Here is a 230,686-nt window from a genome sequence, read left to right as displayed (position 1 = left end):
TCTTTTTCAATCGCCTGTAAAGCGGTCGCTAAGTACTCTTTTTTCACATAAAGCAGCGTTTCTAATTGTTGAATTTCTGCTGGAGGCGTTCCATTTGCTTGATATTGCGCAATAATTTGCTCGTTAGCGGTTTTTCTTTGCTCGTTCGTCTTTAAATAATCTTCTAAAATATAAGAATGTTCCACACCTAAAGCACTTAATATCAAGGCTGCGCCGATTCCTGTTCGATCTTTTCCTGCGAAACAATGAAATAAAATAGCTTCCTGTGGATAACTTAAAAAGTTTTCAAAAAATGTTTGGTAACCTTTGCGCCCCGAATTGGAAAGAACCATTTCCTTATAAGCCATGTCCATAGCTTCATCGGGTGAACCAACCGTTTTAAGCATTCCTTCTAATGAAGCAGTCTGCGCCTGAATATCGGCCAAAATATCTATATGTAGATAGTTGGTTCCTTGAATTGAATCATCTGGTCGTTCTTGCGTTTCCGCTGCACTTCTAAAATCATAGATTCGTTTAATTTGATAGTCCTCTACCAGTTTCTGTTGATCCGCTTGTGCAATATTGACGAGTTCACCACTCCGAAAAAAATGCCCTGTCTTGACAACTGTGCCTTGTTGCGTTGGAAATCCTCCAATATCTCTAAAGTTCACCACGCTGTTCATGTTCTATCGCTCCTTCATTTTAATTATTTTGTTATCATTTAAATACTTTGTTTTTTCTTTTTATTTCTTTTTCTCAACGATAATAAAAAACACCTCAAAAAACAATCTTTTTATCAGTTGTTTATTGCCATTTTATCATAGATACAGTATTCTTAAAAGAGAGGTGAGTAACGATGCTAAAACGAGATTTTTTAGAAAAGCCTTATGATTATATGAATGATATTTTATTGTTCCTATATAATAATAAAGGTCAAGCGACACGAAATGAATTAGTAGATTTTTTCAATATTAGTTTACCAACATTGAATGAATATCTTTCTTTTTTAGAGCAATTTTTGAAAGAAGAGCAACTTCAAGAAAACCTCACCTTAACAGTATTAGGTGACACTCTATATCTAAATAAAGCGCCTACCTTTTCCATGAAAGCAATGATCATGTTGTTCTTAGATAAATCTATTAAGTTTCACATGGTCCAGCAACTCTTCCATAAAAATGAAATAAATGGCGGGTATTTCCAACAGAATTATGCCATTAGCTCTGCTACCTATTATCGAAAAATTGTTGAATTAAATGACTTACTCAATGAGTTTAATTTACGTATCAAACGAGGAAAACTTGTCGGCGAAGAAAAACAAATTCGCTTTTTCTTTTTTAATTTTTTCTGGTTTATCTTTGAAGAAAAAACAGATTTAGAAAAAGAACTGGCCAATCAATACCTAGGATTAATCGAGATACTACAAGAAATCCCCAGAATTACCTTTGACCATACAGAAATTCTCCAAATTAAACTTTGGATGAAAATTTCTTTTCGTCGCATGGTTTTAGAACCCCTGCCAACGATTAGTCCACATGATGTCCAACTCGATCGACCTTTATTTGAAGAAATTAATTTATCTATACATACATATATGAAAAGAATCGACCGTCCATATACAATCAACGAAGCCTATATGTTTTATGACTTTTTTTGTTCCATGCATAATTATTCTGCGAATGCTGCTTTCGCCTTTCGTTTAGCAAAACAACAACGAATTGAAAAAACGTATCTTAACGAAATGAACCGGGTCATTTTAACGTACCTTAAAGCACGTGGTTATTTATCCCATTACGTGCTGCCTATTCGGCTACTTTATATTGAAAATTTACTTTTCCAATTACATGCGCAACTCTATTATTTTTCAGGATTTATTTTACCCTTTGATTATTGGACAATTCAGTCACTTTTGAAAGTCGTACGTCATCCTTTTAGCGAAAGTGAAGTTTACGAATTAGTGGAGATCGCTACAACGAACTTTGCCACAAAAGCCACTGCTTCTAAGTACCAAAATCAATTTACTGAAATTAATTATACACTTATTTTGAATCACATTGCTGAATTAAATGAAAAAAAAATAACGATTGGTGTTTATCACTCACTGAGCAGTGCTTATAGCGAGTTGGTAGCACAAAAAATACAACAGAGTATCGCTGGAAAATATCCGCTGAAAATTGAGCCTTACAACGCAGAAAACCATTATGATTTGCTTTTAATGAATACCAATAATGAACAGCTCGTTGCCCAGTATGACCATTACTATATTTTTTCGGATATTAGTAATCGTTACGACCTACAATCAATTGAAAAAATCATTCAATTGTTATTGGGCAAATAATCTCTAATAAAAAAAGCTTAAGTGCCCTACTCTCAGATGGCTGACTTAAGCTTTTTATTTTACTTTCCCTATTTCCTTAAACGGCGCCATTTTAAACACCACGATTCCTTCAATCGCTTGTATCTCGACAAAGCCGAACGTACGACTATCACTTGAATGCGTACGATTGTCCCCTAAGACAAAGTAATGACCAGCTGGAATCTTCTGAAACAGGCGAAGTTGGGCTGCCGCTTTTTCTGATAAGTCAAAACGACTGGCATTCTCAGGCAGTGCCTCATTATCGCTTGCTATAGGTTCTTCTGAAAGATAAAGTTTTCCCTCGTTTACCCAAATTCGATCACCAGGAACCCCGATGATTCGCTTGACGTACGTACCTTTGCTAGCTAGCGGTGCTTTAAATGCAATCACATCGTACCTTGCTACTTGCTTCGTCCGTTGTACTAAGACTCGTTCCCCTGCGTTAAGTGTCGGCTTCATGGATTGCCCAGCAATTGGGTAGCTAGATGTCTTTAACACAAAAAAGAACACAAAAATGGCGAAAAGAATAGCTGGCATAAAAAATTTAACGACTTGGACGCGTTGTTTCTTTTGGTAGGCTTGCCGCTTTTTTTTAATCTCTTCAGCGGTCATTTTTCTTTTCGGTCCTCTTATTGATTGATGGTTATCTGTTTGCTCAAGCAAATATTCCATTGCTGTGTTAGCCTTTTGCTTTTTTAGCTGATATGTCGCAGGCAACTTTTGCTTCAAGAAGGCGCGCTTAATGTGGCGAATTGTTCGCATAACGGGCTTTATCCATTCTTCCATCGTTTTCTTAAAAGGAAAAGCTTCTTAAATAAACTTTTCCTTTCTTGCTCCTTTTTTCTATTTAACTAATTGCGTTCCTTTTTTTATATAACTACTACGTAACTGGTTTTCCTTCATAAACTGATTCAATGGTTTCTGCGCATCTTGTGCCAGCTCCCAAATACTTTGATTTGCTTCTACAAGATATTCGCTCTTCTCTGTTACTATGTTTTTCCTGATAAGCGGTTGCCTTAGCGACTGCTCTTCCTTTGAGACAGCAGCAGCCTGTAATCTTTCTGCGGAGCTACTTAATGTAACAGCTAAAAAAAGGACCCCAAGACAATGTAGTTTCCTTGCTCCCGTTAACTTTTTACTGACCATTTTATTAATAGTTATCTTGTTCAAGACGTGTCAGTTTAGTTAAGCGTTCCTCTAATTCGCGATAAATCTCAAGTACTTCTACTTTTGATGCTTCGACTTCATTCGAAATACTTTTCGCTCGGTTACCAATATTTAACATTTCTAATTCTGCGGAATTGATTAGGTGTTTTGCTTCTACTTTCGCTTCATTAACAATCCGATTGGCTTCTTTTTTGGCAGAAACCATCACTTCGCCAATTTCTTGTTGCGATTTTAAAGCCTCTTCTTGTAATTGCTGATTTTTCATTAATAAATCGTTAATTTGCTGTTTTGCGCGTAGCAGTTCTGTTAACTGCTCACTACTCGGTTCAATATTTTTTGAAACGGCTTGTAGTGTCTTCAATTCTTTTTGAACTTGTTCTAAACTGTCTTCTTTGGCCTCTACTTCTTTTCTTAGAGCAGCTAATTCCCCTTCGTAAACTTGCTTTTCAGCAAGATGTTTGTCATTGACACCTTGTAGTCGACCTAGTTTTACTTCTGCTTCATTTTTTTGCTGTAAACTATTTTGAAGCTCATTCTTTAACTCCTCCATGCGTTGTTTCACAATCACTTCTTGTTGGGCAGCCTCTTGTAAGGTTTGTTTTTCGGCTTCTACTTTTTGTAATTGTACAGTTAGTTTTTCAATTTGTTCCTGCAATGCTTGTTGAGTCGTTGTGCTTTCTTCTAATTCTGTCGTTAACGTTTCTACTTGCTTTTCCATTCCTGTAATATCTCCTTTTTTCTCCAACTTTCCTTTTTCTTCTGCTAACTGGTTGTGTAATGTCTGGATATGTTGTTGCTGTTCAGCCGATTCTTTTTCTAATTCTGCCACTTGCTGCGTTAATTCACTTTCTAAACGTTCCATTTGATTATGTACAGTGGTTAATTGTTTTTCTGCATTTTGCAGATTTGTTTGAAGAGTGGTAGCCTCTGTCGTGGTTTCACTGTTCGTTTCCAGTTGCTCTTCCAATTCAAAAATTTCATGTTCCTTTTGATTTAGTATTTCAAGTAATGACTGATTTTTTTCTTCTAATGCTTGTTTTTCCGTTTCTTGTTGGTTCTTTAATTGCTCATTTTCTTCTTGAAGTTTTTTAAAGGCTGTTTCTTTTTTCTGATAGTAGGCGAGCCTTTCTCTTAACGTCGCCATTTCTTTTTCCTGTTGTTCTGGTTTGATTCCGCTAATTATTTTTTCTGGTTCGAATCCTGGCTGAAAAAAGACTTCTTTTTCAAGCGTATCATCCGAAATATCTTTAATTTTTTTGATTAAACGTCTTTTTGTCATCTATATGTCCTTTCTCTCGTCCTTTTAACTAATCACGACAGGCTCCAAATTTGTTTCCAACGTCTCACGAGCATACGTATCAATGGATTTGACAAGGGTTTGCTCTTGATCTCGATAAGTAAAATTAAAATCAATCATGGTAATTTCTTTAACTGAATTCAACGCTGCAATAAGTGCTACAATATTGTCTTGGCCTGTTTGAAATTCATGGTAACTTAAGCCAACTGAAAAAACAGACAGTGTCAAGGTTTGTGTTTTTTCACTTCTAATTATTGTGATACTCGTCTCTCCGAAGTAAGGACGCCATTCACGCGCTAATTGTAATTCATAATTAGTCAAGACAGCGGCCGATTCTGCCGAAACAGCTTGCTTCCAGGGAAACTGATTTAAGGCTGTTTTTTTAATCGCTTGTTTTTTTATTTTGTCACCTTGAGTAGCTTGGCCTTGTGCCAAACGCTCGATCCGTTGTTCCATGCGGATATTTCGTTGATTTAATTGATAATATGTATAAACAATTCCTAACAATAATACGCTAAGTAGACAAACACTAAACAATAAATAAATCATTAAACGACTATTTTTCTGATACTTATAGAAATTTATTTTCCTCTTTAATGTCCGGTCCTCTGAATCCAGTTTTTCGACAAGTAATCGCAAATACAATTGATAGCTTACAAATAAAAATAAGCAACTACTCATTAAAAGTACAACAATCATCATACAAATATAATCTCCTTTATGTCATCGCTCGACAATCAAAACTTGTAAAATCACCTGTTACGCTCTTTAAAAACTCTATATAGTATTGATTGTAACATTCCGTTTGAGCCTTGCCAACAACTTTATTTAAAATACAATGATAAAATTTTATATTTTATATTTATATTTTAATTTTTAAAATATAAAACAAAAAAAGAGAGATGCCACTTGGCCATCTCTCTCGCTTTTACTCAAACTATGTTTAGCGAACCGAACTAGATCAGTCGCTTTTAAAAAAATCCAATTAGTCTTTGTTGATTTCATAGTAGCTATCGTTCTTTATGTAGCTGAATTTGCTTTTGCTGGGGCTGAATCGCTACTAAGTCCAACACTGATGCCTAAGGCACGATCAACTTCTTCCATAATATCAAGTCTCAAATGACAAACTTTTTCTTTCAAGCGACCCTTATCGATTGTTCGAATCTGCTCTAAAAGAATCACTGAATCTTTTTCAATGCCTGTTTCATCAGAATTAATCCCGATATGTGTTGGCAATTTTGGCTTTGCCATTTTGGCTGTAATCGCCGCAACGATAATCGTTGGGCTAAAATGATTACCTAAGTTATTTTGGACAACAAGGACAGGTCTGACGCCACCTTGTTCCGAGCCCACTACTGGGGAAAGGTCTGCAAAATAAATATCTCCGCGTTTGACCATAGTGGAACCTCCTATCTAGTTATATTCTCTGGGGATTCTTTGTGAGAAAGTACATGCAACTTCATAATGAATGGTTTCTAATTTTTCGGCTACCATTTGTAACGTATTTTCTTCATTGCCATCTTTTCCAACTAATGTAACGACTGAGCCGACAGGAACTTCTTCTGCTAAACGAATCATACATTGATCCATACACACTCGTCCGACGATTTCGCAACGCTTACCATTCACGAGCACTGTAAATCCTTGGAGATGACGCAACCAGCCATCTGCATAGCCGATTGGCACTGTCCCAATCCATTCTTCAGCTTCAGTTACGTAGGTTTCGCCATAGCCAATCCCTTCACCAGCCGCTAAGCGTTTTACATGGATAAGTTCACTGGTCAACCGTAAGGCCGGCTTTAACGCATAGCTTGGGGCCAGCTTATTACCTGAAGGGTTCAATCCATACATGGCTACCCCATAGCGAATCATGTTTCCTGGCACATCAGGATGCCATAACGCTGTCGCACTATTGCTAACATGGACATACCGAGGTAACTCTTCTAAAACTGCTAGAACAGCCTTAAAACGCCCTGCTTGTTTTTCAAAATAGCTTGTATCGATTTCATCAGCTGTTGAAAAATGAGTAAAAATCCCTTCCCATAAAAATTCTTTGTGGGATTGAACAAACCGCACTGCTTGCTTGGTCTCTTCCGGGGTTAAAAAACCAATCCGTCCCATGCCAGTATCGACTTTTAAGTGAACACGTAATGGCGTGTTACTCTCAGGCGTTAGTTGTTGAAGAGCAGCTTCTAACCATTCTTGTGTAGCTACCGTTACAGACAAATCATATTGAATCAACAAAGGCACATAAGCTAAGTCTACCACACTCAAAATTAAAATGGGGTCCTGAACACCTGCTTCTCTCAATTCAATTGCTTCATCCAATAACGCGACACAAAAACCTGTCGCGCCACCTTTTTTCGCCGCTTTGGCGGATTCTACGGCGCCATGCCCATAGCCGTTCGCTTTTACAACTGCAAATAAAGCGGTTCCTTCTGGCAAACGTTGACATTCCTTTTGGACATTTTCAGTAATTGCTTGCGTATCGATATGTAACCGTGTAGGACGATGCCATCCAACGACCATTGTACATCCTTCTTTCTTCGTTGCTTCTATTATTCGCTTTCTAAAACAATTTGTGCAATCGCCATAGTATCTGTGTGCGTAATCGAGACAAACACTTTACCATTATGGGGCGAGTTTGCTACGTATGGTGCACCTGTTTTTTCAGTCAGCACCTCAATATCTTGTAAACCAACTTTACCAATCCCTGTGCCCCATGCTTTAGAGAACGCTTCTTTACAAGCAAAACGACCAGCTAAAAATTCTATTTGACGTTTTGTAGATAACTTTTCAAAAAGGGTCAATTCGTTAGGTGTTAAAACCCGTTGAATAAATGATCCTTGTTTTTCAACAATCGGTTTTATCCGACTTAATTCTACTGCGTCAATACCAATTCCCTTTATCATTTTCCGCCTTACTTCCTATTTAATATAGTTACTCCGAATTACCTTTCATTTTAACAAAATTTCAAAATTTTTCCACTGATTCGCTAAAAAAATAAAGAATGTTTTACAAGATCTCACACAAATTGAAGTACCATACGTTTTCTTCCTATTTACATTTTTATAAAATTTTTCTGAATTTTTATAAAAGTAAGATAACAACTAAGAAGCATCGGAAAAAAATCAGAAAACTAAGTGGATGTTCTGATATTTTATAGAAAATTTTGGCTACTTATGGGAGAATAAAAAGAAAAAGGAGAAAAACGTATGACTTTAACTTCTCGGCAAAAAAAGTTACTTCGTTGCGCCCTATTTATTTTTACTTTGTTGCTCTACATATTTCCAATCTTATTTAAAAATCCCAGCCTATTTTTTCTCTTGCAACTGGTTTGGATTATAACCATTCATTTGCTACAACAAAAAATGAAACTCTTCAATGTAACTTCCCCGTTGAAAACTTGGATAATTTTGGCGTTTTTCTTTTTCTATATCATTTTGATGCCTTTTTTACTTTTTTTAAGTTTTTCTATTTAACGATTATCTACCAAAAAAGAGCGAGTGTTCCGTTCATAGACGGAACACTCGCTCTTTTGATTATTTGGCGTTTTCGCGAATGACGAAACCACGTTTTTTATCGTTATGACGTTTGCCGCCACGTTGATCTTTATTTTTGCGGTCGCTATTTTTGTAATTACGGTCGCCATCTTTATGGTTTTTGTTGCCACGATAGCTGCCACCTTTACCATTGCCACCACGGTTGCGATTACGGTTGTTCCCACCGCCACCACCACGGCCATTTTTGTTAAAGCCTTTTTTATTTGAAGGCAATGGTCGTTCTGGGGTAATTTTTACAGGAACCGCATCTGCTGGATCTTTCGCTACTGTTTTTAATAATAACGCAGCTAAGTCTGTCGCTGAATATTTTTCTAATAACGCTTCAGCAGATTCTAGATATTTGTCTAAACCATTTTCTTCTAGATCACTTTCGATGGTTTCAACAGCTGCACTTAATTGTCCTTTAAATGCTTCTTTTTCGGTTGGTGGACGTAATGGTGTCATCCGTTTTTTCGTTAGGTTTTCGATGACATGTAAGTAACCCATTTCGTTTGGTGTTACAAACGTCACAGACATACCGCCTTTACCAGCACGACCTGTCCGACCAATACGGTGAACATAACTTTCTGGATCTTGTGGAATATCGTAGTTATAGACATGGGTGACACCTGAAATATCTAACCCACGTGCTGCTACATCTGTTGCCACTAAGATATCTAAGTTACCATTTTTGAATGAACGTAAAACGCTCATCCGTTTTTGTTGTGATAGGTCGCCATGGATGCCTTCTGCTTTGTAACCACGCGCTTCTAACCCGCGGGCAAGTTCATCAACACGGCGTTTTGTCCGACCAAAGACAATGGTCAATTCTGGGGTTTGCACGTCTAGTAAACGTGTCATAATGTCAAATTTTTCAAAGTCTTTTGAACGTACATAATATTGATCAATTAAATCAGCCGTCATTTCTTTGGCTTTAATCTTCACATGTTCTGGTTGTTTCATGAATTTCACGCCAATATTCTTGATTGCTGGCGGCATAGTTGCTGAAAATAGAAGTGTTTGACGTTGTTCTGGCACTTGTGAGATGATTTTTTCAATGTCTTCCAAGAAGCCCATGTTTAACATTTCATCTGCTTCGTCTAAAACTAATGTTTCAACAGTTTCTAATTTCAAGGTACGACGATTAATATGGTCTAGTAAACGTCCTGGTGTACCTACAACGATATGTGGACGATCTTTTAGTCCACGGATTTGGCGACCGATATCAGCCCCACCGTAAACGGCTTGGACGCGAATCTTTTTATCGCGGCCTAAACGGAATAACTCTTCTTGTGTTTGGATAGCCAACTCACGGGTTGGTGCAATGACTAATCCTTGAATAACGCGATTGTCTGCGTCAATTTTGTTAAGCATTGGTAAGCCAAAAGCAGCGGTTTTCCCTGTTCCTGTTTGTGCTTGTCCGATTACGTCTTTTCCTGCTAACGCTAACGGAATTGTTTCTGATTGAATAGGGGTTGCTTCCTCGAAGCCTGCGCGTTCTACCGCTGATAATAATTCTGGCGCTAAACCAAGTTCTTTAAATTTCAAATGATATCCTCCTAGATTTTGTTTCGGAAAGAACGATTTCTTCCTAGTTTCAGGTGTCTTCACTTTCAGTTGTTAAAAAGAAATCCATTATAGTGTGCCAACTATTTCTTCTTTCCTGATTTCACCGAAAAATTCACCTTATGGCATTAGAAAAGCCAAACGTGGTCGTTCAGCTTCACATTTATTATTAAACATAGAAATAGATCTATTTTATTTACTACGATTCAATTTTTCTCGTCATCTTCCGGCAATAGGTCATTCTATCATAGAATCCCATTTTCAGCAAGTTTTATGAAACTTATTTACTTTTCCAAAAGTGCATCGATGACTTCACGAAGTCCCATCCCGTTACTTCCCTTTAAAACCACCATGTCTTCTGGCTGTAAGACTTTTTTGACAGCTTCAATCAACTCATTTTTTTCTTCTTTTTTAAAAGAATGAATGTTAGCTGGTGCATAGGTTTCTTGCAATCTATCAGCTAAATAAGCCATTTCAGAACCATATAAAAAGACTTCTTCAATCGCATCTGGGGCTAAATGCTGCGCCATTGCTTGATGCATGGCAGCAGAATCAGGACCTAATTCCAGCATGTCTCCTAAAACAGCAATTCGTTTTCCTACTTTGGACATTTTGCTAAAACTGTCCAGAACAAGACCCATAGCTGTCGGATTGGCATTGTACACATCACTTAAAATTTCGGCACCATTCGCTGCTTTCAGCCATTCTGTCCGATTCTTTGTTAGTTCCGCTGTAGCCAATCCTTTTTGAATCTCACTATCCGTTAATTGGAAATACCGACCAATACCAATTGCGATTAATGCATTGGTGACATTATAGGTTCCTGGCACTGGAATCGTAAACGTCATTTGTGTATCACTGATTTTGAATGAGGTTTGCTCTTTGGCTTCATTTGTGACGATTCCTTGAAGTTGACTTTCCTGGCTAAAACCAAAAGTAATCACTTGTTGCGTGACTTTTTCCACCAATGGTTCTAGCAAAGGTTCATCGCTTGGCACAAATAAACTACCGTCTTTGGCTAAACCATCTACGATTTCCATTTTTGCTTGTGCAATGCCTGCTCGTGAGCCTAAATTTTCCACATGGGCTTCGCCAATCATTGTGATGGCAGCAACTTCTGGCTGAGCCAGATTGGAAAGGAAAGAAATTTCCTGAGCATGATCCATGCCCATTTCTAAAATCAGTTTTTCTGTTTCATCAGGCATGTGTAAAATAGTATAGGGTAAGCCAATTTGATTATTGTAATTGCCTTGCGTTTTGTAAGTCACAAACTTTTCAGATAACACAGCAGCAATTAAATCTTTAGTGGTGGTTTTTCCATTACTGCCAGTCACAGCGATGACATTCGGTTGCATTTTATTTAAATAATAGGTAGCTAATTTTTGCATAGCAACCAGTGGATCAGTAACATGCAAAACAGGCAATTGTTGCGGCGCATCGACTAAATCCTGTCCCCAAAAAGCGGCCTGACAGCCATTAGCCATGGCACTCTCAATAAAACGATGACCATCATTTTCACCTTGTAAAGGAACAAAGAGATTTCCTTTCACAATTTTACGACTATCAAATTCAATGCCTGTTAAAGGAAAATCAGGCCATTGTTGCCAATCATTACTGGCTTCAACCGCTTGTGCTACTTCCCAGAAGGTTAATTTCATTATGTTTTGCTCCTCTGACACAGGGACTGGGACATGCCAAAGTCTTGTCATGTCCCAGTCTTGTGTGATTTTTTCTTCTTAGTTATTATAAAATTCTTGGCGTTGTTTAAAACGATTCAAAGCTAACTGAATCAGTTCCTCAATTAAATCACTGTATTTCAAGCCCATATTTTCCCATAGTAAAGGATACATACTAAAGTCAGTAAAACCAGGCATGGTGTTCAATTCATTCAGGAATAATTCGTTTTTGCTTGTTAAGAAGAAATCACAGCGACTTAAGCCACTTCCATCTAACATAATATACGCTTTTTTAGCGTATTCTTGCGCTTGATGAGCTACTTCTTCTGGAACATGCGCTGGGATTTGCATTTCAATCGTGTTATTGATGTATTTTGCATCATAATCATAGAAAGCGACATCTTTCACCACTTCACCAGGTAAAGTCGTACGGACATCTTCATTTCCTAAAATGGCTACTTCAATTTCACGTGCTTCAATCCCTTGTTCAACAATTGCTCGGGCATCATAACGGAAAGCTTCTTCCAATGCTTCTTGCAATTCTTCACGATTTTCCGCTTTGCTAATTCCGACACTAGAACCCATATTGGCAGGTTTAACAAAGACCGGATAAATTAAAGAACCTTCACATTTCTCAAAGACTTCTTTTGGATTTCCTTTCCAATCACTTCTTAAAACTGGCACGAATGGTACTTGTGGAATGCCAACAGTTTGTAAAAGATATTTCGTCATGATTTTGTCCATTGCGTTAGCACTAGCTAAGACACCTGCGCCCACATAAGGCATATTAATGGTTTCCATGAATCCTTGAATTGTTCCATCTTCACCATTTGGCCCATGTAAAACAGGGAAAACAATCGCTTCTTCTTCATAAATTTCCGAAGGACTGATTCGTTTTCCTGAAAATTCGCCTGTTTCTTCAGGTGTTTGTGCCCAAGTTAAATGTAAAACTTCTTTATTTTGTGGTCGTTCAGATAAAAGAGGGCCTTTTACCCATTGACCGTCTTTACTAATAAAGACTAACTGTACTTGATAATATTTATAATAGATTGCATTTAAAACGGAATATGCAGACAAAACAGACACATCGTGCTCTTCACTTCTGCCGCCATACAACAAAATAATCTTCAAATGCTTGTCCTCCTAGTTTCTTTCCTGTCTTTTAGAAAAAATTATTTTTCAAATTATCCTTACTTATTTTAGCATAAAACCCAGTTTCATAATAGAAGCAAATTTAGTGAAGGCAAAATTCTTTGCTTGCCTTTTCCTTGCTAAAGACTCCGTTCCACCAGCTCAATAAGGGCTTGTTTAAACGTTATTCTATCTTGGTCTGTAAAAGGTTTAGGTCCTTTCGTTCGGCCACCTTTTCGCCGAATTTGGCCACTAAAATAGCGTTGTTCTAACAATCCATCAATATTTTCTTTCGTATATTGATAACCCAGTTGATGTAAAACTGACACTCCCTTTGGCAAGACCAAGGAAGCTAAGCCATAATCTTGTGTAATTAAAAGATCCCCTTTTTTTATTAACTGCACAATTTTAAAATCAGCAGCATCCGCTCCTTTATCAACATACACAAAAGAGACATTTTCTGGATAATCTTTTAAGGAATAATGATCTACACTAGTAACAATCACCACATCCAAAGCTTTCTCTACAGCGACTTCAATAACCGTCTCTTTCACAGGTGAACCATCGCCATCGACAAAAATTTTCATTCATTTCCCTCGCTTCTTCCTTGCTCTAACCATTTGGGATGACGTTGAAAGTAGTGTTGTAATTCGTCAAAAACGACTTCTTTAACCACTTCATATAACTCTGTATTTCTTAAAATGGTTTTCGTTGCATCAGTGTAGCGGGGCTTTGGTATCGTAATGGCTAAAACAAAATCAAATTCTGCTAAAAAACTATCTGCTGTCACAGATAATGAGTAATGTTGTTCCTCTAAAAATTGATTAAAGGCGGCCACTACGCCATCAAGAAAACCCTCATAGTGGGTTCCACCAAGACTGGGATAATGCCCATTAACAAATGTTTTTTGCACTTGCGGTGCATGATTTTTACTCAAAATAAATTGAACAAGGGCCAATTCTGTTTGCTTGGCTTGAATAATCGGTGCAGCTTTTCTAGTTAATGGGTTATCTTTTTCAAATAAATAATTACTTAAACCTTTAGGGTAATAACAAAGATTTTTTTGTTCCTCTTCTTGTGTTAAGAGAATCTTTAAGCCTGGATTCAACATGGCAATCTGTTGACATTGTTGTAAAACACGCATATAAGAAAGTGATTCTGTACCAAAAATTTGCGTATCTGGCCAAAACAAGACTTCAATTCGTTCCTGGGTTTCTTCAATAGGTAATAATAATCGTTTTTTCAATTGCCCTTGATGATAAATAAAAATAGTCCGCTGTTTTTCTTGATCGATACTGATTCCTACTTGTTTTGAGAAGGCTTGTAAAACAGATAAATACAGAAAAGGTGGTTCTAAATCGACTTGCTTTTGTTCAAAAACAAGCGGTCGTGTGGAAGATACCTGAAAAGAGATTTGTTGACGTGATAACTGTATAGCAATTTTCCCTTGATTCTTTTCAATGAAAAACTCTAATAAACCGTTAATTGTCTGAACAAGTAAATTCTCTAAGCCGACTAAGCCAGTCGTTCCAATGAACGCTTCTGGTCGTTTTTGAATCCGTTCAATAAATTCATCATTTTCTAAAACTGTTAAAAGATGTGCAACACTCATCCTACTGCCTCCTTTGCAATCTGTTTCTTTTAATTATAATGAAAAAAAGACCAGAAGAAAAGCCACACACGACTTTTCTTCTGGTTTTCTTCTTTAACGAATTAAATCAAGATTCGGATGTTCAAGAACGTGATTCACTTGTTTGACCGTTGTCAAAGGAATATCTCCTTGAATCGTATGTGCAAGGACCCCATTGACTGTGGCAAAGGTAACTGCCTTTTCTAACGACCAATTTTGGCTATAGCCATATAAAATCCCCGCCGCATAAGCATCGCCAGCGCCAATTCGATCAAGATTAAGAAGCGGTCTTTTTTCACTCTGTTGGTACTCATTTTGGGTATATAAATACCCACTTAAGTAGTTTTGATTTTTGGAATGACTTCTCGTTGTCCCAGCAAACCATTCCAAATTGTATTGAGACATGAAACGCTGAATCAGTTCAGTTTCTTGTGCCTCACCTTCTAAATCTTCTCGCGGAATGAAACCTAATAGCTCGACCAAATCACGTCGACTGCCAAAAACAATATCACAATAAGGTAAAATGCGTTCGTACTGTTGACGCATAAAGAGTGCGCTATTTGCTGTATTCAAACTAGGTCGATAATTAAAGTCAAAACAAACTTTCTTTTGATAGGCATGCGCCTTTTGAGCAAGTATCAAAGCAGCATCACGAGTTTTTTCAGTTAAACTTAACGAAATACCACAAATATGCACCATATCTACTTCCGCTAAAAAGGCCTCAAAATCGTAGTCCTTCGCCTCGCTGATGCCAAAAGCACTCTGATGGCGATTTTGATAAGTTACTTGTGTGGGTCGGATTCCATAACCCATTTCTGCAAAAAAACTACCAATATGATCGCCCTTTTCTCCTACCCATTGATCTGAAATTCCTAACTTCCTTAACGCTGCTTTGCCAGCTTCACCAAGACGATTGGCAGGTAATTTCGTAATCAATGCTGTTTCTAGTTGAAAATGAGCCAAATTTGCTAAGAGATTTACGCCAGTCCCTACAAAGTTCATTCTTAACTGCTCTGTTTGTTCTAACATTAGATACTCTGGCGGAGTGAAACGAAGCATGACTTCACCAAACGCAGCAATTTTCATCTTTGCCACCTACTTATTCAATGTGTTTTTCATCATGGTTAGTAACGTTTTCACGTCTTCTGTTCTAGTGTCCCCTGTTTCTTGATCGATAATTGAGCTGTAAACATGAGGAATGATTTTTTTAACGCCGGCATCCACCGCAATTTGAACAATTTCTTCAAAGTTTTCTAAATCAATGCCCCCTGTTGGTTCTAAATAAAAGTCATACTTGGCACAAGCTGCTGCTACTGCTTGATATTCTTCTTTGTGAGCCAAGCCTTTCATCGGGAAATATTTAATGGAACTGCCCCCCATGTCTTTCAACAATTTGATGGCGGTTTCGATAGGCACTTCCGCCGCTGGCGCACCCGAGCTTAACGGACCTGTCGCAATGTTGACATAGCCAACTTTGCCTGTGGGTGAAACCAAGCCATTAATCACTGTTTCGTCTTGACGAAGTAAGGCCCGCGAAGCGCCGACACCTGTGAAGACTTGGTTCACGTGTTGCGGTTGTAGAACTTCTGATAAGCGAGCCACCATTTGACTTTGATTTGGATCGCCAGCCCCTAAGCCGACAGATAAAGCGTTGTTGGTTGCTGCTTGGTATTTTTTCATATCGTCAATGGCTGCTTCATCGGTTTCATAGTTTTTTGAAAGGACGCCTAACACAACATGCCCTTCTGCTGCTTCATAACAGGCTTGGGCATTTTCTACTGAATTGGCTAAGACGTTTAAACAAATGCGTTCTTCTAAATAATTAGGTTTTAATGACATGGCTTATTTCTCCTTTGTGTCCATAATTTCTTGTAATCGTTGCACGATTTTGTTCATTTCTTCTTGATTGACAGAACGAATGTCAAATTCAATGATGCCATTGTTGGCTTGATATTCTCGCGTATAAATAGCTGGACTTTCTGCTTTTAACGCTTGGATGACTTCCTTAGCGGTTTTTCTGCCGTCCACTTTGACACTGGCGCGATAAATGTCTCGTCCGGCGCCATCCTGGACGATTTTAGCGGTTAAATCTGACAGGTTGTTGATGGCTTCAACAAACGGTTTTAAGCGCTCTTGCATCGAAGCCCCTGATTCACTGCCATGTGCCAAGTATTCTTCCACTGCTTGCGTAAAGCCCAAGATATTGTCTTTGCCAATTTTCATTGCTCGACCAATGCCTTTGCCTTGTAGGCGCACCCAGTCAATGTATTCTTTTTTCCCGACCACTAAACCGGCACTTGGCCCTTCAATGGCTTTGGCGCCGCTGTAAATCACCAAATCAGCGCCTGCTTCGGTGTATTTGAAAAGATCTTCTTCTGCTGCCGCGTCAACAATTAGCGGCACCTGGTGGCGTTGCGCCACTTTGGCCGCTTCGGCTACCGTCAGCATACTTTTTTGCACGGTATGATGGCTTTTGATGTATAGAATGGCCGCTGTTTTTTCGGAAATCATCATTTCCACGTGTTCTGGACTGCACATGTTGGCGTAGCCAGCTTCCACCACTTGGCCGCCGCCTTGCGCTACCATGACTTCTACAGGCGTGCCGTAGTCCACGTTGTGCCCTTTCGGTAAAACAATCTCCCGTTGTTCGATCTTTTCTGTATAGGGATGATATGCGTGGTACAAGCTGCCTTTTCCAATCAAGGCAGCCACCGATTGAGCAATCCCCGCCGAAGCCGAGGAAACGATTTGGGCATCTTCTACCTTCAACAAGTTGGCTAAAAAGGCCCCTGTTTGCACACTAAGTTCACTCATTTCAAAGAAATGTTCGCCGCCGAATCGTTGAGCTGCTAGGACTGCCTCCGAAACTTTGGAGACACCTAGAATGGTCATTTTGCCAGAAGCATTAATGACTTCTTTTAAGTGGAATTTTTCGTAACTAATTGTCATAGATTTGTCCTCCAATAATTGTTTTGATTGGGCGAATTTGCTCTTTGGCTACTCGTGTCAATCCATTAGAATCAGTCAATGTTTTTTCTTCTGCTTGAATCGTGAAAATCGTTAAATCAGCATCTTTACCTATTTCCAACGTGCCTTTTTGCGTTAAATGGAAATTCTCAGCAGGAGCCTTGGTTACCTTTTCAATAATTTCTGGCCAATCATAGCCGACCACACGGAGTTTTTCCATCGTTGTGGCTAAATCATAAACAGGACCATTTTCTCGGTTACGGATGTAGATATCTGTGCTAATTGATGCAGCTTTCATTCCCTCGCGCAACGCTGTTTCAGCTACGTGAAAATTGAAACTATCCGTACCATGCCCGATATCAAATACGACTCCTTTGTTGTACGCTTGCCAAGCGAAATCTTTTATTTTATCCGTTGCTTGGTCTAAGATGCCATTTTCTTTCCCATTAAAACAATGGGTTAGGACATCCCCTTTTTCCATCAAGGCTAAAATTTCATCTAAATGAGGCGGTGCTGATCCAATGTGAACCATTAAGGGAATTTCTTGGTTTTCTTGCTGAATCTGTTTGGCCAATTCTAAAGGCGTAATGCCGTTATCGCCAATAACGGTCCTACTCATACGGGCTTTAATCCCTACAACAAAATCTGGTAATTCTTGAATCGCTTTTTTGACTAAACTCGCTTGTACTTTACTTAAATCTGCGAGTTCGTCCTGAGCAACGATGCCCCATTTAGAAATATTGACTAATCCAAAAACATTTGTTTTTGCTTGTTGCGCTAAGTCATAAAATTCATGAATGTTTTCAGCACCTGTTGTCCCAGCATCGATCACTGTCGTAACACCCTTTTTGACCCCAATTTCATCTGGATAATCATAATAAAGAGCCATTTTTTCAAAACAATGAACGTGATCATCTATCCAGCCTGCGGATACATAAGTACCTGGTTCTAAGTGGATAGTTTCTTTTGCAGAACCTGAAATAGTTGCTGCAACAGCAGCTATTTTTTTCTCTTTAATTGCAATTTCAACAGGCATACCATCTACTGTCTGTCCATTTTTTATAAGTAAATCGTAGTCCATATTCTTCCCTACTTTTCTATAAATCTAAATTTTGTCCAAGGCTTAATGAATTCTAATAATACAAGTTCTTCTTCTATAATACGCCCTACTCGATTTTTGCGTGAGTCTTGATGTGGTTCTAAAACGACTTGTAATTCATTTTTGTATTTTCCAAATGCATCATTTCCCACAACAACATCTCCAGGTTGTAGCATTGCTTGATTATCATGTGGGGGATTAGCTTCATTTTTATATTTTTTACGCACTTCTGTGGAACGAATCATCTGCTGAGTGATATCTCCACGGCGAAAATGTTGATTTTTTGTTACGATTTCTTTTTCAATTTCAGAAGTCGCTTCTTCAAAAACAATGGTCAATTCTGTTTGATAACGATTCAACTGACCCAATGCTTCTAATTCTTCGTTGGAAGCATAAGCATTTCCAATAACAACATCATCAATTAAATTTGTTGCAAATAAATGTTTAGCTTGAACAGTGACTGGTAACTGTCTATGCATTTCTAAAGTAGGTAGCCCATCATTCACATCCCAAGGACCAATTTCACCTACCTGTGATGAAATAAAAGCAGCTGTCCGAATACCTTCCTTTTTAAAGCGGATGCTACATTTTTCAAAGAAATCATACGGCAATGCAGTTCCCGCTTGTGGATAAAAGTTATGACAACCATATAAGAAAGGTCGATTCGCTTCATACGTCAAAATGTTATCAAGATAAGCAACATCATTACTCATATTCAGCTCAATAGCCACGCCGAATGGATTAAACGTCAACATGGCTTCTTTATTTCCATCAAAACCTGTATCCAATCGAATCCCATCAGCTCCTAATTCGCTGAAAAAAGTCAAATCATCATATGAAATTTCCAATTCATCAAAGATACTTGGAACGACATCTAAAATTGTTTCAAATCCTAAATTTTTCGCATAACTAATTAATTCTTTAAATTTTTTCTGAACCGCTTCTTTGCCATCGGTCACTTCTAACATACTCATAAAAATTCGAGTAAACCCACATTCGCTGGCTTTTTTTAAATACGCTTTATCTTGATTGATATCACTATGATCTGGATAAACTGATACACCTAATGCTCTTTTCATCTTCGTTCTCACACTCCGCTATTTTCAAATTTATTTCGAAATTTCCAAGCAATCACCGAGCTACACAGGATTGTTGTAGAGCCAACGAGCAATACTGGTTGATTTAGAAATCCGCCAATTATCATGGAAAGAGTAATACAAACTGCCGTAAAAACCAACGTCTTTACCAAACCAAATTGATAAACAACAGTAGGCAACTGCCCTTTTTCTATAATAATTTGACTAACGATAAAAAAGAAAATGAACCAAATAATCATCTTATACGCTCCTGACTTTCTTCTCTGACTTAGAAGGGGCAGGATATTCATATCAGAACACCCGCCCTAACATTTTTTAATTTTTTGCTGCTTGTTCAGCTGCTAATTCTTCTGCTTCTTTATCCAATTGTTGTTTTTCATAAACTTTGAAAAATGGATAGTAGATAGCCATTGTAATTAAGAAGTTAACAATCACTAATACTGCGGCCGAGAAACTCCAATTGGTACTCATCCAAGCAGCAATTGGTGCTGGAATTGCAAACGCTAAGCGTGCAGCCATCATCGGAATTATATTAGCGACTGTTAAGAAATAAGATAACGTTGTGGTAATTAACGGTGCCACGATAAACGGAATACCTAAAATAGGATTCATTACGATCGGCGTTCCGAAAATAACTGGTTCATTAATATTAAACAAGCCTGGTAAGAACGATAAACGGCCAAGACTTTTCAGATACGTTGATTTAGAAAACATCATTAAAACAACTAAAGAAAGCGTAGTTCCAGCGCCACCAATCCAGATAAACCATTGTAAAAACTGTTCTGTAAAAATATTAGGTAACTGATGAACGTTTGCGCCATTGGTAAAAGCTTCAAGGTTTTCTGCAATCGACATATCCCAGAAAGGACGAATAACTGGGCCCATAATCGCTGGACCATGAATCCCTAAAACCCAGAAGAAACAGATTAAGAAGACTGTTAGTAAGCCGCCAAATAAACTGTTACCAGCAAGGATACCTTTAAGTGGCATTAATAACGTACTCAAGAAACCATTCAAATCAAAACCAATTACGTGGCGAATAACCCAGAATAATAAAAGAATAACTGCTCCTGGAATTAACGCAATAAATGAATTTGACACTTCAGGCGGTACGCCATCTGGCATCTTAATCATAATATCTTTTTCAATAAAGAAGCGATAAATTTCAACAGATAACAGCGCTGTTACAATCGCACCAAATAAAGAAGCTGAACCTAAATTTGCTAAATTAATATAGCGCCCTGCTGTAATGACGTTGTCAACATCTTCAAAGACACGTGTTGGTGGTGCCGCTGTTACTAAAAAGGCCATTAATGCTAAAATTCCACACGTCAAAGAGTCAAGCTTATAACTTTTGGCCAATGATGAAGCAATCCCAAATGTTGCATAAAGTGCAAGTAACCCCATCGTATAGCGGGAAGGAATATCTAAAATTGCTTGATAAGGTTCAATCAATTTTGTGTATGCCTCAATTGGAATATTTTGAAAAATTGTAAAGAATGAGCCCACAATTGTTAAAGGCATCGTTGCAATTAATCCTTTTCTAATCGCTGTCATATGGCGTTGCGAACCAAATTTATTCGCAATCGGCATTAACTTAACTTCCATCCACTGTACAAAACCATTCATTTGTTAATTCCTCCGTTCAACTAATAAAAATAATAATTATTTCGCATTTATAATAACATAGTAACATTATAATGTAAACGCTTATTCTTATTCATGACAGAGAAAGTGCAAAACAAAAGGCTTTTTCTTATTATAAAGAAACCGGGAATATTGCACCAAAAATCATTGCGCCTAAAATTGCGCCCCCAGCAATTGGTTTTTTCCAAATGTAAAAACCTAAAGCTCCTAATGTGGCACCAATCCCAATAGGAATCGAAGCACCCGCCGCACTCAAAATAATTAACGGGCCTAAGAAACGTCCTGAGGCATTACCAGCACCCATCATCACATCCGCACCAAAAGTGGAATTTCCTTGATTGATAGTAAATTTCCGAATCAACACAATTACGCCGCCAACTGCTAACCCTAGTATCGCACCCGTTAAAAGGGCTAAGCCAAAGTTTTCTACAGGCGCTTTAATTCCCATGCTGAGGAAAATCGCAGGTACGCCAATTCCAATCCCCGTTAAAATTGAGCCACCTAAATCTAAAATCCCGACTAAAGAACCTTCTAAAATTCGTGCAAACAGGAAACTTGCACCAAATGCTGCGGCAGCGCCATAAGAACCACCATCTAAACCAGCTTTTAGCATCGCAACAATTGAAACTTCATTAAAGGCGCCCACACCATAAACTACATACATATGTGTTCCTGCAAAAATTGCCGCTGACATAATCCCGACTAAAATCGGAAAGCCCCAATCAGCATACCAAAAACTTTTGCCTTTTAAACCTTCTTGAATTTCTTGTTCTTGTTGTGCCCATTCATTTTTTTCTTGCTGTTCCATCTATGAGACCTCCTTTTTTCTATTTAACGGTGAAGACATTGTGTAAATTATTTAACCATTGAGGAATAGACAAGCGGAAACTTTCGATCATTTCTAAGTCGAACCCTCGGAAGAAGCCACTTAAAATAAATAATAAGATAATGGCACCAAGCATGCCACGTGTCATTCGGATCCACCCTAAATCATCGACACCTTTACCGATTAAGATCCCTAATACAACTCCTGGGACAGCATTGCCCATGACTAATTGAGATAATCCGCCAAATAACGTTCCCCAGAAACCCGTCCGTTTTCCTGCATCTAAAGCCGCTAGCCAGAATAAAACGGGCATCACAGTATTGATTAAAATCGTTGCTGCAGGTACCAACACCGCAACTGCTGTTACTTGTAGCGATTCTGGAATTGCTGCAGCTGTACTATTTAAGAAAGCCACAGTCGCCATTCCTACAAAGGCCCCGACAATCCCCATTTTTTTGGGATTATGCATCGTTTTAGTGACATCTTTATCCTTTACCAATAAAATTGCTGCAGCCCAGTTAGGCACAATCCGGTGGGTCACATCTTGTGTAAAGGCCCCTGCTCCCACGGCCGAAGCCCAAGCATTAAAGAAAAAACCTAAACCAAAAGAAAAGTGTGATGCTGGATCTCCTTGTGCCGCGTTCATTTCTCCTAATGTTCTAAATGCCCCTAACCCTTGCGTTTGTGGTGCATGAAACATCCGAGCAGCGCCTGCGCCAGCTGCAAAACCTAGTAAACCACCAATAAGCAATGACTTCAGCAAAATGATTACAAATTCCATTCCTTCTTCCTCCCTTTATACGCCTCTTTTTGAAAGAAACGGAACTACTACTGCGTTCGGTTCTTTAATTGTTTCCGTTAAAAAATCAACTTCTTCGACTGCAATGGCTTGGATTTCCACTTCTACAGCTAGTTCGACATGATAAATCACTCTCTTTCTAGGAAAGAAGAAGAACAGAAATTTTTCTGTATAAACTTGTTCTTTTGCCTGACGAATAGTTACTTCTTTCGGTTCAATCCGGATGAGGACCTCTGTTGTTTCTTTTAATACTTTTTTTGAAACATCATTCAATGCACTTGCAAAAGCTTCATTCTTCTTATTACCTTTTCCAGAAACAATCACGGTTTGTGTTGACCGTTTTGTGGCATCCATAATTACCGCTCCTTTCTAAGTTACTACTTTCTATGCTCCGTGTTTCTTAATAAACGCTTCAGTTACTCGTTTACCAAGTTCTTCCTGATCCATAAAACCAAATCCAAGAACAGTTTTCCCATCGTTAATTGCTGTTACCCCTTCTTCGATTGATCGCATGCCATGTCTTTCGGGATACCCGTATTTAGTAGCAGCCGTTAACGCCCCTGCACCACCACTGCCACAGAAAGAAATGCCTAAATCTGCCTTTTCTTGTTGCATCACATCTCCTAAACGCATATCAGCGCCCATTCCTGGAACAACAACCGCGCGACCACCGGCTTGCTCCACTCCTTTTGCAACATTTTGTCCTTTTCCTAAACGATCTGCGATAACTACTGTAATCATAACTTTTCCTCCTATTAATTGTTTTGTTTAGCAACTTCAAAATGAACAGCTAAAACATACCATTCATCTTCTGATAACTGACCAATTGCTTCTGTTGTTTCTTGTGCAATTTTCAACGTTTCTGGTGTTAGTTCCGTAAATAACGTCCGATCAACACCAGCTAATGTCGTTCCTTCTCTTGAACGATTCAGCATCTCATTGAGATGGTTAATCAAAATCGTCCACTGTAATTCCGTTGGTTCAATTTGTGCTTCTGCTAATCGCGCACTGGTTTGTTTGATAATCGATTGTAGCTTTTCTGGTTCAGCACTTTGTCGAATGATCTCCTGTGCTTCCATTGCTAGTTCCATCCTCTTCCTCCTTTGGTTGTTCTAAATAATTAAGTAATGCTGAAATTTCAGCATGATTGACAGGTAACTCATTTTTAGCAAATAAACATTCAATTTGCCGAATTTCTTCTTGCCGTTCATGAGATACTTCTCTATTACAAGGAATCTCTTCGTATTGTTTATTAAACGTAATCCGATGTGTCATTAATAAAACGTGAAGTAAAAAGGCTTCTTGATATTCGCTCAGTAACTTTGTTTGAAACATTCGTTTTAACTCTTCATAAATAATATACGCTTTTACTAATAAATCTTGGCTTTGTATCCGTTCATTTTTTTCAATTACATCAGATTTCGTGGAGCGAGCGGTACCTTTTCCTTGACGTTTCCCTAATAAAATTTTATCGACCTCTTCCCGAATCAAACTTAAGTCTGTGTCCGTCAACAATGGACTAACTTTAATAAATGGGTATGTCATTTCTTCAATTGGGAAAATACTCAATACCAAATCGGGCTTTTCTGCTTGAATCACTTCAGTTGCATTTAAAACAGAAGCAAATCCTGCGAGTTCAACGTTTGGTACTTCCTCTAAAATTTTTTGTTCAATTAAACTGGTCACACCTAAGCCCGTCGAGCAAACATACACAATCCTAACAACTTTAGCTTCCTGCTGTTGTCGTTCCTGAGCTGCCAAAAAATGCAACGCAATATATGCGCAGAAAGAATCGTTGACTAACAAAACAGAACGTTGAATTAATTGTTTACAGGCACTTTGAATAGCTAAAAATAACGCTGGGTGTTTTCCTTTGATTTCTTCAGAAAACGGATTGTATTCATTAATAAATAAATGTTTCTTTGTAAAACGTAAGGACAGGTGTGCAAACAAGTTCGTAAATAATTGGCGATCATTTACAAAAGGATAATTCAGCTCTTTTGAAACGCTTTCAATCACTTGCTTTGTTAATTGAACCATATCTTGCCGTTGATGGGTTCCGAATAAATCACTATAAATATAAAAATATTCATCCGCTAATAAAGGCAAGTCATAACGTTCAAACACCTCTTGTAAAAGTAAAAGTGGTACTTCGTTCCGTTGTTCAAAGCGTGTTTTTTGCGATAACACTCGGTAAGTCCCAATTGTATGTGCCATCTGCATACGTGCTGCGGCAATTGCCACTCTCAACGTAATAGATAATATTTCGGCATAATCAAATTGATTTTGATCGAGTGGATTAATTAAATTTCGCATTTTTTTCAATGCACTACGATAACAACCTTGAAACAATGTCCCTGACCCAAATTTAATTTTAGGGATTTTTTCAGCCCCTTTTGTCTTTGTCACATAGTTCATAATTTGGTAAATATCGTATTCTGTAAGTTCTTTTTGAGTGATAAATTCCATCAGTAAGCGTACATTGCTTTCTTCACCACTAATTGTAAACCCTTGCCGTGCTTGGCGAATTAAGGTTAAATCATATGCTTGCAGCAACCGTTCGACCTGTTCCAAATCACTGACAATTGTGTTTCGACTCACTAATAATTCATCTGCTAGCTGCTGTGCCGTTAAGTACCCTTTGACTGACAATAACTGAAAAATCAATACATTGACTCGTCTTTTTTGATCAGGATAGGTTTCAAATCGATCGACATCGATAATTTCATTTTTTAACAGTAAGCGTTTAGAGTCAGGTAAATCTAGCCAGATTCCCTTATTTCGTTTTGAATAAAGTGTCTCATCGTGCTGTTCAAACCAAGCACGAATATCTTCTAAATCATACTTAATTGTTCGAACGCTGACAGTAAAGTTCTCAGCTAATTCTTGCGTGGTAATACTCCCTTCCAAATCCAAAAGCATCAATAAAATATTTATCGCTCTTTTGGACAACAACACGGTCATGCCTTGTCACCTCTTTTCTTTTCCCTTTACACTTAAAACTATAGCGTTATTTTATCTGTTCCACAACACAAAAAAGTTGCACTTATAAAAGTGCAACACTTCTCTTTTCATACAAAAAAATCCCTTAACAGTTACTACTGTTAAGGGATACCACACTATTTATTTGCATAAATAGACAGAAACCTTCTCCACAAAAGTATTCTGTCCGACACGTTACAAATCCGGTAACTGATAGCCGTACTATCGGGTGTCGTTGTGTTTGACAATCACTAGCCGTCAAAACGGAATAGCCGAAGCTATCTGATTGAGTCAACTCGTCGCATAAAACACACTTTAACACAGAATAGTTTGGATAGCAAGTGATGGTAATTATTCGTTATCAAACCATTCTTGATAAAAACTTTCAACAATTTTAACGGTTGCTATCGTTAATTCCTTCGTCATTACGGGGCTAGTTAACTTTTTGTCTTGTAAACATTGATTCACATGATTGATTTCATAGGTAAATTCACTAGTGAATTGTTCAGACCATTTGACAGTGTTGCCTTGAGCATCTGTATAATAAGCACAATCTGTTTTCCAGAAATTAGGAATAACGATTTGCCCTTTTGTACCACAAATGGTCATTTCACTAGGTATCTTTAAACCAACATTAATAAAAATATTGCCCAGCGTCCCTTCAGCAAATTTCAAAGCTAAATTACATTGACTATCCGTCGCCCCTTGCTGATACGTTGCGGTTCCCGTAACAGTTTGAATCTCTTTCCCTAATACGTATTGTAAGTATTGTAATGGATAACTTCCTGAGCCATGAAGCGCTCCACCACCCGCTTCTCTCGAGTAAAACCAGGGAATATGGTCCACATTGGGATAGGCAGTAACTGACTGAACCCATAAAATCTCTCCCAATCTCCCTTCTTGAATTGTCGCCTTTACTTTTTGGGTAATTGGTAAAAAGACAGACTTCTGAGCTTCCATTAGAAAAACCCCTTGCTCCTGTGCGATTGCGAAGAGTTCTTCTGCTTCAGCAGTATTTAATGTAAATGGTTTTTCCAGTAGGACGGGTTTTCCTTGTGATAACGCAAGCTTAGCTGCTGAGTAATGTCCTTGATTGTAGGTGGGAATATAAATAATATCAATTGTTTCATCCTTACATAACTCTTCATAACTGCCATAAGCCACCGGAATCGCTAATTCTTTAGCCATTTTTTGAGCATTCTCTAAACGCCTTGATGCAATCCCGCGCACTTCAGCTTGCGCGCTTTCTCGAAGCCCTGCTACAAATCTTGGGACAATTTGGGCAGTACTCATAATTCCATAACGAATTTTATCCATGTGATCGCCTCCTCTTTCACTATACGAGAAAAACGAATATTTGGAAACCATTTCAACAAAAAAAAGAAACCGTTTCCCCAAAACGATTTCTTTATATGTAAATTAACGGATACCAACGCTAACTTTTAAAGCTTGATTGACCTGTTCCATCTCTTCACGAGAAAGTTGACAAACCTTGTGTAGCATTCGTTCTTTATCCAATGTTCGAATTTGTTCTAACAAAATAAGTGATGGCGTCCTGCACTCGTTATGGGGAATTTCGATGAGGACTTGCGTTGGTTGCAGCCGCTTGCTTACGTTACGGGTAATCGGTGCAACAATCAACGTTGGACTAAATAAGTTACCTTTGTTATTTTGAATAATCAGGACAGGTCGAATCCCACCTTGTTCAGAACCAACAACTGGTGAGAGATTCGCATAAAAAACCTCACCTCTTTTTATCATTCAGATTCCCTTCCCTCCTTTTCCTTTAAAAAATTATAGCATATTGTTTCTTGCAATATTTTCAACTTTTTAACTATCCCTTAAAATATTTGATAAAACCACCCTTTAAAAGTCAAAAAAAGCTTAAACAGTCGACTCTGATATAGAGACGGCTATTTAAGCTGACTATTACATTTTTGTTAAAATACTATCCACTTTTGTATTAATTAAATCAATAGCGACGTGGTTTTCGCCACCTTCTGGCACAATGATATCTGCATAACGTTTCGTAGGTTCAATAAATTGGTGATACATGGGCTTGACGACTGTCAAATATTGTTCAATCACAGAATCCAAAGTACGGCCACGTTCTTCCATATCACGCTTGATTCGACGAATAATACGGATGTCATCATCTGTATCCACATACACTTTAATATCCATTAAATCTCTTAAGCGGCGATCTTCTAAAATTAAAATCCCTTCAAGAATAATTACTTCTTTCGGTTCTTGGATCACCGTTTCTGTACTTCTTGTATGCGCAACGTAGTCATAAACTGGCTTTTCAATGGCTTGATAATTTAACAGTTGTTCAACATGTTGAATCAATAAATCTGTATCAAACGCAAAAGGATGATCATAATTGGTATTTAAACGTTCTTCAAAACTCAAATGGCTCTGATCTTTATAATAAGAATCCTGTTCTAACATCATAATTGAATGATCGGGAAAATTATTAAAAATCGCACGGCTAACACTGGTTTTTCCGCTTCCTGATCCGCCAGTAACACCAATGATAATTGGCTGACTATCTTTCATGTATAAACCTCTTTCTTTTCAAAAACTTCATTGTCTTTTACTATTATAATGAAAACTCTGAAGAATGCCAGACCTTTTCCAAGACTTTTCATGTGATTTTTATCTTCTTATGAAAAATCTGCCCACACTTCTTTCAATTACAGTATACTTATCAATAAAAGGAGAATCCTACCTATGATTAAAAAAGTCAAAAAAGAAGCACTTACAACTGCGCATTACGCTCTTCTTTATGAGGCAGATCCCTCAAAAAAAATGGTGGAAGATTACATTACCCGCGGCATTTGCTTTGACTATCAGACTGAAGAACTTCAAGGAATTTTAGTCCTGTTGCCGACTCACCCACGGACATTGGAAATCGTAAACATCGCTGTCTCAGAAGAAAGCCGAGGGCGGGGCATCGGACAAGAGTTATTACATTTTGCCATTGATTTTGCCAAAAAAGAAAAGTATGATTACTTGGAGATTGGGACTGGGAGCACAGGCTTTCAACAGCTATATCTCTACCAAAAAGTCGGTTTTCGAATGACACATATTGAACCAGATTTTTTTATCCATCATTATGATGAGCCCATTATGGAAAACGGCTTGCCTTTAAAAGATATGGTTCGCTTACGGTTACATTTAAGTTAAAAAACAACATTTCCTGTACAGGAAATGTTGTTTTTTAATGCCCAAGAATTGGTAACAACTCATCTAGCTGTTGAATCGTATAATTGGGTTGAATTGTTGGTGTTGCTGGAGCGGAGGTCGGATTGAGCCAAACAGTTTGAATTTTCGCTTGTTGGCCTCCTTGAATATCTGAATGCAAAGAATCGCCAATAATCATTGTTTTTTCTCTACTAAAATTAGGAATCCGTTCAAAAACAAAATCAAAATACTCTTTCATCGGTTTTTGATAACCCACTTCTTCTGAAACAAAAATATCTTTAAAATAAGGCATTAATTTCGAATCTTCCAACCGACGATACTGTGTTTTTGCCACTCCGTTTGTCACAATATATAAATCATAATGGGGTGCTAATTTTTCCAAGATACGTTGACTATTGCCAAGCAAGTCATGTCCTTGACTTAAATATTCTCGGTAGTTTTCTCCCATTCTAACGCTATCAACTTCTCGATTAAACGCGTCAAACAATAAACCAAACCGTGTATCAAGGAGAACATCTTTTGTTATTTTTCCTTCTTCAAATGAACGCCATAATCCTTGATTAATTCGGTGGTATGTTGACTCGACTTCAGATGTAAATGGTACATTTTCTTCTTCAAATAAGGCATGGAGCGCCTTCTTTTCAGCCAATTTAAAATCTAACAATGTATCATCAACATCAAAAAGCAATGTTTTCATTTCCGTTCCTCTTCTCTTTTCAAATTACTCGGTAACGCTTTGCTTGTTTGTTGTTTTTCAATAAAAAAATAAGGCAATAGCAATTGTAACTCTTCTCTTGTTAATGAACGATAAGCACCTAAAGGTAATTGCGGATCTAGCCGCAACGGCCCCATAGTTTGACGTTTTAAAGCAGTCACTTTTTTCCCCACAGATAAAAACATTTTTTTCACTTGGTGAAATTTTCCTTCTTGAATAGTCAGGAAAACATGACTCTCCGTTTCAGTCGCTGCAAGAACAGTTATTTTTGCTGGCTTACATTGAATGCCTCCTTGCAAAACAATCCCATCTTTAAATTTAGCACAATCTTCTGCAGAGACCAAACCATTGACTTTCACTTCATAACATTTCGCTACTTCTTTATTTGGCCGAATTAATTGATACCCTAATTGTCCATTATCTGTTAATAGAAGTAACCCTTCCGTATCGCCATCGAGTCTGCCCACTGGATAAAGACCAGGGCGTCTGTCTTGTGGCGCAATCAAATCAATAACTGTTTTTTTAGATGCATCTGAGACAGCGCTAACCACACCTTTTGGCTTATTCAACATATAGTACACATGGGTCTTATGCGAAATTAATTGTCCTTTTACTTTAATCATTTGTAATTGCGCATCGACATTTTGGCTTTCATTTAAAGTCACGATGCCATCCACAGTGACCTGCTTGCCTTTGATTAATCGTTTCACCGTTTTGCGTGATCCAAACTGAAGTTCTTCTAGTAATTTATCTAATCGCATTGTTCAGCTCCATTCTGGTATAAGTATAGTGGAATCCGTTAAAGATGAAAAGTGGAAAAAGGTAATTCCTTGACGTATAAAAATATAAGTGTTACGGTTAATAAGTAAAGTAAATAAAGGTTTCTCAAAAACAGCGTAATGACCTGGGAGAGAACAACGATAACAATGAACCATTCCCATGAGTGTTGCCTGGCAATATTTGTGGGGATTTTTTGATTATTGTTAGCATTTTTCTAGACAAGAACAACTGAAAAAAGAGTTTCTTTTTTCCATTATGTTTTGTTTCTGAGTTTAACCAAATCACTCATTATTTCAAGGAGGAATTAGGTTATGTCAGTACAATTAGAAGTTAAAGAAAGAGCTATCCGTCCACGTTCACTAAGAAATCAGCTACGTCACGAAGGGAAAGTACCTGCCATTGTTTACGGTTACCAAATTGAAAGTACACCAATCTATTTTGAAGAAAAAGACTTATCAAAAATTTTACGCGAACATGGTGCTAACACCGTTATTAAAATGACAGTTGATGGCAAAAACATCAACACATTAATGTCGAAAGCACAATTAGATACCTTTACTGGTCAAATGCTTCATGTTGAATTCTTATCTGTAAATATGAAAGAAACAACAGAAGTCGAAGCAGAAGTTCAATTAATTGGTGAATCTGCAGGTGTGAAAGCTGGGGGTACCTTAGCTCAAAACTTGTACACTGTTTTAGTGGCAGCCACACCAGATAAATTGCCAGAATCAATTGAAGTAGATATTACAAACTTAGAAATTGGTGATGCTCTTACAATCGCTGATTTACCTGAACACAAAGACTATGAAATTTTAACTGATCCAGAAGAACAACTAGTTGCTATTGTTGAAGCACAAACTGCTCCTGAAGAAGAAGAAGGAACAGCTGCTGAAACGACTGAACCAGAATTAGCCGAATAAAGAGTACACTTTTGTTCAGCTGATTCTCTTAAGTTTTAGAAATGGGATGTACGTTGAAACAACGTACGTCCCATTTTCTTTTTACTGCATGTCTTGATTTCTTCACATAAATGATGACACCTGCAAAGCTAGGAAGCTACAGAGGAATATTAAATTTTTGCTAATCTACGCAATATTTTCAAACGAAACAATTTCTTTTTTTAAAATTTGCAGTATACTAAAAGTAAGTAAACAAAAAGGAGGTCATCCATATGTTTGAACGTTTTGATAGTGACCGTAGCCGCTATGCTTCATTAGGTGTTGTTTCTAGCTTACCTAGTGGCTTAATTGATAGTATTTGGTTGATTATTGACTTAAATCTAAAAGGGGTTATCCCTTTAAACGACTTACTTCACTTTGATTTGTTGAACAATAATGGCAAGGTGACTGTCCATTTTTCTCAAGAAAATAGTTCAGTAGAAATGGCCATCGACTTACCATTTAGTTATTCTACGGCATATCCGTCGCGAATTTTTGCTTTTGATGATGGCCATCGTGAAACGATTTTATTACCTGCAGAAATGTTAGAATCTTAAATAATTTCAACAAAGTAGCCTCAAATTCCGATTAAACTGGAATTTGAGGCTACTTTAATTTCTTTTAGTTATTCTACAATAATTTGTTTACTACTTCCTGCAGCATTTTCAAAATTAATAGTAAAGGTTTCTGTTGCATCATCATAAGTGATTCCGTCACTTTGACTAATTACTGTGCTGTAATCTTTTGGTATTTTTAAAGTCAGTGTCTTAGTTGTTTGTGTGGGATCAGAGAAAGTATACGTTTTTTGGTGTTGTTGTGTCTTTCTCATTAAAGAAATAGCTTTATTTGAGGTAATCCCTGCTATTGTACCGCCAGTTTCTGACCAAATGTTAACCCCAAGATAGCCTTCTTCTTCTTGCTTAACTGCTTGAATTTCTTCTGTATTTGAGAGAACTTCTACTGTTTTTTTGGCAGCATATGTTTTTAAATCAGTTTCATCGATTCCTGGTAAAACTACATAAGCATAATGCTCGTTCGTTGGGTGTTGACCATGTTGAATCGTAAATGTTCGATAATCACCTACATATTCTTTATCACTTGGAAATGCTTCATTAATTGCTTTATAGGTTCCTTTTCTAGTTTCACTTTTAACATTTACCGTTGTTTCTTCTGGAAAATAATAACCCATATTAGCATTGGAATGATCCGACTTTAGTAATAACCATTGTTTTTTACTCGTTTCATTTTTCTCATGAATCTCCCCAATATTTGATAGCACTTGATACTGATACGCATCATTTAACAAACGATTATCAACAACTGTCTCAATCGAAGCCTCTGTATCCCCTTTAATTCCTGCGCCTAATGCGATAATTTGCCCATTTAATACAAACCAAGATTTTTTAGCTTGTAGGTTCATAGGTAAAAGTTTCCCATTATTTTTGGTCCCGTCTTTATTAAGAGCCATCCCTACTACTGCCTGATTTTCTGACGTTACTCCACCAACCCATTGCTCTTTCGATGTGATTGTTGTAAATGCTGAAACTTCATCTGCCAAAGAAATGGTATCTACAGTTGTTCCTGGTAGTCGATAGGGATCTACAGTTGGCCAATAGCTGGAATTAAATTGAACCTCGTCATCATTATATACGTACATCATTCCGTCACCAGTGTGCCAGCCACGTTTATTTTCTTTATTCCCTGCTTCAAAAGATGCAGTGCGCTTTGAATACAAGCCTAGCCCAAACATATAACTAGGTGTGCGTTGGACAAATCGATCCATCGAAGCATAAAGTTTCGTGCCTGTAAAAGGAAGTTGCCCTCCCGTAATTTCTGGATTAGTTAAAAGTTGCATAGTCATCTGTAAATCATTAAAATCACGAGCATTTGTCAAATAATAATCTGGGTTCTCCTTCATCCAATATTTAACGGCTTCTTGAAATTTCTTTTGATAATTATTAGGAGCAAATTTAGCCACAATTAATAAATTATACATGGTAGTTGAGCCATAGCCTGTTTTTCCAACTGCTGGGGCTCTTGAGATGGAACGGCCATTCACAGTTGGTAGCATTTCACCTTTATAAATCAAAGGAAGAAAGGCACGATCAACATTTTCAACAAATTCTGTCACAAGAGTTGCATCCATTTGAAAAGATGAATCTGCTGTAATGGCCAAAATTTGTCCAACCCCTTTCACCAAAACATTGCCATACGAACCTGTATAAGGAATGTTATTGTGCTGGATAAAAGAACCATCTTGGTAAAAACCATCACCTTTTGTGACTAATTTAAATACATCGACGATACTACTGGATGCTTGGTTAATTTTCCCGCTATCCTTTTGTAAAATTCCTAACCCCAAAACAGTTAAAGCTAAGTCCGTTCGGTTCGCTCCTGATGTCACAAAATTTGGGATAAAAGCTAAATCCACAAACGTTCCTTGTGGTTTTGTATACAACTGTTTAAACGGATCTGGGACATAACTGCTCAGCGCATTTGTATAGATTTGTTGCTTTTCTGGAGAAACTTTATCCTCTAAAATCATTAGAATATTAAGAAACTTCTGTGGCACACCAATTTGCCAGTCCCACCAATTTCCATGGTACTTTTTCCCATCATACCCTTTTTGCGTTACCATAAAATCTAAGCCATCAATAATGGTTGCTGCCAATTTGTCATCTTGGTAAAGCGTACTCCCCTTCGTTCCATAGGCTAACGCTAATTTTTGCAATTTGGTAAATTGAGTCGTTAAATCAGCCGATGGCGTATTGCCAGGCTCTAGTGGCCATAAATAGCTGCGGTTCGGCTCTTTATTCATCGTTTGATCGAGTTCTGTTGCTTCATTGGAGATTTTTTGGACGTAGTCTACAAGCGCTTGGTTAGTTGAATCATATTCTTTTGAAACAAGCTGATTTCGCCATTTTTCTTTTAATTCTCGGTATTCTGCAGATGAATCGATAACAGGAATGCTACCAACGGAGCCACTTTTCATAGAAATGATATTCAGCTTTGATAGATTACCAAATAGTCTAATTCCTACAGCTCCCATCCAGTCATCATTAATGGACGTACCATCAGGATAATGAACCTCTTCATTTTCATAAAATAATTGATCATTCAGGAATGTTTGAATTTTTTTCCCATCATAGCGAACTAGCAGTTTATATTGTTGGCCACTTAGTAATGTTGGTCCCGGAATATTAGTTAGCCATTTACCGCCTGGTTGTCCTAACTGCCAGCGACCGTCACGATTATAAGCAAAAGATTGCCATTGACTCGTCTTTTGTTTATCTCCGCGAAAAACCAATCCGAAGTTACTTTGCCCTTCATATAAAAAGGTTAGTTCAAGATCTCCTGAAGATTGTTCGCGTGCATCAAGATTGATAGAGACAGATTCGAGGTTTGTCCCTTGCTTCGTGTTTGCGATCCATAAACCAGCAGAATCATTCTTTTTTTCTGCTGTTCCTACCAAATCTTGCCAATGCCCAACTTGATTGGGGAAATCTGAAATGTAAGAGGGTTGCTCAATCGTTTGGCTCGCTTCGTTTTCTTCTGCAAAAGTAAGGGTGGTTCCCATAAATCCACTCGTCAAAGCAGTAAACAGTCCGACCAGCATTACCCATATTTTCCTGTTTTTCATTCTTTCTCCTCCTAAAAAATTATTGTAAAACGCTTACATACAAATCAGAGAAAAAGAGTGAAGAAAAATACTTTCTACACTCTCCGACTCTCTGAAAATCACTTAATATACTTTTTACGCCAAAATACCAAAGGCACTCAAAACAATCGATAAAATTAAAATAATCCAAATCACTCGTGTGGAATTTAATTTCTTTTGACCTAACATCCAATAAGTTAAAAGAACAAGTAAGATTGGAACTAAGGAAGGCAAAATCGCATCTAACGTATCTTGAATAACTAATTCGACCCCGTTCTTTTTATAAACAAAAGGAACTGTCGCCTTGATAACTGAAGGAATTAAGGCACCAATCACAGTCACACCAAGAACAGTTGCTGCATTCGTAAAGGCAGATAACTTGTCTTTTAAGGTCGTCACTAGTTTGACCCCTTGCTTATAACCAAGTGGTAAGAGCGCGGCCCGACCAAACAATAGTGCAATATTTGCAATAATCCAAATAACACAGCCCACCACCGAACCATTTTGAGCCAGTGTCCCTGCAACAGAGCCGAAAATCGTCCCCCAAATAACGTGGAATAAAGAGTCCCCAACGCCTGCCAAAGAACCCATCAGAGCTGTTTTTAACGCAATAATTGTTTCTTTCGCTTTATAACCATCTTGCTCTTCAATCGCCACATCAATCCCCATAATTAAATTCCCAAAAATAGCATTGGTGTTAAAAAATTGATTGTGTGTGCGCATCATATCTTGAAATTGTGCTTCATCATGACCATAGAATTTTTTTAAAACAGGTAAGATGCCGTATAAATATCCTGAACTCATCATACGTTCATAGTTCCAGTTTAATTGGCTTCCTAAAATATAACGCCAGCTAATTGCATTTAATTCTTTTTTTGTCAGTTTATGCTTACTCATCGCCGTCATATCCTCCTTCAAAATCACCATTTCCTGTTGTTGCTTGTGTCGTGCTTTTTACCCCATCACGTTTAAATACAAGCATCGCTGCTACCATCCCAACTATCGAAACACCTAACATTGGAACTTTTAAATAAGCCGCTAAGAAAAAGCCTAATAGTAAATAGGGGATATATTGCTTCGTTGGCAAGTAACGTAATAAAATTCCTACACCGACAACAGGTAATACCCCTCCAGCTGTTTTTAAGCCCGTCATTAGCCATTCTGGCATGTTATCGGTAATCGTTGTTACTACAGCATCCCCCGCTAATAACATTAATAAAATCGGAATGGCACGAGACAGTCCCCATAGAACAGAACCAGATAAAACTAAGCGTGGAATCCGTTTTACTTGCATCTTATCAATCGCTTTATCGACACTATGAAGTAAAAAGACATTACAAAAACGGGCCACTACATCTAGTTGCAACATCAACAGAGAAACAGGAACAGCTAAACCAATACCATACTCCGCTCCTTTTCCAGAGATTACAGCGAAAGCGGTTCCTAAAACAGCCCCTGTGAAATAATCAGGTACCGATGCTCCACCAAAAGCAGCAATTCCTAAACGCATTAATTGAAGAGTGCCGCCAACCATTAAACCAGTTTTTAAATCTCCCATAATCATTCCAGAAATCATTCCAGCAATAGCTGGTTGCGTCAACGTATTTGAAATAAGTGAGTCATTAATAGCAATAAACGCATAAATAGTAATTAAAATAATTTGATACGCTGCTAAATGCATTGAAATTTCCTCCTAAATTTAAAAATATTCTTTCTTAGTCTGACAGTTTTAGCCGCGTAATTTTTTCATAAAATCAACGACTGGATCGTTTGGAACTAATTGGGCTGTCACAGTGACACCTTTTGAAGCGATTGTTTCAAAAATTTGTTCTTCTTCTGGTAAAACTTGAATACTTTTTGTTACTTCGCGTGCTCCTTCTTTGTAACTCATATTCCCAACATTTACAGTCTTGATAGGTCCTTGCGCTTCGATAAAGCGGAGCACATCTTTCGGATTTTTAAATAATAAAAATAAACGCTGTTTACCATATTTTCCTGATTGAATATTTTTAGCGGCAGCCTCTACTCCAAGAACAGATAAACGCATCGAAGAAGGCGCTGCCATTCTCAAAGATGATTTTTGTAAAGGATCTGTAGCCGCCTCATCATTGGCTACAATTATTCGCTGTGTACTAAGACTTGTCGACCAAATTCCCGCTACTTGTCCATGAATTAACCGTTCATCAATCCGTGTGTTTACAATATTTTCTTTTCCAGCATATTGACTATAGTTACTTAATTCTTTTTCTTTGCTGGCTTCTGAAATCTCTTGTTCTGCTTGATTCATCCCAGCTTTTACATCAACAATATTTTCTTGTGCTAAACAAACTAATTCTTTAATCGAAGCCTGTTGATTAACCACTGCTTCAATCACAACAGAGAGCGTCATCCCTGCAATAATTTCCACTCCGTCAACATTCAAATAATTCTTAGTTGCCACGTTACATGGCGTTCCTCCTAGTAAATCAGCAATAATCAGTGTCGTACCGTTAAGGGCTTTCATTTTTTCATTTAGCTCTTTCTCAAATTGAAGATTGTCGCTATCTGGTCGTAATGAGACTGTATGCACGTGTTCTTGCCGACCAACGATCATTTCTAAGCTAACTTTGACGCCTTCAGCCATGCTACCATGACTAATTAGTACAATGTTTTCCACGAATTTCCCTCCCTAGATGTAGGTGACCCTACTTAACATGTTATGTTCTCTACGAACTTACTATAACACATACTAAGTTATCCGTAAACCTAATATCTTAATATATTGAATTTATTTTTTTGAATTCTTTAAATAAAAATTGTCTTTCCTCTTTTTCAAAGTGTTTGCTAAAGGCTAGTTAACATGTTATGCTTAATTCATTCGATTACTAGAATGGAGGCAATCGCATGTTACCTAAATATGAACAAATTAAACAAGACCTTTTACGTGAAATAAAAAATCATACCTTTATTCCTGGTGACAAATTTTATTCTGAAGCCGATATTAAACGAAAATATGCTGTTAGTTCTATCACAGCTGTCAAAGCACTAAATGAGCTGACCAGTGCAGGTTACTTGTATCGTATCCAAGGAAAAGGGACCTTTGTTTCGAAATCAAAAGTTTCTCAAAATGTAAAATTTTCTGATATCGAGTTGCATTCTTTAGACTCTGAAAAAGTTAAAGTCCTTTCAATTGAAGAAGAAAATCAAGCCGAAATTTTAAAGGAATTAGGCTTACCAGCTAACGCTTCTTATTATAGAATCAAGCGTGTACGCTATTCTGAAGATACACCCTTTCTCGTACATATCACACATCTTCCCAAAAAGCTTGTTAAAGAGCCGCTCTCAAAGGACCTCACAGCTTATGCAAGTGTGTATGAACGAGTCCGTAAAGATTTTTCAGTAGACCTCTTCTCGTTGGCTTCTGTAGAAACAAATGAAATTGTCTTTCCCGAAGATGCTGAGTTATTGAATTTACTTCAATTAAGTTTTCGTGAACCCGCTGTTAAACAAGTTAAACATTCCTATCTCGCAGATGGTAGTGTTGCTGAATATATTATTAGTTATAAACATTGGAAATATTTCAAAACCAAAATAGAAGTAGAAGCCGAATAAATTTCAGCTTCTACTTCTATTTTTTTAATCTATGATTACTTGATTCGTAAATTTCAAGTACTCAATTTCAATTCCCTCTGTTTCAAAAATTACTACTTCATTTTGTCCTTGCTGTAAAAATTCTTTGGGACAATACAGCGAATGAATGGGTCCTATTTCCCAATAACGACCTAGATGATGGCCATTGACCACAACGAATCCTTTGCCGTAGCCTCGACAGTCAATATACGTGTCTGCTAGCTGTTCTAATTCAAATGTTACTTGATAAAATGAAGGCTGCAATGGATTTTTTCCAGCTGTGTAATCAATCTTGGCTAATTGCTCTTGTGAAAAAGTTAAGGGATAGTGTTGATAGCCTTGGTGAAAATGAATGTCTTGCATCACTCCACCTCGAATTCCTTTACTTTGTGTCGGATTATTTAATTTAAAGCCATAATTAACGCGACCTAAGTTTTCCACTAAGATATCTAACGTAAGTGTGTCTTTTTCAGTTTGTCCTGAAATGAGTAGCTCTTCTCCCACTGTCTCTTGATATTGGGTAGCAGCTAAATCTCCATCTACATAAATGTGTAAACGATCACTGGCCTCAACCACTTTTAGTTTATTTTCATGATGATAATTTTTTAAATCAAACGAATAAAGCAAGTAGCCATAGCCTGAGCCAGCTTCTTCCATACTTAATGGATACGCGGTGGTCTTCGGTGTCATCATTTGATCTTTTACTGCGAATAAAGATACGCTAGCAGTTACTGAAAAGCTTCCTAAATTCCCCAGTTTTTTCGTGCGTGGTTGTGCTTGCCAAACTTCTGGACATACTTCTTTAATTGCTTTTTGAACGGCATAATATTTTTCTGTTGGTTCTCCTGCTTCTGTTAATAAAGCATCATAATCATAGCTAGTGACTTGAGGTAAATCTTTTGCACCTCGCGCCGAACACCCGTTATAAAAGCCGAAATTTGTTCCTCCATGAAACATATAGAGATTTAAAGAACCCACTGCCAGCATATCTTTTACTTCTTTCGCCAAGTCGGTACCTTCCCGCTGAATCACTGGTTCGCCCCAACGATTGAACCACCCATCCCAGTATTCCATGCACATCAACGGCCATTTTTTACCATGACGAGTCATAAATTTTTTCAAAACGGCAGCATTTTCTTTCGAATGACTACCAAAATTTCCTGTCACAAAAACATCCTCTTCAATTAACGTCCCCGCATCCAAAACCTCTTCCCAAGCGCCATCAGATGTAAAAAGAGGAACCTCAATCCCCAGTTCTTCCATTATCTGCTTGGTTTGTCGCAAGTACGCTTTCTCCATGCCATAGGACCCATATTCATTTTCAACCTGCATCATGATCACTGGTCCACCTTGTGTTATCTGCAGCGGTGCTAGTTTAGGCAATAATACTTGAAAATAGTTACGAACTTTAGTCATAAAAATAGGATCTGTCGAACGTAATCGTACGCCTTTTTCTTTCAAAAGCCATGCTGGTAAGCCACCAAACTCCCATTCTGCACAAATATAAGCCGAAGGACGCAGAATAACTAGTAAATTCAGTTTTTCTGCCAAGCGGACAAATGCTTCAATGTTTTTCATTCCTTCAAAATCGTATACGCCTTCTTCTGGTTCATGAATATTCCAAGGAATGTAGGTTTCTACTGTATTAGCTCCTAAAGCTTTCAGATTATAAAGGCTATCTTCCCATTGTCTAGGTGTCATTCGAAAGTAATGAATCGCCCCGCTAATAATTTTTATTGGTTGTCCATTTAATAAAAAGTCTTCTTTAATCTCAAACGTTTGCATCATTTTTCCCCTTTACCAGTATCTTTGCCATGATGGTTTTGCTAAACGCATTAAGGCTTCCATGTAAAAATAATCGCCCCATAAGTTGGGTTCATCAATCCCTTTTCCTTCTGCATGTGCGTAAACACCATGGAGTAGCAGTCCTTCATTTTCGGAATCATTTTTCGTACGATAATATTCTCCTAATTGATAAATCATTCCTTTGGCAAGCTCTTTTGCTTGAGGAAAAGCCTGTAGTTTGTCTGCTTCCAATAAACCACATGCCGCAATTGCCAGTGCCGAGCTATCTTTGTCAGATGGCATTTGGTCATTAAAATCAAAATCCCAATAGGGAATTAAATCTGCTGGCAAATGAGCTAGAAAAACCTCCACTATTTGTGGATAAATTTCTGGAAATGGTTGGGAATGGAGAAATGTTTCGTTTAGGGGAATCCCTAAAATTGCCCAACTTTGGCCTCGTGCCCAAATGGAAGTATCACTATGTCCTTGATGCGTAGCTCCATGTTTTGGTTTGCCTGTTTCTGGATCAAAATAATAGGTATGATAAGTTGTCGCATCGGATTTAATCACCGTTTTCATTAACGTATGATAGTGACGTGAGGCAATTTCCTCATAAACCCTATTTCCAGATAATTTAGTTGCTTCAAATAAAAGCGGTAAATTCATTAATGAGTCGATAATTAATCGATATTCTTTGGGATCACCATAATGGCCCCACGCTTGAATGAAGGAGCCATTTTCTTGGAATCGTGCTGACAATACTTCAGCGGCAGCTAGCACTTCTTGTTTACAGCGCTCATCACCGGTAATTTTATACCCAGCACCCGCCGATAGACTATATAAAAAACCAATGTCATGGTGGTCCAAAACAAAATGCTCCTCTAACCGTTGTTGAAAGCTGTCAATATTTTCCATTGCCAGTAAACGAAATTTTTCTTGGTGAGACCACTCATATGCCAGCCAAAGCATGCCTGTCCAAAAGCCATTGGTCCAATCATCGTTAGCTTTGAGACGATATCGACCATTCGTAGCACAAGCTGAAGGAAACTGTGTTCCGAAACGCTGCATATTTTTAGCAATTTTTGAAACGCATTCATTTAATTGCGTTTGAATCCATTCATCTGTGACATTTTCTCCTAGAGAGATCAGTCTTTGTTTATTTTCTTGACTACACATCTCCATCACTCCTTAACTTGTTAACATATTAACTTATTGTATTATAACGTAAAAGAAAATAAAAAGCGACCTTTCTTGATTATTTATCTTAAAAACAAGAGCGTGGGACAAAAATCACTTTGGATTTTTGCTCCACGCTCAAAAACTGATAAACGGCGGGAACAGAACCAACACTACGCGTTGCTCCGATCTCAACAACTTCTAAGAGCTAAAGCTCTAAGAGTTGAAGGTCCTTCGGAAATAAGCCGAAATTGTTGAGAATCACGAAGAACGTAGTGATTCGATGATGAACAATACCTACTTGGTCTCCAAAAATCAAAGATCAATTTTCGGAAATTTCTTCTTATTTCTCGGAGCTAAACGGTTCTGTCCCGACCTCTTGTTATTTATTCCGACCGAATACTTCAATTTGGGTCAACGCTGGAAATGGAGAAGAGTCCAGCGCTTTTCGTAAGCATTTTAATGTCAAAGTTTGTGTTGTTTTCATTGGGAACTTTATTTCTTGAAAACAGGCGGTATTCGTTGTGGCAACTACTCGTTCCTCTCCATCTGAAAAGGCTAAAGTGACTTCCTCCCAATAGCTATCATGTGGGTAATCCGCCCGAAATAGCAAGCGGATCCAGTCCGTTTCTACAGGTCTGCCAAAGTCAATCGTTAACTGTGCCTCCTTTTGTTGGTTAATTCCCCAAGAAGCAAATGGATACGAGCCATGAGAAAGGTTACCAAACTTAGAATCAATAGCATTTTTCGCAAAGAAAACAGCATCGTCTCTCGTTTCAACGTTTGCATACGCATGAGGATAGGCTCCTGAATATTCTTTTTGGTCATGTGTATTCATAGAAAGATTTTGATAATTGTCTTTTTCAAACGTGTGCGCTTGTCGAACCATTATTTGGTGCCTTGCTGAATGAAAGGCCGTATCAACAAAAGCTTTTCGAGCAGATTCTTCTAATGGAATTTGATATTCCCAAACTTTTTCTTTTAGATAAATCAATGAAGGAGCCAAAGTTTCATCTAATTGAACCATCAAATAAGGGGTAGCCCCTGTATAAGTCACTACAATTTTATCGCCAACTTGATAAAGGTACTGTTTAATTGCTAGTACCGCTAACGTGTCTCCCTCCGCCATGAATGGCGCTTCTGGCTTCTCGTGATCGATTCGGCCAGTAATAATCTGATTGTCTTTATTTTTCAATTCGATTTTTATCATTTTTTATTCCTCCCTTGTCACACCACCTACCAAACAAATCAGGCGATGCGTTCCTATTGGTAGCTCTTTTTGCAAATAAGGTAAACTTGTTCTTGGGAAAAACAACGATGTATTGGGTTCAGGTTGAAGAATACCTGCGTGGTCATACCCTTCAATTGCAACTATTTGCGAACACAATTCTCCTGAATCGACTCTAGCCCACTCTTTACCAAGTTCTTTTTCTGAAAATTTTCTAAGTAACGGTAGACTGAATCCTCCTTCGCGCACTTTTAATGGAACCGATGTCACTATTTCATGTACTCTAACATGCCATTCTCCAAAAGGATAAATGGTTGTTTCAATTTCTACTTCTTGAAAAGGTAGCCATTTGTAATAAACTTGCTCCTCTGTTAAATAAAAATCATGAACTTTCCCTTTAACACGAAAATATTCACCATCACGAGAAACAGCCAGTACGTTATCAAAAGCCCCCTCCTCATAACACGCGCCAGCTTTGGGAACGCTAAAACCAAAGCGGCTAGAATAAACAAATTTACTATATTTAGCCGCGGCATGTGCTTGATTTTCAAGCCATAGTCCTGCAGGATAGCCGAGGACATGCGTTTTCATTTTAGGATGGATTAATAACATGTTTCCCTTTTCTATCAAACGCTTTTCTTCTCGTTTTATCGCCAGCGGTTCAGCACGCCAAAACGGATGGTCTTGATCCACTGCGAGCAACAAAAATGTTTTAAAAGCCCAATACGGAGAGCCTGGTGCGTTATAACCTTCTGCCATTACTAAATTTTCGTAATGATAGCCAATGGACAACCGACCATCATAAGTGAAAATAGTCTGTTGCATCCAACAGTGTAAATGTTTTGCTAACAGCGTTTTTATTTGTCCCCAAGGTAACGCCTCTACTTCTGCAAATATCAAAGCTGCGAAAAACGCTCCTTGAGCAAACCGATACGTTTGACTACGTCCGTAAGGTAACGCTTCGCCCTCCTCATCAAAATAGTACAGATAGTCCTGCGCGAACATAACGGCTCGTTCTGTAAAACGTTTCGCACGAATAGGATCTCTTTCTCGCATAAATTTGACATAAATCAAACTATAATAATGAAAAGCAAACGAAATATAATAATCTCTTTGCGTAGTTTTACCATCCATATACCAACCATCACCTAAATACATGCGTTCAATCAACGCCAATTCTTCCTCTAGTTCCGTTTGGTTAATCACTTGTCCACATCCCTCGAGTGCTAAACGAATGAGCACTTTGAAAAACGTCCAATTATTTTTAGGAATTTTACAACCAAGTGCCTTATTTAACCAAACCATGATATTTTCTTGCTGTTTCTCAGAAAAACAGGACCAAAAATATGTCTTATGAAGCAATAAAGTTAAAGATAATGCTGCTGCTTCCACAATATATTGATCATAATCAACAATATCGCCCCAATAGTCTGGGGATGACGGATCAGTTCCTGCGATTAATTTTTCCACATAAGCATCTCTTAAAACATCATCTTTACAAGCAACCCAATACGGTCCAATTCCCCATAATGGTCGAATGAGCGCTTCCATTTCAGCATGTTGCTGATCATAGACAGCACCACTGGACCCAAAATTTACGCCAGGTTTTTCTGATGTTAAAATAGCCGTTTTTAAAGGTGTCATGATTGTTTCAAAAGCTTCCAAATATGCTTCTCTGGTCAAAAAAAGATTACTTTTTAACGATTCCATGCTTTTCGCCCCCATTAGTTTAATTCAAAGAATAACAAGGGCACTTATTTTTTTCAACTATCGTTTAATGAATAAAACGGCGTATTATGAGAGCAGCATTTCACCTTCCCCAAACTTAACATATTAATTTTTTCTTTATTTTTGTTGAACCTTGAGCTATTCACTTTATCCAACAAAACTTCCATTATCAAAAATGAATAATAAATGAAAAATAAGCAGTCTAACGCAGGAAATTCTCATAATAAATATTTTTAAAAAAAAGAGTCTATGACAAAAATCCAAAGAGATTTTTGTCATAGACTTAAAATATGAGAGAAAAGACATCAAAAGTAATGGTTTGATCAACCTTCACAAGTTTTATGATGCTTTTCAAGATATCATTTTGATACAATTTTACGCCTTGCGGTTTACAATAAAAGAGTAAATAGCGATACAGATAATCGCTCCTAGCAACGCTGAGATAATTGGAAAACCGCCGATGACTGGTCCTAAAGAAGGCAACAAGAGTGATGCTACCCAACTTCCTAAAAAGCCCACGATAATATTTCCAATAATGCCACCTGGAACATCTTTTCCTAAAATTGCGCCAGCAATTGCGCCAATAATTCCTCCGACAATTAATGCCCATAGAAAGCTAAACATTTGAAAAACCTACCTTTCATAGTTGATTTTTTTAGTTAATTTTCCTACTTTAAGGATAAAACAGAAAGCAGACTTTTTCAAAAGATAGGACTTTTCAGAAGTCAATTTATTCTTCTACATAAGCTAAACGATAGGATACTGTGCGACCAAAAGAAAATACTTGCAAACCTTGTAAGCGATCTGATTTCAAGTAACCAATGGCTCCTTGGAATAAGGGTAAAACACCGGCATCTTTTTCAATTAATGTTTTTTCTAAACTTAGTAATTCATTCCAGCGTTTTTCAGGTTCATTGGCGTAATCTTTTCTAACTTTTTGGAGACCCGCATCATACGCCGAATCGTTATAACCAGAAGTATTTAAGCCACTTTTCGAGTCATAAAATTCTAAAAAATTAATGGGATCAGCATAGTCAGGTGTCCATGTTCCAAAGGCTAAATCGTAATTACCTGCTGTTTGTAAATCCAAACGATTTTGCAAAGGCAATGATTTTAATTTGATTGTTAAACCTGGTAAATTTTGTTGCAATTGCCCTTGAACAAATTCAATGGTTTTCTTGGCAATCGCTGAGTCCGCTGAGATTAGTTCCAATTCAATTTTATCTTTGCCCAACTCTTCTTTCGCTTTGGTCCAGTTAGCTTGGGCTTCTTTAATATTATATGGTAATAAATCACCATTTTCTTTGCGGAAATCTTCACCTGTATCTGGATTTTTTGCAAAATTAGCTGGTACAAAACCATTTAAAGCTGTCGAGCCATCTCCTAAAATTTCTTTTGCAAAAGTTTCTTTATCAATCGCTTGTAAAAAAGCTTTTCGAACATGTTCGTTGCCGGTGATTTCACGGCGATGATTAGGGCTTAAATAACCTACCATAGCTTTAGGTACAAAATGCGCTTGTTTTGACTCTTTATACTGAAGTGCATAAGTATCTGCTAAAACAGTATAATCTAAGTCGCCATTATCAAAAAGATTGGCTCCTGTGCCAATTTCTTTCACTACTTGAACATCAATTTCATTCAATTTTACGTGTTCTTTATCCCAATAATGATCATTCTTCTTCAATTTCCAAGTTTCGGAATTGCCATCCCAACCTGAAATTACAAACGGTCCATTGCCAACAAAATTATCTGCAGAAGTCCCATAGGCAGTACCTTTTTCTTTGGCAAAGGCTTCATTTTTAGGCATAAAAGGTGTCCCAACCAAGACTTGGGCTAAATAAGGAATTGGATTTTCCAATGTTAGTTCTAGTGTCTGGTCATCGATTGCTTTGACACCAAATTCTTCCATCGTGGCTTGTCCTTCCCGCACCGCACGCCCATTTTTAAAAATATCCATTTGATTACTGCTACTTGAACCATACGCTGGATCGACCACGTTTCTAAACGCAACTACAAAATCCCCTGCTTTAACAGGATCCCCGTTTGTCCATTTTGCTTCTCGTAACTTGAATGTATAGACTAACCCGTCTTCACTAACTTGTGGCTCTGCTTTCGCCATAGCTAGCTCAGGATCTCCGTTTTTATCTTGTCGATACAAGCCTTCAACTACTTGACCAATCATATCGGAACTATAGACATCTGTATAATGAGCGCTGTCTAATGTCGAGAGTTCACCACCAGATGCGACGTTAATTTTCTGTGTAGCTGGTTCCTTTGAGGTCGTTTTCGAACCGCCACTTCCACATGCTGCTAAAACCAAGCCCAGTGCAACAAGTCCGATTAACCACTTTTTCTGTTTCATACCAAAACTCCTCCTTCTGTTCAAACAACTTACCTACATTTTACATGATTTTCCATACATTTGTCCTTTTTCAGCACTTACTTTTTGAAAGAAAAATATTTTTTTAAGAATAAGAGTTGACAGATATTTTTTCTGGTGGTACAGTATTGAAAAACAGAGAACAGAAGAGTAACTGTTTCCTTTAGTGAAGAGAGTCTTTGGTTGGTGGAAAAAGACGTAAAGAAACAGCGAACCACATCTGGGAGTTGACTTTTTGAACCCTTAGTAGGAAAGTCCGGGACCACTCGTTAACAGGCGAAGTTATGAACTTCATAAGGTTCGTGTTGTGAAACACGAATAAACTAAGGTGGAACCACGATAATTGATTATTCGTCCTTTGGCTAGTCAGCCAAAGGACTTTTTTGTTTTTTAGATGCGCTTTTCAACCTGAGAGAGTGCCTCAACTCCTCAAGTCTGTTGTCCTCTTTTCCATATGCTTAATGGTATAAGCTAGAAAAGCAACAGGTTTTCTGTTCCGTTCGAACAATTTCATACTTACAATCAAGGCTTAGGACATAGTAATTTAGCTCTTCCTTTACAGAGACTTTTTCATTGGCTGAAAGAAAAAGATGGATTCTTCTTTACTCACACCTAAAAGATGTTTTTCTGAATCCTTTAGTAAGAAAAACCGGTGACTCTATCGTTAACAGAGAGTAGTTGTCAACGCAACTACATAAGGCTTATCTTGTGAAAGATAAGTAAATTGAGGTGGCACCACGAATGCGATTCGTCCTCTTGGCTCACAGCCAAGAGGCTTTTTTGTTTTTTAATAAAAATTGTTGGAGGAAAAAATGATGGATTATATTTTAGAAATTTTACCTGCTTTAGTTAGCGGAGCTGGCATGACACTGAAAGTCTTTTTCTTTACGCTCCTTGGCTCGATTCCACTGGGGATCATCATTGCCTTTATTTTACAAAGTTCGTTTAAACCTTTACGTTACTTAATTAACCTCTACATTTGGTTAATGCGCGGCACTCCGCTATTGTTACAATTAATTTTTGTTTTTTACGGCTTACCATTAATTGGTATTGTCTTTGAACGTTATGATGCGGCCTTATTCGCATTTATTTTAAATTATGCTGCGTACTTTGCTGAAATTTTCCGCGGGGGGATTCAAGCAATTCCCCAAGGTCAATATGAAGCTGCTAAGGTTTTACGTTTAACACGTTTTCAAACAGTCACGCGGATTATTTTGCCACAAGTTGTTAAAATCGTGCTGCCTTCCGTAGGAAATGAAATTATCAATTTGGTCAAGGATACTTCTCTTATTTATGTTCTTGGCTTAGGCGATCTTTTACGTGCTGGTAAAATTGCGATGAGCCGCGATGTTACATTAGTGCCATTAGCTTTAGTGGGAGTGATTTATTTACTCTTTACGGCAATTTTGACTGTTGCTTCTAAGAAAATTGAAAAATTCTATCAATATTATAAATAGGAGGACTCTACCATGTTAACTATTAAAAATTTAACCAAACATTTTGACAACCGGACCATTATTGATCACTTAAATTTAGAAATTCCAGAGGGTAAAATTTTAACGATTGTTGGTCCTTCAGGCGGCGGAAAAACCACTTTACTTCGTTGTTTGGCTGGTTTAGAAACCATTGATTCTGGTGAGCTTTTGTTGGATGGTGTTCCTTTCAATCCTGCTGAAATGGACAATGCCGATCAAGTGGTTGGGGTCGTTTTCCAGGATTTCCAACTTTTCCCTCACTTATCAGTTTTAGAAAACATTACCTTAGCACCTACATTAGTACTAAAAGAAGAAAAAGCAAAAAGTCAGCAAGAAGCTTTAGAATTACTGGAAAAATTGGGCTTGGCTGGTAAAGAAAAACTCTATCCGTACCAACTTTCCGGTGGACAAAAACAACGAGTTGCACTTGCTCGTGCCTTAGCAATGAAGCCAAAAGTTCTTGGGTACGATGAACCAACGAGCGCGCTAGATCCAGCTTTACGCCAACAAGTGGAAGAAGTTATTTTAGATTTACGGAAACAAGGCATGACACAGATTGTCGTGACCCACGATATGGCTTTCGCTGAAAAAATTGCAGACAATCTTTTGACGGTTGCCCCCGTCCAATAGAAAGGAGTTTATGATGAAAAAGAAATATTCTTTAGCCTTGCTGGTTATCTGTTGTAGTTTACTCCTATTTGCAGGTTGTGGTAAAAGAAAAAGCAACGAAGATCAATGGACACGGATTAACGAAGAAAAACGGATTATTATTGGCTTAGATGACTCCTTTGTGCCCATGGGTTTTCAAGATAAATCAGGCAAAATTGTCGGCTTTGATGTCGACTTAGCCAAAGCGGTTTTTAAACTTTATGGCATTTCCGTTGACTTCCAACCGATTGATTGGTCTATGAAAGAAACAGAATTACAAAATCAAACCATTGATCTTATTTGGAACGGCTACACTAAAACGAGCGAGCGGGCCGAAAAAGTTCAATTCACACAACCTTACATGACGAACGACCAAGTACTTGTTTCTTTAAAAGAAAAAAACATTGCAACAGCGAGCGACATGCAAGGCAAAATTTTAGGGGTTCAAAACGGCTCTTCTGGCTATGATGGCTTCGAAAGTCAGCCTGACGTTTTGAAAAAATTTGTTAAAGACCAAACGCCTATTTTATATGACGGCTTTAATGAAGCTTTCTTAGATTTAAAATCTGGCCGAATTGATGGGCTCCTAATCGATCGCGTCTACGCCAACTACTATCTTTCCCACGAAGATAATTTAAAAAACTATACTATTTCTCATGTCGGCTATGACAATGAAGATTTTGCTGTGGGCGTCCGCAAATCAGACAATCAATTAGTCCAAAAAATCAATACTGCCTTTGAAACGTTACGAAAAGATGGCACCCTTAGTAAAATTTCTCAAAAATGGTTTGGAGAGGACGTTACAAATAACACAAAAATAAACTAAATAACGAATAAAAAGGTGTACTGCTGACTTAGTACACCTTTTTATTTGAATCAAATTCTTAGCAAATTCTAACTTATGAAGAACTTTTATTTTTGCTACACTAGTAAAAGTCGAGAGAATTTGTCCTTTTCTGCCTAGAACAATCATTACTCTCAATAAATGAAAGGAGAAAAAAATGCCTACTAATAAAAAAGAAGGAATGCTTTTTACTACGTTAATGTGCTTTCTGATGGTTTTCGGAATGAGCACCTATAATTTATTATTGCATGGAGAATTTTCATTGTACGCCTTATCAAAAGGTTTGCTTCCTGGATTTATCGTTGCTTTTATTTTAGACGTTTTCATCGTTGGTGTCTTAGCTAAGAAAATCGCTTTTTCTTTACCCTTTAATAAAGAAAAACGGCTATTACTTATTCTGACCATTTCGAGTCTCATGATTATCGGCATGGTGACTTGTATGTCTTTATTTGGCTTATTAATGGAAGGCCAGACGTTGTCACTAAGTGCGTATTTCCAAGCTTGGGGCCTGAACTTTATTGTTGCCCTTCCTTATCAATTGCTGATTGTCGGTCCCTTTTCACGTATGATCTTAACCAATTACCAACAACGACAAACTTAGAAAATAGATTTCTTATCTAAGTTTTAACAGTTGCCTAAAAAAAAGTTAACCTTTTTGATTTATCTTAGTGATAGTTCATTAAAGGAGGAACTGAAGTTGAAAAAATATCGTATTAGCTTATTTCTTGGCTTGATTAATCTTTTATTATTTATGATCTCTATTTTAGTTGGATCAACATTATCTAGCGATGGACTTTTAAAAGAACCCGCCTTTTTCTGTACGCCGCTCGGTTACTTTTTTCTCTTCATCGCCTTGCTTTCGGTTATAACAATCACATGTAAAGAACATATGAATCAAAAAGGTAAAACAAAACAACCTTAAAAAGAGCCTGACGTTTTGATACGTCCGGCTCTTTTTTTAATAAAAACATATAACTTAATTTGCAACAATATTTACTAATTTATCTGGAACAGCAATCACTTTGCGCACTGTTTTTCCTTCAATAAATTCTTTAACAGCTTCATGGTTCATTGCAATTTGTTCTAATTCTTCTTTGCTTAACCCACGAGCGACATTTTGTTTGCCACGTAATTTTCCGTTCACTTGGAAAACTACTTCCACTTCATCTTCTACTAAGGCTGCTTCATCATAGGTTGGCCAAGGGACATAAGTTAAACTTTCCTCGTTACCTAAAATTTGCCATAGTTCTTCACCAATATGTGGCGCGATTGGCGCAAGTAATTGGACAAATCCTTCCACATATTCATAAGGTAAGGCATCCACTTTATTGGCTTCATTCACAAAAACCATTAATTGAGAAATCGCTGTATTAAAGTGCAAGTTTGCCATATCTTCTGTCACTTTTTTAACCGTTTGGTGATAAACTTTCGTTAAACGGCCATCATTAATTGTGGTAATTCGGTCACGCATTTTGCCTTCTTCATCAACAATCAGACGCCAAACGCGATCTAAGAATTTACGACTTCCTTCTAAGCCATTTTCATTCCAAGCAATGGAAGCATCTAATGGGCCCATGAACATTTCATAAAGACGTAACGTATCCGCACCATATTTAGCCACCACATCATCGGGATTTACAACATTGCCACGTGATTTAGACATTTTTTCGTTGTTTTCTCCTAAAATCATACCTTGGTTGTATAATTTTTGGAAAGGTTCTTTGGTAGGAACCACACCAATATCATATAAGAATTTATGCCAAAAACGAGCATAAAGTAAATGTAGCACCGCATGTTCGGCACCACCAATATAGATATCAACTGGTAACCAACGTTTTAATTTTTCAAAATCAGCAATTTCATTTTTATTATGAGGATCAATGAATCGTAAGTAATACCAAGAGCTTCCAGCCCATTGTGGCATAGTATTCGTTTCACGTTTTCCCTTCATGCCAGTTTCAGGGTCGACGACATTGACCCATTCATCAATGTTTGCTAATGGCGATTCCCCAGTTCCACTTGGGCGAATATCCGATGTTACTGGTAAACGTAGAGGTAACTCAGATTCAGGAACCGTTGTGGTTGTTCCATCTTCCCAATGGATCACAGGAATTGGTTCACCCCAGTAGCGTTGACGAGAGAATAACCAGTCACGTAAACGATAAGATACTTCTTTTTTCCCTACGTGATTTTCTTCTAGCCACTCATTCATTTTAGCGATGGCTTCTGCTTTGTTTAATCCATTTAAGAAATCAGAATTGATATGCGGTCCATCCCCTGTATAGGCTTCTGTTGTAATGTCGCCACCTGCGATTACTGGTAGGATATCAATGCCAAATGTTTTCGCAAATTCGTAATCCCGTTCATCATGCGCTGGGACCGCCATGATTGCGCCTGTGCCATAGCTTGCTAAAACATAATCGCCAATCCAAATTGGAATTTCTTGGCCATTGACTGGATTTATCGCATACGCACCTGTGAAAACACCTGTTTTTTCTTTTGCTAAATCCGTTCTATTTAAATCAGATTTTTTTGAGGTTTCTTCAATATATGCTTCTACAGCTGCTGTTTGTTCAGGTGTCGTAATTTTTTTCACTAGTTCTAGTTCAGGAGCTAGAACAGTATAGGTTGCACCAAACAAGGTATCAGGACGGGTTGTAAACACCGTGAAACTTTCTTCTGTGCCAGCGACTTTAAAGGTCACATTGGCTCCTTCAGAACGTCCAATCCAATTTCGTTGCATATCTTTAATACTTTCTGGCCAATCAACAAGCTCTAAATCTTCTAATAAGCGATCTGCATAAGCAGTAATTTTCAGCATCCATTGACGCATTGGTCGGCGAACCACATCATAACCGCCACGTTCACTTTTTCCATCAATGACTTCTTCATTTGAAATAACAGTTCCTAGTTCAGGTACCCAGTTAACCGCAACTTCTGCTTCATAAGCTAACCCTTTTTCATATAATTTTGTAAATATCCATTGTGTCCATTTGTAATATTCAGGATCAGTGGTATTAATTTCACGATTCCAATCATAGCTGAATCCTAGTGAATTAATTTGGCGACGGAATGTTTCGATATTTTTCTTAGTAAATTCAGCTGGGTCATTTCCTGTATCTAACGCATATTGCTCTGCTGGCAAACCAAACGCATCCCAGCCCATTGGATGCAACACATTATAGCCTTGCGCACGTTTCATACGTGAAAGAATATCGGTTGCTGTATAGCCTTCCGGGTGACCTACGTGTAAGCCTTGTCCAGATGGATAGGGAAACATATCTAGTGCATAAAATTTTTCTTTATTTGGGTCGTCCAATGTATTGAAACAATTGTTCTTAGCCCAATATTTTTGCCATTTTTTCTCAATCTCTTTGTGATTGTAGCTCATGTTATTCCTCCTAGTAATATAAAATTTTTCATTCTTAAAATTTGCCAACTGCAGCCATTGTCACTATTCTGACTTAAACTAGCCACTTAGTGATAAAAAAAAGTCCTATAGGAAAAATTCCTATAGGACGTGAACATACAAATGCAACGTGGTACCACCTAAATTCGTCAAAGAAACGGTCAGTCACCGTCACCTTAACCTCAAACGTCTTAACGATCGTCACCGACTTTTCCTACTTGGTTTGTTCAAAAAAGTAACTTAAAGGCGAGTTCAAAAGCTTCTGTACGTATTTCCACCAGCCATACGCTCTCTATCACATGGTTCTTTCTACTATTCCTTCTCATTGTTTTTTTCTATTATAAGACTCATGTTACCAAAGATAGCTATTTTTTTCAATCTTAAATTAACCAACTTTTAAAGTTTGACCAATATAAATTGTATCCCCGCTTAAGCCATTTAATTGTTTGATTTTTTGGATGCTGATTCCGTATTGCATTGATAAGCCCCAAAGTGAATCACCGCTTTTAACTGTATGGCGTTTGCCTGATGCACTATTTGTTGAAGAAGCATTGCCACCTGCAGAAGCGCCTTTTTTCACGATGATTGTTTGACCAGCAAAAATTAAATCGCCTTTGATCCCGTTCCATGAACGTAGATTAGCAACACTCACGCCAAACTGTGCAGAAATTTTATTCAGCGTATCACCTGATTTAATCGTGTAGGATGTTGTCGCACCACCACCATTATTCGTAGGCTTGTTCGTATTCGTTGAACCTGAGTTGGCACCTTTTTTCACGATAATCTTTTGACCAGCAAAAATCAAACTACCGCTGATGTTATTCCAGGCTTGTAAGTTAGCCACACTAACACCGAATTGTGCAGAAATTTTGTTCAAGGTATCGCCTGATTTAATCGTGTAGTACGTATTCGTTCCTGATTGATTATTGTTAGAACCACCATTGCTTGAGCCACCGGTGTTACCTGAAGTACCTTTTTTCACAATAATTTTTTGACCAGCGAAGATTAAATCGCCAGAGATGCCGTTCCATGAGCGTAAATTAGCAACGCTCACACCATATTGCGCGGCAATTTTGTTCAAGGTATCGCCTGATTTAATTGTGTAGTACGTATTCGTTCCTGATTGATTATTGTTAGAGCCACCGTTGTTTGAGCCACCAGTGTTACCTGAAGCACCTTTTTTCACGATGAGTTTTTGACCAACGAAAATTAAATCGCCAGAGATGCCATTCCATGAGCGTAAATTAGCAACGCTCACACCATATTGCGCGGCAATTTTATTCAAGGTATCCCCTGATTTTACAGTATAGTACGTATTCGTTCCTGATTGATTATTGTTAGAACCACCGTTGCCTGAGCCACCAGTATTACCTGAAGCTCCTTTTTTCACGATAAGTTTTTGACCAACGAAAATTAAATCACCCGAGATGCCGTTCCATGAGCGTAAATTAGCAACGCTCACATCATATTGCGCGGCAATTTTATTCAAGGTATCTCCTGATTTTACAGTATAGTACGTGTTCGTTCCTGATTGATTGTTCGAGCCGCCTGTTCCTGGATTAACTGTTCCGCCCCCAGTATTTCCACCAGAAGATGGTGTATCATATTGAGTTAAGTTATATGCGGTAATGACATTATTTAATTTAGCATTGTAGCTAGGATCTGTCGCATAACGACCTGTTAACCAAGCAGTTGCATCGCGGTACGAACTTGTATTGCTTTTCCAAGCCCCAGCATAATAGTAAACGCCCGCTTGGAAAGAAGTTGTTTTTAGCACGTGCGCATTATCTTGGAATGATTCCATGTAAGAAGGATATTTACGGAAAGGTTCTTTTTTCACTAACCATTTGCCGTTTAAATATTCCCATGTATCCATATAGACAGATTGTCCATTGTAGCTGCCTTTAATCCCAAATAAATTATAGTTTGGTGCCTTAGATAGCGTACTTGCTCCCCAACCACTTTCAACGATTGCTTGAGCCATCATCACTGATGCATATAAATCATTGGCTTGCGCAATAGGTTGTGCACAACGAGCTAACTCGGCAATAAATTCTGAAGGACTTTGCGTCGGTGATAACGCTGAAAAAGTTTGCGCAGAAGCTACTCTAGCTTCTGGTACTTTTACTTCATCATCGGGTGTAACCGCAGGCGCTGCTTCAGACTCGGTTGCTGAAGGAGCTACTGGCGTAATTTCTGCTACTGAAGAATCAGTCGTTCCTGATTCCACAGGTGTAGTTGAATCAGCTGTTGGTTGCTCGGTACTTGGTGTTGTTGGTGTTTCTTTTGATGATTCAGTTGTCGATTCAGTCGTTGTTGACGAATCCGTTGTCGGTTGTTCCGTAGTTCCTGGCGTAGTTTCTGTGGTTGGTGTCTCTACTAAGCCAGTTTCCGTAGTAGGTGCTTGGGCAACTTCCGCATTTGTTGGCTGCTCTTCTGTTGCCTCAGCAGTCACTGGTAGTAACGCAACGGGTGTTCCTACAGATGAAACAATTAACGCCGAGCTGAATAAAGTAGTGCTCTTCTTCCATTGTACTGGCGTTTTCTTTCTTTGTTGTGCTTTCCTTCTTTCGATACGTGACATTGATTCTTTCTTCATTGATACGTCCCCAACTTTCCTTTTTTAACTTATATGTAAATGTAATTTTTTAGTTTTGTTATTATAACAAGTATACCTTTTTTTCTAGCGAATTAAAAACACTTCAACAAAATTTCATATTACTGTAACTAGATTGTAAAGAAGTAATGTTTTTTAACATGGATTTCCTCTCTTGTTACTACTCGGAAAAAAACTGCGACTTTAGTTGTAGATGCTTCTTTACCTTAGTCTGATTTTTTTAATTCCTCTTGTTATTCGCTCAAAAAGAAATTATAGTTTAAGATGAGAAATGAATCGTGTAGAAAGAGGGAGCGGAATGAATAAAGAACATTTTATTATTGAGCTGAAAATTTATTTAAAAGCATTAAATCCAAAAGATCAAGCTATTATTCTTGCGAAATACAAGGCGTTATTTGATGCTCGTGTTGCGGAAGGCGAAACAGAAGAACAAGTGGCAAAATCATTGGGGAAACCACGGGTTATCGCAGAAGAAATTTTAAAAGAACAAGGCATCGAATTGACGGAACGAAAAATTGAAAATAATGGCTGGCAAGAAATTCCAGCGGCTACACCTGCTTATGATCATCCCTATGAAGAAGAATCTGAATTTTACTATGATAATGATTCTCCATACTATCAACGACCACAGCATCGGCCGCTAACCCGATTTTTCCAAGTGCTTGGTATTTTCTGTTTAAATTTTTTCTTCATGTTTTGGGTTATTTTAGGGATTGCCTTAATGTACGTCGGTTGTGGCATTGCCGGAGCTGCAACTTTATTTTCACCAATTTATGGTATTTATAGTGTTATTACCCAAGCAAATGCCGCTTCCTTTTTCCAATTATCTATGAGTCTCTTTTTATTTGGTGCATCAATCATTGGTTGGTTACTTTTTCTACCAATTTTAAAATTTTCAGCACATGTCTTTAAGCGTTATTTCCAATGGAACATTGCTGTTTTACGAGGTGATATCTAATGAAAAAAACAACAGGGATTCTCTTATCCATTGCTGTCTTAGCGATGCTAATTGGTGGATCTGGCGCCGTCTATTTTTACAAACAAGCGGAAAAATCAGTCACGCCGCTAAAAGAAAGTTATACACTAAAAAATAAACAAGCAGGCGAAGAACTTCACTTATCCTTAAAAGGCAAAGGCCCTTATACCATTTATAAAACTGATAGTAACAACATGGGATTACGATCACCGAATAATGCCTTTTATTCAAAAGCTGAAGGCACCTTAGATGTCAAAGAAGAAAAAAATAAAATAACAGCAACCATCAATACCACTCGTACACAAAACCAACCCGAATTGTCATTCTTTAATATTGGTATTTTTAGTGACTTCACACCGAACGTGAGTGTCCAGATTCCTAATAATGTGAAAAAGTTAGTAATTGATGGCTCAACCCATTCACAAGTTTCATTGAATGCTTTTAACGTAGACGAATTAACAACTAATCTACCAAATTCTTATGTTAGTCTATCGGGTGTTAAAGCCAAAAAAATGACGCTTAACTCTTCAGATGGTATCTACCTTTCAGCGGATACTTCCGCTAAAAAAGCAACAGTTGAAACCACTGACGGCGATATAACGTTGGATTCAGCCTATTTCGATGAAATCAAAAATACTACTACTTCTGGTGATATTCGAGTGCAAAATGCTCGTGGAAACATCCAAGCAACAACGACAGATGGCGATATTAGCGTCTATGATTTCAAAGGAGAAGCTAACTTTTCAAGTGAAAATGGTGATTTTTCTTTAGACATGCCTGCTGTGCCTAAAAAATTAACTGTCGCTCTTGTCCATGGAGATATTTATGTAAATTCTGGAGAAATTTTGCGTAACATTTCAATCAAAGGGGAATCAAAATTAGGCGATGTTCAACTTTTAAACAAAGAGCGAACATCTTATAAGAATGGTCGTGCGGATACAGAGTTTAACCTTTCTAGCGAATTCGGCGATATTACCGTTGATACTCCTGATGATGATAATCAATAAACATGCGCCATTTAAAAAAGTTCTAGCACCACAATGAGAGATTGTGCTGCCAGAACTTTTTTAATATCTGTATCCCCTCTAATCAGGCAATGAAATTATCTTTTAATTTTTTACCCTTTTGATGGTATAATACGGATTGTTGCGATTAATTTTTGAAAGGATTTTTTATGAAAAACAAACTTTATTATCAATTTGCAGGTAGTTGTTTTCTTTTAGTATTTATGTTTTTAGGCTATGTTGTTCGTTTTTATCCAACCTGGCTCAAAGGCTTTGATCAAACGATTACTTCTTTTGTTCGTCGTCCTTTTCCACAGCTAAATAACTTTTTTATTTGGTACACCAAATTTGCCAATTCATTGACGATTATCATCTTAGCAATCGTTGTCATTGCTCTGTTTATTGTTTGGAAATATTATGCTGAAGCATTATGGCTCTTTATTAATACTGCCTTAATTGCTGGCGTAGGTAATTCTTTATTAAAATTATTCTTTATGCGCCAACGTCCTACTTTGGAGCATTTAGTAACTGAACATACGTATAGTTTTCCTAGCGGACATGCTGTAGGAAGTACCTTGTTCTACGGCACTATTTTATTGATTCTGCCAATTTTCATTAAAAATAAAACGGTCCGCCTTTGTGTGCAAATTTTACTAGGTATTGGGATTTTCATGATTGGGGTTAGTCGAATCTATTTAGGTGTCCATTTCCCTAGCGATATCTTAGGTGGTTTTTGTCTTGGTTTAGCTTGGTTGTTATTAAGTTACCCTATTTATTTAGAAAAACGCTTTGTTTGGCGATTTCAAAGCAAACAACGCTAGAAAGAAGTCTTGATTATGCAAATTTTCCCTTATTCAGATGATCCAAATAAACGCTATCACACTTGGAACTATGCACTTCGTCAACAGTTTGGTGAAAAGATTTTTAAAGTGCCAATTGATGGTGGCTTTGATTGCCCCAATCGTGATGGGACGGTTGCCAAAGGTGGTTGTACGTTCTGTAGTGTTTCTGGCTCAGGCGACATGATTGTTGCACCTAGCGATCCCCTGCCGCTTCAATTTCAAAAAGAAATCCAATTGATGCATCAAAAATGGCCAACTGTCGATCAATACATTGTTTACTTCCAAAATTTCACCAATACACATGCGCCAGTTGACGTTATTCGTCATCGGTTTGAACAAGTAGTCAATGAAAAAGGCGTCGTTGGTTTATCCATTGGTACCCGTCCTGATTGTTTGCCTGATGAGGTAGTGAACTATTTAGCTGAATTAAATGAACGCTTTTATTTATGGGTAGAGTTGGGTTTGCAAACCACGTTTGAGGAAACTAGCGCTGCCATTAATCGCGCCCATGATTATCAAACATATCTAGATGGTGTGGCTAAATTACGGAAACACGGGATTCGGGTCTGTACACATTTAATTAACGGGCTACCTGGTGAAACCCCCGCTATGATGCGCGAAAATGTGCGGCGAACTATTCAGGATTCAGATATCCAAGGGATTAAACTGCACTTACTTCATTTAATGACAAATACCAAAATGATGCGGGATTATAATGAAGGACGCTTACAATTGATGAGCAAAGAAGCCTATGTTTCAGTGATTTGTGATCAGTTAGAAATGATTCCACCCGAAATTATTATTCATCGCTTGACAGGCGATGCTCCCTTTGAAACAATTATCGGACCGATGTGGAGCTTGAAAAAATGGGAAGTTCTCAATGCGATTGATACGGAAATGAAACGCCGCAACAGTTATCAAGGAAAATATACTGTCATTTCAGGAAAGGAAGTTTTCAATTAATGCTACAAACAGCCCTACATTTTAGTCACCAACTTTTAAAAGAAGTAGTGGAACCTGGCGACTTCGTCATTGATGCAACAATGGGAAATGGTCATGATACAGCATTCTTAGCAGAGCTGGTTGGCCCTTCTGGTGAAGTTTTCGCCTTTGATATCCAAAAAGAAGCGTTGATCAATACAGAACAAAAGTTAACAGAACTTAATTTACTCCCACAAACTACGTTATTTCCATTAGGACATGAACATCTTCATGCTGTCCTAGATGAAGAAACAGAAATCACTGCCGCTATTTTTAACTTAGGCTATTTACCTAAAAGTAATAAGGAAATTATTACAAAACCCGCTACGACTAAACAGGCGTTAGATGGGTTACTGCCTCATTTGGTAAAAGGAAGTCGCATTATTTTAGTCGTTTATTATGGCCACGAAGGTGGTTCAGAGGAACTTGATTTGGTCACTAATTACACGCAAGCCTTACCACAAGATGTTTACAGTGTCTTACGTTATGAGTTTATCAATCAAAAAAATCAGCCACCTGTTCTTTTCTGTATTGAAAAGAAATAAGAGAACATGGTCGGATTGTTTCCAGCAATCCGATCATGTTCTCTTTTATTTGTTTTGTTACTCTGTCAATTCACCATCACGAATACGAACCACTCGATCACAGTATTTCAACAAACGCTCATCATGTGTCACCATGATAATCCCTTTATCTTTCTCTTTAGCCTCTTTCGCTAGTAATTGGACAACATCAAACGCCTTTTCTGTATCTAAACTAGCCGTTGGTTCATCTGCCAAAATTACGTCTGGCTCATGATACAATGCACACGCAATGGCTACCCGTTGTCTTTCCCCACCAGAGAGATCACGAGGATAACTATTTCGTAATTCTTTTAAACCCAACGTCTCTAACAATTGCTCTTTTAATTCACTATTTTTACGTGACTTATCAACTTTTTCAATTAAGTGAAATTGATCTTCCACTGTTAAAAATGGCACCAAATTAGAGCTTTGTAAAATAAAGCCGATTTTTTGAAAACGTTGCGCCAAACGTTGCTTCTTCGTTAACTTATTTAGTGATTGCCCGCCAACAATGACTTCACCACTTGTCGGTGCCTGTAAACCAGCTGCAATCGTTAAAAAGGTACTTTTACCAGAACCAGAAGGACCAATTACTGCGACAAATTCACCTGGCTGAACCGCAAAAGATAATTCTTTTAACGCGATCACTTCTGTATGTTTTTCACCATATTTTTTATAAATATTTTTCATTTCTAAAACATTTGCCATGTCTTTAACCTCCAATCGCGATTAACGGATCAATTTTAGCAATCGTTCGAATTGAAAATGCCCCGCCAATTAATGCAGATAAAATCAATAGTACACTAAACAAAATCATGCGTGGTCCATTAGTTGCATAAGGCATCGCTTCTGGTAAAAAGAGCACGGTAATTCCCGTTAAAGCAAGACCAATCGCCACTCCTAGAACAGCCAATAAAGCGGTTTGTAGCATGACTGCCTTTGCTAAGAAACTAGTCGGCACCCCTTGAACTTTTAAGACACCGAACATTGCTGTTTTCTGTAAAGTCATCACAAAGATAAAAATACCGATAATGAACGCTGCAATCACAATCAAGAAATAAATCATGCCATCCAAGGTCAAGTTTTGAGCGCTGTATCCTGGTAGTTTTTCAATAAAATCTGAAATTGAAAGAACTTGGCTGTCTTTATTAGTCGTTTTAACTTCCGCGTTGTCCTTGCTGCGAACAATGAAACCATTAACCATTTTGGCCATTGCTGGATTGTCACCATATTTAATTGACCGCCAAGTATCCAGAGAAGTGTAAATAACTGGCACAATGTTATAGCTACTTTTAGAAATAAAGCCGACAATTTCTAATTGCTCATCATATTTCCCTGCAGTTAATTTGTCGCCAATTTTAAATCCTTGATTTTTCAATGTTTCTGAAGCAATCACTTGATTTTTATCAGTAAATGCGTTTCCTTCAATCACTTTTGGCATTAAAAAACTTTCTTTTTCAATCCCAAATAAGCTAACATTCGTTAATTCAGCCTTTTTATCATCTGCTGGGCGGATGGCTAAAGATTGTTGACCAATCGGTGCAATTTTGCCTCCTGAAATCGTTTCTTTCACGTTTTCATCTAACACTGATACATTTAAATTACTATTGGCCTCTTTTGATAAAACCACTTGATTCGCTTGCCATTGATCTACGGCTAAACGATTTCCTTGAGCTAAACCGTTCGCTAAACCTGACAAAATAAAAATTAACCAAGCAATCAAGACCATTACTAAGACTACAAGGACGTACCGTCCTTTTGAATACTTCATTTCATTAAATCCTAAAAACATGAATGGTTCACCTCTTTCTTCTTTTCGAAATAAACTATATCACTTATCAAACGATAAATCAATAATTATTTATCGATTGATAAGTGAATTTCACAAAAAAATAGAGAAGTCTGTTTTTCAACAGGGCTTCTCTATTTTTTATTTGTGACTTTTCAAAACGCCATGTAGCATAAATTGAATAAATTTTTTGACATCGTCATCCACTGTTTTTCGCTGGTACGTTTTTTCAATACTTAATAATGCACTAACGTTATATAAAATAAACCGAGTTGTATCATCTACACTGATGCCCTCTTGTAAGCAATTGGTTTCAGGTTCACTTTCAAAAATAGCCGCAATATTATTGATATAGGTTTTTTTGAAAATTTGATACAGCGTACGATTGTAATCAGGGCCCATTTCTTGAAACATGTCGTTCAACATTAAGAAAAGATTGGTCGGATGTTCATCTAACAAAACTTTGATTAATTGATAAAGCTTTTCTTCTACTGATGCATTTCCAGAAACAATTGGGACTAATTCTTCCTGAACACGGGACGTTAATTCTTCAATCACAGCTAAATACAGTTCTTTTTTATTTTTAAAATGGTGATAGAGATTCGGTTGGGTAATGTTCGCTTTTAAAGCAATTTCACGAGTGGAGGTATTTTTGAACCCCTTTGTCATGAATAATTCAGAAGCGACAGACAAAATAATTTGCCGTGTACGTTCTAAATCAGCTTTGCGTTTATTTGGCTTTTCCATGGTTTTCTCGCCCCCTGCTGCTTTTTATTTTAGCATATTCTCCGGCAAGAAACGAGAGACCTTTATACAAAAAACGAAAAATATACAATCAATGTGCCTGCTATTTGGAGAAGAATCGCGCAATAATACCACCGCTGCAGATGTATCAGCCAGCCTTTTTCGCCCCCAAAATAAATCAACCACTGCAGTCCATATAAAAAACTATTAGCCAACAGCCAAAAAAGCAGCGCCGATTTTGTCCATCGATTCTCTCTGAATACACTCAGTACAAATAAAGTATTTAGCACCAAAAACGTGCGCCGTAATTGCCGTACATTCCTCATTTTTTCCATTGACATTTCTCCTTTTTCTATTTAGCATAGCAAAAAAAGAAGCAAATGAGAATGACTCATTTTGCTTCTTTTTCAACTTATTCAAAAACAAATTGATTTTTATAAAGTTCCGCATAGAATCCATCTTGTTCAACTAGTTCATGGTGGTTGCCTTCTTCAATGACTTCACCGTCTCGTAAAACAATAATCCGATCCGCATTTAGAATCGTTTTCAAACGATGGGCAATCACAAAACTGGTGCGCCCTTTAATTGCTTCGTCCATCGCTTTTTGGATTTTGGCTTCTGTTACTGTATCAACATTACTTGTTGCTTCATCCAAAATTAATAATTCTGGATTGGTAATAATCGTTCGTGCAATACTTACTAATTGCTTTTGTCCCGTACTGAAAAGGTTATTCTCTTCCGTAATCTCAGTATCGTAGCCTTGCTCAAGATTTACAATAAATTCATGGATATTCGCTTGTTTCGCTGCTTGAACAATTTCTTCATCCGTGGCCTCTGGCTTACCAAAAGCAATATTCTCACGAATTGTTCCTGAAAATAGAACGGACTCTTGCAAAACAATGCCTACATGTGAACGCAAGCTATCTAAATCCATTTCACGAATGTCCACACCATCAAACGTTACGGCGCCTTCATTCACATCATAAAAGCGATTCATTAAATTCATAATCGTTGTTTTTCCTGAGCCTGTCGGTCCGACTAAAGCGACCATTTCACCTTTGTCCACATGAATAGAAACATCTTTCAACACAGGCGTTTCTGGATTATAGCCAAAAACAACATGATTTAAAGCCACAGCTTTGTTAATCTCTTCTAATTTTTCGCCATTTTCGGGACGAATTTCATCTGGTTCATCAAACATCTCATTTAAACGACGAGCGCCTGTAACAGCTAATTGAATCATGCTATAACCTGAAGAAATTTGCATCAATGGTTGATAATATTGTTGGGAATATTGGACAAACATAACGACCAAACCTAGCGCAGCGGCACGATCAACAGAACCATTGATTGCTAACCAACCACCAAAGAAAATAACAATTGCCGTATTGACTAATGACATTCCTTGCATCATTGGGAAAAGTAATCCTGAATACACTTGACCTTTATACGTAGCTGCACGAACTTTTTCATTTTGCTCTAAAAAGCCGTCAATGGTTTCTTCTTGTAAGCCATTAGTAATAATCACACGTTGCCCACTAATTTTTTCATCCATATAGCCATTTAATTTACCCACTTCATCTTGCTGTAAATCGACATATTTGCGCGCCTTGCTAATCACAAAGACCGCAATTAAAATCGCAATCGGCGTAGAAGCAATTGTAGCCCATGCCAGTTCCACATTTTGACGGAACATCATGATTAAGACACCAACCAATAAGGCAATATTGGTTAATACTTGTAGCAACGCTTGGTTTAAACTGTTTTGGATGTTGTCTAAATCACTAGTAAAACGACTTAAAATTTCACCATCTTGATGAGAATCAAAGAAACGAATCGTCAATTTTTCTAATTTATTAAACAAACCAATCCGCATGCGGTTTGTTGATTTCCCCACGACTTGTGTAAAGAGAATACTATAAATGAAACTAGCGGCACTAGTTAAGACATAAAAAATGAGTAGTTTCCAAATGACAGAAACGAACGCACTTTTATCGTCTTTTCCTTGCATCACATTAACCGCATATTTCGCTAATTCCTGAATAGCTTCCCCAACGAATTGCGGCGCTTTGACTTGTAAATAAGTCGCTGCGAAAATTGCTAAGAAAATAAAGAGGAAAGAAACTTTGTAACGTTTTAAATAATGATAGAAAAATTTACTAGCTTTTATTAAATCAGTCATTAAGCTTCCTCCTTTCCTTTTTGAGTTTCGTAAATTTCTTGATACACGGGGTTCGTAGCTGCTAATTCTTCATGCGTGCCTTCCCCGACTAAACGTCCATTATCCAATACTAAAATACGATCTGCATGGACAACAGAAGAAATTTTTTGGGCAATAACGATCGTGGTAGTCTCTTTTAACTCTTTATCCAACGCTTCTCGGACTAACCGCTCCGAACGAGCATCCAACGCGCTGGTACTATCATCTAAAATCAAAATTTTAGGCTCACCAATCACACCTCTAGTAATTGATAACCGTTGTTTTTGTCCACCAGAAAAGTTATTACTCCGTTCTTCGACGGGTGCATCATAACCTTCTGCTAATTTTTCAATAAATTCCTTGGCTTGGGCGATGCCTGAAGCCCGTTCCATGTCCGCTTCAGAAGCGTCACGTTTACCATGGCGTAGATTTTGCGCAATCGTTCCAGAGAACAGGATTGCTTTTTGCAACACAAAGGAAACTGTTTTTCGTAAACTGTGTTCGTTCACTTCTCGTAAATCGACACCACCAACTTCAATCTTTCCTTCTGTCGGATCAAATAAACGTGGAATTAATTGTGCCAACGTAGATTTACCAGCGCCAGTTGCGCCCACAATCCCAATCATTTCACCTGGCTGAATAGAGAAAGAGATGTCTTTCAAGGTATCTTCTTCATCCCCAGGATAACGGAAAGATACGTGATCAAACTCAACACTACCAATTAACTCTTGTTCTGGGACTTTTTTGTAGATAACATCTGGTTCTGTTTCCATCACTTCTTTAATCCGCTTAATGGAAACAGCGGCACGAGAAGTCATCATCATCATCATTCCGCCGATAATAATCGCCATCATGATTTGCATTAAATAGTTCATAAAGGAAGCGACACCACCAATTAAAGTTGGATCATCCTTGACTAAGTTACTCACAAAGAAAATCGAGCCTACAACGGCTAAGTTCGCCACCAACATAAACGCTGGAATCATCACAGCAAATAAGCTACCTACGATTAAGTTATGGGTGGTTAATTCTTCACTCACTTTTGTAAAACGTGACAATTGATTTTTTTCTTGAACAAATGATTTGACGACACGAATGCCTAACAAATTTTCTTTTGCGATACCATTAATCTTATCAATCAAGTTTTGAATAATCATGAAATGCTTGCCCATTTGCGAAAAGGACAGCATAGAAATCAAAATAACTGCGATGACAAGTGCAACAATCACCCACCATAGTTGTGGCAAGGTTAGCATCGCTAAAATAAAACTCCCGATAAATAAAAAAGGAATTCTAAAAAGTGTCTGCAACGCAATCATAATGACATTTTGAATTTGAGTAACGTCATTTGTTAAACGAACAACTAAGTTACCTGCTGAAAATTTTTCGATATTGCCAAATGAAAAGGTTTGGATTTTGCGGAAAGTTGCTTCACGAATGTCAGCACTGACACCTTGGGCAACTTTGGCAGAAAAAATTGTATTAATAACCCCTGCAACGAGTCCTAATCCTGCAATGGCAATTAATTGAATCCCTAAGTTTTTCATTTTGTCGCTATCGTCATTCATAATTGCTTCCAACACTTGTTGTAACAATTTTGGTTGCCAAAGTGCTGAGACAACCATTACGATCACCGCCAACAAGGCAATAACTACCGAGCCTTTGTATTTTTTGGCGTGTTGAATAATAAGGTCCATCTTATCCCTACTTTCTTAAAATAGTTCCCTGCTTCTTCAGTGTTGGTCTGCGAATTCTTCCCCATTACAAAAAAATCAATTTGCTCATTGACTTCACCAATTTAACACTGTAAAATAAGGCCGATTCATAATTTACCATTTTTAGTGGTAAAATACAAGCGAACAAGTTAATTTTTCACAAGTTTTTCCTATCATAAAGTGTACCTTCTTTTTGATAAACTTACGAAGATAACGTTTAATAGGAGCTAAAATCATGGAACCGAAATTATCAAAAGACACGATTATTGCAGCCGCATTTTCTTTGTTAGAAAAAAGTCCCACTTTAGAACAACTTTCTATGCGTAAAGTCGCCAAACAGCTTGGTGTACAGGCGCCCGCAATTTATTGGTATTTTAAAAATAAGCAAGCCTTACTTCAAAGTATGGCTGAAGCGATTGAAGAGCACTTTCAAGAACCTGCATTATGTGGTGAATGGTATTCTGACTTACTGGCCTTCATGGAAAACTATTATGATCTCTATCAACAATTTCCCTGTGCCGTAGCTATCGAAATCCAAACCGTCCCTGCCTATCCCCAACGATTACGCCATTTAAATCAAATGATGGGCATTTTAAGAGAAGCAGGTTTTTCACCAGAAATGACTCATTTAGCAGTAACGTCTTTACAACATCTTTTATTTGGGATGATTATGGACGCAACGGAGGAAAAACAGCTCGTTTTGCAAGTGTTGAACGGAGATGACTATTTAAAAGAACAAGTGCTGCACATGAAACAATATGTCTCCGACAATGGGTTAACATACATGGAGGAAAGCATTCAATTTCGGCGCTCCATTCACCAAAAATCCGCCTTTATTCAAGCTGTTAAAACCTACTTAGATGGGTTGCAAGCATATAACACCTCTTCATCTAAATAAAAAAAGCCCTTGGTCCGTCAGTCGAAATGACTGACGGACCAAGGGTTAACTTTTAAAATAAATAGCGAAAACTACTTTCTCTATTTTGGTATCGGTAGCCAAGCCAAGGCTTTTTGAATCCATTCATCCCAGAACACCCAGTCATGTTCTCCTGGTCCAGTTTCAAAAGTGTAACTTGCCTGTGCCTGTTCCAACGCTTGAGCCATCTGTTGATTAGCAGAAAGTAACATATCTTGCTCCCCACAACAAAGGTAAAATTGGGGCATTTCTGTTTGGCTTTCTACTAATTGTTGTAATAAATACAGCGGATCGTGAATGGAACCTTCAATTTGATCTAACGGGCCAAAAATACCTTCCCAATAGCTTCGCTTACGGACTTTTAATAATTCCCCAAAACTAGTGGATGATAAACTGACTGCCCCAGACAAAGAAGCAACGGCTGCAAAAGATTCTGGTTTCGCTAATCCTAATTTCAAGGCGCCATAACCACCCATTGACAAACCAGCGGCAAAGGTTTTTTCTCGTTTTGTACTTAACTGTGGAAAGAGTTGATGACAAATTTTCGGTAATTCTTCTGAGATAAACGTCCAATAGTTCATATCGTATTGCGTGTCCGTATACCAAGCTAAATCCGTGGACGGCATAATGACAGCAATCCCCAAATCAGCGACATACCGCTCAATAGAGGTTCTGCGAGCCCAGACGCTGTGATTTCCTCCCATCCCATGTAATAAATACAACACGGGAATATCTGTTAATGCTGCTTGGGTACTTGTGCCCACTTTTTTTACCGTTTCTTGTGGTAAAATTACGTTCACATTCACTTCCATTTCCAATACATTTGAATAAATATTTGCTTGTAAAAAGGCCATCTACTTTTCCCTCCAATACTCTTTCTATTAGTGTACCACTAAACCTTCGCTCGTTGCGCTTTTGCGAAAATATTTAACAAAAGAGCGACAACAACTAAGCCCGCACCGACTAAGTAAACATTATGCAGACCTGCATAGAGGATACCGCGTAATGGTTTTAACAACGCAGCTGGAATTAAATTTGCAGTATGTGGATTCACTAATTGATTCATGACATCTGCATCGACGTTTAACGCGCTCGCTTCCAATTTCGCAAACATTCCTGCATTTAAAATCACACCAAAAATTGACACCATCACAGTCTGCCCAATTGTACGCACCAACGTATTAAACGATGTTGCAACCCCCATTTTTTCAGGCTCCACTGTACTTTGTGCGGTCACCGTAGTCGTTGTGATAGTAATCCCAAAACCAACTCCTAAGACAGAAGACACTACAAAGAAAAGCCAAAACGGAACGGCCATTGGCATTACCACTAAAAAGATGGCCCCGACTAATAGAATCGATAACCCAATCGTTAAGACTTTTTTCATAGCATATTTCTCCATAAAGCTACTTGCTATAAATGATCCAGCCATCCAAAGTAACGACATAGGCGCTAAAACTAAGCCACCAATTCCTGCACTTTTTCCTAAGACACCTTGCATCCACATCGGAATGTAGACATCAATCCCCATTAAGAAACCGCTAATAAGCGCTGCAATAAGATTTACTAAAACAAACGTTGGTTGATTAAATAAATGCAAATCAATCACTGGGTCTTGCGCGCGTTTTTCTATCATCACAAATGCTACAAAAAAGAGCACACTCAAACTCAAACAACCAAATGTTACTAATGTAAAACCATTATCGCTAATCATTTGAAAACCTAGCAATAACGTTAGCAGCACTGCCATCAAAGTGACGCTGCCCAAAATATCCATTGGCATCTTGGTCCGTTCCCGCTTTGGTTCAACTAAGAAAATACTAATCAAGCCCAATAAAACAAGTCCAATAGGAACATTAATGAAGAAAATCCAATGCCAACCGACTGTATCTACAATAAAACCACCTGCTAACGGACCAAAAATACTAGCAATTCCCCAGGCGGCACTGTTTAAACCTAAAATTTTCGCTCGCTTGTCCAATGAATACATATCGGCAATAATCGTTAATGCAACTGGTAAAATTGCGCCTGCCCCCACACCTTGAATTGCTCGGGCAATAATTAAAGTCAACATATCTTGAGCAAAGCCACACAACGAGGAGCCCAAAATAAAAATGATAATGCCAATCATGAAGACAGGTTTACGACCAATTTTATCTGCAAGTTTCCCATAAATCGGTGTTAACATCGCATTCGTTAATAAATAAATTGAAAATACCCAGTTCATAATTTCCATGCCATGTAACGAGCCGACAATCGTTGGCATCGCAGTAGACACAATGGTCCCTTCAATGGCTGTCATAAATGTTGCCACAAAAACACTCACCGTGACTAACTTAACATTTGTTTCTTTTGCCATTTGTTCACATCCTTTTCTATTCAATTGTCAATTTTCTAAATTGCTCCATAGCTATTCTATACAAAAAAGAACAAAATGTCTTAAAAAAATGCTTTTTCATAAAAAAATTATTGCAAAAAAAAACAAGAAGTCAGCCAAGTATTGGCTGACTTCTTGTTTTTTTTATTTAATTATTCAGCTAAACTAGCTTTTAACGCTTCAACTTTATCTGTTTGTTCCCAAGGTAAATCAATATCTGTTCGACCAAAATGACCATAAGCCGCAGTTTGTTTATAAATTGGGCGACGTAAATCTAGCATTTCAATAATACCTGCTGGACGTAAATCAAAGTTTTTACGAACTGCTTCGATTAATTTACTTTCTGGAAGATCACTCGTACCAAACGTATTAATAGAAATAGACACTGGTTGCGCCACACCAATTGCATAAGCTAATTGGACTTCTACTTTTTTCGCCAAACCAGCAGCAACAATGTTTTTCGCGATATAACGCGCAGCATAACTAGCAGAGCGGTCAACTTTGGTTGCATCTTTTCCAGAAAAAGCACCGCCGCCATGACGAGCATAACCGCCATAAGTATCAACGATAATTTTACGACCAGTTAAGCCGGCATCTCCTTGAGGGCCACCGATTACAAAGCGACCAGTTGGGTTGATAAAGTATTTTGTTTCATCATCTAAAAGTTCATGAGGAATCACCTCATTGATTACTTGTTCTTTAATATCTTTTTCGATTTGTTCTAAGGTTGTTTCATCATCATGTTGTGTACTGATGACGATCGTATCCACACGTTGTGGTTGACCTTGATCATCATATTCCACTGTTACTTGAGATTTTGCATCAGGACGTAAGTAAGGTAAGACTTTTTCCTTCCGCAATTCTGCTAAACGGCGAACCAAACGATGACTTAACGCGATCGGTAATGGCATTAATTCCGGTGTTTCGTCAACGGCAAAACCAAACATTAAGCCTTGGTCACCAGCGCCAATATCGTCTTTTTCATCTTGATCACGCACTTCTAAGGCTGCGTCAACCCCTTGAGCGATATCAGGTGATTGCTCATCGATTGCTACAAGAACTGCGACAGTCTCTCCATCAAATCCATATTTTGCTCGTGTATAACCAATATCTTTCACAGTTTGACGAACAATTTTTTGGATATCTACATAAGCTGTTGTAGAAATTTCTCCAAATACTAGGACTAAACCAGTTGTTACGGATGTTTCACATGCCACGCGGGCCATCGGATCTTTCTCCAAAATCGCATCTAAAATTGCATCACTGACTTGGTCAGCTACCTTATCTGGATGTCCTTCTGAAACGGATTCTGATGTAAATAAATGTCTTTCTGTCATAATGTTATTCCCCCTAAATAGTTTCGGTTACAAGGCATCTTTAGTAAGTAACGACAATTACTTGCTAAATCCTTTCGGGAACTTGTAACAAAAACAGTATACCAGATATCTAAAAAAAAAGCTTAGGTTTTCAAGAAAATCATTAAATTACCTATATTTACTTTTCCTATAACAAAAAACTTCCAGCCCCTTTCATCTGAGCTGGAAGTTTCTTGCTACTGTAAAATTTTCTCCGCGATAAAGTGTGTATATTGCTCGCCACCTGCCACATTTGGATGAACTCGGTCATCATAAAACCAATCATCATGGGCGTTACTATAATTAAACCAGTCAATGACCGTTAAGTTATCGTATTTTTTGTCCATTTGACTAAGTAAACTATTCACTTGATTTTGCCATCTTCTAGTTGGAACGCGAACATTAATCCAATAAACTTTTCGATTACCTAACGCTTTCATAAATTCATCAAATTGTGCCTCTGTAAAAGGACCATTTGTACCTAAACTCACTAAAACAGTATCTTTGAGCATTTTCTTTTTGTCTAGTTCACCAATTAGTGAAATGCTACTATACAATTGACGGCCCACTTCCCCATCGATAATCATTTTAGGGAAAATATCTTGTAACCCGCTAGCACCATCTAGAATAACAGAATCACCAATAGTTGTGATTTCTAAATTCTGCGCTTTTTTTACTTGCTCTGGTGTGAGTTGTGTGGGTAGAACGTCTTGGCTTTCACTCGGTTTTGTACTACTTTCTGTGGACGTGCTACTATTTTTCGTGCCACTTTCTTGGACTTCTTTTTTACGTTCTTCAATTTTTTGCTGATTTTTCGCAATATTTTTTTCTAGTTGCTCTTGTTGCGCACTTTTAGCGTTTGCTGGAGCCACAATTAAACCGAATACTGCAATCACGCTAATCACTGTCATAAAGGCCATTGTCCCTTTTTCACGAAGGTCCCACGGTTTCCGTAAGAACTCAGTGAATTGAGTCCAGACATCCTTATAAGACAATCGTGTCAGTGGATGTTCGATAAAACGATAAGACAATTCGCTCACGACTAAAATTAATGCTATTTCAACCAATGAATGTAGAAAAACATGGTCCGATAAGGTCTTAATTTTGGCCTCATAAAAAATCATGATTGGGAATTGATACAAGTAAATGCCATAACTCCGTTTACCTATCCACGTAAAGACTGGATTCGTTAACCAACGATTCATATCTGCCCCTGGATGTGCAGTGACGGCCACTAAGACAGTGGCTGCCAAACTAATTAAAAACATGCCGCCATAATAAACAAAATTTGTATGATCTGATAATGTTAAAAAGGCTAACACTAAAAGAACTAAGGCACTTAAACCAGCGCCATTTAAGATTTTTTTAGAGGCTTCTGGAATTTCTTCTTTCAAACGTGTGCTTGGCCAAACATACGCCAATGCACTACCTAGTAAAATAGAAAAAACACGTGTGTCTGTTCCATAATAGACACGTGTAGGATCTGCGCCAGGAACATATAAAACGGCCATCAGCGTCACCGAAATTAAGGCGCCGATTAAAACTAAACTGAAAATTCGACCGCGCTTACGAACAAAGCGTTCCAGAAGAATAAAAAGTAATGGCCAAATTAAATAATTTTGCGCTTCAACTGCCAATGACCAAATATGTACAAATGGCGATTGTGTCGCAAATCCATCAAAATAAGAAAACCCTTTAAAAATTTGCCACCAGTTGTTGTAATAAAAAACACTACTAGCGACAACGCTGCGAATATTGTTTAATAAATCCTGCTGAAAGAGTGTAATATAACTAACTGCACTTAAAAGCATCACAATTAATGCTGGATACAGCCGTTTCATCCTTCGCACATAAAATCCTTTTAAATCAATGGTCTGATTTTCTGCCCATTCTTGCCGCAACAAGTCGTTAATAAGATAACCTGAAACAACAAAGAAAATCGGAACACCTAAGTAGCCACCTCGCATGACTTGGGGAAAAAGGTGATACAAAATCACGCCAATTACAGCGATCGTCCGAATGCCATCAAAACCTGTAATATAGCGTTTTTTCTTGCTATTTGCTGTCTGATTCATTTGTGCTTTCCAACTTTTCTATAAAATTATTCTTTTCCTTTATTTAAAGAAGCAAGTAACTTTAATATACGTTTTTTCCTAGGAAATGGCAAGCAAACTTTGCCTCCTTTAGGGTTTTTTTACAATTCAAAAAACCAACATTTTTTAAAACACAAAAAAACAACCAAAGCTTATGAAAATCACTCATAAGCTTTGGTTGTTTACTCATATCGTTTTCGTTTAGATGAAGATGGAATCCCTAGGGCTTCACGATATTTTGCCACCGTTCGTCGGGATATTTCCATGCCTGAATCTTTTAATCGCTCGACTAATTTTTGATCAGACAACGGTTTACTTTTTACTTCTTGATCAATTAATTTTTGTAGTTGCTTTTTAACCATCGTTGTTGAGACATCCTCGCCATCTTCTTCTGATGAAAGAATACTTGTTGAGAAGAATGAGCGCAATTCAAAGACGCCAAACGTGGTTTCTAGATATTTTCCATTAACCGCACGACTAACTGTCGATTCATGAATAGACAAAGCATCCGCAATTTCTTTTAAAGTCATTGGTTTTAATGGCCGATCTGCTTCTAAAAAGAAGGCTTCTTGACGGCGCACAATTTCTTGCCCTACACGTAAAATTGTATCCCCCCGCTGATTCACTGCGCGCTCTAACCATTCAAATTCGTTTTTCTTATCCTTAATATATTCTTGGACTTCTTTGTCGTCAGTCTCTTGCATTCGTTTGAAATAATTTTCTTGAAAATTTAATGTCGGTCGACCAGCTTTGTTGGAAATCACCACTATTCGATCTTCCTTGATTCGGACAGTTAAATCTGGTCGAATATACAATTCCTCGGTCGCATCAAAAATATTCCCTGGCGCTGGCGATAACGTTTGTATATAATCAAAAATCAATTGAATTTCTGCTAATTCAATCCCAAATTTTTTAGCTAACGGGCCCCATTTACGACTCACTAAGGCATCAAACTCTTCCTCCAATAAAATATACGCTAAATTAGGCGCGGTATCGTCTCGTTCTGTTTGTAGCATCAAGCATTCTTGTAAATTGCGTGCCCCCACACCTGCTGGATCTAGCTGTTGTAACAAAGTTAATGCATCTAGCATTTGAATGGCGCTTGCTTCGGTTTTCTCTGCCGCTTCTTCTAACGAAATCGTTAAATAACCATTCACGTCTATATATTCTACTAAAAACAAAACCAATGTTCGCAAGTATGTATCGCGGTAATTCAAATGAATTTGATCAATTAAAGACTCAAATAATGATAAATGATAGTCTGGAATTTGATTCATATAATTATTTTCTTCGTCTTGATTGGTGTAAGAACGACTAGTTATCGGAAAATCTGTGGTGTACTGCGTGTCTACTTGTAAATCAATTAATGGATTCTCTAGTGCTTTCGCTTCAACAAAGGCAGCGAGTTCTTCCGTATTAAATTGTAAAATTTGAATGGATTGTTGAAGCTGTTGAGTCATGGCCAACTTTTGGACTTGTTTTTGTTGTTGGGACATTCGTTGCTCAAATTTCATTATTTTCGTCCTCCCTCTTGTAATTTTTGTCAATATCAGCTAAACTAGTATTCGTGCCGCGCCCTTAGTGTAGTGGATATCACGTAAGATTCCGGTTCTTGAGACGGGGGTTCGATTCCCTCAGGGCGCGTTATTTAAATATGTTGATTTATCAACGTTTCTGGACACTCTTTATTCATCTAAAGAGTGTTTTTTTCTTGTTTAGGAATGATTTTTCTATCCGTAGTTTTTTTAAATGTTGCTTGTGGCAAGCTCAATCGCACTTAGCGCGACAACATTTGTTCTGCTTCAGCTAAAAATCCAATAAGGCTAAAATTCCTCCGTTCCTATTGTAACGCATAACGTTTCCTTTTTCTATCTGCTAAACAAAGTATTACGACAAGCAAACACCTGCTTCTCTCTTAAAGATCCCTTTCTGATTATATAGTAAATTGCTTTTAATTTGTTAATTATTTTACCTAAAACTTGATACCCTAATTAAATAAAGAACCTGGGGCAAAAATCACTTTGGATTTTTGTCCCAGGCTTAAAACCTGATAATTGGCGGGAACAGAACCGTTCAGCTCCGACCTCTAAAATACTTAATTAGAAATATGCTACCCGCAATCACACTAATTATGATTACTAGCCAAAATAATCCACTTACAAGTAACAGCTCAGTTAAGGTCGTCTTCATATTCTCCTCCTTTAAATGGCATCTGCTTTGTTTTGCTATGTAATTAATGGCGAGATCAGACAACAGCTATCAAAAAAACGGACCAACACATGGTCCGTTTTCACTCATTATTAAGCTTTTACGATGTTCGTTGCTTGTAAGCCGCGTGGACCTTCTTCAGTATCAAAAGTTACTGCTTGGCCTTCATCTAAAGTTTTAAATCCATCTGATTGAATAGCTGAAAAATGTGCAAATACATCATTGCCATCTTCACCTGTAATAAATCCAAAACCTTTGTCTGCGTTAAACCATTTTACTGTACCGTTGTTCATATATATTTCCTCCTAGTGCATAAAAATATGCAAGTTATTGCAAAAAATGTTGAGTGGCAAAAGGAGAAGTATAGTTTTTAAATATATAACTCAAATTACTTATCAAAATTGATTACTTAATTACTATAACACATTTATTAGGAATAAACAATGCCCACGACTCTTCCTTGGACTTTCTAAAATAATCAAAGATGCACTTGACAAATCCCTAGCAAAAAACACCCCTATTCTCTCTATTTCCAGTTAGTTTTGTTTAACTTTAAATAATCACTACGCGCTAAATAATCAAATAGCGGAGCTAATCCTGGTGAAAAATTTACTTCCTCAAACCGCTTAATAAATTGTACGCCTTTAATTTTATTTGGTTCGTTCAGGGTAACTTTTCCTTGGGCTTGTTTGGCAAAATAAAAATGTCCTTGCCAAACGATTGAATCAAAAACAAGTGGTCCAGTAAAAATTTCTTCAAGTTCAGTAATTTCCACTGCTAACTCTTCTTTCATTTCACGAATCGCACATTCCAGCGCTGATTCACCAAGTTCTTGTTTTCCGCCAGGGAAATTCCATGTGTCTGGCCGATCTTTTAAAATAAGAATTTCATCAGATTGATTTTTAAGAAGTACTCGCGAAAATTCTTTTTTCATTTCGTTTAACCCTTTTCTTCATTTTTTATTGAGAAGCCACACTTGGCAGCATAAAAATATAATGCAAAATACGATCCGCATACGATGGATTTTTTTCAAAGTCATTGACTTCTTCATTGACTAACTCCAAATCATCGGTAATCACTCCAGCGACATCCATAAAGAGCATTTTACTTAATACCTCTGAGTCATTAACTGTCCAAGCATAAACTGCTTTTTTCTGTTGGTCAGCTTTTAAAATGAAGGTATCGTTCAACGTGGTAGCTTCCATTGTATACAAATCAGCTTGTGTTTCTGGAAAAGTGAAATTATAGGGCAAAATAAAACTAACTTTTACTTTTGATTTGGCTTTTTTAAACGCTTTGATCACATTGTAGTCGAGAGATTGAACCTGATGGTTATTCTTTATCAAAGGACGTTCATATTTTTCAATAAAGTTAGATAGCGCACCTTGACTATCTTGTTTAGACGTTTTAATTTCTACTAGTAATTTTTGTTTGGCTTGGTTTGCTTTCGCTAAATAATCATCAAAACTGGCAATTGGTGCTTCTTGGCCATTTTCTTTAACGGTCATTTTTGTTAATTCAGCCAACGTAAATTCTTGCGGCGTGCCATCAACGCCGGCGAGTTCTTGAAGGTTTGCATCATGCATCACAACAAATTGATGGTCTTTGGTTTCTTGAACATCAATTTCAATATAATCTGGTTTAAATTTAATGGTTCTTTCCATAGCAGGAATAGTATTTTGCACGCCATTACTATTGGTGACCCCTCGATGCGAAATAATCAAAGGTTTTGATTCTAATAGCCCTGTTAAGTAAACAGCATTGAAAATTATATAGCCGCCAAAAATGGTGAATAGTCCTAGGCCCATTCCGATAGTCACTAATTTATTACGTTTCGTTTCTTTGTCAAAGGCAACTTTTTTCGTCGTTTCTGCTTGAACATTTAATTGTGTATATAAGAAATTAATCAGTAATACTGAAAGCCAAGCATTAGAGACAAACTGTAAAAATTGGACAACCGTTAAATTTAAAATACCACCTAGCAAGCTAATGGTATCGCTCAAGGTATCTAACTTCAACTGTAGAAGATAAAGTAACACATAAATAACATACGTTGAAACAAATACCGCGATCGTCACAAATGCAATATTACGAATAATGAACCATAATCGTTTGTTTGTCATTGACCAACTAGCCTTAACTGCCTCGCCCGCTTTTTTTCTCTCCAGAATCATTAATGGAAGCGTGTAAATGAAACGAATAGCTAAATACCAGACTAATAACCCAAAGGCCAGTAACCCAACCAAGTAAGGAATTCGTTGGGACAAAAATTCAACAATAAAATCTGGAATCACAAATTTCGTCAATAGATTACTTTGGAAAATCAGGTTACCAAAAGGGACAATGACAACAAAATAACCGAAAAAGAATAACCACGAACGGGCACCTTGCTTTTTAAGAACCTTAAAAGATGCCTTGGTAACTCCTTTAAAATGAAAACGATGGTCTTGCCGTATTTGAAAAATCCCTAATAATAAAAAGGTAAACTGATAAAAAACTGCACCTAAAAAAAGTAACAACAAGAGAATTAATAACACCAGAGCAAGCGGCTTTTCTAACAATAAATTCAGGTTATTAAACGAAAGATAAGGAATACCTTGAGTTTTTAGTGCGTTGGAAGTAGCCCAACTAAAAGCCCCACCCACCAATAATAATAAGACATTTAAAGTAAAAAATAACCATAAGTACTGCAAGATGTCTTTAAAAAATTGCCTTGTTCCATTTTTAAATGTTTGCCAAGCAGACATACAAACTCCTCCATTCTAAAAGTATCTGACTAAAGTTCTTCCATACGAATCCTAAATAAAACAACGGCAATCCAAATTGAAATAAATGATGGCAAAATAACAATAATGATTGCGACTGGCTCATCAATAGTCCCTTGTAACGTATTTTTTACTTCTGAAGAAACAATAAACTGATCAAAAATCACTTGATAAATAGTAACATAAATCAATACCCATTGAATATAATATTCAATTATTTTCATTAAAGCGATGGGTAAAACAATTTTTTTCGTCGTTAAATTCAATAAAAAATATAACAAAAGACTCGTACTGATGATAACGACTATCCCTAAAAGAAATAACGACTCTAACCGCTGCCCTATTACGTTTGCAACGCCTATTGTTAATAATAAATACATAGCTACCGAAATTAAGATGCTCACACTTAGCATAACAGAAAACAAAAGTAATGCCTTAAGAAAAAGCCACTTATCAACTCTTTTATTTCCAATCAATAAACCTAAAAGAATCACCGACAAAAGTAAAATCAATTCAATCATTCGTACCTCCTCCCAAAACAAATGAAAGCAAATTCATATGTTCGCGTTTATTTTACCAAACCAAAATGTATTTGTAAAACATTTCACATGTTATTTAATAAACGACTAACACTATAAAAAAGACAAGTTTCCTAATAAAGGAAACTTGTCTTGTCTTTTTATTCTTTTTACTTCGTTATTTTTTGATAGTTTGCGAATAATTGATTCGCATCTCCTTCTCCATCAATTTTCTTGAGATGGCCGTTATCTATTTTAAACATAGATGGCACATGTAAAACTTTATTTTCTCGGATAAATGTTGACCATTCTTTCATGGTCTCTTTGTTGGTTAATTCTACATAGTAAACCTGTTTAGGTGCTTGTAATAGTTTCTCGAAATCCTGACAATCTGAACAGTTTTTCTTTTTTAAAACAACATAAAATGTTTCGCCAGAGTGTTTTTTTTCTTGATACTCATTGAAACTTAATTCCTTTTTATGCGGAATAAATGTAAAACCTACCAACAAACTAAGTAACAAAATTAACAGACTGAACGAAATTTTTTTATTCATGTTTTTTCTTCCTTTTTAGTTTGTCTAATTTTTTCTTTTTTTATTTTTTGTTATGCCAAAGCTAATAGCCACTATAAGGACAATTAAACCTGCGATCATGTAAAGTGGATTTACTGTTGTATTAGTCATTGGTAAATGAATTCCTTTACTTGCTGATTTTCCAAAATTGACTGGGTTCGTTGGTGCTTGATGATTTGTAGGCGTCAACGGTTTCTTCGGTTTTAACGGTTGTTTAGGTTTAGGTTTTTTTGGATCTTCTGGCGTTGGTGCAGGTGGTGTTACAGTTGGTTTGTTGGAATGCAACACGTCACCTTCGTTGCCAAAGTTTAAGTCGGCTTGGTTGGGAATGCCACCTTGTTCAATATAAGGTGCTAATTCTTCATCGGTTGCGCCGTCTTTAATTTTAGTGGTAATAGTCATTGTGTACGTATGTCCAGCTAAGTATGAGTAGCTGTCTGCTTGTTTGTTCATTTCAAAAGTTACTTTGTTATTTTCTTGTGTTACTGTGCCGTTAGCTGTAACATCTTTGCCATTTTCATCAGTAACTTTCACGTCTGTGATGTCTAACACTTTATTAATGTCATCCACCATGCTGGCTTGGGTCCATGTGCTTGTTTCGTTACCGAAAGCTGTTTTGACGTTCCATTTAAATTCTTGGTCACGGTTGGTTAAATCTAAGTGATCTTGACCTTCGATATCTTTTGTAATCGTTGGATCTTCTGGCGTTGGTGCAGGCGGTGTTACGGTTGGTTTGTTGGAATGTAACACGTCACCTTCATTGCCAAAGTTTAAGTCGGCTTGGTTGGGAATCCCACCTTGTTCAATATAAGGCGCTAATTCTTCGTCCGTTGCGCTAGCTTTAATTTTAGTGGTGATGGTCATTGTGTATGTGTGACCACTCAAATAGTCATAGCTGTCTGCTTGTTTGTTCATTTCAAAAGTTACTTTGTTATTTTCTTGTGTTACTGTGCCATTGGCTGTAACATCTTTACCATTTTCATCAGTGACTTTCACGTCTGTGATGTCTAACACTTTATTAATGTCATCTACCATGCTGGCTTGGGTCCAAGTGCTTGTTTCGTTACCGAAAGCTGTTTTGACGTTCCATTTAAATTCTTGATCGCGGTTGGTTAAATCTAAATGTTCTTGACCTTCGACGTCTTTAGCAATATTTGGATCAACTGGCGGTGGTGTTACGGTTGGTTTGTTGGAATGTAACACGTCACCTTCATTGCCAAAGTTTAAGTCGGCTTGGTTGGGAATCCCGCCTTGTTCAATATAAGGCGCTAATTCTTCGTCCGTTGCGTCAGTTTTAATTTTAGTGGTGATAGTCATTGTATACGTATGACCACTTAAATAGTCATAGCTGTCTGCTTGTTTGTTCATTTCAAAAGTTACTTTGTTATTTTCTTGTGTTACTGTGCCGTTAGCTGTAACATCTTTACCATTTTCGTCGGTGACTTTCACATCAATGATATCTAGCACTTTATTAATGTCATCTACTAAACTGGCTTGGGTCCAAGTGCTTGTTTCGTTACCAAAGGCTGTTTTGACATGCCAATCGAAACTATCTTCACGATTGGTTAAATCTAAGTGCTCTTGATTTTCGATATCTTTTGTAATCGTTGGATCTTCTGGCGTCACGTCACACGCATGCGCATTGTCATTTTTAGGAATCGTCGCTTCTGGAAATTCCTTAGCAATTGTTCCTTGATTCATTGTCCCACTACTTACAAGGGTTGCTGCATCGATCGCTGTATTTTCTTTGACTTCGTAGTGAATCGTGATGTTTCCTACGTAACCTTCTGTACTAGTTGCTGAAATGGTTTGTCCGTTAATTTGAACAGGCACATCATTTCCAGCATCGTCCGTAGCGGTCGCCGATTGAATATCAAATTGATTGGCAATCGTTAATGAAGCTGTTGCTGGTGTCGATTGCGCCAGACGATCTTTGACAATTTGTTTTAATTGGGTTGTAAAATCATCAATAGATTGGCTTGTAATAAAATCTTCTGGTGTGCTAGACCCTTGTTGCAACTCTTGTTTTACAAAAGGACCCACTTCTGTTTTATATTTATCAAAGTATGAATTCACTGAACTTAAAGATTCAACACTTTCCCAATACGCATTAATCATTTCATAGCCTTGGTTAGTAATTTCTTGGTTTAACGCTAAAACTTCTGCTGCTGCACCTTGATAGTCATTACTATACTCAACCGAAACTTGAAAAGGATGTCTTGGATCTGGATATTCATTGATTGAATCATTGGTGTTGGTTTTATGCAAGTAACCATCTAAACGTGTATTAGCGACCCCATCTGTCACTAATAAGAAATATGTTTTTCGATTCGTTAAATCTCCGTGTGTTTGATTGTACGTATCTAAAGCAAGTTTCAAGCCTGAGGCAGTTGGTGTACCACCATACGTCCGAACATCTCCAAATCCAGAGACAAATTGGCTTTTATCATGGGTTAATTGAGTATCAACACGCACATTCATATCATAATCAGCTGAATTAATTTTTACTTTTCCATCAGGAAATATAAATTGTTTTCCGCCACGATACGAAGCCAGCATCACGCGGTCTTGATCAGATAATCCTTGAACCACTTCATCAATCGCTTGTCTTACATGTGGAAAATTATCTGAAAAACTACCACTGGCATCTTCAACAACCACTAAATCAACCGGTTCCGTTTCACCCGCTTGAACTGGGAAAGCAGCTTGTCCCTCCAATATCCGTTTACAATCAGCTAGACTGTCGTCTTTCACTTTCACCGTATTGGTCATTCCTTCTCTATCTCCTGCTTTAACCACTCCTTCGGCTAAAGCCAATGTGGGACTGAAATTTCCCACAACTGTTCCAGCGACAATCACCATTGTCGATAATAATTTCGTTGCTTTCTTAAACATTTTAATCCTCCCTATTTTCTTTCGCTAGTGTTTGGGACACTTGCTTCTCTTTACTTCAACTACAGCTCCTTAAATCTTTCATCAAGTCGATGTGTCTCCTTGCTTTTGTGACACATCTCTTACTCAATTTCTGATTCTATCACCTTTAAAGGCTAAAACTTGGCAGTATTCGGCTCTTGAAAACGTAAAATTTGTCTTTTAAAAATTAATGAAAAGACTATCCACTAACAAAGTTGGTTTTCACTTACTTTTTGCTACTTGATTCCTTTTAAGACTCTTTTTTTACACAAAAAAAGTAAAAGAACCTTTACAGTCCTTTTACTTAATTGTTAGATGCTATTCATAATTTTCTTAGTTTTGTTCTATAAGCTGAATAGTTTAGCCTGTTTATTTCAACAATATTTGACGTTAGTCAGCCGTTTCGTTATAGTTAAAGAAAAGGCTTTTTGGTAGGAGTGAATACGATGAATGAGTGGCCCCATCAGTTAATGACGCTTTTAACCCCACTTTTTGAGCTATGTATTTTAGGACTGAATGTTTTTTCGATTATTGTTTTAGTTTGGGGTGTTTGTTTAGCAGGAAAAGATTTCATTAAAAGTGAACGACAAAATCAAAGCCGCTTTACCTTAACCAAAATGAATACGTTCATCAAAAACTTCCTTGGTAGCTACATTCTGTTAAGTTTAGAAATTTTAATTGCTGCTGATATTATTGAATCCATTGTCAAACCAACTTTTCAAGATATTTTGAAATTGGCAACCTTGGTGATCATCCGTACAGTTATTTCTTATTTCTTACATAAAGAAATTGAAGACACTATGACCGATATGGAACAACAAGAAAAAGAACCAGATACCCAAAAAAATTAGCGGGTACGCTGGTTCTTTTTTATTTAATCGCTTTAAAATAATGAAGTGGTTCGTTAGACAAACGCTGCATTTTACGTTTTTTATCTTCAATAATTGCTAAAATCTCGTCTGAAAAATTTTCCAAAATAACACGGCCGCCTTTATAGGTGTGACCACCCATTTCAGCAACTTCGCTGGCCGTCAAAATGACTTTACGATGCGCAATTTTTTTGAAAAATTCTTCAATTAAGTACGTCGGTAAGTAAAAATTATTTTGAGCAGAAAATGATTCCAAATAAATAAAATCATCGATGCTGATGAAACAATCATCCATCGATAAGTATTCAATTGATCTGTCTATATATAATTCACGCTTTTGTAAAATTTCTTTGACTTTTTTATTTAATAAATTCAATGATTCAATTTCTTTAACCAAATGTTCTAGTTCACGATAACGTACTTCTTTTCGCTCTTTGTAAGATGAATGTAAGGCGGCACTTGCTGTGACTATTAGCGCACCGACGATTACACCGACCATTCCGGCGATAAAAACAAACATATTTTTCCCCTCGCTCTTTTCTAATTTTCCATTTTAGTATAACATAATCCAAAAGTTTCGGATAAAAAATGACACAAAATTTTTCAAGCGACTTCGTTGACCTTTATTGACCAAAGAGGTATACTTTTCATAGGCATTCAAAGTGCTTTGTGATAGAATGACTTTAAAAGTTTCTTTATATAGGAGGATTTACTTATGAATTTAATTCCAACAGTTATTGAACAATCATCTCGCGGTGAACGTGCTTATGACATTTACTCTCGTTTATTAAAAGACCGCATCATTATGCTAAGCGGCCCTATCGATGATAACGTGGCAAACTCAGTGATTGCACAGTTATTATTCTTAGATGCCCAAGATTCAGAAAAAGACATTTACTTGTACATTAACTCTCCTGGTGGTAGCGTTTCTGCAGGCTTAGCGATTTTCGATACCATGAATTTCGTTAAAGCGGATGTCCAAACGATCGTATTAGGAATGGCAGCTTCAATGGGTAGCTTCTTATTAACAGCTGGTCAAAAAGGCAAACGTTTCGCTTTACCAAATGCGGAAATCATGATTCACCAACCACTTGGTGGCGCTCAAGGGCAAGCAACAGAAATTGAAATTGCTGCTCGTCACATTTTAGACACTCGTCAACGTTTAAATTCAATTTTAGCTGAACGAACTGGCCAACCAATTGAAGTGATTGAACGTGATACCGATCGTGATAACTATATGACTGCCGAACAAGCAAAAGAATATGGTTTAATCGATGAAGTAATGGAAAATAGTAGCGCCTTAAATTAAAAATAAAAAAATGGAAACAGCGACAGTCGCTGTTTCCATTTTTTTTATTTTTCAATGTATCCACGTAATTCTTCTTCAGTGACACTTTCGTCAAAGATATGCTCACCAATGATGATCGTTGGTACAAATTGAATGTGCGCCGCATTGGCTTCAGCAATCACTGCGGAAACAAGCGTTGCATCTTTTTGTTCTTTTAAGCCCAGATTTTTTTCAGCATACGTCGCTACTTCTTCTAAGGTTAAGTTTCCCCATTCATCTTGCGTAGCAAACATTTTATGCAATGCTGACAGCGCTTGTTCAGGCGCTGAATAGTCAATGTAGTGATGCATCACATTGCCGCGTTGTAAACTTTCTTTTTCTTTATCAAACAACTTAATGATACGTTCAACTTTACCACTTTTGACAGATTGTGCTAACAGTTCCTCAGACTCTTCAAACCATTTTCTGCAATAAGGACAGCGAACATTGATAAATTCTATCATTTTGACAGGGGCATTGCTCTCACCAATGTGAAGCCCTGTTTCTGTGTTAACTTTTGTTGCATCAATTACTGAAATATCCATAAAAACCTCATCCTTTCAAACCTTTATTTCTCTTTTAGTATACCGTTTTTCAATAAAAAAATCATAAGACACGAATTCAAATTTTCTGAATTCGTGCCTCTGTTCACTTTTTTAACGATTAATCGAACGAGCCATTCTAGCAACAGTATGTCTTTTCCCACGTATCGCATCAGAAAGCTCTTTAATATTTTCAATACCAACTAAGCCCATATTGGCATCGCCAATATGTTGAATATCTACGCCTAAAATTTTATTTCTAATGCCGATTGCTTGGATAACTTCAGGTTGAGCACTTTCTTGTGAAGTTCCAATGGCACTCATAACTAATTTTCCTTTTGAATGTGCAAAATCCACAACTTCTTTGACTTGTTGATCATCGATGCCCCAAACCGTGCCGACTGCTGGGACTAAGACAATATCAGCACCCGCTTCAATAAATTGTTCAGCTGATTTTAAACTGACCACTGGTTCATCTACGCCTGAACTGTGCATTTTTCCGGCAATAATGATGCCGTCAAAATGTTTTTTGGCTAAGGCCACGTTCTTAGCAATCAAGTCGTTGGTCACGCCAGTTCCTGGATTACCTGTCAATAAGATAAAATCCAAACCCAGTTCATTGGCTTTTTTGAAAGTAGCTGCTGATGCTTTTCTACCTGGTTCAATCGAAACTCTCGTTGAAGCTAAGTCTAAATTTTCATCAACAGGTTCGACATTCATGCCAATCGGTAAACCGACTAGTTCTTTCAAACGATGAACAACCTCATCATTAGGGACACATGTTTCCGCAGTATATTGCCCTTCATAAGCGGCTACTACAATCGGTTGATTAACATCGAAAACATTCAATAAAATCATGTCTGCGCCATATGCTTTTGACATTTCCGCACAAGTGATATCACCTGCTACGGATGGATGAACTACCACATTTTCCGATAAAATTACGCGCCCTTCGCTCGCTTTAATACTCTGAAACAGCTCTTCTTTTGACATCCGTTTGATTTCTGATGCATTTGCACTAATTAATCGTTGAACCATTTTGACCCCTCCAATAGTTTTTAATGTTTTAGTTAAAAACAGCAATAAGTAATCGCTTGCATTTTATTACATGCAACATTCGTGCCAACGTCGTTTCTTTAAACCACAGGTCAACACTACATTTCAGTGCTACACACTTTTTACACACTTTAATTTTTTTTACACGCTTAAAGAAAAAGTGAAGGATAGCACTTCAAACGGAAATGTTATTCTTCACTTCTGGAGCAGAAAAGTTACGCACTTTTTTCTCGTAATTTTTCTGCAAATTCATTAATTTTTCGAATACGATGATTAATACCTGACTTAGAAATAGCTCCTGAAGGAATCATTTCCCCTAGTTCTTTGAGACTAACTTCCGGATACTCTAACCGTAATTCTGCGATTTCCTGAAGTTTCTCCGGTAATGACGTCAGCCCTACTGTACTTTCAATAAATTGAATATTTTCAATTTGTTTTGAAGCCGCATCAATGGTTTTATTTAAATTCGCTGTTTCGCAATTCACTAAACGATTTACTGAATTCCGCATATCACGGACAATCCGGACATCTTCAAATTTCAACATAGAGTTCGTGGCACCAATTAATGTTAAAAAGTCGGCAATTTTTTCAGCACCTTTTAAATAACAAATATACCCATTTCGGCGTCCCAATGTTCGAGCGTTTAAGTCATAGTAATTCAACATCTTACAAATATCATTATTGTGTTCTTCATAAATTGAAAAAATTTCTAAATGATAGCGACTTGTTTCCGGATTATTAACTGAGCCAGAAGCCATGAAGGCTCCACGTAAATAGGAACGCATTTTTTGCGCGTTACCCATGATTTCATTTGACACATTGCCATTAAAAACGACCCCATCCATAATATCCAAATCAGCTAGAATTTTTTGTGTATCTTGTTTTAGACGCACAATGTAAACATTATTTTTCTTTAGTTTCATTTTTTTACGAACTAATAATTCTGCTTGTGCATGGTAATGATCTTTCAGCAATGAATACATTCGACGAGCAATTGCAGCATTTTCCGTTTGTACATTCAAGACAAACTGTTGATTAACTAAGCTAAGTGAGCCGTTCATCCGAATTAATGCTGCTAATTCTGCTTTCGCGTGTTCTCGATGGACTTCTAAACCAGTTAACTCTTTTTTGACATCCGAGGCAAAAGACATCTAAGCTCCTCCTCTCTTGATTCTTTTGATTAATTAATATTTCGTTCCAAATACGATACGGAAAAGTTCTTCAACAACTTTTTCCCCATCATGAAAAACTCCGCCATCTCTTAATTCTAAAAAGTCTGTCGAAATGACTCGGCATCCTTCTTCACGTAATCCTTGAAAATCATGCTTTACTTGAACTAAATATTCATCATAAATTTCAGGATCCATGTAATTTTCTGGTACTTTTTCTGTGTTAACCAGCACTGTATCAACAAACTGCGCTTGTAGATGCTCGTTTAAGACACGAACATGATCGGCATCCGTAAAATGTTCCGTTTCCCCTTTTTGGGTCATGATGTTACAAATATAGACTACTTCCGCTGCCGTTTGTTTGATGGCTTCACCAATTTCTGTAATAACTAAATTAGGTAAAATACTTGTAAAAAGACTCCCCGGTCCTAACACGACCATGTCTGCTTCTTCAATTGCTTTGACGACTTTGCGCGCAGCTCTTGGCTGTTCTTCTCCGTGTGTATTTGTCACAAACACATGGTCAATCGTCTTGCGATCCAGTGCAATTTTTGATTCTCCCACCGCCACTGAGCCATCTTTAAATACGGCATGTAACGTTAATGGCCGTTCTGATGATGGATAAATCCGTCCATCAACATGCATCATTTTTGAAAGCAATTGAATCGCTTCATACGTACTTCCTCTCATTTCTGAGACAGCAGCAATGATTAAATTACCGATTGCATGATTGGCAAAATGACTATCTGATTTATCAAAACGATATTGAAAAATATCTTCATATAATTGTGGCATATCTGACAGTGCCACTAAAACATTTCTTAAATCTCCCGGAGGTGTCATGTTATTAATAGAGGAACGAAGCTCGCCACTACTGCCGCCATCATCAGCGACCGTTACGACGGCAGTAATATCAACACTTTGATTTCTTAAACTTTTTAAAATTACTGGCAAGCCTGTTCCACCACCAACAACCACAATCTTCGGTTTACGAATTCGATAGGTTTTCATTAAGAGCGATTAACCGTTTCTTTTCTTTTTAAGCGGTCGCGGTGGGTAATATTTACATGGTAATCTTCCTCTTTTAATTCAGCGCCAACACGTTCTGTCAATGCAACAGAGCGATGTTGTCCGCCAGTACAGCCAATTGCAATGGTGACGCTACTTTTACCTTCTTTTTTATATCCAGGTAAGACTGTTCGCAGTAAATCGATAAATTTTGTATAAAATTCATCTGTTTCTGGGAAGCCCATCACATAATCATAAACAGGTTGATCCATTCCAGTTAACGGTCGTAGTTCATCAATATAATGGGGGTTAGGTAAAAAGCGAACATCCATAACGATATCTGCATCAATCGGCAACCCATATTTAAAGCCGAAGGACACCATTTCCACTCGAAATTCGTGTGTCTCTCTCGTTGCTAGTTCTTTATTCAAACGTTCCCGCAATTGACGAGGGGACAAGTCCGTAGTGTCAATAACCAATTGAGCATCCGCTTTAATTTCTTCCAGCATTGCACGTTCTTTACGAATACCTTCTGTCACTAAACCATCCATCGCCATTGGATGCGCACGCCGTGTCTCTTTATAACGAGAAACTAACTCTTCATCGGTGGCATCTAAAAATAAAATCGTTGTATCAATAAAATTAGTATTTTCAAGTTCGACTAACATATCCTGAATTTCTCTAAAGAAGGTCCGTGAACGTAAATCAATCACTAACGCAATCTTGGTAACTTTTCCAGATTCTTTAATTAATTCCCAAAATTTTGGGATTAAGCTTGGTGGTAAATTGTCGATACAGAAATAGCCCATGTCTTCAAAGCTTTGAACAGCGACTGTTTTTCCAGCGCCACTCATTCCTGTAATAATAACCAGTTGTAAATTTTCTGGCATATTCAACACTCCCTTCACTTGCATCACTATATTATAACACCCCGGGCGTATCAAAGAAAGCTTTTCAATCATTCTTATAAAGATTTCTATTCTTTCATAGAAAAACAGCATTGACATTTTTGTCAACGCTGTTTTAATTGCTGAATTATACTATATAACTCTGTGTTATTTTAATACAAACTCAATTTCTGTTTTATCAGTAAAATTAGCTTCAAACTCAAATTGTTTTACTTGTTCATTCACGGCTAACTTTTTCGTAATGTGTTCTTTAATTTGTTCATTTGTAGCTGTTTTGATTGACAATCCATCTAAAAGAGTCATGATTTTGTCTTGTGCTGCCTTACCTTCTAATTCTAAATCAGCAGATTCATCTTCATACGTTGCTTCAATTGTTCCGTTCGATTTTATTTCATAGGTGAACTCAATTTCATTTTCGTCGTATTCGATTTCTACATCAATCTCTTGAAGACTGGCAACAGTTGGTGTCGGTGTGGTTAGTTCATTGTCTGCTGTTTCATGGTCTCCACCAACTTCAGGAGTTACGGTTTCCCACTTAAAGGTGCCAATTTTAGCTGTTGCTAGATAGGGATTATTAATGGTAATGACTTTCAATTGAAGGTCTGAATGGTTGGCGATATCTGTTAAAATCCCCAGAGCCTGATATGTATTTTGTGTAAAACGTGTCGCAATATTTTGCGCATCAATTGTGGAATAGCCTAATGTTTCCCAGGTGATTTGTTGCTTTAATTCCTGATGAATGGCTTGTACTGTCGCCGGCTCCAATTGAATGCCCGTTGCTTCTTTTAAGTCTTTCTTGGTAAAACTCATTACTTTTTCATGGTCTGATTGTGAAATTAAAGTAGCTGCTTCCATTGTGTTACTATGTACAAAAGGTGTGATTCCGATAGCTAAGACCATTCCTGCTGTTAATAAACTTGTTGTTATTTTTTTGTTTTTCATTTAAGACTTCCCTTCGTGTTCATTGTTATTTTGTTAACAAACATAGTATATCTTTTAATTACACATTAAGTCAACATTTATTTTTAATTTTTATTAAAAAATATTTGTTATTTTATAATAAAAGAACCTTGTTTCCCATAAAAACAAGGTTCTTTATCTAATCATTAATGTTTATTTCAGAACACGTTTTAAATAATATCCTGTGTAACTGTCTTTGACTTTAGCAACTTCTTCTGGTGTTCCTGTCGCCACGATCGTCCCACCACCGTCGCCACCTTCTGGCCCTAGATCAATCACATGATCCGCAGATTTGATGACATCCAAGTTATGTTCAATCACTAAAACGGTATTGCCCGCTTCCACTAAACGCTCTAATACTAGAAGCAATCGCGCAATATCATCGGTATGCAAGCCGGTTGTTGGTTCATCCAGAATATAAAAGTTTTTCCCATTAGAATTTTTATGAAGTTCACTCGCTAGCTTCATCCGCTGTGCTTCTCCACCAGATAAAGTAGTTGCTGGCTGCCCCAATGTCACATAGCCTAAGCCTACATCCACAATTGTTTGCAATTTACGATGAATTTTAGGGATATGTTTGAAAAATTCTACGGCATCTTCCACCGTCATATCTAAAATATCAGAAATGTTTTTGCCTTTATAATGAACTTCTAACGTCTCAGAATTATAACGTTTGCCATGACAAACTTCGCAAGGCACATAGACGTCAGGTAAAAAGTGCATTTCAATTTTGATGATACCATCCCCGCGACAAGCTTCACAACGGCCACCTTTGACGTTAAAACTAAAGCGGCCTTTTTTATAGCCACGAACCTTGGCTTCATTTGTTTGGGCAAACAAATCGCGAATGTCATCAAAAACACTAGTATAAGTCGCTGGATTACTTCTTGGTGTTCGACCAATTGGACTTTGATCAATGTCAACAATCTTTTCAATGGCTTCATAACCAGTGATACTTTTGTGTTTCCCAGGTTTATTGGAATTACGATTTAATTTTTGGGCCAGTGCTTTTTTCAAAATTTGATTGACTAAAGTACTTTTCCCTGAACCTGAAACGCCTGTGACAGCAACAAATTCACCCAGCGGAAATTCAACACTGACATTTTTTAAATTATTTTCACTGGCACCAGTGACTTTGATCGCTTTGCCATTACCTTTGCGACGTTCTTTTGGTACAGGAATCACTTTTTTCCCAGAAAGATATTGTCCAGTCAATGAATGCGGATTTTTAGCAACCTCTTCCGGCGTACCAGCGGCTACAATTTCACCGCCCAGATGTCCAGCACCAGGTCCCACATCAATCAAGTAATCCGAAGCCATCATTGTATCTTCATCGTGTTCCACCACAATTAATGTATTGCCTAAGTCCCGCATTTTTTTCAATGAGTCAATCAAGCGGTCGTTATCTCGTTGATGCAAACCAATTGACGGTTCATCTAAAATGTAAAGGACGCCTGATAAGTTTGATCCAATTTGTGTTGCTAAGCGAATTCTTTGTGCTTCTCCGCCAGAAAGTGTACCAGCAGCTCGACTTAAGGTTAAGTAATCTAACCCGACATTTTTTAAGAAGGTTAACCGATCTTCGACTTCTTTTAAAATTGGCCGAGCAATCGTTGTTTCTTGTTCAGATAAAGACACACCTTCAAAAAATTGGACCGCATTTTTTATTGCTAATTCACTGACTTCACCAATGTGCGTGCCATTGATTTTTACAGCTAAAGCTTGCGGATTCAAACGATACCCTTGACAGCTTCGACAAGTCAATTCTGTCATGTATAACCGCATTTGATCTCGTGTAAAATCGCTATTTGTTTCATGATAACGTCGTTTAATATTTTTTAAAATCCCTTCAAATGGCACTTCCACATCACGAACACCACCAAAGTCATTTTCATAATGAAAATGAAAGTTTTTCTCGCCAGAACCATTTAAAATAATTTCTTGTTGGTCTGCAGGTAATTCTTCAAACGGCGTATCCATATCAATCCCAAAACTGGTGGCTGCTTGTTCCAACATTTGTGGATAATATTGGGAACTAATAGGGTTCCACGGAACAATGGCTCCTTCTCTCAAGGTTTTAGTGGGATCTGGAATCACTAAGTCTTTGTCCACTTCTAATTTAACACCTAAACCATCACAATCGGGACAAGCGCCAAATGGTGCATTAAATGAAAACAAGCGCGGTTCCAATTCACCGACTGTGAACCCACAATAAGGACAAGCATAATGTTCACTAAACAACATCTCTTCTTGACCAATCACATCAACAATTGCGTAACCTTCAGCTAAACGCAAAGCCGCTTCAAACGAATCAAACAAGCGAGAGCGAATGCCTTCTTTCACAACGATACGGTCAATCACAATCGCAATATCATGTTTTTTATTTTTTTCAAGTTCTGGTGCCTCACTAACATCATAGGTTTCACCATCCACCCGCATTCTGACATACCCTTCACGTTGGATCATTTCAAACACTTTTTTATGTTGGCCTTTTTTCTTGACCACAACAGGCGCCAAAATTTGAATTTTTGTTCGCTCTGGTAGCTCTAAGACTTTATCAACCATCTGTTCAACAGACTGACTGGTAATTTCAATATGATCGTTAGGACAAATTGGATGACCTACCCGAGCAAATAACAATCGTAAATAATCATTGATTTCTGTGACCGTCCCCACCGTTGAGCGTGGGTTTTTACTTGTCGTCTTTTGATCAATTGAAATAGCTGGACTTAAACCATCGATGCTGTCAACATCTGGTTTATCCATCTGTCCCAAAAATTGTCGCGCATAAGCAGAGAGACTCTCTACATAACGTCGTTGCCCTTCTGCGTAAAGCGTATCAAACGCTAATGAACTTTTGCCAGAACCAGATAGTCCAGTTACAACAACCATTTTGTCACGAGGAATCGTGACATCAATATTTTTTAAGTTATGGGCGCGTGCACCATGAATCACAATTTTATCATTTGCCATATATGTTCTCCTTTTACTAAATCTCTTACGTCAAATCATTTCAAGTCATTCTATAGAGAAAAGATTAGTAAAAGATACGATGGTTCATCGTATCTTTTACTTAATCCGTTGGTTGACTTATTTGGCAGCTTTCAATTCAAGAATGGTATCTCGTAATGTGGCTGCAGTTTCGAAGTCTAACGCTTTGGCCGCATCTTTCATTTCTCTTTCAAGTTTCATTAATAAATCAGCTTTTTCTTGTCTTGATAAATCTTCATATGATTTATCCAATTGAACCACTGTTTCATCTTTATCAGCTGTTTTGGAAATAGAAATCAAATCACGAATTTCTTTAATAATTGTTTTTGGTTCAATGCCATGTTCTTCATTATATGCTTCTTGGATTGCCCGACGTCGTGCCGTTTCATCCATAGCTCGTTGCATCGAATCGGTGATTTTATCTGCATACATAATGACTTTTCCTTCGGCGTTCCGGGCAGCCCGTCCCATCGTTTGCACTAATGAGCGTTCACTACGTAAGAAGCCTTCTTTATCCGCATCTAGAATCGCAATTAAGGAAACTTCTGGCACATCGATTCCTTCACGTAATAAGTTAATACCTATTAGAATATCAAATTCGCCTAATCGTAAATCGCGAATAATCTCCGTTCTTTCCAGTGTTTTTACATCACTATGCAAATATTTAACTTTTAAGCCTAATTCTTTGAAATAGTCGGTTAAATCTTCGGCCATTTTCTTCGTTAAGGTTGTGACAAACACCCGCTGATCTTTTTCGATCCGTTCATGAATTTCGCCCACCAAGTCATCAATTTGACCCATAATTGGGCGGATTTCTACTTCTGGATCTAGTAAACCTGTTGGCCGAATGATTTGTTGAACAACCGTCTCTGTTTGTTCCATTTCATAAGGGCCTGGTGTTGCCGATACATAAACAATTTGGTTTACATGTTGTTCAAATTCTTCTAAACGAAGCGGTCGGTTATCAAGTGCACTTGGTAAACGGAAACCATAGTCCACTAACATTTGTTTCCGTGCTCGGTCGCCATTATACATCCCTCTAATTTGCGGCATTGTTACATGAGACTCATCGATTACAAGTAAGAAGTCATCTGGGAAAAAGTCCAACAGCGTATACGGCGGCTCTCCCTCTTGGCGACCGTCCATATGTCGAGAGTAATTCTCAATCCCTGACGTATAGCCCATCTCTCTCATCATCTCAATATCATAGTTAGTTCGCTGTTCCAAACGTTGGGCTTCCAATAATTTGTTTTCACTGCGAAGCACTTTCAAACGTGCCTCTAATTCTTCTTGGATCTGCGAAATGGCGTGTTCCATATGTTCTTCGTTCGTCACGAAGTGTGTTGCCGGAAAAATAGCGACATGCTCTGTTTCGCCGACAATTTCACCAGTTAACGCATCTACTTCACGAATTCGATCAATTTCGTCTCCGAAAAATTCAACACGTAGCGCATGCTCATCCCGTGAAGCTGGGAATATCTCAACCACATCACCGCGGACACGAAAACGCCCCCGTTGAAAATCAATATCATTTCGTTCGAATTGAATATCGACTAAGCTTTTTAGTAACTCATTACGATCCATTTCCATTCCCACACGTAATGAAACAACTTGTTGACTGTATTCCCGCGGATCCCCTAAACCAAAAATACAAGAAACTGATGCTACCACGATGACATCGTTTCGTTCCAATAAAGAACTTGTCGCTGAATGGCGTAGTTTATCAATTTCATCATTAATACTGGAATCTTTTTCAATATATGTATCACTTGAGGGTACATATGCTTCTGGTTGATAATAATCATAGTAACTGACAAAATACTCGACCGCATTATCTGGGAAAAATTCTTTAAATTCCCCGTATAATTGTCCAGCTAGTGTTTTATTATGTGCAATCACTAATGTTGGTTTGTTCACTTCTTGAATCACATTAGAGATTGTAAATGTTTTACCTGTTCCGGTCGCTCCAAGTAAAATTTGAGCTTTTTCTCCACCTTTGACACCGTCAACTAGTTCAGCAATAGCGGCTGGCTGATCTCCGGCAGGCTCATATTTAGAAGCCAAATGAAAGGTATTGGAAGTTTCTCTTTCGATCATTTATAACTCCCCCTCAAAGTGTCTAATTTCTCTTAAATTATCGGCCCATTCTGGCAGAATGTCCACTTATTAGTTTAACATACCGAACATATTTTCGCCACTTTTGCTGTTTCGGACTTCAACTGATCTTAATCTTTTGTTCTTAATTTCTATGTCACATTTTATAACATGCAATGTAAGGAAATTAGAGTTTTTTTCTCTTTTTAGCGTTCAAATACTTGTCAGCTTCCTATTTCTTACTATATAATTGTTCAATATGCAAAACTAGGAGGTATTTTATGAAAAGGAAACACTTTTTACTTTCTTTCTTTGTGATGATGGTAACTCTGCTAACATTCATTAGTGGCACTTCAGCACATGCGGAAGGAAAGAAATATACAATTGGAACGGATTTAACATTCGCCCCTTTTGAATTCCAAGACTCAAAAGGAAAATACATTGGTATTGACGTTGATTTATTAGATGCGATTGCCAAAGATCAAGGTTTTGAAGTGGATTTAAAACCATTAGGCTTCGATAGTGCAGTCCAAGCGATTCAATCTAAACAAATTGATGGCATGATTGCTGGAATGAGTATTACGGATGAGCGAAAAAAATCCTTTGATTTTTCAGATCCATACTTCGATAGCGGTTTACAATTAGCGGTTAAAAAAGGAAACGACAAAATTAAATCATATGATGATTTAAAAGGCAAAACGGTTGCGGCTAAAGTTGGAACTGAAAGTGCCAATTTCCTTGAAAAAAATAAAGAGAAATATGACTACACCATCAAAAATTTTGACGATGCAACGGGTCTTTATAAAGCCTTAGAAAACGGTGAAGCGGATGCAATCGTTGATGATTATCCTGTATTGGGCTACGCAGTTAAAAATGGTCAAAAATTACAATTAGTTGGCGATAAAGAAACAGGCAGTTCTTATGGTTTCGCAGTGAAAAAAGGGCAAAACCCTGAATTAATCAAAAAGTTCAACGCTGGTTTGAAAAATCTTAAAGACAATGGTACTTATGATAAAATTTTAAACAACTACTTAGCGACAGGTGATGAAACAAACACACAAGACGCTGGCGAACAGATGAAAAAAATCACTCCTAAAAAAGAGAAATATGTGATTGCTAGTGATTCTACGTTTGCTCCGTTTGAGTTTCAAAATGCCCAAGGCGATTATGTCGGAATTGATGTAGATTTAGTCAAACGTGCAGCTGAATTGCAAGGTTTTACTGTTGAATTTAAATTTATTGGTTTTAGTTCTGCTGTCCAAGCTGTTGAATCTGGTCAAGCAGATGGGATGGTTGCAGGCATGACGATTACGGATGATCGTAAAAAAGCCTTCGACTTCTCTGTTCCTTACTTTGATAGCGGTATTCAAATTGCGGTCAAAAAAGGCAATGACAAAATTAAATCGTATGATGATTTAAAAGGCAAAAAAGTCGGCGTAAAAATTGGTACTGAAAGTGCTGATTTCTTAGAAAAAAATAAAAAGAAATATGATTACTCAATTAAGTATTTAGACACAACTGATGCATTATACAGTGCGTTAGAAATTGGCGAAGTTGATGCCATGATGGATGATTATCCTGTCATTGGCTATGGGGTTGCACAAAATCAACCACTAGCGACACCAATTCCTCGTGAAAAAGGTGGTTCTTACGGTTTTGCTGTCAAAAAAGGGCAAAATCCTGAACTACTTGAAATGTTTAACGAAGGCTTAAAAGAAATGAAACGTACAGGTGAATACGATAAAATTATCGGCACTTACGTAAAAGATGGCAACGAAGCCAAAGAAGAAACAGCTGACGAATCTACGTTTGTTGGCTTCATGCAAAACAACTGGAAACAATTGTTACACGGTTTATGGATGACGATTCTATTAACGTTGATTTCCTTCGTACTTGCTTTAATTGTCGGCGTTATTTTTGGGCTATTCAGCGTTTCACCAATCAAAGCATTACGTGTACTTTCAACCATTTATGTTGATTTAATTCGCGGAATTCCTTTAATGGTCTTAGCGTTCTTCATCTATTTCGGATTACCTGGTGTGCTTGGCTTTAATATCCCGGTCTTCATTGCTGGGATTATCACATTAACTTTAAATGCCAGTGCCTATATTTCTGAAATTGTGCGCGGCGGAATCAAAGCTGTTCCAGTTGGCCAAATGGAAGCTTCAAGAAGTTTAGGTCTTTCCTATAATCGGACAATGCAAAAAATTATTTTACCACAAGCGATTCGCATTATGATTCCTTCATTCATTAACCAATTTGTTATTTCATTGAAAGATACAACTATCCTTTCAGCAATTGGCTTAATCGAACTACTACAAACAGGAAAAATTATTGTTGCTCGGACATTACAAAGTACAATGGTTTACTTCGTTATTGCGTTAATCTACTTAATTTTAATTACTAGCTTAACTAAATTAGCGAAAAACCTTGAAAAGAAGGTGAACTAATATGACTGAAAAAATCTTAGTTGAACATTTAGTAAAAAAATATGGTGACAACACGGTCTTAAACGACATTAATGTTTCTATTAACGAAGGCGACGTAGTCTGCGTCATCGGTCCTTCTGGTTCTGGTAAAAGTACTTTTTTACGTTGCTTGAATCAATTAGAAGAAGCTTCTAGCGGAGACATTATTATTGATGGTGCGAACTTGACAGATAAAAATACGGACATCAACCAAGTCCGTCAACATATCGGCATGGTTTTCCAACATTTCAATTTGTTTCCACATTTATCTATTTTAGAAAACATTGTTTTAGCACCAACCGATTTAGGTCGCTTATCAAAAGACGAAGCGGAGAAAAAAGCGTTAGAACTTTTAGAACGTGTTGGGTTGGCAGATAAAAAAGATGCCTATCCAGATTCTTTATCTGGTGGTCAAAAACAACGTGTCGCAATTGCACGTGCGTTAGCGATGAATCCTGATATTATGCTTTTCGATGAGCCAACATCAGCTCTTGATCCAGAAATGGTTGGCGATGTTCTTGGTGTAATGAAAGATTTAGCAAAACAAGGAATGACAATGGTCATCGTTACTCACGAAATGGGCTTTGCAAAAGAAGTGGCTAATCGAGTAATGTTCATTGATGGCGGTAACTTCCTAGAAGATGGTTCGCCAGAGCAAGTCTTTGAAAATCCTCAAAACCCTCGAACAAAAGATTTCTTAGATAAAGTATTAAATATTTAAACAAAAGCACTTGGCGCGCGCTAGCGCCCAAGTGCTTTATTTTATGGTTAAATTGTTTCCGTGACAGAGACAGATTGAACGTGCCCTTTTTCTTTCAAGAGATGGTGCAAGTTGGAATGCCAGAAATCTTCTTTGCCTACATAAGAAATCTTTGCTGTCACTGCCTCTTGTTCGGATTCCAAAGTCAATTCTACTAAGCGCTCCCCTTTTTCTAAAGAAGCTTGAAGTTGTTCATGCAGTCGGCTTTCTTTAATCATAGGTTCCTTCATTTTTACGATAAGCTGCAATCGTTTTAAAGGAGTCTTTCGTTTAAAATGGGCCAGAGCTAATACTAGCAAAGTTGCCACGAGATTGATAAATGCAATGGTTAAAAAGCCCATCCCAATGACTAAACCAATAATAGTAACATTCCACATCATTACTGCTGTCGTTAACCCAGAGACTTTCCTTTCTCTAAAAACGATAATCCCCGCACCGAGAAAGCCTACACCACTAATCACTTGGGCGCCATATCGTGTAATATCCATAGAAATAATGGACGCCAAGGCGCTATTTTGTTTCACCACATCGACTAAAATATCCACCGATTGAATCTGTAAAATGGAAATCGTACAAGAGGCCAAACATAAAATGGCATTACTACTGATACCGAAGCCTTTTCTTTTAATACTTCTTTCTAACCCAATCAAAGCTCCAAAAACCACGGCTAGAGCCATCCGAATGACAACGTCGGTGAGAGAAAGTTCAATCATTTTTAAAGAATTCATCGCTTTCTCTCCTTTCTTGCAAGTGACTATTTGACTTATTTTGTATTAACTAATAAACGCAAGCCATTAAAAATGACCACTAAGGTACTTCCTTCATGAATAAGTACGCTAAATGCGATATTCGCAATACCTAAAAAGTTCAAGATAATCAACGTTGCTACCACTAACATTGAAAAAATAATATTTTGCTGCACAATTTTATTCAAGCGTTTTGAGACACGATGAGCATAGCCTAATTTAGAAAGATCATTTTTCATCACTACCACGTCTGCAACATCGATAGCAATGTCTGTACCATCCCCCATCGCCACTCCGATGTCAGCATTCACTAAAGCGGGCGCATCGTTAATGCCATCACCAACCATCCCTGTCATTCCTACTTCGCGTTTTAATTGATCAACAATCGCTGATTTTTCCTCAGGTAAAACATTAGCAAAAACTTGGTCCACGCCTACTAAGCGACCAACTGCTTCACCCGTAAGTTTTGCATCTCCTGTAATCATTGTTGTTTCAATATTTTGTGACTTGAAATAGTGAATGGCGTTCATTGCTTCTTCATTAGGAACATCCATCAATGCCACTAAACCAATCACTTGTTCATTTTCGGCAAAGTACACCACCGTTTTGCCTTCACTTGCTAATTTCGTTGTTTGTTTCTCAATGATTGTTGGCACTTGTTCGAAACTAGATGGTTTACCAATTCTAAAAGTTGTGTCTGCAATGGTCGTTACTAAACCCACCCCGACAATATTTTCTACTTCTAAATTTAAAGCCGTTGTTTCTGCTTCAAAGCGATTAACAATCGCCGTCGCCAATGGATGATTGGATTTTTTCTCCATATTTGTTAAAACAGCTACTAATTCGTCTTGGCGATCTTCTAAGCCATCAACAAAAAGATAATCTGTGACCTCAGGTTTGCCTTTTGTTAGCGTGCCTGTTTTATCAAAAGCGAGTGCTTTCACTTCAGCTAAATTTGATAAGAATGAGCCACCTTTAAACAAAACGCCTTGTTTTGCTAAATTGGAAATTCCTGATAAAGTTGCCGGAACGGCACTCGCTGCTAATGCACAAGGGGAGGCAGCAATTAAGAAAACCAAGCCTCTGTAAAAACTTTCAGCCCAAGTCAATTGGAAAAGTAATGCGCCACCTAAAACAATTAGTGGAAAAACTGCTAAAACTAGTGTGACATATTTTGGTTCAAATCGTTTAATTTTGCTTGCAATTTCTGATTGATTTTCTTGTGATTGGTTCACGAGCTGTACGATTTTTGCAAAAACTGTTTCTGAACTATCTTTCGTTACTTCAACAACAATTGTGCCTGAACCGTTCATAGTACTACCAAAAACTGGGTCCCCACTATTTTTTTCTTTGGGAATACTTTCCCCATTAATAGATGATTCATCCACAGCGGTACTTCCTTCAATCACGACGCCATCTGTCGGAATTTGCGCACCATTGAGGACTTGCACGCGGTCGCCAATCTTCAATTGTTCAACTGACACAGTTTGAATTGAGCCGTCATCTGTTATCAGGCGAGCTTCTGTTGGATTTAAATTTAATAGTTTTGTAATTTCACGTTGGCTTTTGCCTTGAGCATAATCTTCAAGGAAATGCGCCGCCGCAAAAATCAAAATCAACAATGCTGATTCTTCAAAACTTCCCATTAATGCTGAACCAACTGCAGCTAAGGTCATTAACAAATGAATATTAGGCGAAAATTTTCGATTGTTTTTCGTATCCCGATACGTATCTCCAAAGCCTTCCCCAATAATATGATAACCAGCTAAAATAGCAGCTAACGAGAAAAGAATATTTTTCACTAAGAGCATGTTCCCTAAAAATAAACCGATAAAGAAAAGAGCCAATCCTGTAAAAAAGAGAATAACTGGAACATTTTTACCTTTTTCTTCATGTGTGTGTGCACCTGTTTGTTTTGACATTGTTATGCGCCTCCTCATTAATGTTTTTCTATTCATATGAATGTATATTCATATTATAAAACACTTGGGTGGTTTTGTAAAGACTTAAACACAAAGACAAGCGATGATTCTATTCGATAGGATCACCGCTTGTCTTTGTCGATTCTTTTTGTTGTTGATATTTTTCTTCTTGAATAGTCAGTAATGATTGCGTTAAATTGACCCAATCAATCGAACGAGGTGGATCCAGCCAAACCATAACTTTACTCTGTTCTTCTTGATACAAGTTATTTAAATTGGTAATCACCACATCTGGTAAGGTATCTGATAACGGGTCAATAATTTCTACATTTAAATTCACATAGACGGATAAATTTTTTTTGATGAATTGGTTATACTCTTTTCCATAAGAAAAATCAATTAGGACCTTGGCTGGCTCTGCAATTAAATGAACCGGAACATGATTAATTAGCAACAATAGATAGTTAAAAAACAAACAGTGATTGGCTTTCGCAATTTTTTTATGTTTTGCTGTTAACCAACGAATATATTCAATTAAATAAAAATAAAATTCCGGATATGTTTGCTTAAAAAACTGTAAATCCATTTCAAAATCGTCAAACATATTAATCGGAAAGTAAATAACATTGAAATGAATAATTGCTAACCCTTCTTCTAGAGTATTCCTTGTTGACTCCTCTAAACAATTAAATGCTTTTTCAAAACTTCCAATGAAAACACGAGTTAGGCTTTCAATCGTAGGATCTTCGTGAATGACATATTTTTTCTCTAGTTTGCCATGCAAATACAAGAAAAAAACAATCGTATACGTTAATGATTTTGAGGCCAATGCCCATGCCAATTGCGATTTTTTTATTAGTTCCTCTGAAAATGTATTCAGTGCACGCGTATCGATCCCTTCCACCGCACGTCCTTCGTTGTTAATCATAATAGCTAAATAATGGAAAAAATTGCGTCGCTCATAGGTGGTGAAAGTATAGTTTAACTCAACAGACTGTAATACACGTTTCGCTTCATTATAAACTTTTACCGAATATAGTTCGGAAATTGGTTGATTGGAAAGCGTGAACAATTTATACAAAAAAAATGAAATTGCTTTTTGATTGCCGACAATTTCCCGCTTACTAAAATAGATCTGATACTCCTTTAAGGCTTTTTTTAGCCGCTGTAAGGTACTATACGCCACAGAGGTGCTGACATGATTACATTCAGCAAACTTTGTCAAACTATAATTTCCTCTAAAGTAAGACAACACTAATTTAAAAGAGAGCGATTCTGTTAAGTATTTCGTGAGCAAAAGTTTACTTGAATAGTTTCCATCAATTTCAAGTGTAACATCTACATCAGAAACGACTAAAGTTAAGCTGTCGCTTAACTTTAGATTGTCAATATCTGCTTTTAATTTTTCTAATGTTTTTTTGACTAAAAAATTCGACATTGATAATTCTTCGCGAAGTGCAATAAAAGTACCTGATAGCGTGGGACTTTCTTCTAAATGCCTTAGCAAGGAATAACTTCGTTGATCTTCTTTATTTAAAAAAATTTCATAATTCATCATTTATCAGTTCTTTCTCCCATAAATAGCCGTTCCTACTAATTCCCGTATGAAATTCAAGTAAAAAGTGTTTTGCCCCTCCGTTCCAGCACCGCCTGTGCTATTTGGTACAATGGTGATATGGCTAGCATCAAATAATTCATCCGTGAAAAATACTTGATGCTGACTTTTCTTGGAAGAAGGCCTTTCTTCATTTGTTTTTGGATTATTGGTTGTCACTTCTTTTTTACTAACGTCTTCGCTACTTTCTTCCGCTTGCGTTTCGCTAGTAATAGTACTTTCATTTGTTTCTTCCATTTTTTCTGGTGTGCCAGTATTCTCAATCGGATAAATTTCTTCTGTTGGATTGGTCGGATTATAAATTGGATTCCGTTCTTCTGCTGCTTGCACATTGGTTACTTGAAAAAACGAGAGTAACAATGTACTCCATAATAGTAAATGTTTGTATTTATCCATTTTTCTCACATATATTGCCAAATACTTTAGCTACATAACAAAACAAAAAATATAACTAGTAAAGTGGTATCAGACGATATTTAACAATACTCCTTCTTATTATTTCTTTTTTTGAGTTAGGTTTGTTGAATAAACTGCATGTTTGATAAGTAAAAACAAACAAAAACGTTGCCGATGATCAAATCAAAAATTAACTACTCTTTATATTTCTCTTTCGTTTTTTTCCTGTTTCTTTTTTCGCCAAATCAACCAGGCAATGATTAAAATCACTATCAATAATAGTAGTAAGCCAATCATCAAATATAAATTCGAATGATTTTCTTTTAAGGTGACATCTTTTTCATTTAATTCTTTGGCAACTTCACCATTAATTGTAAAGTCTTTTTCAAATTGCCATTGATTTCTAAAAGATATCGATTCATTGTTTATTGATTTTTTAAATGAGCCTGCAGCATCTTTATTCCCAACAACGGTCATAGACAAATGATAATCTCCTGGCTTAAGTGGTTGCCCTTTTAGCGCAATGGGAACAGAAAAATTGGTATTTGGTGCAATTTGCATGTTTGCTTTTTCCTCTTTATATAAAACTTCTTCATGTCCCTTTTTGGTAATCTCTGCCGAAAAGGCAACTTGGTTAATATATGTTTTTTGATCATTTTGTAGATTGACTAAAATCACATTTCTAGCATTAATCTGTCCTGGTGAGACTTTTTTCAAAAGTAAATTCGGCTCAACCTTTTTTTTGTTTTGTTGCATCAATAATGCAACGACATACGAATATTCATTTTTAATGGATAACCCCTGACTCTTATCGTCTTGGCGTTTGCCTTCATCCGACGTTTCTTCTTTAAAAGTGATACCACTAGCTAACACTCCATCAAAGGGTGTATTAGGCATTTTGACGTTAATAGAAACCGTTTGTTCACTTTTCGGTTTTAAACGAACTGAGCTAGGGTATTGAACGTAGTCTTTTATATCAAACGCTAAACTTTGATCTTTTTTCCCCTTATTTTCACCATACTCCACGATTACATTTGAATTGGTAATGGCACTATTGATGGAAATACCTACCTTTACTTCTTTATCTGTATCATTGCGCAAGTTCACTTTCAACTCAGTTTCTTCATTTGGTGCTAGTAATAAATCAAAGTAAGTTTTTTCTTTATCTACTTGTTTTTCTGATGGAATAGGCGTAACCGCAAAATTAAATTCACTGGCAAAACCATTGCTAGGTACTAACGCTAAAAGAATTAGTAGTATCGGAAAAAAAAGAAATCGTTGTTTTTTTCTGTTCAAATTATTTACTCCTTTTCTATATGTAGTGAATAGCAGGTAACCATGTTCCCCGCTATTCTTCTTTTTAAAACTCGTTTAATTTCCTGGAGCGTCTGTCAACGTCCATGTTAATTTTGTGGCGTATTTTTCAGCGTATTTGGTTGTAGAACCTGGAACAGTTAACTCAATACTTTTAGCAGCTGTAGTTGCATCTGTTCCCCAATCAAATAAATAAGTTCCTGCACCGTTTCCTTTCGCTGCACTCATTACATCTGATTGACTACCATCTGAATTTAGCGTGATTGTGGCTGGGCCTGTTGGTTTGCCTGAATCTGAAGCAGTCACTACATTTCCGTTTTTAAACGTGATAGCTGCCCCAGTCAATTCTTTACCAGAAGTTGATTTAAATTGTCCTTCTTGTTTCACTTTTAATGACCAGCCAGCTTCGGTTCCACGGTTATCTGTTACTTGGACATAGTTAGGCCCTTCTTTGACTTCATCGGTTGCGCCTACTGTCTTGTATTTTTGGGTAGCAGCAAAATAAGTCTGATCCTTCGACGTGATTTTTTGAACACCGAAGTCTAGACTTGACGCATAATCAATTGACAACGGACCGTTTGTTCCTGGATTAGGACCTTCAGGATCTGTTGGGTCAATAGGATCAACTGGATTAGTTGGATCCGTTGGGTCAACCGGATTAGTTGGCTCTTCACTTGGTGTAAATTCTACGATACCATTAGATGTATAACTACCGCCATCTTCTGCAAAGGCTTGAGAAGTCATGCCTAAGCTCCCTAAAATAAATGTGGATAAACATACTGTTGTTACTTTTTTCATTTTCTTTTCTCCATTCTTTTCTTTAATTTCCTGGTACGTCTTCTAACGCCCAAGATAAACGAGCTTTAAATGTTCCAACTCTTTGATAAGCTACAGGAACATTGATTTGAATTCCTTGTTGTTTTGATTCATCAAGTAATGCTGTTAAATCTGTTTCACCTTTCTGATTACTTTCTAAAAGCGTAATTGCCTCATTTGTAATCTGAGAGCTTCCAGCAGTTGAAACGAAAGAAAAAACATCTGGCATTACAATTGAATCATTTGTTAACGGTTGCGTTTGCTTTAGTTGCAAGCGCCAATTATTTGCGTTACGTTCATCCACAACTTTGAGTCCTTCGGTGGGATGCCCAAGTTTAATTAGTGGTTGATTACGTATCTTTTCCGTACCAAAAGTAATCTGTTTTGGTGCCTCTTTAAAATATAGTTCCCCTAAACGATAGTAAAAATAAATATCTTTTGTTTCCTCTGTCATTGTTCCTTCCGCATTTCCTGAGTCTTTTGTAAAAACATAGCCAGAAATATCTAGGGGTTTTTCTTGATAGGGTGCACCAATTTTCCCTGTTACACTTTTAGGTGGAGCAATATCTTTACCTTCCGCGTCTTTATAAAAAACGGTTACTGTTTTTTCTGTTGGTTTAGGAATAGTAATCGTTACATTATTTGACTTTTGCAGTAAGGTTCCTTCTTCATAATAGTCAAAGTTCATAGTTAAAACTTTTTCGGGCGTATTATCTTGAAGGGTTGTTTTTAATTCAATAATCATGTCCTTCTTTAAAACTAAGTAGTCATTTAAAGCAATTGTTAAGTGATTCCCTGTTTGTGTCAGATCTTTGGCTGCTACCTTTTTACCATCAATCGTTAATGAATTTTCTTCATATGCTAATTCATCAGGTAAGTCAATGCTTACTTGCGGTTGACGATCTTCGATAAAGTCATTGTCAATATTCAACGTATTCCGTAGTCTCACCTGATCATTTTTCACTGCTTCAACAGCTGAGCTAAACTCCTGACCATTCACGCTAAGGGCTGCTTGTGACGTAACGTTGGTAGGAATTTGTGTCATTGCTAAAGCATTCTCTTGGTATTTGCCACCTGTGGATGATGTAAAGCCCCAATAAACCGTTGTTGCGCCAAATTGTGCATTTAAATCTGAAACTACATACGTATTCGTGCCCACACCTTCTAAATCATATGTTAATGCTTTGGTTGCGGCATTCCAATGAACAGTCAACATGCGCCAGGTTCCATTAGATAGATAGGTTGGCGCAACAGTGACGCCTGAATGCTCCCCTGTATAGCTGTTGTTATTAGCTTTCGGAGTGACAAAAGCTAAATGTCCATTTCCCTTATCTTGTGAAATTTCTCGGTCTATTCGGTTGGAACTACCAGTATTTTTATAGGTATCAAACTCAATCGATAAGGCATTTCTAACATAAGGTTGACCCGCTTTCGTGGAGTATGCACCGATTCCCATCCCAGGTGAACCAATGACTTCTTGAGGCGTTGTGGACATTCTAGGATCATTCGTTAAGGTAAAGGTCATACCATCACCAGCATTTGCATACTCGTTTCCTAAATACAAATAACTTTTAAAGGTAAAATCCGACAATAAACTGATTGGTTTTTTTGACCAAATAGCTCCTTTTTGTGATTTAACAGCTGGGTTTAGTTGTAATAACTTCCCACCTTCTAAAATACTTGTTGCATTTCCAATTGGCTCTTGAAATACCTTGTCGATTGGAATGATATTAGGATCATCAGGCAATGAAGTAGCGTATGGCGCAGCCAACATGCGCGGCTGTGGTTCAACTATCGCCGATTCCGTTGCACTGTTATCGTCATCCTTTTGTTGTTCGCTAGGTTCTAAAGTAGCCGTTGATTGGTCTGTTTCTGCTGGATGATTATCGGTTGTTGTTGTCGTTTCTAGGGAAGGTTCTTGCTCTAATGTTTCCGAGTGAGAAGGAGCGCTAGTTGCCTGATCATTGGCCGATTCCTCCACTATTTCCCGATTGACTTCGTTGATATTTGTCGAAGGATTACTAATCGCTTCGCTAGTAATAGGCGCAAGGAGTAGTAAGAATAAACTACTTGCCAAAAAGACTAGGCTTTGTTTGTTTCGCATCTCTCTTCACCTCTACTTTTTAAATTCCTGGTACATCCGTCAACGTCCACAATAATTTTGTTTGATATTTCACGGCATCTTTAGGAGTTGACCCTGGTACTGATAGCGCGACATCTTTTGTAACATTAACATTGTGTACCGTATTGGTTTCATCGCGTTCTGCAACCACTTCTACTTTGCCCCAATAAGTAGCCCAAGTTCCTGCACCGGTTCCTTGCTTCGCAGCTGCCACTAGCGATGCAGTTCCTGGAACAAGGGCAATCTTATTTGTTGCCTCTGGTTTCACAACATTTTGCGCATTACTATTAACAGTCGGGTTAGCTAAAGAAATTTGCGCACCTGTCAACTGACTATTTAAAGTCGCCTTTGTTGCTTTAAATTGCTCCTTTTGCGTAACCGTTAAAGACCAACCACTATTGGTTCCTCTATTATCAGAAATTTGCACAAAATTTGGTGTTTCTTTTTGATTTTCTTGATATTGCTGTGCTCTTGCAAAATATACTTGGTCTTTATTCGAAATACGATTTTTCCCAAAGTCAAAACTTGAAGCATAATCAATAGACAGCGGTCCTTGGGTACCAGGATTGGGACCTTCTGGGTCTGTCGGATCAATTGGTTTGACTGGCTTTTCTGGATCGGGATTTTCTGGATCAACTGGCTCTGTCGGATCTACGTTCGGAATAAATTCTACTAAACCATTCGAACGATACTCTTTTGGCTCTTCTGCCTTCGCTTGTAAGGACCAACCAGCAACTGCAAATGTACTGCATAGAACGATTCCTGTGAATTGTTTTTTCATTGCTTTTCTCCTTTATTTAATTATTAGCGGGCGTATCTTCTAATGCCCAAACTAACTTCGTTGAATATTGTTGTGCAAGCTTTACAGATTTTCCGGGAACGAATAGTTGGACAGCTTCTTTATTTGTTGCTTCATTTGAACCAAAGCGATAAACCCAAGTCCCAACACCTGTTTCTTTTTTAGCGTTCATCGCTAGATTATTATTTACACCAGGTGTTAGGGAAATAGTACTACTGACTTCAGTAGGTTTATATTTTTCATCCACCATTGAGGCAGCTTCTGCCTTTGTAAACGTTAATTGAGCGCCGACTAGTTCCTCTCCAGTAGCTGTTTTAAATTGTTCAGGTTGGGAAAGCGTTAGTTTCCATCCTGCTAACGTTCCTCTTTTATCAGTTACTTGTACATAGGTTGGTTTTTTTGAACCATCTTTCATTTCATCTGGCGCAGCATAATACGTTTGATCTGCCGTAGAAATCTTTTGTGTGCCAAATTTAAATTTTGACCCATAATCAATTGATAAGGCACCACCCGTTCCTGGCCCTGGAGGATCAATTGGGTCTACTGGATCAGTAGGATCGGGATTTTCTGGATCAACTGGCGGTGTGATTTCGTTATCGCCTGCTTCAAAAGTAATTGTGCCTTCCGTATTGTATTCTTTCGGAAAAGTTTCTGCTGCTGATGCGTTTATTGCTTGAAACCCTACGCCTAAAAGTATGGTTGCCGATGTAAGTAAAACAGTTTTTTTCATTAAATAAGCTCCTTCTCTCGTTTCATTTTATTAATTAAATAAATGACTACCCCCAACAAACTAACTCCTATCAAGGAATACAGCGGATTTTCAGACTCGCCTGTTTTAGGTAAAACTGCTTGTCCAGAAGCAGCTAAATTATTTCTTCCCTGTTCTTCTGATTGTTGGGTATACGCTACGTCATTTGACTCTTTTTCATTCTCATAAACGTAGGTACCATAGAAGCTCGCTTGACCATTTGATTCATAATTATTTTCTTCAGCCATAACGCTTTTTGTTTGCAACCCAATGATCAATAGCCCTAAACATACCAAACTAAACCTTTTTATGATTTTCATCTGAATTCCTCCTTCCCCATTTTCAACATTGACTGGCCCAGCCAATAAACATTATATAAAAGAAATATTTATTAGATATTTTTATTTTTTTCAGACGCTTTTAAAAAATAAAATGGTTTCAGCTAAGAAAGCTTTAAAATCAACACTTTTAAAGACAAAAAAATAAACAAAAAAAACTTCGAAAAATAATTTTCGAAGTTTTTTTGTTTATTTTTTTATTATTTTTATACTTCAACCGCTTCTAACAAAGCTAAACGTTCAGCAACTTCTGCTTCTGTTAAATTATATTTTTTTACATAACGGTTGGCAGGATGCTGGCTACATTCTAATGAGCAGCCGCCTAAATGTTTATGTTCATTTTCTTCTGAAGTTAAGATTTGACGATTACATTCTGGGTTTGCACAGTTAATATAGCGTTCGCAAGGTGTTCCATCAAACCAATCTTTCCCAATAACTTTTTTATCAACGTGATTAATTTCGACACTGATTCGGTCATCAAAGACATACATTTTGCCATCCCAAAGTTCGCCACGTGTTTCTGGATTTTTTCCATAGTTGGCGATACCACCATGCAATTGAGCAACATCTTCAAATCCTTCTTTTAATAACCAGCCAGAAAATTTTTCACAGCGAATCCCGCCAGTACAATAGGTAACAATTTTTTTATCCATAAATTGTTCTTTGTTCTCGCGAATCCATTGTGGTAACTCACGGAAGCTACGGATATCTGGGCGCACGGCACCACGGAAATGACCTAAATCATATTCATAATCGTTACGAGCATCGATTACAACAGTGTCTTCGTCTAATAAGGCTTCTTTAAATTCTGCAGGTTCCAAATATTTCCCCGTCGTTTCTAATGGATCAACGTCTTCTTCTAAGTTCAACGCCACTAATTCAGAACGTGGGCGAACAAACATTTTGCGGAACGCCATTTCTTCTGCTGGATCAATTTTAAAGAATGTATCCTTAAAGCGCTCATCTGCTTGCATTGCTTCCATGTACTTTTCTGTTTCTTCGACAGTACCAGATAACGTTCCGTTAATCCCTTCTGTCGCTACTAAAATACGGCCTTTTAAATTTAATGATTTGCAAAAAGCTAGATGCTCTTTCGCAAAAGCTTCTGGATCTTCAATTGTTGTATATTTGTAATAAAGTAATACTTGGTATTTCATCTTGTTTTCCCCTTTTGTATAAAGTCATTCTATCCCATTATACGGTGAATAAAAAAGGGAAAGCGATTATTTTGCTTGTGTATTTACACACAATAAAAAAAGCCTGATAAACGGCGGGAACAGAACCAACACTACGCGTTGCTCCGATCTCAACAACTTCTAAGGTGTTTTCTCGACATGCGTCTCGTCACAGTACACCCTTCAAAAGAGCTACAGCTCTAAGAGTTGCGATGTTTCACTGTGAAGCATGAACAGATGAAATCATCGTACCTACTTGGTGAAGGTCCTTCGGAAATAAGCCGAAATTGACTTTCTCACACAAGTGTTCGGCGTATCTTAATCCTTCCAAGTGTTGAGAATCACGAAGAACGTAGTGATTCGATGATGAACAATACCTACTTGGTCTCCAAAAATTAAAGAACACCGGGTAGGTATCATGCAACATCAACTCGTTCCTCGTTGTGTTTTATGACAATTTTCGGAAATTTCTTCTTATTGCTGAGAAACACTATTTGCAAAGCAAATAGATGTTAATCAGTACCTACTTGGTTCTCGGAGCTAAACGGTTCTGTCCCGACCTCTTCTATATACTACTCCTTTTCAGAAGTCGCGGCGAGTTGTTCTTGCAATTCACCTAAAAGTTCAATTTGAATATTTTGGATTTTTACCAAATTTTCTAGTTGATTATTGATAATATAATCCATTTTCTCATGTAATAAATTAATTTCTACTTCTGCTTTTAAGTTAATTTTATAATCATTATTCGCTTGTTCTCTGTCACGGGCTTCTTGTCTGTTTTGACTCATCATAATAATCGGTGCTTGGATAGCTGCTAAACAAGATAAGGCGAGATTTAGCAAAATATAAGGATATTTGTCAAATGGTTGTCCCAATAAAGTGGTAGAGTTAATCACGATCCAAGCAATCAACACGAAGCAAAAGAAGCCAATAAACACCCAGCTACCGCCAAATTTAGCAATGGTATCCGCTGCTCGTTGGCCAAAGGTTAATTTCTTTTCCATCTTTTCATTCATATTATTGGAAATCAGCTTATCTTCTTTGATATGTTGAACCACCAATTCATTCAGTTGTTGGATTTTTTCAGAATCATTTGCGACCAATTGTTTCATGTAATCCAAACGATAATTAAGTAACTCCGCCAATGTAATCATCGATTCAGCTGTCAATTGTGGATTGTTTTGGAGAATAAAAGCTTGCGTTTCCTGTTCTATATCTTGAAGATAAATGTTTTTTTTCGTTGATTCACCAATAACAACTTGTTTATTTTTTGATTGCTTCATCTTCGTCACTCCCTTTGATCGTTCTTCCCTTTATTTTAATATAAAGTCTCTCAGAAGAAACCTAAAAAGGCCTTGGAGTGATCGTTGTTGCTTCTGCTTTAAAATTTAACAGTTAAATTGGTTACATCATGGAACAACGAACCAATTAATTCTTTGTATTTCGCTGGATTCACACAATTAGTTAGCAATATGACCCCGGTTTTCATATCTTTTGAAAATAAAACCAGGGCTTGTTGACCCGCTTCAACGCCGTGTAAGCGTAAATAATTATCATGAACATAGATGCCGCCATGATAAGAACTTTGCTGAGAAGACGTCCATAATTTTTGCAAAAGTGCGGTGGAAACTAAGTGTCCACTCATTAATTGATGTAAGTACCAATACAAATCACCTGTCGTCATATCCACATTCCCAGTTCCAAATTCATGGGCAAAACTAGCTGCGGGAATTGAGAGCACTTGATTATACGAATTGTCTTCTGTCCATTTATAACTTGTTGAATTATTGGGTTGTTCCAATAAGGTTTCATAGAAGCCAAAATTCTTTAAACCAGCCGTTTTGTGATAAAGATTATTAAATAATTCTTGATAGGTACGTTGATACATTTTCTCTAACATTCCTGCTAAAAGGACAAAATTTACTGGGGAATAATTGTATTTTCCTTTATTGACTTGAATGGTATTTTGTTTAACAAATTGAATAATTTCTTCATCGGTAACGATATTATTAGGCATTGCTGATAACTTTAAACCGCTTGTCATATTCAACATATCGCTAATCGTAATATCCTCAGCACCTTGAATTTGCGGATAAAACGTAGCGAGTTTTGTATCTAATGTAAGTTTACCTTCTTCAATCGCTTTTAAGATCAAGGTTGTGGTAAAAGATTTTTGAATTGAGCCAATCTGAAACCTTGTGTTTGGCGTATTGGCTTGTTGCTTTTCAAAATTGGCAAAGCCATATCCTTTATTTACTAAAACCTGATCATCTTTAATGATCAAAGCCGAACCAATATAATTTGTTTCTTGAATTTTTTGATCAAGTTCGCCACTATCTGGTGCAACTATTTCTTTCGTTAAATTCGCATAATTATCACTTCGGCGATCTTCTTCCAAGACCACTTTCGATTCTTGACTAACTTGTGAATCTCTAGTGAAAAAGAACGTTTTTATTAAATAACCACTACCACCAATCACCACCAACAAACATACTATAAAAAGCCAATTCACTCCTCCATGTCTTTTCTTTGCATGTCGTTTACGCATACTGCTTACCTCCGCCTATTCTATTAACAGCATTATCATACGCTATATTTTCATGAAAATTACAGATTTCAGTAAAATTTATAAAACTTTCAACTTTTATAAAAAACAGCTTGGCACCGGAATCTAGATTGATTCTGGTGCCAAGCTGTTTTTTATTTACTTTCTTGCCCCATCACAGCAAAGTAATTATCATCGTTATCTGCAAAATTAAAAACTAAGCCTGTTGGCAATTGAACCATTTCACCGACAGTAACCCCAGCCTCTTGCATTTTTTTATAGAGACCAATGATATCATCGCTAGCAAACATTAGAGAAGGGGTATTCCCCGCCACTTCTGGTGAATGTTTTTGAATAAAGGCCAAATCATATAAAACAATAATCGTCTCTGCCGATTCACTTGGTGCAATTTCTACCACCAATGTACCGTCAACTTCCTCTCTTTCCTTTTCAACAAAGCCAAACGTTTGCCAAAATTGACTAGATTCCTCAACATTATTCACATATAACATAATCTTTACTTGGTTTGAAAACATTCCTTCACGTCCTTTTGAATTTAGTTAACAACTTATTATATACGTTCTTTTAAATAATTACTGCACTTTCGCTTAAAATTCAAAAAAAGTGTTTGAGCAAGACATTGCTCAAACACTTTTCGTTTTATTGATTTAGATATTTGCATCTAAGACAACGTCGCGATCATTTAAGACATCACGATCTAATTCATGAATACGAGCACTTGTTAACACGCCTGCAACCATACTATCGTTAACGTTAACAGCTGTCCGCGCCATGTCAATAAGTGGTTCAACTGAAATTACTAAACCAACAATTGCAACTGGTAAGTTCATTGCGCCTAAAACGATTAGAGAAGCAAAGGTTGCTCCGCCGCCGACACCGGCTACGCCAAATGAACTGATTGTGACAACTGCTACTAACATTAAAATAAATTGTAAACTAAAGACATCAATTCCAACAGTTGGTGCAACGATGGTTGCTAACATAGCTGGATAAACGCCGGCACAACCATTTTGTCCAATAGATAAACCGAAACTACCAGCAAAGTTTGCTGTGGCATCATCGACACCTAATGCTTTGGTTTGTGTTTCAATATTTAATGGTAAAGCGCCTGCACTTGAACGAGAAGTAAAAGCAAAGCTCAAGACTGGAAAAACTTTTTTTAGATACGTAACTGGGTTGACTTTTAAAGTAATTAAAATCAACATGTGAATGGCAAAAACAATAATTAAGGCCACATACGATGCCAACACAAATTTACCTAAGTTAATAATCGCAACAAAATCACTTGTTGCTACAACATTAATCATTAACGCTAACACGCCATAAGGGGTCAAGCGTAAAACTAAGGTAACAATTCGCATGGTAATTTTATATAAACTATCAATTAAATTTGCAAAAAATTCAGCTTCTTTTGGCGCTTTACGACGAACGCCTAAATAAGCGACACCAACAAACGCAGCAAAGATTACCACCCCAATGGTACTCATTGGTCGTGTGCCCGCAAAGTCAGCAAAGACATTTTTAGGAATGAATGAAACGATTTGTTGGGGAATCGTCAAATCTTGAATCGCATCTTGACGCGTCGCTAACTCGGCAATTCTTGACGTTTCTGCAGCACCTTGCGTGAATTTTGCCCCTTGAAGGCCAAACGCTAAGGTTGTTCCAATCCCCACCAAGGCAGCTACTGCTGTTGTTCCTAGTAAGGTGGCTAACACATTAAAGCTAATTTTTCCTAATTTATTGGATTCTTTCATTTTTGTAAATGCACCTACGATAGATACAAATACTAACGGAATTACGAGCATTTGTAGAAACGCTACATAACCATTACCTACAATCCCGATCCATTCCATTGATTGCGTAGTAATTTTACTGTCTGTACCAAAAGCAAATTGAATAATTGCACCTAAAACAATCCCCACGCCCAATGCTGAAAAGACACGTGTTGAGAATTTTAAATGTTTCTTTTGCATTTGGTAGAAACCGAATAACACAGCAATAAATGCAAGGATCACTAATACAGTGATGAATGTTGTCATTTTAGTTCCTCCCTATGTTTTTAATGACAAGTACATCAAAGGAAGTAAAGGTTCCCGGTACTCACTCTCCAGTAAATACCCTGAAAACAGCAAACTGTTTCCAGTGATAGTTCTATTGTACCTTATTTTATAGCAAATAGTGGGATAATTTGCTTACTTTTTGATAGAAAATAACCGTTGTGATAGTTTAAAACTATCACCAAGCGTTGTTTTACTAGTCACTGTAAAAATAATTTGTTTTTTGTCCTCTTTCTTTTAAGCTGACGTGGTATACTTAGTTCTAGGAGGTGTAAGCGTATGCAAAAAATTTGTTGGATCCTTTCTGTCAACCGTGATGGAGCAATGTTGTATGTTGGGAGCCCTGCAAATGGAGGTCCTTGGCTCTTTTCAAACAAAGAGCAGCAAAACATCAAAGCCTTTTTTCAACCAACCTATGAAATTGACTTTATCAGTTATGATGTTCTTTCAGAGGAAGTACCAGAAGCTGCGTTCATTTTGTACAATGAAATGCTCGCTCCCTATCTTCCCGAAAAAATCACCAAAGTTGGTCAGCCGATTGCTTATGTGGATATCGCTACAAAAAATTATGAACAGTTTAAAAAAGCTTTGGTTGCTAAATCTTCACAAGAATAAAAACAACGTTTGTAACGGAATCCGTTATAAACGCTGTTTTTAAAGGTTACGCTTCTTCTGATTGTTGAAAATTCAATTGAACACCTGGACGATCCAGAGCAATTTCAGTTACTTCATAAGATAAACGTTCGACGATGCTAAATAAAGGACGCACAAGTTCATCGACTTCTTCTTGCGAAATATCTTCTTGTTTTTCAATTTTACGATCAATAATGTGATTAATTTGGCTAATCGCCCCTGATAAAACAAATTCGTCAAAGACAATTCGAAATTCTAAGCGAGCAACAAGTGCTGAGCTATTTTCTGGATAATTTTCTTCTTCTACTTCAATTGGTGAAAAACTGACACGTAAATCTGTCTCTACTTCTGAATCAGGTACTCGCATATCATAGTGATACGCTTCAACAATTTCTTGTTGGCGTTTAATTTCCATTGTTTTTTCTCTCCTTTTTTAACAAGATATTCCCCTTTTAGAATATCCAATGGTTTCTTTTCTCAAGTATACCACAAGTCCGAAAGTTGCCTAGACCAAAAAACACAGAAGGTCAGACTTTTTTGATAAATTGATTTTGGCAGTTTGAACAAGTGACTTTGATTGTTCCTCGTCCTTTCGGCGCACGTAATGACTGCTGACATTTTGGACATTTAAAATAACGATACTCTTTCTGAGTCAGGTGTCGCTTGCGAAAAGCATGAACCTTTTGCATTAGGCGTTGTTTTCGAAGAATAAACCGTTGATTTTCATTCAATCGCGGGTGAATATGTTTTGAAAAAAAGCGATAATACACGTAGGCGACTGTGATTAAAATCAATAACCGAACCCAAAGATAGCCAGTAAAAATATTGATGAGCGCCAGCACGACACTTGTTAGCAACAGCGTTCGATTCAATTCATCGAACCGGGCATAACGTCCTTGTAAAAATCGTTGCGCTTTTTTGCGCCAACGTAGAATGCGTTCAAACCAAATTTGGCTCATTTATCTTCCTTCTTTCGAGCATTATTTTTTGAATAAATGATTGATTTGCAGAAACTTTCAATCAAAATTTACACTTACTAAGTCCAAATTTTGAACAACTGTTGGTTATTTTCGATGGTATACTTCTAGAGAAGTCAGGTCAACCGATGAATGACTTCGTTGATAATAGCTACCGCTATTTTATACAAACTTAAACTGTCGATGGATAGATTATCCGATTTTAACTTAGGGGAAGGTTAAAATCCGATTCTATAATTTAGCACTACACTCCTTTATTTAGTAGCAACTTTAGCCTATCTATCCACATTTTAAGTCAAAAAGAAGCAAGTCCGGACTTGCTTCTTTTTATTTATCTTTCTAATTCTTCAATTTTCTTCTCAATTAACGCCAAGACATATTGACACGCTTCAGGATCTTCGACAAAATCATATTTATCGCCATCAATTTGAATTTTAGGACTTTCATCATAGTCTTCATACCATTGATCATAACGCTCGTTCAACATTTGATAGTAATCATACAACGTTGGATCTGTCTCAATTTGTTCATAAGGACGGCCACGTTTTTTGATGCGTTCCAACATTTTGGGAAATGAAATACGAATGTGAACTAACAAATCAGGTCTTTTTTTATGCGCAGCATAAGGCAATTCTTGGAGCATATTTTGTAATAAGTCATCGTACACTTTGACCTCTGTTTCGTTGGCACGACCTAAATCTGCATTTAAATGAAAAAGTAATGAATCTTCATAAATCGAGCGATCCAATACATTATTTTCATGCGTTAATGCTTGTTTAATACTATCAAAACGTTTATTTAAAAAATAAATTTGTAATAAAAACGCGTACTTTTCCGGTTCCGCATAAAATAAAGGTAATACCTCATTATCATCAACTGATTCGTAAAAGGCTTCTGAACCTAAACGGTTTGCAATTAAAGCTGTTAAACTAGATTTACCAGCGCCAATCGTACCTGCTAAAACAATCACTGCCATCGAACTCCCTACCTATTTTTTTCCATTTTATTTTTTATCTTCAACCAATTAAACATACCAAAAATTGAGTTAAAAGTATACATACAATACATAACAAATATCGCATAATCACCACCAGCGTGCGTCCCTGCTCGGAACCATAACAAAATTGAAAAAATATTTCCTAGTAGCCAAAACACGAATTGCGATTGATAACGTTTAATCATCAATAACATCCCTGTCGCTGAAACACTGAACGTGATTGCATCTAATGTTTGTTGCGCATCATTTACAAAACCTAACAAAATATATGCAGCCACGCCAATGAGCAGCCACGTGAAAAAAGCATACAACCACTGAATACCTTTTAAAACTTTTACTTCGGTTACTTGACCCGAGCCATCCTCGCTAGCACGAAGCCAAGCATAGAGCCCTGTAATGTCCATAATAATATAGAAGCTTTGTAAAAGAACTTCCGCATATACCCGTGTCACTAACCCAAAATAGCCAATAATCACTGCACTGATTAATCCAAAAATGTAATTGCTGACTTTTCCTTGGGCAATTAAATTCACACAAATGATGCCGGCTAAACCACCTACTAACGTAATCCAATTCGATGGATTGATAGCAAATGCAATCAACTGTACCCCCACCATCAAAGCTAAAAACAAGTAACTTCTCGTTTCCCAACCTTTAAAATCATTCACCAAAAAATTCTTATTCACAACAAATTTCCGACCTTCCTAAAACCAAACTTTTCTCTGTTGACGTCTCAATAAGAGTACTCCGTTTTAAAAAACAAGTCAATCAGATTTCGGAATAAAAAGAAGATTTTAATACTATATATTGATCAAAAAAATAAAAACACACTACATATAGTTATTTCGTAAGCTTTCTGGTATCCTTTATTGCCACAATATTTTCTTCATCTTGCTTTAATCTTCTATGTATTCATGGATTTGTTTCCATCTAATGATTCCTGCGGCAGAACCCTTTACGACGGTAGCGCTCCAAATTAATGTTGCGAAAGCGGAAGCAATCGTACATATTTATGCTTCAAACACAGCCATCGTTCACTCTTTTTATTGAAATGCTTAAAAATTGACGGCCTTATTTCTCGAATCTGGCCACTTATTAACTTATTACATGAAAACATTCGCCTAAAAAAGCAAAAAAAACGACTCACCTAAATAATCGACCTACAAACAATTCCTTTCATTTGTAGGTCGATTATCTTTATTAGGTTTGATACAGATATTTCGCCATTCCTAGTTTCCCTTTACTGCTCATCTCTATTTATTTTTTTACTGTTTGCCAACAGCTCGTTGTCTGAAAGTACTATCCGTCCTTTGGTACTTTGTTCAAAGCTGTAAGCTTGCTCAAATAACGTTTGCTCATTATTGGCAGTTTGTGTAAAAGTCAGCCCATAAGGTTGTCCTTCACTGTTTTTCGCCAAAGGAACCGTCAATTCAGGATATCCTGCCACGGCACTTAAACCCGTACCTTCAGAATCAATAAAAGCATATCCGTCTAATTGTTGTTTTTTTAGCAACGCATCAAACGTTTGCTGTGCTTTTTTAATGGTTGTTTGAATGATTTCTTTATCTGGTTGTTTCTTTTTAACATCTGCTTCTAATAAATCTTGCCCATACTTGGCACGAACCTTTTTATCTTGTTGATTATACGCAATTAGTTCCTCCAGTGTTTTAAATGGTAAGTCATAACGTTTCGCAAATTCTTCCAATGCAAACTTAAATTCATTGGAAATAACTTTCCCGCCATCAATCCCTTCCATGTCTGGCGTTACCGGAATCACTTCTGCTCCAGCTTTTTGGAGGGCCTTTTTAGCAGTCGCAAATTCTTCTTCAGCACTTGGCATTTCTAGCAACCCAATGCGTTGACCTTGTAAGTTATTTTTAGTAAATTTCGTTGAATCAATGCTCGGAACCGTGTCTTTCTTAAACGCATTATAGCCTTGCGCAGCATCAACGACACTTCGGGCAATCGGGCCAACTGTATCTAATGACGGTGCCAATGGCAAAACACCTTCGCCACTTACTGAACTGTGGGTCGGTTTAAAACCAACCACTGATTGATGAGAAGCGGGGGAAACAATCGATCCCATCGTCTCAGTGCCTAAAGAGAAGGCGCCGATATTCATCGTCACACTAGCCCCACTCCCAGAACTTGAACCTGAAGGTGTTATTTTGAGCGGCCCATAAGGATTAAGTGTTTGTCCATGTTTGGAACTATAGCCACTTGGTGCTTTCATTGACATATAATTCGCTAGTTCAGATAAGTTTACTTTTCCTAAAATCAAAGCTTGCGCCTCTGTTAACTTCTTAACTACTTCCGCATCTTCCTTAGGCTTGAACGTGCGTAAGGCATAAGCTCCTGCACTCGAAATCATGTTGGTCGTATTTATATTTTCTTTCAAAGTCACAGGAATACCATACAAAGGCTTCTTCGGTGTTTGAGAGGCTTGCTGGTCAAATGCCTTGGCTTCCTTAATTGCTTGCGGATTGATTTCAGAGATGCTGTTCATGCCATTATCTATTTGATCGAACTGTAAAATACGGTCCAAATAAAACGCCGTAAGTTCTTCATAGGTCAATGTTCCTTCGGCAATCGCTTGCTGTAATTCAGTGATATTTTTTTCAATAATCAACGGTGCTTTGGTCCGAGCTTTTTGTACATCTGTTTCTTTTAATTGGTCTTCAATCGTTTTAACGATTCTCTCTTGATTGTACATTGCTGGGGTTTCTGCCTCAGGAGTGAACTTTTTGAGTATAAACCAATACGCTGCAGCGCCTATTATGACTAACAAAACAGCAATTATTCCGATTACTTTTAAAAATTTAGACATTTTTATCCTCCTATACCATTTAAAGATTATCTTACTATGTTTATTTTTGCATGACAACTAACAGTTTTGTTCGTTAAAAAGACAAAATAGAGAGTAGGACATCCGTCAAAACGACCGATGTCCTACTCTCTAACGATTAAGATAGTCCGCTAAATGCGTTTGTTTTAGTCTTTTGTGAAAGTTAAATACTGAGAATTTATTGTGTAATTCGTGTACCACTTTCTCCTTTGATTGCTTCCGAAGCTAATTCTAAAAGCCCGATAATCGCCTGGCGGTTTGGTTTACTTTCTGCAAAACTGATGGCCGCTTCTACCTTAGGTAACATACTACCTGGCGCAAATTGATTTTCTTCTATATATTGTTGCATTGCCGTAACCGTAACATCGGTCAAAGCTTGTTGATTTGCTTGACCAAAGTTAACAAAAACATGTTCCACTGCAGTTAATACCACAAAAACATCTGCTTCAATGAGTTCAGCCATTTTTGCTGCCGCAAAGTCTTTATCAATGACTGCATCTACACCATGATAGACTGGACCATCATAGGCAATAGGAACCCCGCCACCACCACAAGCAATTACGATCTGTCCTGCATCAACAAGTGTTCGCAAGCTAACTTTTTCGTAAATATCAACTGGTTTTGGTGAAGGAACTACCCGTCGCCAGCCTCGACCCGCATCTTCTTGATAGACGTTCCCAGTTTCCGCCATCAACTGTTTGGCTGTTTCTTCGTCATAATAACCACCAATTGGTTTTGTTGGTTTTGTAAACGCTGGGTCTTTTGGATCCACCACGACTTGTGTAATTAACGTAACAACTGGTTGTTCCCCTAAATTTCTGGCTACTAGTTCTTCATCAATTGCTTGTTGTAAATGATAGCCAATATAGCCTTGGCTCATTGCTGTGCATTCAGGAAACGGCACGACATCTTCTGGAGATTGACTCGTTTCCTCAAAAGCTAAGCGAATTTTGCCAACTTGTGGCCCGTTGCCATGAGCAATCACCACTTGATGGCCTTGTTCAATTAAATCAACAATGGATTTTGCAGCGGTTTGTGCTTTTGCCAATTGTTCTTTCGAAGAATTTCCTAACGCATTTCCACCTAATGCAATCACTATTTTTGACATCTGTTTCCCTCCTAGCGCTTTGGTTCTTGTTGTGTGATACAGTGAATATTGCCGCCCCCATAAACAACTTCTACCGTATTAACGCCGACAATTTTTTTATCTGGGAACATCGTTTGAACTTGCTCTAAAGCCAAACGATCATTTTCATCACCATACTGTGGCACAATCACGCCATCATTTGTAATTAAAAAGTTCATATAGGATGCGATACAAATATCGCCATCTTCTCGTGGCATGGTTCCTTCCACGAAATCAATTTTGAAGGAGCCTTTAATGGTTACATTTTTGACAGGACAGCATAATTTGTGGACTTTTAATTGGCGTCCTTTAGCATCAGTCATTTTAAGCAAACGTTGATACGCATCTTGTGCCGCTTCATAAAATGGGCTATTTTGATCTTCGGTGTAAATACAAGCCACTTCACCAGGTGCAATAAAACAAGCTACATCATCCACATGACCATTGGTTTCTTCTGGGTCAATTCCATCACCTAGCCAAAGAACTTTTTCAACATTTAAATAGTCGCATAATTTTTGTTCGATTGCTTCTTTTGAAAGTTGTGGATTTCGACCTTCACTTAATAAGCACATTTCTGTAGTCAAGACTGTTCCTTGTCCATCTACGTGGAATGAACCGCCTTCTAAAACAAAATCATCTGTACGATAAGAATCTACATGCTCAATTTCACAAATTTTTTGTGCAACCAAATCGTCTTGGTCCCAAGGGAAATATAAACCATCTACTAATCCCCCCCAAGCATTGAATGTCCAATCCACACCACGGATTTCTCCATGGTCGTTAATGACAAATGATGGTCCACAATCACGAACCCAGGCATCATTGTTTGACATTTCGTAAACCGTAATTTCTGGCGGCAATTGGCGACGGCAATTTTGAAATTGTTGTTGAGAAACCACCACATTCATCGGTGTAAATTGACTAATTGCTTTGGCCACATTAGTAAAAGCTTCTTGGACAAGTTTACCACCATCACGCCAATTATCCGGTCTTTCTGGCCAAATCATCCAAACTTTCTCTTGTGGTTCAAATTCTCCTGGCATTCTAAAGCCATCTTGTTTAGGGGTACTTCCTACAATTCGTTTAGCCATTTTCTTTCGTTCCCTTCTTAATTTTTTTCACGTAAATAATTACTTCACCAAACAGAATAAAAATGATTGCCCCAATTGTGATTGGTAATTTTTCATTTAATGCTGCGGGACTAAAATCTAAAGGCACTGCTGTGAAAATCAGTGAAATAATAATCATAATCATTGGTAAAACCACTAAAACTTTTAAAAATCCTGGTTTTCCGTTAACTTTAAACGGACGTGGTGTATCGGGATCAATTTTTCTAAGCTTATAAAAAGCTGGGAAAACTGGGATATACGATAACAAGAATAGGACGACATTCAAGGAGAAAAAGGCCCAGAATAAATCTTGATTAGGTAAAATTGGTGCTAATACAATGACCACCGATGCCACAATGCCATTCATCAAAGCAGCCCCAATTGGCATGTCATTTTTCTTACTACGTTTTTCAAAAAATTTAGGCATGTCACCATTTTCAGCAGCATAACAAGCTGTATTATTGACTCCTAATGACCAAGAAATCATGTTTCCGAACAACGTAAGAAGGAATAGGAAAGCCATCAACATAATGAACCAACCTTCTGTCGAGCCTGTCAATAGTTTAAAGCTATCCATCATACCACTGCCGGTACTAATTTGATCGGTGGGAATCGCTACCCCAATTCCAAAGGCTGAAAAAATATAAATGGCCGCAATGACTAACCCCGCTGCTACAATAGCTTGTGGAATTTGCTTCTTAGGATTTTCCATATCATCTGCAAACGTACAGATGACTTCAAACCCTAACAAATTAAAAATGATTACAGAAATAAAAGATAAACTCCTTAAGTCAAACGTTGGTAGCATTGATTTCAAGGTAAATTCATTGGCAACACCTTTCGTCAAGGCTACATACAATCCTAGCCCACCAATTAAGACAGCTAAAACCATCTTGATTACGGCAGCTCCATTTAGAATCCAGATACTGTCGCTGACTGGATAAAAACTAATCCAAACCACAATCCAAGTAAAAATTAATTCAACAATAATCATCATCGGTGTTGAAAACTTAATACCTGTAATTGTCGTTAATAGTTCTGGCGTCATAACGGCTAATGAAGCTAGCCACAATGGATAATTAATCCAATAATACCAAGAAACTCTGGCACCCCAACGATGACCATATGCTTTGGTCACCCAATCATAGATGCCCCCTTCACCAATATAAGTTGTTCCTAATTCTGATGAAATTAACCCATATGGCAATAGGAATGCAATTAATAAGAAAATCCACCAAAAAAACTGAGAATTACCAATTGCAGCAACAGGCGCCGCTGCTTCAGCAACGAAAACCACACAGATGACTGATAAAATGGCACTCGTTAAACTAAATTTCTTTTTCCCCTCCATGAAGACTCTTCCTCTCTTTATAAACTGTCCACTGATTCATTTTTTCAATCAGTGGACAGTTGGCCGTTAAATGCTTTGAGTGTCTAAGAAAACTTCTAGTTCTTTTTTCGCTTCTGCTTGCTTGATTAAATCATAAGGATTTTTTGCTTCATAATCATTCATAAGATATACTAATAAGCCACGAATAGATGTTAAACGGTTTTCTGCTTCATCGAAACAAATAGAATTTTTACCGTCAATCACTTCATCAGTTACTTCTTCCCCACGTGTTGCTGGTAAACAGTGCATGAATTTACAATTGGCACCTGCCCGATCCATCATTTCTTGATTCACTTGATATTTTGGATAGAAAACCTTCATACGTTCTTCTTCAGATAATTCCGCTTCGTACAAGCCATACCAAACATCCGTGTACAAGAAATCAGCGCCTTCAACAGAACTTGCATCATCTGTGACCAAAAAGCTACCGCCTGAAACTTCACAATTTTTTGCTAATTTCGCTTGATGCTCTTCATTTAATTGGAAGCCTTCTGGACCGAAGTGAACAAAATTCATGCCCATTTTTGTTGTGATTAATCCTAAAGAAAAACAAACTTGTGTCGCATCTCCGACAAAGACAACTTTACAATCTTCTAATTTTTTGCCTTCTGGTAAATGCTCAACCATGGTACACAAATCACCTAATTCTTGGGTTGGATGATTGTAATCAGACATACCGTTAATGACTGGGATGGTAGCACAATTAGCTAAATCAACAATACTATGGTGACGTTCCACACGAGCCATCAAAATATCTACTAAACGTGACAATACACGGCTGGTATCTTCAATCGTTTCATGTCCCCCTAATTGAATTTGACCAGGTGCTAAATATTCGCCATGTCCACCTAATTGTTCCATTGCAGTTTCAAAAGATACTCGTGTTCGAGTTGAAGATTGTTGGAAAATCATTCCTAAAGATTTGTTTTTTAACAGTTGCGGATAATACCCATTTTTAATCGCTTCTTTAATTTTTAATGATAAATCGACTAAATAGTGCATTTCCTCTTTCGTATATGTTTCTGTTGTAACGTAATCTCTTTTCATGATGTGTTCCTCCTAAAAGTTGTTTTTGTTTACACATTGACTTTACCAAGTTTAGCGAAGAGTTTACTATCCACCAAAAGTTAGAAAACGCTTTCTTTTTTGGCGTGATTTTTCATTAAAAAAAGTTTATTTATGGTTATAAACCGTTGGTACACCAGGGGTTTATAAAAGTTTAGGCGGATTTCTCTCTAATTTCTGACCAATCATAGATTTGAAAATGGTATAATTATTTTGAAAAATCATTCACTTAAAATAAAAGATGAAAGGGGTTTCCAATCGTGACATTTGTTTTTATTTATAACATCTTGTTGATTATTTTATATTCGTTTACTTCAACCTTTACCTTAAATCTTTACTTGAAAAATAAACAACCGATTTTTTTATTGCTTCTCTTTTTAATGGTTATTTTTATTTGTGACAATGTGATTGTTTATATGACTGAGTTCATTAATTCGTTTGCAACCGAATATAATCAGACCTTTATGACCGCACCTTTTTTAAAGACCATCATTTTTATTTGTTGTAATTTTGCCTATCTGGCTATTATCAATACTATTAGTGGTCGTCCTTTTAAAAATTATCAATTTGTCTGGTTATTTTTAATTGGTTTATGGATGCTAGCTATTCCATTTTCACAAAATTCCGCCTTAAAAGTTTGGTTGTACTATTTACCCAATCAGCTATTTTTAATTTACCTTGGATGCTATGCGCTCTATCAACTACGAATAGATCCTTTATCAGCCCTTGCGAAAAAATATCTTCGTTTTATTGGTTGGCTAAGCATTGGTTTCGGTGTGGCGATTCTTTTGGAAGATACCTTCGTTATTTTTAACATTGACCAATATTCTGATATTGTCTTTAAAATTAACAACCGAAACGTTTCTGAAGATATTTATACAATCATTCTCTCCATCGCCATTATCTACTTCTGTAATCGTGATTTTCCTCTGTCGGTTCTTGAAAAAGACGCTGCTAAATTGGAAGAAAATCAATCAGATGAACCCGTACTTTTGGCGCCTTTTTGTGATGCCTATCAATTAACGCAGCGAGAACGAGAAGTGCTTTCGTTACTTTTAGAGTGCAAAACAAATCAAGATATAGCCAACGAACTATTCCTATCAATCGGGACAGTAAAAACACATATCCACAATATTTTCGTTAAATTAGAAGTAAACAAAAGAGCAGAAGTTTTTGTCAGTTATCAACTTTTTTCTCAACAACAAACTGAACATTTAGCGAGATAATTAAAAAGGAAGCCTCTCCGTGATCGGTGGCTTCCTTTTTGATTAACTATTTTCTTGTACTTGTCGAACTCTCTTTTCAATTTCTTGAAAGTTAATAATTTTAGCTTGGCGATGAATTTCTTTTCCTTCATAGTATAAGATAATGGTCGGTGCAGAAAAAGCATTTAATTGTCCAATTATTTCTGGACTTTTATCAGCTTCTGCAATGTATGTAGGAAATTCATATTTTGTTGCAATTTTTTCGACAATCGGTTTATCAACTGTACAAACACTACAATTTTTTGCTGTCAAAAAGACGGCTTGTAGACGATTGTCTGTAATTTTTTCTTCTAATTCTTCTAATGTTGTTACATATTCCACTGAATAGCCCTCCTTGTCTTTTGTCTAAAATAACAGATTTACTAGCAAAATAACAACTTATTTGTTTGGCTAGGAATGCTTTAACAAAAAAGTTGCCGCCCATTTCATTAATGGGCGGCAACTTTTTACTGATAACCGTTTATTTATTAAAAATTTTAGGCCCTTTGCGCATGTTTTTACGATCATTTTTGGGAGTTTCCATTTTTTTAGAACGGCCACCACCTTGTTTCTTTTTAATTAATTCTAACATTTTTTCTTTTTCATTCATTTAATCCACCGCCTTTGTTAATAACGTGACAGATTCAATGTGGGTCGTTTGTGGGAAATTATCCACTGGTTGAATTTCTTTTGCTTCATAGCCACCTTCTGTTAATAATGCAATGTCGCGAGCGAGTGTGGCTGGATTACAGCTGACATAAACAATTCGTTCAGGTTGCGTTTCAATTAATGTGTTTACTAATTGACCGTCTAACCCTTTCCGTGGTGGATCCACCACCACAACATCTGGTTGCAAGCCATTTTCAACTAATTTTGGCAATAATTCTTCCGCTAAACCAGCCGTGAAAGTGGCATTCTCAATGTTGTTTAATTTAGCATTATTTTCTGCATCTTTGACCGCTTCTTCAATTACTTCAATACCGTAAACTTGCTTTGCATCTTGGGCTAAAGTTAAGCCAATCGTTCCAATCCCGCAATAGGCATCCACCACAATTTCATTGCCTGTTAAAGCCGCATACTCTTTAACTTTTTGATACATCACTTCTGTTTGTTGTGGATTTACTTGATAAAATGAACGCGCGGAAATTTCAAATTTCAAATCAAAAATAGTATCTGTAATTTTTTCAGACCCATGTAATAAGATGGTTTCGTCGCCAAAAATGACATTGGTTCGTTTGGGATTAACATTTTGTACAATGCTGACTACTTCCGGAATAGCTTCCAAAATATCTGGCACAATTTTACTAATTGGGAATAATTTCGGTGTTCTCGTAATTAGAACAACCATCATCTCCCCAGTATGGTAGCCACGACGAACGACAATATGGCGTAAGTTCCCTGTATTATCAGATTCGTTATAAGGTTTTACGCTATATTTACGCATAATGTCACGGATTTTAACAATTGCTGCATCAATTTCTGGGTCTTGAATATAGAAATGTTCCATCGGAATTAAATCATGGCTATTTTTCCGGAAAAAACCTGTTTGTAATTGGTTGTCAATTTTACGCACGGGAATTTGTGCTTTGTTCCGGTAATGCCACGGATCATTCATCCCAATTGTTGGTAAAACAGGGACTCCTGGCAATTTAGCGACACGTTGCATAACATTTTCGACTTGTTGCGTTTTAAATGATAGTTGGGCGCCGTACGCTAAATGTTGCAACGGACTAATCCCGACTTTTGTAAAGTTTTCATCTTTCACGGGCACACGCTGTTCACTGCTTTTTAGGACAGTCAACACTTTCCCATAACCAAAACTTTTGCCTGTTTTTAAGACTTTGATTTCAAGTTTTTCACCTGGTAAGGCATTTTCAATAAACAATGGATAATGGTCCACTTTTGCCACGCCTAAACCTTCATGCGTCAAGTCAATGATTTCTACTTCAATGACGTCATTTTTCTTTACTGGATAATTTTTCATAAGTCGCTCCTTCTTTTTATACACTTCACTCATTCTAATGAAAATACCTAAGAAAAGCAACAACGAATTTTCATGGCGATTTAGCAATTCCGTTTGAGCTTTTTGGGTAAATAAAAGAATGAGACCCTTTCCCTTAGTCAAAAAATAGCCAATGAAAGATCTTATCAACTAAATCTTTCATTAGCTATTCACGGACTACCTAGTGCTTTTCTTTTTCGGCAATCTTTCCATCGCCATCAATATCTTCGTCTGTTAGTCGTTCAACTTCTTTGACAAATTCTTTGCTAGCTTCGTTATATGCTTCTTCCTCTTCGTCTTCTGATTCTACGACAATCTCATCGCTACCAGTTAAGACAGAACCCATAATTGCATTGGACGGCAGTGCATCACCATTTGCAAAAATTTCAATGTGTTGATGCATATTTTTAAAGGTCATTGGAGCATCGCCTCCATATTCACCATCTAAATTAATCATCATTTTATTGTTCTTTTCTAACGTTTCTGCATGTAAATAGCTGGTCTTTGTATAGATTAGTCGATGATCTTCAACATGCTTTCCACCATTTAACATTAACGCAACTAAATGAAGAATCTCAAAAATATTGGCTGTTTTTACAATGATTAATGAAAACTTACCATCATCTAATTTAGCGTCTGGTACGATTTGCTCGAAGCCACCCACCGAGTTAGTCAGCCCTAGGAAAAACATTGATGCGTTGCCTTCGTACACACCTTCATCATACGTCATGCGCATTTTAATCGGCTTCACTCGCGGCAACATTTCGGCTCCTTTCGCTAAGTACGCTAAGTAACCAAAAATACTTTTCAACTCTGATGGAACTTCATAAGTCAGTTCCGTTAAATGACCACCCGCCGCAATATTGATAAAGTAATTTTTGCCGGCTTGGCCAATATCCATTTTGACAGTTTGATTTTTTTTAATCACTTCTGCTGCCTTAACGATATTATCACGAGGAATCTTCAATGCCCGTGCATAGTCATTCGTCGTTCCAGCAGGAATAATGGCCATTTTAGGGCGCCGCTTCAACGGAGCAATCCCATTCACGACTTCATTAATGGTCCCATCTCCACCTGCTGCTACTAGTAAATCAAATCCTGCACGCGCAGCACGATGTGCTTCATTGCGTGCTGAATTTTCTTCTGGTGTGGTCGCAAATGCACTGGCTTCATAACCACATTCTTCTAAAATAGATAAAATATCGGCTAAGTTCTTTTTGATTAACTCTTTTCCTGACGTTGGATTATAAATCACTCTAGCTTTTTTCATGGTTTGCCTGCTACTTTCTTATCGTTTTGAAAGCTCTTCTTGCAATAACTTGTTAACCACACCTGGGTTTGCTTGTCCACGAGTTGCTTTCATAATTTGTCCAACAAGGAAACCAACTGCACGGTCTTTTCCGTTTTTAAAGTCATCAATTGATTGTTGGTTGTTGTCTAAAACTTCGTTAATCATTGGTAATAATTGCGCTGGATCAGATAATTGAACCAAACCTTTTGCTTCGACAACTTCTTTAGCGTCTCCACCGTTTTCAATTAACTCTTTGAACACTTTCTTCGCAATTTTCGAGCTGATTGTGCCATCGTTAATCAAAGTAATCATACCCGCTAGATTTTCTGGTGTTAGTTTAGTATCGGCTAATTCAACTTTTTCACTGTTTAAGTAAGCAGAAACTTCGCCCATTAACCAGTTTGATGCTTGTTTCGCATCTGCACCGTTTGCTAAAGTTGCTTCAAAGAAATCTGACATTTCTTTCGTTAAAGTTAAGACCATTGCGTCGTATTCAGGTAACCCTAATTCACTGATATAACGGGCACGACGTGAGGCTGGCATTTCTGGCAAACTAGCGCGAACTTTTTCAATCCATTCATCATCAATTGAAAAACGAGGAACATCTGGCTCTGGGAAGTAACGGTAGTCACTTGAGCCTTCTTTAACACGCATAAGCAACGTTGTACTAGTTGCTTCATCAAAGCGGCGTGTTTCTTGTTGAATTTCGCCACCAGATAATAGGACTTTGGCCTGGCGTTTTTCTTCATAAGCTAAACCTTTTTTTACAAAGTTCATAGAGTTCAAATTCTTTAATTCCGCTTTAGTACCAAATTCTTCTTGACCATACGGACGTAAAGAAATATTGGCATCACAACGCATAGAACCTTCTTCCATTTTCACATCAGAAACTTCTGTAAATTGGATAATTGAACGCAACGCTTCTAAATAAGCATACGCTTCTTCTGGTGAGCGCATGTCTGCTTCAGAAACGATTTCAATTAAAGGCGTACCTTGACGATTCAAGTCTACATAAGAATAGCCATCTGTGCCGTGAATATTTTTCCCAGCATCTTCTTCTAAATGCACCCGTTCAATGCGAATTTTTTTCTTTTTGCCTTCGACTTCAATTTCAATCCAACCATCATGTCCGATTGGTTGATCAAATTGAGAAATTTGGTATGCTTTCGGGTTATCTGGGTAAAAATAGTTTTTACGGTCAAAATGTGTTTCTTTTGAAATTTCACAGTTCAAGGCAAGTGCTGCTTTCATACCAAATTCTAAGGCACCTTTATTCATGACAGGCAAAACACCTGGGTAACTCCAGTCAACCACATTTGTGTTGCTATTTGGTTCTGCTCCGAAATGCGCTGGCGCAGAGGAGAAAATTTTAGAGTTGGTTTTCAATTCTACGTGGACTTCTAATCCAATGACAGTTTCAAAGTTCATTAATCGTTCCCCCCTAAAATGACTGGTTTTTTCGTATGGAAATCTGTCGCTTGTTCAAAAGCATAGGCTGCTTTATACATTGTATGTTCGTCAAAATGTTTTCCAATAATTTGTAAACCAACTGGCAAGCCTTCTGAGAAGCCTGCTGGAATGGACATGCCTGGTAGTCCTGCTAAGTTGACAGGAATGGTTAAAATATCATTCATATACATTGTGATTGGATCATTGATGTTTTCCCCTAGACCAAAGGCAACTGTTGGTGTGGATGGGCCAATGATTAAGTCATAATCCGCAAAGACATTCTCAAAATCTTGTTTGATTAGTGTACGGACTTGACCAGCCTTTTTAAAGTGCGCATCATAATAACCAGCACTTAAAGAGAAGGTTCCTAACATAATCCGACGTTTAACTTCTGTTCCGAAACCTTCAGAACGTGAATTAACATAGACATCTTCTAAGTTTTGTACATTGTCTGAACGGTACCCGTAACGAATGCCATCAAAGCGTTGTAAGTTTGAACTTGCTTCTGAAGAGGCAATAATATAATAAACCGCTACGCCGTACTTAGAATGTGGCAAACTAACTTCTTCCACCGTTGCTCCTAAAGATTTAAATGTTTCTGCTGCTTTTAATACCGCTTCACGAACATCAGGTTGTACCCCTTCACCTAAGTATTCTTTTGGTAAAGCAATTTTCATGCCTTTGATGTCGCCAGTTAAATCTGCCGTAAAATCAGGAACAGAAACGCCTGCAGAAGTGCCGTCTTTTTCGTCATAACCACTAATTGCGTTTAAAGCTAAGGCATTGTCTTTAACATTTCGTGTCAATGGACCAATTTGGTCTAAACTTGAAGCAAAAGCAATCAAACCAAAACGAGACACACGTCCATAAGTTGGTTTTAGGCCCACAATACCGTTGAATGCGGCTGGTTGGCGGATACTACCACCTGTATCGCTCCCTAAAGAAACTGGGACTTGTCCGGCTGCGACAGCAGAAGCTGAACCACCAGAAGAACCACCAGGAACTTTGGTTTGATCCCAAGCATTTTTTGTTTTCTTGAAGTAAGACGTTTCCGTACTTCCGCCCATGGCAAATTCATCCATGTTCAATTTTCCGACTGGAATCATATCCGCTTGATAGACTTTATCCATCACGGTCGCATCATAAATTGGGTCAAAATTGTGTAACATTTTTGAGCCAGCTGTTGTTAAAATATCTTTTGTGACAATGTTGTCTTTAATCCCAATTGGAATCCCAGCTAATGGATTACTTTCAGTGATGCCTTTTAAGTCAATCGCTTTGGCTAATGCCATTGCTTTTTCTTCACTAACTGTAATAAAAGAACCTAGTTGTTCTTCTGTATCTTGAATACGATTTAATGTTTCTTCGGTTAAATCAACTGCAGTGATTTCTTTTGAAACCAATAAATCATGTAACTCTGTTAACGATTTGTCGTATAATTTTTCCATTAGGCTCCTGCCTCCCCGTTATCCATAATTGCAGGCACTTTAATGTAACCATTCTCTGATTCCGGAACATTCCGCATTAATTCTTTACGGTCCATTCCTGGTGTCGCTACGTCTTCACGCATGACATTGATTGATTCATTCACATTTGAAGTAAAAGGAACCCCTGTTGTATCTACTTCTTCTAGTAATTCCACCATATCAATAATTTTATCTAGTTGATTGGTAAAGTCCGCTAATTCTTCTTCGGAGAAAGATAATTTTGATAATTTAGCGACATGTTTGACTTGTTCTTCTGTAATTGCCATAGATACCCTTCTTTCTATCATTTACTGAAATTTTCATTTTCAGATTAATCAATTGGATTGTATTTCTTTAAACAGCTTAGCACAGCTGTTCACTCTGTTCCCATTCTACCATAAAATGGTCGGATATTTTAGATGAAACCTTGAATTTCATTGATAATTTGTCGCTCGCAAAAATGACGGAAATATGTTATTATGAAAATGAAAAGAGAGATATGCAGGAACATACCTCTCTAATAGCCACTACTAGTTATAAGAACTAGCGGCTTACTGAGTTATTGGTTTTATTTCAAACGCTTAACCGTTCAGCTCCTCAAAGCTTATGAACGGTTATTTTTGTTGTCTAAGACAAGCGCTAAGATACCGAAGATAATGGTCACAACAAGTGTTGCAAAACCAATCATCAGTCCTAGCGCTGCTTCAACGGACAAAAACATTGCTCCTTTCGTTAAAGTAAGAAGAATTGCGCATAAGCATCAACCTCCTTTCTCAACTCAGAAAGTCCTCGTTCATATAACTTTTATGACTAAAATAAGCATACCATCAAATTACTACATAAAATCTGACAACGTTAATTTTTCTTCTTAAAAATGACTTGCATCTAACGCATCGACCATTGCTTGTTCATTCCAAACGGTCACGCCTAAGCTTTCAGCTTTGGTTAATTTACTGCCTGCATCTTCGCCAGCAACCACAATGTCAGTTTTTTTCGAAACACTCCCTGTAACTTTTCCACCAAGATTTTCAATTTTTTCTTTGGCTTCTTCGCGAGTGTACTGCGTTAATTTTCCTGTTAAAACAACTGTTTTGTCTTTGAAAGGTGACTCCACTTCTGCTAATTGTTCTGTCCGGAGACCTTTATATGTCAAGTTCACTTGGGCTTTTTCCAGTTCAGCCATTAATTCATGAACTTCCTCATTTTCAAAATACGTCACAACGCTGTTTGCGATTGTTTCGCCAATTGAATCCAAAGCCACAATTTCTTCCGCAGTTGCACGACTTAAGGTTGGTAAATCAACAAAATGCTCCGCTAAAATTTTCGCCGCTTTCGCACCCACATGGCGAATCCCTAAGCCAAAAATCAAACGTTCGACAGAGTTTTCTTTACTCCCTTGAATGGCAGTATAAATGTTGTTTGCTGATTTTTCTTTGATTTTATCCAAAGTCATTAACTGTTCTTCTGTTAAGAAATACAGATCCGCTACGTCTTTCACTAATCCTTTGTCATACATTTGTGCTAACACTCTTGGCCCCAAGCCATCAATGTTCATTGCGTTTCGTGAGACAAAGTGATTCAGCCCTTCTTTAATTTGCGCAGGGCATTTTGGATTAATACAACGTAACGCCACTTCCTCATCTAAATGCACCAACTCACTATGACAAATTGGACAATGTGTCGGCATTTCATAAGGCTGACTATCGGCTGCACGTTTTTCAACTAGGACTTGCGCTACTTCTGGGATAATATCGCCGGCTTTGTAAATAATAACATGATCATTTAAACGGATATCTTTCATTTGAATAAAATCTGCATTATGCAAACTTGCCCGACTAACCGTGGTTCCCGCGACTCGTACAGGAGCCATGACCGCAGTAGGAGTGACCACTCCCGTGCGCCCAATTGTCCATTCAATATCTTCCACTACTGTTTCTGCTTCTTCTGGTGGAAATTTGTAGGCAATCGCCCAGCGAGGTGCTTTGACAGTGAAACCTAATTCATCTTGCAACGCAAATTCGTTCACTTTAATCACAATTCCATCGATTTCGTATGGCAAAGTGCTCCGCTTTTCATGGTATTCTTCAATGTAGGCCCAAACTTCATCGATTGACTGACATAATTGCCGTTCGGGATTGGTTCTAAAACCAATTGCAGAAAGCTCTTCTAATGCCTCAAACTGCGTCTTCGCTTTCATTGGTCCAAAGTCAGCAACTGTGTATAAAAACGTATTTAAGTTCCGTTTTGCCACAATTTTTGTGTCTAATTGGCGCAAGCTTCCCGCCGCTGCATTCCGAGGATTGGCAAAAATATCTTGGCCATTTTCTTCACGTTCTTCATTCAATGCGACAAAGGATTGTTTAGGCATGTAGCACTCGCCACGAACTTCCACTGAAATGGGCTCCGTTAAACGCATTGGCACAGAGCGAACCGTTCGTAAGTTCTCTGTAATGTTTTCACCAACCGTTCCATCGCCTCGTGTTGCTCCGCGTACAAACACCCCGTTTTCATAACGTAATGAAATTGCTAACCCATCAATTTTCAACTCGCAACAGTAAGCAACGGGTTTACCAATCGCCTTACGAACACGTTCATCAAAAGCAAAAATGTCTTCCTTGCTAAACCCATCATTTAAACTATACATTGGAATGTCATGCGGAGCTTTTTCAAAACCAGATAAAACTTTGCCACCTACACGTTGTGTCGGCGAATCTGGCGTGATTAAATCAGGAAACTCCGTTTCAATATCGACTAACTCTTTATACAAACGATCGTAAACATAATCTTCTACGGATGGTTGATCTTTGACATAATATTCATGGGAATATTGATTGAGTTGTTTTCTTAATTCTTGCGCACGAGTTGTCGCCGCCGTTAATGTTAATGGTTGTTGTTCCATCGTAGAACTCCTCCTCATAAGTGTAATGCTCTTATCGTCTTTTTAACACATTTACACTAAGATAGAAAATAAAAAGAATTTATCTAATGATGATTTCTCATTAAATCGCTGACCTATTTTGCATGTTAAATTTTTTCAATTGGTGCAAATGCCGCTAACAACCGTTTTATGCCTTTTTCTGGGAAAGCAATGTCCAACTCTAAGTCTTTGGCCGAACCGCCTACACGAACGACTGTACCAACGCCCCATGCTTTATGTTGGACCTTATCACCTGCTTGCCAAGAAACTTTTTCGCCACCACTTGCCACTTTGTTGCTAACTGATTTTGTAGCTGGCTGTGTATAAGCTGGTTTACTTGCGTTGGGCTTGAATACTTTAGGATCAAAGGTGCGCGCTGGAGCTTTCTGTAAATTGGCCGCCGCCCCTTGTTTCACTAAACGTTCCGCCTCAATTTCTTCTAAAAAGCGACTTGGTCGATTATATTGCGTGCGACCATATAATGTTCTCGAATAAGCATTCGTTAAAAACAGGGCTTCTTCCGCTCGTGTGATACCAACATAAGCCAAGCGCCGTTCTTCTTCCAGTTCACTTTCTTCTAGCATGGCACGTGATAATGGGAAAACCCCTTCTTCTAAGCCCATTAAAAAGACCACTGGAAATTCCAGCCCTTTGGCCGCATGCAACGTCATTAAGGTTACTTGTGAAGAGCTCTCTTCTAAATTATCTAAATCAGAAACCAAGGCTAAATCTGTTAAAAAATCCGCCAATTTTGTTTCTTCGCCATTTGAATCGTCGTTGTTTTGCGCTTCAAAACGTTTATCAAATTCTTGTGTCACAGATAAAAATTCGTCCAAGTTTTCTAAGCGAGCTTGAGACTCTAAATTATTTTGCGCCATCAAAGCTTCCCGATAACCACTACGTTGTAAAGTTTCTTTCACCAATTCTGTAATCGTTAAATAGGGCACTGTTTTCGTTAAGTCTTGAATCATCATGCCAAAATTACCAAGCTCTTTACCCGCTTTTCCTGAAATATTTGCCAAATCAACATTTTGGGCAGCTTCCAGCAAAGCCCAACCATGCGTATCCGCAAATAGCCGTAATTTTTCAATTGAACTTTTACCGATTCCTCGTTTTGGTTCATTGACAATTCGTTCAAAGCTGATCGAATCATCTGGATTGGCAATCAAACTTAAATAAGCCAAAATATCTTTAATTTCTTTACGGTCGTAGAATTTATGTCCGCCCACCATGGTATACGGAATATTAGATTTCAAGAGCATTTCTTCCACTACACGGGATTGAGCATTGGTCCGATATAATACTGCAAAATCACCATAAATTCGGTCATTTTCCCGCATTTCTTTTTGGATTTGGCTCACAATAAATTGTGTTTCATCCCGTTCTGTGTCCCCGCGATAATAGACAATTTTTTCACCGTCTATATTTTCTGTCCACAGTTCTTTCTCGCGGCGGTTACGGTTATTTTTGATGACATCATTCGCAGCCGCCAAAATGTTTTTGGTGGATCGATAATTTTGTTCTAGCAAAATTACACTGGCATCTGGATAATCTTTTTCAAAATCCAAGATATTTTGCATATCCGCCCCGCGCCAACCATAGATACTTTGGTCGGCATCACCTACGACACACAGATTTTTGAAACGTGCAGCCAATAAATTGACTAAGGTATATTGTGCATGATTGGTATCTTGGTATTCATCCACATGAATATAGTGAAATTTATTTTGGTAGAACGCCAACGTATCTGGTTGTTCATTGAATAAACGAATCGTATTCATAATCAAATCATCAAAATCCATACATTGGTTTTTGCGTAATTCTTTTTGATAGGCTTCATAGCATTTTGCGACAATTTCTTCATATAAGGAACCTTGCATTTCAGCAACTTTTTCAGGCGTTTGTAATTCATTTTTGGCATTGCTAATCGTACCTAAAATTGAGCGAGGATCATATTTTTTTGAATCAATATTTAAGTCGTTTAAGATGCGTTTCATTAATGTTTTTTGTTCCGATGGGTCAATAATTGTAAAATTACGGTTGTAACCAATCTGATCCACATCACGACGTAAAATTCTTACACACATGGAGTGAAAAGTGGAGACCCATACATCTTCGCCACCCGTTTCCAGTAATTTATTTACACGCTCTTTCATTTCTTTAGCAGCTTTATTGGTAAACGTAATCGCCAAAATATTCCATGGATTTACTTCTTTTTCCTCAATTAGATAGGCAATTCGGTGTGTTAAAACCCGCGTTTTTCCACTACCAGCACCAGCCATGACTAACAGTGGTCCTTCTGTATGCAAAACGGCTTCTTCTTGTCGAGGATTCATTCCCTGAACCAAGGCATGTTTTTGTGTCATATTAAACGTCCTCTCTCTTTTTTCAATCTTATACAGTATACCAAAAATCCCTTTGAAGTTCTTTAGAAAAGAACAAAAAATCTTTTTCTTTTTATATGAAATTTTCTTGTAAATCAAGTCAAACCGCAGTACATTAGTAAGTAGTGATGGAGGCTAAAAATGAAATGAATAATGATGTACATGAAATTAAACAATTAGATGGTACCCGAATCGGCTTTATCCTTAAAGGCATCGTCGTCGGAATCCTGGTCGGCTTTGTTGTCAGCTTATTTCGCTTAGGCATTGAAAAAATTGGCGAACAAGTCGTGCATCTGTATCAAACGTTTCACGAAAAACCCTTTTGGATGATTCCTTGGTTCTTATTTTCTCTCGTGCTTGCTTATTTATTAGGACGACTGATCAAAAGCGAACCAGCAATTAAAGGCAGTGGCATTCCCCAAGTGGAAGGACAACTTCAAGGTCAATTAGAAATTCACTGGTTTCCAGTGCTTTGGAAAAAATTTATCGGTGGGATCTTAGCGATTAGTCCTGGGCTATTTTTGGGACGTGAAGGTCCTTCAATTCAACTAGGTGCAGTGGTTGGACAAGGCTATAGTCAATGGCGGCAAAGCACCAAGTCTGAAGAAAAAATTTTAATCAGTAGTGGTGCCAGTGCTGGTTTAGCCGCCGCTTTTAATGCACCAATCGCAGGACTTTTATTTGTTCTAGAAGAGGTTCACCATTCCTTTTCACCTTTAGTTTGGTTAACCTCTTTTTCTGCGGCCATTTCCGCTAACTTTGTTTCTTTGCATTTCTTCGGATTGCAACCAGTTCTTTATATTGGTCCGGTTAAATCTTTGCCTTTAGAGTACTATTGGACATTAGTCCTGCTGGGCGTTTTGCTAGGATTATTAGGTTGGATATATCAAAAAACATTGTTGTCCTTACCAAAAGTATATGGAAAAATCAAAGGCCTTTCTTCTAATTATTATGGTTTTATTCCTTTTATTTTGATTTTACCGATTGGTTATTTCTTTCCACATTTACTTGGCGGTGGGAATCAAATTGTTTTAGCTTTAGGCAATCAACCGGCCACTATTTGGGCTTTAGTCGGCTTACTGGTTTTACGTTTTGTTTTTTCAATGGTTTCTTACGGTTCGAATCTCCCTGGTGGTATTTTCTTGCCTATTCTAACTTTAGGTGCCATTATCGGGACATTGTATGGCAGTCTACTTGTCCAATACGTAGGGATGGATCCAATTTTTGTGAAAAACTTTTTAATTTTTGCCATGGCTGGTTATTTTACTGCGATTGGTAAAGCACCGTTAACAGCGATTATTTTAGTAACAGAAATGGTCGGCAATTTTTCTCATTTAATGTCTTTAGGAGTTGTCGCTTTAGTTAGTTATATTACCATCGATAGTCTTGGCGGCAAGCCAATTTATGAAAGCTTATTAGAACGTTTGGTTCCTTCTAAAGTAAGTAATATTCGTGGCCACAAAACGATTATTGAATTACCTATCACTGCAGAAAGTTCCTTAGATGATACGATGGTACGTGATTTTGTCTGGCCTAAACAAATGTTGCTCACTTCCATTCGCCGTGGCGAATCGGAAATTTTAACACATGGTGATACTGTTATGCATGTTGGCGATGTGCTCATTATTTTGACCGATGAAAAACTCGCTTACCAAGTCAAAAAAGAGATTTATCAAAAAACTTTACCGAATGATTTAGTGAATTAAAGAAAGCTGCTGAACCTGAGTTCAGCAGCTTTCTTTTTTTCTTATGACTGTTTTTTAATTTTTTTGAATGTTTTTGACCGTTTTAGATTGATTAGCGTTTTCATTTGTGCTATTATATCCATGAAATGAGGGATGAAAATGCTTACGGAAGAACGACATCAAAAAATTTTACAATTGTTAGATCAAAAATCAGTCGTCAAATCGCAAGAACTTGCTAGCTTGTTCAATGCTTCAGAATCCACAATCCGCCGCGATTTACAAGAATTAGAAGACGCCAATTTGTTAGAACGCATTCACGGCGGCGCTAAGCGTATTCTTAATTTAGGCTTTGAACAAAACATGACGGAAAAATCAATCAAAAACACGCACGAAAAGCAAAAGATTGCTTCTTTAGCCGCTAGTTGTGTACAAGATGGCGATATGATCTATTTAGATGCTGGTTCAACCACGTTAGAAATGATCCCTTTTTTAGTTGGGAAACAAATCCATGTAGTGACGAATTCCGTACATCATGCTGCAAAACTTAGCGATATGGAAATTCCCACTATTATGCTTGGTGGTACTTTGAAGCTCTCCACTAAAGCAATCATTGGTGCCACTAGTATGGAACAGCTACAACATTTTCGTTTTAACAAAGCTTTTTTAGGAACTAACGGCGCACATTTAGAGTTTGGTTTAACAACGCCTGATCCCGAAGAAGCAGCGCTAAAAGCCTTGGCTATTCATCAAGCAGAAACAGCCTATGTTTTACTGGATCATACAAAATTTAATGAAGTAACGTTTACCAAAGTGGAAGAATTAGAGTCAGTTACTTTACTAACTGACTACTGCCCTGCTGAATCACTTCAAGGATTCCAGCAAAAAACTATTTTAATGGAGGCAAACAAATGATTTACACAGTGACTTTAAACCCTTCTATCGACTTTATCGTTCATGTCGATCATCTACAAATTGGTGATTTAAATCGGATGACGAATGATTTTAAATTACCTGGCGGCAAAGGAATCAACGTTTCACGTATTTTAAAACGTATGGAGACAGAATCCACTGCCTTAGGTTTTTTAGGTGGTTTTACAGGCTCATTCATTGCTGATTGGTTGAAAAAAGAAGAAATCCAAACGAATTTCACTCCCGTGTCTGCTGATACACGAATCAACATTAAATTGAAATCAGATACTGAAACAGAAATTAACGGCTTAGGACCTGCTCTAACAAACGAAGAAATTCAAGAACTAAAACAAGCAGTTAGTCGTGTTCAGGCTGGTGATATTGTTGTTCTTTCAGGAAGTACACCTGCTTCTCTACGCAAAGGATTTTACGAAGAATTAATCCAAATTGTGAAGGAAAAAGGCGCAGAATTTGTTATTGATACGACAGGTGAAGATTTAATGAACGCTTTGTCACAAAAGCCTTTATTGGTCAAGCCAAATAATCATGAGTTGGCAGAATTATATCATACAACCTTTACAAGTGTTGAAGATATTTTACCTTATGGACATCGGTTACTAGAAGAAGGAGCACAACACGTAATTATCTCAATGGCTGGTGATGGTGCATTACTTTTCACAACAGAAGGTGTTTATCGTTCCAACGTTTTAAAACGTCCACTGAAAAATTCTGTCGGCGCTGGCGACTCAATGATTGCTGGTTTTATTGGCAACTTTTCAAAAACACAAGATCCTTTAGAGGCTTTCAAATGGGGTGTCGCTTGCGGTAGCGCGACTGCTTTTTCTGATGATTTAGCCTCAGAAGATTTTATCCAAGAACTTATTCACGAAGTAACAATTGAAAAAATTTCAGAATAAATCCACTAAGGGAGGAAAATAGAGTGAACATTAATGATTTATTAATAAAAGATGTCATGATTATGGATTTACAAGCTACTGATAAAAAAGGCGCGATTGATGAAATGGTCCAAAAATTATACGATGGTGGCCGCATCTCTGACATTGACACTTACAAAGAAGGAATTTTAAAACGCGAAGCACAAACATCGACTGGTTTAGGCGACGGCATCGCTATGCCTCACGCAAAAAACAGTGCCGTAAAAGAACCGACAGTTCTTTTCGCTAAAAGTAAAAAAGGTGTTGATTATGAAGCACTAGATGGACAACCTACTTATCTATTCTTCATGATTGCTGCTCCAGAAGGCGCCAATGATACACATCTCCAAGCGCTTGCGGCCCTTTCTCGATTACTTATCGATCCAGAATTTGTTGGTAAATTGAAAGAAGCGGAAACTCCAGAAGCAGTACAAGCTCTTTTCCAAGCAGCAGAAGATCAAAAAGAAGCGGAAGAAAAAGCAGAACAAGAACAAACAAAGCCAGCACCAGAAAGCAATCGTAAATATATTATTGCTGTGACTGCTTGTCCTACAGGAATTGCTCATACTTACATGGCCGAAGATGCGCTGAAGAAAAAAGCAAAAGAAATGGGCGTAGACATTAAAGTAGAAACAAACGGTTCAGAAGGAATTAAAAATCGTTTAACTGCTGAAGATATTGCTCGTGCTGATGGCGTGATTGTCGCAGCCGATAAAAAAGTAGAAATGAATCGATTTGATGGTAAAAAATTAGTCAATCGTCCCGTCAGTGATGGAATTCGTAAAACCGAAGAACTAATTAACTTAGCCATTAGTGGTGAAGCTCCTACTTTCCATGGCAGTGACTCGGCTGCAAGCGACCAAGAGGATTCAGCGGAAGGTTCAATCGGTTCTCGTATCTATAAAGATTTAATGAATGGTGTTTCTCATATGTTACCTTTCGTTATTGGTGGCGGAATTGCCATTGCTCTTTCCTTTATGATTGATCAATTTATCGGGGTTCCTCAAGATCAATTAGCCAATTTAGGGAATTACAATGACGTAGCTAGCTGGTTTAACCAAATTGGTGGCGCAGCATTTGGCTTTATGTTACCTGTCTTAGCTGGTTTTATTGCTTCTAGTATCGGGGATCGTCCAGGCTTAGTTGCTGGTTTCGCCGCTGGTGCGTTAGCAAACGCTGGAGGAGCTGGGTTCCTTGGGGCCCTAATCGGTGGTTTCTTAGCTGGTTATGTAGTGGTTCTTTTACGTAAAGTCTTCAAAGGCTTGCCAAAATCATTAGATGGAATTAAAACCATTTTATTCTATCCAGTTTTTGGTTTGATTATTACGGGCTTATTAATATTAGTCATTAACATCCCGATGAAAGCAATTAATGATGCGTTAAATCATTTCCTACTTGGCTTAGATGGCACAAATGCTGCTTTACTTGGTGCCTTATTAGCTGGTATGATGGCCATCGACTTAGGTGGACCAGTTAACAAAGCTGCTTATGTTTTCGGTACAGCTACGTTAGCAAGTACTGTTGCAGAAGGTGGCAGCGTGGTCATGGCTTCTGTAATGGCTGGCGGAATGGTTCCTCCATTAGCAATTTTCGTAGCAACTCGTTTATTTAAAAATAAATTTACAAAAGATCAACAAGATGCCGGCTTAACCAATATTGTAATGGGACTTTCTTTTGTCACTGAAGGGGCAATTCCTTTTGCAGCAGCTGACCCATTACGTGTGATTCCAAGTTTCGTGGTAGGTTCTGCCTTTACTGGTGCGTTGGTTGGTGCGTTTGGTATCAAATTATTGGCACCACATGGAGGAATCTTCGTCGTCTTCCTATTAAGTAATCCATTACTATATCTATTGTTCATCTTAATTGGGGCGATTATTTCAGGAATTGTCTACGGACTTTTGAAAAAACCTGTCGAAGTACCTGCTTAAAAAAACAGCAAAAAAGCGATTCAACCATGGTTGAATCGCTTTTTTATTATTTTCTCTTTATCGCATAATTTTCTAAATACTCAGGATTTCCTTTGCTTCTGATATACGTGTACACGCCCATCACAAAGGCCCCAAGGGTATTGGTAAATAAATCCCCCATCGTATCCATTAAAGCAGCACGCCCAATAAATGGTTGGCCGTTGGACATATTATAGCGTTGTAAGTTCATGTTCCCTAATGAATCGCAGATAAATTCCCAGAATTCCCAGAAGACGCCACAAAGCCCTGCAAATGCAAACCCAAATAATAAAAATAACCACGGGGAAACATCGGCGTACTTCGTTTTCTTCAATAGGAAAGCAGCAATACCATAACCCACAGCAGTTAACAGCATCGGACTAACAAAATGTAAAATTTTATCCCAGAACGAAATGATTGAAATCATATGCAACGAAGTTCCTAGGAATACTGAAATAAATAAGAAAAACCAGTAAAAATAAACGATAGTCGGTGGCATAATAATTTTTAAAAATTTATTGACAAGATCTGGTAAAAAGATCAGCCCAATTCCAAGTAAACATTCGATAACAAACGTCACACCTTGTTTTGTTGAATACTTAGCCGTAAAAAATTCCCAGAGATTGTATGTCAAGCATAAGATGCCAAACACCACTAATCCATATTTAATTTTCGAATAATTTTTATCCATTTTGACACACCCTTTCAAAAGTTATTTTATATGAAAAAAACTGTAGATGAAAGACACCTTCCATCTACAGTTTTAGAAAACTCTATCGAATGAAGAGCTTATTAAAAATGTTTATTTTTCAACAGCTGTTTCAGTAATTGTTTCAACAGCACGTTTCATACGAATATCGTGTTCTAACATGTCGTTGTTTAATACTTTACGTACTTGCGCTTCAGGCATGTTGTATTGTTCTGCTAAATCTTTCACTTCAGCATCGATGTCTTCTTGTGTTACTTCGATGTTTTCAGCTTTGGCAACTGCTTCAATCACTAAGTTTGTTTTTGTGCGTGTTTCTGCTTCGCCTTCAAATTGTTTGTGTAAATCTTCTTCTGTAGAACCAGTTAATTGGTAGTACATTTCAGGAGAAATTCCTTGGCGTTGCATGTTGTTTAAGAATTCATCCATTGAACGGTGAACTTCGTCGTGAACCATTACGTGTGGTAATTCAACGATTTCAGCATTTTCAACAGCTAAACGAATTGCTTCTTCGTCTTTTGCTTCTTCAGCTGCTGCTTCTTTTGCTTCTGTCAATTCTTTACGGAATTTTTCTTTTAATTCGTCTAATGATTCTACTGAATCGTCAACGTCTTTTGCAAATTCATCATCCAATTCTGGTAATTCTTTTGCTTTTACTTCATGAACAGTTACTTTGAAAACTGCTTCTTTACCAGCTAAATCTTCTGCTTGGTAATCTTCAGGGAAAGTAACGTTTACTTCTACTTCTTCGCCAGCTTTTTTGCCAACTAATTGGTCTTCAAAGCCTGGAATAAATGAATTAGAACCTAATTCTAATGAGTAATTTTCGCCTTTGCCGCCTTCAAATGCTTCGTCGCCTAAGAAGCCTTCAAAGTCGATAACTACAGTGTCGCCATTTTCAGCAGCGGCATCTTCTTTGATTACTAATTCAGCTTGAGATTCTTGTTCGCGTTTCAAACGTGCTTCCACGTCTTCATCTGTTACTTCACGGTCTTGTTTAGACACTGTTAAGTTTTTGTATTCGCCTAATTTTACTTCAGGTTTTACAGTTACTTCAGCAGTGATAACCCAGTCTTCCCCTTTATTCATGCTTTCAACATCAATTTTTGGTTGTGCTACTGGTTCAATTCCTGCTTCTAATACAGCCGCTTCATATGCTTCTGGTAAAACAGCGTTTAACGCATCTTCGTATAACGCTTCTTCTCCATACATACGGTTAAAAACAGTACGTGATACTTTTCCTTTACGGAAACCAGGTACGTTTAAGTTTTTTTTCACTTTATTGAACGCTTGCGTTAATCCTTTTTCGATTACTGCTTGTTCGATTGAAAAAGTTAATACACCATCATTAGTGCCTTTTTTTTCCCATTTCGCAGACATTTGTTTCCCTCCGAATAACATTTAATTTTATACATCAAACTTTATTTATGCATACCTTTAAATAGTACACTATCCCTAGGAAAATGTAAATATTTTAAGTGCTAAGAAGTGAAAGAAAGACTCGATTTTTAGCAAACTATCAGTTTTTTAATTTTTTCGGATTAAAAAAGCATAGAATTTCGAGAAATTTCCTTCTTAAAACACTAAAAGATTGTGAACAAAATATCTTGTTCACCATCGGATGTAATCGCTTTACTTTATGAATGGCCCATTATAGAATGTATGTACTAAATATTTACGCATTATATATTTTCGTCATTATACATATAATATCAAAAAAGGAGAGGATGGTTTTGAATAAGTTCGTCTGGGGAATCTTTTCTTGCATCATATCATGGCTTTTTTTATCGCTGACTCAACCTTTGATAGCTCATTCTGAAACACTGAACCCTACAACTCACGCCTCTACTTTTAGTGAAACATTTACCTCAGTTTCAACAGAACAACAAACAACTCAAGCAACCGATATCGTGGAACAAGAAACCGAGCAAACCCATGCTTCCTCTGAAAACGATGAACCTATGGCACCTACGCCAGCTAGTGTTTCTGTTGGTAATAGCACCTTAAAAAGTACCTTAAGCACGGGAACGTATAACCAAGATATTATCACACTTTCGTATGAATACAGTGTGACACTTATCGGCTTAGCAATTAATGATCGACCGATTATTGCTATTCAACTTCCTACAGAAATTTCAAGCCAGTTAGATAACGACACTCTAAAGCAACAAGATTTTCTGACTCTTTTAACAGGGACTGTCAGTTATCCAGGAACAGCCACTCAAGATATTCACAGTTCAACTAACGGCGTCAGTCTCTCTTATAGTAGCACTTATCATTCTGTTTATCTGACTTTTCCAAGTAGCACCTTGGTGTTACTTCCCGGAACCAAATGGTCTGCCGCCATTTCGTTTGATGTGGGCGCACTTTATAAACGAGGAATTTCAATCCCTCCTGCTCTTAACGGCAAAGACTATCCGATTCGAGGAACCTTTACAGATGTCGGCACTGGATTAGGTGCAATTAATATTATTATTGGAAACAATACAAAAACAGGCGTAATTAGCAAAGCTCAACTTAGTTTAGGTAATTATCCCGTTCCTCAAGTCACACCAGCCAAACTAACTCAACCAAATCATCTGGACACTACTGTAACAGGGACCATTCAACAAGTACAAGACCCAAACTATAACTACTCTGTTCAATTAACCTTGAACCGCCATGATGGCACCACTACCCCCATTGTGGTGAAAGGGATTTCTGTCGATGCAGCCGGAAATTTCTCGACCTCTTTAGCTTCACCATTAGAATATGGCGACACGCTCTCTACAATTGTCTTTGCTCGTTCAAAAACGTCAACCGACTATATTCAAAGCAACCCCTCAGCTGATCAAAGTGTCAATTGGTCAATCCAACCAGTCACAAACGTAGTCGCTAATGCCGGCTCAACTCAACTTTCAGGTAAAGCTTCTCAAGCATCTAACGGAACCTATCAAGTTAAAGTACAAATAAATGGTGGTTCTATTTACACAACGTCCTTAGATTCCAATGGCCATTTTCAATTTGCTAATTTACCCACTTTCCAAGGAGGAGAAACGGTCAGCTTGTGGGTCCAAGGGCTCAGCAATCGCACTGGCCTGCCTTTGCTAACCAGTTCTACTGTTTCTCAAACAGTTGCTTATTCTGTGCCTCAACTAACGGTCACGCAAATCATTGAGCGGAAAAATGCACAAGGGCTCTGGGAAGCTGCAAACTCTGTCGTAAGTGGTCAAATCATTCGTTTTACGTTAACCACACGTTTAACCAATCAACCAGCAACGTGGATGAATCAGCAATTACGAGCAACGGTGCCTAAAGGACTGTCCCAACTTTCAGCTGCTACATTAACAAAACAATCAGCAGCAGGTTTAAGTACGCCAATAGCTGGGCTTCAACTTTTAACTGATAGTTCCACTGGTTTGCCGTATTGGAGTTATCATAATTCGCTGCCAGCAGATAATTTTACGGAAGCCAATACACAATTCACCTTACAATATACAGCAACGGTTACAGAAGAATGGATAAACCAATTTCTTTTATTTTCTAGCACGGTTACTGGCAATGATGGTGGCGGAACGCCAATTACGCCAATCACTAAGGAACAGTCTTTACCTATCAAAAACGGTACCCTCCGTTTTGTGCAGATACCAACTACAGTTTCCTTTAAAAATTTACCTTTTCCCAGCAAACGAACCCTCTACTCACCATCGACCATTAGCGCTCCTTTCCTCATTGCCGATGGTCGTGTTGCAAAAACACCATGGCGTTTGTTGGTAAGAGAGAGTCAGCCCATGCATTCAACTTCTACAAATAAAACGATCCAGCAAGCTTTCATTTATCGAAAAAATGGTAGTGATTTTCCTATCTCCTCTTTAGCAACCGAAGTTTATCAATACACCGCAACGGACGATAACAATGTAGAAATTCCTTGGAACCAACAAAATGGACTTTTTTTAAGCGTTGCTCCTGACCTTAATTTAACGGTCAAAGAATCTTACACTGCCGAATTACAATGGATTCTTTCTGATACACCCCTCTAATTAGGCTTTAGCTTTTTTAAAAGTTAAAAATAAACAAGAAAGAAGGAATAAAAAATGAAAAAGATCGTGCGCATTTCAAGCATTTTGTTCGTTGCTACGCCTCTTATGCTTTTAAATAGTCCAAAAGTTGAAGCAGCTCAAGTCGCTTCTATTCAATCCAACGCTGATATTACGTTTGCTCTTGATAATACTGTCACGCCACCTGTCAACCCGACGAACCCTTCTCAGCCTGTGACACCTAATCCTGCTGATCCTCATCAACCTGGTACAGCCGGACCCCTTAGTATTGACTATGTTTCAAATATCCATTTTGGATCAAAACAAATTCAAGCCGGTACAGCAATCTATTCGGCACAACTAGACCAAGTGCAAAATAGTACTGGCGATTTAATTAGCGTGCCAAACTATGTTCAAGTAACTGACAAACGTGGTCTAAATCTTGGCTGGAAATTATCAGTTAAACAGAGTGCGCAATTTGCTACAAGTGATTCAACACCCGCTGTTTTGGATAATGCGTCCTTGACCTTTTTAGCAGCAACACCCAATTCAACACAGTTACTTTCTTTGGCGCCATTAACGGTCCCAGTAACCTTGGATCCAACTGGTGCCGCTACTTCTCCTGTGGCGACTGCCGCTCTTTCAACAGGAATGGGCACTTGGACATTAGCTTTTGGTAGCGGAGCGACCGCTGCTCAAGGCATTCAATTAACTGTTCCTGCGACAACGAAAAAAGTTTCAGCTAAACAATATAAAACAACGCTTACTTGGATTTTGGATGATACACCACTTTAAAAGAAAACAAACAAGGTATTGCATGAAGTTGTTTCATGCAATACCTTCTTATAAAAAATTGTCAAAAAGGAGTGCACACTATGAATCAGCAGCTTTTTAAATGGCTCCATGCTATTAGCGTCATCATTTTTTTATTTTTTATTGGCTCTTATTCTGTAGAAGCAAGCGAAATGACTTTTTCTGTAAAAGCCATTTTACCCGACAATCAACGAACCAAAGAAACAAGTTATTTTGATTTACGTGTCGCTCCAAACCAAACACAAAAGCTACAAATCGAACTAACGAATCAAACAGCCAACGACATTACCGTGCTAGCTTCAGCCAATGCAGCGATTACTAATGATAATGGCTTGGCAGATTATTCTCATGCTGAAACAAAAAAAGACCCATCTGCACCTTTTACTTTTAATGAGATTGCGCAATTACCAAAAGAAATCCACCTACCTAAACACTCAACCAAGACTGTTGAATGTCAGCTTACTTTACCGGAAAAACCATTTAATGGGTACGTTTTAGGAGGACTCTATTTTGAACAAAAGTCAGATGAACAACCTGCTCACTCAGAAAACGGCGTGGCCATCAATAATCGTTTTTCTTATGTAGTCGGCGTCTTACTTAGTGAAACAGATGAACCTGTTCAGCCAGAATTATCTTTAAATGAAGTAAAAACCGATCAAGCTAACGGTCGTAACCGCGTATTAATGAATCTCCAAAACAAACAAGCGGCTATGATTAAAAAATTACAAGTCGATGCCTCTTTATATTATGAAAAAGAAGCTAAACCTCGCTACGAAAATCACCAAGAGTCGTTAACAATGGCCCCTAATACAAATTTTAATTATCGGATTGACTTAAAGGAACAACCTTTTGTTCCTGGAAATTATACTGTAAAAATCAAAGTAAACGATGGCTATCAAGACTATTCGTGGGAAAAACACTTAGTCATCCAAGAAAAAGAAGCTAAAAAATACAATGCTACCGCCGTCAACCTCCCACCTGAAAAACACACCAATTTCCCTTGGAAACTGGTGAGTAGCATCACGCTGGTTTTTCTATTCATTTTGGGAAGCACGATTTATTATTTCAAGAAAAAAATACGTGAAGCGCAACAATAAAAAAGCACATCGACAATTGTCGATGTGCTTTCATAATCACTTAATTATTTTGTATATTCTTCAACTAATGCAACGACTTCTTCCATCGTGTCGCATTCTTTTAATGCGCGGTCAGCAAGTTCAGCCATTTTAGTTGTGTCTAGACGTTTCATCAAGCTACGTGTTTTAAGGATAGATGTAGCACTCATTGAGAACTCATCTAAGCCCATACCCAATAGTAATGGAACAGCTGTTTGATCGCCCGCCATTTCACCACACATACCAGCCCATTTACCTTCAGCGTGTGCTGCATCAATTACATTTTTAATTAAACGTAAGATTGATGGGTTGTATGGTTGGTATAAGTAAGAAACGCGTTCGTTCATACGGTCTGCCGCCATTGTGTATTGGATTAAGTCGTTAGTTCCAACACTAAAGAAGTCAACTTCTTTGGCAAATTTATCAGCTAATACGGCAGCTGCTGGAATTTCAATCATAATACCTACTTGGATATCGTTTGAAACTTCAACACCTTCGTTGACTAATTTTTGTTTTTCGTCTTCAAAGATTGCTTTCGCTGCTCTAAATTCTTTCAAAGTAGCAACCATTGGGAACATGATACGTAAGTTACCATGAACAGACGCACGTAATAATGCACGCATTTGTGTACGGAACATGCCGTCACCTAGTTCTGATAAGCTAATACGTAATGCACGGTAACCTAAGAATGGGTTCATTTCGTGTGGTAATGTTAGGTAAGGAAGCTCTTTGTCCCCACCAATATCCATTGTACGAACCACAACTGGTTTTCCTTCCATTCCTTCAAGAACTGCTTTATACGCTTGGTATTGGTCCTCTTCAGTTGGAAAGTCAGATGAATCCATGTATAAGAATTCTGTACGATATAAACCAACAGCTTCGCCGCCGTTTTTGTGTACGCCTTCTAAATCTTTTGGTGTACCAATGTTTGCAGCTAACTCAACATGTTTGCCGTCAGCTGTCACTGTTTCTGCATTTTTTAGTTTATCCCATTCTGCTTTTTGATCTGCATAAGCTTTTGCTTCTGCTTCAAATTCAGATTTTTCAGCATCTGTTGGGTCAATAATAACATCCCCAATGATTCCGTTCACTGCTAAAATATCGCCTGCTTTTACTTTGTCAGTAATTTCTTTTGTACCAACGATTGCAGGGATTTCTAACGAACGAGCCATGATTGCTGAGTGAGAAGTACGTCCGCCGATGTCTGTAACAAAGGCTTTAACATACGTACGGTCTAATTGTGCAGTATCACTAGGTGTTAAGTCATGGGCAACCACGATTACTTCTTCGTTAATCATTGAAGGATTTGGAAGAGTCACACCTAATAAATGTGCTAAGATACGTTTGGCAACGTCACGAATATCTGCTGCACGCTCTTGCATGTAAGCATTATCGTCCATTGCTTCAAACATACCAATATACATATCCGTAACTTCTTTCAAGGCAGCTTCTGCATTGACTTTGTTGTCTTGGATATTTTGTTTGATTTGACCAACCATTTCTGGGTCAGATAAAACCATTAAATGAGCATCGAAAACTTGCGCTTCTGCTTCACCAAGGCTTTGAGCTGCTTTGTCGCGAATTGCTTGCAACTCTTCAGTAGATTTTGCTAAAGCATCGTCTAAGCGAGTTGCTTCTGCATCAGTATCTTCTACGGAAGTTTTGTTGAAAGACAAGTCAGGTTGAACTAGCAGGTAAGCTTTAGCAACAGCAACGCCATCACTTGCGGCAATCCCTTTTAGCATCTCAGACATTATTCAGCCAATCCTTCTTTTTGTAATGTTTCAACGATTGCTGCCATTCCTTCAGCTTCGTCAGCACCATCAACAGTGATTGTTACGTCAGAACCTTGACCAACGCCTAAAGACATAACGCCCATGATTGATTTTAAGTTAACAGATTTACCTTTGTATTCTAAGTTAATATCTGAGTTAAATTTGCTTGCAGTTTGTACTAATAAAGTAGCTGGACGTGCGTGAATTCCTGTTTCTGCTACAATGTGAAATTCTTTCTTTTCCATATAAATCGGTCTCCTTCGTAAATAAAAAATTTTTATGTTAGGGTTTTCCTTTCTTGATACGCTAAAATCAAACGTCTACTCGAAAAAAGACCCTTTCAGTTTCTAAGATTACCATTTTTTTCTATCTTACACAACACTTTTTGCTTAAATTTCGTGATGTTTTGCACTGACTATTCTTCCTCTTTTTGGTAACGATAAATGATTCGTCCATTTAACCCCGCTTCTCCAACAATTTCCGCGCGGTCAGGCAAAGAAATCCAAGCATCACGAAATTGGAAAAATTCATTTTGCTCCACGATTAATTCAGAGATTTCTCCAGCTTTTAATGAAGCAATTTTTTCTACAAAAGGATTTTCAGCCATTGATTTCACCACTCTTTCTCTTAAATATCAACTCTTATAGTTTACTTGAAAATGGCGCAATTGTCTGTAAAAAAATCGAATCTTTGCCTTTTTTTAAACAAGGTCTTTTACTTGATTCTCTTACAAAAAATGCTATAATAACCTCAAAGGTCAAAAATGGTCAAGTGGTTTTATAGACAGAATTTATTCTTGCTATCTAGTACTTGGCTGGTTTGAGGAAAAATGGTCTGTTTACTAGAAATAATAGAGCAAACAGCTATTTTTCTGGCCTCAGTTATTTTGAAAGGATGTGTTTCATTCAATGATTTGTCAAAATTGTCAACAAAATGAAGCAACAATTCATTTATATGCAAATGTGAATGGTCAAAGAAAACAACTGGACTATTGCCAAAGCTGCTATCAAAAATTAAAAAATCAAGCAAATAATTCCCCTCAAAATATGGGACAAGACCCTTTTGGCTTTGGGAGTTTAGACGATTTATATCGTTCTCTTTCTCGCCAAATGCAACAAGGTAATCCTTATGAACAACAAACACCACCCACTCAATTTGGTGATGGTGGTAATGGAGGTCAACCCCCTCGCGGAGGCGCTGGCGCTGGTCAAGGTTTACTAGGCGAGTATGGGATTAACATCACCGAAGCGGCACGCCAAGGAGATATCGATCCTGTGGTAGGACGTGACCAAGAAATTAAACGTGTCATTGAAATCTTAAATCGCCGTACAAAAAACAACCCCGTTTTAATCGGTGAACCAGGTGTTGGTAAAACAGCCGTTGTCGAAGGTTTAGCCCAAAAAATTGTCGATGGCGATGTGCCCCAAAAATTATTGGACAAAGAAGTCATTCGTTTAGATGTGGTTTCACTTGTTCAAGGAACTGGTATTCGCGGACAATTTGAAGAACGGATGCAAAAATTGATTGAAGAAATCACTGAAGCTGAAAATGTCATTTTATTTATTGATGAAGTCCATGAAATTGTGGGTGCTGGTGCTGCTGGTGATGGCAATATGGATGCTGGCAATATTTTAAAACCAGCCTTAGCACGTGGTGAATTACAATTAGTCGGTGCCACAACTTTAAATGAGTACCGTATTATTGAAAAAGATGCTGCCTTAGAACGTCGGATGCAACCAGTCCAAGTAGATGAGCCAACCGTTGCCGAAACCATAACGATTTTACATGGTTTGCAAAAACGTTATGAAGATTATCATCATGTTAAATATACAGATGAAGCGATTAACGCAGCAGCAAACTTATCCAATCGTTACATTCAAGATCGCTTTTTACCAGATAAAGCGATTGACTTGTTAGATGAATCTGGTTCAAAAATGAATCTAACTATCCAACTCGTCGATCCAAAAACAATTGATAAAAAATTAGCAGAAGCGGAACAACAAAAACAACAAGCTTCCGCAGAAGAAGATTTTGAAAAAGCGGCTTATTATCGTGATCAAATCAATAAATTACAAGCAATGAAAGAAAAACAAATCAGCGATGAAGAAACACCCGTCATCACTGAAAAAGATATTGAAGCCATTGTGGAACAAAAAACTGGCATTCCTGTCGGTGACTTAAAAGAAAAAGAACAAACCCAATTGAAAAATTTAGCTGTTGACTTAAAAGCTCATGTTGTCGGACAAGATGATGCCGTCGATAAAGTAGCTAAAGCGATTCGTCGCAATCGTGTAGGCCTAGGCAAACAAAACCGCCCAATTGGTTCCTTCTTATTTGTTGGGCCAACAGGCGTTGGTAAAACAGAATTAGCAAAACAATTAGCTTTTGAGCTATTCGGTTCAGAAGATTCGATGGTTCGTTTTGATATGAGTGAGTATATGGAAAAACACAGTGTTTCTAAACTGATTGGTTCTCCTCCAGGCTATGTTGGGTATGACGAAGCTGGACAACTCACAGAAAAAGTCCGTCGTAATCCTTATAGTTTGATTTTATTGGATGAAATTGAAAAAGCGCATCCTGATGTTTTACACATGTTTTTACAAATTCTCGACGATGGTCGTTTAACAGATGCACAAGGTCGTACGGTCAGCTTTAAAGACACCATCATTATCATGACAAGTAATGCTGGAACAGGAGCTGTGGAAGCCAACGTTGGCTTCGGTGCTGCCCGTGAAGGTGTGACTAAATCCGTTTTAGGTCAATTGAACAACTTCTTCACCCCCGAATTCCTTAACCGTTTCGATGGTATTATCGAATTCAAAGCATTAAGCAAAGAAAACCTGATGAACATTGTCAGCTTGATGTTAGAAGAAGTAAATAGCTTATTAGCTAAACAAAAATTACACATTGAGGTTCCAACAGAAGTCAAAGAGAAACTCGTTGATTTAGGTTATGATCCTGCAATGGGCGCTCGTCCTTTACGTCGAACAATTCAAGAACAAATTGAAGACGGCATTGCTGAATACTATCTAGATCATCCTGAAAATCATCAATTAGTCGCAGCGTTAGATAACGAAGGTAAAATTATCGTAACTGGCGCACAAGAAGTGACTAAAACAGAAACTTCAACATCTGACCAAGCAGAATAATCAAAAATCCACACGCATTAATAACAATGCGTGCGGATTTTTTTATGCTTTTCACTTTTTATTTTCATCAAAAAAAACTATAATAGAAGAAAGATATTCGTATACTTGTTCCTCATAGAAAAAATTCAATCTGGAACTCCTGTACATAATTGGAAACGCTCTTTTGCAGCACACAACTATAATGAGGTGATAAAATGAAATTAGTGAATGTGACCAATAGCTACAAACAATTAGTAAATAAACAATTGGAAAACACGGATGCTTACTTTGTAAAAGTCTACTCAGCAGGAAACACGACCGCTGTCTATTCAGAAGCAGCTCACCATGTGGAAGTTCTGATTATGAATAAAAATCGTCGCATTCGTCCGACAGAAGTAAAAGAAATTTTAGCAAAACTGTTAAAACGATTACCTAAAGAGGCTTATGACCCAGATGAAATTTCTATCATTGAGTTAAACCATGTGACCGAAGTGTCTGTTCCATTAAAAGTTTCCCTCATGGAAAACTAAAAAAAACTGCCGAAGTTTCCCCACTTTGGCAGTTTTTTTAATTTATTGTGACGTTATTTTTTTTACAAGCCTTTGATAATTTTCCGACCAGGCTTCCTCATTTGTCGGACTGACTAATTTATTTTCCTCGATTGCTTTTTTTCTTAAGTCATCCACTTCTTTTTTGAAATTTTCCCCCGATTTTTGAGCATAATCTTTAGAAAAATATTTTGATTGGCGAGAATAAGCCTTCAGTTTTGCGTCTTTAATCTCTTCTTCTGTATCTGCAAAATATTCATCATAACGAAGATCGGTTATTTTCCCTGAATCTTTTAACGTAATAACAGTTAAACGTCCAGAAAGCCCCTCCCCAAAATCTTCTGTTAGACTTGTATAATGTTCTTTTGAAGGTTCTTTGATTTCCTTGGCTAAAGCCCTAGCAGCAGGAAGATAGCCATTATTAGCGCTATTGGATTGACCTTTGGCTGTCTGGAATGCGCCATCTAGGCGATTTTCAGCAACCATTTGATTTTCTAGAAAAGTCATCGTATTAACAACGGTCACTAACGATTGATCAGTTCGGGCGTTGTTCGCTTGAAAATTTGCATAGCCGGATAAACGTTTTGTCACTCCTGCCCATTCTTCAGAATAATAGTTTTTAGGTCCACGTTCATCAAATTCTACTAACTGAATTTGTTGATCCTTAACAACGACATCAATTAAAGCCGTATAGCCGCCATCAAACACGACTTCATGATGATAATAATCCCCTTGAACTTCCCCGATTTCTGGACGACCTGACCAATACATCTTCTGAGCTTTTTCTTCTGGACTAATTCCTGATTGTCCATTATTAGCTTCTACTGTAGCGCCAGAAACAGCATCAACTTCAAAGGTATGTCCATTACGCTCATAACTCACTTTGGCAGCACTCTCCTTCGGTTGATCATTCGTGTTTGTCTGCTCCTCCTGCTTTACAGAAGTGGCATTAGTGGCTGCCGAGGCACCACTCGTTACTTGGACTGCTTCTGCTTCAGTACTTTCTTTCATTTTTTCAGTTCGTTGATCTGGTTGGCACCCCATTAAAATAATCATTGAACAAAATAACCCGACAACTATCTTTTTAGTTTTCATTTTTCCTCCTTTTAAAACTCATTGAATTACCATTTAATTTTAATATAAGTAGAATGAAAAGTATAGCTAAGAAATCGTTTTTTCTTCATACGGCGATAAACTTAACTGTCCAGATAAATACTCACCTAAATAGATTTCCTGTAATCTTTGGAATCCTTGTTCTTGGATTTGCGTTAATAGCCAGTGCTCATCTTTTTTGATTAACTCTAGGACATCCATGTTGGCTTGACCGTCCACAATAATCGGATAACGAATACTTTCATCGCCATATTCGACGATTGTTAATTGACCATTTTGTTCTAAAACCGCCCGTTTAACAAGCTGGACTTCATAAATACCATTTGCTCGTAATTTAAACATTAGATCATTTGCAGAAATACCATTTTTCAAACATTCCTTCACCACAACCTGTCCATCCTTGATTAAAGTAATGGGTTTACCATCCACAATTTGCTTCACATAGCGATTGTGTTCTTTTGCAAATTTTAAAATTAAGACTAATAATGTCCACAAAATTAACACTAATACAAATTGGAGCACCGTAATTGAATCATTATAAATAACACCACCAATAATGCCCCCCAATACATAGTTTTGCACTTGGTCCATAGCCGATGTGGGCGCCAAATTGCCTTTTCCCATCAAATTAATTTGGACAATTAAACAAATAATACCTAAAGCAAATTTAATAATAATTGGACTATAAAACTGCATTAATTTTCCCTCACTTTACTTTATGATTTCAATCGTTGGTGTTAATAAATACGTTTCTTGTAACGTATAAGACTGCTGATCCGTACTTAAACTCATTTTATAAAACACTTCGTCAATTTTAACTATGGTTCCGTCAGCCAATTGTGTACCATTGACATAAACTTTTTCTGGAGAAACCTTTTTTTCCTGTGCCACTTGTTCGACAAAATGTACCATTTGTGAAGATTGTGAATGCTGATTTTGGTTCAGTTGATAATTGGAATATTGAACCCCTAAAACAAATAATAATGATAAAAAAATAATAATACTTAATTCACGATATTTCGTTTGAATTTGATGTCGCACATAAAAACTAAACACAATGACTAGCCCGATTAACAAAGCAAAAATAAAAAAATACTTTAAGTAATCATTTAAATTAGATTGGCTTTTTAAATACTCGATGCCATAAAAATTCATGTTCTTGTCCACTCCTTGATAGGTTCGTTATAGTAAGTATTCTATCTCAAAAAAAACAATCACGCCTGCTTTAATACCTTATAACAAGAAAAGCTCAGCGCAATCATCTTGAGAATGACTGCGCCGAGCTTCCATCTTCTAAAGATTCAGCTACTGATTGATTACAAATTAATTTTACATCAAACTTTTCAGTTCAACATCTGGATATTTATCCGCAAACCAGCGTTCCGCAAATTGGTTTTCAAATAAGAACAATGGTTGGTCGAAGCGGTCCCGTGCCAAAATGTTTCGGCTAGAGCTCATGCGTTCATCTAAATCTTCTGGATTAATCCAGCGGGCAATTTTAGAACCCATTGGCGTCATTACTACTTCAGCATTGTATTCATTGGACATTCGGTATTGGAAAACTTCAAACTGCAATTGACCTACTGCGCCAATGATATATTCTTCTGTTAAATATGTTTTGTATAATTGAATGGCTCCTTCTTGAACCAGTTGGTAAATTCCTTTATGGAAAGATTTTTGTTTCATTACGTTTTTGGCAGTCACTTTCATGAATAATTCAGGGGTAAATGACGGCAACTCTTCGTATTGAACATTCATTTTCCCTTCATACAAAGTATCGCCAATTTGGTAATTTCCTGTGTCATACACACCGATAATATCGCCTGCAACAGCTTCTGTGACGTTTTCGCGGGCATCCGCCATAAATTGTGTCACGTTACTTAATTTGACTTTTTTGCCTGTTCTACCTAAAGTCACGTCCATGCCTCTTTCAAAAACACCTGAACAAATTCGAACAAAGGCAATTCGATCACGATGGGCTGGGTTCATATTCGCTTGAATTTTAAAGACAAAGCCTGAAAATTCTTTTTCGTAAGGACTTACTTCGCCACCCTCTTCTGTTTTATGCGCATGTGGCGCAGGCGCAAATTGTAAGAAGGTTTCTAAAAATGTTTGAACCCCAAAGTTTGTCAAAGCAGAACCGAAGAAGACTGGCGTTTGATCACCACGAGCGATTTTTTCCTCGCTAAATTCATCGCCTGCTTCTACCAATAACTCAACATCTTCCAACACTTGTTGATAAACGCTGTTATTGTGCAATGGTAAATCGCTTGGGATATCGCCATCTTTTAAAGGAATAAAACGCTCCCCACCATTATTTTCTGGACGATATAATTCCACACGTTCATTATAAATATCGTATAGACCTTCTAGGCCTTTTCCCATACCAATTGGCCAGTTCATTGGGTAAGATTCAATATCCAATAGTTCTTCCAATTCTTCTAAAAGTTCCAATGGTTCCCGTCCGTCACGGTCCAATTTGTTAATAAAAGTAAAAATTGGAATACCACGTTTTTTAACAACTTGGAAAAGTTTTTTCGTTTGTGCTTCAATCCCTTTGGCACTATCAATAACCATCACAGCACTATCCACGGCCATTAAGGTCCGATACGTATCCTCTGAGAAATCCTCATGCCCTGGGGTGTCCAAGATATTAATCCGTTTGTCTTGATAGTCAAATTGCATCACAGAACTCGTTACCGAAATTCCCCGTTGTTTTTCAATTTCCATCCAGTCAGATTTGGCAAAGTTCCCTGTTTTTTTCCCTTTGACTGTTCCAGCTTGGCGGATGGCGCCCCCAAATAATAATAATTGTTCAGTAATCGTTGTTTTCCCAGCATCCGGATGGGAAATAATCGCAAACGTACGGCGACTATCGACTGCTTCTTTTTGATTGATCGTCATAAAAATCTCCTTATCACTTGTGATGTTTATTTATTTATTTTCTTCAGCATAATTTTTGATTAACCTTTGCTAGTATATCATGTCAAGCCATGAGAATAAAGAGCTGCTGTTGGCTGTTTTTTAAAAGGAAAACCTGTGACATTAGTCAAAACGACTGATGTCACAGGTTATTTTTAACGTCTTGGTTCGTCATCTTCCATTTCTTTACGGAAAAAACGACGATTTTCTTCTGGTTCTTCATCGACAGTTTCTTCATCGTAGAAATGAACGCGTAAGACTAGCAAACGTGTGCCTTCCATTTCTTCAGCAGTTAACTTAATATTGCCCACTTCAAAAGAAGGTTTTTCCCCTTCATCAGGAATGGTTCCTAATGCTGTAATTAAGTAACCTGCCATTGTATCAACATCGCTCATGTGTAAATCTGTTTCAAATACTTCATTAAATTCGTCAATTAACATGCGTCCTTGAACCAAATATTCATTGTCGGCCACTTGTGTATATAAATTTTCTACTTCATCTGTTTCATCGTCAATTTCACCAACGATTTCTTCTAGTAAATCTTCTAGTGTTGCTAAACCGACAACACCGCCATATTCATCTAGTAAAATCGCCATTTGGTTTTGTGTTCGTTTTAACTCATAAAGTAAATCATCAATAAAAATGGTTTCTGGGACAAATAATGGTTCTTGGATAATCGCGCCTAATTCAATGTTTTCAAAGCCTAAATTACGTGCAGCTTTTAGTAACGTTTTGGTATGTAAAATACCAACAATTTTATCTTTGTCTTCACTATAAACAGGAATCCGAGAATAATTTTCTCCTAAAATTAAATTGATGTTTTCTTGGACATCATCTTGGATGTCAACCATGAATGCGTCTGTCCGAGGAACCATTACTTCTCGTGCCACTTTTGTATCTAATGAAAAGACACCTTGTAGCATTTCTAGTTCTTCGTTTTCCAAAACACCTTCTGTTTCAAGCATGTAGCGCATTTCATCTCGTGTCATCTTCGAATCGGCATCATCGAAAGTCATTGGTGTGATTTTGGATAATAAATCGGTCGAAGCCGATAGCAACCAAACGAAGGGACGCGCGATAACTCCTAAAAAGCGGACTGCACCAGAAGTCAATTGAGCGACTTCTTCTGATTTATTCATAGCAATTCGTTTAGGGTATAATTCACCAAATACAATAGAAACGTACGTTAACAATGCTAAGATAATGATACTGGCAAGACTCTTAGCTGCGGCGCCGCCACCTAATACAGGGGCCAAACGACTAGATAAAGTCTCTGCTAATGAAGCACCAGATAGGATATTAACCAAAGTAATCCCTACTTGGATTGTGGATAAAAAGTTATTGGGGTCTTGCAATACCTTAAGCAATTTTTGAGCTTTTGCGTCGCCGTCTTCCGCTTTTTGTTCCACACGATTCTTGTTAACAGATACGACTGCAATTTCCGCCGCTGCCAAAAAGGCATTGATAAACGTCAACACGACTAATAATAGAAGTTGCGCAATTAGCGACTGACTCTCAGGGTCAGCATTATTCATAATGTTCTCTCTCTCCTTAATTGTTGATAATTCCGAGGCTGTACTTTCGTACTCTTTTAACGTTCTTCCTCTTTTTATGGTTAGGCTTAGAAACAGACACAATCAGTATTATGACAGGTTATTTTCTATCCTAATCCATAAAATCATAGCACGAAAGATTAGCGGATTCAATCATTAACCGTTATTTTCTTTCGTATTTGTTTCATTCCCTAAAAGAACAGCATTGGTAACTTTTTCACTACGACCCGCTTTGACCATATCAATAACATAGTAGATAATGGTCCGGCAGATTGCGTAAAATGGGACACCGAGGAAAATACCTAGCAAACCTGCTAAATTTCCTGCTACCAATAAAATTAAAATAATCGTTAATGGATGGATTTTTAGAGATTTTCCGATAACGTTTGGATAAATAATATTTCCGTCCAATTGTTGAACCACTAGCACCACTAAACAACATAAGGCTGCTTTGACGGGTTCATTAAAGATGGTCACTAAGACAGCAGGCGCTAATCCTAGATAAGGTCCTAGATAGGGAATCAAATTCGTAAAGCCGGCAATGACACCAAATAAAAAGGCATAACGAACGCCAAGCAATGAATACCCAATAATCGTAAATGTACCGACAAATAAACATTCAATCGCTTGTCCACTAATATAACTGGATAAGGTTTGGTTCAATTGTCCTAAAAGATCCACGATATCATCTTTTCTTTTTTCAGGTAAAAAACGTTGAATCGCTGGTACTAGCTTGTCTCCATCTTTTAACATATAAAATAAAATAAATGGCGCAGTGACCAAAACAATGGTGGTTGACGCCACAGTTGATACGATTGAACCTAAGCTACTTGATAAACTACTTAAAAATTGTTGGATAATATTTGCATAAGAAATATCCATTTTTTCAATATAGCTTGTTAAATCAATTTGTTTAAAAATAGGTAACTCCGCAATCTCATAAATCCAGGTCTCCACTTGTTTAAAGAAATCCGGCATACTTGATGCTAAACTAGCTAGCTGATCTGCCAACTTAGGGATAATTGTTAATAAGATCAGAACTAATGCGATGATTAGTAATAAAAATACCAGTAAGACGGCATAAATTCGTTTCATTTTCGTCTTCATTAGTAGATTGACCACAGGATTTAGTAAATAATACAAAAAGCCTGCTACTAAGACTGGGGCAAACAACGTTGAAAAGAATGTCCCAATCGGTGCAAATAAGAAATTAATTTTCGAAGCAATAAATAATAGCATGGCCACGACAAGTAATTCAACTGACCAGAAAAATAATTTCGATTCTTTAAATCGATTAATCACAGCGGCTCCTCCTTTATTTTTATTCAATTGTTGCTGTTTTATTTTATCACACCTTCCCCCCTCAGTCATTGAGAATACTTCATTGCTAGAACTTTTTCGTGGTATAATAAAATAGAAACAGATTCTGAACTTGGGGGTTTTTCTATGCATGTAGCTCAAACAAAAGATACCATGAGTGATCTTTATTTAGATGCTGTCCGGCTTCGTCAACGCGTATTCGTAGCGGAACAAGGGGTACCAGAAGAGATGGAAATCGATGAATATGAAGCACGTTGTATTCACTTTGTTTTGTACACGGATCATGTAGCTGTCGCAACTTGTCGCTTGCTTCCACTAGAAAATGGCGTTATGAAATTACAACGAATGGCCGTTGAAAAAGCTTACCGTGGCGCCGACTATGGACGAATGATTATGGAAGCGGCGGAAAATTTTGCCAAAGAACAAGGCTACCACAAGATTACTCTAGGCGCACAAGTCACCGCTGTAGGCTTCTATGAACGTTTAGGTTATCAAAAAACAGGAGCACCTTTTATGGATGCTGGCATTGAACACTACGAAATGAATAAAGAACTATAACACCAATTAAATCGGAAAATTTAGAGCTTGGAGCATTAGCCATTTTGGCTAATGCTCCAAGCTCCTTTTGTGGGCTGTTTACATCGGCTATTTTTTTGATAGCTGTTGATAACGTTGATACCAGATATCTACATACTCGGGCGAGAAGGGGCCTTTTTCGTTATTAATCCAATCCACTAAAGTCTTGACATTTTCTTTTAAAATGAAATCAATATCTTCTGGATAATCCATTAGTTTGCTATGAAATTCATATTCATCAACGTCTAGTAAACGTTTTTCACCATCTGGAAAAACCTTGATATCTAAATCATAATCAATATACTTCAACGCTTCGTCATCTAAAACATATGGCGAAGCCAGATTGCAGTAATACGAAACCCCCTTTTCTCTAATCATTGCTATTATATTGAACCAATATTTCTTGTGAAAATAAACAATGGCTGGTTCACGAGTCACCCACCGACGTCCGTCGGATTCCGTTACTAACGTGTGATCGTTCACACCAATTAAAGAATACTCGCTCGTTTTTAGTACCATCGTATCACGCCACGTTCGATGTAAATGTCCGTCATGTTTATAACTCTGAATGGTTACAAACTCGCCTTCTTTAGGAATTCCCATAATACCCCAACTTTCCCCAAATAAAGTAAAGCAATGTTACTTTTTGGGTGTTCATACATCGATATCGAAATAATTATATCATATCTTTTGAGTTTGCGTACATTGAGTTCACTTAAAGAAGACGATTTCTGAAAAAATTTAATTCAGATGACCAATTAGTTCAAATTCAGTAAATATTTTCAGCTTAATTACTGTATTTTTTCAAAGACTGATACTGCGCTCTCTCTTAAAACCTGATTTAATTCGTCAACATTTTTTTTACCAGTTGTTTCAAGCCACGCAACGGCTGCTTCAGCACCTTGTTGAACAAATGGAAGCACGCCGTCTGCCCAAGTTGCCCGACCACATAAGACTCCATTAAACGAGGAACCTGCTTTTTTTGCAAATTTCAATGTTTCCTGAAACATCGCAGCACTAACCCCTGCACTCAAGAAAATAAATGGAAGTTGTGTTGCTTCACTTTGCATGTTGAAAAAGGCCTGCGCTTCATCTTGGCTATAAAGACTTTCAGTGCCAAAACCTTCTACAAAATTCATATTCACAGGGACTTCTACTTTTAAAACATCAACATTATAGCGATCCTTTGAAAATTCCTTCATCGCTTCAATTACTTTGTGCGGTTTTACTTTAGCGTATTCTTTTGAAGCACTATCCGAATTGTTTGCATCATAAGAGACAATTTCTAAAAAGAATGGAATTTCTTCGGCTAAACACTCTGAACCAATCCGTTCTATATAAGCTTTCTTTTGTTCATTGATTGCTTCACTTTCGTCAACATCGTAGTAAAGTAAAAATTTACACGCGTCTGCGCCCGCTTCTTTTAAACGCTTAACCGACCAAACATCAAGACTATCGGGTAACCGTCCTGGTGTCGAAGCATCGTAGCCCGTTTTTTCATACGCAAGTAACAAACCTGAAGTCTGTGCTCGATTTTCAGCAGCAGCTAGGCCATATTCTGGATCCAACAAAATTGCTGAAGTCTCTGATGTTAAGCAACGAGATACTAATACTTTAAAGTCACTGATTTCTTGCGCAGTCACCTCTTTGTATTTTCCCATCATGCGTTTTAAGGCCCCACGTTGATCAATGGCTAGTGCTCCAATAATCCCTTGATCATCTACCAGATTTTCTAAATGTTTACGTTTTTGTTCACTAATTTTTTTCATTCTGTTCCCTCTCCTAATTGATTATTTAGTAACGTAGCAATTTCAGCTGGCGAACTTGCTTGTTTCAGTCCAGAAGTAACTTCTTCTCTTAATAGGAGGCGCGCAACGGAAGAGAGTAATTTCAAATGTGTCGTGCCAGCTTCGGCATCTGGAATAAACAGCGCAATCACAAACTCCGTTAATTGGTTGTCAAGGCTCTGCCACTCAACACCTTGGTCCAAGGTAACGATGATAATGGCCGCTTGTTGAATCGTTGCTGCTTTTGCATGAGGTATCGCAAATCCATTCATCATCCCCGTTGTTCCTTCTTGTTCTCGCTCGTTCAGTTTATCGAAAACTTCCTGTGCGTCCTGAGCAACTTCCAATTCTGTTGATTTTTTTGCTAAAAAGTGAAAAACATCCTCTTGCGTTTGTAACTGTTGATTTAAAAAAATATGATTTTCTTTAATAAAAGCCATTCCATCCACTCCTAATTCCTGTTATTTCATTTTTTTGATAACGATTGCTCTTGTTTGGCGATTCTACTTCTTTGTACAAAACCTAGCAATAAGCCACCTACCAATGAACCAGCTAAAATTGCCAGAACCCATTGAACAGCGTGAGTAACAACCGGTAAAACAAGAAATCCTCCATGAGGTGCTGGCACTTGTACCCCAAACATATACGTTAGGACTGCCGCAATTGAAGATCCGAGCATCATAATTGGTAAAACCTTTAATGGGTCTTTTGCCGCAAACGGAATAGCGCCTTCTGTAATATGTGTGGAGCCTAAAATAAAGTTCACTAGCCCCGCATTGCGTTCATTTGTGTCAAAGTATTTTCCAAAGAATAATGTAGCAAAGCCTGTAATTAAAGGTGGCGCTATGCAGGCAGCAGAAACTCCTGCCATAAAAGAAGTATTTCCTTGAGCTAAGAGTGCCGTTCCAGTAACATAGGCCGCTTTATTAACTGGACCTCCCATATCAAAGGCACACATACAACCCACAATTATTCCTAAAACCAACGGACTGGAATTTTGGAAACTAGCTAAAAAGCTCATCATTCCTTCGTTAACAGCTTTCATCGGATCTGCTAATAAAGACATAGTGATACCAATAACTGCAACGCCAATGACTGGATAAAGGAAAATTGCTTTTAAACCATCTAATGATTTAGGCAAACCTTTAAATACTCTTTGTAATAAAAGAATGAAATACCCAGCAAGGAAACCAGATAATATCCCTCCTAAAAAGCCAGTACCACCAGTGTTAGCAATCAAACCACCGACAAAGCCCACAACCAAACCAGGTCGTTTGGCAATCCCCTCTGCGATATACGCAGATAAGATTGGCACCATCATGCCCATTGAGGCATCACCAATACTTTTTAACATAGCAGCGGTAGCATTATACTGACTACTTTCTGGATCAAATGAATAAATACCCCAAATAGCAAAAGAAAGAGCAATTAAAACGCCGCCTGCTACTACAAACGGCAACATGTGAGAGACGCCATTCATTAAGTTTTTATAAATACTATGTCCAACATTTCCTGAAGAAATTTGTGTTTCCTGTTCAAGTTCATCCACTGCTTGGTTTTCGGCCGCAATCGATCCTTTTCCTGCGAGCGCTTCTTCAATTAAGCGATCTGCTTCTTTAATCCCCACACTGACAGGGACATCAATAATTCGTTTCCCAGCAAAACGTTCTGCTTGAACGTCTTTGTCGGCGGCAATAATGACTGCCTCCGCTCCTTGGATTTCTGCAGGTGTTAACTCGTTTTCTATACCAATCTGACCATGTGTTTCAACCTTAATCGTAATACCTTTACGTTTCGCAGCTTGTTCCAATGCCTCCTGTGCCATATACGTGTGCGCTATTCCCGTCGGACAACCTGTAGCAGCTATTAATTGATACGTAGCCATCTGTTTATTCCTCCTCTTGAATCTTTATTTGTTGCTCTAACTCCTGAACATCTGAAAAATCTGTCAATCCTTTGCGAAATGCTGTTGAACTACCTGCTGCAATACTTCTTTTTAAATTTTTTTCCAATGAAAGTCCTTGATGCCAGCCAGCTAAAAAGGTACCTAACATTGCATCCCCTGAACAAGCTGTATTTACAACCATTCCAGTTGGTGAATTACCTGAAAGAACCTTTTCATTGTTCATAAATAAAGCCCCTTCACTACCTAAAGAAAGTAAAATATTTTTGGCTCCCCGCTTCAGTAATTCTTGTCCGTAAAAAATGTAATCATCCTTAGTCTGCACTTCTGTATGAAACCACTCTTGAAGTTCTTCTTCATTTGGTTTCAATAAAAATGGTTGATAAGGCAAACAATCTAAAATTTCTTCATAACTACTGTCTAAGATTAAGAACACCTGTTTTTCAAAACAAATTCGGCTAATTTCAATCAAAATACTTGGCGAAACCCCTTGTGGTAAACTTCCTGATACGCACAAATAATCCCCTTTACGTAACTCTGAAATTTTTTTCAAAAAACGTTGTACATGTTCTTCAGATAATTTTGGTCCTTTATTGACTAATTTGTATTCCTTTTGATCTTGGGTAACTTTTGTAAACACATTGATTCTCGTTGTGCCAGCGACTTCGATAAAATCAGTGGTTATCTCTTTTTCTTTTAAATAATCCTCGACATAGTTCCCAGTGAAACCAGCTTTGACTCCCAAAGCGGTATTATCAATCCCTAACATCTTTAAAATTAGGGAAACATTGACTCCTTTCCCGTTTGCTTGAATATCATCTTCCTTCGTGCGATTCACGACAAAAGGAACTAGCTCTTCTGTTTCGATAAATAAATCAATGGCTAAATTTAATGTACATGTATAAATAGTCACTGTAGTTCCTCCTTTCTCCTCTTTATTATGTCTCAAAATACCATGTAAAGGTTTTCATTCTTTCGCAAAAATATAGAAAACATTTACAATTTCATAATTTCTCTAGCTTTTTTATTTTTTTTCATTAAAAATAGGCTTATAAATGTTTTTTTAGTGAAAGAAAGAAGGGCTGGTCATTATGGAACAAAAATTGAGTGAGTCAGAGCAATATCTCTGGCATTTTATCGAAACACATATTTTAGAAATCCCTGATTATTCCATTGTAAAATTAAGCGAACGAGCCAACGTATCAACTGCGACGATTGTAAGAACCATGAAAAAGAAAGGCTATGAAGGTTTCACATCCTTCAAGCATCACTTGAAAGATAAAGAAAACCAAAATATAAATTTTTCAGCATTAGAAAAAGTAGACCGAGGAATTCGGACAGCCATTTTAAAGAATGAAGAAGAAGTAACTCGCACGATTAACATGATTGAAATTGGTAATATCGAAGATGCGATCCAAAAAATCAAAGCTTCTCGACGGATTATTATCTTTGCTAGAGGTTTTTCAGAATTAATTGCTCAGGAAATGATGGTTAAGTTTCAATTGGCTGGCAAATACTGTGAACTGCATACGGACCCAGAAATTATTAAAAATATTAGTAAAAAATTATCAAAAAAAGATGTGGCTCTTTTTGTTTCTTTAAACGGAGAAACCCAAGAATTAGTTGTCGCTGGTAAAAACTGTTACGACTCAGAAATTGGGACTATCCTTTTAACTGCAAGCAAACACTCTAGTTTAATGAAATACATTGAAATTCCGTTCGTAGGCTTCAAATCAGAAGGCTCCTTTTTCCCCGATTATGAAGTGCGTTCACGGTTACCATTATCCATTCTGGCAAGAATTTTATTGGACGCCTATGCTTTAAGAACGACAACTTAGGCTTTCTTAAATAATAAAAAACAAGCATTCCTTCACTTAAAATAAAGGAATGCTTGTTTTTATTTTGCAACAAAACGTGCTTCTACTCGATAAATTCGTTGACCACGACTAGAAAATTTTTCTTCGTATTCTGTCATAATGTTGCCTTCAAACTCGCTATTATGCAAATCTAGCCACACACGTTCAATAATCATGCCATATTTAGAAAAGCTACTTAATGAGTATTCGAAGAGCCCTTGATTATCCGTTTTAAAATGAATTTCTCCATTTGGTTTTAAAATAATTTCATCTGTCGCTAAAAAGTTTTTATACGTTAAACGACGTTTTTCATGTTTTTTCTTTGGCCAAGGATCTGAAAAATTTAAATAGATTAAATCTACTTCATTTTCAGCAAAATATTCTGTTAATGCTTCGCCGTCTACTCGCAATAACTGTAGATTAGGTAACGGCTCGGCCACTAGCTTATCTAATGCAATCGATAAAATACTTAATTGCATATCGATACCAATATAATTAATTTCAGGATGTGCTTTAGCCATTTCATAAATAAAACGACCTTTACCTGAACCAATTTCAATGTGGATGGGATGATTATTGCCAAAACGTTCTTGCCATTTCCCTTGCCATTTTTCAGGACCTTCTACCACATATTGTGGATATTTTGCCATATATTCTGCTGCTCCGGGTCTATTTCTTACACGCATCTTTAAAATTCCTTTCTTTTAAAAACAGACTGGTGAAATTCGCCAGCCTGTGTGGATGTTAAATGAATTAGTTTAACTACTAAACATTCGTTTTAATTGTAAAATTTCTGCAGTCATTGCTCTTCTTTCGCCCTCTTGGTGATGACGAACAATCTCTTGTAAAAAGCTAAATAAACCATACCAATAAATTCGTTGAACCGTACTTTCATTCGGGATTAAACCATAAGATAGTAACCATTGATTCCAGCCGGAACGAGGGACATAATGACTCAAAATCATTCCTAAATCTACCGCTGGGTCCGCGACCATCACAGAATCCCAATCTACTAAATAGAGATAATTATTCGAGACTAACCAATTCCGATGATTCACATCGCCGTGGACAGCTACATAACTAGTCTCTGGATATTCTGGTAAATGATTATATAAATAAGTGATTACTTCTTTTAAATAACTGTTTCGTTTTAATTCTTTAGGTAGTTGACGCTTATACTCTTTCAACATTGTTAGCGGGGTACAAACTTCGCCACCAATTTTTTTCAACATGTCTTTCAGCAAATTGGAATGATGCAATTGGTATAACACGTCAATCACGTCATTGCGTTTGCCAATTTCGTCCGCATGTAATAAACGTCCTTCCAGCCATTCTTGGGCTGTTAGTACGTCGCCATTCGCTGTCCGCTTTGTCCAAATCATCTTCGGGGCTAACCCTTCTTTAGACAATGCTGCAAGAAGTGGAGAAGTGTTTCGTTTAATGAACACTTTCTCTGTTTCTTTTATTCCCATGTATGTTTGACCAGTTGCGCCCTTTATCGGCTGCAGACGCCAGTCTTTATCCAACTGAAATTCCATGGAAATTATCTCCTATCTCAACACAATTTTATTGCAATTTTTACAGCAATTACCATTTTAGTCGCCAAACCTTGCTTCGTCAAGCTTCTATGTGGTTCTTTTGTAAATTTTGCTGGGTTTTCTCATCTTTATAACTTATTCAAGCGCATTGGAACATACATTTTAGTGAAAATCACAACTTCTACAATTAAAGCACCCAGAATGATCAAGCTATTTTGCAAACTGCCTAAACGAAGGCAGACAATCCCACCAAAAATAATGGCCGCAACAGATAATGCGCCGCTAATTAACCGGCGAATCGCTGCTTGTTTTTTTTCTATTGAAATTGGATATAACTGTGTCATCACCATATAATCAAATTGCGTGTACATGGGAATCAACTGGAACCCGATTAAATAGACAAACAATAAAGCAACTACCAACGCAATCCAGAATTCTTGTAAAAAGAAGAGTAGCACGCCACCAACCAAAATCAAACGAAACAATAAGCCACTATATTCGCTACCTCGTAAAAAGCTCCGAATGAATAAGTAAGCATACGTGTTCTCAGATGTTTTTTTGACTACTCCGAGGAGAGGATCTAAGTATTTACGGCGTTTCACTGTACTACTCACTTCAGGAATATCTGTAAACAGCTGAATGAATTTATAAATTCTATGCATTCTGTTTTGTTCTTTTTGGATCATTTTTTCCCAATCCAAGAAACTCTTTTTCATCTTATTTTGCCAAATACTCGATAAACAAACGGCCAGAATGATGCCACCAATCACACCAACCCAAGGCGTCCAGTAAATAGCTCCCGTCATAATCAAGAGACTACTGATCAACCAAACAAACCACCAACTACGGTAAGTGGTTGACGAAAGATGATAGAGCCCATAGCTTTGTAAACTAAGATGTGTATAAATCATACAAACTAGCATGACCAAAAATAAAAAGAAGGTTTGAAACGACCAACCTGTTGTGACTACAATCAACGGCATCAATAGACCACTTCCTAGAAAGCTGACCACAATCGGTAAAAGTAAAGAGTAGCGCAGCGCTCGTTTCAGATAAGCAGCGAATTGTTTTTCTTTTGGTAATAAAAAAACCTTGTCGGGCTCTTCTGTCAAAGTAGCCAACTTACCAACTTGAATGAGTAGCAGCCAGCCCAACAGAATTAACGGTCTGCCCCAAACAAAATCACGAGGTAATTCTTTTAACAACTGGGAATAGTACAGACCTAATCCGCCTAATAAAAACATACAGACTAAAACAAAATGATCATTTAAAATATAGCGCAAGTACTTGGACATTTTTTTGAAATGCCGTGACAAACGTTGACTAAAAAATTCGCCCATGTTACCCCACCTTTTCTTCCTTCGTCAAGGCAAGATAAATATCATCTAAAGAAGACTCTGGTAAATTAAATTCTGCACGTAATTCAGCCATTGTACCGTTTGCCCGTAATTTCCCTTCGTGTAGCACCACAAAGCGATCACAATATTTTTCAGCTGTTGCTAAAATATGCGTGGACATTAAAATCGCTGCCCCTTGCTTACGCATCGTATCCATTAATTCTAATAAAGCATGAATTGCTAAAGGATCTAAGCCTAGAAAAGGTTCATCAATAATATATAAACTCGGTTCAATTAAGAATGCACAAAGTACCATGACTTTTTGTTTCATGCCTTTTGAAAAATTAGCAGGAAACCATTCCAATTTATTGTCTAAACGGAACGTTTTTAGTAATGGTTCTGCTCGTTTGAACGCTTCTTCTAATGGAATATCATAAGCCAAGGCCGTTACTTCGATATGCTCTTTCAATGTTAATTCTTCATATAAAGAAGGTGTTTCCGGAATATACCCGATTTTTTTACGATATTCTTCAGGGGCTTGTTGCAATGTTTCCCCGTCAATCATAATTTTGCCTTTTTGCGGCGTAAGTAACCCAATAATATTTTTGATGGTGGTACTTTTCCCCGCACCATTCAAGCCAATTAAACCAACCATTTCACCAGACTTGACGTCAAAATTAATATCTTTTAAGACAGGAATATGGCCGTAACCTCCTGTTAAATGTTCAATTGTTAAGCTCATTTCTTTTGCCTCCAACCTTTTCTCTACCATTATTAAACCCTAAGCGAACCAAGAATTCAAAAATTACTCCCTTAATTAAATGGATTTTTTTCTTTCTCTTATTATACACGAAATGAAACGAACTTTTTAGCGAACTCACGTACTTTTTCATCCACAGAGAAATCAACTTGTGGTAAAGTAAAGGAAAGAACCTAGAGAAAAGAGGAATTTTTCATGAATGATTGTATTTTTTGTAAAATTATCAACGGCGAAATCCCAAGTTATAAAGTCTATGAAGACGAGAAAGTCTACGCGTTTTTAGACATTACACAAGTGACCAAAGGGCATACCTTAATGATTCCAAAACAACACGTTGCTGATATTTTTGAATATAATGACGTTTTAGCAAGCGACGTCTTTGCTCGTATTCCTAAAGTAGCACGAGCATTAGAAAAAGCTTTTCCAGAAATGGAAGGATTAAACATTTTAAATAACAATAAGGAAGTGGCTTATCAATCCGTTTTCCATTCCCACGTTCATTTGATTCCCCGTTATTCAAAAGAAGATGATTTCTCTATTCATTTTGGCAACCATCAAGAGGACTATTCCGCCGAAGCGATGCAAGAAATTGCTGAGACCATTGCAAAGCAGGTGAACTAAATGAAAAAATTTATTAAAGGTCTCTTTTTTGGTGCAGCTGCTGGTACCATTGGCGGCTTGTTGGCTGCTCCAAGAAGCGGGAAAGAAACACGCCAACATTTAATCAATGAGCTAGAGGACTATCGTTCACTGAAAAATCAAGTCACGAATGACTGGGATCAGGTGCAACGAAATTTGGCAGTTGTCGAAGAAAACGTTCCACTGGCAACTGAATTTTCAAAAGACCTGCAACAAGAAATCACTGATTTCAAATTCCAAGCGGAACCTCGGATTGCTCAAATTAAAGAACAAATTGCTAAAATCACGGCTGAATTACCTGACACACAAACCAACAAGCAAAAGTAAAGTCTTTTATGTTAATTATTTCTTTTGTTATTAAAAAAATAAAAAGTGTGACGTAAATACGAATTTTGTTTGAAACTATGTCTGAGACTCTTTCTTTTTCAAAATAAGGTATGGTATAGTTATAACAGAAATAAAACTAAAAAAAACAGGAGTGCATAAGAGAATGAAGAAAAAACTAATCTTAGCTGCAGCGGGCGCAATGGCCGTTTTTAGTTTAGCAGCGTGTTCAAGCGGTTCAAAAGATATCGCAACAATGAAAGGTTCAACAATTACTGTTGATGATTTTTATAACCAAATTAAAGAACAAAGCACTAGCCAACAAGCGTTTAGCCAAATGGTTATTTATAAAGTCTTTGAAGAAAAATATGGCGACAAAGTAACTGACAAAGATATTCAAAAAAACTTTGACGAAGCCAAAGAACAAGTAGAAGCACAAGGTGGAAAGTTCTCTGATGCATTAAAACAAGCTGGTTTAACTGAAAAAACATTCAAGAAACAGTTAAAACAAAGAGCAGCCTATGATGCAGGTCTAAAAGCCCACTTAAAAATTACAGATGAAGACTTAAAAACAGCTTGGGCAAGTTTCCATCCAGAAGTAGAAGCACAAATTATCCAAGTTGCTTCAGAAGATGATGCCAAAGCTGTCAAGAAAGAAATCACTGACGGCGGCGATTTCACAAAAATTGCTAAAGAAAAATCAACAGATGCTGCTACGAAAAAAGATGGCGGTAAAATTAAATTTGATTCACAAGCAACAACTGTTCCTGCCGAAGTTAAAGAAGCTGCCTTCAAATTAAAAGATGGCGAAGTGTCAGAACCAATTGCTGCAACAAATATGCAAACCTACCAAACAACCTACTATGTAGTGAAAATGACGAAAAACAAAGCAAAAGGCAATGACATGAAACCTTATGAAAAAGAGATCAAGAAAATTGCTGAAGAAACAAAATTAGCCGATCAAACATTTGTTTCGAAAGTCATTAGTGACGAATTAAAAGCGGCCAATGTGAAAATTAAAGATGATGCCTTCAAGAACGCTTTAGCAGGCTACATGCAAACTGAATCTTCAAGCGCTTCTTCAGAGAAAAAAGAATCAAAATCAAGTGATTCTAAAACAAGCGATACCAAAACAAGCGACTCTGAAAAAGCAACAGATTCTTCAAGCAAAACAACAGAATCTTCTTCTAAATAAGCATAAAAAAGAGAGTGGTCGATTGACCACTCCCTTTTTTATTTATCTTTTGGAACATAGAAACTGCGGTTATCTAAACCAAAGATTCGTTCCGTATACTCCCCAGGCTGTGTTTGACGAATTGCCCCTAGCATCATTTGAATGGACGCATCCATGGTATCAATTTGATGTAAGATTTCCGCTTCCATAATTCTTGGTCGCACAGGTGAGCCATATTCCAACAATCCATGGTGGGCTAAGACCATGTGCCGAAGAACGACAACGTCTTCTTCTCGATCATCAATTTTCAAAGCCAAACACGCCTTGGTAATTTCCTCATCCACCAAAACTAAATGACCAATTAAGTTCCCTGCCACCGTATATTCTGTCGTAATAGCGCCAGATAACTCTAAAACTTTTCCTAAGTCATGTAAAATAATCCCCGCGTATAATAGTGACGTGTTAATTTCAGGATATTCCTTAGCAATTGCTTTGCCTAGGCGCAACATTGAGACAGTGTGGTAAGCTAAGCCATTCGCAAAAGCATGATGGTTCCGTTTGGCTGCAGGAAATTCATAAAATTCTTGTTGGTATTTCGTCATGAGATAGCGCACAATACGATTCCAATGAGCATTGGTAATCTCAAAAATCACTTGATTGATTTCCTCGACCATCTCTTCTTTTTTCAAAGGCGCTCGTTCCATATATAAACTTGGCTGGCTTGGTTCCTCTGCTGTCGCTAAACGCATGTGTAAAATTTTTACTTGGGGTTTATTTTGATAAACTTCTCGTTTCCCATTCAGTAAAACAACGTTCCCCGCAGTAAATCGTGTAATTTCATCCTCAGAGGCGTCCCAATATTTTCCGTCAATCGTGCCAGATGTGTCTTGAAAGGTAAAGGCAATAAACTTTTTCCCATTTTTAGCTACACGTACATCGGCATTTTTAATTAGAACAAATGATTCAAAAAGTTCTTCTACTGTTAATTCACGTAATTTTTTCACTTGACGCTTCCTCCTTCTAACGCAATTACTCTTTGTTGTAAGTCCTGATAATAGCTTACCATTTCTTGGTCAGAAGAAAAACAAATGACTTGCTGTTTTTGACCAAATTTAGTAAATAATTCAGCTAATTGGGCTTTTCTTTGATGATCATAGTGTAACCAGCCATCATCAATGATAATTGGACAAATCAGTTGCTCGCCTTGGACTGCTAAAAAGGCAAAACGAACAGCCATCATCAATTGATCTTTAGTGCCAGTTGATAATTCATGTAAATAAAACATTTCTTGTTCTTTCGTCACCGCAACTAGTTGACCTTCGGCTACTTGGATTGATTGATAACGCTGATTTGTTAAAAGTGCAAAGTAGCTTGATGCATACTGTAATAAGCTGGGCAATTGTTGTTCCGAAAGCTCTGTTAATAGGTCCATTAGCAGTTGTCCCGCTAGTTGATACCCAGACCAACGTTGAGCTAGTTCTTTGATTTCCGCTTTTAAAATTGCTTGTCGTTGATACAACTCATCTAAGGTACCATCCGTCATTAATTGTTGTTTTTCATAAATCAGCGCTTGATACTGTTCTTGTATTTTATTTAACTGACTTTCTTCCAGTGCTTGTTGCTGCGCCAGTTGTAAAGAACGGTCTTTTAACGCTGCTTCTGTTACCGCTTCTGGAAACAGATTGCCTAATTGTGTCGCTAATTCTTGCCCACGACCAACTTGAGCTTGCTGAGTGGTCAGCTGTTGAATCCTACTTGGAACATCAGCGATTGATAGAATCCGATAACGAATTAGTAAAGGCTGAATTCGTGTTAATGCTTCTTGCTGTTTAGTTTTCAACTCTCGTAACTGCTGTTTGAGATAGCCATCTGCTTGATACTCCTGAGCAAAGCGAACCTTCTCCATTTCTTCAGCAAATCCTTCTAAAAAGTGTAACTTTTCGGAAAGGCTCTTTCCTTGCAAGGGTAAATGCGTCATCAATGGGAAGATTTGTTCTTCAAATACTTGGCGTTTTTGTTGATTTTCCTTCAATTGACTCATGAGTTCTTCATTTGTTTGAACAAGCAATAAATAGCGCGTAATCAATTCCCGCTGATTCATTAAAGTATCAATTTGTTGCATTTTTCCTAATTGATGGACTTGGGCTTGCTCCGCTACTGCTTGTTCAAGTTGTTCCACTTGCAGTTGTGCCTCACGTTCTTGATTCAGCGCCTGTTGGAACTGTTCATTTAAATAATCTAGTTGCGAAAGTTTTGTCTGCCACTCTTCTTTCACTTCATCAGAGGAAACTTCTTTTCTAGTGGCGTAGCTAAGCACTTCTTTCGCGATAAAACTAACTCCCACGAGAACTAGGCCCCATTTTAAAGGGCTTGGCAAAAAGAAACCGAGTAATGCAAGGATACTTCCTAGCAATAACCAAAGTGGTTGACTTGTTTTCTGCGCTTTTTGGGCACGCGTCGCTTCACCAAAAAATGCGGCATGCGCTTTTTCAAAATCCGTTAACTGGTCTTCCAGATTTTCAATTTGAGAAGTCAAGAATGCTTTCTGTTCTTGTCCTTTTTGAAGAGCTTGCGTATACGCAACTTGTTGTTGGCGCCACTTTTGAACGGTTTCGTTGTCATAAAAAAGCTGTGGTGGTCGTTCAGGCGACCATGACCATTCGTTCTCTAAAAGGACCATTTCTTGACGATTTTGCTCAAAGGTTTGGGTCATCCATTCCGATTCCGTCATCAATTGTTGCATATCATAGCGTTGATTCAACAATTGTTGAATCAATGCTTCTTGTTCTAGGTAAAAAGCATAGCCTTCTGGAACATCGAGCGCTTCTGACTGAAGAGATAACTCTTTGGTCAAACGTTGTCGTTCTTTGTCTAGGTACATATATTCTTGAAAGGTTTCTTCTAATTGAACTTGGTCTTCTTTTACTAAAACAACGTTCTCTGTTTCTTCAGGTAGTGACTGCCATTCTTCGTACAAGGGAAAGTGACGTTGCTGTTCCGCAACCTGTAACAAGTCCTGTTGCGTTTCTTTTAATTGCTGTTGCAGTGTCACTTGCTGTTGTTCTGTTTCGCGAATCGTTTCTTCTAATTGTTGAAAAGTTTGTTGCTGCGCTTCTTTCTCTTGAATTTGCTCTTTTAGTTCTTGATAAGCCGCCAACTTCTGATTGAGTAATGGCTGCTGTCCTTTACCTTTAAAGATTTTTTGTGCTTCTTTAAAGTACGTATTTCGGTAAGTCAAAAGTTGTTGACTACCAGAAACACCAATGGCTAACAAGGATGTTTGCAGTTCCTCTTCTGTCAACTTGTCACTCGTAATTAATTGTTCTTGTTGGAAAGTAAAAACCTCTTGAAATAACTTTTTCGTTAGCGGATGTAACATTTGCTGTAAGGTTTTTTCATCCCCCATTTGTTGTTGATAATAAATGATTGCTTGCCCTTTATTTTTTTCTTTAAAACGCTCGACTTGAACTTCCCCAAACACAGGATGTGCCAACCACAAACGACCACCATACGAGCCACCATTTTTAGGTGCGTAATCGCGTTTTCTTTTGCCCTTTGTGGGAAAACCAAACAGCATTGCTTGAATGAATTGATACAATGTGGACTTGCCAACTTCATTTGCGCCGTACAGCAATTGATTACCAGATTCAAATGTAATTTTCTGTTGTTGCCATTTTCCAAAGCCCACAATCTCTACTGCAAGTAATTTCATAGTGGGTCCTCCTGAATAGTAAAGTCTTCATTAATTTGCTCATGTGCTAGGCGCAAGCTCTCTAATCGCCACTGCTCATCCATTGAAAAAATTCCAGCAAATTCTGGATAACGTAACAATTCCTTGGTGGTATCTTCAAAAATAACTGGATCTAAGTATGTTTTTTCTAATGCCGTTAATAAGTTGGGACTAGCGGATAAATAGATCGGTTCTTTCGTTGGTTCCTCTGCTTGCAATATTAGGCGATAAACAAAAAAATCACCTTGCGTTTTTTGTAAAAGCTGCTGCTGTAAGTAGCTTAATAGTTCACCATTGACAATGGCTTGCACCACGGTCACATCCAAATGTTGCGTTTCTTTCAGTGTCAACGCCATCAATTGCTGTTGCTGATGCGCATGCCACTTCGTCAGCAAACTGGTTTCAAGATAAGACAAAACGCTTTGGGTGTCACGACATTGCGCAAGAGATACTTCTTCATTCGTCCAATCTATTTCTGCGACTTTTTCAAATTGAACAGTCGCTTGATTTTGGGAAAGTGTGACCACTGCAACCCCTTGTAAAGACTGTTCTTTTTTCGTGTGTCCTTGAGGTGTTCCAGGATAAACAATTAGCGGTTGTTCACTAACAATTTGCGGCTGATGAATGTGGCCCAATGCCCAATAATTATAGCCAGTGGCTTTTAAATCCTTCCATGTAAACGGAGCATAATTTTGTTGCGCTTTCCGACTGGTGTCTCCATGATAAATCCCAATATGAATATCAGATTCTGCTTGTTTGATAGGAAATTCTAGTGCTTTATTTTCATCAATCCAGGGATGCTCATAACTAAACCCTGAAACAGCCACTTGTTCGCCCGCTTTCGTTTCAAAATACAGTGTCTCAACCATTTCTTTTTCAAATAAAAAAACATTGTCTGGAAAAGAAAACCAATAGCGGTCTTTTTTATAGTAATCATGATTCCCAAATGTTAGAATCACAGGGATTTCTGCTTGTTTCAACTGTTCTAATGCAGCCATCAATTGGGCTTGCATTGAAATAGAGGTCTGACTTTGATGAAACGTATCTCCTGCAAAAATAACCAAGTCCACCGCTTCTCGAATGGCAACTGTTACGATATTCATTAACAATTGTTGATTAGCTTCTCTTAAGCGCTTCGCTAAGGCTGTCGGGATCCCAGTTAACCCTTCAAAAGACCGATCCATGTGTAAATCAGCTGTATGCAATAGTTTCATCGTTTCCCCTCCTTTTCTCCTCCCTTTATCATATCATTTTCTGCCAGCTTGGTCAGTAAAAACATACGAAAATTTGTTCGTTTTTTTATTTTCAGTAAAAGAAAAACTCTGACAAATTGTCTTATAGACAACTTGTCAGAGTTCAATTACGTAAATTAATCGTTATACATATCACGCACAGGAGTCATGATAATTCGGTTTAAATCATTGACAACTAAGCTAAACGCTTGTTCTTTTTGCATTAATTCGTTGATAACTGCTGTTTCTTGCACTTTCGTTGCAATGCTTTGTGCTTTTTCAGCATCTTCATCCGTGAATTCTTCGCCGCGCATTTGTTTTTCTTGAAGTCCTTGTTGGAATCCTTGGAATTCTTTAAACAATGTGTAAGCTGCTTCGTCTGCTTTTACTTCTTCATACGCTGCTTGTAATGCTTTAAATTCGTCTAACTCACGTAGTTCACGTTCAATCTGATTGGCTGTATCATAAATGTTACTCAATGGAATCCCTCTTTTCTCAATAGTTTCATCTTTATTGTACCATTTCTCTTAGGTTTTCCCAACTAATTTCCTAATAAGCCTCCGAAAATTCCTTCAATCTTGTCTTTGACTTTTTTCGCGCCGTCTTTAATTTGTCCCCCAACTTCATTCAATGTATCTCCGAAATTGCTAGCGCCGTCTTGAACAGAATTTCCAAAGTCTTTCAAGTTATCCCGCCAATTAGAATTGGCACCACCAGTTAAACTATCGTTGCTATCAACAACTTTCCCACCTGTGGCATAAGCATCCGCGACAGGAAATTGTGCTTGTTTGACTTGTGGCAAGATGCCACTGGCTTGACTGTTGAACACCTGTGAGGCATACGTAGCGCTACTGCCTTCCAAATAATGGGTTTTACTGGTTTCTTGGAAGCCTAACCAAGTAGCAATGACAACTTCTGGTGTATAACCAATCACCCACTGATCGTTCGTTTTACTACTATCGAAGTTGGTTTCTGTCGTACCTGTTTTACCAGCCATTACGTAGCCTGCTGGTTGTGCGTTGACCCCGCTCCCAGAACTAAAGACCCCTAGTAACATACTTGTAATCCCGTCTGCAACATCTTTGGTAATGACTTGTTCTTTCTTGACTTTAGTATTATCAACTACAATTGCGCCAGTTGAGTCGACGATTTTTGTAATTAAATGCGTTTCAGTTTTATAGCCTTCATTGGCAAAGGCACTATAAGCTCCCGCCATAGTTAGTGGCGAAACACCCGTTTGTAATCCCCCAAGTGCTAAACCATAATATCGATCTTTTTCTGATAACGGAATGCCAAATTTCTCTGTTTTTTCATAGCCTTTATCTAAACCAATTTGATGTAATAACCACACCGCTGGTAAATTTAAGCTTTCTCCTAAGGCTTGATACATAGGAACTTCTCCACTGTACGTGCGGCTATAGTTTTGCGCTGGATAATAATCTTGTGGTTTATCTTCTAAAACAGAGTCTGGTTTATAGCCAGCCTCTAAAGCTGGTGTATAGACAGAAATTGGTTTTAAGGACGAGCCTGGTGAACGTTTTGTTTGCGTTGCAAAGTTAAAGCCTCGATAAACGTGTTCCCCTCGACCGCCCACCAGTGCTTGCACGCCGCCGGTTTTCGGATCAATGGCTACAGAGCCACTTTGAACCATGGCACCATCTTCTGCATTGGGTGGAAATAGTGCATCATTTTTATAAGTTGCATCCATCGCATCTTGATATTTTTGATTTAAAGACGTGTAAATCTTGTAGCCTTTATTTAAAATATCTTCTTCTTTAAATTTATAACGATTGACCGCTTCATCAATTACCGCATCAAAATAATATGGATATTTGTAACTATTTTCGTCGCCAACATAGGTGTCATTTAATAGACTCGCTAAGTTAACACTCGCTTCTTGATTGGCTTCTTCTTGAGATAGTTTTTTATTGTCGACCATTAGTTGTAAAACGGTATTCCGTCGCGCTGTGGCATTGTCAATGTAATCAATTGGGTTATAAATTCCTGGCCCTTTTAACATGCCCGCTAGCGTTGCGGCTTCCCCCACTGTAACTTGGGACGCATCCACGCCAAAGTATTTACGAGCTGCATCTTGCACGCCCCAGACACCATTACCAAAATAAGAATTATTTAAATACATTGCCAAGATATCTTTTTTCGAATATTTCTTTTCGATTTCAATCGCTAAGAATAATTCTCTGGCTTTCCTATCTAACGTTTGCTCTTGCGTTAAGTAAGCATTTTTGGCTAATTGCTGCGTAATTGTACTTCCGCCACCACCGCCACCGATTTTCCCAAAGGTCAATTTTCCAACAACCGCACGGGCAATCCCTTTGATGGAATACCCTTTATGTTGATAAAACCCGCGATCTTCAGTTGAAATAACCGCATCTTGAATATAAGGAGAAATATTATCCAGTTCCACAAAAGTCCCTTTTTGCCCGAATAATTTTCCGACTTCCTCTCCTGATTCATCATAAACACGTGTTGATTCACTTAGCCCCGATTTTAGGGTCTCAACGTTTGCGGACTTGGCTAAGTAAAATAAATAAATACTGGCACCTAAAGCGACTACCAAACCAATTAACAAGAAAATTTTATTGATTTGATACTTTTTCCAAATCCGCTTTCTGGCTTGATGGAATTGTATTAAATAAGGCTTTATCCACGTCCAAAAATGACGTAATCCGACACCGACTTTACTAAAAAATTGTTTAAGATTGTCCATAGTACTCCCTCTGTTTACGTTTCTTGGCTAAGTCTACCATATTCTTGCAGGTACGACCTAGGTCTAAAGCATGAAAAATTCTTGAAAAACAATTTCAATGGTCTTTTCGCTGTAGCAAAGGAAATATGGCCTTCACTAGAGGTAAATAATTGCTTACGCTTAGAAACGAGTCTTTATTTAGCCTCTATTCTATCATGCTTTTCTTCGTTTTTTATGTAAATTTGTTTAAGAATCTCTCAAGGAACTGCCTTTCTAACAAATTTCAGCTTTTTTTCCGTTCTGACTTGATCTTTTGAGTAGCTTTGTTACACTAAATAGCGAATCAGTGAAAGGTGGGATTTGGTGGAATATTCAATGAGATTACCTGAAAATTTTTCAACAATGACTGTAAAAGAACTATTAGAAAATGAGTGGCTAGTCCCTCGAAAAGTGCGCCATTTTTTACGCACGCGAAAAAATGTCAAAATCAACGGAGAAACAGCTGCTTTTCATTTTCCAGTCCAAGCTGGCGATTGTGTCACCTTAACGTTTGAAGAAACCGATTATGTACGTCCCACTATTCATTTGGGGGAAGCAACGCATGTGAAGGTTTTATATGAAGACGAACATTTAATGATTGTAAATAAACCTTATGGCATTAAAACCCATCCAAATCAGCCACAGGAAACAGACACCTTGTTAAATCATGTTGCTGCCTATTTAGCTGAGAAAAATCAGGTCCCTTATGTCGTTCATCGATTAGATAAAGAAACCAGTGGTGCGATTGTCTTTGCTAAAAATCCTTTTGTCTTACCTATTTTAGGGCGCTTATTAGAAACAAAACAAATTTACCGCCAATATCAAGCGATTGTGGCTGGTCACTTTAACCAAAAAGAGCAGACAATCAATCAGCCGATCGGCCGTGATCGACATGATCGCCGGAAACGACGGATTGATCCTCAAAAAGGGGATTCAGCGATTACACATGTCCAAGTGGTCCAAACTCTTTCTAACAATCAAACCGCAGTTACCTGTGTTTTAGAAACAGGTCGGACGCACCAAATTCGGGTCCATTTAGCTAGCGAAGGGCATCCAATTATTGGTGATCCGTTATACAACCCAAAATCGCAGGCAGCTCGTTTAATGCTCCATGCTTCACAACTTCATTTACTCCATCCGTTTACAAAAAAACAAATCGTTGTGACTGCAGCACCTGGCCTATGGTAAAAAACAGAAGAAATCGGACGGCAACCGCCGATTTCTTCTGTTTTTTATTTCACTGTGCATTCACTGTCGAAAACAGCATATCTGCATTTGCTCAGTTTCTTGGTGTTAAACAATTTCTGAGCTAGCTCTCAGACTTAATCATTTGTAGCCACTCTTTTTGTAAAATTCCGTAATTGTAGATACCCAGCCATTGGCCATCTTGAAATAACGCTTCTCTATCAATTCCTTCTTTTTTGAAGCCTACTTTTTCATAAACATGAATCGCTTTTTGATTGTTACTATTGACAGCTAATCTGATTTTGTGCAAGCCCAATTCATAAAAAGCAAATTTACAAATTAAAGACACCGCCTCAAAGCCATATCCTTGACCACGTTGCTCTTTTTGTAAAATAGCAATCCCTAAATTGGCCCCTCTATTTTTCAACTGTACATCAGACAACGAAACCCAACCAATAAATTCCTCTGTCGTATTTTCTAAAATAGCAAATAGAAATCGATCATCTTCTCCTTTATTAATTGTGAAATCTTTCCATTCTTCAAGCCCCCACGGATGTAAAGCATCCCAGCTCAAATGCCGAAGCAATTCATTATCCCATTGCTGTTTTGCAATATGTTCGATATATTCTTCTCTAAAATGAGAAAAGCCAATGTGTTTTCCTTTTAAGACATTTTCCATAAGAACACCTTTAATTTCCTAAATTATTTTCTATTTGCTGACTATCTATTTCCTCGTATTTTTGTAAAAAAGTGGCAATTTTTTCGATGACACACGCATTTTTATCGCTTTGGTCATTCTCTACCTGAAGAACAAGCAACGGTTCATGCAGACTTAAGCGTAGCAAAAACCACCCACTGCCATATTGACCAGACACGTTTCCCCGAACACCTTCTTGGTTTTCACGGTCCACAGCAAAGTCTGCTTGATTTTCTACAAACAATTCAAAGTCTCGCAAGACTTGTTGCCCATAACAAGTCACATCCTCCGCAGTAATTTTGAAGCGAAATTCGTTGGTTTCTGCCGGTTGCTTCAATGTAGCAATCAGATCACCTAACGTTTGATTGTTTTGTTTCAATTCTGGTAACAACATTAAAATTTTTGCCACGACATATGCACCATCATCCAGATTGTAGTTTTCTTGAAACGCTGCATGACCACTGGTTTCAATGGCTAACGGCGTCTGAAAGCCCCCATGATTCAATTCAATCATTTTATTAATGACATTTCGGTAACCAGAAATATAACGAATCTGTTGGCCGCCTTTTTCTTCAATAAATGTTTTTAAATGACTTGAGGTTGGCGAATTTGTCACAATATAACTACCAGGCGCTTCTTTTAAAACAATTGCCGCTAAAACAGCAATTAAATTATTTCGGTTTAGTACCTCACCTGATTGGTCCACTACGGCCGAACGATCTACATCTGTATCAAAAATAATGCCCAAATCTGCCTGATTAGCTAAAACAGCTGTTTGAATACTTTTCATTGCTTCAGAATTATCTGGATTAGGTACATGATTAGGAAAATGCCCATCTGGTTCTAAAAACTGTGATCCCGTCGTATCAGCGCCCAAAACTTGAAGAACCTGCTCCGCAAAGAAGCCCCCAGCCCCATTACCCGCATCAACGATAATTCTAAAGCCCTGTAAAGGTTTCTCTTCTGGCGAATGAATTCCTTGGCGAATTTTTGCCACCAAATGCTCCGCATAAATTGGCAGTAACTCTTGCTTCATCAGTGTGCCATTTTCATTGGCTGTCAGCGGATCAGTATGAGATAAAATATACCGAATATCTTCTTTCTCTGCTCCACCTTCTGCTGTGAAGAACTTCAAGCCATTAAAGTAGTAAGGCAAATGGCTAGCTGTGATCATAATCGCTGCATCACATTGAAGCGTTGGAAATTGAGTAGCCATAAACATAGCAGGCGTCGTAGCTAAACCAACGTCAATCACCTGAATACCTAATGAAAGAAACGTATCTACTAATGCTTGCTTAATCGGCTCCGCCGTTAGACGACTATCATGTCCGATTGCAATTGTCAGGCGCTGTTGTGCCTTTCGTGGCAGCTGTTTTTTATCCTGTAACCAACGAACCACGCCCACCGCAATCTCGGCTACTGCTGTTGCGGTTAATGTTGCAGTTTGCTCTTCCGTATCCAAAGCAATTCCCCGAATATCCGAACCATTTTGTAGCGCTTTCAATTCTACCAAGAAAAAAACTCCCTTCTATTGATGCTTTCAATTTTAAAAAATCATATTTTCGATGCGTTCGATAAAGTGTTCCGCATCCTCTTCTGAACGTGTAATCACAATAATTGTATCCGCACCAGCCACTGTACCAGCCACTTCTGGATAAGCTACTTCATCTAAAAAGTTACTCACCACATCGGCATTTCCCATCTCTGTATGCAAGATGACAATAAATTGTACTCGCTCCATTCGAACAACTGAATCTTTTACTGATTCTCGTAATTTCTCTTCACTGCTTGTGCCTTGTGCTTGAGAAAAAATTGCATATTTGACACGACCATCTGCACCATGTGTTTTAACAATACTCATTTCACGGATATCTCTTGAAACAGTCGCTTGAGTGGCTCGGACGCCAAGTTCTTCCAAACGAGTGATTAATTCATCTTGTGTTTCAATTTCTTGTTGCATAATTAATTGTTTAATCAAACGTTGACGTTCTGCTTTTTTCATATAGACCACTCCTCTCCATTCATTTCTTTTATTATATCCAAAAATGAGTAAAAATACAGGTACTTTTCACATTAAACTCTTTATTTATCTGAAAAAGACTGGATAAATGTTTATATACCAGTCTTTTTCAGTAAAAAATACTTATTTAAGAAGATTCTTTTCTTTTAAATAGTCTTTCGCCACTATGCTAGGATCTTGCCCTTCCACATTGACTTGATAATTCATTTCACTCATTTCTTCTTCGCTAATTTTTCCTGCCAATTTATTCAATATTTCTGCTAATTCTGGATATTTTTCCAACGTTGCTGTTTTAATAAGTGGTGCTCCTTGATAAGGCGGAAATAGCGCTTGATCATCTTCTAACGTTACTAAATCGTATTGTCTCAATTCACTATCCGTTGAATAGGCATCAATCACATTTACCTCACCATTATTAATCGCTTGATAGCGTAACGCCGGTTCCATCGATTGGACATTCAGATTTAAATGATATTTTTCTTGTAATCCCTTATAACCATCTTGCCGATCAATAAATTCTAACGTAAAACCTGCTTTCAACTGATTGCTAATTTTCTGTAAATCACTAATCGTTTTTAATTGATGCGCTTTTGCAAATGAGCGCTTAACTGCGACGGCATACGTATTTTCATAGCGCATCGGTTTCAACAAAGTAAGGTTTTCTTGTTTTTTCAAGCCAGCGCGTGCCGCTTCATAGACTACTTGAGGTTGATTGTCTAGCTGAGGAGGATTTTTTAAAAAGGTTTCGATCACTGTTCCTGTAAATTCCGGATAAAGATCGATTTCATCTGATTTCAAGGCATTATATAAAAAAGTAGTCTTGCCAAAGTTTGGCTTTAACGTCACCTGAATGTCGCTATTTTCTTCAATTAAGGCTTTATACATATTAATAATAATATCTGGTTCCGCTCCTAATTTGCCAGCAATTGTCAGCTGCTTTTCCTTTGAAGAAGTTTGTTGATTCCAGAAAAATGAACCACCTAACAAAAGGCCTAAAATAGTACCGCCAATGATTAGTCGCCGCCCATTCGCTTTTTCCAACCAATGAATTCCATAATTAAATAAGACTGCTAGTGCAGCCGATGAAAGGGCTCCAATAAAAATCAACGATAAATTATTTCGATCAATTCCTAATAAAATGAAGGTCCCTAAACCACCTGCTCCAATTAACGCCGCCAACGTGGCCGTACCAATAATTAAAACGGTAGCCGTTCGAATCCCAGAAATAATAAATGGTAACGCCATTTGCAACTCAAACTTAAACAGTTTTTCTTTTTTACTCATCCCAAATGCTTCTGCAGCTTCTTCTAACGAAGGATCAATTTCCGTCAAACCAGTATAGGTGTTTTGTAAAATTGGGAATAAGGCATAAATCACTAGCGCAACAATTGCCGGTGGTCGACCAATACCAATTAACGGAATCAGTAAGCCTAGCAAGGCTAAAGAAGGGATGGTTTGGAAAATCCCAGTCACTTGTAACAGACTTTCCGCTAACTTACGATGACTTGTTAAATAAATGGCTAAAGGAATTGCAATCAACGCAGCGAATAATAACGAGATAAAGGACAATTGCATATGCTCGATTAACGCTTGCAGATATTCTTCTTTTCGAGCGAAAAAAGTTTCAATCAGTGCTTGCATCTACTGTCCCTCGCTTTCCAACAGCTGTTCCATAAAACGAGTAATCGTTTTTGAGGTGATACACCCTAAAACTTGTTGTTTTTCTACTAAATTTGCTTTCTCTTGTGCATTAATGAGTTGGACAATCTCTTTTAAATTGGTTTCCATGAAAACAGTTGGCACTGGCTCAATCGTCTCATCTGCGGCTTCTAAAAATGCAGTCAAGTCAGCGCCACAATAGTTCGCTAGTTCTGGCGAAGATTGTTTGAAAAATTGACCGACAAAATTATTTTTCGGATGTTTTTGAATGGCTTCTGGCGTATCGACTTGAATAATTTTGCCAGCGTCCATAATACAGATGCGCTCTCCTAACAGTAAAGCTTCATTCATATCATGGGTCACAAAAACAATGGTACTCGCTAATTCCTGATGAAGTTCTTTCACCAAACGTTGAAGATGATGTCTTGAAATCGGATCTAGCGCGCTAAAAGGTTCATCCATTAAAATCACTTCTGGTTCAGCTGCAATGGCGCGTAAAATTCCAATACGTTGTTGCTCGCCTCCTGAAAGCGCTGCTGGCTTACGATGCAGATATTCCTCAGGATTCAGCTGAACTTTTTTCAATAGTTCAATGGTTCGCTCTCTGCGTTGCTCTTTGGGCCATTTTTTCATTTCAGGAATCAACTCAATATTTTCCGCCACGGTTAAGTTAGGAAATAAGGCAATTTGCTGAAGAACATAGCCAATTTTTAGTCGTAATTCACGTAAAGGATAATTGGTTACCGCTTGTTCATTGAGAGCCACTTCACCTGTCGTTGGCTCAATGAGCCGATTAATCATTTTCAAAGTCGTCGTTTTTCCACTACCACTCGGCCCTACTAATACAAAAAATTCGCCTTGTTGGATTGTTAAATTCACATCGGACAAAACAGCATTTTCTTGATATACTTTTGAAACATTTTGAAATTTTATCATTTATTTTCACCGCATCTTTCACTTCTTAATAAACAAAATCTTTGGAGGATCGTCACTCTTTCAGTATAATTTAAGACTAACATCCTGCCTAATTTTTTGTTTTAAGCGCAAGTATGTGGGGCTCATTTAACGGCTGCCGGTTCGTATCTACAATTATCTACTCAATGAATGGAAAAATTGTCCTCTTCTGCCTTAAACAAAAGTGAACTGTTTTCTACTAAAAGGAGTGATCGTTATGGAAAACGACAAGCGAATTTATAAATGGGACAACGTGAAACTTTTTTTAATTTTCTTAGTGATTTTTGGGCATATTTTAGATCGTGAAGCTTCTCCTTCACGACTCATGGAAACGATCAACTTTTGGATCTATTCATTCCATATGCCAGCCTTTATTTTTGTCTCTGGACTCTTTAGTAAACATGCAATTAAACAACGAAAATATCTACGCTTACTTTCCTTTGTTTGGCTTTATCTCTTAGCGAAGTTGTTGATTACGCTTGCTAATTTCGCCTTTGCAAATAAAATGAATTTTGATTTACTGAACGAAACAGGCGTTCCTTGGTACTTACTTTCCTTAGCAAGTTTCTACTTAATTACCATCTTTCTTCAGCGCGTTCAGCCGAAAATCATGTTGCCAATCATCATTGTTATCGGCTGCGCCTCAGGCTATTTACCTGTGGAAGGTTTCTTGTCTTTAGGACGGACTCTGGGCTTCTTCCCTTTCTTTTATTGTGGCTACTTAATGGATATTCAAAAGCTACAAACCTTTTTAGATCATCGCAAAGTCAAATGGGCAGCGATAGGCGTAATTTTAAGCTCCTTTTTATTTGTAAATAGTCAATGGTCATTGGCAACGAAATTTTGGGGCTTCTTAACTGGTTGGGCTTCCTACGCTGAAATTAGTCCGGCCTTTGAATACAGTAGTTTCATTCAGCTGTTCTTTTACGTTGCTGCAGCATTGGTGTCTCTTTCTTGGTTTGCATTATTGCCGAAACGAAAGTTACCTTTAAGCGCCCTCGGAAAAGATACCCTCTACCCTTATCTCTTGCATATGCCCTTAATTATTCTGTTGGAAAGTGGTTTGCAATTAGACACACTCTTTAAAGAATGGTTTACTTTCCGAATCCTGGCACTTTTCTTCTTAGCCCTCTTCATTTTAGCTATTACGAATATGCCTGTGGTGAAACGGGGAGCGGATTATCTTTTTAATCCACAATCAATAATGATTCCCAAGAAAATATACAAATAAAGAGCATAGGAAATTAATCCGCTTTCTATGTTTCATGAATCTCATTAAGCATCTTTAACCACATTGAAAGTTCTATCTTTCAATGTGGTTAACTTGACTTTAATTGGGGCCTCAGTTTTACTTTTTTGTATCATCAAATAGTACAACAAAAGCATGAAATATTAATAAAACAGGGAGTGTCATTTTCAATAAATTGGGGATTAATTCTTGATTTATAGATAATCGTATTCTCTATTCGTAAAGTAATAAATAACGTGACTCTAAAATTAAATAATTTCGTAATCGCATCACTTGCTTTAGCAAAGCTTCAATTTATTACTTATATTTTTTATATAATAACCATATTTATACATATTAACGATATTTTTACATCAATCAAATCGTATCTGCGAAAACTAAACAACATGACTCTAAAACATATGTAAATCATAATGAGCATTTACATTGGTTTTGGTACCATTCTAAACAACATGACTCTAAAACCAAGCGATGGAGCAGGTTGGTCTGCTATGAGTTTTGGTACCATTCTAAACAACATGACTCTAAAACCTATAATGCCTGTGAGTAGCGTGTGTGTGCGTTTTGGTACCATTCTAAACAACATGACTCTAAAACCCCGTCTGTAATACACGTAACAACAAGCCAGTTTTGGTACCATTCTAAACAACATGACTCTAAAACGGATCCATATTCTGATATGTACAGAGGGATGTTTTGGTACCATTCTAAACAACATGACTCTAAAACAACTTCTTTCCCGCAAAACGGACAATAGTTGTTTTGGTACCATTCTAAACAACATGACTCTAAAACATACGTGCGTTCTCAATTACAATGTTGTCAGTTTTGGTACCATTCTAAACAACATGACTCTAAAACCTCGGAGAATTATTTTTTTCCAAAGTTCCGTACTCGCATCACTTATCCATAGCTAGATTTCAGTTTAGAATGAACCACTAATCAGTAACAATTTAAGCTTTTTCATAACTCAAATAAAAGTTTTCGTCCAAAATATATTGGAATCTGTTCTGGACCACCCTTTGTTCTAAAAACAGGACATCCACATTATTTAAAGAGATATATTCTACCACTTGTTGCACTTCATCCTCTGTCAAATACGTACACGCATTAATAAAAATCAATAATTTTTTCTTTGATAAATAACGATGTACTTGTGTAATTTCCATAACTTTTTCAAAAATCGTATCACTCGTTGTTTCGATTTTGATTCCAAGAGCTTTGAAAAGTTCCTGCACAGTGATGCCATCTTCTTCCAAATCCATTTCATGTTCCAACAATTCATAGCCAATTAATTGACTAATTGTTCCAGTTAACTTCTCAATCATTGATTTGACTTCTGGTTTATCATTTAATTGTGCTTCTAAATCCCCATAGATTAATTTCAGCGTGGCAGCCGAATTAACGTCATAGCCTAAAATATCCGTAACAACAAATAATTCCGTTGGTTTCAGCCCTTTTTGTTGCGCATCAAATAGTTTTAACTCATTTTCCCCATCATATTGATAAATTAACTTCACTAGATGGGCAAAGGTTTGAACGTCTTTAATCGTTAAAAAGGTGGCTTTTTCAATTTCAATGGGTTCTTCCAATAAAGAAAAATTAACTCTCATCTATTCTTCTCCTAAAAAGACAATCCGTTCATCTGAATTAGCAACTCGATTGTCTTGTTCTCCATGCAAATAAATCATTCGAGAAAATTGTTTTTCTGTTACATTTAATAGTGTAATTAGTCCTCTTTGCGGATTATTCTGCTTTAAGCGAGCCAACATTGCTTTATTAGCAGTATCATTCAACAAAATTTTGCTGTAAACCGAAAATTGATGCATAATAAATCCTTCATTAATCAAAAATTTCCGGAACTTCCGATACGCTTTCCGGTCACTGGCTGTGTCCGTTGGCATATCAAACATTAATAATAGACGCATATATCGATAACTCATATCCCAAACTCTGGAACTCCTTCCTCCTCTTGATTCAGAACTTTTACTACATGTTTTGTATAATCGGTAGCAATATTGGTTAAAAACATTTGTTTTTTCTTGTACATATACGTATTCATAAACAAAGCAAATAACTTACGTTTCATTATCGGAAATGCTTCTTTTCTATTCTCATAAATGATTTGATCTACCAATGGACGAAAAGGCTCCATAAGATCACTTGCTAAGTTAAAGTCATTAAATTGGTTGGCATGTTTTAGTCCTAGTTGTGTAAAACAACCTGTCTGGACTAACTCTCGAGCAAAAATACTTAATAACAACGTATAACCATAATTTAAACCAGCATTAATGTCATTTTCTTGTTCACGTGTAAAATCATTGCCGAAGAGAGTATTAAAATAACTTCGAGCTGCATGACCTTCTCGATTGGCTGGATCAAACAGACGTAATTCAGCGCGCATAGCTAACAAAGCAGCAGCCTTTTGACCATAGTCTCGTTGCGCTAAGTGTAAACTCTGATTGGTGATTTTTTGTGCAATGATCGCTGTCCAAACTTGACCTTTTCGTTCTTCCGTCCAAGCCAACTGGCGTGTCAATTGCAAGCTACTATCATGCCGTCCATAAAAGGGCAAAATTTTACCAATTGGCAAACGCTTATCATCGCAAAATAACACTAATATTTTTTCATCAATTAATCGTTTTAATAGCATCGTGGTTAACGAAATGTCCGTTGTTTCCAACAACAAAACATCAATCTCAGACAAATGAATTAATTCTTGGTGATCAATTGCTTTAAAAACAAGATGATTGTTTTTATAGGATAATTTTGAATGCTTGTTAACCACTACCGTTCGCCAGCCCATCTAGTCGACAACCTTTCTGCGTGTTTCATACAGTCCCGTAGTCGATTGGTAAATGATAGTGGCATCAAAAATTTCTTTGATTGACGTGTAGCGTGCTCGCTCAATGTCTTTTTGGAAAAATTTAAACGTACTTGGTGCGCCCATCGCATTAAACTGCATAAGTTGGATAAAGGATGCCGCAATCTCTTTCACATCTGCTGTTTGATTTGCTTCAAAAAGTTTCACAATTTGCTGGACTTTTGACTTGGCTAATGTATGCACTTCAGCAAAGTCAACCACTCTCTCTAAAATCTCTTGAAATTCTGGTTGATGTTGTTCTACATAAGCCAAACTTTCTGATTGATTTGGTAACAAACATTGTTTCGCATGGTACAGTAATGTAAGTAAATGTTCAGGTAAAACCATCTGGTTCCCTTTTTGTGCTTCTTTAGCGCTGGCTAATAAGCGCCGGCGTCCCTCTGGAAATTCATACAGTGTATACTTAGGCAATTTCATTAATACACGAGGCCGTAGGAAGCCTTTCTCCTCTAAAAAAAGAATAGGATTTTGTTCAAACCTTGTTTTTTCCATAATCGTAATGCCCAGTATCTCCTGTTTAATAAGAGGTTTTTTACCTTTTTCATGCGTGAATAGCACTGTATAAGCAACTATAGGACTATCAAAACCGCCATATTTTTGGGGATCCAAACCATTTTTGACAGGAATCAATTTATTCGATGGTCCTTTGGGTTTAATCGACTCTTTTGAAAAACCGCCTTTTTGCACTTCTACTTTTTTGACAATATTCATTTGATGGTAATTTAATTCTTTTTTGATAGTTTTTAAATAACTGTTACTCCAAAGAATTTCGCCATCCTTCGTGAACCGTGGTTCATCTTCCGTGAAAAAGCGCAGCAAATTTGTATAAATTATAGCCTTCGCCGTGGCTTTATTTTCTTTAAAGGTCTGGAACTTAGGATATTCTCCGTAAACAAATTCTGGTGCTAAATTAGGATAAACTTTTAATAACGTGGTTGCGACCACACAGTTTAAATAAGCATCTTGTCCATGGTGATAATCATTCACTTCACGAACTTTATACAAGCCAAAAATCGAACGAAATTGGCTCGTTAAACTAGCTTTCAAGGTGATGATTTGGACTTTTTTCTCTTTTGAATTAGCATTGTAGCGTTGATCTAAGATCCCTGCAACATTTTTGGTAATTTGACGAGTTTCTACTAATTGTCGTTGGATAAAATGCGCTTTGTCTTCGAGAGTCAAGCCACCTTGCTCCCCCTTGGTCAGACGTTGGAATTTCCGTTGACTAATTAAGCCAGCAGCATATAATTTCTCCCAATAAGCTTTCATATCCTTAACAACTTCCTTGCTAGGTACATCATCGGATTTCCCTCGATTTTCAGTAGAGCCCACTAAAACTAGGTTATCCAATGAATCGTCTTTCATAAAGCTTTGTGGGATAATATGATCAATATCATAGTGAGATAAACGATGAAGCGATAATTCATCTCCCGTGTACATATCTTTACCATTTTGCATATAGTAAAGGAAAAGACGGGTATCTCGTAACTGTTCATTAGTCGTTGGTTGTTCTTTTAATAAATTGCTGCCGATTTCGGCCATTGCTTTTTCAACTATTTTCAAGCGTTGGATGGATCTTCTCTTGCCAGTGCTAGTCGTTTGATTTTCACGTGCCATTTCGACAACAATCCGCTTGGGCGCATAACCCATAATCGCGACTAGTTCATCGACAATTTTTAAACTTTGATAAATTCCTTTTTTTATTGCTGGACTACCAGCTAATTCATTGACAGTTTCACTTAATGTTTCTTCATGTTCACTGGACTGTGCTTTTTGAATAGCATTTTTAAAAGATAATTGTGAATCATTAATCAGTTGCATAAAATTGCGATTATAGTGTTTTGAGACCCCGTCATCTTTAATTAAATAGCCCAAAATTGTTTTACCCGATTCTTTATCGTAGATACCATTGATTAATTTCTTCGACAATCTTCCCCAGCCAGTGTAGTGCTTGCGTTCTAATTTTTTTAGTACTTCTGCTGAGAACTGCCCTTTGAATGTGGAAAGTTGCGTCCGAATTCGTTGCCGATCTTCAAAAATAGTTAAAATTTTTATGATATCTTCCAATTTTTCGGCATTATCTGGGTGGTCTAATTCTGCTCTTGTCAAACCACATTTCAGTAAATCCTGATACGTGCTAAAACTAGCATTAAATTGGTCTTCTTCAAGTCCACTAAGCGTGACAATCTCCGTATTATATTCGTTTCGATAGAATTGAATTATATCCTTTTTCTTAACTTTTCGACGCGTCTTAAACAGATAATCAAAGATTTTTTCTTTTTCCTTACCTGAAAAATTGGCTTTGATTCCTCGATCATCCGTATAAGAAATCTTGGTCAATTCATTAAATACCATAAACTTTTCATATAACAAACTATGTTTCGGTAAAACTTTTTCAGAAGGTAAATACGTATCAAAATTGGTCATTCGTTCAATAAAGGCTGTCGCTGATTGGTCCAAATCAACGGTTTCTTGAAGGTTCCAAGGACGAATTGGTTCCTCACTTTGACGTTTTAACCAAGCGAAGGTACTTGCATCTCCTTTTGATAATGGTCCGACATAATAAGGAATTCGAAATGTAACCAGTTGTTCAATTTTTTCTTGATTTTCTTTTAAAAATGGATAATAGGCCGCTTGACGATGAATGATTGCTTGTAACTCAGCCAAATGAATTTGATGAGGAATCACCCCATTATCAAAGGTCCGTTGCTTTCTTAAAAAGTTTTCTTGAGCAATTTTTTCTAAAAAATATTCTGCTCCAGCAATATCTTGAATGATTTTCTTAACATACTGGTAAAATTTAAGCTGTGAAACCTTACCTGCGTGTGCAATGTAGCCTGCATAGCCGTCTTTCTGTTCATTTTTAAAGAGATTATCATATTCGTCTGGACAATTTTCACGAATAAATCGTTTGAATTTTTTTAAATCTTCTTGGTGTTCTGTAAAACGGACAATCATGCTAGAAGATAATTTCGCGTGACTTTTTTTATCCGAATCTGCTAAAATCGTTGATAATTCAACTGCATCGTACACATTTTTAGCAGCTAAAAACACGTCACTATATTCATCCCCAACCTTTGCTAAAATGCCTTCTAAATCTTCTTCATAGCTTTCACTAGCGTAGGTTATTTTGGCTTCTTCTTCCAAACCAAAAACTTTTTTAAAGTCAGCTTTATTCCCTACCATTAGCTTTAAGAACTGACCAAATAAGCCATTAGCTTTTTCTTGAGGAAATTGTTGTAAGACTTTTTCAGATTTTTTAGTCCGAGAAGCTTTTTCAGTCAACTCTTCCTCAATCAAGACAGATTCAGGTAATGGCGCACTAACTAAGCGACTCTCTCCATTCACAAAGGTTTGGTTATAAATGATCATAAATTGTTGAAATTGTTCTTTAACAGAAATATTTTCTGTACTTAATTTTCCTTCAATTAAAAAATGTCCACGATATTTGACAATATGTGCCAACGCCAAATAAATTAGTCGTAAATCTGCTTGCTCAGATGAATCTGCTAATTTTTTGCGTAAATGGTAGATTGTCGGATACGTTTCATGGTAAGCTACTTCATCTTCCAACTTAGCAAAAATCGGATGTCTGTGCCACTTCTTATCTTCAGGCACTAAAAAACTCTCTTGTAAACGAGCAAAAAAGTTTTCATCCAAATCTGTCATCGCTTCTTCAAAAAAAGCTTGTAAGTAGCGTAAACGATTCCGTCGACGACTAATTCTTCGTCGTGCTGTTCTTTTTAATCGGCGATCTTCGGCTGTATGCCCTTCTTCAAATAAACGCACACCCCAAAAATTTTTCTTGATTTTCTTTTTTTCAGTGTTTCCATAAATAGGCATTTTTTTCTTCACCAACTGATAGTCTTCTGTCATAACTGCCCAGCCGACAGAATTAGTCCCTATATCCAGACCAATAACGTAGTCTTTCTTCATTTTATTTCCACTCCTTTTTTTAAATTACTACTTGAATGATTTTTATTCTATGCTATAATTTAGTTAAGTTCTTTTGGGACTATTCTAAACAACATAGCAAGTTAAAATAAGGTTTTAACCGTAATCAACTGTAAAGTGGCGCTGTTTCGGCGCTTTTTTTGTTTACAACCAGAAAGTAATCGCTTTCAAATTAATCAAACTGAATACCGCTACTTAAAGTTTACCATTCTTATTTTCTTAAAAAAAGGGGTATTTATAGTTTTTGTAAACTAATAGAATTATATACATAACAAAAATAACATTATCTATTTAAGAATCTCTTACCTTAATTTCTTTACTTTCCTTAAAATAACGAATCTATATTTATTGTATGGTAATATCTTTTACTATTTGTTGATGTTGTCAAACTTTACATGGCAAAAAAGGCAAAACACAGTGCGTGGTTAACTGTGTTTTGCCTTTTTAATTACGACTATTGAAACAATCCTTTAATTTTATCAAACAAACCATCGGTCGTTGTATCAGCTAACATCGCTGTAATTTTATGATAGTGTTCGCCTAATTCATCTTTATGTTCTTCAATGAATTGTTGCGCATGTTCCACGTTGCCTTCTCCAATTAAATCTTTTGCTTTTTGAACTAATTCTTCTACGTTCATCTTCACACGTCCTTTGATTAAATAGTTAACAATAAGTGTTTCACTCATTGCCTTTTCTCCTATTTATCGTATCGTGGGATCCTTTGATTTGCAAGAAATTTTCAGTAAATTGACGGTTCTGATTTTGGGTTTTTAAAAGGCAAAAATTGCAAAAAAAAGCTGTTTTCGAAAATCGAAAACAGCTTTTTTACTTTACTTCGCTAAACGATAAATCGCATCTGCATAAATAGCAGCTGCTCGGAATAAGTCATCTAATTCCATAAATTCGTTGGCTTGGTGCATTGTGTCTGTGTAGCCAGGGAACATTGCGCCATAGGCAACACCACGTTTTAATAAGCGGCCATAAGTACCGCCACCAATGATTTGTTCTTGGCCTTTTTCGCCTGTATGGTCTTCGTAAACTTGTAGTAACGTTGCCACCAATGGATCATCAACTGGTACATAATGCGGTTCTTGGTTGCGATCTCCTTGTGTTGCAGTGACCGTTTCACCGACTGTTGCTTGAACTTTTGCTTGTAATTCTTCTGCTGAAGTTCCTTTTGGATAGCGGAAGTTTAATGTTACTAAGCTATTTTCAGGATTTTCTGGATCAAAGTTAACAATCCCAGCGTTCATTGTCAATTTACCCATTTTTTCGTCTTCAAAAGCCACACCTAATTTTTCGCCATAAAAATCTTCATGGATAAATTCAGCAATGGTATTAATAAAGCTGTATGCGCCTTCTGCAAAGCTGTAATCATTTAAGAAAGTTGCCAAGAAAGTCGCTGCGTTAATTCCAGATTGTGGGCTAGCACCGTGAGCACCTTTACCAACTACATGGAAAGTCACTGTTTTATCTGAAAGTTCTGCGTTACCTGAAATTTTTGCTTCTTGTTTGATGAATGTTTCAAAGCTAGCAGCTAGTGAAGCCGCTTCGTCTGCTGAAGCAGCCGTTACAACAGCATCTGCTGTTCCCGGAACCATGTTTTCACGTAAGCCAGATTTGAAGCTTTCTAATTTATAATCAGCACCGTTACCGCCTCGGAAAGTTAAACGAATCGTCACATTTCCTTTTTCCCCATTGATAATTGGGAACTCAGCATCTGGTGAGAAACCAAAATCTGGCGCTTCTTCATGTTGGAAATAGTAATCCATATCGCCCCAGCCGCTTTCTTCGTCACTTCCTACTACGAAACGGATTTTTTTAGACACGGGTAAGCCTAATTCTTTGATAATTTTCATTGCGTAATAAGCAGCCATACTTGGGCCTTTATCATCGCTTGCACCACGTGCATAAATTTTGCCATCTTTAATGACTGGTTCATAAGGATCTGTTTCCCAACCATCACCAGCAGGAACAACGTCCATATGACCAAAAATCCCTAACGTTTCGTCGCCTTCACCATATTCAATGTGTCCAGCGTAATTGTCGACATTTTTCACCGTAAAGCCATCACGTTCACCATACGCTAACATGTGTTTTAAGCCAGCAACTGGCCCAGGTCCAAAGGGCGCTTCAGGTGTTGCTTGTGCATCATCACGTTCACTGTTGATCCGTAATAAGTTTTGTAAATCTTCTAATAAGTCGTCTTTACGTGCTTCGACTTCTTTTGTCCAATCAATTGTCATTTGTTGTCACTCCTATTCATAAAGTTCTACATAGTCAATCATACCATTTTATGCAGAAAAAGAAAGAAACCCGACACTATTTTTCGAGAAAATTTTTATCTTTTCCGCAGAAAGGGCTGGGTTTTTGTTTATTTTAATTGAGGTATGATTGTTTAGGTTGTAGTTGTTGCAATTCGGCTTCTGTTAAGGGCCGATATCCCCCTAGTTCTAACGTTTCATCCAACCATAGTTCGCCCATTCGTAATCGTTTTAAATACGTCACAGGTTTGCCTACAGTGGCTAACATCCGTTTGACTTGATGGAATTTCCCCTCTTGAATCACTAAACGGACTACGGAAGTCCCTTCTTCCTCATTGATCGTCTCAATGACTAAACGACTTGGTTTAACTATTTCTCCATCTTTCAAGGCAAATCCTTGCGCAAACAGTTGACAATCTTCCGCTGTCACAAGTCCCTCAACTTCAGCTAAATATTCTTTATCCACATGCTTTTTGGGTGATAATAATTGATGCGCTAACTGGCCATCATTTGTTAATAGAAGCAAGCCTTCAGTATCTTTATCCAAGCGACCAACTGGGAACAAGTCGGCACGATAATCCTGATCAGTTAACAAGTCAATTACCGTTTCATCTCGCTGATCTTCCGTCGCAGAAATGACACCTTGTGGTTTATGCAACATGTAATAAAAGAATTTCTGATACGTAAGAATTTCTCCCATCAAGGCAATTTGATCTGTTTCTTCATTTACTTGTGTTTTGGCTTCTTTTACGACGTCACCATTCACCGTAACGACTTTTTTCTTTAACAATTGTTTGATTTCTTTACGACTACCGATACCAACATCGGCTAAAAATTTATCTAAACGCATCGTCATTCCTCTTTCCTTTAAAAAAATAGCTTGGGACATAAATCGAATCGATCGATGTCTCAAGCCTTGTCTCTTAAGAGAATCTGCTGAAAAGAGTTCAATCAGCTATTATTTAATATTGAATTTTGCACGTAATTTTGCGGCATTTTTCCCTAATAAACGATCAGCTAAGCGAATCTTCAAGACCGAATAGCCATAAAAAGCGCCTCCTGCAGCAGCCACAATTACAACGATAATGAAGGCTTGGAAACGTCTAGTTGGATCTAAAAATAGATACAAGAACTGACGGAAAATCAAAGCGATAATCATCATGATGACTGTAATACAGAACATTAACAATGTTCGCCGTAAGGTTAATTTGTAATTAAAACGTGTCACTTGACGAATTCTTCTTAGAATCAATACGCAAGAAACCGTAAAGCCAATCATCGTTGCTAATAACGGACCGTAAACTTCAAATAAACGGATTGCGGGGAATTGCACGATTAATTTCACTGCTAAACCAATTCCTAAATAACGCATTGCGTCACGATTTTCATACATCCCCATCAACATATTTGACACTAACATATACAAGCCCAAGAATAAACTAGCGTAACAAGCTTGCACTAATAAAGAAGTGCCTAAAGCATCTGGCATGTAAAAAACAGTGTATAGTGGTTGCGCTAAAACAATCATACCGAATGTTGCTGGCAACATTACAAACACAAAAAGTTGTAAATTATTACTAATCAAACGCGCTAACTCACGGTGATTTTTTAAGGTGACCGCTTCTGTAATCAACGGTAATCCAGTAGCCGAAATCGAAGTCGCTAAAGCCACGACAATCATGGTTAATTTGTCCGGATTAGCATTAAAAATACCGAAAAGCTCTCGTAATTGGGTATCTGAATAATCCGTAAACAAACGCATAAAGTTTGAGAAAGTAAACTGATCGACAAGTTTAAAGACCGTCACTCCTGAGCCAACTACGATAAAAGGAATCGCCTCTTTAAAAGTTTCAATCAATAACTCTTTTGGGGCAATCTCATGTTCATTGGCGCTGTGTTCTTCTAAATAATCAAATAATGGTTTTTGTTTGTACATGTAATAACCTAAAACCGCAAAACTTGCGAGCATCCCAATAAATGCCGCAAAAGTGGCTTGAGTCACCGCCGTAACGTAATTACCTTCAAAGACTTTCATGATAATAAAGGCGGTTAATAACATGTAAAAAACTCGTGCTACTTGTTCAACAATTTGTGATAAAGCAAAGGGCATCATTTCTTGATTTCCTTGGAAATAACCGCGAATGACACTCATGCTTGGGAAAACTAAAACGGCTAAACTTAATGAACGCATTGTTGGAACTAATTCAGGACCTCCGCCAGACAAAGCTGCTAATGCCGGAGATGCCAAATACATCACAATAGCAAAAACCACACCTAAGCCACCCATTAGTTGTAAGGCACGATAAAAAAGCTGTCGACTAATTTTATATTCGTTCAATGAATTATAATGCGAGGTCTGCTTGGCAATCGCACCTGGAATTCCGGCGGTAGAGATCATTAGGAATAAGGCATAAATCGTATACCCCATTGAAAACAAACTGTTCGCTTCGTTTCCGTGCTCGCCCATCCAAGCGTACCAGGGGATGATGTAAATCGCCCCTAACATGCGGGAGATAATATTACTAGCTGTCATCCAAGCTGAGCCTTTGACCATTTTTTCTTGGTTCGTCAGGATTGGTTGATCAACTGAATTTGGTTGATTGATCATTTTGTCCTCCAATATTCTTTGAGTATGCTTTCTTTATTTTAATTGTTCATCTTGGGATATGCAACGACTTTCTCGAAGAATTATCCTATTTTAACATTTCTCATGGATTTTCTCACGCTAACGAGATGGTTTTTTTAAAAGAAAAATAATGCTATAATGACATCAGTTTTGAAATTTCGTTGAAACGTTTGGAGGCAAAAAAAGTGACGATTTCATTATTCGCAATTCGCGATTGCTTAGAAAAAGAAGATTTATTAAAAGAATTTATTTCACCAGAAGGCTGGCACTTGACTCTTTCCGACACGTTAGGTCAACGAGAAGTAACGGCTCTTTCTTACGATTCGAGAGACGTAACAGCAGAAACACTCTTTTTTTGTAAAGGATTAAACTTTAAAGAAATCTATTTAGAAAATGCTGTAAAAGACGGCCTAGAAATCTATGTTTCTGAGGTGCCTTATGAGGTTCCGGCGCAACTAGGAATTATCGTGACTGACATTAAAAAAGCAATGGCTGTGTTAAGCATGGCTTTTTATGATTATCCACAAAATAAATTAAAACTGATTGGCTTTACTGGAACCAAAGGTAAAACAACAGCAGCTTATTTCACCAAATATATTTTAGATGTTGCTACACAACAAAAAACAGCTTTGCTTTCTACCATGAATTCGACATTAGATGGCAAAACATTCTTTAAATCTGCCTTGACTACACCCGAATCTTTGGACTTGTATCGAATGATGGCAACCGCTGTTGCTAACGGGATGACTCATTTTATTATGGAAGTTTCTTCCCAAGCCTACAAAACTAATCGTGTCTACAAGTTATTTTTTGATGTCGGCATTTTTTTAAACATTACACCCGACCATATCAGTCCAATTGAACATCCAACCTTTGACGATTACTTTTATTGCAAACGTCAATTGATTACACATTCTAAAGTCATTGTGTTGAATCACGAAGCTGATTATTTTCCATTACTTAAAGAAACTGCACAACAGCAAAAAGTCCCAGCCATTGTCTATGGCAGTCAGCCGGCTCCAGAAGTTGACTATTCATTCGCTGTTTCTTCAGAGGATTCCTTACGTTTTATCGTTGAAAGTCCTGCAGATGCGTTAGGATTAGCCGGCTCTTATCACCTTCGTTTAGGTGGTGATTTTAACAAAGGTAATGCGTTAAGTGCGGCGATTGCTAGTGTCCTTGTGGGAGCTTCAAAAGAAGAGTGTCAACAAGGAATCGCAGCAACCACCGTCCCTGGCCGGATGGAATCTTTAACGAATACCAACGGTGCAACCGTCTATGTTGATTACGCTCATAATTATGACAGTTTGAAGAATCTTTTAACCTTTGTCCGTGAAGAACATCCTGACGGCCGCTTAATTGTTCTTGTCGGTAGCACGGGAGACAAAGCGATTTCTCGCCGCAAAGACTTTGGTAGGGTTCTTTCTGAATTGGCTGATGTTGCAGTCCTAACAACCGATGACCCAGCCAGTGAAGATCCAGCAAAAATTTGCCAAGAAATTCAAGCCCATATTACTAAAGAAATGCCTGTTTACACCGTTTTAGATCGTGGCGAAGCAATTGCTCACGCATTATCTTTAAGCACAACGGCTGATGATGCGATTGTCTTAGCTGGTAAAGGCGCCGACCTTTATCAAAAAGTAAACGGCGTAGATGAACCTTACGCAGGAGACTTTGCCCTTGCGAAAATGATTATTGACAAATAATTTTTTAGAAGCATAAGGATTATCACTTACTATCTCAGTATGATCCATTCTTATGCTTCTATTTTTTATTCTTTGTGTGTGAACATTTGCTATAATAATTCTAACTAAAAATAAAGGAGAATTTATTCATGGATATTTGGAAAAAAATGTATGAATACGCAAAGAAAGAATACCATCCTCAAGAAGTAACACCATTTATTTACACACACCATGTCGTCTGTGCCCTAGAGGCAGAAGATGGACAATTATTTACCGGCTTTTGTTTTGAAAGCTGTTGTGGTGTTCTAGATTTATGTGCAGAACGAGTTGCCGCTTTGAATATGTATGCCGATAGTGGACAGACAGTGATTAAACGAATTATTACTTTTCGGGACGATGTTCCTAATGGAATTTCTGGTATGCCTTGTGGTGCTTGTAGAGAATTATTGCTCCAGCTTTCTCCTAAAAATGCTGATACAGAAATCTTAGTTGATTATCAAAAACGAGAAATAGTTCGGTTAAAAGAGTTAATGCCTAAGTGGTGGGGTTGGTCACGTTATACTAATGACTAAAGAATAAAATTAGCTATTTCAAGATAATAAGATGTTAATTTTGTAGTCCTCTCTATTATCAATTACTGGCATTCATTTTTAGTTACACACAAGAAAAAAACAAGCTGCAACCACTTATTAGCAAAGGTTGCAGCTTGTTTTTTAAAGAACTTCTTTTATTTTCGTTACTTCTTCTTCTGATAAGCCATGACCGCCATCCACTAGTAAAAAGTCGACTGGAAAATGTTTCTTTAATTGATTAGCTAAAGAAAGAACTTGTCCCGGAATACTCAACTCATCCTGAGCCCCTGTTGTGACAATCACTTTTGTCGCAAACTCACCAGATACATATTGATAGCCTAAATTGCTTGGATGCAGTAAAATAACAGTGTTAGCAATAGTTGGGTTCTTTTCTAACAGGCCTAAAATAAAATTGGCACCGTTAGAGTACCCTATAAAAATAACTTCATCGTATAACTTTTGCGGTTGCCAAACTTCTTCTAGAAACGCCGTCACTCGCTCATCAAAGTTAGCACGAGGTAATGCTCCATTGACTAATGGCGCAAAAAAGCGTCGCTGTTCGCCTACACCTTCTGTCCCTAAGTAACTTAGAACACTCGCTTCTGGGTAAAGGGTTGCGATGGTGGTTAATAATTGATATTCATTGCCACCAGTACCATGGAAAGCGACAACTAATTGATTAGGTTTCGACCCTTTTTGAAAAAATTGTTTCATTTAATAAACCTCCAAGAAAGGAATTTTACTATGTATGCACAAATTCATCACATCTCTATTTTAAATCGATTGATAAAGCCTACATTTGACTTCTATCATAATACACTGGGATTAAAATTACTAATGAAAACGATCAACCAAGATGACCACACCATGTATCACTTGTTTTTCTCAGATAATGAGCAACGAACAGGTACCGAATTAACTTTTTTTGAATTGAATGATGGCCAAGATCAATCCTTTGGGACAAATACAATTGAACGAACTATTTTAAAAGTACCAACGCGCGCCTCTTTGGATTTTTGGGCAGAACGTCTTGAGCAAGCGGGTATCTGCCACTATGGTGTGGAAACATTTAACCAACACCCAATTTTGCGTTTTGAAGCGCCCGATAATACACAAATGGCGCTTGTTCCGTTACGTGAATTTGAAAATGCGGAAGATTATTTTCCAGCTGAGCATGCTGAAATTCCAGTAGAACATGCAATTTTAGGCATTGATGCAATTCAATTACGCGTCCAATATGCCGCAGCTACCAAGCAACCTTTAGTGGATTATTTACATTGGCATGAAAAAGAAACAGTGCCTTTTTTTGAAACTGCGCATGAAGTAACCGTTCTGGAAAATCATCATCCACAGTTTTATCAAGAGGTGCACATCATTGATGACCGTACCAATCCGCTTGCCATTGAAGGAATTGGTGGCGTTCATCACGTCGCCTTTGGGGTGGAAGATACGCAAGAATTAACGCAAGTTGATAGCCTATTGGATGAAAAGAATTTTACAAACTCAGGGATTAAAGACCGTGAATTTTTCAAATCATTGTATTTTAGAGAACCGAACCACTTATTATTTGAAGTAGCCACACAAAAAGGCCTGCTAGATGCCGAAGCCTATGAAAATCAAAGTTCAAACTTTGATGAAATCCCCCTTTATTTGCCTCACTTTTTGGCAGATCAAAGAGAACGAATCGAAGCGATTTTAGCACAACAACGCCATGAGTAAACAAAAATAGCGGTTAGGACCGCTATTTTTGTTTTTTAATATCCTATTATTGCCCTTTTTTGAAAAAAAGGAGTACACTAATAGTAGATGAACTGCGCAAGGAGGTGAGTACATGTTATCTAAGGAAGAAGTTCTACACTTATTGAACGAAGCAAAAAAAGAAGTCGATCGTTTAGAAACAAACCGCCAAGAAGATTTAGGTAATTCAATCAACTATATTGAAAATGAATTACAGCTCCAACGTGTCTTATCTCAAGTGGAAGCTTATGAAAAAGTACTTGGTTAATTGATTACGCATTAAATGAGAGAGGAGCAACCAGATTCAGGTGAATGAATCTGGTTGCTCCTCTCTCATTTTTTACTAGACTAATTCGTAAGCAAGTTCTCGTGCAATAATTTTTGCGGTTGTTTCAGCGATTTCTCCAGTAAAGCCAATGCATTGTTCCATATGTTCAGGTGAACCCATCGTCATTTTACTTGTCAAAATACTGCAGCAAACCACTCGATGCTTTTGTCGAAAACTTTGATGCAATTCGTTGGCTAAAGCCATCGTTTTATTTACTTGTTCTCCTTTGGCTTCTGTCCGACCAAAAAAGTAGCCCAGACACATAACCCCGCCTGAAAGAGCACCACAAATACACTTCGCTCCTCCAACACCTACAGGAAACCCAGAAGCCATGGCCACAGCTTCAATGGGAATCTCCGCATCGAAGTGTTGCCGAATGGTCGCCACAATCGCTTCCGAGCAATAAAAATCACCGTTACGATAATAGGCTTCCGCTTCTTCCCTGATTGCTTGTAAACAAATTCTCTTTTTCAAAATGCCCTCCATTCTGTATCCGCTTTCATTTTATGAATAAAAGGATGCCAAGCATCCCTTTATTTTATAGATTTTCTGCAGAGGTAAATACTTCTGACACATCATCATCGTCTTCTAACTTGTCAACCAAGCGCTCTAATTGCGCTTTTTGTTCATCGTTCAAGGTTAGTAAGGTTTGCGGAACCATTGTTAATTCAGCTTGTGCTAATGAATAACCTGCTTGTTCTAAAGCATCGCGAACCGCTGTAAAATCTTCTGGTGCTGTGTAAATTTCAAATACTTCTGGTGATGTTTCTAAATCCTCGCCGCCTGCTTCCAAAACGACTTCTAGCATGTCGTCTTCCTCAATTGCATGATCTTCTCGCTTAATGACAATATAGCCTTTACGATCAAACATATAATTCACCGAACCCGTTTCACCTAAAGAGCCACCATTTCGAGTAAACGCGACGCGAACATTGGTGGCCGTTCGGTTGCGGTTATCTGTTAGTGCATGAACTAAAACTGCCACGCCACCTGGCCCGTATCCTTCATAAGTTACCTCGTCATAATGTTCCCCTTCACCAGCACTACTGGCTTTTTTTATGGCGCGCGCAATATTATCATTGGGCATATTGGCTGACTTAGCTTTATCGACTGCTAAACGTAAAGCAGGATTCATTGCGGGGTCAGGGCCACCTGCTTTTGCCGCCATATAGATTTCCCTTGAAACTTTTTGGAAAATTTTCCCACGTTTGGCATCTTGCGCATTTTTACGCCCTTGAATGTTGCTCCATTTGCTGTGTCCTGACATCCTTGATTCCTCCTGACTTTTCGTTACTATTCTCCTTTATTCTACTCTTCTTTTCAGTTAGGAACAAGCGCTACAAAAAAAAGACCCTCGCTTATCCACCTTTCTGACGAATAAACGAAGCTCTTCTAAATTAGCGTCTTCTTTTTTTATTTTTCTTCAAACCATGAACCACCAAACAAATAACGATGGCTGTCAAAGCACCCATGGCATCCAACATAACATCTTGAAAAAGAGGGGTCCTTCCGCCCGTGATCATTTGATGAAATTCATCTAAACCTGCATAGCCAGTAGCAGCTAGCCAGGAAACAACAGCTGTTAAAAACAGACCTTTGATTCTTGGCACTAATCCAATAAACCAACTACCACCTAATAGAAAATACGTACCAAAATGGGCTCCCTTACGAATAAAAAATTCAACAAATTTACTATAACCACTAGCTTGAATGCTCACTTCACTGCCAGCATATTGAAAAGAAATGTTTTTTAATTGTTCTTCAAAAGGATGACTGCTCAGAAGTTTATCTAAAAGACCAACTTGTGATTGCTGTTCATACGTCTGTGATGAACTGAAAAATAAAATGGCCATAATAACAAACGCAATGACTAAATATAAATTACTATCTTTCAAATAATTTTTCATATAATCCTCTTTTCTTGGTTTCAAGTTGCCCCGTGCCTGCCACGGAAAATTCTTTTTTATTATAGTCGGTTTCGAGGGAAAAAGAAACAACTTCTCTTAGGTCTTATGATATACTGAAAAGAAAAAAATGAAAGAAGGATTGGATATGACCTATTCTATTACATGGGATTTAGACAGTATTTTCCCCAATGGGAGCGAGTCCAAAGAACTTAGCCAACGAATGACTCAATTAACCGAACAAACAAAAGAGTACCATCAATTAATCACAGAATGGACACCAGAAAGTGCCCAAGGCAAAGAACAATTTGCTGAAATCTTAACGTTACAAGGGAAAATCTCAAATGGCTTTTCACAATGTAATAGTTTTTTAACTGCTTTAATTTCTGCTAATACTAATGATACCAAGGCCAAAATTTTATCAGGCGATTTATACAATCTGTTGCCAGCGATTCAATTAGCTGAAACCATTTTTACTAAAAAAATCACCGAGATTTCAGCAGAACATTGGCAAGCCCTGTTAGCCGAAGAACCGTTCAAAACAATGGCTTTTCGCTTAAATGAATTACGCCGTGATGGAAAAAAACTGCTTTCCGAACAAGAAGAAAATATCATCAATACGCTTTCTCTAGATGGGTTAAATGCTTGGAGTACACATTACGATACGATTGTTGCTTCCATCGTGATTCCTTTTGAAGAAAAAGATGGCTCTGTGACAGAACTATCTGCAGGCCAAGCCTTTAACCGCATGATGGGAGATCCTGACAAAGAGGTTCGTCAACGTTTGTTTACAGCCTGGGAGAAAGCTTGGAGTGGCAAAGCTTCAATTTTAGCAGACACCCTAAATCACTTGGATGGGTTCCGTTTATCTGATTACAAATTGCATGGCACTACAGATTATTTAGAAAATCCCTTAAACTATAATCGAATGAGTCAAGAAACATTAACGGTTATGTGGGAAACCATCCAAAAAAATAAACAACCATTCGTCGACTTTCTAACGCGCAAAGCGCAATTATTCGGCAAAGAAAAAATGGATTGGCAAGACCAAGATGCACCAATTATTTTAGGTGATTTAGAAGAAAAAACGTATTCCTTTGATCAAGCCGCTGCCTTTATTTTAGAAAATTTCCGTAAATTCAGTCCGAAAATGGCCGATTTTGCCCAAATGGCTTTTGAAAAAAGTTGGATTGAAGCTGAAGATCGTCCAGGCAAACGTCCTGGGGGGTATTGTACAGAATTACCTGAAACACAAGAGTCGCGGATTTTCATGACCTTTGGCAATTCAATCAACGAAGTAGCTACTTTAGCCCATGAATTAGGTCACGCTTTCCATAGTAGCGTGATGTGGGATTTACCTTCATTGAATCGAGAGTATGCCATGAACGTAGCAGAAACAGCTAGTACCTTTGCAGAATTGATTGTTGCTGACGCCACCTTAAAAGAGGCCAAATCAGACGTTGAAAAGATTAACCTTTTAGACACAAAAATGCAAAATGCCATTGCCATGTTTATGAACATTCATGCGCGTTTTATCTTTGAAAATAATTTTTATCAAGCGCGCCAAAAAGGTTTAGTAGCGGAAGAAGATATTACTGAATTAATGTTAGCGGCGCAAAAAGAAAGCTACAAAGATAGTCTTGGCAGTTATCATCCTCATTTCTGGGCGAGCAAATTGCACTTCTTTATTGATGATGTGCCTTTCTATAATTTCCCATATACTTTTGGCTATCTATTCAGCATGGGTATCTATGCGTATGCCAATCAACAAGGCAGCTCTTTTGAAGACCAATACATTGCGTTATTAAGAGACACTGCTTCGATGACAAGCGAAGAATTAGCGAAAAAACATTTAAATGTTGACTTAACAAAACCTGATTTCTGGCAAGCCGGCATTGATCAAGTCCTAAAAGATGTGGAACAATTCATGACTTTAACTGAAAACTATGTAAACTAAGCAAAAAAGAAGCAGTAACCAACATCAGGTTACTGCTTCTCTTTTTTTCAAATAGTTTCGATACGCAAGGTAGCCCACAAGCATTAGTCCAAACGTAACAAATTCAACTACGGGCATGGCTAACCAAACACCGGTTAATCCTAGTAATTTCACCAAAATAAATAAAACTGGCACAATTAAAAAGAATCCACGCAAAGAGGAAATCATTAGCGCCATTTTCGGTTTACGAACTGCCGAAAAGTAATAAATCCCCATAAAATTCAATCCTGTAAACAAGAAGGAAATCGCATATAAGCGGATGGCTGTCCTAGCAATTTGCGCCAACTGGTCGTTCCCTTCGCTATTAAAGACCTCAATAATTTGTCCCGTAAACACTTGACTGATTAAAAAAAACAGGAAGCCGGCAACCAAGTACGTAATAAAGCTAAGTTTAACAAATTTACGCAACACCTTCGTTTCCCCTAAACCATAGTATCGGCTGAGTAATGGTTGCGCCCCTTGCCCAATCCCTGTAAAAATGGCAATCACAATAATATTGAGGTTGGCAACAATCGCATAAGCTGAAATCGCCACATGACCAACTAAGTTTAACAAAACAATATTAAATAAAAACATGACAAAGGCCGAAGAAAATTCATTTAAAAAGGAAGAAAAACCAATCGACATAATTTCTCGAACATCCTGAAATTTCACTTTAAACTTTTCAAAACGTAAAACTCGTTGCGGCGACCACTTATGCAACGTAATCAGGATTAAGCTTGTTAAAGGTGACATCACCGTTGCAATGGCCGCACCTGCCATGCCCCACCCAAATTGATAAATAAAGACATAATCCAAAATAATATTGACAATTCCCCCACTGACAAAAGCAATCGTTGCCAAACGAGGATTATGGTCATTTCTTAAAAAAGTAATCAGGCAATTGTTTAAAATAAATAATAATGAACAGCTAAGGTAAATCATATAATATTCCTTTGCCAAACCAAACAAGACACCGGTCCCCTGAAGTCCCCGAATAATTTGATCGGAAAAAATCAAGCTCACTAAAGTAAAGAGACTCCCTATAACGAAAACTAACCCAATCGTTAAACTAAAATACTGATTGGCTTTTTTGATTTCTTTTTGCGCAACCGTGGTCGAAAACAACGTAGCGCCGCCAACGCCAAACATCCAACCTAATCCATTAATAATATTAACGAGTGGTAAGACAATGTTAAGCCCCGCCAACGCCTCGGTGCCGATCCCATTTGCAATGAAAAATGTGTCCGCCAAAATAAAAATTGATTGCGCCGCCATACTTAAAATTCCTAACAGAACATTTTTATAAAACAACGCAGTAAAATGGTTTTGCTGTGTTTGCTCCATACCCAAATCTCCTTCTAACAAAAAAAGGACTCATTCTTTTTGCTTCAAGGCTTACGCAAAAATCAGAATCCTTCAATTATTCAACCCAGCGATTAAATAATCTGTCTATTTATTGATACTTCTAGGGTAGCATTCTCTCTTCGAAAAAACAACCATCCTTCTATTTTTCTCATTTTAAACTTTCTTAAGCAGTTGCAGTTGTTTTTGAACCACTTGCCAATCTTCTTTCACGACTTCTTTTAAACGATAATTATAAAAGACAGCCGCTGGATGGAAGAGTGGAATGATTTGATAGGTTTTCTGCGTCCAATGATAGTTTTGTGATTGCTCATCAAATGTTTGAATGGGCGACTGAATGACCGTTCCGTGCACTGCAGTGATTGTTGGCTTTGGTCCTAAAAGTCGTTGCAACCCAATATTCCCCAGTGTCAAAATTAGTTCAGGTTGGCAAACAGCGATTTCCCAATCAAGCAAAGGCGCAAAAATTTTGATTTCTTCTTTGGTTGGCGTTCGATTAGGAAATTTGGTTACTCTTTCTCCCGTTTTTGCAATCTGCTTCGTTTTTACAGAAAAAGGCCGACTCCTAACCGCACTGGTGATATACACCGTTTCACGACTTAAGCCAACTTGTTGTAATTGTTCCATCAACAATTGACCTGAACGCCCTATAAATGGTACGTTTTCTTTAATTTCTTCTTTTCCAGGTGCTTCCCCAATCAGCATCACTTTTGGCTGTTGCGGGCCTTGCCCTTCCACAAAACCTTCTAATGGTAAGTCTTTCGCTTTAGCTAAAACTGCTTTTTTCAGATGTTCAGGATAGTGCATTTACCATCACGCCTCTTTTCTGGTGTTCTTCCTTCGCTATATTGATTATAAATAGGACCCAAAAGAAACTCAAAAAAAGGGACCTACTCATTTAGGAGCTGGTTTTTCTACACACAAAGCTTTGTCTTTAGCTAGATAAAAAGGCCGTAAGTAACCAACTAAATTAGACATTGGTAAAACCTCCGATGGTAAATCGATCTTTAATGTCTCCTTTAAATAGGCTTTGCGTGTCGCAATCCGTTGCCACATGTCTGGATAAGTTTGCTGAATCTCTTTTTGCAGTGTTTCATCAGCCAAAGCCACACATTCTTCTGCACTCACCCCTGTATAACTAGGTACAGAAGGAATAATATCCACTTGAAAGAGCATGCCACTTTCCAAGCGAATGGCTGAATCTGGATAAATAGGCGACGACATCCATTCATCATCCGAAACTAAATGCCCAGGATTCAAATGCCAGTGATAGATTTCTTTTGGTAACTGTTCTTCAATCGCTTGGTACATTTCTCGTCCTAACAGTCCGATTCGAATGGTTTCAAGCCAGTGAACGACAGCTTGAAAATAGGGTTTTGCTACGCGCTCTAAATAATCACGTTGCGCTTCTGGCAATTGCTGCTCGTTTTCAATAACAAAACCTGTTCGGCTAGACAAGCCGCCTTTGTAGCCTGTAGTTAATGATAAGGCATCACCTAACTGAATTTCTTTGGCAGTCGGATACATGTTTGCATATTCAAAACGTTGACCAGTTGCCGCAATGGTTACTACCGTCGGCGTTTGACCTTCATCATTTAACAAAGCCCCAATGTCCGTTTCACGCTGTCCTATTTCAATTGCATTTAAGGCCTTTAACATACTGCGAGAAGCCAAATTCGCCCCATATTCATAGTGCGCCAATTCGTTGGCATTATTTGTTGTGCGGGCCCCCTTTGCTCCAATCAATAAGTGGGTCCCATTTAGTAAACGAGCTTCTTTCGGCAGCGCTTTTTTCAGTGCTTCGACAATAAAATGTGGCACATCAAACATCGTAGCGGGTTCTTGCTGTTGTGTCGTAAACATTTTCCAACCAACGATACCTATTTTTTGAGCAGTTTCATCGAGAAGCGTTTCAAAAATCTGCGCCAACTTTTGTTCCCCAGCCATTGGTTGATTAGGTAGCGAAAAAGCTGGATAATGAATTAAATCGGCTGAGATGCGGGCATGTTGGCACAGTTTTAAATTTTCATTGCCTAAAATAAGTGTCGTCGCACCATCCTTATTTAACACAAGGAGTCCTTCTTCAAACCTCGGAATAAAGCCAGTTAAGTATTCAAAATTACTGCCATGCTCTTTGTCTGCATAGAAGACCAATTGATCGAATTTTTCTGTTTCCATTCGTTGTAATACTTTCTGCTTACGCGCCATCATCGTTTCATTCGTCAAATACGTTGGAAAAACATTCTCAAAAACAGTAGGTTCAGCAATATGTGTATAATTAATTTTTCGCTTCATTATTATCCTCCATTATTCATCTGCGACAATCAACGTTACGCCTGCTTGCGCTAATTGCTCACAGAATTTTTCATCAGGTCGTGTATCTGTCACTAAACAATCAATTTCTGTTAATTCGCAAATTTTAAATAAACCCGTTTTGTTTAATTTCGTTTGGTCTGCTAAGGCAATGACTTGTTTGCCTTGTTGAATCATTCGCCGTTTGACTTGACCTTCTTCTTCTGTGTGAATAAATAATCCTTGTTCAGATAACGCAAACACACCTAATAATGTATAGTCGGGGGCAAATTCCCCAACCTTAGCGACTGTTTCTGCCCCAAACAAAAAGAGTTGTTGTTTATGCAGTTGCCCAGGTAATACTGTAATTTTTGTCTGATCCATTTGCGCTAGAAGTAGCGCATGACTGAGAGAGTTCGTGATCGCGTGAATCGGACTATTTTCCATCGCTCGAATAGCTGCTTCCACCGTGGTTGATGAATCAAAAAAAATGGACGCTTGTTTGGGAATATTTGCCCAAACTTTTTGGGCAATGGCTTGTTTTTTCTCTGGATGCTTCACTATTCGTTGAGCATAATCGTAAATAGTTGCTTCAGACTGCACTGAGATAGCGCCACCGTGCGTTCTCTTTAAATGTCCTTCCTTTTCTAAACGAATTAAATCTCGCCGAATAGTATCTTTTGAAACGGAGACTTGCTCCGCTAACGCTTCCATGGAAATACTTTTTTGTTCATTCACTATTTTTTGAATCTTGGCTAAACGTTCTTCAATCAACATGCTTCCTCACCTCTTCTAAGTAAAGATAGCACCTTTTGCATCATTTTGCAAATAAATGCAAAACAATGCAAAAAAAGACAAAAAAACTAGTCCTTCATTTTCTAACGAAGGGCTAGTTTGAGAGTGGTTTTAATAGGTAAATTGAATAATCATGCCGCTAGGATCTTCTAACGCAAGTAAATGATCTTTGGCAATAAAATGTAACTTTGCTTCTTCCGCATTGGCTTGGACTATCTCTAAATCTGCCGCAGTTGGTAAACGGAAGGTGTAATTTTCTAAGCCAAATTGATTTTCTTGAATCGTTGGCAGCTGTTTGCCGCTCCATGTATTTGTCCCAATATGATGATGGTACTGACCCGCTGCAAAAAACTTCGCTTGTTGACCAAAGTTAGACTTTAAGCCAAACCCTAAGTTTTTATAGAACGTTTCAGTGGCATCTAAATCGGCCACTTTCAAATGAATGTGCCCAATTTTAGAACCTTCGGAAATTCCTAGCCAGTGACCGTCAGCTTCTGCAGCTAAACTATCACCGTCTAATTCTTCTGTCACACCGATAATTTCACCATTTGGACGAATATCCCAGACTTCTTCTGGTTTATCCCAATAAATTTCGATGCCATTATTTTCTGGATCACTTAAGTAAAGGGCTTCACTATAGCCATGATCTGCTGCGCCAATTTGCACATTTTCCTGCAAAAGCCACAGCAACATATTGCCTAAATCTTTGCGGGTTGGTAGCAGGAAAGCAATATGGTACAAGCCAGTGGTACCCTGATTTTCTTCCCCAGCTGTTAGTTCTTTTAAGACAAGAATTGCATCGTTGGTGCCTTGTGGCGCTAGCCAAGCACGTCCCTCTCCTTGTTTTAAAAGTTTTAAGCCAATTGTTTTCGTATAAAAGTTTACCATTTTATCTAAATCAGCCACTTTCAAAGTGACTTGTTGAATCCCAATATTACTTGGTAATGCTTGAACCATTTGCTTTCACTCCTCTCCTCTTCATTTTACTAAAGCAATGATTTAGTTGAATTCTTTAAAACGAGCACTATCTTCCATGTATTCTTTTTCGCCAGCTGGCGCTTCAATGGAACCAATGACCATTTGTGCACGTAAATTCCAGTTTGCAGGAATTGACCATTCTGCAGCAACCGCTTCGTCAATGACCGGGTTGTAGTGTTGTAAGTTTGCGCCAATATTTTCTTGCGCTAAGGCAGTCCAAACGTTCGCTTGTGTTAAACCAGTTGCTTGTTCAGACCAAACAGGAAAGTTATCCGCATATAATGGGAAGCTATCTTGTAAGTTTTTCACGATATCTGTATCTTCAAAGAATAAAATTGTGCCCGCACCAGCTGCAAAACCTTGTAATTTAGCTTGTGTGTTTGGAAATGCTTCTGCTGGAGTTAATGGTTTTAAGGCATCTTCAGTCATTGCCCATAATTTTTTGTGAGCATCGCCGAATAAGAACACAACACGTTGTGTTTGAGAGTTAAAAGCTGTTGGACTTTCTCTAACAACTTCTTTTACTAAAGCAGTTACTTCTTCTTTTGAAATTGGTAAGTTTTCTCCTAAAGCATAGATTGAACGACGGTTTTTCATCATTTCAGTAAATTTTGACATAATATGTTCATCCTTTCGAATTTCCTCAGTAAATTCATTTAATTTTGTTTACATGCTTACTATACTACCTTACTAAAAGTAAGTAAAGCTTTTTGTCTTACTTTTTGTAAGTTTTTTTATTTTTTAGTGAAAAACCTTATTCTACCAAAGAAAAAACAACCAGCTTTTTTCTAAGAAAAAGAAAAATCTGGTTGTCGATTAATAAATGTAGAAGTCAATTGAATCGTTTTCGGCCGTTTTTCTTGAAATAAGTGTGTGGCTTTTTCCCCTAATTCCATTAATGGATGACAGATTGTTGAAAAATTTAAAATTTCACTTAATAAAGTTTGTTCCTGTCCCACTAAAAAGAGTGGTCTTTCAATAACGGCTTGAATCCCTGCGGCAATTTCATCACCGTTGGTCACAACCGCTTGGAGCGTTGGATCTTGCCCACAGTGACGTCCTACTTCACACCCATCTTCATAGGTTAAACAGTCCTTAAATAACCGATTTTCAGGAATCGCTCCATAAATTTCCTGATATGCGTCAACTAAATAGCGTGCGCTTGTACTTTTTTCTGGTGCACGGTTAATCGTAATTGCCACTTCACTACATCCTTGTTGTTTCAATGCTTGGAAGACCCGCCGATAAACGGTTAAACGATCGATATAGATACTAGCATAACTAGGGTCTTCTATTTTTTCACAAAAAACAACTTGCTCTTTATATGGAGCAAACACACTTAAAGGATTTGCCTTTGACAAAACAATCATGCCATCAAACGCACCCGTGGCCATTTTTTCCAAGTAACTTTTTTCAACTTCTTTATCATAATCCGTTGGTAATAAACTGACCATCATCCCTTGTTGAAATGCTTGGTGGATAATTCCACTTAAAATAGCATCAAAATAAGGTTGATTCGTATAAGGAACCATGACACCTAATGTATTACTTTTCCCAAAGCTAAGATTTCTCGCTAATATATTGGGCTTATAGCCCAACTCATCGATAATTGCTTGGATTTTCAGTCGTTTTTCTTCAGAAACATACGGATGATGATTAATCACACGCGAAACAGTCGTAACTGAAGATCCTGAAAGGCGCGCAATTTCTCGAATTGTTGTCATACTTTCACCTCATTACTTTACAAAATTGAGTTAAATAAGGCACAATCCCTGTCCCGTAATCAACAAAACGATAAAAGGTCTCCTGCCAAGCAAAAGAAATTTCCTGAATATCCTCCTGCTGTGTCAAGTGCCACTCCGTTATCTGATGGTACGGAATTTCTTGATGCCAAATCTTATAGTATTTTTTGGGACTATTTAACTGCAGACTTTTGGCCGTCGTAGTCACCGAGACAAAATAGTAATCCATACCAAGTCTATCGCTTATCTCCACTATAACATTCATTTTCATGCCCTCCAATATTTTGATACACATAGCTTACCTTATGAAACGCGTACCAGAGCAAGAGGAAAAATAAAAAAAGTGAGACCATGTTATACTAGATGTATCATATAAAAGCAAAGGATGAGTGCAATGGAAACTGTTACAGTAGCAACAAAAAGCGACTTACTAACAAATTTGAACAAGCAAACAGATGAAATCATTATCTCGGGGGCACTTGCACAAGAAATTTACCACTTAAAAAAACAACAATTAACCGAAACGGAAGAAATGGGCTTTTTAGTGGGCAGCCAAGGTGCTGGCTCATTTTTAACCTATTTAATCGAGAAGTTATCCTATATAAATTCGGCGCTATCGCCAGAAGAACAAAAAATTGAACATGCGATTTTGCGTTTGTATGTTATTAAAAAATTAACTCCAGAAACTACTTTATTACGTCTAAAACAGTTAGATTATTAAAATTTTATTTAATCAAGATAGACCAATTTCCCGCGTACAACGAGTCCCTTTCATTAATCACTTGATATAATTACCTTTATTCAAGTTCCCACCATTGTCATTATCGATTAACCAATGGTATATTAGAAGTAACAGATAAGTCATTTTATTTGAAAAAGTGTTTGGGAAATGTTTGGGGAGGAATGTTTATGTGTCAACCGCAGGAAAAAAAGAAAGAAATTTCTGTTGCTAAGTTACGTTATCGTTTTGAATTACCAATGATTATCATTGGTTTTGTTTTATTGTTTTTAGCATTGGGGTTAGTCGCTTTATTGATATTGAGTGATTTGCCGATTCCTGACTGGTTATTAATTGTCTTAATTGCGCCAATTGCGCCAGTCATTGCTTTTTTTACCATTCGTTATATGTACATGGATACTGCTTCTAACGGAGTGGAAATTACAGAAAATCAGTTACCAGAAATTTATTCCTTGTATATTGATTTGGCAAAAGAAATGGGCTTTGGCACTAAAAAATTAAGGATGCCACGTCTTTATTTAATCAACGGGAATGGTGTCTTAAACGCTTTTGCGGCAAAATGCTCTTTACACAGACGCTATGTTGTCATTCACAGTGATTTGTTGGACATCGCGTACAATACAGGCGATTTTTCGCTGATTCGCTTTATTTTGGCACACGAGCTAGGACACCATAAATGTGGGCACACTAATTTATGGCGACTAATGTTATCCATTATTTTGAAACCAGTTGCGTTAGATAAAAGTTTTACAAGAACGCAAGAATATACCGCTGATCGCGCAGGTTTATACTACGCAGAAGAAGGTGCTTTAAGCATGATTTATTTATTTTCAGGAAAATACATGGGCAGTCGTGTGGATTTAGAAGAATACTTTCACAGTATTGATTTACATGATGATACCATCTGGCTTAAATTGAGTAACTTCTTATCCGATCATCCTGTTGGCTTCCGTCGAATGCAAACATTGAAAAAAGCCAAAGATACTGGCAATTGGGATGTTCATGGAAAATTTTTCTAGCGAGAGCCAACCATCATTAAATAAACGTGCTGGGACAAAAGATTCTTTAACTTTTGTCCCAGCACGTTTATTAATCCACCAATAAATGAACAAATTCTTCTTTGGTGATATTTACAAAGTAGTCTTCAAAGTTAAACGCTGCTAATGCTTGCCAAATTGATGAATACTGATAGTCCACACCTAATAAAGCCGCAACGATTTCCGCTGTTTCTTTTTTGGCAAAGTAATCACCATAAATCGTTAACTCAATTATTTTACCTTTTTCAACAGTCAAACGTGCATCCACAATGCCGCCTTTAAACTTTTCTTCTTTTTTGATCGTAAATTTAGGCGCTTCACCAAAAATCCAAGCTTCATTGCCATACACTTCAGCGACCAATTTCCTAATTTCCTGCTGATCTGCTTTGGTTAGGACATATTCTTTCTCCGCAATTTCAGTTAGAGATTCGACATCAAAGAGCTCCATCAGTAAACGATTGCGAAATTCCTCAATGGTTAATTTTTGATATTTTTCGTCTAAGTACGGCCGTAAATTGGTTACGCGTCCCCGAACAGATTTTGTCCCTTTTGATTCAATTTTTTTCTTAGAAACAGTTAAGACACGTTGAACTTCTGCCAAATCAACATCATACATCAAGGTACCATGAGTATACATCTTCCCCTTTTTTGTATACATGGCATTGCCAGAAAATTTTTTCCCATCAATTAATAAATCATTGCGACCGCTAATCTCGGCCCCCGTTGCGCCCATTTTATGTAATGCTTCAATAATTGGTTTAGTGAACGCTTTAAAATCCCCAAAAGCTTGATGTCCTTCCTGAACAACAAAACTAAAGCTGACATTCCCGAGATCATCATAAACAGCACCACCGCCCGATAAACGGCGAGTAATAACGATTCCCTTCTCTCTAGCATAAGCTAAGTCAATTTCTTCATAAGCATTTTGATTTCGGCCTAAAATAACACAGGGTTCCTGAATATAAAACAACACTAAGGGCTCTTCAAAAGAGAGAGTGTTTAATAGATAATCTTCCGTTGCTAAATTTTCACGAATATCTCGTGACTGCATTATGACATAACGCATAAGGTCGCCCCACTTCTTTTTCTTCTAGTGTATCACTTTCTTTCAAAATTGGTTCACTAAACGTCTTCTCTGGCCATTCTCAAAAGAGGATGATCAACAAAAAAAGAACGTGGGACAACAATCACTTTGGATGTTTGTTCCACGCTCAAAATCTAATAAACAGCAGTTACAGAACTGTTTAGCTTTTTAATCTAACCAAGTTACTACTTCTGAAACATCTCGTCGGACTGTTTCAAAGCCGGGTGTTTGAGCTTTGCCAATCGGAATAATCAGTCCGTTCACTAAATGATCCTCAATATTAAATAACTTGCGAACAGCTTCTGTTTCAAAACCAGACATCGCCACAGTATCATAGCCTCGATCTTTTGCAGAAAGCATCAGCTGCATCGCAACTAAGCCTTGGTCTAACATTAGCCACTCTCTTTTTTGTTCTTCGCTAACATCATAGTACCAAGAAACATTTTCATTAATTCCTTGACGAATTTCTTCCGTCATCGTTCCTTGTGCGACAGCTTTAGCACTGATTTCATCTGCATTGGCCACTGTATAAGCAGTCAAATCACCTAATAAAATAATCACCGCCGCTGCCCCTTTAACTGCTGGTTGTTGCATCGAAACTTCGTAAAGGGCCTCTTTTTGTTCTTTTTCTGTGACAATTAAAAAACGCCATGAATTTAAATTGGTACTATTTGGCGCGAACATCGCTTCCTCAATTATGGCCATTAATTCCTCTTTAGGAATCTCAACATCTGGCATAAAATCCCGAACTGAGCGGCGGCTGCGAACAACATCTTGATACATCATATTTCTTCTTCCTTCCTCTTGCCTTACTTGACATAGTTATTATTACTCACTATGATGGAGAAAAAAAGTACGCACTTTTTATTCACCTAGGAAGAAAAAAGTAACCATTACGTGTCACAAGGAGAAACTATGACAACTGATAAACAAACCAGTATCAACTTAGCCCTTTCCACCATTAACGGCAAATGGAAATTATCATTAATGGATGAATTATTCCAAGGAACCAAGCGCAACGGTGAATTGATGCGTGCGCTCGACGGAATCACTCAGCGCGTCCTGACAGATCGCTTGAGAGAAATGGAAAAAGATGGCCTAGTCCATCGAGAATCCTTTAACGAACTACCCCCGCGTGTGGAATATACGCTCACTCCGGAAGGATATGCTCTTTACGATGCCCTCTCTTCACTTTGCCATTGGGGCGAAACATTTGCACAAAAAAAGGCGAGACTTAACAAATAAGTCTCGTCTTTTTTTATCTATTTTGGGTATTATGGGTAAACTTAAGATATTTTTGAAGTCCTTCTTGAATTGAATAAACGGGCGAAAAACCTAAGCCTTTCAAAGCAGAACTATCTGAAAGAGAATATTTTATATCGCCATCTCGTTCCTTTTGATAAGAAACTGGCAAAGAAAGTCCCACTAATTGGTTCATTTCTTCAATTAATTGATTAAGGGAAATGGCAACTTCGGTACCCACATTATAAACATGTCCCAACGCTTCACTTTTGGTTGCTACTAAATTTAATGCAGTTAGGACATCCTCAATGTAGATAAAGTCACGTGTTTGCTGACCATCTCCAAATATTTGAAATTGGCTCGCTTGCCCTTGTTCTAACTGGATATAATGATCCATCAAAATGGACAGGACACCAGAATAGGGTGAAGAAGGATTTTGATTGGGACCATAGACGTTAAAGAAGCGAACTGCGCTCGTGGGTACCCCGTGTAAATGGTATTCATTGAGAACATAACGTTCAGCAGCAAACTTATCAATAGCATAGGGACTCAAAGGGCAAACCATCGAAGTTTCTCTTTTAGGCAACGTTGGCTCTACACCGTAAACGGCTGCCGACGAAGCAAAAACAAAACGTTTGAGCTCTTTTTGATATTTTTTTATTGATTCCAATATTTTCAATACACTTAAAAAATTGACCTCGTGGGTCTCTAGAGGCTGTGCCACAGAACTTGCCACGCTTGCCACGGCCGCAAGATGAAAGATATACTCAAACGAATGCTTTGAAAGTACTTCGTCCAATAATTGCTGATCCGTCACACTTCCTTTAATAAAAACCAACTGCTCAGTTTGTTGCAAATTTGACACTCGCCCCATGGACAAATCATCAATCACAAAAACTTGATACTGTTGACTATAAAAATTAGCCAAATTAGAACCAATAAAGCCAGCTCCTCCAGTAATTAATAGTTTCTTCACCTCTTTGCTTCCTCTCTTTTTTTTAATTTAATTCCACTTTTTTCGTGTTATTTTCTCTTTGGAATAAAAAAATGCAATATCGAATGAACACATAACTTACAATAGCCACAGCTAATAAAAGTTCAAAAGTAGACAAAATATTTAACAGACTCGTTAGGCCTACCTTTTCTGCAAATAAAGGTTTAACTTTGACTAATGCTGTCGCAGAAATTACTAATGGGAATGTAAAGGCAGCATAACTTGGATAGAATGTCACTTGCATAATTTTATATAGATTCACTACTACAATCCCATAAATACATTGAGATAAAATTAGCAAGAAAACAACTAATGGCATATACAAATGACCACCCATTGAAATATAGCCAGCTAAACATAACGAACCTGGCGCTGTCATAATCGTCAATAAAGGAATGGTCGATTCAGGCATTTCTTTCGACTTCGTAATTCTCTTGATTAAAATTGGTAACAAGAGTAAATAAAAGAACAACGCTACCCAAAAAACAATTTTTCCCAACTCATTGATAAACAATTGAGAAGTATTAGGAATAACGCCAATGCCGACAAACGTAATAAACCAGCTTGGATAAATATGTTCCAGTTCGATTTTTGTTGGAAAAATATGCACCGCTACAAAATAAATCATTAAAATAAAATGTAAAATCACTGCGCCAATCCACAACACGTTAATCCAAACAGCATTGGTAAATATCCGATCTAAGAAAACACAGATAACCATTAAAGCCATTGTAAATGTTGGTGATACCGAAGCAATAATTGGATCATCTAAGGTGCTTAATGCATGTTTCATTGTAAAAATAATTTTTAAAATAACTAAAATCATTAAGAGACTGCCAAGTACACAATAAATGGTCCCAATTGTTGCATATCCCAAGGAATAAAGTAAATTCCCCAAAGAAACCATCCCTAAAATTAGTCCGCAAATGGGAATCGGGACTTTCCGCAAGAATTTTTTCGCACTTTCTACCATTATGTAGTCACACTCCGTCTTTATTTATTATTATTGATATTAATCAAAAGTATGTTATTATACTAAATGAAATATTTATATTTGTAAAATAAATATTTTCAATACCAACTATTAAGATAGTAAATAGAAAGAGGCGATTTTATGTTCGAATGGATCAAAACATTTATTGCTGTGTATGAAACCAAAAATTTTAGTGCGGCGGCCAAACAATTGTATATTTCTCAGCCAACTGTTTCTTTGCAAATCAAGAAATTAGAGCAACACTTTTCGATCAAGCTGTTCTATCGTAATGGAAAACAATCGGTTATTCCAACCAAAGAAGCTGATTTTTTATATCCAAAAATGCTCTCGATTATTGAAAGCTTAACTACTTCTTTTGCGCAAGCTGCAGAAAAAGAGAATTTTAAAGAAGACTGCATTATAGCCTCTTCAAATACAGTTGCTATTTATTTACTGCCAGATATTATGGAGAGTTTGGTTACCGCTTTTCCACTCATCAATTTTTCGATTCAACTGATGAATTCAAACGAAGTCGTGGATATGGTTCAAAATAATCATGCCCACATTGGACTAATTGAAAAACCCATTGAAACCAAAAATCTACACAAAGAAATTGTTTATGAAGATCAACTAGTTCTAGCAGGAGATGCCGCTTCAAAATTTTGGCTCTTAAGAGAAAAGAACTCTGGCTTACGTTTTTTCAATGAGCTTTATCTCAACGAACACAGCATCAACTTACCAATTATCGAATTAAACAACAACGAAGTCCTGTTACAATTGCTAAAAAATAACATTGGGCAATCAATTGTTTCTCGATTATCTATTTCCGATGAGATCCCTTGGCAACCAATTGATCAGTCCTTTGCTTCTCGAAAAATTTTCATTGTCCAGACCGATCACCATGCCAATACTTCCTTCTCTGAAGTTTATAACCGAATCGTTGAAAAAATTCGTGAACGACAAACCTAAAAAACAGGAGAACGACTTAGCTTTCGCTAAATCGTTTTCCTGTTTTTTTATTCATCAGTTTCCTCTACCAATTCAAATTCAAAAGGTTCTAACTCAAATAGTTGGTGTAAAATTTGCTGGGTTTCTTGGAACACTTGTTGTGGCTCTTTACACAAAAGAGTGCTTTGAATGGTCTGTTTTTTTGATTGAAAAAGAATTCTCGTTTCCTCTTCCTTGAATACAACTTGATGAGTTTCCCTTTCAAACACCGTATATTCTTCGAACATTTCCATAACTAATTTTTGACGAAACCCTTCTTTGAGTGCTAATAAAGTTACTAAATCTGCAACGGTTAGCGTTTCTAACGCAATTGTTTCATCTTCTACATGAACAAGATAATTCGTACACTTCACATTCGGACAGGCATTGCAGCCGCCATTAATCAAGTCTGAGGTAGTTGTTATTTTCACCTGTTTCATCTTAATCCTTCTTTCCTACTTTTCGAGAAAAACACAAGGGGTCTCCTCAAAAATATTCAATAAAATATGATTGACTTCTTGAAAGACTTCTTCGTGATTCCGGCATTGTTTTTCCATTACTAAACGCAGATCATTCACAACAAAAGTCAACGTCGTCGCTTGTTGGGAAACATGTATACAACGGTTGCCTTTAACAAAACATTCTGTTTGTTCTTCAATGAATGGTTCTTTTTGATAGCCATATGCTAAAGCGATACATTCCAGAATTTCGTAGATTTCTATTTTTGGAAGTTCATAGCTACAGCTACCGATAACTAGTTGAAAACGGTTCGGCTGTTTTTCATTATTGCTTGCATAATACACTGTTGTCGTTGTCATTTTGCCTCCTTATCTTCTCTATTTTCCTACTCTTATCATAACAAAAAAAGCACGCTTCCCTTATTTAAATTGTTAATAAAGACTATTACAGATTGGTATAACCACACCTAAAAAGTTCGTGATATAATTCACTAAGAAAGAAATATTACAGAAAGAAGAGATGAACGATGAAAGTATTTAACAAAAAAGTCGCAATTATTGGTACTGGTTTTGTTGGCACAAGTATTGCCTATTCCATGATCAACCAAGGGATTGCGAATGAATTAATCTTAGTTGATATTGACAAAGCCAAATCTGAAGGCGAAGCAATTGACTTATTAGATGGTGTGTCTTGGGGTCAAGAAAATGTAAACGTCTGGGCTGGCGACTATCAAGACTGCCAAGATGCCGATATCGTCGTGATTACAGCTGGCGCTAATCAAAAACCTGGGCAAAGTCGTCTAGATTTGGTTTCAATCAATGCAGAAATTATGAAAACAATTGTTAACAATATCATGAAATCTGGTTTTGATGGAATTTTAGTGATTGCCTCAAATCCTGTCGATGTACTGACTTATGTGGCTTGGCAAGCTTCTGGTTTACCTGTTTCAAGAGTAATTGGAACTGGTACAACTTTGGACACAACTCGTTTCCGCAAAGAACTGTCTCAACGTTTAGCGATTGATCCACGCAATGTTCACGGCTATATTATTGGCGAACACGGGGATTCTGAAGTGGCTGTCTGGTCTCATACCATGATTGGTACCAAACCTATTTTAGAAATTGTGGATACGACAGAGCGCTTAACTAGTGACGATTTACCAATCATTTCTGATAAAGTGAAAAATACAGCTTATGAAATTATCGATCGCAAACAAGCGACCTATTATGGGATTGGTATGAGTACTGCACGCATTGTTAAAGCCATTTTAAATAATGAACAAGCTATTTTACCTGTCTCAGCTTACTTAGATGGGCAATATGGGCAACAAGATGTATTTACAGGGATTCCTGCAGTCGTTGGCAATCAAGGTGTTACTGACATTATTGAATTGAATCTGAATGCTGCTGAAAAAGAACTCTTCCAAAAATCAGTGACACAATTAAAACAAGTGATGTCATCGTTACAACCGAACGCTTAGTAATTTTTAACTAAAAATAACACTTCAACTAAATTATTCTCTACCAAAATAGATTCTAATTCCCCTTTATCGTTCTTTTTGGTACCATGAAAGAAGAACTTCAACTAAAGCAGAAATTAGGAGGACAAAAAATGGTAATCCAAGGAGATACGTTAGAAAATAGCGCACGTCGTTTATTGCAAGAACGTGGCGTAACAATGAATGATTTAGCTGAACTTGTGTTATTTTTACAAAAAGATTATATTGATAATTTAACATTAGATACTTGTTTAGAAAGTATTGATGCAGTGTTAACAAAGCGTGAAGTACACAACGCGATTATTACAGGTGTCCAACTGGATATTCTGGCAGAAGAAAACAAGCTACTCTCACCGTTACAAGAAATTTTAACGGAAGATGAAGGGCTTTATGGCATTGATGAAATTATGGCGCTCTCCATTGTAAATGTTTATGGATCTATCGGTTTTACGAACTATGGGTATATCGACAAGGTAAAACCAGGCATTTTAAAAGAGTTAAATGCGCATGATGGCGAACATGTCCACACATTCTTGGATGATATCGTGGGCGCAATTGCGGCTGCGGCTGCCAGTCGGTTGGCTCACTCACAACCAGATTTAAGTGATATTACTAAATAAAAAACTTGCCTCTTCATTTTTATGAGAAGAGGCAAGTTTTTTATTTGCTGGACTTCTCACAAGCTTTCTACTTAACAGTAATTATTTGCCGTGTTATGTTACAGTCAAGAATAAACAGCTAAAGGAGGTTATCTAGAAATGAAAAAGTTTTTACGCGTATTTTTAATTTTTATTGGGGTATTCTTTCTTGCAAGTTGCGGTTCAAAAATAGAGACAAAAACCTTTGTAGGTTCGCCACAAGATGGGATTGATTCCACCTTAACCTATACGTACCAAGGAGATAAAGTCTTAACGCAAACGGCTAAAAACATTGTTTCTTATGACAAATTGGGGATTACAAAAGAAGAGGCAAAAACAGCGTTGGAACCCGTTTCTAAACAATACGAGGACATCAAAGGGCTTGATTACAAACTGACCTATGAGGACAAACAAGCCATCGAAAAATTGACGATTAATTATGAAAAACTTGATTATGATAAAGCAAAAAAAGTGGATGGTATCCAGATTGATGGAGATTCTTCTAAGGGAATTAGCATGAAGAAAAGCCAAGAATTGGTGGAGTCACAAGGTTATACAGAACAAAAATAATAAAAGAAAGCGTGCGACAATGGGCATTGTTGCACGCTTTCTTTTGATTATTTAAATCGATGTTGCCATCTTCACTGCCTGAATTGGGTCAAAATGATGGACAGAGTAAACGACTGTACCGGCTTGCCAAACTACTGAGTTGCGATTATAGTCAGTGGTTCCTGCCACGTTCAGTGTGATTTGACCAACGGTATTCGGTGCTGGTAATGTTTCTTGTTCCAAAATGTTGACAACATTTTTCGCTAAATCATCAGGCGATTCACCATTGATATTTGAGGCCCGTACGACTAAACTCCAATTGCCTTCTTGCCAAGATAAGTAACTAGAACCTGCCGCCCCTTGTTTATACCCAGTAATATTGTAACCTAAATCTACTGGTTGACCGCCATTGTCAATGATTTGGTTCACTGCATTTTTTGCTTCGGCATCAGAGCCATATGTTTTTTTCTCAAAAGAACTAATTGGCGTTAACTGATTAACACGTGCATCATTCACTGGAATCGCTTCTTTTTCTGCATAATATAAAACACGGAAATTGTTTTGATCCGCTTGTGATGTTGTCGCTGCAGTTAAAAAGTTATTCGTTTGACTCGTTAAAATTGCCTGCGGTAAGCCTTGACTAGGAAACATGTTTGCTAGCTGGTTAAGCACTTGGTTGGCTTGGTCATCTGGATTCGCATTTTTCGCTGGTGATTGCTTCTCTGCTGAGCCATTATTTGCCGCTTCCTTCGTAGAAGAAGCTGTTGCTTTCGAATCAGCTGTTGTTGTTCCTGACGGTTTCGCATCACTAGATTTCGTTGCTGCTTTGCTACTTGATTCTTTTGTAGCAGATGCTTTTGTACTCTCGACTGTGGTACTTTCCGCAGCACTGGAACGACTATCCGTATTTTCTGTACTTTTTCCGCCGCCGCATGCTGCTAAAGCAAGGGTTAAAAGAAAAGCACTAGAAATAAGCCCTATCTTTTTCATAAGAATTCCTCCTTGTTTTCCCTACCCTTATTGTACCTTAATCATGTGTATCCGTCACTTGTTTGTGTTTCGTTCTAAGTTGGTTTAAATAACAGAAAGTGGACGGTAGGATTCGAACCTACACCTCAACATTGAGCAAGAATAAACTACTGTTAGTCTCTATGAGTTTAACACCACGTTCATCCACCTATTTGATTGATCCTTTGTATCATAACTTAGAATAATTAAATTGCCTTTAAGGAGCTTCAAAGATTATATGAAGAATTGTAAAAAATCTGTGACGAAAAAACGATTGAACCAATCAGTAGATACACTGAGGTTCAATCGTAACCAATTGTTTAATTATCTGAAAAAACTCACAATTCAACGTTAGTCCCTGGTGCTTTTTTGTTTTCCCCTTGTTGTTTTTTTAAGAATATCCCCAAAATGACGGTGATAATGGGACAAAGCAATGGGAAAAAGGCATATGGTAAGTATTCTAGTGCACCAACTTTTAACGTTCCCATAATGAAGGTACCACTAACTCCCCAAGGAATTAACGAGTTGACTGCCGCCCCAGCATCTGCCAAAGTACGAGTTAAATATTTTTTATCAATACCTAAACGAGTAAATGAGGATTTAAATGTTTCCCCTGGTAAAATAATTGACAAATATTGTTCGCCAACTAGTAAGTTAATTCCCACAGAACTTAAGGCAGTTAAAGCGATTAATTTAGCTGGATTATTCACATAGCCTTTAATTTTATCAATTAAAGTAGCCACGATGTTAAACTTAATCAACAAGCCGCCCAAACCTAATGCCAAAATAATCAACGCAGCAGAACCTAACATGCTTTCAATCCCACCACGAGATAAAAGTGTATCAATACTTTGGTCCCCTGTATCTGCCACATAACCACTCATTAAGATGGTAGAAACTTTCGCTAAACTTAGGTGATGATCATTTATAAAAGCTAAGATGACCGCCACTGTAGAGCCGACTAGTAACGTTGGAATAGCCGGTACCTTTTTCCAGGCGAATAAGAACAAAACCGCTACTGGCAACAATGTAATCGGTGAAATCCAGAATCCTTGATGTAACGTTTGGACCATTGCATCAACCGATTGTAAATCCGCTGAACCAGATTGATGCCCCAAGAAGATATAGCCGACAATCGAAATAATAAACGCCGGAATAACAGTGTACATCATGTTTAGTATATGTTCAAAAAGGTTCACGCCACCAATTCCAGCAGCTAAGTTTGTTGTATCAGATAACGGTGAAATGTTGTTCCCTAAAAAGGCACCTGAAACAACTGCACCAGCTGTCATCGCATTGTCGAATCCAAGAATATGTCCAATACCTAGAAAGGCAATCCCCATAGTTGAAACAGTCGTAAAGGAGCTCCCTACCGTCACACCAACTAGTGCACAGACCACAAAAACGGTTGGTAAGAAGAACTTCACTGAGATAATTTTAAAACCATAGACCATAATTGTTGGAATCGTCCCAGACAAGATCCAAGTAGCAACTAAGACACCTATCAACAAGAAAATAATAATCGGAATGATCCCTGGTTTAATCCCTTCCACAATGCCTTCGTGGATTTCATCCCAAGAAAATCCTTTCCATTTGCCATAAAGCAACAACAACATGAATACAAAAAGAATCGGTATGTGAGGGGTTAATTTTTGACCAATAATTAAGTACCCGAGAATCGCTAACAAGGCAATCAAAATGCCTAAACTTTCAGCGAACGAAACAGTGGGTTTCGTTGATTTCATATGAAAACCTCCTTTTATGGAAAGCGAAAACTGAAGCAATAATCGAACTTGCTTCAGTTTCCAAACGACAATTTACTATAGTCATCAGGTGAAGAGGCACTCAGCAAAATAATTGCTAGCCTTTTTATTCACCTAAATCTTCTTTTACTTCCGTTGCCCAACTTGCTTTTTTAAAGCGATTAATGATTAACGGAATCACAAACATAACAATAGTGATTAATGCAACTAAGACTGCATCAGTCACGGTTGTTGTACCTAATGTGGCGAAAATAACAATGATAACACTAAAAATTAACATTGCTGCCACTAAATAAGCTAAGCCATTACCTTTTTTACCAATTCGGTAAGGACGTAGTGTATCTGGTTGAGATTTACGTAATTTAATTAGGGAAATCGCAATCAATACATACACAATACTATAAATAATTGTTGTTGCATTTGTTAAAGTTAAGAATACAGCGTTGACATCATCCATTACCCCATAAAGTAAAGCGAATAATGAGATAACTACAGATTGTGTTAACACAACGTTACGAGAAACGCCATATTTATTTTCGCGATGGAAACCAAATTTTGGTGGCAATAAGCCATCACGAGCAACTTGAATAATTGTTTTTGATGGTCCAGTAACCC

The 230,686-nt window shown here is 37.6% G+C and carries 213 protein-coding genes, 1 tRNA gene, 1 CRISPR repeat array, 1 riboswitch and 3 other annotated features (2 of these 219 only partly in view); of the genes, 53 read left to right on the top strand and 161 right to left on the bottom strand.

Annotated features, from left to right (window positions below):
- On the bottom strand, nt 1–662 hold the 5' portion of the coding sequence (locus IGL56_RS03090) for a tyrosine-protein phosphatase (RefSeq protein WP_002363253.1). 91 nt of this gene lie to the left of the window's left edge; the window shows 662 of its 753 coding nt (coding positions 1–662); it begins with the start codon at nt 660–662; its stop codon lies off the left edge, out of view.
- A gap of 173 nt (nt 663–835) precedes the next feature.
- On the opposite strand from IGL56_RS03090, the gene IGL56_RS03085 reads away from it, so the two are divergent.
- Nucleotides 836–2,314 carry a helix-turn-helix domain-containing protein gene (locus IGL56_RS03085; RefSeq protein WP_002364739.1) on the top strand — a complete coding sequence of 493 codons (1,479 nt, stop codon included), beginning with the start codon at nt 836–838 and terminating at the stop codon, nt 2,312–2,314.
- Nucleotides 2,315–2,368: 54 nt separating this feature from the next.
- Here IGL56_RS03085 and lepB read toward each other — a convergent pair whose 3' ends face one another.
- From lepB to acpS, 7 genes are all read right to left on the bottom strand, one after another.
- The gene (lepB, locus tag IGL56_RS03080; RefSeq protein ID WP_002397969.1) at nt 2,369–3,118 is read right to left on the bottom strand and encodes a signal peptidase I; all 750 of its coding nucleotides are present in this window, start codon (nt 3,116–3,118) and stop codon (nt 2,369–2,371) included.
- Between the two features lie 57 nt (nt 3,119–3,175).
- Nucleotides 3,176–3,502, bottom strand: coding sequence for a hypothetical protein (locus IGL56_RS03075; protein ID WP_002364740.1), 327 nt, complete (start codon nt 3,500–3,502; stop codon nt 3,176–3,178).
- Nucleotides 3,483–4,778 (bottom strand): hypothetical protein, encoded by a 1,296-nt coding sequence (locus IGL56_RS03070; protein ID WP_002364741.1) that lies wholly within the window; start codon nt 4,776–4,778, stop codon nt 3,483–3,485. Before IGL56_RS03070 ends, IGL56_RS03075 begins: the two co-directional genes overlap by 20 nt.
- A gap of 24 nt (nt 4,779–4,802) precedes the next feature.
- Entirely contained in the window at nt 4,803–5,498 is a 696-nt protein-coding gene (locus tag IGL56_RS03065; RefSeq protein WP_002364743.1) for a hypothetical protein, read from the bottom strand.
- A 318-nt stretch (nt 5,499–5,816) separates the two neighbouring features.
- The gene (locus tag IGL56_RS03060; protein WP_002355729.1) at nt 5,817–6,194 is read right to left on the bottom strand and encodes a type II toxin-antitoxin system PemK/MazF family toxin; all 378 of its coding nucleotides are present in this window, start codon (nt 6,192–6,194) and stop codon (nt 5,817–5,819) included.
- Nucleotides 6,195–6,209: 15 nt separating this feature from the next.
- A complete protein-coding gene (alr, locus tag IGL56_RS03055; RefSeq protein ID WP_002355728.1) occupies nt 6,210–7,325 on the bottom strand; it encodes an alanine racemase in 1,116 nt (371 codons plus the stop codon).
- 29 nt (nt 7,326–7,354) lie between these two features.
- On the bottom strand, nt 7,355–7,708 hold the full coding sequence (gene acpS, locus IGL56_RS03050) for a holo-ACP synthase (protein ID WP_002355727.1): 354 nt from the start codon (nt 7,706–7,708) through the stop codon (nt 7,355–7,357).
- Nucleotides 7,709–8,011: 303 nt separating this feature from the next.
- On the opposite strand from acpS, the gene IGL56_RS03045 reads away from it, so the two are divergent.
- Entirely contained in the window at nt 8,012–8,278 is a 267-nt protein-coding gene (locus IGL56_RS03045) for a hypothetical protein (protein WP_002364744.1), read from the top strand.
- Nucleotides 8,279–8,338: 60 nt separating this feature from the next.
- Here IGL56_RS03045 and cshA read toward each other — a convergent pair whose 3' ends face one another.
- The 21 genes from cshA to udk form a co-directional block, all read right to left on the bottom strand.
- The gene (gene cshA, locus IGL56_RS03040; RefSeq protein WP_002355724.1) at nt 8,339–9,886 is read right to left on the bottom strand and encodes a degradosome RNA helicase CshA; all 1,548 of its coding nucleotides are present in this window, start codon (nt 9,884–9,886) and stop codon (nt 8,339–8,341) included.
- A gap of 302 nt (nt 9,887–10,188) precedes the next feature.
- The gene (locus IGL56_RS03035; protein ID WP_065813796.1) at nt 10,189–11,562 is read right to left on the bottom strand and encodes a UDP-N-acetylmuramoyl-tripeptide--D-alanyl-D-alanine ligase; all 1,374 of its coding nucleotides are present in this window, start codon (nt 11,560–11,562) and stop codon (nt 10,189–10,191) included.
- Between the two features lie 78 nt (nt 11,563–11,640).
- Nucleotides 11,641–12,711, bottom strand: a complete 1,071-nt coding sequence (locus IGL56_RS03030; protein ID WP_002355721.1) for a D-alanine--D-alanine ligase — start codon at nt 12,709–12,711, stop codon at nt 11,641–11,643.
- Between the two features lie 140 nt (nt 12,712–12,851).
- Nucleotides 12,852–13,298, bottom strand: a complete 447-nt coding sequence (locus tag IGL56_RS03025) for a YaiI/YqxD family protein (protein WP_002361319.1) — start codon at nt 13,296–13,298, stop codon at nt 12,852–12,854.
- Nucleotides 13,295–14,323: a hypothetical protein gene (locus IGL56_RS03020; protein WP_002355719.1), complete on the bottom strand. Its 1,029-nt coding sequence runs from the start codon at nt 14,321–14,323 to the stop codon at nt 13,295–13,297. The genes IGL56_RS03025 and IGL56_RS03020 overlap by 4 nt, the downstream gene beginning before the upstream one ends.
- A gap of 93 nt (nt 14,324–14,416) precedes the next feature.
- The gene (locus IGL56_RS03015) at nt 14,417–15,427 is read right to left on the bottom strand and encodes a sugar kinase (protein ID WP_010815929.1); all 1,011 of its coding nucleotides are present in this window, start codon (nt 15,425–15,427) and stop codon (nt 14,417–14,419) included.
- A 9-nt stretch (nt 15,428–15,436) separates the two neighbouring features.
- On the bottom strand, nt 15,437–16,180 hold the full coding sequence (gene dagF, locus IGL56_RS03010; RefSeq protein WP_002361094.1) for a 2-dehydro-3-deoxy-phosphogluconate aldolase: 744 nt from the start codon (nt 16,178–16,180) through the stop codon (nt 15,437–15,439).
- Between the two features lie 3 nt (nt 16,181–16,183).
- The gene (locus IGL56_RS03005; protein WP_010776266.1) at nt 16,184–17,290 is read right to left on the bottom strand and encodes a DgaE family pyridoxal phosphate-dependent ammonia lyase; all 1,107 of its coding nucleotides are present in this window, start codon (nt 17,288–17,290) and stop codon (nt 16,184–16,186) included.
- Nucleotides 17,280–18,389, bottom strand: coding sequence for an amidohydrolase/deacetylase family metallohydrolase (locus tag IGL56_RS03000; protein WP_002381282.1), 1,110 nt, complete (start codon nt 18,387–18,389; stop codon nt 17,280–17,282). Before IGL56_RS03000 ends, IGL56_RS03005 begins: the two co-directional genes overlap by 11 nt.
- 8 nt (nt 18,390–18,397) lie before the next feature.
- Nucleotides 18,398–19,486 carry a DUF871 domain-containing protein gene (locus tag IGL56_RS02995; protein WP_002355714.1) on the bottom strand — a complete coding sequence of 363 codons (1,089 nt, stop codon included), beginning with the start codon at nt 19,484–19,486 and terminating at the stop codon, nt 18,398–18,400.
- Nucleotides 19,487–19,494: 8 nt separating this feature from the next.
- A complete protein-coding gene (locus IGL56_RS02990; protein WP_002363233.1) occupies nt 19,495–19,794 on the bottom strand; it encodes a hypothetical protein in 300 nt (99 codons plus the stop codon).
- A gap of 25 nt (nt 19,795–19,819) precedes the next feature.
- Nucleotides 19,820–21,133, bottom strand: a complete 1,314-nt coding sequence (locus tag IGL56_RS02985) for a PTS sugar transporter subunit IIC (protein WP_002358780.1) — start codon at nt 21,131–21,133, stop codon at nt 19,820–19,822.
- Between the two features lie 130 nt (nt 21,134–21,263).
- Nucleotides 21,264–21,959 (bottom strand): DUF4310 family protein, encoded by a 696-nt coding sequence (locus tag IGL56_RS02980; protein ID WP_002355710.1) that lies wholly within the window; start codon nt 21,957–21,959, stop codon nt 21,264–21,266.
- A gap of 19 nt (nt 21,960–21,978) precedes the next feature.
- Entirely contained in the window at nt 21,979–22,758 is a 780-nt protein-coding gene (locus tag IGL56_RS02975) for a DUF4311 domain-containing protein (RefSeq protein WP_065813794.1), read from the bottom strand.
- 15 nt (nt 22,759–22,773) lie between these two features.
- Complete coding sequence (locus tag IGL56_RS02970) at nt 22,774–23,130, bottom strand: DUF4312 family protein (protein ID WP_002355708.1); 357 nt, start codon at nt 23,128–23,130, stop codon at nt 22,774–22,776.
- 30 nt (nt 23,131–23,160) lie between these two features.
- Nucleotides 23,161–23,517: a glycine-rich SFCGS family protein gene (locus tag IGL56_RS02965; RefSeq protein ID WP_002355707.1), complete on the bottom strand. Its 357-nt coding sequence runs from the start codon at nt 23,515–23,517 to the stop codon at nt 23,161–23,163.
- Between the two features lie 14 nt (nt 23,518–23,531).
- Entirely contained in the window at nt 23,532–23,855 is a 324-nt protein-coding gene (locus IGL56_RS02960) for a PRD domain-containing protein (RefSeq protein ID WP_002386165.1), read from the bottom strand.
- A complete protein-coding gene (locus IGL56_RS02955; protein WP_002388793.1) occupies nt 23,821–25,740 on the bottom strand; it encodes a BglG family transcription antiterminator in 1,920 nt (639 codons plus the stop codon). Before IGL56_RS02955 ends, IGL56_RS02960 begins: the two co-directional genes overlap by 35 nt.
- A gap of 369 nt (nt 25,741–26,109) precedes the next feature.
- Nucleotides 26,110–27,075 carry a Gfo/Idh/MocA family protein gene (locus IGL56_RS02950; RefSeq protein WP_002364750.1) on the bottom strand — a complete coding sequence of 322 codons (966 nt, stop codon included), beginning with the start codon at nt 27,073–27,075 and terminating at the stop codon, nt 26,110–26,112.
- Between the two features lie 102 nt (nt 27,076–27,177).
- A complete protein-coding gene (locus IGL56_RS02945) occupies nt 27,178–27,519 on the bottom strand; it encodes a type II toxin-antitoxin system PemK/MazF family toxin (protein WP_002355703.1) in 342 nt (113 codons plus the stop codon).
- 168 nt (nt 27,520–27,687) lie between these two features.
- Complete coding sequence (udk, locus tag IGL56_RS02940; RefSeq protein ID WP_002355702.1) at nt 27,688–28,317, bottom strand: uridine kinase; 630 nt, start codon at nt 28,315–28,317, stop codon at nt 27,688–27,690.
- A gap of 174 nt (nt 28,318–28,491) precedes the next feature.
- Here udk and IGL56_RS02935 point away from each other — a divergent pair, with 174 nt between their 5' ends.
- Nucleotides 28,492–28,947 (top strand): GNAT family N-acetyltransferase, encoded by a 456-nt coding sequence (locus IGL56_RS02935; RefSeq protein ID WP_002355701.1) that lies wholly within the window; start codon nt 28,492–28,494, stop codon nt 28,945–28,947.
- Between the two features lie 34 nt (nt 28,948–28,981).
- Here the strand turns inward: IGL56_RS02935 and IGL56_RS02930 are convergent, their stop codons facing one another.
- Together IGL56_RS02930 and IGL56_RS02925 are read right to left on the bottom strand one after the other, a co-directional pair.
- The gene (locus tag IGL56_RS02930; protein WP_002378056.1) at nt 28,982–29,662 is read right to left on the bottom strand and encodes a YjjG family noncanonical pyrimidine nucleotidase; all 681 of its coding nucleotides are present in this window, start codon (nt 29,660–29,662) and stop codon (nt 28,982–28,984) included.
- Complete coding sequence (locus IGL56_RS02925; protein ID WP_002361308.1) at nt 29,659–30,441, bottom strand: pseudouridine synthase; 783 nt, start codon at nt 30,439–30,441, stop codon at nt 29,659–29,661. The genes IGL56_RS02930 and IGL56_RS02925 overlap by 4 nt, the downstream gene beginning before the upstream one ends.
- 330 nt (nt 30,442–30,771) lie before the next feature.
- Between IGL56_RS02925 and IGL56_RS02920 the strand changes: the two genes are divergently transcribed.
- Nucleotides 30,772–31,380 carry a 50S ribosomal protein L25/general stress protein Ctc gene (locus IGL56_RS02920; protein WP_002358773.1) on the top strand — a complete coding sequence of 203 codons (609 nt, stop codon included), beginning with the start codon at nt 30,772–30,774 and terminating at the stop codon, nt 31,378–31,380.
- 251 nt (nt 31,381–31,631) lie between these two features.
- The gene (locus IGL56_RS02915; RefSeq protein ID WP_002355697.1) at nt 31,632–31,955 is read left to right on the top strand and encodes a DUF960 domain-containing protein; all 324 of its coding nucleotides are present in this window, start codon (nt 31,632–31,634) and stop codon (nt 31,953–31,955) included.
- A gap of 68 nt (nt 31,956–32,023) precedes the next feature.
- Here the strand turns inward: IGL56_RS02915 and IGL56_RS02910 are convergent, their stop codons facing one another.
- From IGL56_RS02910 to IGL56_RS02895, 4 genes are all read right to left on the bottom strand, one after another.
- A complete protein-coding gene (locus IGL56_RS02910) occupies nt 32,024–35,038 on the bottom strand; it encodes a polysaccharide lyase 8 family protein (protein WP_002386163.1) in 3,015 nt (1,004 codons plus the stop codon).
- 114 nt (nt 35,039–35,152) lie between these two features.
- Nucleotides 35,153–35,953 (bottom strand): PTS system mannose/fructose/sorbose family transporter subunit IID, encoded by an 801-nt coding sequence (locus IGL56_RS02905; protein ID WP_002383066.1) that lies wholly within the window; start codon nt 35,951–35,953, stop codon nt 35,153–35,155.
- Nucleotides 35,946–36,737: a PTS mannose/fructose/sorbose/N-acetylgalactosamine transporter subunit IIC gene (locus IGL56_RS02900; protein ID WP_002392445.1), complete on the bottom strand. Its 792-nt coding sequence runs from the start codon at nt 36,735–36,737 to the stop codon at nt 35,946–35,948. The genes IGL56_RS02905 and IGL56_RS02900 overlap by 8 nt, the downstream gene beginning before the upstream one ends.
- A 48-nt stretch (nt 36,738–36,785) precedes the next feature.
- Nucleotides 36,786–37,679 carry a PTS mannose/fructose/sorbose transporter subunit IIAB gene (locus tag IGL56_RS02895; protein ID WP_002383065.1) on the bottom strand — a complete coding sequence of 298 codons (894 nt, stop codon included), beginning with the start codon at nt 37,677–37,679 and terminating at the stop codon, nt 36,786–36,788.
- A gap of 260 nt (nt 37,680–37,939) precedes the next feature.
- On the opposite strand from IGL56_RS02895, the gene IGL56_RS02890 reads away from it, so the two are divergent.
- Entirely contained in the window at nt 37,940–38,647 is a 708-nt protein-coding gene (locus IGL56_RS02890) for a GntR family transcriptional regulator (RefSeq protein WP_002366233.1), read from the top strand.
- Nucleotides 38,648–38,671: 24 nt separating this feature from the next.
- On the opposite strand, the gene IGL56_RS02885 is transcribed toward IGL56_RS02890, so the two are convergent.
- The 6 genes from IGL56_RS02885 to IGL56_RS02860 form a co-directional block, all read right to left on the bottom strand.
- Nucleotides 38,672–40,450: a glycoside hydrolase family 35 protein gene (locus IGL56_RS02885; RefSeq protein ID WP_033591507.1), complete on the bottom strand. Its 1,779-nt coding sequence runs from the start codon at nt 40,448–40,450 to the stop codon at nt 38,672–38,674.
- 12 nt (nt 40,451–40,462) lie between these two features.
- On the bottom strand, nt 40,463–41,626 hold the full coding sequence (locus IGL56_RS02880) for a glycoside hydrolase family 88 protein (RefSeq protein ID WP_002381271.1): 1,164 nt from the start codon (nt 41,624–41,626) through the stop codon (nt 40,463–40,465).
- Nucleotides 41,627–42,008: 382 nt separating this feature from the next.
- The gene (locus IGL56_RS02875) at nt 42,009–42,836 is read right to left on the bottom strand and encodes a hypothetical protein (protein WP_002391333.1); all 828 of its coding nucleotides are present in this window, start codon (nt 42,834–42,836) and stop codon (nt 42,009–42,011) included.
- A 3-nt stretch (nt 42,837–42,839) separates the two neighbouring features.
- Nucleotides 42,840–44,579: a DUF2264 domain-containing protein gene (locus IGL56_RS02870; protein ID WP_002364763.1), complete on the bottom strand. Its 1,740-nt coding sequence runs from the start codon at nt 44,577–44,579 to the stop codon at nt 42,840–42,842.
- 378 nt (nt 44,580–44,957) lie between these two features.
- Nucleotides 44,958–45,206, bottom strand: a complete 249-nt coding sequence (locus tag IGL56_RS02865) for a GlsB/YeaQ/YmgE family stress response membrane protein (protein WP_002355684.1) — start codon at nt 45,204–45,206, stop codon at nt 44,958–44,960.
- A gap of 106 nt (nt 45,207–45,312) precedes the next feature.
- The gene (locus tag IGL56_RS02860) at nt 45,313–46,944 is read right to left on the bottom strand and encodes a peptide ABC transporter substrate-binding protein (protein WP_002391330.1); all 1,632 of its coding nucleotides are present in this window, start codon (nt 46,942–46,944) and stop codon (nt 45,313–45,315) included.
- A 147-nt stretch (nt 46,945–47,091) separates the two neighbouring features.
- Nucleotides 47,092–47,324, top strand: a binding site (T-box leader).
- Nucleotides 47,325–47,478: 154 nt separating this feature from the next.
- Nucleotides 47,479–47,721, top strand: a binding site (T-box leader).
- A gap of 53 nt (nt 47,722–47,774) precedes the next feature.
- On the opposite strand from IGL56_RS02860, the gene IGL56_RS02855 reads away from it, so the two are divergent.
- The 5 genes from IGL56_RS02855 (at nt 47,775) to IGL56_RS02835 (ending at nt 50,851) form a co-directional block, all read left to right on the top strand.
- Nucleotides 47,775–48,419, top strand: a complete 645-nt coding sequence (locus tag IGL56_RS02855) for an amino acid ABC transporter permease (RefSeq protein WP_002383057.1) — start codon at nt 47,775–47,777, stop codon at nt 48,417–48,419.
- Nucleotides 48,420–48,431: 12 nt separating this feature from the next.
- Complete coding sequence (locus tag IGL56_RS02850; protein ID WP_002355681.1) at nt 48,432–49,067, top strand: amino acid ABC transporter ATP-binding protein; 636 nt, start codon at nt 48,432–48,434, stop codon at nt 49,065–49,067.
- A 10-nt stretch (nt 49,068–49,077) separates the two neighbouring features.
- Complete coding sequence (locus tag IGL56_RS02845; protein ID WP_002355679.1) at nt 49,078–49,911, top strand: amino acid ABC transporter substrate-binding protein; 834 nt, start codon at nt 49,078–49,080, stop codon at nt 49,909–49,911.
- A 175-nt stretch (nt 49,912–50,086) separates the two neighbouring features.
- Nucleotides 50,087–50,530: a hypothetical protein gene (locus tag IGL56_RS02840; RefSeq protein WP_002355676.1), complete on the top strand. Its 444-nt coding sequence runs from the start codon at nt 50,087–50,089 to the stop codon at nt 50,528–50,530.
- A gap of 96 nt (nt 50,531–50,626) precedes the next feature.
- Nucleotides 50,627–50,851, top strand: a complete 225-nt coding sequence (locus IGL56_RS02835) for a DUF3955 domain-containing protein (protein WP_002391329.1) — start codon at nt 50,627–50,629, stop codon at nt 50,849–50,851.
- Nucleotides 50,852–50,905: 54 nt separating this feature from the next.
- Here IGL56_RS02835 and leuS read toward each other — a convergent pair whose 3' ends face one another.
- Entirely contained in the window at nt 50,906–53,320 is a 2,415-nt protein-coding gene (leuS, locus tag IGL56_RS02830; RefSeq protein ID WP_002364766.1) for a leucine--tRNA ligase, read from the bottom strand.
- 120 nt (nt 53,321–53,440) lie between these two features.
- Nucleotides 53,441–53,673 (bottom strand) — a binding site (T-box leader).
- A gap of 50 nt (nt 53,674–53,723) precedes the next feature.
- Nucleotides 53,724–55,937, bottom strand: a complete 2,214-nt coding sequence (locus IGL56_RS02825; protein ID WP_002364767.1) for an autolysin — start codon at nt 55,935–55,937, stop codon at nt 53,724–53,726.
- Between the two features lie 316 nt (nt 55,938–56,253).
- Here IGL56_RS02825 and IGL56_RS02820 point away from each other — a divergent pair, with 316 nt between their 5' ends.
- From IGL56_RS02820 to IGL56_RS02800, 5 genes are all read left to right on the top strand, one after another.
- Nucleotides 56,254–56,913, top strand: a complete 660-nt coding sequence (locus IGL56_RS02820; RefSeq protein WP_002381265.1) for a DUF1700 domain-containing protein — start codon at nt 56,254–56,256, stop codon at nt 56,911–56,913.
- Nucleotides 56,913–57,938 (top strand): DUF4097 family beta strand repeat-containing protein, encoded by a 1,026-nt coding sequence (locus IGL56_RS02815; RefSeq protein WP_002358757.1) that lies wholly within the window; start codon nt 56,913–56,915, stop codon nt 57,936–57,938. The genes IGL56_RS02820 and IGL56_RS02815 overlap by 1 nt, the downstream gene beginning before the upstream one ends.
- 167 nt (nt 57,939–58,105) lie before the next feature.
- Nucleotides 58,106–58,756 carry a phosphatase PAP2 family protein gene (locus IGL56_RS02810; RefSeq protein ID WP_002355669.1) on the top strand — a complete coding sequence of 217 codons (651 nt, stop codon included), beginning with the start codon at nt 58,106–58,108 and terminating at the stop codon, nt 58,754–58,756.
- A 15-nt stretch (nt 58,757–58,771) separates the two neighbouring features.
- Entirely contained in the window at nt 58,772–59,740 is a 969-nt protein-coding gene (locus tag IGL56_RS02805; RefSeq protein WP_002381264.1) for a TIGR01212 family radical SAM protein, read from the top strand.
- Nucleotides 59,740–60,303 (top strand): class I SAM-dependent methyltransferase, encoded by a 564-nt coding sequence (locus IGL56_RS02800; protein WP_002355667.1) that lies wholly within the window; start codon nt 59,740–59,742, stop codon nt 60,301–60,303. The genes IGL56_RS02805 and IGL56_RS02800 overlap by 1 nt, the downstream gene beginning before the upstream one ends.
- 57 nt (nt 60,304–60,360) lie before the next feature.
- Here the strand turns inward: IGL56_RS02800 and IGL56_RS02795 are convergent, their stop codons facing one another.
- The 5 genes from IGL56_RS02795 to erfC all read right to left on the bottom strand — a co-directional run bounded on the left by IGL56_RS02795 (nt 60,361) and on the right by erfC (nt 66,751).
- Nucleotides 60,361–61,029 carry an ABC transporter ATP-binding protein gene (locus IGL56_RS02795; protein ID WP_002363221.1) on the bottom strand — a complete coding sequence of 223 codons (669 nt, stop codon included), beginning with the start codon at nt 61,027–61,029 and terminating at the stop codon, nt 60,361–60,363.
- 4 nt (nt 61,030–61,033) lie between these two features.
- Complete coding sequence (locus IGL56_RS02790) at nt 61,034–62,113, bottom strand: ABC transporter permease (RefSeq protein WP_002355665.1); 1,080 nt, start codon at nt 62,111–62,113, stop codon at nt 61,034–61,036.
- 138 nt (nt 62,114–62,251) lie between these two features.
- A complete protein-coding gene (locus IGL56_RS02785) occupies nt 62,252–62,857 on the bottom strand; it encodes a TetR/AcrR family transcriptional regulator (protein ID WP_002381263.1) in 606 nt (201 codons plus the stop codon).
- Nucleotides 62,858–63,266: 409 nt separating this feature from the next.
- Nucleotides 63,267–65,036 (bottom strand): multidrug ABC transporter ATP-binding protein/permease ErfD, encoded by a 1,770-nt coding sequence (erfD, locus tag IGL56_RS02780; RefSeq protein ID WP_002358756.1) that lies wholly within the window; start codon nt 65,034–65,036, stop codon nt 63,267–63,269.
- Nucleotides 65,036–66,751 (bottom strand): multidrug ABC transporter ATP-binding protein/permease ErfC, encoded by a 1,716-nt coding sequence (erfC, locus tag IGL56_RS02775; protein ID WP_002364772.1) that lies wholly within the window; start codon nt 66,749–66,751, stop codon nt 65,036–65,038. The genes erfD and erfC overlap by 1 nt, the downstream gene beginning before the upstream one ends.
- 253 nt (nt 66,752–67,004) lie before the next feature.
- On the opposite strand from erfC, the gene IGL56_RS02770 reads away from it, so the two are divergent.
- Nucleotides 67,005–67,667 (top strand): TetR/AcrR family transcriptional regulator, encoded by a 663-nt coding sequence (locus IGL56_RS02770; protein WP_002364773.1) that lies wholly within the window; start codon nt 67,005–67,007, stop codon nt 67,665–67,667.
- 80 nt (nt 67,668–67,747) lie between these two features.
- Here the strand turns inward: IGL56_RS02770 and IGL56_RS02765 are convergent, their stop codons facing one another.
- The 5 genes from IGL56_RS02765 to rpoN form a co-directional block, all read right to left on the bottom strand.
- On the bottom strand, nt 67,748–68,539 hold the full coding sequence (locus IGL56_RS02765; protein ID WP_002355660.1) for an alpha/beta hydrolase: 792 nt from the start codon (nt 68,537–68,539) through the stop codon (nt 67,748–67,750).
- Nucleotides 68,540–68,577: 38 nt separating this feature from the next.
- A complete protein-coding gene (locus IGL56_RS02760; RefSeq protein ID WP_002364774.1) occupies nt 68,578–70,044 on the bottom strand; it encodes an MDR family MFS transporter in 1,467 nt (488 codons plus the stop codon).
- Nucleotides 70,045–70,214: 170 nt separating this feature from the next.
- Entirely contained in the window at nt 70,215–71,399 is a 1,185-nt protein-coding gene (gene metK / locus IGL56_RS02755) for a methionine adenosyltransferase (protein WP_002355656.1), read from the bottom strand.
- Nucleotides 71,397–71,492, bottom strand: a riboswitch (SMK box riboswitch). Its footprint overlaps the gene before it by 3 nt.
- Nucleotides 71,493–71,614: 122 nt before the next feature.
- Nucleotides 71,615–73,492 (bottom strand): acyltransferase family protein, encoded by a 1,878-nt coding sequence (locus IGL56_RS02750; RefSeq protein ID WP_002373449.1) that lies wholly within the window; start codon nt 73,490–73,492, stop codon nt 71,615–71,617.
- A gap of 200 nt (nt 73,493–73,692) precedes the next feature.
- A complete protein-coding gene (gene rpoN, locus IGL56_RS02745; RefSeq protein ID WP_002361288.1) occupies nt 73,693–75,024 on the bottom strand; it encodes an RNA polymerase factor sigma-54 in 1,332 nt (443 codons plus the stop codon).
- A 58-nt stretch (nt 75,025–75,082) separates the two neighbouring features.
- Between rpoN and IGL56_RS02740 the strand changes: the two genes are divergently transcribed.
- A tRNA-Arg gene (locus IGL56_RS02740) sits at nt 75,083–75,154 on the top strand.
- Between the two features lie 656 nt (nt 75,155–75,810).
- Here IGL56_RS02740 and IGL56_RS02735 read toward each other — a convergent pair.
- The 6 genes from IGL56_RS02735 to IGL56_RS02710 form a co-directional block, all read right to left on the bottom strand.
- Nucleotides 75,811–76,011 (bottom strand): cold-shock protein, encoded by a 201-nt coding sequence (locus IGL56_RS02735; protein WP_002355647.1) that lies wholly within the window; start codon nt 76,009–76,011, stop codon nt 75,811–75,813.
- 233 nt (nt 76,012–76,244) lie between these two features.
- The gene (locus tag IGL56_RS02730) at nt 76,245–76,652 is read right to left on the bottom strand and encodes an NUDIX hydrolase (RefSeq protein WP_002361287.1); all 408 of its coding nucleotides are present in this window, start codon (nt 76,650–76,652) and stop codon (nt 76,245–76,247) included.
- A gap of 25 nt (nt 76,653–76,677) precedes the next feature.
- Complete coding sequence (locus IGL56_RS02725; RefSeq protein WP_002381260.1) at nt 76,678–78,465, bottom strand: glycerophosphoryl diester phosphodiesterase membrane domain-containing protein; 1,788 nt, start codon at nt 78,463–78,465, stop codon at nt 76,678–76,680.
- Between the two features lie 29 nt (nt 78,466–78,494).
- Nucleotides 78,495–79,004, bottom strand: coding sequence for an SA1002 family membrane protein (locus IGL56_RS02720; RefSeq protein ID WP_002358746.1), 510 nt, complete (start codon nt 79,002–79,004; stop codon nt 78,495–78,497).
- Between the two features lie 167 nt (nt 79,005–79,171).
- Nucleotides 79,172–79,555, bottom strand: coding sequence for a bacteriocin (locus IGL56_RS02715; RefSeq protein ID WP_002358745.1), 384 nt, complete (start codon nt 79,553–79,555; stop codon nt 79,172–79,174).
- Nucleotides 79,556–79,579: 24 nt separating this feature from the next.
- Nucleotides 79,580–82,468, bottom strand: coding sequence for an isopeptide-forming domain-containing fimbrial protein (locus IGL56_RS02710; protein ID WP_002381259.1), 2,889 nt, complete (start codon nt 82,466–82,468; stop codon nt 79,580–79,582).
- 464 nt (nt 82,469–82,932) lie between these two features.
- On the opposite strand from IGL56_RS02710, the gene IGL56_RS02705 reads away from it, so the two are divergent.
- Entirely contained in the window at nt 82,933–83,337 is a 405-nt protein-coding gene (locus tag IGL56_RS02705) for a DUF1622 domain-containing protein (protein ID WP_002386155.1), read from the top strand.
- A 19-nt stretch (nt 83,338–83,356) separates the two neighbouring features.
- Here IGL56_RS02705 and IGL56_RS02700 read toward each other — a convergent pair whose 3' ends face one another.
- The gene (locus IGL56_RS02700) at nt 83,357–83,875 is read right to left on the bottom strand and encodes a hypothetical protein (protein WP_002355635.1); all 519 of its coding nucleotides are present in this window, start codon (nt 83,873–83,875) and stop codon (nt 83,357–83,359) included.
- 195 nt (nt 83,876–84,070) lie between these two features.
- On the opposite strand from IGL56_RS02700, the gene clpP reads away from it, so the two are divergent.
- Nucleotides 84,071–84,664 (top strand): ATP-dependent Clp endopeptidase proteolytic subunit ClpP, encoded by a 594-nt coding sequence (clpP, locus tag IGL56_RS02695; RefSeq protein ID WP_002355633.1) that lies wholly within the window; start codon nt 84,071–84,073, stop codon nt 84,662–84,664.
- Between the two features lie 44 nt (nt 84,665–84,708).
- On the opposite strand, the gene IGL56_RS02690 is transcribed toward clpP, so the two are convergent.
- The 8 genes from IGL56_RS02690 to uvrB form a co-directional block, all read right to left on the bottom strand.
- Nucleotides 84,709–85,227 carry a DsbA family protein gene (locus IGL56_RS02690; protein WP_002361283.1) on the bottom strand — a complete coding sequence of 173 codons (519 nt, stop codon included), beginning with the start codon at nt 85,225–85,227 and terminating at the stop codon, nt 84,709–84,711.
- Between the two features lie 111 nt (nt 85,228–85,338).
- On the bottom strand, nt 85,339–86,262 hold the full coding sequence (locus IGL56_RS02685; protein WP_002358737.1) for a PEP phosphonomutase: 924 nt from the start codon (nt 86,260–86,262) through the stop codon (nt 85,339–85,341).
- 233 nt (nt 86,263–86,495) lie between these two features.
- The gene (gene whiA / locus IGL56_RS02680; RefSeq protein ID WP_002358736.1) at nt 86,496–87,431 is read right to left on the bottom strand and encodes a DNA-binding protein WhiA; all 936 of its coding nucleotides are present in this window, start codon (nt 87,429–87,431) and stop codon (nt 86,496–86,498) included.
- Nucleotides 87,432–87,464: 33 nt separating this feature from the next.
- Nucleotides 87,465–88,460 carry a gluconeogenesis factor YvcK family protein gene (locus tag IGL56_RS02675; RefSeq protein WP_002355627.1) on the bottom strand — a complete coding sequence of 332 codons (996 nt, stop codon included), beginning with the start codon at nt 88,458–88,460 and terminating at the stop codon, nt 87,465–87,467.
- The gene (rapZ, locus tag IGL56_RS02670) at nt 88,460–89,347 is read right to left on the bottom strand and encodes an RNase adapter RapZ (RefSeq protein ID WP_002355625.1); all 888 of its coding nucleotides are present in this window, start codon (nt 89,345–89,347) and stop codon (nt 88,460–88,462) included. Before rapZ ends, IGL56_RS02675 begins: the two co-directional genes overlap by 1 nt.
- Nucleotides 89,348–89,512: 165 nt before the next feature.
- Nucleotides 89,513–90,307, bottom strand: coding sequence for a YusW family protein (locus IGL56_RS02665; protein WP_002370766.1), 795 nt, complete (start codon nt 90,305–90,307; stop codon nt 89,513–89,515).
- A 171-nt stretch (nt 90,308–90,478) separates the two neighbouring features.
- The gene (gene uvrA, locus IGL56_RS02660; protein WP_002361280.1) at nt 90,479–93,298 is read right to left on the bottom strand and encodes an excinuclease ABC subunit UvrA; all 2,820 of its coding nucleotides are present in this window, start codon (nt 93,296–93,298) and stop codon (nt 90,479–90,481) included.
- Between the two features lie 117 nt (nt 93,299–93,415).
- Nucleotides 93,416–95,413, bottom strand: a complete 1,998-nt coding sequence (uvrB, locus tag IGL56_RS02655; protein WP_002364783.1) for an excinuclease ABC subunit UvrB — start codon at nt 95,411–95,413, stop codon at nt 93,416–93,418.
- Nucleotides 95,414–95,691: 278 nt separating this feature from the next.
- On the opposite strand from uvrB, the gene IGL56_RS02650 reads away from it, so the two are divergent.
- Complete coding sequence (locus tag IGL56_RS02650; protein WP_002355617.1) at nt 95,692–97,860, top strand: amino acid ABC transporter substrate-binding protein/permease; 2,169 nt, start codon at nt 95,692–95,694, stop codon at nt 97,858–97,860.
- A gap of 1 nt (nt 97,861) precedes the next feature.
- Nucleotides 97,862–98,599 carry an amino acid ABC transporter ATP-binding protein gene (locus IGL56_RS02645; RefSeq protein WP_002355616.1) on the top strand — a complete coding sequence of 246 codons (738 nt, stop codon included), beginning with the start codon at nt 97,862–97,864 and terminating at the stop codon, nt 98,597–98,599.
- A 47-nt stretch (nt 98,600–98,646) separates the two neighbouring features.
- Here IGL56_RS02645 and IGL56_RS02640 read toward each other — a convergent pair whose 3' ends face one another.
- The 15 genes from IGL56_RS02640 to IGL56_RS02570 all read right to left on the bottom strand — a co-directional run bounded on the left by IGL56_RS02640 (nt 98,647) and on the right by IGL56_RS02570 (nt 115,234).
- A complete protein-coding gene (locus tag IGL56_RS02640) occupies nt 98,647–99,366 on the bottom strand; it encodes an MgtC/SapB family protein (RefSeq protein WP_002361276.1) in 720 nt (239 codons plus the stop codon).
- 35 nt (nt 99,367–99,401) lie between these two features.
- Entirely contained in the window at nt 99,402–101,306 is a 1,905-nt protein-coding gene (locus IGL56_RS02635) for a heavy metal translocating P-type ATPase (protein WP_002386153.1), read from the bottom strand.
- A 109-nt stretch (nt 101,307–101,415) separates the two neighbouring features.
- A complete protein-coding gene (locus tag IGL56_RS02630; RefSeq protein WP_002386152.1) occupies nt 101,416–102,864 on the bottom strand; it encodes a helix-turn-helix domain-containing protein in 1,449 nt (482 codons plus the stop codon).
- A gap of 3 nt (nt 102,865–102,867) precedes the next feature.
- On the bottom strand, nt 102,868–103,317 hold the full coding sequence (locus tag IGL56_RS02625; protein ID WP_002381257.1) for a hypothetical protein: 450 nt from the start codon (nt 103,315–103,317) through the stop codon (nt 102,868–102,870).
- A gap of 201 nt (nt 103,318–103,518) precedes the next feature.
- Entirely contained in the window at nt 103,519–104,613 is a 1,095-nt protein-coding gene (locus IGL56_RS02620) for a DUF916 and DUF3324 domain-containing protein (protein WP_002361272.1), read from the bottom strand.
- Between the two features lie 75 nt (nt 104,614–104,688).
- Nucleotides 104,689–105,429, bottom strand: coding sequence for a WxL domain-containing protein (locus IGL56_RS02615; RefSeq protein ID WP_002355609.1), 741 nt, complete (start codon nt 105,427–105,429; stop codon nt 104,689–104,691).
- Between the two features lie 22 nt (nt 105,430–105,451).
- Nucleotides 105,452–107,551, bottom strand: a complete 2,100-nt coding sequence (locus tag IGL56_RS02610; protein WP_065813732.1) for a lectin-like domain-containing protein — start codon at nt 107,549–107,551, stop codon at nt 105,452–105,454.
- A gap of 19 nt (nt 107,552–107,570) precedes the next feature.
- Entirely contained in the window at nt 107,571–108,350 is a 780-nt protein-coding gene (locus IGL56_RS02605) for a WxL domain-containing protein (RefSeq protein ID WP_002355607.1), read from the bottom strand.
- Between the two features lie 16 nt (nt 108,351–108,366).
- Nucleotides 108,367–109,098 carry a WxL domain-containing protein gene (locus IGL56_RS02600; protein WP_002361269.1) on the bottom strand — a complete coding sequence of 244 codons (732 nt, stop codon included), beginning with the start codon at nt 109,096–109,098 and terminating at the stop codon, nt 108,367–108,369.
- Nucleotides 109,098–109,481 (bottom strand): LPXTG cell wall anchor domain-containing protein, encoded by a 384-nt coding sequence (locus IGL56_RS02595; RefSeq protein ID WP_002355604.1) that lies wholly within the window; start codon nt 109,479–109,481, stop codon nt 109,098–109,100. The genes IGL56_RS02600 and IGL56_RS02595 overlap by 1 nt, the downstream gene beginning before the upstream one ends.
- A 179-nt stretch (nt 109,482–109,660) precedes the next feature.
- Complete coding sequence (locus tag IGL56_RS02590; RefSeq protein WP_002358723.1) at nt 109,661–110,611, bottom strand: rhodanese-related sulfurtransferase; 951 nt, start codon at nt 110,609–110,611, stop codon at nt 109,661–109,663.
- 590 nt (nt 110,612–111,201) lie between these two features.
- Nucleotides 111,202–111,912, bottom strand: a complete 711-nt coding sequence (locus tag IGL56_RS02585) for a DUF1003 domain-containing protein (protein WP_002355601.1) — start codon at nt 111,910–111,912, stop codon at nt 111,202–111,204.
- 98 nt (nt 111,913–112,010) lie between these two features.
- Nucleotides 112,011–113,177, bottom strand: a complete 1,167-nt coding sequence (locus IGL56_RS02580) for a serine hydrolase domain-containing protein (RefSeq protein WP_002355600.1) — start codon at nt 113,175–113,177, stop codon at nt 112,011–112,013.
- A 152-nt stretch (nt 113,178–113,329) separates the two neighbouring features.
- Nucleotides 113,330–113,710, bottom strand: a complete 381-nt coding sequence (locus IGL56_RS02575; RefSeq protein ID WP_002363195.1) for a VOC family protein — start codon at nt 113,708–113,710, stop codon at nt 113,330–113,332.
- A gap of 132 nt (nt 113,711–113,842) precedes the next feature.
- Nucleotides 113,843–115,234 carry an L-cystine transporter gene (locus IGL56_RS02570; protein WP_002355598.1) on the bottom strand — a complete coding sequence of 464 codons (1,392 nt, stop codon included), beginning with the start codon at nt 115,232–115,234 and terminating at the stop codon, nt 113,843–113,845.
- A 297-nt stretch (nt 115,235–115,531) separates the two neighbouring features.
- Here IGL56_RS02570 and IGL56_RS02565 point away from each other — a divergent pair, with 297 nt between their 5' ends.
- Complete coding sequence (locus tag IGL56_RS02565) at nt 115,532–115,867, top strand: hypothetical protein (RefSeq protein ID WP_002355597.1); 336 nt, start codon at nt 115,532–115,534, stop codon at nt 115,865–115,867.
- Between the two features lie 46 nt (nt 115,868–115,913).
- On the opposite strand, the gene IGL56_RS02560 is transcribed toward IGL56_RS02565, so the two are convergent.
- From IGL56_RS02560 to ptcA, 9 genes are all read right to left on the bottom strand, one after another.
- Nucleotides 115,914–116,300 (bottom strand): DUF1149 family protein, encoded by a 387-nt coding sequence (locus IGL56_RS02560; protein WP_002358717.1) that lies wholly within the window; start codon nt 116,298–116,300, stop codon nt 115,914–115,916.
- A 112-nt stretch (nt 116,301–116,412) separates the two neighbouring features.
- Entirely contained in the window at nt 116,413–116,844 is a 432-nt protein-coding gene (locus tag IGL56_RS02555; protein ID WP_002361265.1) for a hypothetical protein, read from the bottom strand.
- Between the two features lie 349 nt (nt 116,845–117,193).
- A complete protein-coding gene (locus tag IGL56_RS02550) occupies nt 117,194–117,838 on the bottom strand; it encodes a deoxynucleoside kinase (RefSeq protein ID WP_002355594.1) in 645 nt (214 codons plus the stop codon).
- An 8-nt stretch (nt 117,839–117,846) separates the two neighbouring features.
- A complete protein-coding gene (pnuC, locus tag IGL56_RS02545; protein ID WP_002355593.1) occupies nt 117,847–118,545 on the bottom strand; it encodes a nicotinamide riboside transporter PnuC in 699 nt (232 codons plus the stop codon).
- Between the two features lie 554 nt (nt 118,546–119,099).
- On the bottom strand, nt 119,100–120,686 hold the full coding sequence (locus IGL56_RS02540; protein WP_002361263.1) for an amidase family protein: 1,587 nt from the start codon (nt 120,684–120,686) through the stop codon (nt 119,100–119,102).
- Between the two features lie 196 nt (nt 120,687–120,882).
- Entirely contained in the window at nt 120,883–121,812 is a 930-nt protein-coding gene (gene arcC / locus IGL56_RS02535) for a carbamate kinase (RefSeq protein ID WP_002355590.1), read from the bottom strand.
- 11 nt (nt 121,813–121,823) lie between these two features.
- Nucleotides 121,824–122,921 (bottom strand): agmatine deiminase, encoded by a 1,098-nt coding sequence (gene aguA / locus IGL56_RS02530; RefSeq protein ID WP_065813894.1) that lies wholly within the window; start codon nt 122,919–122,921, stop codon nt 121,824–121,826.
- Nucleotides 122,914–124,290 carry an APC family permease gene (locus IGL56_RS02525; protein ID WP_002355588.1) on the bottom strand — a complete coding sequence of 459 codons (1,377 nt, stop codon included), beginning with the start codon at nt 124,288–124,290 and terminating at the stop codon, nt 122,914–122,916. The genes aguA and IGL56_RS02525 overlap by 8 nt, the downstream gene beginning before the upstream one ends.
- A 66-nt stretch (nt 124,291–124,356) precedes the next feature.
- On the bottom strand, nt 124,357–125,376 hold the full coding sequence (gene ptcA / locus IGL56_RS02520; RefSeq protein WP_002355587.1) for a putrescine carbamoyltransferase: 1,020 nt from the start codon (nt 125,374–125,376) through the stop codon (nt 124,357–124,359).
- A 398-nt stretch (nt 125,377–125,774) separates the two neighbouring features.
- Between ptcA and IGL56_RS02515 the strand changes: the two genes are divergently transcribed.
- Complete coding sequence (locus IGL56_RS02515) at nt 125,775–126,620, top strand: helix-turn-helix domain-containing protein (RefSeq protein ID WP_002392183.1); 846 nt, start codon at nt 125,775–125,777, stop codon at nt 126,618–126,620.
- 42 nt (nt 126,621–126,662) lie between these two features.
- On the opposite strand, the gene IGL56_RS02510 is transcribed toward IGL56_RS02515, so the two are convergent.
- The 8 genes from IGL56_RS02510 to IGL56_RS02475 all read right to left on the bottom strand — a co-directional run bounded on the left by IGL56_RS02510 (nt 126,663) and on the right by IGL56_RS02475 (nt 133,537).
- Nucleotides 126,663–126,980 (bottom strand): thioredoxin family protein, encoded by a 318-nt coding sequence (locus IGL56_RS02510; protein ID WP_002355583.1) that lies wholly within the window; start codon nt 126,978–126,980, stop codon nt 126,663–126,665.
- 139 nt (nt 126,981–127,119) lie between these two features.
- Entirely contained in the window at nt 127,120–127,248 is a 129-nt protein-coding gene (locus IGL56_RS02505; RefSeq protein WP_002355577.1) for a hypothetical protein, read from the bottom strand.
- On the bottom strand, nt 127,249–128,622 hold the full coding sequence (gene rlmD, locus IGL56_RS02500; protein ID WP_002381253.1) for a 23S rRNA (uracil(1939)-C(5))-methyltransferase RlmD: 1,374 nt from the start codon (nt 128,620–128,622) through the stop codon (nt 127,249–127,251).
- Between the two features lie 199 nt (nt 128,623–128,821).
- Complete coding sequence (locus IGL56_RS02495) at nt 128,822–129,910, bottom strand: diacylglycerol kinase (protein WP_002355572.1); 1,089 nt, start codon at nt 129,908–129,910, stop codon at nt 128,822–128,824.
- A gap of 18 nt (nt 129,911–129,928) precedes the next feature.
- Nucleotides 129,929–131,359: an Asp-tRNA(Asn)/Glu-tRNA(Gln) amidotransferase subunit GatB gene (gene gatB / locus IGL56_RS02490; RefSeq protein ID WP_002358703.1), complete on the bottom strand. Its 1,431-nt coding sequence runs from the start codon at nt 131,357–131,359 to the stop codon at nt 129,929–129,931.
- A complete protein-coding gene (gatA, locus tag IGL56_RS02485; RefSeq protein WP_002358701.1) occupies nt 131,359–132,828 on the bottom strand; it encodes an Asp-tRNA(Asn)/Glu-tRNA(Gln) amidotransferase subunit GatA in 1,470 nt (489 codons plus the stop codon). Before gatA ends, gatB begins: the two co-directional genes overlap by 1 nt.
- Nucleotides 132,828–133,133: an Asp-tRNA(Asn)/Glu-tRNA(Gln) amidotransferase subunit GatC gene (gene gatC / locus IGL56_RS02480; protein WP_002355569.1), complete on the bottom strand. Its 306-nt coding sequence runs from the start codon at nt 133,131–133,133 to the stop codon at nt 132,828–132,830. The genes gatA and gatC overlap by 1 nt, the downstream gene beginning before the upstream one ends.
- A gap of 317 nt (nt 133,134–133,450) precedes the next feature.
- Nucleotides 133,451–133,537, bottom strand: a complete 87-nt coding sequence (locus IGL56_RS02475; protein WP_306173767.1) for a hypothetical protein — start codon at nt 133,535–133,537, stop codon at nt 133,451–133,453.
- Here IGL56_RS02475 and IGL56_RS02470 point away from each other — a divergent pair.
- Nucleotides 133,503–133,718 (top strand): hypothetical protein, encoded by a 216-nt coding sequence (locus tag IGL56_RS02470; protein WP_002382998.1) that lies wholly within the window; start codon nt 133,503–133,505, stop codon nt 133,716–133,718. The genes IGL56_RS02475 and IGL56_RS02470 overlap by 35 nt on opposite strands.
- Here IGL56_RS02470 and ligA read toward each other — a convergent pair.
- Nucleotides 133,715–135,745 (bottom strand): NAD-dependent DNA ligase LigA, encoded by a 2,031-nt coding sequence (gene ligA, locus IGL56_RS02465; RefSeq protein ID WP_010815925.1) that lies wholly within the window; start codon nt 135,743–135,745, stop codon nt 133,715–133,717. The two genes, IGL56_RS02470 and ligA, sit on opposite strands and share 4 nt — an antisense overlap.
- 125 nt (nt 135,746–135,870) lie before the next feature.
- Nucleotides 135,871–138,129 (bottom strand): DNA helicase PcrA, encoded by a 2,259-nt coding sequence (gene pcrA, locus IGL56_RS02460; RefSeq protein ID WP_002364805.1) that lies wholly within the window; start codon nt 138,127–138,129, stop codon nt 135,871–135,873.
- A 164-nt stretch (nt 138,130–138,293) separates the two neighbouring features.
- On the opposite strand from pcrA, the gene IGL56_RS02455 reads away from it, so the two are divergent.
- From IGL56_RS02455 to IGL56_RS02440, 4 genes are all read left to right on the top strand, one after another.
- Nucleotides 138,294–139,853 carry a ClC family H(+)/Cl(-) exchange transporter gene (locus IGL56_RS02455; RefSeq protein ID WP_002368023.1) on the top strand — a complete coding sequence of 520 codons (1,560 nt, stop codon included), beginning with the start codon at nt 138,294–138,296 and terminating at the stop codon, nt 139,851–139,853.
- Nucleotides 139,854–139,991: 138 nt separating this feature from the next.
- Complete coding sequence (locus IGL56_RS02450) at nt 139,992–140,744, top strand: DeoR/GlpR family DNA-binding transcription regulator (protein ID WP_002381250.1); 753 nt, start codon at nt 139,992–139,994, stop codon at nt 140,742–140,744.
- Nucleotides 140,741–141,658, top strand: coding sequence for a 1-phosphofructokinase (gene pfkB, locus IGL56_RS02445; RefSeq protein ID WP_002363177.1), 918 nt, complete (start codon nt 140,741–140,743; stop codon nt 141,656–141,658). Before IGL56_RS02450 ends, pfkB (IGL56_RS02445) begins: the two co-directional genes overlap by 4 nt.
- A gap of 23 nt (nt 141,659–141,681) precedes the next feature.
- Nucleotides 141,682–143,604 (top strand): PTS fructose transporter subunit IIABC, encoded by a 1,923-nt coding sequence (locus IGL56_RS02440; RefSeq protein ID WP_065813709.1) that lies wholly within the window; start codon nt 141,682–141,684, stop codon nt 143,602–143,604.
- Nucleotides 143,605–143,650: 46 nt separating this feature from the next.
- Here the strand turns inward: IGL56_RS02440 and IGL56_RS02435 are convergent, their stop codons facing one another.
- On the bottom strand, nt 143,651–144,313 hold the full coding sequence (locus tag IGL56_RS02435; RefSeq protein WP_002355557.1) for a hypothetical protein: 663 nt from the start codon (nt 144,311–144,313) through the stop codon (nt 143,651–143,653).
- Nucleotides 144,314–144,424: 111 nt separating this feature from the next.
- On the bottom strand, nt 144,425–145,708 hold the full coding sequence (gene tig / locus IGL56_RS02430) for a trigger factor (RefSeq protein ID WP_002355556.1): 1,284 nt from the start codon (nt 145,706–145,708) through the stop codon (nt 144,425–144,427).
- A gap of 263 nt (nt 145,709–145,971) precedes the next feature.
- Here tig and IGL56_RS02425 point away from each other — a divergent pair, with 263 nt between their 5' ends.
- Genes IGL56_RS02425 through IGL56_RS02415 form a run of 3 tightly spaced genes read left to right on the top strand, consistent with a single transcriptional unit; the run spans nt 145,972 to nt 150,254 of the window.
- On the top strand, nt 145,972–148,347 hold the full coding sequence (locus tag IGL56_RS02425) for a hypothetical protein (protein ID WP_025189093.1): 2,376 nt from the start codon (nt 145,972–145,974) through the stop codon (nt 148,345–148,347).
- A gap of 54 nt (nt 148,348–148,401) precedes the next feature.
- Complete coding sequence (locus IGL56_RS02420) at nt 148,402–149,139, top strand: WxL domain-containing protein (RefSeq protein ID WP_002381247.1); 738 nt, start codon at nt 148,402–148,404, stop codon at nt 149,137–149,139.
- Nucleotides 149,140–149,174: 35 nt separating this feature from the next.
- Nucleotides 149,175–150,254, top strand: a complete 1,080-nt coding sequence (locus IGL56_RS02415) for a DUF916 and DUF3324 domain-containing protein (protein WP_002392666.1) — start codon at nt 149,175–149,177, stop codon at nt 150,252–150,254.
- Between the two features lie 44 nt (nt 150,255–150,298).
- On the opposite strand, the gene ptsP is transcribed toward IGL56_RS02415, so the two are convergent.
- From ptsP to IGL56_RS02400, 3 genes are all read right to left on the bottom strand, one after another.
- Nucleotides 150,299–152,026: a phosphoenolpyruvate--protein phosphotransferase gene (gene ptsP / locus IGL56_RS02410; protein ID WP_002361251.1), complete on the bottom strand. Its 1,728-nt coding sequence runs from the start codon at nt 152,024–152,026 to the stop codon at nt 150,299–150,301.
- Nucleotides 152,026–152,292, bottom strand: a complete 267-nt coding sequence (locus IGL56_RS02405; protein WP_002355551.1) for a phosphocarrier protein HPr — start codon at nt 152,290–152,292, stop codon at nt 152,026–152,028. The genes ptsP and IGL56_RS02405 overlap by 1 nt, the downstream gene beginning before the upstream one ends.
- 170 nt (nt 152,293–152,462) lie before the next feature.
- Complete coding sequence (locus IGL56_RS02400) at nt 152,463–152,654, bottom strand: hypothetical protein (protein WP_002366170.1); 192 nt, start codon at nt 152,652–152,654, stop codon at nt 152,463–152,465.
- 301 nt (nt 152,655–152,955) lie between these two features.
- Here IGL56_RS02400 and IGL56_RS02395 point away from each other — a divergent pair, with 301 nt between their 5' ends.
- Nucleotides 152,956–155,196, top strand: a complete 2,241-nt coding sequence (locus IGL56_RS02395; RefSeq protein WP_002384925.1) for an ATP-dependent Clp protease ATP-binding subunit — start codon at nt 152,956–152,958, stop codon at nt 155,194–155,196.
- Between the two features lie 194 nt (nt 155,197–155,390).
- Nucleotides 155,391–155,705: a DUF1827 family protein gene (locus IGL56_RS02390; protein ID WP_002355547.1), complete on the top strand. Its 315-nt coding sequence runs from the start codon at nt 155,391–155,393 to the stop codon at nt 155,703–155,705.
- Nucleotides 155,706–155,747: 42 nt separating this feature from the next.
- Here the strand turns inward: IGL56_RS02390 and IGL56_RS02385 are convergent, their stop codons facing one another.
- From IGL56_RS02385 to IGL56_RS02360, 6 genes are all read right to left on the bottom strand, one after another.
- The gene (locus IGL56_RS02385; protein ID WP_002363169.1) at nt 155,748–156,818 is read right to left on the bottom strand and encodes a hypothetical protein; all 1,071 of its coding nucleotides are present in this window, start codon (nt 156,816–156,818) and stop codon (nt 155,748–155,750) included.
- A 66-nt stretch (nt 156,819–156,884) separates the two neighbouring features.
- The gene (locus tag IGL56_RS02380; RefSeq protein WP_002355545.1) at nt 156,885–157,532 is read right to left on the bottom strand and encodes a DUF421 domain-containing protein; all 648 of its coding nucleotides are present in this window, start codon (nt 157,530–157,532) and stop codon (nt 156,885–156,887) included.
- A gap of 15 nt (nt 157,533–157,547) precedes the next feature.
- Nucleotides 157,548–157,991 carry a DUF3290 domain-containing protein gene (locus tag IGL56_RS02375; protein ID WP_002355544.1) on the bottom strand — a complete coding sequence of 148 codons (444 nt, stop codon included), beginning with the start codon at nt 157,989–157,991 and terminating at the stop codon, nt 157,548–157,550.
- Nucleotides 157,992–158,165: 174 nt separating this feature from the next.
- On the bottom strand, nt 158,166–159,740 hold the full coding sequence (locus tag IGL56_RS02370) for a peptide chain release factor 3 (protein ID WP_002355543.1): 1,575 nt from the start codon (nt 159,738–159,740) through the stop codon (nt 158,166–158,168).
- A gap of 173 nt (nt 159,741–159,913) precedes the next feature.
- The gene (locus IGL56_RS02365) at nt 159,914–161,293 is read right to left on the bottom strand and encodes a hemolysin family protein (protein WP_002363168.1); all 1,380 of its coding nucleotides are present in this window, start codon (nt 161,291–161,293) and stop codon (nt 159,914–159,916) included.
- A gap of 174 nt (nt 161,294–161,467) precedes the next feature.
- Nucleotides 161,468–162,682, bottom strand: a complete 1,215-nt coding sequence (locus IGL56_RS02360) for an AI-2E family transporter (protein ID WP_002384914.1) — start codon at nt 162,680–162,682, stop codon at nt 161,468–161,470.
- A 75-nt stretch (nt 162,683–162,757) separates the two neighbouring features.
- Between IGL56_RS02360 and IGL56_RS02355 the strand changes: the two genes are divergently transcribed.
- Nucleotides 162,758–163,189: a GNAT family N-acetyltransferase gene (locus IGL56_RS02355; protein ID WP_002361248.1), complete on the top strand. Its 432-nt coding sequence runs from the start codon at nt 162,758–162,760 to the stop codon at nt 163,187–163,189.
- An 87-nt stretch (nt 163,190–163,276) separates the two neighbouring features.
- Here the strand turns inward: IGL56_RS02355 and bph are convergent, their stop codons facing one another.
- The 5 genes from bph to pfkB (IGL56_RS02330) all read right to left on the bottom strand — a co-directional run bounded on the left by bph (nt 163,277) and on the right by pfkB (IGL56_RS02330) (nt 167,810).
- Nucleotides 163,277–163,810, bottom strand: coding sequence for a biofilm phosphatase Bph (gene bph / locus IGL56_RS02350; protein WP_002355538.1), 534 nt, complete (start codon nt 163,808–163,810; stop codon nt 163,277–163,279).
- A gap of 188 nt (nt 163,811–163,998) precedes the next feature.
- Nucleotides 163,999–164,976: a tagatose-bisphosphate aldolase gene (lacD, locus tag IGL56_RS02345; RefSeq protein WP_002381244.1), complete on the bottom strand. Its 978-nt coding sequence runs from the start codon at nt 164,974–164,976 to the stop codon at nt 163,999–164,001.
- The gene (locus IGL56_RS02340; protein WP_002358680.1) at nt 164,973–165,434 is read right to left on the bottom strand and encodes a fructose PTS transporter subunit IIA; all 462 of its coding nucleotides are present in this window, start codon (nt 165,432–165,434) and stop codon (nt 164,973–164,975) included. The genes lacD and IGL56_RS02340 overlap by 4 nt, the downstream gene beginning before the upstream one ends.
- Before the next feature lie 26 nt (nt 165,435–165,460).
- A complete protein-coding gene (locus IGL56_RS02335) occupies nt 165,461–166,879 on the bottom strand; it encodes a PTS fructose transporter subunit IIC (protein ID WP_002363165.1) in 1,419 nt (472 codons plus the stop codon).
- A gap of 4 nt (nt 166,880–166,883) precedes the next feature.
- Nucleotides 166,884–167,810, bottom strand: a complete 927-nt coding sequence (gene pfkB / locus IGL56_RS02330; protein WP_002355534.1) for a 1-phosphofructokinase — start codon at nt 167,808–167,810, stop codon at nt 166,884–166,886.
- 178 nt (nt 167,811–167,988) lie between these two features.
- On the opposite strand from pfkB (IGL56_RS02330), the gene IGL56_RS02325 reads away from it, so the two are divergent.
- Nucleotides 167,989–168,735 (top strand): MurR/RpiR family transcriptional regulator, encoded by a 747-nt coding sequence (locus IGL56_RS02325; protein WP_002363162.1) that lies wholly within the window; start codon nt 167,989–167,991, stop codon nt 168,733–168,735.
- A 59-nt stretch (nt 168,736–168,794) separates the two neighbouring features.
- On the opposite strand, the gene trmB is transcribed toward IGL56_RS02325, so the two are convergent.
- The 4 genes from trmB to IGL56_RS02305 form a co-directional block, all read right to left on the bottom strand.
- Nucleotides 168,795–169,439 carry a tRNA (guanosine(46)-N7)-methyltransferase TrmB gene (gene trmB, locus IGL56_RS02320; RefSeq protein WP_002355532.1) on the bottom strand — a complete coding sequence of 215 codons (645 nt, stop codon included), beginning with the start codon at nt 169,437–169,439 and terminating at the stop codon, nt 168,795–168,797.
- 72 nt (nt 169,440–169,511) lie between these two features.
- Entirely contained in the window at nt 169,512–170,291 is a 780-nt protein-coding gene (locus IGL56_RS02315) for a phosphotransferase family protein (protein WP_002355531.1), read from the bottom strand.
- 128 nt (nt 170,292–170,419) lie between these two features.
- Entirely contained in the window at nt 170,420–171,631 is a 1,212-nt protein-coding gene (locus IGL56_RS02310) for an ABC transporter permease (RefSeq protein ID WP_002370786.1), read from the bottom strand.
- A gap of 1 nt (nt 171,632) precedes the next feature.
- The gene (locus IGL56_RS02305; protein ID WP_002363160.1) at nt 171,633–172,370 is read right to left on the bottom strand and encodes an ABC transporter ATP-binding protein; all 738 of its coding nucleotides are present in this window, start codon (nt 172,368–172,370) and stop codon (nt 171,633–171,635) included.
- Nucleotides 172,371–172,583: 213 nt separating this feature from the next.
- Between IGL56_RS02305 and IGL56_RS02300 the strand changes: the two genes are divergently transcribed.
- The 3 genes from IGL56_RS02300 to IGL56_RS02290 all read left to right on the top strand — a co-directional run bounded on the left by IGL56_RS02300 (nt 172,584) and on the right by IGL56_RS02290 (nt 174,546).
- Entirely contained in the window at nt 172,584–173,009 is a 426-nt protein-coding gene (locus IGL56_RS02300) for an HIT family protein (protein ID WP_002355527.1), read from the top strand.
- The gene (locus IGL56_RS02295) at nt 173,010–173,354 is read left to right on the top strand and encodes a YtxH domain-containing protein (protein WP_002355526.1); all 345 of its coding nucleotides are present in this window, start codon (nt 173,010–173,012) and stop codon (nt 173,352–173,354) included.
- Nucleotides 173,355–173,517: 163 nt separating this feature from the next.
- Nucleotides 173,518–174,546: a peptidylprolyl isomerase gene (locus tag IGL56_RS02290; RefSeq protein ID WP_002355524.1), complete on the top strand. Its 1,029-nt coding sequence runs from the start codon at nt 173,518–173,520 to the stop codon at nt 174,544–174,546.
- A gap of 38 nt (nt 174,547–174,584) precedes the next feature.
- Here the strand turns inward: IGL56_RS02290 and IGL56_RS02285 are convergent, their stop codons facing one another.
- From IGL56_RS02285 to IGL56_RS02265, 5 genes are all read right to left on the bottom strand, one after another.
- Complete coding sequence (locus IGL56_RS02285) at nt 174,585–175,529, bottom strand: 3'-5' exoribonuclease YhaM family protein (RefSeq protein ID WP_002355522.1); 945 nt, start codon at nt 175,527–175,529, stop codon at nt 174,585–174,587.
- Nucleotides 175,526–178,237, bottom strand: coding sequence for an ATP-binding protein (locus IGL56_RS02280; protein WP_002364820.1), 2,712 nt, complete (start codon nt 178,235–178,237; stop codon nt 175,526–175,528). Before IGL56_RS02280 ends, IGL56_RS02285 begins: the two co-directional genes overlap by 4 nt.
- A complete protein-coding gene (locus IGL56_RS02275; protein WP_002364822.1) occupies nt 178,234–179,469 on the bottom strand; it encodes a DNA repair exonuclease in 1,236 nt (411 codons plus the stop codon). Before IGL56_RS02275 ends, IGL56_RS02280 begins: the two co-directional genes overlap by 4 nt.
- Nucleotides 179,470–179,624: 155 nt before the next feature.
- The gene (locus IGL56_RS02270; RefSeq protein ID WP_002355518.1) at nt 179,625–179,966 is read right to left on the bottom strand and encodes a YlbF family regulator; all 342 of its coding nucleotides are present in this window, start codon (nt 179,964–179,966) and stop codon (nt 179,625–179,627) included.
- A 62-nt stretch (nt 179,967–180,028) separates the two neighbouring features.
- Nucleotides 180,029–182,215, bottom strand: coding sequence for a PBP1A family penicillin-binding protein (locus tag IGL56_RS02265; RefSeq protein ID WP_002355517.1), 2,187 nt, complete (start codon nt 182,213–182,215; stop codon nt 180,029–180,031).
- Nucleotides 182,216–182,557: 342 nt separating this feature from the next.
- Between IGL56_RS02265 and IGL56_RS02260 the strand changes: the two genes are divergently transcribed.
- The gene (locus tag IGL56_RS02260) at nt 182,558–183,421 is read left to right on the top strand and encodes an RluA family pseudouridine synthase (RefSeq protein WP_002381243.1); all 864 of its coding nucleotides are present in this window, start codon (nt 182,558–182,560) and stop codon (nt 183,419–183,421) included.
- Nucleotides 183,422–183,542: 121 nt separating this feature from the next.
- On the opposite strand, the gene IGL56_RS02255 is transcribed toward IGL56_RS02260, so the two are convergent.
- The 5 genes from IGL56_RS02255 to IGL56_RS02235 form a co-directional block, all read right to left on the bottom strand.
- Complete coding sequence (locus tag IGL56_RS02255) at nt 183,543–184,097, bottom strand: GNAT family N-acetyltransferase (RefSeq protein ID WP_429861295.1); 555 nt, start codon at nt 184,095–184,097, stop codon at nt 183,543–183,545.
- Nucleotides 184,098–184,107: 10 nt separating this feature from the next.
- Complete coding sequence (locus tag IGL56_RS02250; protein ID WP_002386142.1) at nt 184,108–185,628, bottom strand: phosphoglucomutase; 1,521 nt, start codon at nt 185,626–185,628, stop codon at nt 184,108–184,110.
- A gap of 33 nt (nt 185,629–185,661) precedes the next feature.
- On the bottom strand, nt 185,662–186,117 hold the full coding sequence (argR, locus tag IGL56_RS02245) for an arginine repressor (protein ID WP_002355509.1): 456 nt from the start codon (nt 186,115–186,117) through the stop codon (nt 185,662–185,664).
- Between the two features lie 141 nt (nt 186,118–186,258).
- A complete protein-coding gene (locus tag IGL56_RS02240; protein ID WP_002355507.1) occupies nt 186,259–187,776 on the bottom strand; it encodes an ABC transporter permease/substrate-binding protein in 1,518 nt (505 codons plus the stop codon).
- A complete protein-coding gene (locus IGL56_RS02235) occupies nt 187,777–188,730 on the bottom strand; it encodes an ABC transporter ATP-binding protein (RefSeq protein WP_002367993.1) in 954 nt (317 codons plus the stop codon).
- Nucleotides 188,731–188,965: 235 nt separating this feature from the next.
- Between IGL56_RS02235 and IGL56_RS02230 the strand changes: the two genes are divergently transcribed.
- Nucleotides 188,966–189,979, top strand: coding sequence for an acyltransferase family protein (locus tag IGL56_RS02230; protein ID WP_002381241.1), 1,014 nt, complete (start codon nt 188,966–188,968; stop codon nt 189,977–189,979).
- Between the two features lie 447 nt (nt 189,980–190,426).
- A CRISPR array of direct repeats spans nt 190,427–190,858; the repeat unit is 36 nt; unit sequence GTTTTGGTACCATTCTAAACAACATGACTCTAAAAC.
- A gap of 92 nt (nt 190,859–190,950) precedes the next feature.
- Here the strand turns inward: IGL56_RS02230 and csn2 are convergent.
- From csn2 to IGL56_RS02190, 8 genes are all read right to left on the bottom strand, one after another.
- Nucleotides 190,951–191,610 carry a type II-A CRISPR-associated protein Csn2 gene (gene csn2 / locus IGL56_RS02225; RefSeq protein ID WP_002364832.1) on the bottom strand — a complete coding sequence of 220 codons (660 nt, stop codon included), beginning with the start codon at nt 191,608–191,610 and terminating at the stop codon, nt 190,951–190,953.
- Nucleotides 191,611–191,940, bottom strand: a complete 330-nt coding sequence (cas2, locus tag IGL56_RS02220) for a CRISPR-associated endonuclease Cas2 (RefSeq protein ID WP_002364833.1) — start codon at nt 191,938–191,940, stop codon at nt 191,611–191,613.
- On the bottom strand, nt 191,937–192,803 hold the full coding sequence (cas1, locus tag IGL56_RS02215) for a type II CRISPR-associated endonuclease Cas1 (protein ID WP_002364834.1): 867 nt from the start codon (nt 192,801–192,803) through the stop codon (nt 191,937–191,939). The genes cas2 and cas1 overlap by 4 nt, the downstream gene beginning before the upstream one ends.
- Nucleotides 192,804–196,817 carry a type II CRISPR RNA-guided endonuclease Cas9 gene (cas9, locus tag IGL56_RS02210; RefSeq protein ID WP_002364836.1) on the bottom strand — a complete coding sequence of 1,338 codons (4,014 nt, stop codon included), beginning with the start codon at nt 196,815–196,817 and terminating at the stop codon, nt 192,804–192,806.
- 472 nt (nt 196,818–197,289) lie between these two features.
- Nucleotides 197,290–197,523 (bottom strand): hypothetical protein, encoded by a 234-nt coding sequence (locus IGL56_RS02205; RefSeq protein ID WP_002355504.1) that lies wholly within the window; start codon nt 197,521–197,523, stop codon nt 197,290–197,292.
- A 144-nt stretch (nt 197,524–197,667) separates the two neighbouring features.
- Nucleotides 197,668–199,083: a dipeptidase PepV gene (gene pepV / locus IGL56_RS02200; RefSeq protein WP_002358655.1), complete on the bottom strand. Its 1,416-nt coding sequence runs from the start codon at nt 199,081–199,083 to the stop codon at nt 197,668–197,670.
- 133 nt (nt 199,084–199,216) lie between these two features.
- Entirely contained in the window at nt 199,217–199,951 is a 735-nt protein-coding gene (locus IGL56_RS02195) for a pseudouridine synthase (RefSeq protein WP_002381239.1), read from the bottom strand.
- 108 nt (nt 199,952–200,059) lie between these two features.
- On the bottom strand, nt 200,060–201,709 hold the full coding sequence (locus IGL56_RS02190; RefSeq protein ID WP_002364837.1) for a putative polysaccharide biosynthesis protein: 1,650 nt from the start codon (nt 201,707–201,709) through the stop codon (nt 200,060–200,062).
- 203 nt (nt 201,710–201,912) lie between these two features.
- On the opposite strand from IGL56_RS02190, the gene IGL56_RS02185 reads away from it, so the two are divergent.
- The gene (locus IGL56_RS02185) at nt 201,913–203,433 is read left to right on the top strand and encodes a UDP-N-acetylmuramoyl-L-alanyl-D-glutamate--L-lysine ligase (RefSeq protein ID WP_010711392.1); all 1,521 of its coding nucleotides are present in this window, start codon (nt 201,913–201,915) and stop codon (nt 203,431–203,433) included.
- A gap of 128 nt (nt 203,434–203,561) precedes the next feature.
- Nucleotides 203,562–203,984 carry a cytidine deaminase family protein gene (locus tag IGL56_RS02180; RefSeq protein ID WP_002364839.1) on the top strand — a complete coding sequence of 141 codons (423 nt, stop codon included), beginning with the start codon at nt 203,562–203,564 and terminating at the stop codon, nt 203,982–203,984.
- A 141-nt stretch (nt 203,985–204,125) separates the two neighbouring features.
- Here the strand turns inward: IGL56_RS02180 and IGL56_RS02175 are convergent, their stop codons facing one another.
- The gene (locus IGL56_RS02175; RefSeq protein WP_002358653.1) at nt 204,126–204,698 is read right to left on the bottom strand and encodes an alpha/beta hydrolase; all 573 of its coding nucleotides are present in this window, start codon (nt 204,696–204,698) and stop codon (nt 204,126–204,128) included.
- A gap of 30 nt (nt 204,699–204,728) precedes the next feature.
- Here IGL56_RS02175 and IGL56_RS02170 point away from each other — a divergent pair, with 30 nt between their 5' ends.
- Complete coding sequence (locus tag IGL56_RS02170) at nt 204,729–205,703, top strand: ring-cleaving dioxygenase (RefSeq protein WP_002382960.1); 975 nt, start codon at nt 204,729–204,731, stop codon at nt 205,701–205,703.
- A 112-nt stretch (nt 205,704–205,815) separates the two neighbouring features.
- A complete protein-coding gene (locus tag IGL56_RS02165) occupies nt 205,816–205,989 on the top strand; it encodes a hypothetical protein (RefSeq protein ID WP_002355495.1) in 174 nt (57 codons plus the stop codon).
- Nucleotides 205,990–206,064: 75 nt separating this feature from the next.
- Here the strand turns inward: IGL56_RS02165 and IGL56_RS02160 are convergent, their stop codons facing one another.
- The 3 genes from IGL56_RS02160 to IGL56_RS02150 form a co-directional block, all read right to left on the bottom strand.
- The gene (locus IGL56_RS02160; protein ID WP_002384891.1) at nt 206,065–206,535 is read right to left on the bottom strand and encodes a C-GCAxxG-C-C family protein; all 471 of its coding nucleotides are present in this window, start codon (nt 206,533–206,535) and stop codon (nt 206,065–206,067) included.
- Between the two features lie 52 nt (nt 206,536–206,587).
- On the bottom strand, nt 206,588–207,316 hold the full coding sequence (locus IGL56_RS02155) for a YebC/PmpR family DNA-binding transcriptional regulator (protein WP_002361233.1): 729 nt from the start codon (nt 207,314–207,316) through the stop codon (nt 206,588–206,590).
- A gap of 130 nt (nt 207,317–207,446) precedes the next feature.
- Nucleotides 207,447–207,956: a VanZ family protein gene (locus tag IGL56_RS02150; protein ID WP_002366143.1), complete on the bottom strand. Its 510-nt coding sequence runs from the start codon at nt 207,954–207,956 to the stop codon at nt 207,447–207,449.
- Between the two features lie 127 nt (nt 207,957–208,083).
- On the opposite strand from IGL56_RS02150, the gene IGL56_RS02145 reads away from it, so the two are divergent.
- A complete protein-coding gene (locus IGL56_RS02145) occupies nt 208,084–209,910 on the top strand; it encodes a M3 family oligoendopeptidase (RefSeq protein ID WP_002399760.1) in 1,827 nt (608 codons plus the stop codon).
- A gap of 24 nt (nt 209,911–209,934) precedes the next feature.
- On the opposite strand, the gene IGL56_RS02140 is transcribed toward IGL56_RS02145, so the two are convergent.
- From IGL56_RS02140 to IGL56_RS02105, 8 genes are all read right to left on the bottom strand, one after another.
- On the bottom strand, nt 209,935–211,275 hold the full coding sequence (locus IGL56_RS02140) for an MATE family efflux transporter (protein WP_002366141.1): 1,341 nt from the start codon (nt 211,273–211,275) through the stop codon (nt 209,935–209,937).
- Between the two features lie 174 nt (nt 211,276–211,449).
- Nucleotides 211,450–212,100, bottom strand: a complete 651-nt coding sequence (locus tag IGL56_RS02135) for a uracil-DNA glycosylase (protein WP_002355481.1) — start codon at nt 212,098–212,100, stop codon at nt 211,450–211,452.
- An 87-nt stretch (nt 212,101–212,187) separates the two neighbouring features.
- On the bottom strand, nt 212,188–213,588 hold the full coding sequence (locus IGL56_RS02130) for a M24 family metallopeptidase (RefSeq protein WP_010815909.1): 1,401 nt from the start codon (nt 213,586–213,588) through the stop codon (nt 212,188–212,190).
- Nucleotides 213,589–213,600: 12 nt separating this feature from the next.
- Complete coding sequence (locus IGL56_RS02125) at nt 213,601–214,362, bottom strand: DeoR/GlpR family DNA-binding transcription regulator (protein ID WP_002371456.1); 762 nt, start codon at nt 214,360–214,362, stop codon at nt 213,601–213,603.
- Between the two features lie 129 nt (nt 214,363–214,491).
- Nucleotides 214,492–215,337 carry a VOC family protein gene (locus tag IGL56_RS02120; protein ID WP_002358647.1) on the bottom strand — a complete coding sequence of 282 codons (846 nt, stop codon included), beginning with the start codon at nt 215,335–215,337 and terminating at the stop codon, nt 214,492–214,494.
- Nucleotides 215,338–215,379: 42 nt separating this feature from the next.
- Nucleotides 215,380–215,976, bottom strand: a complete 597-nt coding sequence (locus IGL56_RS02115; RefSeq protein WP_002355475.1) for a nitroreductase family protein — start codon at nt 215,974–215,976, stop codon at nt 215,380–215,382.
- A gap of 170 nt (nt 215,977–216,146) precedes the next feature.
- A complete protein-coding gene (locus IGL56_RS02110) occupies nt 216,147–217,082 on the bottom strand; it encodes a LacI family DNA-binding transcriptional regulator (RefSeq protein ID WP_002361227.1) in 936 nt (311 codons plus the stop codon).
- Between the two features lie 4 nt (nt 217,083–217,086).
- On the bottom strand, nt 217,087–217,371 hold the full coding sequence (locus tag IGL56_RS02105) for a hypothetical protein (protein WP_002366136.1): 285 nt from the start codon (nt 217,369–217,371) through the stop codon (nt 217,087–217,089).
- Between the two features lie 114 nt (nt 217,372–217,485).
- Here IGL56_RS02105 and IGL56_RS02100 point away from each other — a divergent pair, with 114 nt between their 5' ends.
- Nucleotides 217,486–217,821, top strand: a complete 336-nt coding sequence (locus IGL56_RS02100) for a hypothetical protein (RefSeq protein ID WP_002358645.1) — start codon at nt 217,486–217,488, stop codon at nt 217,819–217,821.
- Nucleotides 217,822–218,003: 182 nt separating this feature from the next.
- Nucleotides 218,004–218,858: a M48 family metallopeptidase gene (locus tag IGL56_RS02095; protein ID WP_002384882.1), complete on the top strand. Its 855-nt coding sequence runs from the start codon at nt 218,004–218,006 to the stop codon at nt 218,856–218,858.
- 70 nt (nt 218,859–218,928) lie between these two features.
- Here the strand turns inward: IGL56_RS02095 and IGL56_RS02090 are convergent, their stop codons facing one another.
- Entirely contained in the window at nt 218,929–219,942 is a 1,014-nt protein-coding gene (locus IGL56_RS02090) for a lipoate--protein ligase (protein ID WP_002375893.1), read from the bottom strand.
- A gap of 186 nt (nt 219,943–220,128) precedes the next feature.
- Nucleotides 220,129–220,746: a nitroreductase family protein gene (locus tag IGL56_RS02085; RefSeq protein ID WP_002355466.1), complete on the bottom strand. Its 618-nt coding sequence runs from the start codon at nt 220,744–220,746 to the stop codon at nt 220,129–220,131.
- A gap of 111 nt (nt 220,747–220,857) precedes the next feature.
- Here IGL56_RS02085 and IGL56_RS02080 point away from each other — a divergent pair, with 111 nt between their 5' ends.
- Nucleotides 220,858–221,205, top strand: coding sequence for a winged helix-turn-helix transcriptional regulator (locus tag IGL56_RS02080; RefSeq protein WP_002355464.1), 348 nt, complete (start codon nt 220,858–220,860; stop codon nt 221,203–221,205).
- A 13-nt stretch (nt 221,206–221,218) separates the two neighbouring features.
- Here IGL56_RS02080 and IGL56_RS02075 read toward each other — a convergent pair whose 3' ends face one another.
- The gene (locus tag IGL56_RS02075) at nt 221,219–222,178 is read right to left on the bottom strand and encodes a GDP-mannose 4,6-dehydratase (RefSeq protein WP_002364848.1); all 960 of its coding nucleotides are present in this window, start codon (nt 222,176–222,178) and stop codon (nt 221,219–221,221) included.
- Nucleotides 222,179–222,200: 22 nt separating this feature from the next.
- On the bottom strand, nt 222,201–223,169 hold the full coding sequence (locus IGL56_RS02070) for a TDT family transporter (protein WP_002364849.1): 969 nt from the start codon (nt 223,167–223,169) through the stop codon (nt 222,201–222,203).
- A 141-nt stretch (nt 223,170–223,310) separates the two neighbouring features.
- Here IGL56_RS02070 and IGL56_RS02065 point away from each other — a divergent pair, with 141 nt between their 5' ends.
- A complete protein-coding gene (locus IGL56_RS02065; RefSeq protein WP_002358639.1) occupies nt 223,311–224,138 on the top strand; it encodes a LysR family transcriptional regulator in 828 nt (275 codons plus the stop codon).
- 47 nt (nt 224,139–224,185) lie between these two features.
- On the opposite strand, the gene IGL56_RS02060 is transcribed toward IGL56_RS02065, so the two are convergent.
- Nucleotides 224,186–224,596 carry a DUF4809 family protein gene (locus tag IGL56_RS02060; protein ID WP_002358638.1) on the bottom strand — a complete coding sequence of 137 codons (411 nt, stop codon included), beginning with the start codon at nt 224,594–224,596 and terminating at the stop codon, nt 224,186–224,188.
- A gap of 15 nt (nt 224,597–224,611) precedes the next feature.
- On the bottom strand, nt 224,612–224,974 hold the full coding sequence (locus IGL56_RS02055; RefSeq protein ID WP_002364850.1) for a DUF4809 family protein: 363 nt from the start codon (nt 224,972–224,974) through the stop codon (nt 224,612–224,614).
- A 167-nt stretch (nt 224,975–225,141) separates the two neighbouring features.
- Here IGL56_RS02055 and IGL56_RS02050 point away from each other — a divergent pair, with 167 nt between their 5' ends.
- The 3 genes from IGL56_RS02050 to IGL56_RS02040 all read left to right on the top strand — a co-directional run bounded on the left by IGL56_RS02050 (nt 225,142) and on the right by IGL56_RS02040 (nt 227,321).
- A complete protein-coding gene (locus IGL56_RS02050; RefSeq protein ID WP_002370889.1) occupies nt 225,142–226,095 on the top strand; it encodes an L-lactate dehydrogenase in 954 nt (317 codons plus the stop codon).
- 131 nt (nt 226,096–226,226) lie between these two features.
- Nucleotides 226,227–226,733 carry a phosphatidylglycerophosphatase A family protein gene (locus tag IGL56_RS02045; protein ID WP_010710809.1) on the top strand — a complete coding sequence of 169 codons (507 nt, stop codon included), beginning with the start codon at nt 226,227–226,229 and terminating at the stop codon, nt 226,731–226,733.
- Between the two features lie 138 nt (nt 226,734–226,871).
- Nucleotides 226,872–227,321: a YehR family lipoprotein gene (locus IGL56_RS02040; RefSeq protein ID WP_002355456.1), complete on the top strand. Its 450-nt coding sequence runs from the start codon at nt 226,872–226,874 to the stop codon at nt 227,319–227,321.
- A gap of 51 nt (nt 227,322–227,372) precedes the next feature.
- On the opposite strand, the gene IGL56_RS02035 is transcribed toward IGL56_RS02040, so the two are convergent.
- From IGL56_RS02035 to tyrP, 3 genes are all read right to left on the bottom strand, one after another.
- Nucleotides 227,373–228,290, bottom strand: a complete 918-nt coding sequence (locus IGL56_RS02035) for a hypothetical protein (RefSeq protein ID WP_002379086.1) — start codon at nt 228,288–228,290, stop codon at nt 227,373–227,375.
- Between the two features lie 356 nt (nt 228,291–228,646).
- The gene (gene nhaC / locus IGL56_RS02030) at nt 228,647–230,053 is read right to left on the bottom strand and encodes a Na+/H+ antiporter NhaC (protein WP_002363118.1); all 1,407 of its coding nucleotides are present in this window, start codon (nt 230,051–230,053) and stop codon (nt 228,647–228,649) included.
- Between the two features lie 124 nt (nt 230,054–230,177).
- Nucleotides 230,178–230,686: the 3' end of a tyrosine-tyramine antiporter gene (tyrP, locus tag IGL56_RS02025; protein ID WP_002355453.1), read on the bottom strand. Its footprint extends 910 nt past the window's final position; only the last 509 of its 1,419 coding nucleotides appear in the window; its start codon lies beyond the right edge, outside the window; the stop codon is at nt 230,178–230,180.

It is taken from the genome of Enterococcus sp. DIV1316a (assembly GCF_050536915.1).
GTDB classification, from domain to species: Bacteria; Bacillota; Bacilli; order Lactobacillales; family Enterococcaceae; genus Enterococcus; species Enterococcus faecalis.
Note: the sequence above shows the minus strand (reverse complement) of the source record. Positions and strands in the feature narration are given on the sequence as shown.

What these genes read in the sequence shown, in the direction of transcription:
- IGL56_RS03085 (WP_002364739.1), top strand. Translation starts at nt 836, where the DNA reads ATGCTAAAACGAGATTTTTTAGAAAAGCCTTATGATTATATGAATGAT.
- lepB (WP_002397969.1), bottom strand. Translation starts at nt 3,118, where the DNA reads ATGGAAGAATGGATAAAGCCCGTTATGCGAACAATTCGCCACATTAAG.
- IGL56_RS03070 (WP_002364741.1), bottom strand. Translation starts at nt 4,778, where the DNA reads ATGACAAAAAGACGTTTAATCAAAAAAATTAAAGATATTTCGGATGAT.
- IGL56_RS03065 (WP_002364743.1), bottom strand. Translation starts at nt 5,498, where the DNA reads ATGATGATTGTTGTACTTTTAATGAGTAGTTGCTTATTTTTATTTGTA.
- IGL56_RS03060 (WP_002355729.1), bottom strand. Translation starts at nt 6,194, where the DNA reads ATGGTCAAACGCGGAGATATTTATTTTGCAGACCTTTCCCCAGTAGTG.
- alr (WP_002355728.1), bottom strand. Translation starts at nt 7,325, where the DNA reads ATGGTCGTTGGATGGCATCGTCCTACACGGTTACATATCGATACGCAA.
- acpS (WP_002355727.1), bottom strand. Translation starts at nt 7,708, where the DNA reads ATGATAAAGGGAATTGGTATTGACGCAGTAGAATTAAGTCGGATAAAA.
- IGL56_RS03045 (WP_002364744.1), top strand. Translation starts at nt 8,012, where the DNA reads ATGACTTTAACTTCTCGGCAAAAAAAGTTACTTCGTTGCGCCCTATTT.
- IGL56_RS03035 (WP_065813796.1), bottom strand. Translation starts at nt 11,562, where the DNA reads ATGAAATTAACCTTCTGGGAAGTAGCACAAGCGGTTGAAGCCAGTAAT.
- IGL56_RS03025 (WP_002361319.1), bottom strand. Translation starts at nt 13,298, where the DNA reads ATGAAAATTTTTGTCGATGGCGATGGTTCACCTGTGAAAGAGACGGTT.
- IGL56_RS03020 (WP_002355719.1), bottom strand. Translation starts at nt 14,323, where the DNA reads ATGAGTGTTGCACATCTTTTAACAGTTTTAGAAAATGATGAATTTATT.
- IGL56_RS03015 (WP_010815929.1), bottom strand. Translation starts at nt 15,427, where the DNA reads ATGAAAATTGCTGCGTTTGGTGAAGTCATGCTTCGTTTCACTCCGCCA.
- dagF (WP_002361094.1), bottom strand. Translation starts at nt 16,180, where the DNA reads ATGTCATTAAAACCTAATTATTTAGAAGAACGCATTTGTTTAAACGTC.
- IGL56_RS03005 (WP_010776266.1), bottom strand. Translation starts at nt 17,290, where the DNA reads ATGACAATTAGTTACGAAAAATTCCACTTAAAAGAAGTCATTAATGCT.
- IGL56_RS03000 (WP_002381282.1), bottom strand. Translation starts at nt 18,389, where the DNA reads ATGGACTACGATTTACTTATAAAAAATGGACAGACAGTAGATGGTATG.
- IGL56_RS02995 (WP_002355714.1), bottom strand. Translation starts at nt 19,486, where the DNA reads ATGAAAAGAGCATTAGGTGTATCAGTTTATCCAGATCATAGTGATATC.
- IGL56_RS02990 (WP_002363233.1), bottom strand. Translation starts at nt 19,794, where the DNA reads ATGAATATCCTGCCCCTTCTAAGTCAGAGAAGAAAGTCAGGAGCGTAT.
- IGL56_RS02985 (WP_002358780.1), bottom strand. Translation starts at nt 21,133, where the DNA reads ATGAATGGTTTTGTACAGTGGATGGAAGTTAAGTTAATGCCGATTGCG.
- IGL56_RS02980 (WP_002355710.1), bottom strand. Translation starts at nt 21,959, where the DNA reads ATGGAACAGCAAGAAAAAAATGAATGGGCACAACAAGAACAAGAAATT.
- IGL56_RS02975 (WP_065813794.1), bottom strand. Translation starts at nt 22,758, where the DNA reads ATGGAATTTGTAATCATTTTGCTGAAGTCATTGCTTATTGGTGGTTTA.
- IGL56_RS02970 (WP_002355708.1), bottom strand. Translation starts at nt 23,130, where the DNA reads ATGGATGCCACAAAACGGTCAACACAAACCGTGATTGTTTCTGGAAAA.
- IGL56_RS02965 (WP_002355707.1), bottom strand. Translation starts at nt 23,517, where the DNA reads ATGATTACAGTAGTTATCGCAGATCGTTTAGGAAAAGGACAAAATGTT.
- IGL56_RS02960 (WP_002386165.1), bottom strand. Translation starts at nt 23,855, where the DNA reads ATGGAAGCACAGGAGATCATTCGACAAAGTGCTGAACCAGAAAAGCTA.
- IGL56_RS02955 (WP_002388793.1), bottom strand. Translation starts at nt 25,740, where the DNA reads ATGACCGTGTTGTTGTCCAAAAGAGCGATAAATATTTTATTGATGCTT.
- IGL56_RS02950 (WP_002364750.1), bottom strand. Translation starts at nt 27,075, where the DNA reads ATGGATAAAATTCGTTATGGAATTATGAGTACTGCCCAAATTGTCCCA.
- IGL56_RS02945 (WP_002355703.1), bottom strand. Translation starts at nt 27,519, where the DNA reads ATGATAAAAAGAGGTGAGGTTTTTTATGCGAATCTCTCACCAGTTGTT.
- udk (WP_002355702.1), bottom strand. Translation starts at nt 28,317, where the DNA reads ATGAAAGATAGTCAGCCAATTATCATTGGTGTTACTGGCGGATCAGGA.
- IGL56_RS02935 (WP_002355701.1), top strand. Translation starts at nt 28,492, where the DNA reads ATGATTAAAAAAGTCAAAAAAGAAGCACTTACAACTGCGCATTACGCT.
- IGL56_RS02930 (WP_002378056.1), bottom strand. Translation starts at nt 29,662, where the DNA reads ATGAAAACATTGCTTTTTGATGTTGATGATACATTGTTAGATTTTAAA.
- IGL56_RS02925 (WP_002361308.1), bottom strand. Translation starts at nt 30,441, where the DNA reads ATGCGATTAGATAAATTACTAGAAGAACTTCAGTTTGGATCACGCAAA.
- IGL56_RS02920 (WP_002358773.1), top strand. Translation starts at nt 30,772, where the DNA reads ATGTCAGTACAATTAGAAGTTAAAGAAAGAGCTATCCGTCCACGTTCA.
- IGL56_RS02915 (WP_002355697.1), top strand. Translation starts at nt 31,632, where the DNA reads ATGTTTGAACGTTTTGATAGTGACCGTAGCCGCTATGCTTCATTAGGT.
- IGL56_RS02910 (WP_002386163.1), bottom strand. Translation starts at nt 35,038, where the DNA reads ATGAAAAACAGGAAAATATGGGTAATGCTGGTCGGACTGTTTACTGCT.
- IGL56_RS02905 (WP_002383066.1), bottom strand. Translation starts at nt 35,953, where the DNA reads ATGAGTAAGCATAAACTGACAAAAAAAGAATTAAATGCAATTAGCTGG.
- IGL56_RS02900 (WP_002392445.1), bottom strand. Translation starts at nt 36,737, where the DNA reads ATGCATTTAGCAGCGTATCAAATTATTTTAATTACTATTTATGCGTTT.
- IGL56_RS02895 (WP_002383065.1), bottom strand. Translation starts at nt 37,679, where the DNA reads ATGGCTGAAGGCGTCAAAGTTAGCTTAGAAATGATCGTTGGTCGGCAA.
- IGL56_RS02890 (WP_002366233.1), top strand. Translation starts at nt 37,940, where the DNA reads ATGTTACCTAAATATGAACAAATTAAACAAGACCTTTTACGTGAAATA.
- IGL56_RS02885 (WP_033591507.1), bottom strand. Translation starts at nt 40,450, where the DNA reads ATGCAAACGTTTGAGATTAAAGAAGACTTTTTATTAAATGGACAACCA.
- IGL56_RS02880 (WP_002381271.1), bottom strand. Translation starts at nt 41,626, where the DNA reads ATGTGTAGTCAAGAAAATAAACAAAGACTGATCTCTCTAGGAGAAAAT.
- IGL56_RS02875 (WP_002391333.1), bottom strand. Translation starts at nt 42,836, where the DNA reads ATGATAAAAATCGAATTGAAAAATAAAGACAATCAGATTATTACTGGC.
- IGL56_RS02870 (WP_002364763.1), bottom strand. Translation starts at nt 44,579, where the DNA reads ATGGGGGCGAAAAGCATGGAATCGTTAAAAAGTAATCTTTTTTTGACC.
- IGL56_RS02865 (WP_002355684.1), bottom strand. Translation starts at nt 45,206, where the DNA reads ATGTTTAGCTTTCTATGGGCATTAATTGTCGGAGGAATTATTGGCGCA.
- IGL56_RS02860 (WP_002391330.1), bottom strand. Translation starts at nt 46,944, where the DNA reads ATGAAACAGAAAAAGTGGTTAATCGGACTTGTTGCACTGGGCTTGGTT.
- IGL56_RS02855 (WP_002383057.1), top strand. Translation starts at nt 47,775, where the DNA reads ATGATGGATTATATTTTAGAAATTTTACCTGCTTTAGTTAGCGGAGCT.
- IGL56_RS02850 (WP_002355681.1), top strand. Translation starts at nt 48,432, where the DNA reads ATGTTAACTATTAAAAATTTAACCAAACATTTTGACAACCGGACCATT.
- IGL56_RS02845 (WP_002355679.1), top strand. Translation starts at nt 49,078, where the DNA reads ATGATGAAAAAGAAATATTCTTTAGCCTTGCTGGTTATCTGTTGTAGT.
- IGL56_RS02840 (WP_002355676.1), top strand. Translation starts at nt 50,087, where the DNA reads ATGCCTACTAATAAAAAAGAAGGAATGCTTTTTACTACGTTAATGTGC.
- leuS (WP_002364766.1), bottom strand. Translation starts at nt 53,320, where the DNA reads ATGAGCTACAATCACAAAGAGATTGAGAAAAAATGGCAAAAATATTGG.
- IGL56_RS02825 (WP_002364767.1), bottom strand. Translation starts at nt 55,937, where the DNA reads ATGAAGAAAGAATCAATGTCACGTATCGAAAGAAGGAAAGCACAACAA.
- IGL56_RS02820 (WP_002381265.1), top strand. Translation starts at nt 56,254, where the DNA reads ATGAATAAAGAACATTTTATTATTGAGCTGAAAATTTATTTAAAAGCA.
- IGL56_RS02815 (WP_002358757.1), top strand. Translation starts at nt 56,913, where the DNA reads ATGAAAAAAACAACAGGGATTCTCTTATCCATTGCTGTCTTAGCGATG.
- IGL56_RS02810 (WP_002355669.1), top strand. Translation starts at nt 58,106, where the DNA reads ATGAAAAACAAACTTTATTATCAATTTGCAGGTAGTTGTTTTCTTTTA.
- IGL56_RS02805 (WP_002381264.1), top strand. Translation starts at nt 58,772, where the DNA reads ATGCAAATTTTCCCTTATTCAGATGATCCAAATAAACGCTATCACACT.
- IGL56_RS02800 (WP_002355667.1), top strand. Translation starts at nt 59,740, where the DNA reads ATGCTACAAACAGCCCTACATTTTAGTCACCAACTTTTAAAAGAAGTA.
- IGL56_RS02795 (WP_002363221.1), bottom strand. Translation starts at nt 61,029, where the DNA reads ATGGCAAATGTTTTAGAAATGAAAAATATTTATAAAAAATATGGTGAA.
- IGL56_RS02790 (WP_002355665.1), bottom strand. Translation starts at nt 62,113, where the DNA reads ATGTTTTTAGGATTTAATGAAATGAAGTATTCAAAAGGACGGTACGTC.
- IGL56_RS02785 (WP_002381263.1), bottom strand. Translation starts at nt 62,857, where the DNA reads ATGGAAAAGCCAAATAAACGCAAAGCTGATTTAGAACGTACACGGCAA.
- erfD (WP_002358756.1), bottom strand. Translation starts at nt 65,036, where the DNA reads ATGACTGATTTAATAAAAGCTAGTAAATTTTTCTATCATTATTTAAAA.
- erfC (WP_002364772.1), bottom strand. Translation starts at nt 66,751, where the DNA reads ATGGACCTTATTATTCAACACGCCAAAAAATACAAAGGCTCGGTAGTT.
- IGL56_RS02770 (WP_002364773.1), top strand. Translation starts at nt 67,005, where the DNA reads ATGGAACCGAAATTATCAAAAGACACGATTATTGCAGCCGCATTTTCT.
- IGL56_RS02765 (WP_002355660.1), bottom strand. Translation starts at nt 68,539, where the DNA reads ATGGCCTTTTTACAAGCAAATATTTATTCAAATGTATTGGAAATGGAA.
- IGL56_RS02760 (WP_002364774.1), bottom strand. Translation starts at nt 70,044, where the DNA reads ATGGCAAAAGAAACAAATGTTAAGTTAGTCACGGTGAGTGTTTTTGTG.
- metK (WP_002355656.1), bottom strand. Translation starts at nt 71,399, where the DNA reads ATGACAGAAAGACATTTATTTACATCAGAATCCGTTTCAGAAGGACAT.
- IGL56_RS02750 (WP_002373449.1), bottom strand. Translation starts at nt 73,492, where the DNA reads ATGAATCAGACAGCAAATAGCAAGAAAAAACGCTATATTACAGGTTTT.
- rpoN (WP_002361288.1), bottom strand. Translation starts at nt 75,024, where the DNA reads ATGAAATTTGAGCAACGAATGTCCCAACAACAAAAACAAGTCCAAAAG.
- IGL56_RS02735 (WP_002355647.1), bottom strand. Translation starts at nt 76,011, where the DNA reads ATGAACAACGGTACAGTAAAATGGTTTAACGCAGACAAAGGTTTTGGA.
- IGL56_RS02730 (WP_002361287.1), bottom strand. Translation starts at nt 76,652, where the DNA reads ATGAAAAAAGAATTTTCGCGAGTACTTCTTAAAAATCAATCTGATGAA.
- IGL56_RS02725 (WP_002381260.1), bottom strand. Translation starts at nt 78,465, where the DNA reads ATGTCTGCTTGGCAAACATTTAAAAATGGAACAAGGCAATTTTTTAAA.
- IGL56_RS02720 (WP_002358746.1), bottom strand. Translation starts at nt 79,004, where the DNA reads ATGATTGAATTGATTTTACTTTTGTCGGTGATTCTTTTAGGTTTATTG.
- IGL56_RS02715 (WP_002358745.1), bottom strand. Translation starts at nt 79,555, where the DNA reads ATGAATAAAAAAATTTCGTTCAGTCTGTTAATTTTGTTACTTAGTTTG.
- IGL56_RS02710 (WP_002381259.1), bottom strand. Translation starts at nt 82,468, where the DNA reads ATGTTTAAGAAAGCAACGAAATTATTATCGACAATGGTGATTGTCGCT.
- IGL56_RS02705 (WP_002386155.1), top strand. Translation starts at nt 82,933, where the DNA reads ATGAATGAGTGGCCCCATCAGTTAATGACGCTTTTAACCCCACTTTTT.
- IGL56_RS02700 (WP_002355635.1), bottom strand. Translation starts at nt 83,875, where the DNA reads ATGTTTGTTTTTATCGCCGGAATGGTCGGTGTAATCGTCGGTGCGCTA.
- clpP (WP_002355633.1), top strand. Translation starts at nt 84,071, where the DNA reads ATGAATTTAATTCCAACAGTTATTGAACAATCATCTCGCGGTGAACGT.
- IGL56_RS02690 (WP_002361283.1), bottom strand. Translation starts at nt 85,227, where the DNA reads ATGGATATTTCAGTAATTGATGCAACAAAAGTTAACACAGAAACAGGG.
- IGL56_RS02685 (WP_002358737.1), bottom strand. Translation starts at nt 86,262, where the DNA reads ATGGTTCAACGATTAATTAGTGCAAATGCATCAGAAATCAAACGGATG.
- whiA (WP_002358736.1), bottom strand. Translation starts at nt 87,431, where the DNA reads ATGTCTTTTGCCTCGGATGTCAAAAAAGAGTTAACTGGTTTAGAAGTC.
- IGL56_RS02675 (WP_002355627.1), bottom strand. Translation starts at nt 88,460, where the DNA reads ATGAAAACCTATCGAATTCGTAAACCGAAGATTGTGGTTGTTGGTGGT.
- rapZ (WP_002355625.1), bottom strand. Translation starts at nt 89,347, where the DNA reads ATGCCAGAAAATTTACAACTGGTTATTATTACAGGAATGAGTGGCGCT.
- IGL56_RS02665 (WP_002370766.1), bottom strand. Translation starts at nt 90,307, where the DNA reads ATGAAAAACAAAAAAATAACAACAAGTTTATTAACAGCAGGAATGGTC.
- uvrA (WP_002361280.1), bottom strand. Translation starts at nt 93,298, where the DNA reads ATGGCAAATGATAAAATTGTGATTCATGGTGCACGCGCCCATAACTTA.
- uvrB (WP_002364783.1), bottom strand. Translation starts at nt 95,413, where the DNA reads ATGATCGAAAGAGAAACTTCCAATACCTTTCATTTGGCTTCTAAATAT.
- IGL56_RS02650 (WP_002355617.1), top strand. Translation starts at nt 95,692, where the DNA reads ATGAAAAGGAAACACTTTTTACTTTCTTTCTTTGTGATGATGGTAACT.
- IGL56_RS02645 (WP_002355616.1), top strand. Translation starts at nt 97,862, where the DNA reads ATGACTGAAAAAATCTTAGTTGAACATTTAGTAAAAAAATATGGTGAC.
- IGL56_RS02640 (WP_002361276.1), bottom strand. Translation starts at nt 99,366, where the DNA reads ATGAATTCTTTAAAAATGATTGAACTTTCTCTCACCGACGTTGTCATT.
- IGL56_RS02635 (WP_002386153.1), bottom strand. Translation starts at nt 101,306, where the DNA reads ATGTCAAAACAAACAGGTGCACACACACATGAAGAAAAAGGTAAAAAT.
- IGL56_RS02630 (WP_002386152.1), bottom strand. Translation starts at nt 102,864, where the DNA reads ATGATGAATTATGAAATTTTTTTAAATAAAGAAGATCAACGAAGTTAT.
- IGL56_RS02625 (WP_002381257.1), bottom strand. Translation starts at nt 103,317, where the DNA reads ATGGATAAATACAAACATTTACTATTATGGAGTACATTGTTACTCTCG.
- IGL56_RS02615 (WP_002355609.1), bottom strand. Translation starts at nt 105,429, where the DNA reads ATGAAAAAAGTAACAACAGTATGTTTATCCACATTTATTTTAGGGAGC.
- IGL56_RS02610 (WP_065813732.1), bottom strand. Translation starts at nt 107,551, where the DNA reads ATGCGAAACAAACAAAGCCTAGTCTTTTTGGCAAGTAGTTTATTCTTA.
- IGL56_RS02605 (WP_002355607.1), bottom strand. Translation starts at nt 108,350, where the DNA reads ATGAAAAAACAATTCACAGGAATCGTTCTATGCAGTACATTTGCAGTT.
- IGL56_RS02600 (WP_002361269.1), bottom strand. Translation starts at nt 109,098, where the DNA reads ATGAAAAAAACTGTTTTACTTACATCGGCAACCATACTTTTAGGCGTA.
- IGL56_RS02590 (WP_002358723.1), bottom strand. Translation starts at nt 110,611, where the DNA reads ATGAAATACCAAGTATTACTTTATTACAAATATACAACAATTGAAGAT.
- IGL56_RS02585 (WP_002355601.1), bottom strand. Translation starts at nt 111,912, where the DNA reads ATGAAGCAATCAAAAAATAAACAAGTTGTTATTGGTGAATCAACGAAA.
- IGL56_RS02580 (WP_002355600.1), bottom strand. Translation starts at nt 113,177, where the DNA reads ATGCGTAAACGACATGCAAAGAAAAGACATGGAGGAGTGAATTGGCTT.
- IGL56_RS02575 (WP_002363195.1), bottom strand. Translation starts at nt 113,710, where the DNA reads ATGTTTTCAAACCAAGTAAAGATTATGTTATATGTGAATAATGTTGAG.
- IGL56_RS02570 (WP_002355598.1), bottom strand. Translation starts at nt 115,234, where the DNA reads ATGACAACATTCATCACTGTATTAGTGATCCTTGCATTTATTGCTGTG.
- IGL56_RS02565 (WP_002355597.1), top strand. Translation starts at nt 115,532, where the DNA reads ATGCAAAAAATTTGTTGGATCCTTTCTGTCAACCGTGATGGAGCAATG.
- IGL56_RS02560 (WP_002358717.1), bottom strand. Translation starts at nt 116,300, where the DNA reads ATGGAAATTAAACGCCAACAAGAAATTGTTGAAGCGTATCACTATGAT.
- IGL56_RS02555 (WP_002361265.1), bottom strand. Translation starts at nt 116,844, where the DNA reads ATGAGCCAAATTTGGTTTGAACGCATTCTACGTTGGCGCAAAAAAGCG.
- IGL56_RS02550 (WP_002355594.1), bottom strand. Translation starts at nt 117,838, where the DNA reads ATGGCAGTGATTGTTTTAGCAGGTACGATTGGCGCTGGTAAATCTAGT.
- IGL56_RS02540 (WP_002361263.1), bottom strand. Translation starts at nt 120,686, where the DNA reads ATGTCTAAATTTTTAAAAGTAATCGGAATAATTGCTGTTTTGTTAGTC.
- arcC (WP_002355590.1), bottom strand. Translation starts at nt 121,812, where the DNA reads ATGTCAAAAATAGTGATTGCATTAGGTGGAAATGCGTTAGGAAATTCT.
- aguA (WP_065813894.1), bottom strand. Translation starts at nt 122,921, where the DNA reads ATGGCTAAACGAATTGTAGGAAGTACCCCTAAACAAGATGGCTTTAGA.
- IGL56_RS02525 (WP_002355588.1), bottom strand. Translation starts at nt 124,290, where the DNA reads ATGGAGGGGAAAAAGAAATTTAGTTTAACGAGTGCCATTTTATCAGTC.
- ptcA (WP_002355587.1), bottom strand. Translation starts at nt 125,376, where the DNA reads ATGAAAAGAGATTACGTTACAACAGAAACATATACGAAAGAGGAAATG.
- IGL56_RS02515 (WP_002392183.1), top strand. Translation starts at nt 125,775, where the DNA reads ATGGTTATTTTTATTTGTGACAATGTGATTGTTTATATGACTGAGTTC.
- IGL56_RS02505 (WP_002355577.1), bottom strand. Translation starts at nt 127,248, where the DNA reads ATGAATGAAAAAGAAAAAATGTTAGAATTAATTAAAAAGAAACAAGGT.
- rlmD (WP_002381253.1), bottom strand. Translation starts at nt 128,622, where the DNA reads ATGAAAAATTATCCAGTAAAGAAAAATGACGTCATTGAAGTAGAAATC.
- IGL56_RS02495 (WP_002355572.1), bottom strand. Translation starts at nt 129,910, where the DNA reads ATGAAAAAAGCTAGAGTGATTTATAATCCAACGTCAGGAAAAGAGTTA.
- gatB (WP_002358703.1), bottom strand. Translation starts at nt 131,359, where the DNA reads ATGAACTTTGAAACTGTCATTGGATTAGAAGTCCACGTAGAATTGAAA.
- gatA (WP_002358701.1), bottom strand. Translation starts at nt 132,828, where the DNA reads ATGGAAAAATTATACGACAAATCGTTAACAGAGTTACATGATTTATTG.
- gatC (WP_002355569.1), bottom strand. Translation starts at nt 133,133, where the DNA reads ATGGCAATTACAGAAGAACAAGTCAAACATGTCGCTAAATTATCAAAA.
- IGL56_RS02470 (WP_002382998.1), top strand. Translation starts at nt 133,503, where the DNA reads ATGGTCACAACAAGTGTTGCAAAACCAATCATCAGTCCTAGCGCTGCT.
- ligA (WP_010815925.1), bottom strand. Translation starts at nt 135,745, where the DNA reads ATGGAACAACAACCATTAACATTAACGGCGGCGACAACTCGTGCGCAA.
- pcrA (WP_002364805.1), bottom strand. Translation starts at nt 138,129, where the DNA reads ATGACACAAAAACATGCCTTGGTTCAGGGAATGAATCCTCGACAAGAA.
- IGL56_RS02455 (WP_002368023.1), top strand. Translation starts at nt 138,294, where the DNA reads ATGAATAATGATGTACATGAAATTAAACAATTAGATGGTACCCGAATC.
- IGL56_RS02450 (WP_002381250.1), top strand. Translation starts at nt 139,992, where the DNA reads ATGCTTACGGAAGAACGACATCAAAAAATTTTACAATTGTTAGATCAA.
- pfkB (WP_002363177.1), top strand. Translation starts at nt 140,741, where the DNA reads ATGATTTACACAGTGACTTTAAACCCTTCTATCGACTTTATCGTTCAT.
- IGL56_RS02435 (WP_002355557.1), bottom strand. Translation starts at nt 144,313, where the DNA reads ATGGATAAAAATTATTCGAAAATTAAATATGGATTAGTGGTGTTTGGC.
- tig (WP_002355556.1), bottom strand. Translation starts at nt 145,708, where the DNA reads ATGTCTGCGAAATGGGAAAAAAAAGGCACTAATGATGGTGTATTAACT.
- IGL56_RS02425 (WP_025189093.1), top strand. Translation starts at nt 145,972, where the DNA reads ATGGCCCATTATAGAATGTATGTACTAAATATTTACGCATTATATATT.
- IGL56_RS02420 (WP_002381247.1), top strand. Translation starts at nt 148,402, where the DNA reads ATGAAAAAGATCGTGCGCATTTCAAGCATTTTGTTCGTTGCTACGCCT.
- IGL56_RS02415 (WP_002392666.1), top strand. Translation starts at nt 149,175, where the DNA reads ATGCAATACCTTCTTATAAAAAATTGTCAAAAAGGAGTGCACACTATG.
- ptsP (WP_002361251.1), bottom strand. Translation starts at nt 152,026, where the DNA reads ATGTCTGAGATGCTAAAAGGGATTGCCGCAAGTGATGGCGTTGCTGTT.
- IGL56_RS02405 (WP_002355551.1), bottom strand. Translation starts at nt 152,292, where the DNA reads ATGGAAAAGAAAGAATTTCACATTGTAGCAGAAACAGGAATTCACGCA.
- IGL56_RS02400 (WP_002366170.1), bottom strand. Translation starts at nt 152,654, where the DNA reads ATGGCTGAAAATCCTTTTGTAGAAAAAATTGCTTCATTAAAAGCTGGA.
- IGL56_RS02395 (WP_002384925.1), top strand. Translation starts at nt 152,956, where the DNA reads ATGATTTGTCAAAATTGTCAACAAAATGAAGCAACAATTCATTTATAT.
- IGL56_RS02390 (WP_002355547.1), top strand. Translation starts at nt 155,391, where the DNA reads ATGAAATTAGTGAATGTGACCAATAGCTACAAACAATTAGTAAATAAA.
- IGL56_RS02385 (WP_002363169.1), bottom strand. Translation starts at nt 156,818, where the DNA reads ATGAAAACTAAAAAGATAGTTGTCGGGTTATTTTGTTCAATGATTATT.
- IGL56_RS02380 (WP_002355545.1), bottom strand. Translation starts at nt 157,532, where the DNA reads ATGCAGTTTTATAGTCCAATTATTATTAAATTTGCTTTAGGTATTATT.
- IGL56_RS02375 (WP_002355544.1), bottom strand. Translation starts at nt 157,991, where the DNA reads ATGAATTTTTATGGCATCGAGTATTTAAAAAGCCAATCTAATTTAAAT.
- IGL56_RS02370 (WP_002355543.1), bottom strand. Translation starts at nt 159,740, where the DNA reads ATGACGATCAATCAAAAAGAAGCAGTCGATAGTCGCCGTACGTTTGCG.
- IGL56_RS02365 (WP_002363168.1), bottom strand. Translation starts at nt 161,293, where the DNA reads ATGAATAATGCTGACCCTGAGAGTCAGTCGCTAATTGCGCAACTTCTA.
- IGL56_RS02360 (WP_002384914.1), bottom strand. Translation starts at nt 162,682, where the DNA reads ATGACTGAGGGGGGAAGGTGTGATAAAATAAAACAGCAACAATTGAAT.
- IGL56_RS02355 (WP_002361248.1), top strand. Translation starts at nt 162,758, where the DNA reads ATGCATGTAGCTCAAACAAAAGATACCATGAGTGATCTTTATTTAGAT.
- bph (WP_002355538.1), bottom strand. Translation starts at nt 163,810, where the DNA reads ATGGGAATTCCTAAAGAAGGCGAGTTTGTAACCATTCAGAGTTATAAA.
- lacD (WP_002381244.1), bottom strand. Translation starts at nt 164,976, where the DNA reads ATGAAAAAAATTAGTGAACAAAAACGTAAACATTTAGAAAATCTGGTA.
- IGL56_RS02340 (WP_002358680.1), bottom strand. Translation starts at nt 165,434, where the DNA reads ATGGCTTTTATTAAAGAAAATCATATTTTTTTAAATCAACAGTTACAA.
- IGL56_RS02335 (WP_002363165.1), bottom strand. Translation starts at nt 166,879, where the DNA reads ATGGCTACGTATCAATTAATAGCTGCTACAGGTTGTCCGACGGGAATA.
- IGL56_RS02325 (WP_002363162.1), top strand. Translation starts at nt 167,989, where the DNA reads ATGGAACAAAAATTGAGTGAGTCAGAGCAATATCTCTGGCATTTTATC.
- trmB (WP_002355532.1), bottom strand. Translation starts at nt 169,439, where the DNA reads ATGCGTGTAAGAAATAGACCCGGAGCAGCAGAATATATGGCAAAATAT.
- IGL56_RS02315 (WP_002355531.1), bottom strand. Translation starts at nt 170,291, where the DNA reads ATGGAATTTCAGTTGGATAAAGACTGGCGTCTGCAGCCGATAAAGGGC.
- IGL56_RS02310 (WP_002370786.1), bottom strand. Translation starts at nt 171,631, where the DNA reads ATGGGCGAATTTTTTAGTCAACGTTTGTCACGGCATTTCAAAAAAATG.
- IGL56_RS02305 (WP_002363160.1), bottom strand. Translation starts at nt 172,370, where the DNA reads ATGAGCTTAACAATTGAACATTTAACAGGAGGTTACGGCCATATTCCT.
- IGL56_RS02300 (WP_002355527.1), top strand. Translation starts at nt 172,584, where the DNA reads ATGAATGATTGTATTTTTTGTAAAATTATCAACGGCGAAATCCCAAGT.
- IGL56_RS02295 (WP_002355526.1), top strand. Translation starts at nt 173,010, where the DNA reads ATGAAAAAATTTATTAAAGGTCTCTTTTTTGGTGCAGCTGCTGGTACC.
- IGL56_RS02290 (WP_002355524.1), top strand. Translation starts at nt 173,518, where the DNA reads ATGAAGAAAAAACTAATCTTAGCTGCAGCGGGCGCAATGGCCGTTTTT.
- IGL56_RS02280 (WP_002364820.1), bottom strand. Translation starts at nt 178,237, where the DNA reads ATGAAATTACTTGCAGTAGAGATTGTGGGCTTTGGAAAATGGCAACAA.
- IGL56_RS02275 (WP_002364822.1), bottom strand. Translation starts at nt 179,469, where the DNA reads ATGAAACTATTGCATACAGCTGATTTACACATGGATCGGTCTTTTGAA.
- IGL56_RS02265 (WP_002355517.1), bottom strand. Translation starts at nt 182,215, where the DNA reads ATGGACAATCTTAAACAATTTTTTAGTAAAGTCGGTGTCGGATTACGT.
- IGL56_RS02255 (WP_429861295.1), bottom strand. Translation starts at nt 184,097, where the DNA reads ATGGAAAATGTCTTAAAAGGAAAACACATTGGCTTTTCTCATTTTAGA.
- argR (WP_002355509.1), bottom strand. Translation starts at nt 186,117, where the DNA reads ATGAAAAAAGCAGAACGTCAACGTTTGATTAAACAATTAATTATGCAA.
- IGL56_RS02240 (WP_002355507.1), bottom strand. Translation starts at nt 187,776, where the DNA reads ATGCAAGCACTGATTGAAACTTTTTTCGCTCGAAAAGAAGAATATCTG.
- IGL56_RS02235 (WP_002367993.1), bottom strand. Translation starts at nt 188,730, where the DNA reads ATGATAAAATTTCAAAATGTTTCAAAAGTATATCAAGAAAATGCTGTT.
- IGL56_RS02230 (WP_002381241.1), top strand. Translation starts at nt 188,966, where the DNA reads ATGGAAAACGACAAGCGAATTTATAAATGGGACAACGTGAAACTTTTT.
- csn2 (WP_002364832.1), bottom strand. Translation starts at nt 191,610, where the DNA reads ATGAGAGTTAATTTTTCTTTATTGGAAGAACCCATTGAAATTGAAAAA.
- cas2 (WP_002364833.1), bottom strand. Translation starts at nt 191,940, where the DNA reads ATGAGTTATCGATATATGCGTCTATTATTAATGTTTGATATGCCAACG.
- cas1 (WP_002364834.1), bottom strand. Translation starts at nt 192,803, where the DNA reads ATGGGCTGGCGAACGGTAGTGGTTAACAAGCATTCAAAATTATCCTAT.
- cas9 (WP_002364836.1), bottom strand. Translation starts at nt 196,817, where the DNA reads ATGAAGAAAGACTACGTTATTGGTCTGGATATAGGGACTAATTCTGTC.
- IGL56_RS02205 (WP_002355504.1), bottom strand. Translation starts at nt 197,523, where the DNA reads ATGAGTGAAACACTTATTGTTAACTATTTAATCAAAGGACGTGTGAAG.
- pepV (WP_002358655.1), bottom strand. Translation starts at nt 199,083, where the DNA reads ATGACAATTGATTGGACAAAAGAAGTCGAAGCACGTAAAGACGACTTA.
- IGL56_RS02195 (WP_002381239.1), bottom strand. Translation starts at nt 199,951, where the DNA reads ATGCGTTTAGATAAATTTTTAGCCGATGTTGGTATCGGTAGTCGTAAA.
- IGL56_RS02190 (WP_002364837.1), bottom strand. Translation starts at nt 201,709, where the DNA reads ATGATCAATCAACCAAATTCAGTTGATCAACCAATCCTGACGAACCAA.
- IGL56_RS02180 (WP_002364839.1), top strand. Translation starts at nt 203,562, where the DNA reads ATGGATATTTGGAAAAAAATGTATGAATACGCAAAGAAAGAATACCAT.
- IGL56_RS02175 (WP_002358653.1), bottom strand. Translation starts at nt 204,698, where the DNA reads ATGAAACAATTTTTTCAAAAAGGGTCGAAACCTAATCAATTAGTTGTC.
- IGL56_RS02170 (WP_002382960.1), top strand. Translation starts at nt 204,729, where the DNA reads ATGTATGCACAAATTCATCACATCTCTATTTTAAATCGATTGATAAAG.
- IGL56_RS02165 (WP_002355495.1), top strand. Translation starts at nt 205,816, where the DNA reads ATGTTATCTAAGGAAGAAGTTCTACACTTATTGAACGAAGCAAAAAAA.
- IGL56_RS02160 (WP_002384891.1), bottom strand. Translation starts at nt 206,535, where the DNA reads ATGGAGGGCATTTTGAAAAAGAGAATTTGTTTACAAGCAATCAGGGAA.
- IGL56_RS02155 (WP_002361233.1), bottom strand. Translation starts at nt 207,316, where the DNA reads ATGTCAGGACACAGCAAATGGAGCAACATTCAAGGGCGTAAAAATGCG.
- IGL56_RS02150 (WP_002366143.1), bottom strand. Translation starts at nt 207,956, where the DNA reads ATGAAAAATTATTTGAAAGATAGTAATTTATATTTAGTCATTGCGTTT.
- IGL56_RS02145 (WP_002399760.1), top strand. Translation starts at nt 208,084, where the DNA reads ATGAAAGAAGGATTGGATATGACCTATTCTATTACATGGGATTTAGAC.
- IGL56_RS02140 (WP_002366141.1), bottom strand. Translation starts at nt 211,275, where the DNA reads ATGGAGCAAACACAGCAAAACCATTTTACTGCGTTGTTTTATAAAAAT.
- IGL56_RS02135 (WP_002355481.1), bottom strand. Translation starts at nt 212,100, where the DNA reads ATGCACTATCCTGAACATCTGAAAAAAGCAGTTTTAGCTAAAGCGAAA.
- IGL56_RS02130 (WP_010815909.1), bottom strand. Translation starts at nt 213,588, where the DNA reads ATGAAGCGAAAAATTAATTATACACATATTGCTGAACCTACTGTTTTT.
- IGL56_RS02125 (WP_002371456.1), bottom strand. Translation starts at nt 214,362, where the DNA reads ATGTTGATTGAAGAACGTTTAGCCAAGATTCAAAAAATAGTGAATGAA.
- IGL56_RS02120 (WP_002358647.1), bottom strand. Translation starts at nt 215,337, where the DNA reads ATGGTTCAAGCATTACCAAGTAATATTGGGATTCAACAAGTCACTTTG.
- IGL56_RS02115 (WP_002355475.1), bottom strand. Translation starts at nt 215,976, where the DNA reads ATGTCAAAATTTACTGAAATGATGAAAAACCGTCGTTCAATCTATGCT.
- IGL56_RS02110 (WP_002361227.1), bottom strand. Translation starts at nt 217,082, where the DNA reads ATGACAACAATTCGAGAAATTGCGCGCCTTTCAGGATCTTCAGTTACG.
- IGL56_RS02105 (WP_002366136.1), bottom strand. Translation starts at nt 217,371, where the DNA reads ATGAAAATGAATGTTATAGTGGAGATAAGCGATAGACTTGGTATGGAT.
- IGL56_RS02100 (WP_002358645.1), top strand. Translation starts at nt 217,486, where the DNA reads ATGAGTGCAATGGAAACTGTTACAGTAGCAACAAAAAGCGACTTACTA.
- IGL56_RS02095 (WP_002384882.1), top strand. Translation starts at nt 218,004, where the DNA reads ATGTTTATGTGTCAACCGCAGGAAAAAAAGAAAGAAATTTCTGTTGCT.
- IGL56_RS02090 (WP_002375893.1), bottom strand. Translation starts at nt 219,942, where the DNA reads ATGCGTTATGTCATAATGCAGTCACGAGATATTCGTGAAAATTTAGCA.
- IGL56_RS02085 (WP_002355466.1), bottom strand. Translation starts at nt 220,746, where the DNA reads ATGATGTATCAAGATGTTGTTCGCAGCCGCCGCTCAGTTCGGGATTTT.
- IGL56_RS02070 (WP_002364849.1), bottom strand. Translation starts at nt 223,169, where the DNA reads ATGGTAGAAAGTGCGAAAAAATTCTTGCGGAAAGTCCCGATTCCCATT.
- IGL56_RS02065 (WP_002358639.1), top strand. Translation starts at nt 223,311, where the DNA reads ATGTTCGAATGGATCAAAACATTTATTGCTGTGTATGAAACCAAAAAT.
- IGL56_RS02060 (WP_002358638.1), bottom strand. Translation starts at nt 224,596, where the DNA reads ATGAAACAGGTGAAAATAACAACTACCTCAGACTTGATTAATGGCGGC.
- IGL56_RS02055 (WP_002364850.1), bottom strand. Translation starts at nt 224,974, where the DNA reads ATGACAACGACAACAGTGTATTATGCAAGCAATAATGAAAAACAGCCG.
- IGL56_RS02050 (WP_002370889.1), top strand. Translation starts at nt 225,142, where the DNA reads ATGAAAGTATTTAACAAAAAAGTCGCAATTATTGGTACTGGTTTTGTT.
- IGL56_RS02045 (WP_010710809.1), top strand. Translation starts at nt 226,227, where the DNA reads ATGGTAATCCAAGGAGATACGTTAGAAAATAGCGCACGTCGTTTATTG.
- IGL56_RS02040 (WP_002355456.1), top strand. Translation starts at nt 226,872, where the DNA reads ATGAAAAAGTTTTTACGCGTATTTTTAATTTTTATTGGGGTATTCTTT.
- IGL56_RS02035 (WP_002379086.1), bottom strand. Translation starts at nt 228,290, where the DNA reads ATGAAAAAGATAGGGCTTATTTCTAGTGCTTTTCTTTTAACCCTTGCT.
- nhaC (WP_002363118.1), bottom strand. Translation starts at nt 230,053, where the DNA reads ATGAAATCAACGAAACCCACTGTTTCGTTCGCTGAAAGTTTAGGCATT.